217 protein-coding genes and 6 pseudogenes (1 of these 223 running past the window's edge) are annotated in these 229,967 nt (G+C 64.9%); 143 read left to right on the top strand and 80 right to left on the bottom strand.

Annotated features, from left to right (window positions below):
• The 6 genes from D5301_RS08495 to D5301_RS08470 all read right to left on the bottom strand — a co-directional run.
• On the bottom strand, positions 1–1,013 hold the 5' portion of the coding sequence (locus tag D5301_RS08495) for a hypothetical protein (protein ID WP_024956856.1). It extends 838 nt beyond the left edge of the window; 1,013 of the gene's 1,851 nt are visible here — the first part of the coding sequence; the start codon lies at positions 1,011–1,013; its stop codon lies off the left edge, out of view.
• Positions 1,006–1,722 (bottom strand): hypothetical protein, encoded by a 717-nt coding sequence (locus D5301_RS08490; protein ID WP_049401583.1) that lies wholly within the window; start codon positions 1,720–1,722, stop codon positions 1,006–1,008. The genes D5301_RS08495 and D5301_RS08490 overlap by 8 nt, the downstream gene beginning before the upstream one ends.
• Positions 1,723–2,097: 375 nt before the next feature.
• Entirely contained in the window at positions 2,098–2,421 is a 324-nt protein-coding gene (locus D5301_RS08485) for a hypothetical protein (RefSeq protein ID WP_024956858.1), read from the bottom strand.
• Between the two features lie 720 nt (positions 2,422–3,141).
• Positions 3,142–3,381 (bottom strand): hypothetical protein, encoded by a 240-nt coding sequence (locus D5301_RS08480; protein WP_126412177.1) that lies wholly within the window; start codon positions 3,379–3,381, stop codon positions 3,142–3,144.
• A gap of 916 nt (positions 3,382–4,297) precedes the next feature.
• Entirely contained in the window at positions 4,298–5,044 is a 747-nt protein-coding gene (locus D5301_RS24460) for a Pycsar system effector family protein (protein WP_128990601.1), read from the bottom strand.
• Positions 5,045–5,641: 597 nt separating this feature from the next.
• The gene (locus tag D5301_RS08470) at positions 5,642–7,174 is read right to left on the bottom strand and encodes an adenylate/guanylate cyclase domain-containing protein (protein WP_043033494.1); all 1,533 of its coding nucleotides are present in this window, start codon (positions 7,172–7,174) and stop codon (positions 5,642–5,644) included.
• A 133-nt stretch (positions 7,175–7,307) separates the two neighbouring features.
• Between D5301_RS08470 and D5301_RS08465 the strand changes: the two genes are divergently transcribed.
• Both D5301_RS08465 and D5301_RS08460 read left to right on the top strand, forming a co-directional pair.
• Positions 7,308–8,228, top strand: coding sequence for a TIR domain-containing protein (locus D5301_RS08465; protein WP_088428977.1), 921 nt, complete (start codon positions 7,308–7,310; stop codon positions 8,226–8,228).
• Positions 8,229–8,230: 2 nt separating this feature from the next.
• On the top strand, positions 8,231–8,932 hold the full coding sequence (locus D5301_RS08460) for an adenylate/guanylate cyclase domain-containing protein (protein WP_197621874.1): 702 nt from the start codon (positions 8,231–8,233) through the stop codon (positions 8,930–8,932).
• 168 nt (positions 8,933–9,100) lie between these two features.
• Here D5301_RS08460 and D5301_RS08455 read toward each other — a convergent pair whose 3' ends face one another.
• Positions 9,101–11,065, bottom strand: coding sequence for an AAA family ATPase (locus D5301_RS08455; RefSeq protein WP_153855344.1), 1,965 nt, complete (start codon positions 11,063–11,065; stop codon positions 9,101–9,103).
• A 101-nt stretch (positions 11,066–11,166) separates the two neighbouring features.
• A complete protein-coding gene (locus D5301_RS08450; protein ID WP_043033496.1) occupies positions 11,167–12,243 on the bottom strand; it encodes a site-specific integrase in 1,077 nt (358 codons plus the stop codon).
• 104 nt (positions 12,244–12,347) lie between these two features.
• On the opposite strand from D5301_RS08450, the gene D5301_RS08445 reads away from it, so the two are divergent.
• The 3 genes from D5301_RS08445 (at position 12,348) to D5301_RS08435 (ending at position 15,339) form a co-directional block, all read left to right on the top strand.
• Positions 12,348–13,322, top strand: coding sequence for a DNA-binding protein (locus D5301_RS08445; protein WP_049402764.1), 975 nt, complete (start codon positions 12,348–12,350; stop codon positions 13,320–13,322).
• A gap of 148 nt (positions 13,323–13,470) precedes the next feature.
• Positions 13,471–14,076 (top strand): hypothetical protein, encoded by a 606-nt coding sequence (locus tag D5301_RS08440; protein ID WP_033836002.1) that lies wholly within the window; start codon positions 13,471–13,473, stop codon positions 14,074–14,076.
• A gap of 234 nt (positions 14,077–14,310) precedes the next feature.
• Complete coding sequence (locus tag D5301_RS08435) at positions 14,311–15,339, top strand: hypothetical protein (protein ID WP_049402763.1); 1,029 nt, start codon at positions 14,311–14,313, stop codon at positions 15,337–15,339.
• A gap of 589 nt (positions 15,340–15,928) precedes the next feature.
• Here the strand turns inward: D5301_RS08435 and D5301_RS08430 are convergent.
• Positions 15,929–16,552 (bottom strand): TetR/AcrR family transcriptional regulator, encoded by a 624-nt coding sequence (locus D5301_RS08430; protein ID WP_043033616.1) that lies wholly within the window; start codon positions 16,550–16,552, stop codon positions 15,929–15,931.
• A 5-nt stretch (positions 16,553–16,557) separates the two neighbouring features.
• Positions 16,558–16,893, bottom strand: a complete 336-nt coding sequence (locus tag D5301_RS08425) for a hypothetical protein (protein WP_043033500.1) — start codon at positions 16,891–16,893, stop codon at positions 16,558–16,560.
• 26 nt (positions 16,894–16,919) lie between these two features.
• Between D5301_RS08425 and D5301_RS08420 the strand changes: the two genes are divergently transcribed.
• Positions 16,920–17,273, top strand: coding sequence for a hypothetical protein (locus D5301_RS08420; RefSeq protein ID WP_043033501.1), 354 nt, complete (start codon positions 16,920–16,922; stop codon positions 17,271–17,273).
• Positions 17,274–17,650: 377 nt separating this feature from the next.
• On the opposite strand, the gene D5301_RS08415 is transcribed toward D5301_RS08420, so the two are convergent.
• From D5301_RS08415 to D5301_RS08395, 5 genes are all read right to left on the bottom strand, one after another.
• Entirely contained in the window at positions 17,651–18,607 is a 957-nt protein-coding gene (locus D5301_RS08415; protein WP_269213927.1) for an NADH:flavin oxidoreductase/NADH oxidase, read from the bottom strand.
• Positions 18,608–18,659: 52 nt separating this feature from the next.
• Complete coding sequence (locus D5301_RS08410; protein WP_223224789.1) at positions 18,660–19,187, bottom strand: SRPBCC domain-containing protein; 528 nt, start codon at positions 19,185–19,187, stop codon at positions 18,660–18,662.
• Between the two features lie 177 nt (positions 19,188–19,364).
• Positions 19,365–19,874 (bottom strand): lactoylglutathione lyase family protein, encoded by a 510-nt coding sequence (locus D5301_RS08405; protein ID WP_033836000.1) that lies wholly within the window; start codon positions 19,872–19,874, stop codon positions 19,365–19,367.
• Positions 19,875–20,393: 519 nt separating this feature from the next.
• Positions 20,394–20,684: a hypothetical protein gene (locus D5301_RS24200; RefSeq protein ID WP_049402761.1), complete on the bottom strand. Its 291-nt coding sequence runs from the start codon at positions 20,682–20,684 to the stop codon at positions 20,394–20,396.
• Between the two features lie 151 nt (positions 20,685–20,835).
• Positions 20,836–21,639 (bottom strand): helix-turn-helix transcriptional regulator, encoded by an 804-nt coding sequence (locus D5301_RS08395; protein ID WP_043033503.1) that lies wholly within the window; start codon positions 21,637–21,639, stop codon positions 20,836–20,838.
• Positions 21,640–21,736: 97 nt separating this feature from the next.
• On the opposite strand from D5301_RS08395, the gene D5301_RS08390 reads away from it, so the two are divergent.
• Complete coding sequence (locus tag D5301_RS08390) at positions 21,737–22,645, top strand: DMT family transporter (RefSeq protein ID WP_043033504.1); 909 nt, start codon at positions 21,737–21,739, stop codon at positions 22,643–22,645.
• Between the two features lie 968 nt (positions 22,646–23,613).
• On the opposite strand, the gene D5301_RS08380 is transcribed toward D5301_RS08390, so the two are convergent.
• A complete protein-coding gene (locus D5301_RS08380) occupies positions 23,614–23,859 on the bottom strand; it encodes a helix-turn-helix transcriptional regulator (RefSeq protein ID WP_043033505.1) in 246 nt (81 codons plus the stop codon).
• 94 nt (positions 23,860–23,953) lie between these two features.
• Between D5301_RS08380 and D5301_RS08375 the strand changes: the two genes are divergently transcribed.
• Positions 23,954–24,232, top strand: a complete 279-nt coding sequence (locus D5301_RS08375) for a hypothetical protein (protein ID WP_033835997.1) — start codon at positions 23,954–23,956, stop codon at positions 24,230–24,232.
• A 43-nt stretch (positions 24,233–24,275) separates the two neighbouring features.
• Here D5301_RS08375 and D5301_RS08370 read toward each other — a convergent pair whose 3' ends face one another.
• The 3 genes from D5301_RS08370 to D5301_RS08360 are packed head-to-tail and all read right to left on the bottom strand — an operon-like array spanning position 24,276 to position 28,975.
• A complete protein-coding gene (locus tag D5301_RS08370) occupies positions 24,276–27,269 on the bottom strand; it encodes a Tn3 family transposase (RefSeq protein ID WP_153855343.1) in 2,994 nt (997 codons plus the stop codon).
• 24 nt (positions 27,270–27,293) lie between these two features.
• Positions 27,294–28,565 (bottom strand): site-specific integrase, encoded by a 1,272-nt coding sequence (locus D5301_RS08365; RefSeq protein ID WP_005413373.1) that lies wholly within the window; start codon positions 28,563–28,565, stop codon positions 27,294–27,296.
• The gene (locus D5301_RS08360) at positions 28,562–28,975 is read right to left on the bottom strand and encodes a helix-turn-helix domain-containing protein (RefSeq protein ID WP_012480230.1); all 414 of its coding nucleotides are present in this window, start codon (positions 28,973–28,975) and stop codon (positions 28,562–28,564) included. Before D5301_RS08360 ends, D5301_RS08365 begins: the two co-directional genes overlap by 4 nt.
• A gap of 90 nt (positions 28,976–29,065) precedes the next feature.
• Here D5301_RS08360 and D5301_RS08355 point away from each other — a divergent pair, with 90 nt between their 5' ends.
• From D5301_RS08355 to D5301_RS08325, 7 genes are read left to right on the top strand one after another with little or no spacing between them, the layout of a single operon-like run.
• Entirely contained in the window at positions 29,066–31,024 is a 1,959-nt protein-coding gene (locus tag D5301_RS08355) for a cytochrome c/FTR1 family iron permease (RefSeq protein ID WP_043033508.1), read from the top strand.
• A gap of 24 nt (positions 31,025–31,048) precedes the next feature.
• Complete coding sequence (locus D5301_RS08350; protein WP_005413376.1) at positions 31,049–31,666, top strand: cation transporter; 618 nt, start codon at positions 31,049–31,051, stop codon at positions 31,664–31,666.
• Positions 31,663–32,019 (top strand): hypothetical protein, encoded by a 357-nt coding sequence (locus D5301_RS08345; protein WP_012480228.1) that lies wholly within the window; start codon positions 31,663–31,665, stop codon positions 32,017–32,019. The genes D5301_RS08350 and D5301_RS08345 overlap by 4 nt, the downstream gene beginning before the upstream one ends.
• Before the next feature lie 55 nt (positions 32,020–32,074).
• Positions 32,075–33,352 carry a TolC family protein gene (locus D5301_RS08340; RefSeq protein WP_043033510.1) on the top strand — a complete coding sequence of 426 codons (1,278 nt, stop codon included), beginning with the start codon at positions 32,075–32,077 and terminating at the stop codon, positions 33,350–33,352.
• Positions 33,349–34,299, top strand: a complete 951-nt coding sequence (locus D5301_RS08335; protein WP_021201906.1) for an efflux RND transporter periplasmic adaptor subunit — start codon at positions 33,349–33,351, stop codon at positions 34,297–34,299. The genes D5301_RS08340 and D5301_RS08335 overlap by 4 nt, the downstream gene beginning before the upstream one ends.
• Before the next feature lie 8 nt (positions 34,300–34,307).
• The gene (locus D5301_RS08330; protein ID WP_049402758.1) at positions 34,308–37,499 is read left to right on the top strand and encodes a CusA/CzcA family heavy metal efflux RND transporter; all 3,192 of its coding nucleotides are present in this window, start codon (positions 34,308–34,310) and stop codon (positions 37,497–37,499) included.
• Positions 37,496–37,771 (top strand): hypothetical protein, encoded by a 276-nt coding sequence (locus tag D5301_RS08325; RefSeq protein WP_019184735.1) that lies wholly within the window; start codon positions 37,496–37,498, stop codon positions 37,769–37,771. The genes D5301_RS08330 and D5301_RS08325 overlap by 4 nt, the downstream gene beginning before the upstream one ends.
• Before the next feature lie 15 nt (positions 37,772–37,786).
• On the opposite strand, the gene D5301_RS08320 is transcribed toward D5301_RS08325, so the two are convergent.
• Positions 37,787–38,884 (bottom strand): UvrD-helicase domain-containing protein, encoded by a 1,098-nt coding sequence (locus D5301_RS08320; RefSeq protein ID WP_043033512.1) that lies wholly within the window; start codon positions 38,882–38,884, stop codon positions 37,787–37,789.
• On the bottom strand, positions 38,862–40,442 hold the full coding sequence (locus tag D5301_RS08315) for an AAA family ATPase (RefSeq protein WP_026070029.1): 1,581 nt from the start codon (positions 40,440–40,442) through the stop codon (positions 38,862–38,864). The genes D5301_RS08320 and D5301_RS08315 overlap by 23 nt, the downstream gene beginning before the upstream one ends.
• Before the next feature lie 274 nt (positions 40,443–40,716).
• Between D5301_RS08315 and D5301_RS08310 the strand changes: the two genes are divergently transcribed.
• Entirely contained in the window at positions 40,717–41,769 is a 1,053-nt protein-coding gene (locus D5301_RS08310) for a DNA-binding protein (protein ID WP_153855342.1), read from the top strand.
• 20 nt (positions 41,770–41,789) lie between these two features.
• Here D5301_RS08310 and D5301_RS08305 read toward each other — a convergent pair whose 3' ends face one another.
• Positions 41,790–42,548 carry a hypothetical protein gene (locus D5301_RS08305; protein WP_228756358.1) on the bottom strand — a complete coding sequence of 253 codons (759 nt, stop codon included), beginning with the start codon at positions 42,546–42,548 and terminating at the stop codon, positions 41,790–41,792.
• Positions 42,549–42,670: 122 nt separating this feature from the next.
• On the opposite strand from D5301_RS08305, the gene D5301_RS08300 reads away from it, so the two are divergent.
• The 13 genes from D5301_RS08300 to D5301_RS08240 all read left to right on the top strand — a co-directional run bounded on the left by D5301_RS08300 (position 42,671) and on the right by D5301_RS08240 (position 53,949).
• Positions 42,671–43,021 (top strand): helix-turn-helix transcriptional regulator, encoded by a 351-nt coding sequence (locus tag D5301_RS08300; RefSeq protein ID WP_043033515.1) that lies wholly within the window; start codon positions 42,671–42,673, stop codon positions 43,019–43,021.
• Between the two features lie 174 nt (positions 43,022–43,195).
• Entirely contained in the window at positions 43,196–43,615 is a 420-nt protein-coding gene (gene copL, locus D5301_RS08295) for a transcriptional regulator CopL (RefSeq protein ID WP_012480218.1), read from the top strand.
• A 113-nt stretch (positions 43,616–43,728) separates the two neighbouring features.
• The gene (locus tag D5301_RS08290) at positions 43,729–45,597 is read left to right on the top strand and encodes a copper resistance system multicopper oxidase (RefSeq protein WP_012480217.1); all 1,869 of its coding nucleotides are present in this window, start codon (positions 43,729–43,731) and stop codon (positions 45,595–45,597) included.
• Positions 45,594–46,862, top strand: coding sequence for a copper-binding protein CopB (locus D5301_RS08285; RefSeq protein WP_005413421.1), 1,269 nt, complete (start codon positions 45,594–45,596; stop codon positions 46,860–46,862). Before D5301_RS08290 ends, D5301_RS08285 begins: the two co-directional genes overlap by 4 nt.
• 12 nt (positions 46,863–46,874) lie before the next feature.
• Positions 46,875–47,645 carry a cytochrome c gene (locus D5301_RS08280; RefSeq protein WP_005413420.1) on the top strand — a complete coding sequence of 257 codons (771 nt, stop codon included), beginning with the start codon at positions 46,875–46,877 and terminating at the stop codon, positions 47,643–47,645.
• Positions 47,629–48,174 carry a nuclear transport factor 2 family protein gene (locus D5301_RS08275; RefSeq protein WP_223224792.1) on the top strand — a complete coding sequence of 182 codons (546 nt, stop codon included), beginning with the start codon at positions 47,629–47,631 and terminating at the stop codon, positions 48,172–48,174. The genes D5301_RS08280 and D5301_RS08275 overlap by 17 nt, the downstream gene beginning before the upstream one ends.
• A 173-nt stretch (positions 48,175–48,347) precedes the next feature.
• A complete protein-coding gene (locus D5301_RS08270) occupies positions 48,348–48,713 on the top strand; it encodes a DUF411 domain-containing protein (RefSeq protein WP_019184727.1) in 366 nt (121 codons plus the stop codon).
• 70 nt (positions 48,714–48,783) lie between these two features.
• Complete coding sequence (locus D5301_RS08265) at positions 48,784–49,134, top strand: four-helix bundle copper-binding protein (RefSeq protein WP_012480213.1); 351 nt, start codon at positions 48,784–48,786, stop codon at positions 49,132–49,134.
• 178 nt (positions 49,135–49,312) lie between these two features.
• Positions 49,313–49,696: a copper homeostasis periplasmic binding protein CopC gene (copC, locus tag D5301_RS08260; protein ID WP_005413416.1), complete on the top strand. Its 384-nt coding sequence runs from the start codon at positions 49,313–49,315 to the stop codon at positions 49,694–49,696.
• Between the two features lie 10 nt (positions 49,697–49,706).
• Positions 49,707–50,636: a copper homeostasis membrane protein CopD gene (gene copD / locus D5301_RS08255; RefSeq protein ID WP_017354978.1), complete on the top strand. Its 930-nt coding sequence runs from the start codon at positions 49,707–49,709 to the stop codon at positions 50,634–50,636.
• A gap of 61 nt (positions 50,637–50,697) precedes the next feature.
• Entirely contained in the window at positions 50,698–53,019 is a 2,322-nt protein-coding gene (locus D5301_RS08250) for a copper-translocating P-type ATPase (RefSeq protein WP_219625521.1), read from the top strand.
• Positions 53,020–53,047: 28 nt separating this feature from the next.
• A complete protein-coding gene (locus tag D5301_RS08245; RefSeq protein WP_005413412.1) occupies positions 53,048–53,323 on the top strand; it encodes a hypothetical protein in 276 nt (91 codons plus the stop codon).
• A gap of 74 nt (positions 53,324–53,397) precedes the next feature.
• Positions 53,398–53,949, top strand: a complete 552-nt coding sequence (locus D5301_RS08240; protein ID WP_031269107.1) for a DUF305 domain-containing protein — start codon at positions 53,398–53,400, stop codon at positions 53,947–53,949.
• Positions 53,950–53,978: 29 nt separating this feature from the next.
• On the opposite strand, the gene D5301_RS08235 is transcribed toward D5301_RS08240, so the two are convergent.
• Positions 53,979–54,167, bottom strand: a complete 189-nt coding sequence (locus D5301_RS08235) for an arginase family protein (protein WP_187756563.1) — start codon at positions 54,165–54,167, stop codon at positions 53,979–53,981.
• 46 nt (positions 54,168–54,213) lie between these two features.
• Here D5301_RS08235 and D5301_RS08230 point away from each other — a divergent pair, with 46 nt between their 5' ends.
• On the top strand, positions 54,214–54,543 hold the full coding sequence (locus D5301_RS08230; protein WP_223025135.1) for a TonB-dependent receptor: 330 nt from the start codon (positions 54,214–54,216) through the stop codon (positions 54,541–54,543).
• Between the two features lie 26 nt (positions 54,544–54,569).
• The gene (locus D5301_RS08225; protein ID WP_005413408.1) at positions 54,570–55,400 is read left to right on the top strand and encodes a DUF4198 domain-containing protein; all 831 of its coding nucleotides are present in this window, start codon (positions 54,570–54,572) and stop codon (positions 55,398–55,400) included.
• Positions 55,401–55,504: 104 nt separating this feature from the next.
• Here the strand turns inward: D5301_RS08225 and D5301_RS08220 are convergent, their stop codons facing one another.
• From D5301_RS08220 to D5301_RS08200, 5 genes are all read right to left on the bottom strand, one after another.
• A complete protein-coding gene (locus D5301_RS08220; RefSeq protein WP_005413407.1) occupies positions 55,505–58,645 on the bottom strand; it encodes a CusA/CzcA family heavy metal efflux RND transporter in 3,141 nt (1,046 codons plus the stop codon).
• The gene (locus D5301_RS08215; RefSeq protein WP_005413406.1) at positions 58,642–60,156 is read right to left on the bottom strand and encodes an efflux RND transporter periplasmic adaptor subunit; all 1,515 of its coding nucleotides are present in this window, start codon (positions 60,154–60,156) and stop codon (positions 58,642–58,644) included. Before D5301_RS08215 ends, D5301_RS08220 begins: the two co-directional genes overlap by 4 nt.
• Positions 60,153–61,457 carry a TolC family protein gene (locus D5301_RS08210; protein ID WP_153855341.1) on the bottom strand — a complete coding sequence of 435 codons (1,305 nt, stop codon included), beginning with the start codon at positions 61,455–61,457 and terminating at the stop codon, positions 60,153–60,155. The genes D5301_RS08215 and D5301_RS08210 overlap by 4 nt, the downstream gene beginning before the upstream one ends.
• Before the next feature lie 73 nt (positions 61,458–61,530).
• Positions 61,531–61,926, bottom strand: coding sequence for a hypothetical protein (locus tag D5301_RS08205; protein ID WP_005413404.1), 396 nt, complete (start codon positions 61,924–61,926; stop codon positions 61,531–61,533).
• A 137-nt stretch (positions 61,927–62,063) separates the two neighbouring features.
• On the bottom strand, positions 62,064–62,306 hold the full coding sequence (locus D5301_RS08200; RefSeq protein WP_224482004.1) for a cation transporter: 243 nt from the start codon (positions 62,304–62,306) through the stop codon (positions 62,064–62,066).
• Positions 62,307–62,621: 315 nt separating this feature from the next.
• On the opposite strand from D5301_RS08200, the gene D5301_RS08195 reads away from it, so the two are divergent.
• The 5 genes from D5301_RS08195 to D5301_RS08175 all read left to right on the top strand — a co-directional run bounded on the left by D5301_RS08195 (position 62,622) and on the right by D5301_RS08175 (position 66,763).
• Positions 62,622–62,915: a BPSL0761 family protein gene (locus D5301_RS08195; RefSeq protein WP_223224794.1), complete on the top strand. Its 294-nt coding sequence runs from the start codon at positions 62,622–62,624 to the stop codon at positions 62,913–62,915.
• Between the two features lie 2 nt (positions 62,916–62,917).
• Entirely contained in the window at positions 62,918–63,859 is a 942-nt protein-coding gene (locus tag D5301_RS08190) for an SseB family protein (protein ID WP_049401588.1), read from the top strand.
• A gap of 403 nt (positions 63,860–64,262) precedes the next feature.
• The gene (locus tag D5301_RS08185; RefSeq protein ID WP_153855340.1) at positions 64,263–64,406 is read left to right on the top strand and encodes a hypothetical protein; all 144 of its coding nucleotides are present in this window, start codon (positions 64,263–64,265) and stop codon (positions 64,404–64,406) included.
• A gap of 197 nt (positions 64,407–64,603) precedes the next feature.
• Positions 64,604–65,035: an NIF family HAD-type phosphatase gene (locus D5301_RS08180; RefSeq protein WP_031269101.1), complete on the top strand. Its 432-nt coding sequence runs from the start codon at positions 64,604–64,606 to the stop codon at positions 65,033–65,035.
• A 1,098-nt stretch (positions 65,036–66,133) separates the two neighbouring features.
• Positions 66,134–66,763: a cyclin-dependent kinase inhibitor 3 family protein gene (locus D5301_RS08175; protein ID WP_324187291.1), complete on the top strand. Its 630-nt coding sequence runs from the start codon at positions 66,134–66,136 to the stop codon at positions 66,761–66,763.
• Positions 66,764–67,077: 314 nt separating this feature from the next.
• Here D5301_RS08175 and D5301_RS08170 read toward each other — a convergent pair whose 3' ends face one another.
• Together D5301_RS08170 and D5301_RS08165 are read right to left on the bottom strand one after the other, a co-directional pair.
• Positions 67,078–67,752 carry a helix-turn-helix transcriptional regulator gene (locus tag D5301_RS08170; protein WP_005413401.1) on the bottom strand — a complete coding sequence of 225 codons (675 nt, stop codon included), beginning with the start codon at positions 67,750–67,752 and terminating at the stop codon, positions 67,078–67,080.
• 1,206 nt (positions 67,753–68,958) lie between these two features.
• Positions 68,959–69,219 carry a hypothetical protein gene (locus D5301_RS08165; RefSeq protein WP_049401600.1) on the bottom strand — a complete coding sequence of 87 codons (261 nt, stop codon included), beginning with the start codon at positions 69,217–69,219 and terminating at the stop codon, positions 68,959–68,961.
• Between the two features lie 61 nt (positions 69,220–69,280).
• Between D5301_RS08165 and D5301_RS08160 the strand changes: the two genes are divergently transcribed.
• On the top strand, positions 69,281–69,481 hold the full coding sequence (locus D5301_RS08160) for a hypothetical protein (RefSeq protein ID WP_032966765.1): 201 nt from the start codon (positions 69,281–69,283) through the stop codon (positions 69,479–69,481).
• On the opposite strand, the gene D5301_RS08155 is transcribed toward D5301_RS08160, so the two are convergent.
• The 8 genes from D5301_RS08155 to merT form a co-directional block, all read right to left on the bottom strand.
• The gene (locus D5301_RS08155; protein ID WP_005413400.1) at positions 69,478–72,444 is read right to left on the bottom strand and encodes a Tn3-like element TnAs1 family transposase; all 2,967 of its coding nucleotides are present in this window, start codon (positions 72,442–72,444) and stop codon (positions 69,478–69,480) included. The genes D5301_RS08160 and D5301_RS08155 overlap by 4 nt on opposite strands.
• 3 nt (positions 72,445–72,447) lie before the next feature.
• On the bottom strand, positions 72,448–73,008 hold the full coding sequence (locus D5301_RS08150; RefSeq protein WP_010921730.1) for a recombinase family protein: 561 nt from the start codon (positions 73,006–73,008) through the stop codon (positions 72,448–72,450).
• Between the two features lie 175 nt (positions 73,009–73,183).
• Complete coding sequence (locus tag D5301_RS08145; protein WP_003132006.1) at positions 73,184–74,173, bottom strand: DUF3330 domain-containing protein; 990 nt, start codon at positions 74,171–74,173, stop codon at positions 73,184–73,186.
• The gene (gene merE, locus D5301_RS08140; RefSeq protein WP_003132004.1) at positions 74,170–74,406 is read right to left on the bottom strand and encodes a broad-spectrum mercury transporter MerE; all 237 of its coding nucleotides are present in this window, start codon (positions 74,404–74,406) and stop codon (positions 74,170–74,172) included. The genes D5301_RS08145 and merE overlap by 4 nt, the downstream gene beginning before the upstream one ends.
• A complete protein-coding gene (gene merD, locus D5301_RS08135; protein ID WP_000995360.1) occupies positions 74,403–74,768 on the bottom strand; it encodes a mercury resistance co-regulator MerD in 366 nt (121 codons plus the stop codon). The genes merE and merD overlap by 4 nt, the downstream gene beginning before the upstream one ends.
• A gap of 17 nt (positions 74,769–74,785) precedes the next feature.
• Positions 74,786–76,471: a mercury(II) reductase gene (merA, locus tag D5301_RS08130; RefSeq protein WP_003156770.1), complete on the bottom strand. Its 1,686-nt coding sequence runs from the start codon at positions 76,469–76,471 to the stop codon at positions 74,786–74,788.
• Positions 76,472–76,542: 71 nt separating this feature from the next.
• Entirely contained in the window at positions 76,543–76,818 is a 276-nt protein-coding gene (merP, locus tag D5301_RS08125; protein WP_003131987.1) for a mercury resistance system periplasmic binding protein MerP, read from the bottom strand.
• A 12-nt stretch (positions 76,819–76,830) separates the two neighbouring features.
• A complete protein-coding gene (merT, locus tag D5301_RS08120) occupies positions 76,831–77,181 on the bottom strand; it encodes a mercuric ion transporter MerT (protein WP_003131974.1) in 351 nt (116 codons plus the stop codon).
• 71 nt (positions 77,182–77,252) lie between these two features.
• On the opposite strand from merT, the gene merR reads away from it, so the two are divergent.
• Together merR and D5301_RS08110 are read left to right on the top strand one after the other, a co-directional pair.
• The gene (gene merR, locus D5301_RS08115; protein WP_005413387.1) at positions 77,253–77,687 is read left to right on the top strand and encodes an Hg(II)-responsive transcriptional regulator; all 435 of its coding nucleotides are present in this window, start codon (positions 77,253–77,255) and stop codon (positions 77,685–77,687) included.
• Positions 77,688–80,140: 2,453 nt separating this feature from the next.
• On the top strand, positions 80,141–80,917 hold the full coding sequence (locus D5301_RS08110; RefSeq protein WP_032966761.1) for a hypothetical protein: 777 nt from the start codon (positions 80,141–80,143) through the stop codon (positions 80,915–80,917).
• On the opposite strand, the gene D5301_RS24455 is transcribed toward D5301_RS08110, so the two are convergent.
• The 5 genes and pseudogenes from D5301_RS24455 to D5301_RS08095 all read right to left on the bottom strand — a co-directional run bounded on the left by D5301_RS24455 (position 80,914) and on the right by D5301_RS08095 (position 85,222).
• Positions 80,914–81,240 carry an HNH endonuclease gene (locus D5301_RS24455; protein ID WP_323162603.1) on the bottom strand — a complete coding sequence of 109 codons (327 nt, stop codon included), beginning with the start codon at positions 81,238–81,240 and terminating at the stop codon, positions 80,914–80,916. The two genes, D5301_RS08110 and D5301_RS24455, sit on opposite strands and share 4 nt — an antisense overlap.
• A 253-nt stretch (positions 81,241–81,493) precedes the next feature.
• Positions 81,494–81,676, bottom strand: a pseudogene (locus tag D5301_RS24450) (hypothetical protein); the annotation flags it as partial.
• A 448-nt stretch (positions 81,677–82,124) separates the two neighbouring features.
• Positions 82,125–82,640, bottom strand: a complete 516-nt coding sequence (locus tag D5301_RS08105) for a hypothetical protein (protein ID WP_153855338.1) — start codon at positions 82,638–82,640, stop codon at positions 82,125–82,127.
• A gap of 156 nt (positions 82,641–82,796) precedes the next feature.
• On the bottom strand, positions 82,797–83,969 hold the full coding sequence (locus D5301_RS08100; RefSeq protein ID WP_324187290.1) for a glycoside hydrolase family 2: 1,173 nt from the start codon (positions 83,967–83,969) through the stop codon (positions 82,797–82,799).
• Between the two features lie 275 nt (positions 83,970–84,244).
• Positions 84,245–85,222, bottom strand: coding sequence for an alpha/beta fold hydrolase (locus tag D5301_RS08095; RefSeq protein ID WP_153855337.1), 978 nt, complete (start codon positions 85,220–85,222; stop codon positions 84,245–84,247).
• Between the two features lie 108 nt (positions 85,223–85,330).
• On the opposite strand from D5301_RS08095, the gene D5301_RS08090 reads away from it, so the two are divergent.
• From D5301_RS08090 to D5301_RS08080, 3 genes are all read left to right on the top strand, one after another.
• Positions 85,331–86,350, top strand: coding sequence for an AraC family transcriptional regulator (locus D5301_RS08090; protein ID WP_153855336.1), 1,020 nt, complete (start codon positions 85,331–85,333; stop codon positions 86,348–86,350).
• A 60-nt stretch (positions 86,351–86,410) separates the two neighbouring features.
• Complete coding sequence (locus tag D5301_RS08085) at positions 86,411–87,403, top strand: GlxA family transcriptional regulator (RefSeq protein WP_194936619.1); 993 nt, start codon at positions 86,411–86,413, stop codon at positions 87,401–87,403.
• 129 nt (positions 87,404–87,532) lie between these two features.
• A complete protein-coding gene (locus D5301_RS08080) occupies positions 87,533–88,714 on the top strand; it encodes a M23 family metallopeptidase (RefSeq protein WP_153855334.1) in 1,182 nt (393 codons plus the stop codon).
• A gap of 24 nt (positions 88,715–88,738) precedes the next feature.
• Here the strand turns inward: D5301_RS08080 and D5301_RS08075 are convergent, their stop codons facing one another.
• Entirely contained in the window at positions 88,739–89,677 is a 939-nt protein-coding gene (locus D5301_RS08075; protein ID WP_153855333.1) for a LysR substrate-binding domain-containing protein, read from the bottom strand.
• A 115-nt stretch (positions 89,678–89,792) separates the two neighbouring features.
• Here D5301_RS08075 and gtdA point away from each other — a divergent pair, with 115 nt between their 5' ends.
• The 6 genes from gtdA (at position 89,793) to D5301_RS08045 (ending at position 96,417) form a co-directional block, all read left to right on the top strand.
• On the top strand, positions 89,793–90,845 hold the full coding sequence (gene gtdA, locus D5301_RS08070) for a gentisate 1,2-dioxygenase (RefSeq protein WP_153855332.1): 1,053 nt from the start codon (positions 89,793–89,795) through the stop codon (positions 90,843–90,845).
• Between the two features lie 50 nt (positions 90,846–90,895).
• On the top strand, positions 90,896–91,594 hold the full coding sequence (locus tag D5301_RS08065; RefSeq protein WP_153855331.1) for a fumarylacetoacetate hydrolase family protein: 699 nt from the start codon (positions 90,896–90,898) through the stop codon (positions 91,592–91,594).
• Between the two features lie 87 nt (positions 91,595–91,681).
• Positions 91,682–93,055 carry an aromatic acid/H+ symport family MFS transporter gene (locus D5301_RS08060; protein WP_153855330.1) on the top strand — a complete coding sequence of 458 codons (1,374 nt, stop codon included), beginning with the start codon at positions 91,682–91,684 and terminating at the stop codon, positions 93,053–93,055.
• Between the two features lie 21 nt (positions 93,056–93,076).
• On the top strand, positions 93,077–93,718 hold the full coding sequence (gene maiA, locus D5301_RS08055) for a maleylacetoacetate isomerase (protein ID WP_153855329.1): 642 nt from the start codon (positions 93,077–93,079) through the stop codon (positions 93,716–93,718).
• Positions 93,719–93,778: 60 nt separating this feature from the next.
• The gene (locus tag D5301_RS08050) at positions 93,779–94,720 is read left to right on the top strand and encodes a transporter (protein ID WP_219634996.1); all 942 of its coding nucleotides are present in this window, start codon (positions 93,779–93,781) and stop codon (positions 94,718–94,720) included.
• Positions 94,721–94,833: 113 nt separating this feature from the next.
• On the top strand, positions 94,834–96,417 hold the full coding sequence (locus D5301_RS08045) for an EAL domain-containing protein (RefSeq protein ID WP_153855328.1): 1,584 nt from the start codon (positions 94,834–94,836) through the stop codon (positions 96,415–96,417).
• Between the two features lie 18 nt (positions 96,418–96,435).
• Here the strand turns inward: D5301_RS08045 and D5301_RS08040 are convergent, their stop codons facing one another.
• On the bottom strand, positions 96,436–96,921 hold the full coding sequence (locus D5301_RS08040; protein ID WP_153855327.1) for a DUF6265 family protein: 486 nt from the start codon (positions 96,919–96,921) through the stop codon (positions 96,436–96,438).
• Positions 96,922–97,010: 89 nt separating this feature from the next.
• Between D5301_RS08040 and D5301_RS08035 the strand changes: the two genes are divergently transcribed.
• The gene (locus D5301_RS08035; RefSeq protein ID WP_153855326.1) at positions 97,011–97,859 is read left to right on the top strand and encodes an AraC family transcriptional regulator; all 849 of its coding nucleotides are present in this window, start codon (positions 97,011–97,013) and stop codon (positions 97,857–97,859) included.
• Between the two features lie 40 nt (positions 97,860–97,899).
• Here the strand turns inward: D5301_RS08035 and D5301_RS08030 are convergent, their stop codons facing one another.
• The 3 genes from D5301_RS08030 to D5301_RS08020 all read right to left on the bottom strand — a co-directional run bounded on the left by D5301_RS08030 (position 97,900) and on the right by D5301_RS08020 (position 100,345).
• Entirely contained in the window at positions 97,900–98,772 is an 873-nt protein-coding gene (locus D5301_RS08030; protein WP_153855325.1) for a pirin family protein, read from the bottom strand.
• Between the two features lie 156 nt (positions 98,773–98,928).
• Positions 98,929–99,831: a LysR family transcriptional regulator gene (locus D5301_RS08025; RefSeq protein WP_324187289.1), complete on the bottom strand. Its 903-nt coding sequence runs from the start codon at positions 99,829–99,831 to the stop codon at positions 98,929–98,931.
• 88 nt (positions 99,832–99,919) lie between these two features.
• Positions 99,920–100,345 (bottom strand): DoxX family protein, encoded by a 426-nt coding sequence (locus D5301_RS08020; RefSeq protein WP_153855323.1) that lies wholly within the window; start codon positions 100,343–100,345, stop codon positions 99,920–99,922.
• Between the two features lie 302 nt (positions 100,346–100,647).
• On the opposite strand from D5301_RS08020, the gene D5301_RS08015 reads away from it, so the two are divergent.
• Complete coding sequence (locus tag D5301_RS08015; RefSeq protein WP_153855322.1) at positions 100,648–101,256, top strand: NAD(P)H-dependent oxidoreductase; 609 nt, start codon at positions 100,648–100,650, stop codon at positions 101,254–101,256.
• A gap of 89 nt (positions 101,257–101,345) precedes the next feature.
• On the opposite strand, the gene D5301_RS08010 is transcribed toward D5301_RS08015, so the two are convergent.
• The gene (locus D5301_RS08010) at positions 101,346–101,825 is read right to left on the bottom strand and encodes a GNAT family N-acetyltransferase (RefSeq protein WP_153855321.1); all 480 of its coding nucleotides are present in this window, start codon (positions 101,823–101,825) and stop codon (positions 101,346–101,348) included.
• 133 nt (positions 101,826–101,958) lie between these two features.
• Here D5301_RS08010 and D5301_RS08005 point away from each other — a divergent pair, with 133 nt between their 5' ends.
• Together D5301_RS08005 and D5301_RS08000 are read left to right on the top strand one after the other, a co-directional pair.
• Positions 101,959–104,154, top strand: a complete 2,196-nt coding sequence (locus tag D5301_RS08005; RefSeq protein WP_153855320.1) for a hypothetical protein — start codon at positions 101,959–101,961, stop codon at positions 104,152–104,154.
• A 71-nt stretch (positions 104,155–104,225) separates the two neighbouring features.
• Entirely contained in the window at positions 104,226–104,711 is a 486-nt protein-coding gene (locus D5301_RS08000; protein ID WP_153855610.1) for a TspO/MBR family protein, read from the top strand.
• 16 nt (positions 104,712–104,727) lie between these two features.
• On the opposite strand, the gene D5301_RS07995 is transcribed toward D5301_RS08000, so the two are convergent.
• A complete protein-coding gene (locus tag D5301_RS07995; protein WP_110712292.1) occupies positions 104,728–105,021 on the bottom strand; it encodes a hypothetical protein in 294 nt (97 codons plus the stop codon).
• Positions 105,022–105,273: 252 nt separating this feature from the next.
• Here D5301_RS07995 and D5301_RS07990 point away from each other — a divergent pair, with 252 nt between their 5' ends.
• From D5301_RS07990 to D5301_RS07980, 3 genes are read left to right on the top strand one after another with little or no spacing between them, the layout of a single operon-like run.
• The gene (locus D5301_RS07990) at positions 105,274–107,511 is read left to right on the top strand and encodes an ATP-binding protein (protein WP_153855319.1); all 2,238 of its coding nucleotides are present in this window, start codon (positions 105,274–105,276) and stop codon (positions 107,509–107,511) included.
• A complete protein-coding gene (locus tag D5301_RS07985; protein ID WP_110712290.1) occupies positions 107,508–107,975 on the top strand; it encodes a response regulator in 468 nt (155 codons plus the stop codon). The genes D5301_RS07990 and D5301_RS07985 overlap by 4 nt, the downstream gene beginning before the upstream one ends.
• Complete coding sequence (locus D5301_RS07980) at positions 107,968–110,367, top strand: hybrid sensor histidine kinase/response regulator (protein ID WP_153855318.1); 2,400 nt, start codon at positions 107,968–107,970, stop codon at positions 110,365–110,367. Before D5301_RS07985 ends, D5301_RS07980 begins: the two co-directional genes overlap by 8 nt.
• A 2-nt stretch (positions 110,368–110,369) precedes the next feature.
• Here D5301_RS07980 and D5301_RS07975 read toward each other — a convergent pair whose 3' ends face one another.
• From D5301_RS07975 to D5301_RS07965, 3 genes are read right to left on the bottom strand one after another with little or no spacing between them, the layout of a single operon-like run.
• Entirely contained in the window at positions 110,370–111,059 is a 690-nt protein-coding gene (locus D5301_RS07975) for an oxidoreductase (protein WP_153855317.1), read from the bottom strand.
• Between the two features lie 13 nt (positions 111,060–111,072).
• Positions 111,073–111,747, bottom strand: coding sequence for a ChrR family anti-sigma-E factor (locus D5301_RS07970; RefSeq protein ID WP_324187288.1), 675 nt, complete (start codon positions 111,745–111,747; stop codon positions 111,073–111,075).
• Positions 111,744–112,367, bottom strand: coding sequence for a sigma-70 family RNA polymerase sigma factor (locus tag D5301_RS07965; protein WP_153855316.1), 624 nt, complete (start codon positions 112,365–112,367; stop codon positions 111,744–111,746). The genes D5301_RS07970 and D5301_RS07965 overlap by 4 nt, the downstream gene beginning before the upstream one ends.
• A 133-nt stretch (positions 112,368–112,500) precedes the next feature.
• On the opposite strand from D5301_RS07965, the gene D5301_RS07960 reads away from it, so the two are divergent.
• The 10 genes from D5301_RS07960 (at position 112,501) to D5301_RS07915 (ending at position 121,035) form a co-directional block, all read left to right on the top strand.
• Positions 112,501–113,268 carry a hypothetical protein gene (locus tag D5301_RS07960; RefSeq protein WP_153855315.1) on the top strand — a complete coding sequence of 256 codons (768 nt, stop codon included), beginning with the start codon at positions 112,501–112,503 and terminating at the stop codon, positions 113,266–113,268.
• Positions 113,269–113,349: 81 nt separating this feature from the next.
• The gene (locus D5301_RS07955) at positions 113,350–114,300 is read left to right on the top strand and encodes an acyl-CoA desaturase (protein ID WP_153855314.1); all 951 of its coding nucleotides are present in this window, start codon (positions 113,350–113,352) and stop codon (positions 114,298–114,300) included.
• Position 114,301: 1 nt separating this feature from the next.
• Positions 114,302–115,579, top strand: a complete 1,278-nt coding sequence (locus tag D5301_RS07950) for an FAD-dependent oxidoreductase (RefSeq protein ID WP_153855313.1) — start codon at positions 114,302–114,304, stop codon at positions 115,577–115,579.
• Positions 115,576–116,343: a DUF1365 domain-containing protein gene (locus tag D5301_RS07945; protein ID WP_110712283.1), complete on the top strand. Its 768-nt coding sequence runs from the start codon at positions 115,576–115,578 to the stop codon at positions 116,341–116,343. Before D5301_RS07950 ends, D5301_RS07945 begins: the two co-directional genes overlap by 4 nt.
• The gene (locus D5301_RS07940; RefSeq protein ID WP_153855312.1) at positions 116,340–117,599 is read left to right on the top strand and encodes a cyclopropane-fatty-acyl-phospholipid synthase family protein; all 1,260 of its coding nucleotides are present in this window, start codon (positions 116,340–116,342) and stop codon (positions 117,597–117,599) included. The genes D5301_RS07945 and D5301_RS07940 overlap by 4 nt, the downstream gene beginning before the upstream one ends.
• Before the next feature lies 1 nt (position 117,600).
• Positions 117,601–118,146, top strand: a complete 546-nt coding sequence (locus D5301_RS07935) for a DUF2878 domain-containing protein (RefSeq protein WP_153855311.1) — start codon at positions 117,601–117,603, stop codon at positions 118,144–118,146.
• Positions 118,143–118,928 carry a DUF1295 domain-containing protein gene (locus D5301_RS07930; RefSeq protein ID WP_153855310.1) on the top strand — a complete coding sequence of 262 codons (786 nt, stop codon included), beginning with the start codon at positions 118,143–118,145 and terminating at the stop codon, positions 118,926–118,928. The genes D5301_RS07935 and D5301_RS07930 overlap by 4 nt, the downstream gene beginning before the upstream one ends.
• The gene (locus D5301_RS07925) at positions 118,925–119,998 is read left to right on the top strand and encodes a class I SAM-dependent methyltransferase (RefSeq protein WP_153855309.1); all 1,074 of its coding nucleotides are present in this window, start codon (positions 118,925–118,927) and stop codon (positions 119,996–119,998) included. The genes D5301_RS07930 and D5301_RS07925 overlap by 4 nt, the downstream gene beginning before the upstream one ends.
• A gap of 8 nt (positions 119,999–120,006) precedes the next feature.
• Positions 120,007–120,540: a lipocalin family protein gene (locus D5301_RS07920; protein WP_153855308.1), complete on the top strand. Its 534-nt coding sequence runs from the start codon at positions 120,007–120,009 to the stop codon at positions 120,538–120,540.
• Between the two features lie 123 nt (positions 120,541–120,663).
• Entirely contained in the window at positions 120,664–121,035 is a 372-nt protein-coding gene (locus D5301_RS07915) for a response regulator (protein WP_110712277.1), read from the top strand.
• A gap of 16 nt (positions 121,036–121,051) precedes the next feature.
• Here D5301_RS07915 and D5301_RS07910 read toward each other — a convergent pair whose 3' ends face one another.
• From D5301_RS07910 to D5301_RS07900, 3 genes are all read right to left on the bottom strand, one after another.
• Positions 121,052–122,242: an aminotransferase class V-fold PLP-dependent enzyme gene (locus D5301_RS07910; protein ID WP_153855307.1), complete on the bottom strand. Its 1,191-nt coding sequence runs from the start codon at positions 122,240–122,242 to the stop codon at positions 121,052–121,054.
• Positions 122,243–122,331: 89 nt separating this feature from the next.
• Complete coding sequence (locus tag D5301_RS07905; protein WP_153855306.1) at positions 122,332–123,546, bottom strand: FtsX-like permease family protein; 1,215 nt, start codon at positions 123,544–123,546, stop codon at positions 122,332–122,334.
• An 11-nt stretch (positions 123,547–123,557) separates the two neighbouring features.
• On the bottom strand, positions 123,558–124,877 hold the full coding sequence (locus D5301_RS07900; RefSeq protein WP_153855305.1) for an ABC transporter permease: 1,320 nt from the start codon (positions 124,875–124,877) through the stop codon (positions 123,558–123,560).
• Between the two features lie 86 nt (positions 124,878–124,963).
• Between D5301_RS07900 and D5301_RS07895 the strand changes: the two genes are divergently transcribed.
• Positions 124,964–125,569: a GNAT family N-acetyltransferase gene (locus tag D5301_RS07895; protein WP_153855304.1), complete on the top strand. Its 606-nt coding sequence runs from the start codon at positions 124,964–124,966 to the stop codon at positions 125,567–125,569.
• On the opposite strand, the gene D5301_RS07890 is transcribed toward D5301_RS07895, so the two are convergent.
• Positions 125,479–126,951 (bottom strand): serine hydrolase domain-containing protein, encoded by a 1,473-nt coding sequence (locus D5301_RS07890; protein WP_194936618.1) that lies wholly within the window; start codon positions 126,949–126,951, stop codon positions 125,479–125,481. The two genes, D5301_RS07895 and D5301_RS07890, sit on opposite strands and share 91 nt — an antisense overlap.
• Positions 126,952–126,993: 42 nt before the next feature.
• Between D5301_RS07890 and D5301_RS07885 the strand changes: the two genes are divergently transcribed.
• The 3 genes from D5301_RS07885 (at position 126,994) to D5301_RS07875 (ending at position 130,704) form a co-directional block, all read left to right on the top strand.
• Complete coding sequence (locus D5301_RS07885) at positions 126,994–127,590, top strand: helix-turn-helix domain-containing protein (RefSeq protein WP_153855302.1); 597 nt, start codon at positions 126,994–126,996, stop codon at positions 127,588–127,590.
• Positions 127,591–127,753: 163 nt separating this feature from the next.
• A complete protein-coding gene (locus D5301_RS07880) occupies positions 127,754–128,380 on the top strand; it encodes a response regulator transcription factor (protein WP_153855301.1) in 627 nt (208 codons plus the stop codon).
• Positions 128,377–130,704, top strand: a complete 2,328-nt coding sequence (locus D5301_RS07875; protein ID WP_324187287.1) for an ATP-binding protein — start codon at positions 128,377–128,379, stop codon at positions 130,702–130,704. The genes D5301_RS07880 and D5301_RS07875 overlap by 4 nt, the downstream gene beginning before the upstream one ends.
• On the opposite strand, the gene D5301_RS07870 is transcribed toward D5301_RS07875, so the two are convergent.
• The 10 genes from D5301_RS07870 to D5301_RS07825 all read right to left on the bottom strand — a co-directional run bounded on the left by D5301_RS07870 (position 130,705) and on the right by D5301_RS07825 (position 141,512).
• Positions 130,705–131,460, bottom strand: coding sequence for a SapC family protein (locus D5301_RS07870; RefSeq protein WP_071227413.1), 756 nt, complete (start codon positions 131,458–131,460; stop codon positions 130,705–130,707).
• 110 nt (positions 131,461–131,570) lie between these two features.
• Complete coding sequence (locus D5301_RS07865; RefSeq protein WP_005409616.1) at positions 131,571–131,843, bottom strand: hypothetical protein; 273 nt, start codon at positions 131,841–131,843, stop codon at positions 131,571–131,573.
• Positions 131,844–132,042: 199 nt separating this feature from the next.
• Positions 132,043–134,079: an elongation factor G gene (fusA, locus tag D5301_RS07860; protein ID WP_153855300.1), complete on the bottom strand. Its 2,037-nt coding sequence runs from the start codon at positions 134,077–134,079 to the stop codon at positions 132,043–132,045.
• 416 nt (positions 134,080–134,495) lie between these two features.
• The gene (locus tag D5301_RS07855) at positions 134,496–135,254 is read right to left on the bottom strand and encodes a hypothetical protein (protein WP_153855299.1); all 759 of its coding nucleotides are present in this window, start codon (positions 135,252–135,254) and stop codon (positions 134,496–134,498) included.
• A gap of 103 nt (positions 135,255–135,357) precedes the next feature.
• A complete protein-coding gene (locus D5301_RS07850; protein WP_153855298.1) occupies positions 135,358–135,981 on the bottom strand; it encodes a hypothetical protein in 624 nt (207 codons plus the stop codon).
• 107 nt (positions 135,982–136,088) lie between these two features.
• A complete protein-coding gene (locus D5301_RS07845; RefSeq protein WP_153855297.1) occupies positions 136,089–136,850 on the bottom strand; it encodes a heme ABC transporter ATP-binding protein in 762 nt (253 codons plus the stop codon).
• A complete protein-coding gene (locus tag D5301_RS07840; protein WP_153855296.1) occupies positions 136,847–137,890 on the bottom strand; it encodes an iron ABC transporter permease in 1,044 nt (347 codons plus the stop codon). The genes D5301_RS07845 and D5301_RS07840 overlap by 4 nt, the downstream gene beginning before the upstream one ends.
• On the bottom strand, positions 137,887–138,933 hold the full coding sequence (locus tag D5301_RS07835; protein WP_153855295.1) for an ABC transporter substrate-binding protein: 1,047 nt from the start codon (positions 138,931–138,933) through the stop codon (positions 137,887–137,889). The genes D5301_RS07840 and D5301_RS07835 overlap by 4 nt, the downstream gene beginning before the upstream one ends.
• 51 nt (positions 138,934–138,984) lie before the next feature.
• Complete coding sequence (locus D5301_RS07830; protein WP_153855294.1) at positions 138,985–140,361, bottom strand: YncE family protein; 1,377 nt, start codon at positions 140,359–140,361, stop codon at positions 138,985–138,987.
• A gap of 122 nt (positions 140,362–140,483) precedes the next feature.
• On the bottom strand, positions 140,484–141,512 hold the full coding sequence (locus D5301_RS07825) for an alpha/beta hydrolase-fold protein (RefSeq protein WP_153855293.1): 1,029 nt from the start codon (positions 141,510–141,512) through the stop codon (positions 140,484–140,486).
• 281 nt (positions 141,513–141,793) lie between these two features.
• Here D5301_RS07825 and D5301_RS07820 point away from each other — a divergent pair, with 281 nt between their 5' ends.
• Positions 141,794–142,168 (top strand): hypothetical protein, encoded by a 375-nt coding sequence (locus D5301_RS07820; RefSeq protein WP_153855606.1) that lies wholly within the window; start codon positions 141,794–141,796, stop codon positions 142,166–142,168.
• 73 nt (positions 142,169–142,241) lie between these two features.
• Here the strand turns inward: D5301_RS07820 and D5301_RS07815 are convergent, their stop codons facing one another.
• From D5301_RS07815 to D5301_RS07795, 5 genes are all read right to left on the bottom strand, one after another.
• A complete protein-coding gene (locus tag D5301_RS07815) occupies positions 142,242–142,631 on the bottom strand; it encodes a DUF805 domain-containing protein (protein WP_110712259.1) in 390 nt (129 codons plus the stop codon).
• 189 nt (positions 142,632–142,820) lie between these two features.
• Complete coding sequence (locus D5301_RS07810; RefSeq protein WP_014037159.1) at positions 142,821–144,098, bottom strand: replication-associated recombination protein A; 1,278 nt, start codon at positions 144,096–144,098, stop codon at positions 142,821–142,823.
• Positions 144,099–144,323: 225 nt separating this feature from the next.
• A complete protein-coding gene (gene lolA, locus D5301_RS07805; protein WP_049432212.1) occupies positions 144,324–144,962 on the bottom strand; it encodes an outer membrane lipoprotein chaperone LolA in 639 nt (212 codons plus the stop codon).
• A gap of 111 nt (positions 144,963–145,073) precedes the next feature.
• Positions 145,074–147,017 (bottom strand): DUF3857 domain-containing protein, encoded by a 1,944-nt coding sequence (locus D5301_RS07800; RefSeq protein WP_153855292.1) that lies wholly within the window; start codon positions 147,015–147,017, stop codon positions 145,074–145,076.
• Between the two features lie 39 nt (positions 147,018–147,056).
• Entirely contained in the window at positions 147,057–149,417 is a 2,361-nt protein-coding gene (locus tag D5301_RS07795; protein ID WP_032127351.1) for a DNA translocase FtsK, read from the bottom strand.
• Positions 149,418–149,650: 233 nt separating this feature from the next.
• On the opposite strand from D5301_RS07795, the gene trxB reads away from it, so the two are divergent.
• Both trxB and D5301_RS07785 read left to right on the top strand, forming a co-directional pair.
• Entirely contained in the window at positions 149,651–150,622 is a 972-nt protein-coding gene (gene trxB / locus D5301_RS07790) for a thioredoxin-disulfide reductase (protein ID WP_153855291.1), read from the top strand.
• Between the two features lie 101 nt (positions 150,623–150,723).
• The gene (locus D5301_RS07785) at positions 150,724–151,848 is read left to right on the top strand and encodes a GNAT family N-acetyltransferase (RefSeq protein WP_153855290.1); all 1,125 of its coding nucleotides are present in this window, start codon (positions 150,724–150,726) and stop codon (positions 151,846–151,848) included.
• 123 nt (positions 151,849–151,971) lie between these two features.
• On the opposite strand, the gene D5301_RS07780 is transcribed toward D5301_RS07785, so the two are convergent.
• Positions 151,972–153,240 carry a hypothetical protein gene (locus tag D5301_RS07780; RefSeq protein ID WP_153855289.1) on the bottom strand — a complete coding sequence of 423 codons (1,269 nt, stop codon included), beginning with the start codon at positions 153,238–153,240 and terminating at the stop codon, positions 151,972–151,974.
• Between the two features lie 72 nt (positions 153,241–153,312).
• On the opposite strand from D5301_RS07780, the gene aat reads away from it, so the two are divergent.
• The 4 genes from aat to D5301_RS07760 all read left to right on the top strand — a co-directional run bounded on the left by aat (position 153,313) and on the right by D5301_RS07760 (position 155,314).
• Positions 153,313–154,053: a leucyl/phenylalanyl-tRNA--protein transferase gene (gene aat / locus D5301_RS07775; RefSeq protein WP_153855288.1), complete on the top strand. Its 741-nt coding sequence runs from the start codon at positions 153,313–153,315 to the stop codon at positions 154,051–154,053.
• 86 nt (positions 154,054–154,139) lie between these two features.
• A complete protein-coding gene (gene infA / locus D5301_RS07770) occupies positions 154,140–154,358 on the top strand; it encodes a translation initiation factor IF-1 (protein ID WP_005409596.1) in 219 nt (72 codons plus the stop codon).
• Between the two features lie 171 nt (positions 154,359–154,529).
• Complete coding sequence (locus D5301_RS07765) at positions 154,530–154,802, top strand: hypothetical protein (protein ID WP_110712254.1); 273 nt, start codon at positions 154,530–154,532, stop codon at positions 154,800–154,802.
• Between the two features lie 128 nt (positions 154,803–154,930).
• Complete coding sequence (locus tag D5301_RS07760; RefSeq protein ID WP_153855287.1) at positions 154,931–155,314, top strand: hypothetical protein; 384 nt, start codon at positions 154,931–154,933, stop codon at positions 155,312–155,314.
• 75 nt (positions 155,315–155,389) lie between these two features.
• On the opposite strand, the gene clpA is transcribed toward D5301_RS07760, so the two are convergent.
• Positions 155,390–157,675, bottom strand: coding sequence for an ATP-dependent Clp protease ATP-binding subunit ClpA (gene clpA, locus D5301_RS07755; protein ID WP_110712252.1), 2,286 nt, complete (start codon positions 157,673–157,675; stop codon positions 155,390–155,392).
• Between the two features lie 138 nt (positions 157,676–157,813).
• Here clpA and D5301_RS07750 point away from each other — a divergent pair, with 138 nt between their 5' ends.
• Entirely contained in the window at positions 157,814–158,626 is an 813-nt protein-coding gene (locus D5301_RS07750) for an APH(6) family putative aminoglycoside O-phosphotransferase (protein ID WP_153855286.1), read from the top strand.
• A gap of 131 nt (positions 158,627–158,757) precedes the next feature.
• Here D5301_RS07750 and clpS read toward each other — a convergent pair whose 3' ends face one another.
• Positions 158,758–159,084 (bottom strand): ATP-dependent Clp protease adapter ClpS, encoded by a 327-nt coding sequence (gene clpS, locus D5301_RS07745; protein WP_006444529.1) that lies wholly within the window; start codon positions 159,082–159,084, stop codon positions 158,758–158,760.
• 112 nt (positions 159,085–159,196) lie between these two features.
• Here clpS and D5301_RS07740 point away from each other — a divergent pair, with 112 nt between their 5' ends.
• The 8 genes from D5301_RS07740 to D5301_RS07705 all read left to right on the top strand — a co-directional run bounded on the left by D5301_RS07740 (position 159,197) and on the right by D5301_RS07705 (position 164,573).
• A complete protein-coding gene (locus D5301_RS07740) occupies positions 159,197–159,667 on the top strand; it encodes a hypothetical protein (protein WP_110712250.1) in 471 nt (156 codons plus the stop codon).
• A 1-nt stretch (position 159,668) separates the two neighbouring features.
• Positions 159,669–160,130 carry an NUDIX hydrolase gene (locus tag D5301_RS07735; RefSeq protein ID WP_153855285.1) on the top strand — a complete coding sequence of 154 codons (462 nt, stop codon included), beginning with the start codon at positions 159,669–159,671 and terminating at the stop codon, positions 160,128–160,130.
• Positions 160,127–161,269 carry a tRNA 2-thiouridine(34) synthase MnmA gene (mnmA, locus tag D5301_RS07730; protein WP_010485863.1) on the top strand — a complete coding sequence of 381 codons (1,143 nt, stop codon included), beginning with the start codon at positions 160,127–160,129 and terminating at the stop codon, positions 161,267–161,269. Before D5301_RS07735 ends, mnmA begins: the two co-directional genes overlap by 4 nt.
• Positions 161,266–161,880 (top strand): high frequency lysogenization protein HflD, encoded by a 615-nt coding sequence (gene hflD, locus D5301_RS07725; protein WP_049421941.1) that lies wholly within the window; start codon positions 161,266–161,268, stop codon positions 161,878–161,880. Before mnmA ends, hflD begins: the two co-directional genes overlap by 4 nt.
• A 219-nt stretch (positions 161,881–162,099) precedes the next feature.
• A complete protein-coding gene (locus tag D5301_RS07720; RefSeq protein ID WP_032127364.1) occupies positions 162,100–163,290 on the top strand; it encodes a methyl-accepting chemotaxis protein in 1,191 nt (396 codons plus the stop codon).
• Between the two features lie 98 nt (positions 163,291–163,388).
• Positions 163,389–163,607 (top strand): hypothetical protein, encoded by a 219-nt coding sequence (locus tag D5301_RS07715; protein ID WP_153855284.1) that lies wholly within the window; start codon positions 163,389–163,391, stop codon positions 163,605–163,607.
• A gap of 33 nt (positions 163,608–163,640) precedes the next feature.
• Positions 163,641–163,946: a hypothetical protein gene (locus D5301_RS07710; protein WP_110712246.1), complete on the top strand. Its 306-nt coding sequence runs from the start codon at positions 163,641–163,643 to the stop codon at positions 163,944–163,946.
• 99 nt (positions 163,947–164,045) lie between these two features.
• Positions 164,046–164,573 carry a hypothetical protein gene (locus D5301_RS07705; protein ID WP_110712245.1) on the top strand — a complete coding sequence of 176 codons (528 nt, stop codon included), beginning with the start codon at positions 164,046–164,048 and terminating at the stop codon, positions 164,571–164,573.
• A gap of 96 nt (positions 164,574–164,669) precedes the next feature.
• Here D5301_RS07705 and D5301_RS07700 read toward each other — a convergent pair whose 3' ends face one another.
• Positions 164,670–167,429, bottom strand: coding sequence for a GGDEF domain-containing phosphodiesterase (locus D5301_RS07700; protein WP_110712244.1), 2,760 nt, complete (start codon positions 167,427–167,429; stop codon positions 164,670–164,672).
• A gap of 131 nt (positions 167,430–167,560) precedes the next feature.
• On the opposite strand from D5301_RS07700, the gene D5301_RS07695 reads away from it, so the two are divergent.
• The gene (locus D5301_RS07695; protein ID WP_110712243.1) at positions 167,561–169,663 is read left to right on the top strand and encodes a PAS domain-containing sensor histidine kinase; all 2,103 of its coding nucleotides are present in this window, start codon (positions 167,561–167,563) and stop codon (positions 169,661–169,663) included.
• A 4-nt stretch (positions 169,664–169,667) separates the two neighbouring features.
• A complete protein-coding gene (locus tag D5301_RS07690) occupies positions 169,668–171,440 on the top strand; it encodes an EAL domain-containing protein (protein ID WP_110712242.1) in 1,773 nt (590 codons plus the stop codon).
• Positions 171,441–171,533: 93 nt separating this feature from the next.
• Here the strand turns inward: D5301_RS07690 and D5301_RS07685 are convergent, their stop codons facing one another.
• The 4 genes from D5301_RS07685 to flgA form a co-directional block, all read right to left on the bottom strand.
• Entirely contained in the window at positions 171,534–172,754 is a 1,221-nt protein-coding gene (locus D5301_RS07685; protein ID WP_324187286.1) for an ATP-binding protein, read from the bottom strand.
• A 91-nt stretch (positions 172,755–172,845) separates the two neighbouring features.
• Positions 172,846–173,184: a flagellar protein FlgN gene (locus tag D5301_RS07680; RefSeq protein ID WP_006366325.1), complete on the bottom strand. Its 339-nt coding sequence runs from the start codon at positions 173,182–173,184 to the stop codon at positions 172,846–172,848.
• Entirely contained in the window at positions 173,181–173,486 is a 306-nt protein-coding gene (gene flgM / locus D5301_RS07675) for a flagellar biosynthesis anti-sigma factor FlgM (RefSeq protein WP_010485883.1), read from the bottom strand. Before flgM ends, D5301_RS07680 begins: the two co-directional genes overlap by 4 nt.
• A 75-nt stretch (positions 173,487–173,561) precedes the next feature.
• Positions 173,562–174,218 carry a flagellar basal body P-ring formation chaperone FlgA gene (gene flgA, locus D5301_RS07670; RefSeq protein ID WP_153855283.1) on the bottom strand — a complete coding sequence of 219 codons (657 nt, stop codon included), beginning with the start codon at positions 174,216–174,218 and terminating at the stop codon, positions 173,562–173,564.
• A 171-nt stretch (positions 174,219–174,389) separates the two neighbouring features.
• Between flgA and D5301_RS07665 the strand changes: the two genes are divergently transcribed.
• From D5301_RS07665 to D5301_RS07390, 56 genes and pseudogenes are all read left to right on the top strand, one after another.
• Positions 174,390–175,334, top strand: a complete 945-nt coding sequence (locus D5301_RS07665; protein WP_153855282.1) for a chemotaxis protein — start codon at positions 174,390–174,392, stop codon at positions 175,332–175,334.
• Positions 175,335–175,483: 149 nt separating this feature from the next.
• Positions 175,484–175,879 (top strand): flagellar basal body rod protein FlgB, encoded by a 396-nt coding sequence (gene flgB / locus D5301_RS07660; RefSeq protein WP_324187285.1) that lies wholly within the window; start codon positions 175,484–175,486, stop codon positions 175,877–175,879.
• 3 nt (positions 175,880–175,882) lie between these two features.
• Entirely contained in the window at positions 175,883–176,290 is a 408-nt protein-coding gene (flgC, locus tag D5301_RS07655) for a flagellar basal body rod protein FlgC (RefSeq protein WP_005416461.1), read from the top strand.
• A 23-nt stretch (positions 176,291–176,313) separates the two neighbouring features.
• Positions 176,314–176,997 (top strand): flagellar hook capping FlgD N-terminal domain-containing protein, encoded by a 684-nt coding sequence (locus D5301_RS07650; RefSeq protein ID WP_153855281.1) that lies wholly within the window; start codon positions 176,314–176,316, stop codon positions 176,995–176,997.
• Between the two features lie 32 nt (positions 176,998–177,029).
• The gene (gene flgE / locus D5301_RS07645; protein ID WP_094001372.1) at positions 177,030–178,253 is read left to right on the top strand and encodes a flagellar hook protein FlgE; all 1,224 of its coding nucleotides are present in this window, start codon (positions 177,030–177,032) and stop codon (positions 178,251–178,253) included.
• Between the two features lie 32 nt (positions 178,254–178,285).
• A complete protein-coding gene (locus tag D5301_RS07640) occupies positions 178,286–179,035 on the top strand; it encodes a flagellar basal body rod protein FlgF (RefSeq protein ID WP_153855280.1) in 750 nt (249 codons plus the stop codon).
• Positions 179,036–179,137: 102 nt separating this feature from the next.
• On the top strand, positions 179,138–179,923 hold the full coding sequence (gene flgG / locus D5301_RS07635; protein ID WP_005409571.1) for a flagellar basal-body rod protein FlgG: 786 nt from the start codon (positions 179,138–179,140) through the stop codon (positions 179,921–179,923).
• A 22-nt stretch (positions 179,924–179,945) separates the two neighbouring features.
• Positions 179,946–180,638: a flagellar basal body L-ring protein FlgH gene (gene flgH, locus D5301_RS07630; RefSeq protein ID WP_088025898.1), complete on the top strand. Its 693-nt coding sequence runs from the start codon at positions 179,946–179,948 to the stop codon at positions 180,636–180,638.
• Between the two features lie 2 nt (positions 180,639–180,640).
• Complete coding sequence (locus D5301_RS07625; RefSeq protein WP_153855279.1) at positions 180,641–181,777, top strand: flagellar basal body P-ring protein FlgI; 1,137 nt, start codon at positions 180,641–180,643, stop codon at positions 181,775–181,777.
• Position 181,778: 1 nt separating this feature from the next.
• On the top strand, positions 181,779–182,978 hold the full coding sequence (gene flgJ / locus D5301_RS07620) for a flagellar assembly peptidoglycan hydrolase FlgJ (RefSeq protein ID WP_153855278.1): 1,200 nt from the start codon (positions 181,779–181,781) through the stop codon (positions 182,976–182,978).
• An 8-nt stretch (positions 182,979–182,986) separates the two neighbouring features.
• Positions 182,987–184,867 (top strand): flagellar hook-associated protein FlgK, encoded by a 1,881-nt coding sequence (gene flgK / locus D5301_RS07615; protein ID WP_153855277.1) that lies wholly within the window; start codon positions 182,987–182,989, stop codon positions 184,865–184,867.
• Entirely contained in the window at positions 184,864–186,066 is a 1,203-nt protein-coding gene (gene flgL / locus D5301_RS07610) for a flagellar hook-associated protein FlgL (RefSeq protein WP_153855276.1), read from the top strand. The genes flgK and flgL overlap by 4 nt, the downstream gene beginning before the upstream one ends.
• Positions 186,067–186,462: 396 nt before the next feature.
• Positions 186,463–187,763: pseudogene (locus D5301_RS07605) on the top strand (flagellin).
• An 80-nt stretch (positions 187,764–187,843) separates the two neighbouring features.
• Positions 187,844–187,990 (top strand): annotated as a pseudogene (locus D5301_RS07600) (flagellin); the annotation flags it as partial.
• 184 nt (positions 187,991–188,174) lie between these two features.
• A pseudogene (locus D5301_RS24360) lies at positions 188,175–188,360 on the top strand (flagellin); the annotation flags it as partial.
• Positions 188,311–189,499 (top strand): annotated as a pseudogene (locus D5301_RS07590) (flagellin). The pseudogenes D5301_RS24360 and D5301_RS07590, both read left to right, overlap by 50 nt.
• A gap of 439 nt (positions 189,500–189,938) precedes the next feature.
• Entirely contained in the window at positions 189,939–191,357 is a 1,419-nt protein-coding gene (gene fliD, locus D5301_RS07585) for a flagellar filament capping protein FliD (RefSeq protein WP_110712228.1), read from the top strand.
• A gap of 128 nt (positions 191,358–191,485) precedes the next feature.
• Positions 191,486–191,902 (top strand): flagellar export chaperone FliS, encoded by a 417-nt coding sequence (gene fliS / locus D5301_RS07580; RefSeq protein WP_153855275.1) that lies wholly within the window; start codon positions 191,486–191,488, stop codon positions 191,900–191,902.
• On the top strand, positions 191,899–192,192 hold the full coding sequence (locus tag D5301_RS07575) for a hypothetical protein (protein ID WP_010485909.1): 294 nt from the start codon (positions 191,899–191,901) through the stop codon (positions 192,190–192,192). Before fliS ends, D5301_RS07575 begins: the two co-directional genes overlap by 4 nt.
• Entirely contained in the window at positions 192,189–192,767 is a 579-nt protein-coding gene (locus D5301_RS07570; RefSeq protein WP_032127386.1) for a PilZ domain-containing protein, read from the top strand. The genes D5301_RS07575 and D5301_RS07570 overlap by 4 nt, the downstream gene beginning before the upstream one ends.
• 91 nt (positions 192,768–192,858) lie before the next feature.
• On the top strand, positions 192,859–193,491 hold the full coding sequence (locus tag D5301_RS07565) for a response regulator transcription factor (protein WP_324187303.1): 633 nt from the start codon (positions 192,859–192,861) through the stop codon (positions 193,489–193,491).
• A gap of 322 nt (positions 193,492–193,813) precedes the next feature.
• Positions 193,814–195,223: an RNA polymerase factor sigma-54 gene (rpoN, locus tag D5301_RS07560; protein WP_153855274.1), complete on the top strand. Its 1,410-nt coding sequence runs from the start codon at positions 193,814–193,816 to the stop codon at positions 195,221–195,223.
• A gap of 14 nt (positions 195,224–195,237) precedes the next feature.
• Positions 195,238–195,615 (top strand): response regulator transcription factor, encoded by a 378-nt coding sequence (locus D5301_RS07555; RefSeq protein ID WP_010485922.1) that lies wholly within the window; start codon positions 195,238–195,240, stop codon positions 195,613–195,615.
• Positions 195,612–197,117, top strand: coding sequence for a sigma-54 dependent transcriptional regulator (locus D5301_RS07550; RefSeq protein WP_180847605.1), 1,506 nt, complete (start codon positions 195,612–195,614; stop codon positions 197,115–197,117). The genes D5301_RS07555 and D5301_RS07550 overlap by 4 nt, the downstream gene beginning before the upstream one ends.
• 185 nt (positions 197,118–197,302) lie before the next feature.
• Positions 197,303–197,719 (top strand): hypothetical protein, encoded by a 417-nt coding sequence (locus tag D5301_RS07545; RefSeq protein WP_153855273.1) that lies wholly within the window; start codon positions 197,303–197,305, stop codon positions 197,717–197,719.
• Positions 197,720–198,211: 492 nt separating this feature from the next.
• The gene (gene fliE / locus D5301_RS07540; RefSeq protein ID WP_005409552.1) at positions 198,212–198,577 is read left to right on the top strand and encodes a flagellar hook-basal body complex protein FliE; all 366 of its coding nucleotides are present in this window, start codon (positions 198,212–198,214) and stop codon (positions 198,575–198,577) included.
• A gap of 13 nt (positions 198,578–198,590) precedes the next feature.
• On the top strand, positions 198,591–200,237 hold the full coding sequence (gene fliF, locus D5301_RS07535; protein ID WP_153855272.1) for a flagellar basal-body MS-ring/collar protein FliF: 1,647 nt from the start codon (positions 198,591–198,593) through the stop codon (positions 200,235–200,237).
• Between the two features lie 7 nt (positions 200,238–200,244).
• Positions 200,245–201,231 (top strand): flagellar motor switch protein FliG, encoded by a 987-nt coding sequence (fliG, locus tag D5301_RS07530; protein WP_024958226.1) that lies wholly within the window; start codon positions 200,245–200,247, stop codon positions 201,229–201,231.
• On the top strand, positions 201,228–201,869 hold the full coding sequence (locus D5301_RS07525) for a FliH/SctL family protein (protein ID WP_110712221.1): 642 nt from the start codon (positions 201,228–201,230) through the stop codon (positions 201,867–201,869). Before fliG ends, D5301_RS07525 begins: the two co-directional genes overlap by 4 nt.
• Complete coding sequence (locus D5301_RS07520) at positions 201,866–203,251, top strand: FliI/YscN family ATPase (protein ID WP_088435729.1); 1,386 nt, start codon at positions 201,866–201,868, stop codon at positions 203,249–203,251. Before D5301_RS07525 ends, D5301_RS07520 begins: the two co-directional genes overlap by 4 nt.
• 3 nt (positions 203,252–203,254) lie before the next feature.
• Positions 203,255–203,722, top strand: coding sequence for a flagellar export protein FliJ (gene fliJ, locus D5301_RS07515; RefSeq protein ID WP_110712220.1), 468 nt, complete (start codon positions 203,255–203,257; stop codon positions 203,720–203,722).
• Positions 203,722–204,858, top strand: a complete 1,137-nt coding sequence (locus D5301_RS07510) for a flagellar hook-length control protein FliK (protein WP_153855271.1) — start codon at positions 203,722–203,724, stop codon at positions 204,856–204,858. Before fliJ ends, D5301_RS07510 begins: the two co-directional genes overlap by 1 nt.
• Before the next feature lie 192 nt (positions 204,859–205,050).
• Positions 205,051–205,566 carry a flagellar basal body-associated FliL family protein gene (locus tag D5301_RS07505; protein WP_324187284.1) on the top strand — a complete coding sequence of 172 codons (516 nt, stop codon included), beginning with the start codon at positions 205,051–205,053 and terminating at the stop codon, positions 205,564–205,566.
• Between the two features lie 10 nt (positions 205,567–205,576).
• Positions 205,577–206,581 carry a flagellar motor switch protein FliM gene (fliM, locus tag D5301_RS07500; protein ID WP_049431106.1) on the top strand — a complete coding sequence of 335 codons (1,005 nt, stop codon included), beginning with the start codon at positions 205,577–205,579 and terminating at the stop codon, positions 206,579–206,581.
• The gene (fliN, locus tag D5301_RS07495) at positions 206,578–206,913 is read left to right on the top strand and encodes a flagellar motor switch protein FliN (RefSeq protein WP_005409543.1); all 336 of its coding nucleotides are present in this window, start codon (positions 206,578–206,580) and stop codon (positions 206,911–206,913) included. The genes fliM and fliN overlap by 4 nt, the downstream gene beginning before the upstream one ends.
• Positions 206,910–207,329, top strand: a complete 420-nt coding sequence (gene fliO, locus D5301_RS07490) for a flagellar biosynthetic protein FliO (RefSeq protein WP_110712217.1) — start codon at positions 206,910–206,912, stop codon at positions 207,327–207,329. The genes fliN and fliO overlap by 4 nt, the downstream gene beginning before the upstream one ends.
• 1 nt (position 207,330) lies before the next feature.
• A complete protein-coding gene (fliP, locus tag D5301_RS07485; protein ID WP_049421888.1) occupies positions 207,331–208,110 on the top strand; it encodes a flagellar type III secretion system pore protein FliP in 780 nt (259 codons plus the stop codon).
• A 59-nt stretch (positions 208,111–208,169) separates the two neighbouring features.
• Positions 208,170–208,439 carry a flagellar biosynthetic protein FliQ gene (locus D5301_RS07480; protein WP_012510965.1) on the top strand — a complete coding sequence of 90 codons (270 nt, stop codon included), beginning with the start codon at positions 208,170–208,172 and terminating at the stop codon, positions 208,437–208,439.
• Between the two features lie 13 nt (positions 208,440–208,452).
• Positions 208,453–209,244 (top strand): flagellar biosynthetic protein FliR, encoded by a 792-nt coding sequence (gene fliR, locus D5301_RS07475; RefSeq protein WP_153855270.1) that lies wholly within the window; start codon positions 208,453–208,455, stop codon positions 209,242–209,244.
• Positions 209,245–209,518: 274 nt separating this feature from the next.
• The gene (locus D5301_RS07470; RefSeq protein WP_110712215.1) at positions 209,519–211,651 is read left to right on the top strand and encodes a bifunctional diguanylate cyclase/phosphodiesterase; all 2,133 of its coding nucleotides are present in this window, start codon (positions 209,519–209,521) and stop codon (positions 211,649–211,651) included.
• Positions 211,652–211,789: 138 nt separating this feature from the next.
• Positions 211,790–212,920 carry a flagellar biosynthesis protein FlhB gene (gene flhB / locus D5301_RS07465; RefSeq protein ID WP_153855269.1) on the top strand — a complete coding sequence of 377 codons (1,131 nt, stop codon included), beginning with the start codon at positions 211,790–211,792 and terminating at the stop codon, positions 212,918–212,920.
• Between the two features lie 44 nt (positions 212,921–212,964).
• Positions 212,965–215,025, top strand: coding sequence for a flagellar biosynthesis protein FlhA (gene flhA, locus D5301_RS07460; protein WP_153855598.1), 2,061 nt, complete (start codon positions 212,965–212,967; stop codon positions 215,023–215,025).
• A 145-nt stretch (positions 215,026–215,170) separates the two neighbouring features.
• Entirely contained in the window at positions 215,171–216,793 is a 1,623-nt protein-coding gene (flhF, locus tag D5301_RS07455; protein ID WP_153855268.1) for a flagellar biosynthesis protein FlhF, read from the top strand.
• Entirely contained in the window at positions 216,780–217,667 is an 888-nt protein-coding gene (locus D5301_RS07450) for a MinD/ParA family protein (RefSeq protein WP_153855267.1), read from the top strand. The genes flhF and D5301_RS07450 overlap by 14 nt, the downstream gene beginning before the upstream one ends.
• On the top strand, positions 217,664–218,407 hold the full coding sequence (locus tag D5301_RS07445; RefSeq protein ID WP_110712211.1) for an RNA polymerase sigma factor FliA: 744 nt from the start codon (positions 217,664–217,666) through the stop codon (positions 218,405–218,407). Before D5301_RS07450 ends, D5301_RS07445 begins: the two co-directional genes overlap by 4 nt.
• 57 nt (positions 218,408–218,464) lie before the next feature.
• Positions 218,465–218,857 carry a chemotaxis response regulator CheY gene (cheY, locus tag D5301_RS07440; protein WP_006365466.1) on the top strand — a complete coding sequence of 131 codons (393 nt, stop codon included), beginning with the start codon at positions 218,465–218,467 and terminating at the stop codon, positions 218,855–218,857.
• The gene (locus D5301_RS07435) at positions 218,857–219,462 is read left to right on the top strand and encodes a protein phosphatase CheZ (protein ID WP_006442968.1); all 606 of its coding nucleotides are present in this window, start codon (positions 218,857–218,859) and stop codon (positions 219,460–219,462) included. Before cheY ends, D5301_RS07435 begins: the two co-directional genes overlap by 1 nt.
• A 2-nt stretch (positions 219,463–219,464) precedes the next feature.
• Complete coding sequence (locus tag D5301_RS07430; protein ID WP_153855266.1) at positions 219,465–221,309, top strand: chemotaxis protein CheA; 1,845 nt, start codon at positions 219,465–219,467, stop codon at positions 221,307–221,309.
• Between the two features lie 90 nt (positions 221,310–221,399).
• Complete coding sequence (locus D5301_RS07425) at positions 221,400–222,140, top strand: flagellar motor protein (protein ID WP_049444851.1); 741 nt, start codon at positions 221,400–221,402, stop codon at positions 222,138–222,140.
• A gap of 1 nt (position 222,141) precedes the next feature.
• Positions 222,142–223,008 (top strand): annotated as a pseudogene (gene motD / locus D5301_RS07420) (flagellar motor protein MotD); the annotation flags it as partial.
• 154 nt (positions 223,009–223,162) lie between these two features.
• Positions 223,163–223,945, top strand: a complete 783-nt coding sequence (locus tag D5301_RS07415) for a ParA family protein (RefSeq protein ID WP_153855265.1) — start codon at positions 223,163–223,165, stop codon at positions 223,943–223,945.
• Entirely contained in the window at positions 223,942–225,168 is a 1,227-nt protein-coding gene (locus D5301_RS07410; RefSeq protein WP_153855264.1) for a chemotaxis protein CheW, read from the top strand. Before D5301_RS07415 ends, D5301_RS07410 begins: the two co-directional genes overlap by 4 nt.
• A gap of 298 nt (positions 225,169–225,466) precedes the next feature.
• Positions 225,467–225,775 (top strand): STAS domain-containing protein, encoded by a 309-nt coding sequence (locus D5301_RS07405; RefSeq protein ID WP_005409522.1) that lies wholly within the window; start codon positions 225,467–225,469, stop codon positions 225,773–225,775.
• A complete protein-coding gene (locus D5301_RS07400; protein WP_005409521.1) occupies positions 225,772–226,137 on the top strand; it encodes a response regulator in 366 nt (121 codons plus the stop codon). Before D5301_RS07405 ends, D5301_RS07400 begins: the two co-directional genes overlap by 4 nt.
• Before the next feature lie 45 nt (positions 226,138–226,182).
• Positions 226,183–228,174 carry a chemotaxis protein CheA gene (locus D5301_RS07395; protein WP_153855263.1) on the top strand — a complete coding sequence of 664 codons (1,992 nt, stop codon included), beginning with the start codon at positions 226,183–226,185 and terminating at the stop codon, positions 228,172–228,174.
• Between the two features lie 392 nt (positions 228,175–228,566).
• Positions 228,567–229,967: MCP four helix bundle domain-containing protein (locus D5301_RS07390; RefSeq protein WP_153855262.1), on the top strand; the 1,401-nt coding region annotated here is incomplete at its 3' end.

Below are 229,967 nucleotides of genomic sequence, written 5' to 3'. Positions count from 1 at the left end.
CGAGCCCTGCAGAATGCTGCTTCGAGTGCATGGGCCGAGTGCGCAAGGAAGTTGTCCAGTGCGACAGCGGCCGAGCGCGTGACTATCGGCGTTGCTGCCTGATAGACGGGCATTCCAGCGCCAGGTGCGTAGAAGAGGTCCGGGATCGTCAGGTCCCTGGGAGCCCAGGGTTCCATTGACTTGGACAAGCAGAGCGCTACATCAAGATTGTCATAGCTCTGGCCGACACAGAGAAGCCATCCCGTTACCGCCCTGGATTCAGTCTCTATTTCGATGAGAAGCCATAGCCGTGACACTTTGCGCGTAACACGCGCGCCATTGGGCATATCGATGGAGATCTTGCATTCAACATCGATTTGGTGCGCGTCAAACTCCGTTCTGGCGAACAGGCCCATCCGTACTGCTTGCTCCAAAGCGACAGGAGCGTTCGATGCCGATTGAGGTTCATAAAGGTCCACGTCGGCTACTGCCGACTGCCGCCGCTTGAGCAAAGCAAGCAGCGAGCGCTTCCCCTTGCCAGGATCGTTCAGGGGGAATTTGTCCTCCAGGTTGTGCTGCTTCAGCTCCGCAAGGACTCGTTGGTGCAATTTTACGAACGCGCTTGGAGGGCGGCCCGGCGGCAGATGGGTTGCAAAGCCATCGATCAAGGCTTTAACACTCGGCACAGCTTCGGAGACTTTGTGCCACGCAAATCTTCCTGGAACCAGCGGCAATTCCGCGGGTTCGAAGGAAAGCTCAGTCGAGTAACTGCCCCATGGAATGCATACGCGAAATCCGTGCGGCATGCCATCGTGGGCTATCGTGGGCGCTTTCATTGCCATGCGCTTCAGGCGTTTGTGGCAGATTCCATATCTCCGGGATATAGCGGTGATGGTGGAACGGCCCAGAAGCAAGGCGGTGAGTGCTTCCTTGGCCACGCGGAACTTGGAGAGATGATCTGGTGCAATATCAACCGGATGTGGGGAGTACCACTCGTCGAGTGTCGCCTGATCATAGATTTCGTACCTAGCCATGACGCACCTCCACGAGGGCATCCGGATCCCCTGGGCGATAGTCCACGAGTTGTACGCGGCCGGTGTAGACGAGGCTTGCCACTGCGCAAGCCACTGCGAACCGGGCCTGGCCCGTCTGCAGTTGTAATGCGCTCATGGTGAGGCGCTCAACGTTCTGGAGCATGTCCTCAATCCTCACTTCCAACTGCCTGGCCCCCGCGATCTTTGCATTGGCCCAGACAAGCGGAAGTAGTTCGTAGGCAACAGCGACCTCGCTGGCGCGAGATGCCAGAGAGTTTTCGTGGACAAGTCGCAATACGAGCCCTTGATTCAAGGCCATGTGGATGAGCTCGTCATCTGCGGGAAGCTTGACTAAGCCAACGCTCAGTGAAGCCACCCGTTTTGTAGGGATTACAAACTGGTAGTGCTGGGTGCCATCCCTCCGCCCGACCCAGAAGCTCAACTCAAGGTCGCGCTTCTCGCCTACCGTGATTCGACGCGGCCTCTCAACATACATCTCCACCTGGGGGTCAAATTCGAGCATCAGCGCCTGGCAAAAGTTGACCAGGTCGGCCACCGTTACGGTCCGCCCATTCTTCGGGGACTGAAATACAAAGATTTCGCGGCGGTCGCGCTTGCCGCGTGCTAGCTCGAGAGGGGAATGGGGCAGATGCCCCTCACGGCGGTCTTCGTCCGTCGGTTTGGCGGTCGCGCTTTTTCCTGCGGTCATCATCCTGCTCCTCAGCCGTCGGCTTGCGAACGTCTGCCCGGTCTCGAGATTGGAACAAGGTGCCCATTCAGGTTCGCCTCCGCCATATGAGATGGGGAGGAAATGGGCGCACCCCTCCGCGCGAACGGGAAGTCGCTTGACTTTGTCAAGGAAAAGGGTGAGCCTCAGGGTACAGGCTGAGTTTCACCACCATCTGCTCCAACAGATGTCACTTGCCCCCGCGCCAACGGGGGCAAGTCATTTCCAGGGTTCGGAGATGTTAGTTTCCGGCTCTTGGTACTCTCCTCGGCGCTCGGCGAGCGCATCTTCGGGGACGTCTTGAGTCTGTTCTTGAAACGCTACAAGCCCGGCCCCTTGAGTTTGGGTTGTGGGGCGTCATTCCTGGTTGGGCTTCAGAGCAGCCGCTTCATCTTGCGGGGTGCCAGATACTGCCGGCGGACTGATTGCGGCCCTCAGCCCAACCATCCAGTCGGCGATGTCCATCGCAAAGGCAAATTTGCCGCGGCGGCCGGGCACTTTGAATATCTTCACGGGCAAGGTTCCGCGTGCCTCTGCTTGGCGGAGCGCGTGGCTGGAGCGATAGCCAAGAGCTCGCGGCAAGTTTTCATAGCCGATGAGAGGCCCGAAATGAAAGGTCAATTCTCTTTCGATCTCACGGCGTTCCGGGGCCAGGATTGATTCGTTGGTCCGCTCCGTCATGGCGTGGTCACACCCCGTCGCTTGTGTCCTCCTGATTCTGCCCCTCTAATACGGATGGTGGAAGGAGTAACAAACTCGCGTTTCGTTACCCATCAAAGGTGAATGGGGAGGGGCACGGCCATGGCGCTCAAAGAGATACCCTTTTACGGCGAGGCGCGACTTGCCCGCATGCGTGCAAGCACGAGCATACTTCCCGCCAACCGAGCCGTGCCGTACTGCCTGCGATCACTCAGTGTCGGATTGTGGTTTGAATGCTTGCGAAGCCGAATGGGCCTATCCAGCGCATACGCGCTCGGACAGTCGATATCCCCGGAGCGTCCCGGCTGCCACTCCAATGTGTGGGTGAAATATGCCCATGCGGAACACGTCCCGTCCCAGGCGACGCAGGCAGCAGCCGAGGCGCGCTATCCCGGCTCCCGCATGGTTCTATGTTCACCGGTCTGGGCCGCTCTGAATGTCCACGAGGCACTTGGCGGTTGTGGAGAATCAATACTCATGTCGCTCAGTGCACCTGTGCAACTGGAAGTGTTCAGCGGAGCGAGCTTGCGAGCCGGCATGTTTGTCCGCCGAGACCGTCGGTTACGAGAGATCACCGAGGGCTTGTGCGGGCTGGGCACTCTGGATAGCCTGGCGGCACTAGTGGTGATGTTGAGGGTCGCCCATGAGCAGGGCAGACGGCATGACTGCTTTGCCTTGGGGCGTGCACTGCACGATTGCCTGCTACTGGTGGGGCAGGATAGTCCCATCCAGCTTATTGCCGAAGAGCTGTTCTGGTACTTCAGCCATTTCGTGCTTCCTTTCACAGGGTGCCGGGGTGTTCGGATTGCATCGTCGCGACGCCGCTTGCTCCTGCAGCATGAGGTTCTCTCCCGCCTCGTACTTGAGCTTGAAGACAGCGGGTTCGACTATCTCCCAGGCATGCGTCACCCGCTCTTGCGGGTAGTCCGCAATCAGCAGCATGCTCCGTCTTTGCGCTTCTTCTCGCCCGGCGTCGGACCCTGCAGCGCAACATCGCGGCAGATGGCGCGGTAGCGCTATCAATACAGAGTCTTGTTGAGACGAGGAGGCATCCAGGATGGTGAGCGCAGAGACTAAAGGCTCGACCGATTACGAAATGAGCCGCTTGTGGTGGGCGGCACGGCTGTCGCAGTCGAGTAGAGGCTCAAGATGATTGCCTATCTTGGTTGGGGGTCGCTGGTATGGCAACCCGACGGTCTACCGGTTCGTGGACAGTGGCTGGCAGACGGGCCAACGGTTTGCGTAGAGTTTTTAAGGCAATCCGGCAATGGACGGCTTACGTTGGTCATGCATGCGGCCGCGTCTGCTGTCACCTCCTTCTGGGTTGAGGCTGGTACCGACGACGAGGGCGACGCCAAGCGAGCCTTGCGTGAGCGGGAAGCCATTCCCTCAAAGAACATGGAGCGACACTTGGGGGTCTGGACACATGGCTGTCCAGCACCGGCGAGTATTCCTGGGCTCGCTGACTGGGCCGCTGCTCGCGGGATTACCACTGTGCTATGGACGGCGCTGCCACCGAAGTTCAACGGGGAAAATCAACGCGTCCCATCAGTGGAAGAAGCAGTTGCCTACCTCGCAAGCCTCTCAGGGCAAACTGCGACGCTCGCAGAAGAGTACGTCCGGCGAGCCCCGCCCCAGATTGACACCGTCTATCGTCGTGAGTTTGCTGCACGTCTAGGCTGGCATCCCCTTCCGAAAGGGAGCTAACTGCGACGTGCGTGTGATAGCCGATGGCCAAACTCCGGCAATGGCCAGCACCGTTTCTCACCTTGGGCCGACTTGGGCCGGAAGGCCCGGCCCTGTCAGCGCTGCCCGGGGCTCCGGCTCAACAACTGGATGAGCAGAAGCCACTTGTGTGTCACTTTGCCGGCGGAGGCAGCACAACGATGAGTGCCATCCATGGGGCGATTGCCAGAACAGTGGCAATGTACGCGTACTTCAAACAGCTGAATTTTGACGAGAGAATCTTGGAATTGCGCCAACATTGACCCAGGAGGTCTTCCTCGAACTCCATCAGCGTACGCTCCGCGCACTTCTGCAAGAACTCGTGCTCGGCCATGCTCGACACCCGTTCAAAGAAGATGAGCGAATTTGACCCGCCTCGCAGTTCCGGAAAATATCCGTACCACAGGTGCCAGAAGCTAACAGTAAGCGGTGTAAGGAACAAAACGCCCACAACCGAGATCAGGGCCGTTAGTTCATCAAGTTTCGGCAGCCGCGTCGCGATCATGGCAAGCATGCCCAGGTTGATACCCAGGCCGACCGAGAGTTTTGTGTCTACACGGGAGAAGAAGCCCAAGACCAAATTCAGCTGCTGCCAAGCGGCACTAACGCGGTCGCTTTGATTTGGCGGGTGGCCGCCAGAATTTTGAGGTTCTTGCACGGGGTGAGTTCTCTGTCTTGAGGGATACGGTTTGTGTTCGTTTGATGGCAGATCGAAGACCGCAGATGTCCAGCGTTCCGCAGCAGCGCGCTCCTGCAGCCGCACAATCCTCAAGGAAAGCTGTGTCGGCCAGCGCACATCGGTGCTGTTCCAAGATGAAAGTGACCAGGGCCGCAGCGTGGTCGCCACATGCAGTGATCGCACCGTCAGGATCGCGGCCACATGGGCAGACTGGGGGTCTCCCGACCAAGGTTTCAGTGCGCGTCGACACCCGAGCAAGGAGTAGTTTGCCGTGCCAGAGCTCGAGCCTCCGCTTCTGAGGGCGCGAATCCTTGCGGACCATGAACTGCCCCGCGAGCACATCTGCCTTGAATGCCGGACCCAGTCGTTCGGCTGCCTGCTCAGCATTGGCCTGATGCTGCGCAGCACGACCGTGCGCGCGGCCGTTCTCCGCTCCAGGAAAGACCCGGCGGGCGTTCGCGCCGATCTGGTAGGTCAGGTACTGGTAGACCGTGGCCCACCAATGCCTCGCTGCTGCTTCGTCTTGGATCCGGCTCGGATTGTCTTCTCCCCAGCCGAGGCAGAAGCTACGGTCACCGTTGATATGCCGATCGGGACAGAACCCCGGCAGCATGCCGGGGTCGGCGATCTCGCGCACTGAGACGTGCTCGCCTGCAACGGAGACGAGCAATCTAAATGCGTACTCGGCTCCGCCGGCCCGAACCACTGTGATCCCAACCAGCCCCCCGACAGGGTCTACGATCAACGTGGCACCGTAGTCCGGTGCCACGCGCTGCAGCAGCTCCAAAGGCCTTGGCGTCACGTCGCGGCCACATGAGGACGGATCGGCTGCGCGAGCGCAGGAGCCACTGCGGGTGCCACTTCAGCGTAGTGTGCCTCCAGTGTTGCCTTCGCCACGCGGTCCCCGGATGCGGCGAGTTCCTCCACCGCTGCGGCATAGTCTAGGTTCGCCGCCTTTCGCTTGTCGGTAAAGACGGTCCGTATCGCGGCGCTGGCGGCCTTGTAGGCATTTTCACCAATGGCCGTCTCCACACCGTCGCAGAGTCGTTGTTGGGCTTCAGATTCCAACACCGCTCGCCCCGTGGCACACCGCAGAAGGCTCCCCTTCATGCCCAGGCGGGAAATGGCAAGGGGGCCAAGTTCGAAGCCAATGGCCAATCCCAGCTCTGCCACTTCCGCGCCTTCGGCGCTCAGTTGCTCCAGGGCAGTGGAGAAACTGCTGCGCAATGCACCCGCGCACTGGGCAGCGGTGCTGACCGTGTCCTGCGCATCTGTCGTCTGTGACGTGCCCTCCAGCAGCACCCCATGAAGGCAGTCGCCAATAAAACGGACACGACGCCCTCCAAAATCCTCGTGTACGACCGCATCCAGCTCAGAGCGCAATACGTGCAGTGTTCGAACCAGATGTTCGGGATCCTCCTCTAAGTGCTTGTCCACGAAGTCGGTGAATCCGTCAATGTCGGCATAGATCGAAACGCCATCAAATCGCCTTGAGTTCGCCGCGCTGAGCAGGGAGAAGTCCAGATCAGAAAGCGGAGGCGTCGGTCGACTGAACTTGAATTCGCCGATAGGGAGCTCGGCCTGTTCATCTTTCCAGAGTTCGATGATGCGCGACTTGGAAATGCCGAGTGCAGCGGCCTCGACGCATGCGGAAATCTGAGCATCGGTCAGCGAAGTGGTGCGGTCCTTGTTGCCGGTCAAGGTAGGCAGTTCAAGCACGGCACGTGCGCCGTGCGTCAGGTAGATGCCTTCAGCCCCTCCATGCCCGGCACACTTGGCCGCCTGATTGGCTGGGGAGCCTAAGAAAAGAGGTTCTCGGCTGGCGCGACGACCATTGTTGACGGCCAACGCCATCCCGCTGTCAATGCCGACACGAACCTGGGCATTGGGGATGTGCGCGTCCGAGTCGCCCGTTTCAGCCAGCACATCGATGGCGAGCTGGGCGATCGCAACCGCGCGCTCGATCCGGGCGCGTTCGTTGGCATCGCCGTACGGCTTGGTCACAACCGCATGCAGCCGCTGGTTGTGAAAGTCCACACGGATGGCATCACTTTCAACGAGGATGCGATGGACGGCGCGGTAGTGCTGATTCAGGAATCGAAGGGCCCGCTTGTGGCAGGTTTCGCCTTCGATGTCAGTGCAGCTAAGCATGTCCGCCAGATTGACGATGTCGATGTAGACATGCGCCCCTTGGACGCGATAGGCGCGATTGACTGGAATATCCACCAGCGAGGTTTCCCGCTTGTAATCGCGGATGTCCACGTCGCGGACTTCGGCGTAACGGGTGGCAATGCGCTTCTTGGTGCGATCTTTTTTCCAGCTGTGTCCCATCGTGCTACTCCCTGCGCCCAAGAGGAGGCCAGGCCGGGCGGGTCGCGTCGCCTACGGCGTGGCTGGCAGCCGGATTCATTCCAGCTCCTTTGGGCGTATATTGTGACCCAGTTCACACTTTCAAGGGGGCAGTATGGGGACTGGGATCGTCGAGCGCCTCGCGGCGGATGATGGCAGGCGACTGATCGCCGCCTTGGCTGAGTTCCGCCTGCTGGCCGGCTTGGACGCGGCCGCAGCCCAGCTGGCACAGGCCGGGGAATTGCTCGACGTGGGGACAGGGCAGGCCTTTATCACTCAGGGCGCCCCAGAGACCGACGTTTTCTTCATTGTCTCCGGCTCCGTGGACGTGCTGGTCAACGGCAAAGTGGTTAATACCCGAAGGGCTGGGGACCACGTCGGCGAAATGGCAGCCATCGAACCGGCGCAACTGCGGGCGGCAACTGTTACTGCACGCGAGCCGACCGTAGTGCTAAAGGTGCCGGAAATCGATTTCAGCAGGATTGCGGATTCACACCCCGTCATCTGGCGGCGGCTGGCCGCGACCCTTTCGCGCCGTCTAAAAGAGCGCAATCACATGATTACCCAACCTCGCGGACAGGTCCGGGTCTTTGTGATGTCGTCGGTGGAGGCGCTCCCTGTCACGCGGTTGCTGGTACAGCACTTCGAGCACGACCCGTTCCTGACGGTGGTATGGGACCACGGGGTGTTCCGCGCCGCCAACTACACACTTGACGAGCTCGAGCGCCAGCTGGAACAGGCAGACTTTGCCATTGCCGTGGCCCACGCGGATGACATGGTCATCAGCCGCGGTGACGAGTGGCCTGTCATGCGCGACAACGTCGTCTTTGAACTGGGTATGTTCATTGGATTCCTGGGGCGTCGGCGCGCCTTCTTGATGGAGCCGCGCGAAGACAAGCTGAAGCTTCCCAGTGATCTCACGGGGCTCACGACCGTCCCCTACCGATACACCCCTGGCCCGGACGCCCGGGCTTTGATTGCACCGGCATGCGAACAAATTCGCTCCCGCATTCTCGAAGCTGGGCCGAGGGACTGACGGTGGCACTGCTGGAAGAGATGACGGCCGCCGTGCAGGCGATAGCACAAACCCGATGGTCTACACGGAGAGGTCAAGTTGTACCCGATCCAGAAGATCTGCGATTGGGCAATGACGCAGTGGAGTTTGATCGTGCCACTGTTTTGTACGCGGACCTGAACGGCTCAACGAATATGGTCGACACCGAAGCCTGGCAGTTGAGTGCAGAGATCTACAAAGCGTTCCTGCACTGTGCAGCGACGATCATCAGGAAAGAGGGCGGCAAGATCACCTCCTACGACGGAGATCGTGTCATGGGCATCTGGGTGGGTGACCGGCAAGCCACGCCGGCGGCTAAGGCCGGGTTGAAAATCAACTATGCGGTCAAGATGATCGTCATGCCAGCGTTGAAAAAGCAGTACCCCGACTGGACAGGTACCGTGAGGCATGTCGTCGGAATCGACAGCAGCCCAATCCGAGCTGCTCGCACGGGTATTCGAGGCGGCAACGACATCGTCTGGGTTGGACGCGCGGCCAATCATGCGGCCAAGCTCACGGACCTGGACCTTGCCCCGTCAACCTGGATTACCGATGAGGTGTTCATCCGGTTGGCTGATGAGTTGAAGTACGGTGGAACGCCGCCGACTCTGATGTGGGAGGCGTTCCGCTGGAACCGGCAGGGTGGTCGCCGCATTCACGGATCAGACTGGGCTTGGCGCGTCTAAAGCGCCCTCTGCGGACCCGGCATTCGCAGGGCCAGCATGGCAGGGAAAGGGCGCACTGTTAGAGGCCGATTTCATGGCGCGGGAGTCAGGCAGCCGAGTCCTGCCCTCCGATGAGTGCGCGCCGGGAGAGGAACCCGCTGCCATTGCGGAGCTCTGGCAGAGGTTCATCTACGCACCGGCCCCTAGCGCCGCATTGATCTCAGCGAAGGCCTTCTCAAAGCGCTCCAGCGTTTCATTGATGGCCGTAGTTTCCGCGGCCAGCACGTGCTGATTCTGGATGAGCCAGTTGGCGGGAGTGAAATGATCCAGGGGCGGAACGGAAGCCCCCATGACATTAAACAGTGCTTCGGCCTGTTTGACCTGGCGCGTCAGGGCACCGTCTTGGCTGAACTGCCGGGCGGAAATTTGCCCTTTTCCCTTCAGACCGTAGGCACCGTTGAGGATGTCGGCGAAGACGGCGGGTGCGAAGAAGTCCTCAATGTCGCTCTCCGCCTTTCCGGTGAAATCCGTGGCTACCAAGACGCCGGAAGTCTTCATGATCTGAGACTCCCTCAGCCGCTGCACCTTGCCTTTATCGCCATTGCCGTAGTCACACAAGGCGACCATGTGGATGCCCTTGCCAGAGAAGAGCGAGGCGAACGATTGCACTTTGTCTATGCCGCCTGTGGGGCAGATCACCCACCGGCTGTCCAAGCCTTGGCGCTTGCGTTGCTTGAGCGCGTGCGATGCCGCCTGAAGATAGAGCACATCCGAAGGTCCTTCGACCAACAGGGTATGCGCTCCCACAAACAGGCTTTGGGTAACCTCGTAACCGAGATGGGCCTGAAGGGGGAACAGCGTGTCCTGATCGACGCTCAGGACGTCCGCGGAGACCTGTGTGCCCTTAACGGTGGGGCGGCGACGCTGGTCGTAGGTGACAACGTCCTCGACGACGCGAACGTCCGCAAGACGATCGGCCGGCACCATAAAGGGCGAGTGGGTGCTGTAGATGACCTGGTGGTCGGGGAGTAGACGCTCAATGATGTAGCGGAGCAGATCAGCTTGCGCCTTTCCATGTAGCGTCAATCCAGGCTCATCCAGAAGGATGATCGCACCGGGGTTCCTCTTTCGCATCTGCTTGAACTGCGACAGGAAGGAGAAGAACCAGACGAATCCGGCGCTGCGCTCAGACAGGGGCACCGAAACCTTGTGGTTGTCATTCCGAATGCGGATTTTGGCAACAGTCCCGCTATTGAAGGGGGCGGGATCCTCGGAGAGGCCTTGGGCAAGCGCTATCTCTACACTGAGCGCGTCGTTCTGACTCCAAAACTCGAAGATCTCATCGGTAATTTCATTGGAGGCGGCTTGGCAACGTGCGTTGAGCTCTTCCAGGCGTGTGCTGGACTGCAATTCGCTGACCGACGTCCCGGCGTACTCGAGGAAGTCGAGGAAAATCTGGTCACCCGGGGAGATCGTCGCGCCGCTTTGGGTGTCACGAGACAGCTTGTCCAGCGATATCTCCCCGGACATGCGATCAAAGTGAGAGGTATAGAAGAACGCCGGCATCCTTTTCTGCAGGATATCGATGGCCGCCAGCACTGGTTTCCCCTTGCGGAAGCCGCTGATGGACCGCTTGACCGCCTGCAATTGGTCAGACGGCTCGGGGTGCGCATCTATCTCGACCACGAGTCGATCCAGCAATATCTTGGAAAACTTCTCCCGCTCTTCGCCTGCCACACCGTGCTGGCAGAGCAGAAACGCGCGCACCACGTTGGGATCGACGTGAATGCTCCAAGTGCTGTGGCCACTGTAATCTGTCGTTACGTCAACGGTCGTACTACTTAACGCGCCGGCACCCAGGACGTCGGCGACCGCCTTTTGGTCTTCGTGGCTGAGCTCCCAGGTCAGGGTGGCAACCGGTGCGGGTTCGTCGTCGTGGCGTTCCTCATACCGCGTGAGGAAGCGGCGGGGGTAATCGCGCACCGTGTCGTAAGCAAACTGGTCGGCGATGGGACGGGTACCAAACAACGCCGTCAGAATTGCAGTCTTGCCCGCCTCGTTCTTACCGACCAAGCAGGTCAGCTCTCCGACATCGAACGTTCCGGAATCCTCTGCAGAACGGAAGTTTCGGATCCGTGCCTTGACTAGCTTCATGCTGCCCCCTGATTCCTGCCGTGGATGGTGCGCGTCTTGTGCAGGATAGGGCCCGAGCGGGGCACATTCAACGCGCACTGCTGGCCGCTCGGGCCGGAGGCTCAGTCCTCATCCATCAGGCGCGCGGCGGGGTTGCTGCCGACGCCGCCCTGCTGGAAATATCCGATCACGCTGGCCACGGAGCGGTGATCGGTCATCGCCATCAGCGCCGGCAGGGCCACCCCACGCCGCGCACCTTCGGTAACAAAGCCCGAGCGCAGGCTGTGGCCGGCAAAGTCCCCGTCCAGACCGGCCAACCGCGCCCGGTCCTTAACGATGGCGGCGACCGCCTTGCCGCTGAGCGCGCCGCCCAATGACCGTGGCCAGACGCGCCGGAACAGGGGGCCGTCGGTAATCTCGGCCACGTCCAGCCAGTCCTGCAGTGCGGTGGCTGCCTCTCCCAGGATGGGCTTGTCGGGGCTGCTGCCAACCACTGGCCCGGACTGCAAGGTTTTTCCGTGATCCAAGCGATAGGTGTAGCCGCCTTCGGGCAGTCGGGTGAGGTGATTCACCGTCGCCTCGGCGACTTCGCTGCGGCGGCGCCCGCCGCTAGCAAAGGCAAAGTAGAGCAGGGCGCGATCGCGCTTCCCCTTGAGCGAGGTGTCGCAGGTGGCCGCCATTGCGCGCAGATCTGCGGCTGACAGCGCGGTCTTCTTGGCCGGGCGCTCGCCTCGTTTGTGAGAAGCCCTGCGCCCCTTGGACAGTAGGGTCCTCACGGCGCGATTCTCGCAAGGGTTGTCTTGGCGGGCCTGCTTGTGGGCCGCCGACAAGACCGCCACCCGGTGGACCAGGCTGGAGAACGCCAGCGGCCCAGGCTTCTTCTTCAGGCCCGCATGCACCAAGGCACTATCCAAGTCTGCAGGCAGATCCCAACGAAGCCCCAAATCGCCTGAGCGCCCCATGTGATCCACGATGAACTGAACCACTGCCGCCGGGGGGACGGGTAGGGCGATGGGCCTGCCATAGCGCCCTTCGAACCAGCCCGCCCAATAGCGCAGGGCGCCGGCGTAGCTGCGAATGGTGTTAGGCGCTTCGGCCTCCTGCAGGATGTCTCGCACCGCTTCTGCGGCGGAAGTGGCCAGCCGCTCCGGAACCAGCCCCGAAACGAGTTCCCCTGACGCAGCAGTGATATTATTCATATGTACTATGTATTGTGCACTATGATTAGGTTGAGCTACATCTGATAAATATGCCTTATCAGACATGGCCTGCCAATTCTCACCGTTCCGCAGAAGGACACCCAATGGCCAAGGGCATCAGCGAACTGGATGTGCACCAGGCAGCGGACGACATCATCGCCGCCGGCGAACGTCCCACCGTCGAGCGAATCCGAGCCCACTTGGGCACCGGCTCGCCCAACACCGTCACGCGTTGGCTGGAGACCTGGTGGCAGACCGTAGGCTTTCGCCTGCGCCAGCGCGCCATTGAGGCGGCGGTTCCAGGCATCCCAGAGCGGGTAGCTCACCTGAGCCAGCGTTTGTGGCAGGCCGCGCTGCAGGATGCCGGCGAGCTCGCTCAGACCCAGCTGGAGTCGACCAGGCACGCACTGGAGGAACGCGAGCGCCTGCTGGAGGAGGACCGGGTGGCCCTGACGCTGGCGATTGAGGCCAGCCAGAAGCGCGAAAGGGAGGCTCAGGTCCAGACTCAGGCCGCCGCCACCACCGCGGAGCAGTTGGCGGCACAGGTCTCCCAGATGACGGCACAAGTACAAGACCTGCTGCGCCAACGCGATGGAGCCTATGGACGGGCGGAGCGACTCGAGCAGGAACTGGATGCCGTACGCCGCAGTCTGGGCGAGGCCGCGGCCGCTCACGAAGAAGAGAGGAGGGCGCTCCAGGCGCACGTCAGGGCAGTGGAGGATCGTGCCCATACGGAGGTTGACCGGCATCGCCAGGCGTTGCGGTCAGCCGAGCAGGAGTGGGGGCGGGAGCGCATGGCCTTGGCCACCTCATTGCGAGAGAGCGAGCAACAAGCCATTGCTGCTGCCAACCGCGAGCAACAGGCATTGCGCCGACTGGAAGGCGTGAACGCGCGGGCTGATGGCTTGGAGGCGCAGCTGACGTCACTGAAGGAAACCACTCGGCAAGTTACCGAGGCACTCCGACAAGGGAGAGCGAACACGGCAACGCCAAGCAGGCAAAGCAAGCCACGCCGCACCGCGCCCAGAAGAGTGGGCGAGCCGACACAAGAACCCAATAGCAGGAAATCTAAGACTTGAGGCCATCCATTCGATCAAGGCTTCTTTCCCCGAAAGACTTGGAGGACGTACACGCCCCCCCCAAAGTTCATCCTCGACCGCGCCCGAGAGCACGGCGCGACAGGCCCCGTACGAACGGTAGAAACCAGCACGCCGGAGGAGGAACGCCATGAAGCAGGGAAGAACTGACAGAGATTGGGCGGTGGTCGCTGTGATGACCTTTGCCGCAGGAGCCGTCTTGACTTGGGCACTCATGAGCAAGCCGAGTCCCAAATCCGCCACGTTAGCGCTTGACTGGCCGGCGTGGGTGCAAGCGATCGGCAGCATCGCAGCCATCATCGCCGCGGGACTGATCCCCCTTTGGCACGCCAGAGTCAGGAGACGGGAGGTCACACAGTCCCTCATAGAGCTGATTTCCTATGCGCGATTTCCAGCGACACTGATGCTGGCGCAGTTCGAGGGAGGATTCGGCGGCCCCCGGCTGATCTTGGCGCATCTGACCCAGCTTCATAAGGCTTTCGATTCAGTCAACTATGTTGACGTGCCGAACCGATCCTTGGCGATTGCGCTGCAGCAATCAGCAACGGCTGTGAGTGCACTTAAGGAGATCCAGGAACTCTTTCTGAGAAAAGAAGAGATGAAAAAGGGGCGGGGGAGCGAGATCGTTAAAAAGTACCTGCTCATGCTCGATAGAGCCGTCGAAGAAGCAATCAAGGCAACCGGTCAGCGGCCTCGAGACTTCAACTACGACACAATCGTGCTGCCTAATGAATAGCCCATGCAAATGCTGTTCGTTACAACTACGCGGTAATAGTCACAAACCTCTCTCTAGTAATCCACTGCCGAGGGCTATCCGGCAAATCGTGCGGAGTCGGAGGGAGTAGCTGGCGTCTGAACGGGGGAACTCGCCTGGCGATGTAGCAGGGGCCTGGTGCACTGGACTGTAACAGAGCAGTTTCACTGTCACCGCGCCTTGTTACGGTAAAGAACCTCCGTTACATTCGCTGCTATGAACGACCTCGACGCCGCAGCCCGCTATCTTCAGGGTCTACTACCCGACATGGTCGGTGAGCTCGAGCCCTGGCCCAGCTCCAAGACGCGCGGCTTACCCCACTTCCTCGCCACCCTATTCGGCCTGGCCGAGCTTGACCTGCTCGGCCACAGGGTGCTGCTGGCCACCGTCCCGGCGCAGACGGAACCGTTGCCACCTTTGCGGCTGATCGCGCAGGTGCATCGATTGGCGGAAAAGGCCGGCTTGAGGGTCATTCTCGTGCTCTCCGGCGTTTCGCCCTACATTCGCTCCAAGCTCATCGAGTCTCGGGTGGATTTCGTTGTGCCTGGTAGCCAACTGTTCGCTCCGAGCTTCCTGATGAGCTTACGCGAGCGCGATTCGTCTCCAAGGGTGCTCACATCCGCTGGGGAGCGGTTGAGCCATCCGGCACAAGCGGTTCTGATCGCGGCCCTGTTGCGGCCCGACTTGGAGGAGCGCGGCATCCCTGGCAGCGTCCCGTGGGTGCCGCTCGACCTGGCGCGCGAGGCAGGCTACTCACGCATGACTGCCTCGCGGGTCGCCCGTGAACTGGTGGCGGCTAACCTCGTCAGCGCCCAGCGCGAGGGGCGGGAGACGAAGCTACGGTTCTTGAAAGCGCGCCGCTCCTTGTGGGCGGTCGCGCTGCCGCGGCTGCGCTCGCCGGTGCTGCGCACCACTTGCATCGGCAAAAGTGGCTTGGACATGCTGCTGGCCGATCATTGTCGTGCTGCGGGAGAAACCGGCCTGTCCGTTCTCACCGAACTGGCGGCGCCATCGCGTCCGATCGCTGCGATCGGACGAGACTGCTTCCGTCGGCATCCGGAGCCGGAATGGTTTCCCGTGGCCGGCGAGGGCTATGCAGACGTGCAGCATTGGGCGTACTCCACCCGCCTGGGTGGCGCGGGCACCGTCGTGGACCCGTTGTCGCTGTACCTGTCCTTGCAGGGACAGGGCGACCCGAGGCTGAACGGCGCGCTGCGGGACCTGCTCGATGAGGTCTTCGTCTGATCGCAGGCGCGCGGGAGCTCGGCGAGTGGTGCCTGAACTCCGGTACCAGTCCGCGGTCATCGGGGCCGTTGCGCTGGCCGTCGTAACGCAGGAAGCGAAGCGGCAAGTGGGGCCACGAAGGATCTGGAACGTGGTGCTGAGCGTGGAGGCGCTGACGCTTGCGTTCGGCCAGCGGTTCTCGGGGGGATATCGAGGCAGCGGCTACGAGGTGCGCCAGCCCTCGGACCGACACTCAACGTTCTATCGCTTCCGGCGGCCTGCGCCCAGAAACTGCAGGAGTGGCCGACGGGTCGTTTCGACCTGATCGTCTGCAGCGGGATGGACGACTAACCCGGGCCGGATGCCCTGCTCGAACTGCGTGACGGTGCGCATGGGGCGACGAAGGACGGTAGCCTGCTGGTGGCTTGCCAATGGCTGCCCATCCTTCAAGTAGCAATGCCTTGGGCGCATGCGCTGGCTAGGATTGTGCCGCGCTGAATCTGCTTCTGGCCGGCAGACGATCACCCTCGAAGTCGCAGGGCTAGGACAACTGATCTCAATCATGGAGGGATAGATGTGGCCTAACCCTTAACAACTCCGTGAGGGCGGCTTACATCGCATCCACAGTGATGCCATGAAGGATCATTGAAGCATGCTGGGACGCAAGTTTGTCCAGCGCAGGTGCATGCGGACTCGAGGTCCCGAACAGCTCGTGGAACAGCACACCCATTACGATCGGAGCCATGATTGAAAAGGCCATGAGATTTGAGTCGCCGGCGCGGACGGTCCCCTTGGCCTGCGCCCGCTCGACAGCGCTTGCCACCAGCCGGATCATGCGAGATGCAACTTCGTCATGCCAGATCCTCGCAAGCTCAGGAAACATTCGGCTCTCCGATAGCACCATTCGCAATGCTGCAGACAAGCGGGCATCGCCACCTGATGAGACCGCTCGCTGGAGGAGCGTCGGGATTAGCTCCTCAATCGACCCGTCGAAGGTCGCCTGTGCCGTCTCAAGGCCTTCCAGATTTGTGGAGATCAACTGGCGCGCTGCGGCTCGAAACAGCTCTTCCTTGGTTTCAAAGTAGAGGTAGATCGTGCCCTTCGCGACTCGTGCGCGCTTCGCGATATCAGAGAGCTTTGCGGCAGCAAAGCCGTTCTCAAGGAAAACATCTACCGCAGCGTCTACAATCTCGAGCGGCCGCGCCTCCTTGCGACGACTCCACTTAGGTTGCATCTCGCTCACGTGCTCAATCTCTTGCCCATGCGGGAATCCCAATAGCGCTGCAGCTCGTCTAGGGACTGCGTTGGCTGTGCCAATCCCACCCAAGTGTCAGGCCGCAGAACGTAGACAGCGTCCTGCTGACGTCCAGCGCGGCCATGTTCTTCGTGCCAGGTAAACTCGCGAAGAGCCATGCCGCGGCTGTCGCACCAGCCCTTTAGTTCAGTACTGGCTCGTCCATAGACATGGACCTGCCAGCCGATTTGCTCTGAGATCGCGTAGTTGTCCTCACCACGCGTCTTCACCCAGGGCAGGCGATCGCCGCCTTCAATCTTTCCAGCCTTGCCCTGGCTCAAGGGGCTATGCGATCTACAGCATCATCATGATCAACGTTGTCTTCCACGTGATCCCGCTGATTCTCGGGGTCGGCTACGGCGCGGGAACGCTAACTGCGATCATCATCTTCATCCCCCTCTGCGCTTGGATGATCTACACATCCTTTGGCGCGGGTCGTATGAGCTATCGAGCACTAGCCCTTTTGGTTGGTGCGGGAGTGTTGTTCCATGCCCTACTCACTATTCCGATGATTCTCCTGCTGCAAGGTGCAATCTCAGAGACGTCCGTAGTCATGATTCAGGTAGCCAACCCCTTTGTGCTGATGGTCATCTTGTCGGCGGCGGAGCGCTCGCGCTTGAGCATGCCGGCAAGGCAGCGTCGGCCAAGTGCCTCTCGCTAGCTCGAGTCTTCTTCGGCGCCTAGTCAGACCTCCCATCCCGTCTCGCTCACGCAGCCGCTTCGGTGACCCCTGGCGGACAAGGCGGAGCAACTTTAATGGTGCCTGTCCCCGCCTGTGTTGAGGCGGGGTAGCAGCTTGCAATGGCGTTAGGGATTCTCGATGGGAGCCAGATCATTTGCCCCTATTGCTCGATGGAGGAGGGGGCTGGCTCGCTCCTATTGAGCCGACGCCTTGCCCGGGCCTTTGTATCTGCTCAGCCAATAGCTGTAAGGCGTGGGTAGCACGCTGGCTGGGAGCTCCTGGCCAAGCGCAATGGCCATTTGGTACGGATAGTGCGGATTGGATAGGTGGGCCCGCCCGATCATCACTAGGTCAACCTAACAGTCCGCTACAACGCGCTCGGCAGTCTGTGGATCATCGATGCACCAACCTGTGGCCACCGGAAGCCCAGTTTCATTAGCAAATCGCTCAGCAAGGGGTGCCAGGAACGCCTGTGTACCCCATGGGACGCGGCCACCAAGAGCACTGAAGCCAATGCTCACGTTGAGCAGATCAAGCCCCAACTCTCGCATTTCTTTGCCAATCTCAATGGAGTCGACCAGTGCTTGGCCATCGCGCGAGTTGTACTCCACAACTCCAAAGCGCGCGGTCAGCGGCAGATGCTCGGGCCAAACCTTACGGACGGCCGCCAATGTCTCCAGCAGGAAGCGTGCTCTGTTCTCCGCACTGCCACCGTAGCGATCCTCCCGCTTGTTGCTGTCGGGGCTGAAGAAGCTCTGCGCCAGATAGCCATGAGCGAAGTGAAGCTCCAGCCATTCAAATCCTGCAGCAAGCGCACGCTTGGCTGCAGCGACGAAATCCGCTTGAACGCGATGAATGTCCTCAACCGTCATCTCGTTGGGAACTCTATCGAGCGAGCCGCCAAAGGCGATCGGCGAGGGACCAAGGATCGCCCATCCTGCGGGATCATCGGCTGCGATGTGGTCATCGCCTTGCCATGGCCGATTTGCACTAGCCTTGCGCCCTGCGTGGCCGATCTGGATGCCAGCTACGGCACCGCCTTGCTTGATGGCAGAAGCGATGGCTGCCATTCCTGGAATTTGCTCATCACCCCACAGGCCAGCACATCCCGGGGTGATGCGTCCTTCCGGAGACACGGCGGTAGCCTCGACAATCACGAGCCCAGCGCCTCCGCGCGCAAGCGCGGCATAGTGGCTGAGATGCCAATCGTTGATACGGCCGTCCTCCGCACTGTACTGGCACATGGGCGGCACCGCGATACGATTCTTAAGAGTGACACCTTTGAGCTCGAATGGGCTAAACAGGGCAGACATAAACGGGGCTTTGGGGAGAGCAAGAGGAGCAAGCACGGGGATTTACTCCGGCTTAGGACGTTGACTTGGCGGCTCGAGCTGCTTCCACCAGGCCGTCCAGCCAATCCTGGTGACCATTGATCATTGGATTCGGCTTGGCCAGACGCAGGGCTTCTGCAGGCTGTCCCTTCTGCGTCTCCTGCGTGAGGATCCGCACTCGGCCACCATCAAGGTCTTCGACAATCCACGCATGATGAACGTCAAGTCGATCGGCAGACCCGGGCTCACCGGCCCAGCCATGCCAAGCGATCCGGCCCGGACCCTCGGAGGTAGGAGCCTCATGCTCGACGCATTGAGCCTCCACGGGGAAGCCAAAGGTTTCAAAGTAGAATCGATCCCCGTTTCGCAACAGAGGGCCGGCGCCATCGTGGAAGCGCACATTGGCTGAATTTCCGTAGTAGGTCGGCCACAGACGTGGCTCTTCAAGCAACGGCCAAACATCAGCTGCGGCAAGGCCGAGGACGATCAGCTCATTCGAGACAAAGTTTTCGGTGTAACCAGGAAGGTAGCCTTCCGGCCAACGAATGCCGTTCATTTTCATCATATGCTCCTTAGGGCTAGCGGCGCGGCTCGCCGATGAATCGTTAAAATTACGTTCGCCAGCTTCTAACTTGCAGACCTCTGACTTCTACAGCCGAGACACTTGCTCCGTACCGTCGTGTCTCAGTTTGGCGAGGACTGCCTGGCAGTCGAAAGCTGGCTGAGGGTGTGCGTGGAGCTAGACGTACGCGCCAGCTGAATACGTAAGCTCGTAGCTGTGGCTGTAGATCTCCAGGATGTTGCCCAGCGGATCCTCCATGTAAACCATCCGATAGGGCTTCTCCCCTGGGAAGTACTCTCGAACCGGCATTCGCTGCTTTCCACCAGCTGCCACAATCCGAGCGGCCAGGCCTTCAACGTCCGGATCCTGAATACAGAAGTGGAAGACGCCCGACTTCCAGTACTCGAAGTTGTTCGCGGGACGCTCGGCGTTATTGAACTGGAAGATTTCGACTCCAACCCGGTCACCAGTGGATAGATGTGCAATGCGGAAGCTGCCCCATCCAGGCCCAAACACATCCGTGCACATCACGCCAATTGCGCTTTCGTCTTCAGCAATCCTGGTCGGCGGCATGACGAGGTACCAGCCCAAGACTTCTGTATAGAAGGAAACCGCGGCATCGAGATCGGTAACAGACAGGCCGATGTGGGAGAAGGCGCGAGGGTAGGGAGGGGGTAGGGCAGGCACGGCACACCACTGAAGAGAGGGGTAGCCGCAAGATTAGACCCTGCAACTCAACCATGATCTGATCCATTTTTATCAGATTGATAAAATATTCTTATGCTGAATGAGCATTGGCTCCGATCCTTTCGGGCTATCGCAGAGGTCGGGAGCTTTACCAGGGCCGCAGGCCAGCTGCAGCTCACCCAGGCTGCGGTCAGTCAGCATGTACGTCATCTTGAGCAACAGCTGGGTGCCCTGTTTCTGCGCAGACCACGATTTATTGAGCTGACGCCGGCGGGAATGGCTCTATTGCAGTACTGCCAAGAGATGGATTCGGCCGATCGCCGGCTTCAAGCCAAGCTCGCGAGCGCGGACAGCGATCAGGGGGAGTTTGCGCTGATAACCCCCGGGAGTGTTGGCCTTGCTCTTTACCCGGTGTTGCTGGACTTCCAGCGCACCCATCCCGGCTTGATCATTCGTCATCGCTTCTCGCCGGACCCAGAAATCCTATCGGCGGTACTGGAGAAGAAGTACGAGGTGGGTCTACTTGCACTTCGGCCGGATGACCCTCGGCTGCGGGCTGAGCCCTTCACCGAGGAGGCGCTTGAGCTGGTAGTTCCGAGAGGTGCCTGCGCGGACAGCTGGGCGGATCTTCAAAAGTTGGGTTTCGTTGATCATCCAGATGGCCAGGCTATGGCCACCCGCCTTCTCGCCCGCAAGTTCCCAGGAAATCCAGGCGTACGCGCGCTTCCTATACACGGCTTCACCAATCAGGTTGCGCTCATCCTTGAGCCGGTATCGCTCGGGCTGGGATTCACTGTCATTCCGCGACACGCCCGTGAATCCTTCGCTCGGCAAGACGCAATTGAGGTGGTTGACTGTGGATCTCCGGTGGTTGACACCCTCTGGATGATCCATCGATCCGAATGGCCACTGTCTGGGCCAGCTAAATGGTTGACCCAACAGCTTCGAGGCCTGCCTCGATTCAGCGGGAGGAGGGCTCCACCTCTCGCTGGAGCGGACTGAGGCCCCTTCTATACTGGTCTGGGGTCCGGCCAGAGTGTCGCTTGAACATCTCACTGAAAGACGTTGAGTTTGCATAGCCCAGATCGTCTGCAATCTGCGTAATTGATCGGTCTGAACCCAAGGCATCAATTGCCCTCAGAAAACGAAGCCGACTGCGCCACTCTCCGAACCCCATCCCTAGCTCGCGCTTTGCCAAGCGCTCAAGTGATCGAACACTAATGTGGTGGCGCTCTGCGACCTCAAGTGCCGACGGAGAGTCCTGAAGGGAGGTCTCGGCATAGCTCAGAATCCGCTTTAGCACGTCACCGCTGGCCAGCGGCAGGAAGCTCGACATCACCGGCGCGGCCAGAATCAGGTCAAGGGCGACCGCGGAGAGTCGCCGGTCTTCTGGCTTAACGGCCTCGCCGATGTCACGACGGGCCAGTTCGTCCAAGATCTCCCTAAGCAACGAGCTAACCGCTAACGCAGTCGGAATGCTGGGCATCTGCGCCGACGCGCCGACCGAAAGGTATGCGGATCGATAAGCAACCGCACCACGGTTTCGGGATGAGTGGTGAACACCAGGCGGAATCCATATCGCATAGTGGGTAGGGGACACCATCCAGTCCTCGCCTACCTGTAACTCCATGACACCCTGCGCAACATAGTTGAACTGCCCCCACGGATGCACACGAGCATCCCAGTCGGAGGGAGGCAAAGTCCCTTGCCGAACGTAGATGTCTCCAGGGATGGAGCTGAACGAGGGGACGGGGTCCATTGCCATGTCGCATTCAAGATGAAGATTGGCGCAAATTATGGATGTAACGAAATTCCGCCAAGTCTACGCTACTGGCTGTTGATATCCAGTATCTGAGGATGCCATGTACTACCTGCTCCCCCTCCTGGCCTGCCTTCTCTGGGGCGCCAACACCATCGTTACAAAGCTCGCTGCAGGGACCGTCGGCCCGGTCGATATTAGCTTCTGGCGATGGCTTGCTGCGGCCATCATCTTGCTCCCATTCGCCCTGCCGCGCCTGAAGTCGAACCTAGCGGTCCTGAAAGCCAATTGGGCACGCTTCCTCGTGCTCGGTGCTTTGGGCGGTGTCATGTTCCAATGCCTGGCGTACTACGCCGCACATTTCACTTCTGCGACCAACATGGGCGTTATCCAGGCACTCATCCCGTTGATCGCTCTTGCCTTGTCGCGCATCTTCATGGGTCACGCAGTCCGCGGTGGCGCAGTGATTGGTTCGATCATCTCCTTGGTTGGGGTGATAGCGGTAGTGTCCCATGGTGACTTTGAAGCCTTGGTTTCCCATGGAATCAACAAAGGTGACGCCCTGATGCTGCTGGGCGCTTTGGCTTTTGCCACCTACAATTTGCTGATGCACAAGTGGCGCATTCCCGTAACGCTGATCGAATCCCTGTTTCTTCAAGCCATGTCTGCAACGATCCTGCTGCTACCTCTTTTCCTTGTCGCAGGCACTGGCGTCCAGGGTGGCGCAGCCATCGGCTGCATTGCATTCGCAGCAATCGGCGCTTCGATCATGGCACCGTTGGCATGGATGACCGGCCTGCATCGGCTGGGCTCTGCTCGCGTGGCCGGGTTCTTCAATCTCGTCCCGATCGTCACTGCATTGCTTGCGGTGGTGGTCCTCAAAGAGTCTCTGAGCACCTGGGTCGTGGGTGGCGGTTTGATGGCAGTATTTGGTGTGGTACTGGCGGAGTACGCAGCTCGCAAGAAGCCTGACGAGGTCATGGTCGTGGATGACACCTCGACCAAGCGCTGAAAGACAATTGCATAGCTGCAGTTCAAATGAAAACGGGCCGCTTGAGGCCCGTTCTCCTTGTTCGGGGAACGCTTCTTCGGCTAGCCAGGTTCAAAGGGCCCTCTCCTCAAGGTGAAGTTGCATCTAGACAGCGCTCTTCAGCTGAGTTGGGCACATGCCGGTTAGTCGGCGAAACATTGCAATAAAAGGGGAGGGGCCGCTATAGCCCAGCCGCTTGGCAACATCACCAACTTTGCAGTCGCTCTGGAGGAGAGGGAGGGACGCAGCAAGCTTCAGCCTCTGGCGCCACTCACAACATCCCAGGCCAGTAGCGGCAACCCAGCGTCTTGCAGGAGTCCGAGAGGATACGCCAGCAACTTCTGCCCATTGAACTAGTGACTGGCCACTTCCTGGATCGGCTTGTAGCGCATCGATGATGGGGGCTAACAAGCGCGAAAACGCCAAGAATGCGCGGCCAAAGCTTCTGTTCCGGTAACTCAGCGAATGACCGGGGATCACCCCAAAGCGGAAAGGCTAACAGTAGGAACCGGGGATGCTTCGCGGCCCAGCTGCGCATCTTGCGCTGCCGCCGCCAAGCGATAGCCTTTGCGTCTCGAAGCTTGTGTAGGGCGCAATCCTCCACGTCAGACAGTCGCGCCGAAAGGGTATAGGCCCCGCGACAAGCCCATCGGAGGCATTTAGGGGTTCGCTTTAGCGACCTGTGGAGCTGCTGTGGAGTGGGCCGGAGAAATGTCTTCACATCAACAACTGTAAAGACGTCGCTTCACCCGGATCTACACGAGGGTTCAGACCCCACGGTTCCACAAAACAGCCTAAAGTTTCGACCCGGCACGCCGAGGCCGATCTACGTCACGGATTTCCGGCAGGGCGTGCCCCTTCCATCCGGTTGGCCGTCTGTCACTGGCGTGTGCGCCTGGTCCCGACCGGCCGGCAAGAAGCGCGAACCTACCGCTACACCCTAAGGGGCTTTAGTCTTTGATTCGCTTCTCAAAGTTTGTGATCAACTTGCCCAGCGAAAGGCCTGTCAGGCGGGCGATATCTCTCAGCTCCACCACATCAACCCTTCTCTTGCCTGTTTCGACGTCGCTGATGAATGACTGGCTGCGGCCCAGCATGCTGGACACCTGGGCCTGGGTCAGACCGGCAGCTAGCCGCGCCTCGCGAACAGCCTCAATGAGGGCAGCGTACTCTTTTCGATGGATGGACTTCGACACGACCGCGCCTTGGCTGAGCGGCCTAGAAAGCTATATCCAGTTCTCCGATATCTAAAAACCAGATATTCTGTCTTCTTCATTGACAGGGGGACGCATGAGCGAACAGCCATACCGCTTCATCACCGCGGCCAGAAGCAGAGCAACACTGATCCTGGCAGCATCAGCACTGCTAGCTGCCTGCAGCGGTCCGACAGACAAGAAGATGGTTACGAATGGAACCCAGCAGCAATACCGGCAGTCAATTGACGCTATCGACGCGGAACTCAATGCCCACGAAAGAGCGGCCTTCAACTGGGCAGTCGCTGGGATGAACCTTGAAGAGGGTCGGCAGGGAATCATTACGTACAGGGCCAAAAGCTGCCTAAGCGACTGAATTTCAAAGTTGATTGCTCGTCTCTCGATCAGGTTCTCCCCATCTATGGGGTCTGTTCAAGCACCTTGGCTGTGTAGCTCAGCGGCGCCACTTCCCTTTCAAGATCCAGGTGGTAGTCGCCGAAGCGATTGATGTGGCTGGTCCGATAAGGCGACAGGCCGGCCAGGATCTCGGGCGTCAGTTCAATCCCCTCCTTCCTCATCTCGGCCAAGGTCCGGCTCATGCCTTCCACGTTGTGGAGGATGATCATGTTGGCCACCAGCTGGCTGTACTTGATGATCTTGCGCTGCTCGTGTTGGACGTTCTCAGCAATGATCCCCTGGCTGCCAAAGAACACCCATTTCACGAAGCCGTTGTATTCCTCGCTCTTGTTGGTGGCAGCATGGATCGTTTTGCGGATCTCATTGTCATCAATGTAGCGCAGCAAGAACAGCGTTCGAACGGCCTTGCCAAGTTCCCGGAAGGCGAAGTACAGCTTGTTCTTCCGGCTGTAGGTGCCCAGCCGGCGCAGGATCGAGGACGCGGTGATCTTGCCCAATCGGATTGAGATCACCACCCGCAGCATGTCGTGGAGATGGGTGGCGATCAGTTGCCAGTCGATGCTGTCCCCGAACAGTGCCTGGATGTTCTTATAAGCCCTACCCGGTTCGGGCCGAAAGAATGTCAGGTCCTTGATGTTCCGGATCCGGGGCATCAGCTGGATGCCCAGCATGTGGGCCAGGCCGAAGACCGGATAGCTTTGGGCCTGCGTGTCGCCATGGACGATCTCAGGCTGGATGTCGGAAGTGTTGGCCAACAGACCGTCGAGGATGTAGATGCCCTCGTGCACGCCACAGGGAATGAAGTGGCTGAACGGCGCTACGTATTTGTCGGACACGTGGCAGTAGCCGATGCCACCGTAGCCGCCGTAGTGGATGTGATACTCCGACAGCAGGTTGTCCTCGTAGACGCTCCACTTCGTGCCATCAGCTGATGCGCTCTTGCCGCTGCCCCAATAGCCAGGCAGGTCGAATCTGTTGTAGGTATTGATGACCTCCACGATGGCCTTCTCAAGCACATCCTCGGTCACGTATTTCAGGTTGAGCCAAGCGACTTGGCGCCGGCTGAAGCCCTTGATCGACCGCGCCGTCTGCGTCGGCCCCAGGTTGCAGCCATAGCAGAATAGCGTGGTGATCACACGTCGGGGCAGATCTTCGACCTGGCTCTCGGTGCCGGCGATCGGGCGGAAGAAACGGTGCAGATCCAGCCATTGGCTGGCATCGATCAGGACATCGACGATGCTGGATTCTGGAAGCCGTTCGGCGATGAGGCGATCCACCGTGGTAATCGCGCTGGAGACTTCGGCGCGTTGCCCCTTCCGCAGCACCAGGCGCCCATCCAGGATGTCCGCATGTACGTTCTCCGGGAAACGCGCGTCGACCTCATCGGCCAGGGAGGTCAGTTGTGCACGTAATCCCGCCACGAAAGACTCGGCGTCGGTGGGCAGGCCTGACACCTGGCCGTAGGCTTCCAGTTCCTGGGCCAAGGTGGCTTCATCGACCAGCTGCTCACGGTAGTCATCAAACCGTTCGCTGCTGGGAATGAAGAGATCTCCGGACTTCAGTTCGTCCTTGACCTGCACCAGCACGGCCAGCTCGAAGTACTTACGGTGCATCCAGCCGGCGCCGGCTGCACTGGCCCGCTTGCCGAACACGTGCTGACACCAGAGCTTGGACATCCAGTCAAAGTCCTTTTCCGGGTCCAAACCGAGGGAGGCGACCTCGATCAGCTCACGGCGCTGGTTGCGCAGCGAGAGCACCGCTGCGATCAGCGGCTCCATGCCGGCGTCGTGGCTGGTCGCCCGAAGTTTCATCAGCTCCAGCCCATTGAACAGCAGCGGCCTGACCGCGCCATAGGGCTGCAGCATGAAAGGCAGGTAGTTCTTCCCGGCGTAGGCCATATGTTCTTCGCATTCGGCCAGCAAGGTCGACACTTCCGCTTCCAGGCTGTTGTCGATGGCATCCACGCGCTGACTATCGCTGCCGTCTAGCTGATAGGCCTGCAGGATTTCCTTGAGCTGGCCGATGAGGAAGTCGGCCCGTTTGGCATGTTCGAGCTGGTAGGCCAGCAATTTCTGCTGGGCCGTGTTCTCCAGCCCGCGCACCTGCTTGATGAACAACTCGGCTGCATCATCCAGTGTCTTGGCATGCTGGGCGCGAATGAAGATGGTGGCCAGCGCATAGCGCTTGTCCGGAGCCAGTTCGGCCAGCTCGCTGGCGTCATAGGCCCGAGCCATTGCACGGAACTGCTTGAGCTTGGGCACCGGCACATCGATGGGAGGCAGCTGGTCGGCCAACTGCTGCAGCATGCGGATGTGCTGCAGGTAGAACCGAACTTCCTTGTTGGTGGGCCGGCCGGGCTCGCGCTTGAGTGATTGCCAGCCGGTGAACCTGGACCCTTCCGGTGCGCGCAGCAGTTCGTCGATGAGCGTGCGCGTGGCAGGCGTCAGCGCGTGGCTGATGCTGCGGTAGTAGCCCAGATTGACCCGCTCACGGGCGCCGATGGCGGCCAGCTCCAGAGTGCGGAAACCGGGCAGTTCGTAGCGATGGTGCACCAGCTCTTCGAGCAGGACGTTCACGATGTCCGGGATGGTGTGCTTGGTCTGGGCTGCTCCGGTGGCCACTGTGTCCAGCCAAGCCAAGCCCGATTTATCCAGGGGACGTACCCCGATGAATTGCCGAAGCTGCGGCATATGCCGGCGCTGGCTGCCGGAAGCGTCGTAGCGTTCGAGCTGGTCGGTGTCCAATACGCGCCCGAGTCGGGCGGCCTTGGCGATGTGCTTCCGGATCCGCTCGGGTACGTCGGCCAACAGCGTGAAGTAGCCCAAGCGTTGGAAGAGCTTGAGATGAATCAGTACCGCCAGCTGCGGACCCGGCTGGGTGGTCAGCTGCTTGGCGAATGCAATCTCAGCGGCGGTCGGGGTATAGATCTCCTCCAGTTCCTTGGCGGTGGGATCAGGCTTCAGTCGCGGGTAGGCGGTCTCGTGAAGGGTAGCCATTGGATCCGGAGGGTGTGAGGGGGATCAGTCCCAGTGCCGGCCGTCGTCTGTACTGAGCGACGCTTCCAGGAAGCACTGGTGCGTATCGGCCATGCGGTGCATGTCATCGAGCAACGTGGCCAGGATTTCATCCAGATCCCTTTCGGGATCGGTGGGAGCAGTCAACTGGTACTCGCTGCTGGCGGTGTTCAGGCGCACAGCCTGGAACGGGGCCAAGCAGATCTCTTCAATTCGGCCTCGGGCCTTGGCCGCGCCGCGGCCCGTGCGGGCAAACGGGGTCAGCACCATGCGCAGGCGCAGCTGCAGGGCCGATTTGCCCTCCGGCGCCGGCAGTGCCATCGCCGGTACCGGCACGGTTGGACTGGGCAGGCTTGCTTCAATGCGGTCCCGGGCAAACGGGTCACGCCCGTCCAGGTAACGCATGGCCGACTGCACATCGCGCCAGCCCACGTACTCCATCAAGGCCTTCATGTCCCAGCCTTGGTCGTTGGCCCAGCTGGCAAAGCCGCGGCGCAACGAATGGCTGCTGTGGAGCCCCGCATCGGCAAAGCCTGCACTGGTCAGCAACTCGCGCAGCAGGCGCACCAAGCTGTTGGGATGCAGGCCTTCGGCGCTCACCTGGCCCCATTGGTTGACTGCCCGAAACACCGGCCCTTCTTGCAGGTCGGCCGCCTGCAGCCACGCCTGGGTCGCCTCCACCGGACATAACCGCGACAGCGCCGGCACCTTGTAGGTGACGCCGGCTGCTTGGCGATCACCCTTGCTGCGTGGCAAGAAGCAGGTCATCCCCTGTCCCGGCACCAGCGTGAGATGGGCCACGTCCAGACGCAGCAGTTCATCGCCACGGAATCCCCGCCAGAACCCGAGCAGCACCAGCGCTCGGTCTCGTTGATGGCGCAGCGCCGCCGGCCCATCGCCCCGGGCATGTGCCGCAGCGATCGCCGCGGCCAGCCAGTCATCGAGCTCGACCAGCCGCCGAATCTGGAGCGGCGCGGCTTGCTTGACCTGGCCCGGGTGCAGGGTCTGGATGCCTTTGAGCACCTTGCGCACCAGCGGCGATCGGGTCGGGTCGACAAAGCCGTGGTCGCGGTGCCAAGAGGCGATGGCCGCCAGACGTTGGCGGAGGGTGCTGGTCGCCAAGGTCTGCGCATAAGCGGCCAGGTACCGGGCCACGCTGTCAGGTGTCGCTGGGAGGTGGCCTTGCCATTCAACCTCGAAGTGCCGCAGCGCCGACGCATAGCTGCGCACCGTGTTCTGGCGCGTGGCCGCATCGAGGTAGCGGTCCAGTTCGGTCACTGGCGCGTGGCCTCCACCGAGGTCGTCTGGCGCAGCGTCGACAGGATGGTGCATTCCGCCCGCTGCCCGCCATGGCAACTGGCAATCACCCGTTCCAGCTCGCTGGCCATGCGCTGCAGGTCGGCCATGCGGGCGCGCACGTCGGCCAGATGGCTGCGGGCCAACCGGTCCACGTCCCCGCACGAAAGCTCCTCATCGCCGGCCAGCTGCAGCAGGCTGCGGACCTCCTCCAGGCTGAAGCCCAGGTCCCGGCCACGCGCAATGAAGCGCAGCCGCTCGATGTCGGCCGGGCCATAGACCCGGTAGCCGTTGCCCGTGCGCCCCGGGCGCGGCAGCAACCCGATCCGCTCGTAATAGCGAATCGTCTCCAAGTGGCATCCGCTGGCGTCGGCAGCCTCACTGATTTTCATTCGTAGTACGCTTGACTCCGTAGTAGCTACGGACTTTACGCTGAACCCGTATCCGCCGCCACTCCGGCCGCGGCGCTGCATGTGACGACCATGCCACTGCCCATCGCCTTGATTCGCTACTGCCTGATTGCCTTGCTGATCGGCTGGGTTCTGCCCGCTTCTGCTCAGGCGGAGCCTGCCGCAGCAGACCTGCGCCAAACCTGGCAGATGCTCGATTACATCGCGGTCGACTACCCCGGCGCGGTCCAGGCCGGTCGCGTAATTGCCCCCAACGAATACGCCGAAATGAGCGAGTTTGCCGGCGCCGTGCGCAGTCAGCTGGCAGCATTGCCCAGTGGCCAGAACCAGCAGGAGCTGACGGCCCAGGCCGACCGCCTGGTCCAGGCGGTGGCAGAGAAGGCCGACCCGGCGCAAGTGGCAACGTTGGCGCGCGGGCTCGGCACGACGCTGTTGGCCCGCTACCCGATCGGCGCTGTTCCGGCGAGCGCGCCGAAGACCTCCCAGGCCGCGTCCATCTACAGCCAGCAGTGCGCGGCCTGTCACGGCCCCACAGGTCACGGTGATGGCCCCGCCGCGCAAGCGTTAAGTCCGCCGCCGATCGCGTTCACCGATGCCACTCGCGCCGCGCAGCGAACGCCGCTGTCGTTGTACGAGGTCATTTCCCAGGGTGTGCCGGGTACCGGCATGGTCAGCTTCTCTGGGCTGTCAGAAAGTGATCGCTGGGCGTTGGCATTCTATGTGGGCAGCTTGGGGTACTCCTCGCAAGCCAAGGCTCAAGGTGAGGCGTTATGGCGCACCAGTGCCGAGGCCCATACGCACATTCCCTCGCTCGAAGCGCTGACACGCACGCGAGAGGCCGATCTTGCCACCACGATGCCCGCCGATCAGGCAAACGCGATCATCGCCTACCTGCGTTCGCAGCCACAGGTAGTAAACGAAGCGGTACCAGGAGCCGATCGCTTTGCGGTGGCGCGGCAGCGACTGGCCGCCAGCCAGCGCGCTTACGCTGATGAGGACCTGGCTCAAGCCAAAAAGCTTGCGCTCTCGTCCTATCTGGATGGTGTAGAGCCGCTTGAACCCACGCTGGCCACGCGCAATCCGTCATTGCTGCGAGAGATCGAGACGGCCATGGCAGGCTACCGCGCGCAGCTGGATCAGCATGCGCCCGCGGCTGACGTTGCCGGGCAGGCAGCGCAAATTGCCCAGCTGTTTGATCGCGCGGACGTGGCGCTGCAGGACACCCGAATAGGCGCCAGCACCGCGTTTCTAGGCAGCTTTACCATCTTGGTACGCGAAGGACTGGAAGCGCTGCTGATCGTGATTGGTATCGTGGCGTTCTTGCGTAAAGCCGAGCGGTCTGATGTGTTGCCGTATGTGCATGCGGGTTGGATCTGCGCGTTGTTGGCAGGCGCAGCTACCTGGGCGGTGGCCACTTACTTTGTTGATATCAGCGGTGCGAACCGGGAAGTCACTGAGGGCGTCTCGGCCTTGTTCGCTGCCGCTGTCCTGCTCAGCGTAGGCATCTGGATGCACCAAAAGAGCCTTGCAGGGCGGTGGCAGGAGTACCTGCACGCCAAGCTGACGACTGCGCTGACACGGCGCTCGGCTGTTTTCCTGTTCATGCTGGCCTTTGTCGCGGTGTACCGCGAGGTGTTTGAGACGATCTTGTTCTACATCGCGATGTGGAGCGATCAGGCGTCCACCGCCATCCTCGCAGGCCTGGCGGCGGGAATCGCGGTGTTGGCTGCGGTGGCGTACTGGATGCTGCGCATGAGCAGGCGGCTGCCGATTGGCCGGTTCTTTTCGATCAGCTCGATTCTCATCGCGGTGATGGCGGTCATCCTGATCGGTAAAGGCGTGGCCGCGTTGCAGGAAGCGGGCTGGATCTCTCAAACACCGCTCGCGTTGCCGCGCATCGAGTGGATCGGCCTGTATCCCACCTGGCAGTCGCTGCTGGCGCAGGTATTGGTAGGCACCGCCGCCATCGTGGGGTTCCTCGCCAATGCCCGTTCCGGTGTGCGTAGACAGCCAGGCGCAAACAAGCAATGAAACAACACAGCAGAGGACCAAGACATGAGTGATTGCGGGTGCCACCACGAAGCCAAGAACAAGGAGGAGCGACGCATCCTCTGGATCGCCTTGGTCCTGAATGCAGCGATGGCCGTGATCGGCGGCATTGCCGGCTGGATTGCCCATTCCACCGGGCTGCTGGCTGACGCGCTGGACATGCTGTCTGACGCCACCGCCTATGCCATTGGCCTGGTCGCTATCGGGCGCACGGCGCGCTTCAAGGCCAACGCCGCGTGGGTCAGTGGCAGCGTGCTGCTGGTGCTGGGCGTAGGCGTGCTGGTCGAAGTCGGCCGCCGGGTGATGTACGGCGCCGAGCCGGTCAGCGGTTGGATGATCGGTACCGCTCTGGTCTCGCTGGCCGTGAACCTGAAGGTGCTCCGTATGCTCGCCCCCTTGAAGTCTGGCGAAGTGCATCTGCGAGCGACCTGGCTGTTTACCCGCGCCGATGTGGTGGCCAACGTTGGGGTGATTCTGGCCGGCCTGTTGGTGTGGTGGCTGGCCAGCCCCTACCCGGATTTCGTGATCGGCGCCCTGATCGGCCTGTATGTGATCAAGGAGGCTTTCGAGATCTTGGGTGATGCTCGCCGGGCGCGTGCCGACGCGCGCAAAACGCCTGCATGACAGCGCTTGGCCGGCTGAGCTGTGGCCTGCGCTGGCTGCTGCTGGCGCACTTGGCCGTGGGCCTTGTGACGCAGCCGGTGCTGGCAGTGGTTGGCGAGCTCCATGCTCAAACCCATCTGGCCGCGGCCGACCATGACCCGGCAGTGGCATCACCAGCTTCCGAGCGTGGCGTAGACGCCGCGCTGCACCGGCTACAGCAGCTGGTGCTGTGCTGTAGCCAGGCCGCGCCGGCTCCAGAAATAGTGTTGGCCATTGCTCATATCGGCCGGCATTGGCCGTCGGCGACAGCCCATGCGGACAGATATCGGCATGAGCACCTGCTCGCGCCGTTCCGGCCGCCGATCGCAGGGTGATGCGCGCCGGCGTGCGCCGGATCCCTGTTGGCTATCGAAAATTCTGGAGTACTTCATGCATGTGCGATTGGCGGCCCTGGCCGCGTGGCTACTGTTGAGCGCGGCGGCAACGCCGGCGACAGCAGAAGAGCTGATGACCTTGGACGACGCGTTTGCACGCGTGGCCCAAACCCACCCCGAGCTGCGCCTGGTCGATGCGCGAGCCACGGTGCTCGCTGCCGAGCGCGACCAGGCCGTGCAGCGGCCACCGTGGACGTTGGGGGCGGAGGTTGAAAATGCGCTGGGCACGGGCGCGGCCCGTGGCCTGGACAGCGCGGAGTTGACCTTGAGCCTGAGCTCGGTCCTGGAGCGCGGCGGCAAGCTCGACGCCCGCCGCACCTTGGCCCAAAGCCGGATTGATGCACTGGCCGTGCAGCGCGAGACCAGGCGGCTGGACCTGCTCGCCGAGACGGCGCAGCGCTATTTGGCCGTTGTCGGTGCCGACCGGCAACGCAGCCTGACGAACATGGATGTCGGCCAGCGCCAGCGGACCGTCGCCGCTGCCCGGCAGCGCCTGCAGGCTGGCGCGTCTCCCGAATCGGTGATGCTCACCGCACAAGCAGCACTGGCGAGAGCAGAGTTGACCCGTGATCGGGCCGAGCAGCAGCGCATTGCCGCCCGGCAGCACCTTGCTGCCCTCTGGGGCGAACGTGCTCCGAGCTTCGAGGTGGCCGCGGCGGATCCCATGACCCTGCCGGCGATCGCGTCCATGCAGTCGCTGGCCGAGGAATTGGAGCGCACTCCCGAGTTGGCGCAGTTTGCCGATGCCCGCCGGATCGCGCAGGCACGACTGCAGCTGGCGCGTTCGGCGGCCTCGCCGGACTTGTCGTGGCAGCTGGGCGTGCGCCGCCTGCAGGAGACTGACGACACCGCGCTGGTGGCCAGCCTGTCCATGCCACTGGGCAGCCGCAGCCGCGCGCAGCCGGAGATCCGCGCCGGCGAAGCCGAGCTGGAGGTTCTGACGATCGAGCGCGAGGCCAAGGGCCTGTCGCTGTATTCCACGCTGGTCGAAGCCCATGGTCGCTACACCGTGGCGCAGGCCGAGGTGGCACGGCTGCAAGGCGAGGTGCTGCCGAAGTTGGCCCGGGCTGAGAAGGCCGCCGAGCGCGCCTATCGCGCCGGCGCGATCAGCTACCTGGAATGGGCACAGCTGCAGTCCGAACGCACGGCCATGGCCCAGCAGCAGCTGGACGTGGCGCTCGATGCGCAGCGCGCCCTGATCGAAATTCAACGCCTGACCGGCCAAGCGCTTGTCGCGCCGCCGGCGGCTGCTTCCACCGGAGAGACCCCATGAATCGCTTTTCTTGGACCGCACTGGGCATGGCCCTGATGATGCTGGCCGCCTGCAACGCGTCGGCCCCCAACGAAGCGTCCGAAGGCGGCGCCGCCGCTGAGGGCGAAGAGCACGGCGAGCACGAGGAAGCGCCGCTGGAAACCAAGATTGCCGCCAAAGCTGCGCAGGCAGCGGGTATCCAGGTCGCACCGGCAGGCCCCGGTGAGATTGCTGACGAGCATGAGGTGCAAGGGCTGTTGACCCCGATTGACGGTCGCATCGCGCAGGTCACGGCACGCTTCCCCGGACCGGTCCGCTCCGTGCGTGCGGGCGTGGGTGATCAGGTACGGGCCGGCCAGGCACTGGCCACGGTAGAGAGCAACCTGAGCCTGACCACCTATACCGTCACCGCGCCGATCAGTGGCGTGGTCATGGCGCGCACGGCCGCCGTAGGCATGGCCGCCGCTGAGGGCGCGCCGCTGTTTGAGGTCGCCGACCTGTCCACGCTGTGGGTGGACCTGCACATCTTCGGCGCCGACGCCCAGCACATCGGTGCTGGCGTGCCGGTGACGGTTACCCGCTTGAGCGATGGCGTCACCGCACAGACCACCTTGGAGCGCGTCCTGCCCGGCACCGCCACCGCCAGCCAAAGCACCATTGCGCGCGGCACGGTGGCCAACACCGATGGCCTGTGGCGGCCGGGGTCGGCGGTCAAGGCGCGGGTCACCGTGGATCGCCAATCGGCAGCGTTGGTGGTGCCGATCACGGCGCTGCAGACCGCAGAAGACCAGGACGTGGTCTACGTGCAGCAGGGCGAAACCTACCACACCCGGCCGGTGAAGCTGGGGCGCCGCGACGCCGAACGCGCCGAAGTGCTGGAAGGCCTCAAGGCCGGTGAACAGGTGGTGGTGGCCCAAAGCTTCCTGATCAAGGCCGACATCGAAAAGTCCACCGTGGAAGAAGAATGAGGCCCGCCATGCTCGAACGCCTCATTGGGCTGTCCATCCGCCATCGCTGGCTGACGCTAGTGCTCACCGCTGCGCTGGTTGCGCTGGGCGTGTGGAGCTACCGTCACCTTTCCATTGACGCCACACCCGACATCACCAACGTCCAGGTCCAGATCAACACCCAGGCCCCGGGTTACTCGCCGCTGGAGGCCGAACAACGGGTCACCTTTGCCATCGAAACGGCCATGGCCGGTCTGCCCAAGCTGGACTACAGCCGCTCGCTGTCGCGCTACGGGCTTTCGCAGGTCACCGTCGTCTTCAAGGACGGCACCGACCTGTACTTTGCCCGCCAGCAGGTCGCCGAGCGCCTGCAGCAGATCGCCTCCCAGCTTCCCGAAGGGTTGGACCCGGAAATGGGGCCGATCTCCACCGGGTTGGGCGAGATCTTCATGTACACCGTGGAGGCCGAGCCCAACGCTCGCAAGCCCGACGGCACCCCGTACACGGCCACGGACCTGCGCACCCTGCAGGACTGGGTGATCCGGCCGCAGCTGCGCACCACGCCCGGCGTCACCGAGGTCAACACCATCGGCGGCTTCGAGCGGCAGATCCACATCACTCCCGATCCAGCTCAGTTGGTGGCGCTGGGCTTCACGTTGAACGACGTGGTCGCCGCGGTCATGCGCAACAACCAGAACATCGGCGCCGGCTACATCGAGCGCAACGGACAGCAGTTCCTGGTGCGCGTGCCGGGCCAGCTAGCCAATCTGGAGGCAATCGGCAACATCGTGCTGGACCGGCGCGATGGCGTGCCCATTCGGGTGCGCGACGTCGCTAGCGTGGGCGAAGGCAAGGAGCTGCGCACGGGCGCGGCCACCCAGAATGGCCACGAGGTCGTGGTCGGTACCGCCTTCATGTTGTTCGGCGCCAACAGCCGGGAAGTCTCCCAGGCGGCCGCGGCCAAGCTGGATGCCGCCAACGCCAGCCTGCCTGCCGGCGTCCATGCCAAGGCCGTCTATGACCGCACCGCGCTGGTGGATCGCACCATCGGCACGGTGTCCAAGAACCTGATCGAGGGCGCGCTGCTGGTGGTGGTGGTGCTGTTCCTGCTGCTGGGCAATGTGCGCGCCTCGTTGATCACCGCGGCGGTGATCCCGTTGGCGATGCTGTTCACCATCATCGGCATGGTGCGTGGCGGCGTGTCGGGCAACCTGATGAGCCTGGGCGCGCTGGACTTCGGCCTGATCGTGGACGGGGCGGTGATCATCATCGAGAACTGTCTGCGCCGGTTCGGCGAGGCGCAGCACGCGCTAGGCCGCCAGCTCAACGATGAAGAGCGCTATGACCTGACCGCCTCGGCCACCGCCGAGGTGATCCGTCCCAGCCTGTTTGGCCTGGGCATCATCGCCGCGGTCTACCTGCCGATCTTCTCGCTGTCCGGGGTAGAAGGAAAAATGTTCCACCCGATGGCGATCACGGTGGTGCTGGCCCTGACCGGCGCCATGGTGTTGTCGCTGACCTTCGTGCCGGCGGCGATCGCCAGCTTCCTGCGCGGCCGTGTGGCTGAGCACGACAACCGCCTGATGCGCTGGTCGCGTGCCCGTTATACGCCGCTGCTGGATTGGGCCCTGCGTCGGCGCGTGGTGGTGCTGGCCGGCGCGGCCGTGCTGGTGGTGGGCTGTGGCGTGCTGGCCACCCGCTTGGGTTCGGAGTTCGTGCCGAGCCTGGATGAGGGCGACATCACCTTGCAGCCCATGCGTATTCCCGGCACCAGCTTGGAGCAGTCGGTGGCCATGCAGGAAACGCTGGAGAAGCGCCTGGCCCAGTTCCCGGAGGTGGCCAACATCTTCTCAAAGATCGGCACCGCCGAGGTGGCCACCGATCCTATGCCGCCGTCGATGGCCGACACCTTCCTGATGCTCAAGCCCCGCGACCAGTGGCCCGACCCGCGCAAGCCCAAGGCCGAGCTGGTGGAAGAGCTGGAGGCGGCGGCCAAGGAAATCCCGGGCAGCAACTACGAGTTCACCCAGCCCATCCAGATGCGCACCAACGAGTTGATCTCCGGCGTCCGTTCGGACGTGGCGGTCAAGGTCTACGGCGACAACCTTGACCAGTTGACGCGCCTGGCCAGCCGGGTCGAGCGGGTCATGCGTAGCGTCCCCGGCGCCGAAGACGTCAAGGCCGAGCAGGTCTCCGGCCTGCCGCTGCTGACCATCACGCCAGATCCGGCGGCATTGGCACGGTATGGCCTGAACCCGGGCGATGTGCAGGAAACGGTGGCCACCGCCATTGGGGGCAGTGTTGCCGGCCAGTTGATCGAGGGCGACCGCCGCTTCGACCTGGTCGTGCGCCTGCCCGAAGCGCAGCGCCAAGACCCCGCTGTGCTGGCAGATCTGCCCATTCCGCTGCCGGCAAGCACCAGTGTCGATGAGTCCAGCCGTCTGGCCGCCGGCGCCAATGGGGGGCCTCGCACGGTGCCGCTGCGGGAAGTGGCGAAGATCCAGGTAGAGCGCGGGCCCAATCAGATCAACCGCGAGAACGGCAAGCGCCGCGTGGTGATCACCGCCAACGTGCGCGAGCGCGATCTGGGCGGGTTCGTCGGCGAGTTGCGCACACGCATCGGCCAGGATGTCGCGCTTCCAGAGGGCTACTGGATCGATTACGGCGGCACCTTCGAGCAGCTGATCTCGGCCACCCAACGCCTGGGCGTGGTCGTTCCGGTGACACTGGCGTTGATCTTCGCTCTGCTATTCATGGCCTTCGGCTCGGCCAAGGATGCGGCCATTGTGTTCAGTGGCGTGCCGCTGGCGCTGACCGGCGGTGTGCTGGCACTGGCTCTGCGCGGGATTCCGTTGTCGATCTCTGCCGGCGTGGGCTTCATCGCGCTGTCGGGCGTGGCCGTACTCAACGGGCTGGTCATGATCGCCTTCATCCGCCGTCTGCGCGAACAGGGCGATCCGCTAGACGACGCTGTGCGCGACGGCGCCCTTGGACGCCTGCGACCGGTGTTGATGACCGCCCTGGTAGCCTCGCTGGGCTTCCTACCCATGGCCTTGAATGTCGGTGCTGGCTCGGAAGTGCAGCGGCCGCTGGCCACTGTCGTCATCGGCGGCATCGTCTCATCCACCGCATTGACCTTGTTGGTGCTGCCGGTGCTCTATCGTTGGCTGCATCGCGACCGAGCTCCCCGCGCCGGTAGCACTGCTTTGGAGTCCCCATGAACGAGCTCAACCTGGAACAGGTCCGTGCGGCGATGTTTACCGACCCGGGCGTGAAAGCGGTGGACGACCTGCGCCTGGTCGCCGGTGAGCATGGCCGTGCGATCGCGGCCACCATCACGGTCGCGGCGCCCTCGGTCGACCTGGACCTGGTGCATGCTGTGATTGCCCAGGTCCTGGCCGATCAATTCGGCATCGATCAGATCATGCTGTGTTTCAACGACCCGGGCCCGGTACCGCCGCCGCCCACCGCGGCGCCGTTAAAGAAGATGTGATCGCAGCCCCTGGCTCTATGCGTCTGCGCTGGCAGGCGCATAGAGCTGATGACCCGGCAACGCGCACGCGCCGGCATACACAAAGGCCACGCTTTGCCGCGCCCGGGTGAAGGCCACGTAGTATTTCGGCGGCGCGGTGATACGCGCTGCATCGGCCGTGCGCAGGTACTGCGTCAACGGCCCGTTCGGAAAGATGAGGACCCGACTGTAGGTGCGGCCCTTGCACTGCCCAAAGTTCACCGCCGGCAGTCCGTCGCACGCCTGCCGCCGGTCATGCCGGAGCACGGTGGGGGCGAACTCCTGCATGTACGCGGCCACATCCCCTGGAGCGACGAGGTAGATGCCATCGTGTCCGGTGACCTCGCCATTGCCTGATTGGGTCCGCGGCATCTGCGGATAGAGCGTGTCAGCCATATCGCACAGGGCCTGGACGCAGCGCAGACTGGTGAGGCGGTGATCCAGCCGGCATAAGCCGTCGGCCTCCCAAATCTGAAACAGCGCTGCCAGATTCGGACCACGGTATTGGCTGTACCTTTGCGCATAGTTGGTCGCATACGTGGCTTGGCGCGTATCGCCTACCAACGTGATGGCAATCTCGCTCTTCAACAGCCGTTCGACCAGATCCAGATCAAAGCCGGCCAGATCCTGGACTTCGTCGATGTAGAGCTCGTCGTACATCGCCGCCAATCGCGCCACGACCTGGCCTTGGGTCAGCTCATCGCAGCGCACAGCGAAATCGGCCGCTCGGTCCGAATACATCCGGTTGCCCGCCAGGTAGTGGCGCGCCACCTGGGTGCGTGGGGCGCGGTTGTTGGTGACACCTTCTACGAACAGGATGGTCTCGATGCGAGGCTCAGGGCAAAGCGCAGCCTGGTACGGGCGAATGCACTGGCGCAGCAGAAAGCCATACCAGCTGTGCAAGGTGACATGCGCGGGGACCGCGCCTGCGTGGGCCTCAAACGAGCGCCGGATCTCTTCCAGGTTTTCCAGCGTGTAGGTGACAATCGCGATGCGGCGCTCAGGTCGCTCCAAGGCCTGCCGGACCAGCAACGTGGTCTTGCCCGAGCCGGCTGCCGAGAGCAGGACCCGGTTAGGTGATGGCACGCTGGACATAGTCCGGGAACCTGATCGAGTGCGGGCTATTGAAAATCGCCAAGGCCGTATCGGTCTTATGGCCCTTCATGTACTTGAGCAGCGCCACCTCATCGGCAAAGGCCTTGCCCAGCACGGTATTGAGTTCGGCCAGCGAGTTGGCTTTGATCAGCTGCTCTTCCAGCGAAGGGGCGCTCTCGTCGGAATCGTAATAGATCGCGTTGATGTGCTCGGCATAGCGCTCTTGCACAACTGCGATATCACCGTCGTTGTCGGTGATCACCTTGGCCTGAATCCTCAGTCGATCGGCAATCTGCAAGAAGCGTTTGAATGCCAACGACTTGACCGAAATGATGTCTACGCCGTGAGCCATCGGCGCCACGCCGTGATGGTCACTGTAGGCACGCTGCACGATCAGTTCGTCGGAAGGGCCTTCCACCAGGATCGCCTGCTTGGCCAGGATCAACCGCAGCGTGTCGTGGCCCGGCAGCTTCATGAAATAGTCGTGGGTATCGCTGGGCAGCTGGTCCAGCTTCATCTGGCCTTGCGCGCTGAACAGGATCACGTTGTCCACGCCCAGCTTGTTCAACACGAAGCTGCTGTGGGTGGCGATGATCACCTGCTGGGCGGTGGAGAGGGCCGCAATCTTGTCGATCAGCTGGGTCATGCTGGAATAGGACAGATGGTTCTCCGGCTCCTCGATCAGCAGCACGTGAGCCGCGCCGGCCGCGTGCATCGCCAGCTTCATCTTCACCGCGCTTTGCTCGCCCTTGCCGGCCTGGGTGAACGGGAGCTCATCCAGGTAGGGTGACAGGCTGGTTTCCCACGTTGAGCGCGGCGATGTGTCCACGCCTACCGTCAATGCCCTGTGGCTGATGTCCCCGGTGTGCTCGGTCAAGTAGGCATTGATCGCTGCCACATCCGCTTCTTCGGAAAAGCTCTGCCGCATGCGGCGGAAGCTCAGCGACAGCGAGACGCGCTGCGCAGGCGTCAGTGCCTGCTCGATGATGCCGGCGATATAGCGATCGGCACCGGACAAGGTCTTGATGCCGTGCGTGTCGATGATGGTCGAGTCGAACGGAATACTACGGGCGGTGACGCCATTGTTGGCGAAGGAGTACCAGCGCACCGTGTAGTACTCCACCGGCAGGCTGACCGCGCCCTGGTGCTGCTGCAGGTAGGCGTTGAACTCCTCGCGGTAGTCGTCGTTGAGCTCGACCAGCAGCCGGATGCCGGCGGTATCCAGACGCAGGGAGTTGTTGGTGCCGCGTAACGACGCCAGCGCGGCGTCGGCGCCCAGATAGGCTTCGATGGAGATCCGTGGCGGCGAGGCCGGCGTGCCCGTGGCAAGCGCTCCCAAGTACTCCTGCACCGTGGGCTGGTGGAACAGGTAGGGCGTGAGCTCGTAGGCAAGATTGCGCCCATGCAGCTGGCCGGTGACCACCGCGTGGATGGCCTCCAGCAGGGTGGATTTACCGACCTCGTTGTCGCCCACCACCAGGTTCATGTGGGCATTGAGGGGCAGGTCCAGATGGCGAAACGACTTGAAGTTGTCGATGACGATACGTTCGATCGGCATGCACAGTCCTATGATGGCCAACGGGCTCGGTGGCGGAGCCTGCCTGCACCCTGGCTGGCCTCCTTTCCGCTCTGGGCCATACTACCCAGCGATCGCCGGCCCTGGGCGGTTTCGTACTGCTTGGGACGCCGGGAAGGGTCAGAATCCGCCTTACGCGGGATAATTCAATATTATCCCGTATAACTATTTTCGCCGACGAGCGGTCGTCTACCTGCTTTAATAGTATGTAATTACATGGTATGTAATACATTACGAAATAAAGTGAGGTGGCACGATGGCGCGCGCAGGACTCTATAAGAGTGACGTCCAGAAGGCGCGCGACGCGCTGCTGGCCCAACGCAAGACGCCGTCAGTCGACGCGGTGCGAGTGGCCTTGGGCAACACGGGCTCCAAGACCACGATCCACCGCTACTTGCGTGAACTGGAAGGAGAGGAAGGCGGCGGTCCGGCGAGGACGGTAGCCGTTAGTGATGCTTTGCAGGACTTGGTTGCGCGCTTGGCCTCGCGGCTCCAGGAGGAAGCAGAGGCCATCCTCACCCAGGAGCGTGAGCGCCATCAGGCTGAGCTCCACAGTCGGCAACAGGCGCTTTCCGGTGCCCAAGAGGAGGCTGCCGCCTTGAGCAGTCGGCTGCAGCGCACCGAAGCAAGCCTGCACCAAGAGCAAGCTGCTCACGCCCTCCTTCAACAGAATCTAGGTGACAGGATCGCGGAAATCGCCCAGTTGAACGAGCGCATCGCTGGCATGACGGTGCGGCTGGCTGATCATGAGGCGCATACGCGTTCTCTGGAGGACAAGCATGCCCATGCCCGGGAAGCGCTTGAGCACTACCGCACTTCAACCAAAGAGCAGCGTGAGCAAGAGCTTCGCCGTCACGAGCATCAGGTCCAAGAGCTGCAAGTAGCCTTACGTCAGGCCAATGAAGCCTTGGGCGCGAAGAATCAGGAGCTGTTGGTGCTGAACCGCGACAATGGTCAATGGCTGGAGCGCCACGGGCGGATTGAGCGTGAGCTTGCCCAGCTACGACAGGCCCACGAAGGCCAACACAGCGAGGTCGTGGCGTTGCGCCAGACCGCGACGGACTATTTGGCACTGCAGGAGCGCTGGAAGACTGACGCCAAGACCTTGGATACCATGCGCAACGAGCTAGCTCAAGTTCAAGACACCCTTGCGCGGGAGCGTGAGCGCCGCGAGAGCGCTGAAGCCGATGCGTTGCGTGCCAATGCACGTCTTGAAGCGCTAGAGCCTCTACTGAATCAACTGACGCCAGCACAAAATGCGGTGAAGAAAACTCGGCGCGGCCATGCGCAAGATGGGGGAGCCGACTGACGAGGCTGCTCGTTTGTCTGCTAGCGGCTGGGGTGGCGCTCACCTGTCCAGTACGCCCATTCCATAGGGACGACCCAATCTACAAACAGTTTGGCTACTGAGGACTCCGGTGCCAAATGATAGGGCTTGAACATGCCTTGCTCGGGCGAACTGGTCATCAGGTAGCGCAGGCGCTTCTGGACCTCCTGAAAGATGGCTTCCCGCACATGGGCGCTGTCGTGCACGCCAAGACGCATCGCCACCGAGGCACCTTGGCGTACCGCCGCCCAGCAGCAGTAACGCCACCGCGCGATCGGCAAGCCCCGCGGTCCGGATTGAAAGACGAACCCCACATCACGTGCCCAGCCTGGGTCGAAGTGATGTTTGAGCAATTGCTGCTCCAGAAACTGCTCGGTCTCCCAGAGTGCAAGTTCATCCCACAGCTCCAGTTTCGCGTCCGCCAAGACTACATCGTGTGCCATATCGCCGAGTTGGTCTTCCAGCACCGGGAGCAGGTGCCTGCGCTCGTGGGTAGACCAGGCGAAAGCACATTGCGGATCTTCGATGGGCGTGACCTCGGCATCGGGGCGGATCTGCCATCGATCCGCTGGCCAGGGAACTTGGATCAAGGCCAAGTCTCGCAGCGTGTCCAGCACCAGCAAGGTGGAGCGGCGTGTGGGCGCCACCGGTAGGCGTCGTAGCTGCGCGGCTAACAGTGCGGCTAGGAAAAGGGTGCCACGAAGGCCCAACTCCTCGATGCTGGCGACCCCAGATGGCGTCATTGACGAGGTTCCGGGCATGCGGTTTCCGGGGATGAGGGAGCGGCGTGGCTCCTGGGGGGGGGGCGGCGCTACCGGTGTCGCCGGTTGCCTCAAAGCTAAGAATATCTTAGTATGCAAGGCTGGGTACATCCGCCATCCTTATGGGGTCTCCATGGGGTGCGCGCGTGACTTTGTCCGTCGACTCAACACCGACCTTCGCTCGACGCCTCAAACAAGCCCGCCTGCACACGGGTTTGTCGCAGAAGGAGTTGGGCATCCGGGCCGGTCTGGATCCTCACGTGGCCAGCCCCCGAATCAACCAGTACGAGCGTGGCAAGCACGAGCCCATGCTGGAGATTGCTGAGCGGTTGGCCCAAGCGTTGGGGATCCCCGCCGCCTTCCTTTACACCGACGATGATCTGCTGGCCAAGTTGCTCCTGCGCTGGGGCTCGCTAAGCAAGCAGCAGAAGCGCGAGTTGGTGAAGCTGATCGAGGCCACGCCCGAGAAGTAAACCGAACAAGCGCTCGCCCTATGGGCAACTCTTCGCCTCAACCCGCCCTTTGGGCGCTTCTGGAGGGAGCTGCAGTGTCCGCGGCTAGTGCGACTGACAAGTCGCGACATCTCAGGCTTACTTGAGATTTTGTTCACGACCGATACACACGCGCCTTGTCTAAAGTGATATACCATGTCGCCCGTGTCAGCCTCCTCACTTCTACTGCGACTGTTCCTGATCGCCATGCTCGTGCTTAACGGCGCGTGGTCGGCGTTTGCGTCCGTCAGTATGAACCCGGTCATGGAAGAGCAGGCCAGCGAAGTGGCTGCCGCGGTGCAAGTCGACGAAGACTGCTTCGCCCATCACAGTGCTGAGCATCATCCCGATGCCACATCGATTGAAAAGGCTGGCACTGGGCATGGCGACCATGCCGGTCCCGACTGTTGCAAGTCTTCTGCGTGCCGGTGCGCCTGCGTACACGCTTGCGCGAGCGCACTTCCTGCGCGCCTGCATGTTTCGGTGCAACTGGCCTTGGGCCTGGATGTCATGCCGCTGCCCCTAGGGCATGCGGCACCTGCCTTGCCTCATCTGATCCGACCACCGATCGGCTAAGCGTCCCTAGGCGCCGCAATGGCGCCGTTGGTGTGGCTTGCATGCCTGTTTAGGCCAGCCGCCCGCTCTGTACCACCGCCCGCCGGTGGCAACACGACGCTTGGAGCATTTTCATGTCGCATGATGATTTTCGTGGTCCACGCGGTGGACCGCTGCTGCCTTCGCGGCGGCGATTTGTCCAAGGCTTGGCCTTGGGAGGCGCAGTCGCAGGATTAGGTTTCTGGCCCAAAGCCAGTTGGGCGCTCAAGGGGCCGGGACAACCCAACGTACTATCGGGCACTGAGTTTGACCTGACCATTGGCGAGACGCCGATGAACTTCACCGGCAAGACCCGCACCGCGATCACGGTCAACGGGTCCGTTCCGGCGCCGTTGCTGCGGTGGCGGGAAGGCACCACGGTCAACTTGCGCGTCTCTAATGCATTGCCCGCTAACTCCATCCATGGCGCGGACACCTCCATCCATTGGCACGGCATCATTTTGCCGGCCAACATGGACGGCGTGCCGGGTCTGAGCTTTGACGGTATCGGACGTGGTGAGACCTACCACTACCGGTTCACCCTGCATCAGGGCGGAACCTACTGGTACCACAGCCACTCAGGGTTCCAGGAACAAGCCGGGCTCTATGGCCCGATCGTCATCGACCCATTGGAGCCGGAGCCCTTCAGTTTCGATCGCGACTACGTCGTGATGCTGAGCGATTGGACAGACCTGGACCCGACGGCCCTGTTCGATCGTTTGAAGAAGATGCCGGGCCATGACAATTACTACAAGCGCACGGTCGGCGATTTTGCGCGCGATGTGAAGCGCAACGGCCTGTCGGCCACGTTGGAAGATCGCAAGATGTGGGGCGTGATGCGGATGACGCCCACGGACCTGTCCGACGTCAACGCCAACACCTACACCTACCTGATGAACGGCACGACCTCACTGGGCAACTGGACCGGTTTGTTCCGCAGTGGCGAGAAGGTGCGCCTGCGTTTCATCAATGGCTCTGCCATGACGTACTTCGATGTGCGTATTCCGGGGCTGAAGATGACCGTGGTGGCGGCAGATGGCTTGTATGTCCATCCGGTTTCCGTCGACGAGTTCCGCATCGCGGTAGCAGAAACCTTCGATGTGATCGTGGAGCCCTCCGGGCAGGACGCATTCACCATCTTTGCCCAAGACTCCGGTCGCACCGGCTACATCAGCGGCACGCTCGCTGTGCGCGAAGGATTACGCGCGCCCGTTCCGTCTGTGGATCCCCGGCCGCTGCTGACGATGGCAGACATGGGCATGGATCATGGGTCGATGGATATGTCTGGCGGCAGCAAGGGCATGGAAGGCGGCTGTGGTGCGGCCATGGGCATGCCTGGCATGACCCCACCTGTCAGCGGTAACGCGACCTCGGCCCATGCAGGCCATGCGATGCCCGCCGCCGGCGATGGTGCCATGGCAGGCATGCAGCACGGGGGCATGCAATCACACCCTGCTAGCGAGACCAACAATCCCCTGTTGGACAACCAAGCCATGAGCGTGAGTTCGCGCTTGGATGATCCGGGCAATGGCCTGCGCGATAACGGCCGTCATGTGCTGACGTATTCCATGCTCAAGAGCACCTTTGAAGACCCTGACGGACGCGACCCCGGTCGCGAGATCGAGCTGCATCTGACCGGACACATGGAGAAATTCTCCTGGGGCTTCAACGGTCAGAAGTTTTCCGATGTCGAGCCGCTGCGGCTGAACTACGGCGAGCGTATGCGCATCGTATTGGTTAACGACACGATGATGACCCATCCCATCCATTTGCACGGCATGTGGAGTGACGTGGAGGACGACAACGGCAACTTCATGGTGCGCAAGCACACGGTGGATATGCCGCCAGGTAGCCGACGCACGTATCGCGTGCGTGCCGATGCGTTGGGCAGCTGGGCGTTCCATTGCCACCTGCTTTATCACATGGAAGCCGGAATGATGCGCACGGTGAGGGTCGACGAATGAACATCAATAGACGCGATACCACCCTGACTGCGCTGACGGCTATCTCGCTGGCCCTGGCCAATGCGGCCAGCGCCCAATCTATGCAGCACGGCTCCATGCAGATGGAGCAGGGCGCGCAGACCCAGACTCAGGATCACTCTGCACATCAGGCACCGACATCAAAACCTGCGCCAGCCCAAAAGCCTGCAACACCGGCCAAGACGAGCGAAGCGACGATCGATCATGCGGCGATGGGCCACGCCGAGCCGCAGGCTAACGCAGCCGAGCCTGCCATGCAGGGCATGGACCATTCGCAGATGGGGCACGGCTCGCCCGCGAGCACACCTGCGGCGCCCACAGCGCAGGCGCAGTCGATGCAGGGCATGGATCACAGTCAGATGGCACAGCCCGCTGCAGCCGACACCTCCGGCACGGCCACGCCTGCGATGCAGGGGATGGACCATTCGCAGATGGGCCATGATTCGCCCGCGCCCGCTACACCAGAAGCGGGAATGCAATCGATGGAGGGCATGGACCACAGTCAGATGGGACACGGGCCTGCAGCGCCAACGCAGCCGCGCACCCCGATTCCCGCGGTGACGGACGCGGATCGCAAGGCGGCCATCGCGCCGGAACACGCGCATCCGGTGCATGACAACTCGATCAAGAGCTACGTGCTGCTCAATCGCCTGGAAACCTGGGATGCCGATCCGGGCACCGGGCTGGGCTGGGAGGGCCAGGGCTGGATCGGTACGGACCTCAATCGCGTCTGGCTCCGCAGTGAAGGCGAACGCACGGATGGTCAGACCGAGTCGGCTGATCTGGAAGTGCTTTACGGCCGCAGTATCTCCACGTGGTGGGATGTGGTGGCCGGTGTGCGTCATGACTTCAAGCCTGGGGCATCGCAGAACTTCGCCGCTATCGGTGTACAGGGCTTGGCGCCGATGAAGTTCGAAGTGTCCGCCACAGCCTATCTCGGCGAAGGGGGCCAGACTGCCGCCAATGTCGAGGCCGAGTACGAATTGCTGCTAACCAACCGGCTGATCTTGCAGCCGCTGGTGGAAGTCACCGCCTATGGCAAGAACGATCCATTGCGCGGGATAGGTTCGGGTCTGAGTGCCGCTGAGGCGGGGCTACGACTTCGCTATGAGTTCACCCGAAAGTTCGCTCCCTACATCGGCGTGGTGTACGAGCGCGCGTTTGGCAATACCGCAGACATGCGACGCGAGCATGGCGAGTCCTTTGAAGACACGCGCTTGGTCATCGGCCTTCGTACCTGGTTCTAAGGGGAACTGACAATGAAATCCAACAAAAAGATGTGGGTATGGCTCGGTGCCGGCGTGGCATTGGTTGCGGTGGTCGCAACCGCCACGCTCTCTCTGGGCGTGTACAACGTGGCCGCCGACGATCCGCATAGTCGCCCGGTGTATGCGCTACTTGAAACGGCGCGCGAGCGTTCCATTGAGGTGCGCGCCGCCAAGCTTCAGCTACCCACGAACCTTGATGATCCTGAGCGTATCCGCCAGGGTGCGGGCAACTACAACGCCATGTGCGTGACCTGCCATCTTTCACCAGACGCGGCGGCCACCGAGATGAGCAAGGGCCTGTACCCCGCGCCACCGAACCTAAGCAAACAGCCGGTCGCTCCAGCTGAGGCGTTCTGGGTGATCAAGCACGGCATCAAGGCCAGCGGCATGCCCGCTTGGGGCGGCAGCATGGACGATGAGTTCATATGGAACATGTCGGCCTTCCTGCAGAAGTTGCCCACGCTGGACGCGACTGCGTACAAGGAACTTGTCGACAGCAGCGAGGGCCATTCGCATGGCGGCGGCGAGACGCAAGGCCACCATGACGACGAAAAGGCCGAGGATCACCCTGCCTTATTCGAGCCGGGCAACAACTCCATGCCGCATGCGCACCCGCCGGGCGTGGACGACGATCACCACGGCCCGACACCCAGCGACACGGAAGTCGGGTTGGTGAGCCACGGCCATCCCGACGGCAAGGTGGAGTCGCACCCTGCACCACACACGCCCGTGGCCGATGACGGCCATGCGCACCCCCATTGATCTTCTTGGAGCCCACGCAATGAACGCAACAGCAATCTCGTTCACCCTCGCACTGGCACTGGCCGTCGTGTCCCCCGCAATGGCGCAGGCGACACAGCCGCACGCACATCACCCCGCTGCCGCGGCATCTGCGGACGTCGACGTCCCAGTCACTGCAGAGGCCGCGGTCGCCGTAGCGGAGCGTTTCAACAGGGCCCTGTCTAGCGGCGATCTGGCCACGGTCGAAGCCCTGCTCGCTGCCGACGTTCTCATCCTCGAGTCCGGGGGCGCCGAACGCAGCCGCGAGGAATACATGGGCCATCACGCAGTCAGCGATGCGGCGTTCCTCAAGGGCGCCCATCGCCAGCTGCTCCGTCAGCGCGCACGAGCCGCTGGCGAGTTCGCGTGGGTCGGAACCGAAAGCGAGTTGCATGCCCAGAAGGACGGCCAGCCACTGACCGTCCAGAGCGACGAGACGATGGTGCTGAAGGAGACCGCGGACGGCTGGCGGATCGTCCACATCCACTGGTCCTCGCGGACCAAGCGCTGAGTCGAGAGATTGAAATGACTACGCTCACATTGCACCGTCTGACTTTTGTGGTCCTTGCCGTGGCTGGTCTGGGTGCTTGCACCCAGGATGCTTCATCCGCGCAACCCACAACCTCGCCCTCCGCACAGGTTGTCGTCCAATCAGCCGACGCGACTCCAGCAGCCCTGCCACGCATGACCGTCCACAAGACCCCGACCTGCGGGTGCTGCGGTGTCTGGATCGACCACGTGCAGAAGGCGGGATTCACCGTGGATGTGCACGACATGGATGACCTGGGTCTGGTCAAGGAGCGGTTGGGTGTCCCCTATGCAAAGGGCTCCTGCCACACGGCCGAGATCGGCGGATACGTCATCGAAGGCCACGTTCCGGCCGCGGACATCAAGCGTCTCCTCGAAGAAAAGCCGAACGCACGCGGCCTGGTCCTCCCAGGGATGCCGCTTGGTTCTCCGGGCATGGAGGTCCCGGAGGGACGCCAGCAGCCGTTCACGGTCGAGCTGATACATCGCGACGGAACCACTGAACCGTTCGCACAGCACTGATCCGTCGCAGCAACAGGGGACGGTGTTGCGGGCGCGCCGATTCTCGCCCGCGAGGAAGAAGGAGAACTACATGACTCACCATTCCGCAGCACACCGGCCCCAGGCCATGAACGAGTGCATCGACAACTGCACGCAATGCCATGCGATCTGCCTGGAGACCATCAACTACTGCCTGACCAAAGGAGGTGTTCACGCGGCCCCGGAGCACATCGCGCTGTTGGCGACGTGTGCCGATACCTGCGCAACCAGTGCCGACGCGATGCTGCGCGGTGCCAGCGTTCACGACGTGGTTTGCGGTGCCTGCGCGGAGATCTGCCGCCAGTGCGCCGATGCATGCGACGCCATGAACGACCCTGAGATGACGCGCTGCGCCGAAGTTTGTCGCCGCTGCGCGGAAAGCTGCAGCGCCATGGCAGCGTAATGCGTCGAGGATCCCGCCTGAGCCGGTGGGATCCTCGTCTCGCGAAAGCGGAAGTATCAAGAAAATCCGACAAATCGTGGTTTCAGTGACAGTCCGACATCTAACGCTTGTCGCATCGAACACAGCGCGGCCCCTCCCGAACGGGCTTTGCATCACATTCCAATGAGGATTTATCCATATGAAGTCGTCCAACGTCATTCGCTCCTTCGCGCTCGTCCTCGCAATCGCGGCCGGGCAGTTTTCGCTGCAGGTCGCGCACGCCCACGCCGCGCTGCAGCAGTCCACACCGGCGGCAAATGCGGTGGTGGCCTCGCCAGGCCAGATCGATCTCGTGTTCAACGAGACATTGATTCCGCGGGCGTCGCGTCTCAAGTTGCTCATGAAGCACGGCAGTTCCACCATGCCGATCGAGAATTTCACGACCGAGATCGTCAACAACGGCAAGACCCTGCGTGCCAAGTTGCCTGGACCGCTGGCTCCGGGCGTCTATACCGTGGAATACCGCGCCGTCGGTGGTGACAACCACCCCATGCCGGGCAGCTTCAGCTTCACGGTGCGCTGAGGAGTCGCGAATGTTCGACCTGTCGGCTTATGCACTGAGATTCTTGGAATACCTTGTCATCATGGTTCTTTTCGGGGTTCCACTCTTCGGTTGGTACGGGTCGCGTCGATCGGCACTCGCCGACGCCTTGGCCGGGTGGTCACTCATGGGCGTTCTATTGGCGGGTGCCGTAGCCGGTCTCGTGCTCACCGGGCTCGATGTCGTCTTCAAGACCGCGGGCATCATGGGAATGCCGCTTGCCGAGGTTGATCGCGCATCGCTTGGCTGGTATCTGCTCGAGACGTCCGCGGGCCGGGCAGCCATGGCGAGAGGCGCGCTGCTGGTCGCCCTGATGTTCGTGCTCGGATGGCATCGTCGCCGCGGGAAGGTGGAGACCGCCTTCCCGCTGGGGGCGATGCTGGCGGGCGGCGCACTCGCTTCGCTGGCATGGAACGGCCACGCCGCCGCTGGCGAGGGCTTGGCAGGCGCGGTCCGGCTTGCTGCAGGCATCGTCCATCTTCTCGCGGCAGGCGGCTGGATCGCAGCGGTCCTGATGTTCCTTGCCATGCTGCTGCGCGGCAAAGAGACGAACGGCAGCGGGCGTCTGCGATCAACGCATGACTTTCTGCATGGTTTTTCGACGCTGGGAACGATCTTCGTTGGTGCGCTCATCGTGTCCGGCATCGCGCACTACGGGGATCTCACCGCGTGGTCGTTTTCGGCCCTGTTCCAGAGCACCTACGGGAAGTTGCTGCTTTTCAAACTGGCCCTGTTCGCTGGAATGCTGGGTTTGGGAGCGCTGCACCGATGGACGCTGGTGCCGCGCTTGGAACGAGCGCTGACCAGCGGAGATCCCGCGCAGGAGGTGCGGGCTTTGCGGCAGAGTGTTACGGCTGAGGCCGCGCTGGCCATCTTGATCCTGATTGTTGTTTCAGTGCTCGGGACGCTCAGCCCCGAATAGCTGTGTAACCCGCAATGGCACACTGCCTTGGCAGTCCATCCCCACTAAAGCGAGCATCGGCATGAACTCACCGTCGTCCCATGACCATCACCATTCTGCAGGCGCAGCCCCTGTCGAGGCTGCGGATGGACGGGTCATCACCAATCCCGTCCGCTATACGGACGATGCTCCCCAGCAAGTTGAAGTGACCGCCCCAGCAGCGGTGGCCCAACCCAGCGGTACCCACGCCACGGTCTACACCTGCCCGATGCATCCGCAGATTCGTCAGCCAGGTCCCGGCACCTGTCCGATCTGCGGCATGGCGCTGGAGCCGGAGATGCCCTCGCTGGAGGAGGACGACAATCCAGAGTTACGCGATTTCACCCGAAGGTTCTGGTGGACGTTGCCTTTGACGTTGATCGTCCTGGTCTTGGCCATGCTGGGACACCGTCTGCCCGGCTTGTCCACGCAGGCGCGCACCTGGATTGAGCTCGTGCTGAGCGCCCCGGTGGTGCTCTGGGCGGGGTGGCCTTTCTTTGAGCGCTGCCTACAGTCCATCGGCAATCGCAGCCCCAACATGTGGACGCTGATCGGCATCGGCGTGGCCGCCGCGTTTGGCTACAGCGTGGTGGCCACCGTGGCACCGGACCTGTTTCCGGACTCTTTCCGCGAGCATGGACGGGTAGGGGTCTACTTCGAGGCGGCAGCGGTCATCGTCTCGCTCACCCTGCTCGGACAGCTGCTGGAACTGCGGGCGCGTTCCAAAACCTCGGCGGCCATCAAGTCCCTGCTGGGATTGGCGCCCAAGACGGCTCGCCGCGTCAAACCCGATGGGGGCGAAGAGGACGTTGCGCTGGATCACGTGCACGTGGGTGATCTGCTTCGCGTACGACCGGGCGAGAAGGTGCCGGTCGATGGGGAAGTCATCGAAGGCCGCGCCAGTGTCGATGAGTCGATGCTGACCGGTGAACCCATTCCGGTGGAGAAGGCTGTCGGTGATCACGTTATAGGCGCCACGCTCAACGGGACGGGCGCCTTAGTCATCCGGGCGGACAAAGTCGGATCCGGGACGGTACTGGCGCAGATTGTGCAGTTGGTAGCCCAAGCCCAGCGCTCCCGCGCGCCGATGCAGCGTATGGCGGACAAGGTGGCGTACTGGTTTGTCCTGGCCGTGCTGGCCACGGCGGTGCTCACGTTCTTCGGATGGGGTCTGTTTGGACCCGAACCGTCCTGGACCTTTGCCGTCCTCAATGCCGTATCGGTTCTGATCATTGCTTGCCCGTGTGCCTTGGGTTTGGCTACCCCCATGTCGATCATGGTCGCCACTGGCCGCGCTGCGCAGGTCGGGGTCCTGTTCCGCGATGCTCAGGCGATCGAGCAGCTACGTCTGATCGACACGTTGATCGTGGACAAGACCGGTACGTTGACCGAGGGGCGTCCAGCCTTTCGCGACACGCTCTCCAACGCCGGCTTCGACGCCGATCAGATCCTTTGTTTGGCCGGCAGCTTGGAGCAGGGCAGTGAGCACCCCTTGGCCGAGGCCATCGTGGCTGAAGCCCAGCGACGTGGCTTGAACCTGGTGGCCGCCCAAGATTTTGATTCGCTCACCGGCCAAGGCGTCCGCGGGCGCGTGTCCGATCAGGATGTCGTGCTCGGCAACCAAAGCCTGATGGCGTCGGTTGGCGCCGATGTAGCACCTTTGCAAAGCAGCGCCGAGCGTCTTCGGAAAGAAGGCGCTAGCGTGATGTTCCTGGCGGTCAATGGTCGGTTGGCCGGCGCCATTGCGGTGGCTGATCCCATCAAAGCCACGACCTTGCCTGCCTTGAACCTGCTACGTGCCGATGGCCTGCACGTGGTGATGGCCTCCGGTGACGCACAGGCGACGGCCGAGGCCGTGGGGCGCACGCTGGGCATCGAGGATGTGCGTGGTGGCGTCAAGCCGCAGGACAAGGCCGACCTGGTCCAGCAACTCAAAGCCCAGGGTCGTCGCGTGGCCATGGCTGGCGATGGCATCAACGATGCGCCGGCCCTGGCGGCAGCCGATGTGGGCATCGCGATGGGGACGGGCACGGATGTGGCCATGTCCAGCGCCCAGCTCACCCTGGTCAAGGGTGATTTGAGGCGCATCGTGCAAGCCCGTGCCATCTCGTCTTTGACGGTGGCCAATATGAAGCAGAACCTGGGCTTCGCCTTCGTCTACAACGCCATCGGCGTGCCTATCGCCGCCGGCTTGCTGTATCCCAGCTTCGGCCTTTTGCTCAGTCCGATGATGGCGGCCCTGGCCATGAGCCTGAGCTCGGTTTCGGTGGTCACCAATGCCCTGCGTTTGTCCGGCTCCACCGTTGTTGCCACCCCCCACCCTGACCGCGCCGATGAGCCTGCGCGCGGCCATTCCTGTCACTGATGGCTCATATCCCACAAGGAGTACTGCAATGAAGCGTTATGCCTCCCTCTCGATGATGGCCTTGTTCCTGATGGCGGGCGCGGCCTTCGCCGGCGGCCAGACCACCACGCCCACCACCGACCACGGTCAGCACAAGCCGGCGGCGGCCGATGCCGATTTCACCAAGCTCGATGCCAACAAGGACGGCTCGCTGTCCAAGGAAGAACTGGCCAAGCACAAGCTGGCGCCGCACTTTGGCATGCTCGATAGCAACAAAGATGGCAAGCTGAGCCCGCAGGAATTCGCTGCCGGCAAGGGTATGTAAGTGTTCTCAGCCCGGGAGCTGTTCCAACAGTTCGCGGGTTCTTCCGCCGTTCTGCCATTCCCACGGAGATTGTTATGTCCTCTTCGCACGGTACGCACGAAAACGCGCAAGACCCGCAGTCCCAGCACGCAAAACCGCACGCCTCACACCAACCTGCCCACCAGGCACAACAAGGGCATCAAGGCCATTACGGCCGCCTGTTGTTGATGATGGGCCTGTCTTTCGTGGCCATGTACGCATTGATGTACGCAATGGTCGATCAGTGGGCTAACGTCTATAACAACGTGAACCAGTTCTACATGGCGGGCCTGATGGCCGCTCCCATGCTGCTGATCGAGCTGTGGCTAATGTCCAGCATGTACCCCGATCGCCGACGCAATCTGATTCTGGCTGGTCTGACGGTGGCGTTCATGCTGTTCTGCTGGTGGGGCATTCGCACTCAAGCAGCGGTCACTGACAAACAGTTCATCCGTTCGATGATTCCCCACCACGCTGGCGCCATCCTGATGTGTGAGGAGAATCGTCTGAAGGATCCTGAGTTGGTGAAGCTCTGCCAGGACATTATTACCTCGCAGACACAGGAGATCGCGCAAATGAAGCAGTTGCTGGCTGAGCGTTCCCATTAGCTCACTGCCTTTTGCCAGCCGATATCACTTCACTGAGCCTGCGCACTGACCATTCGGTGGATCAAACGCGCGGCCACACGTGCGGTGGCTTGATCCGGATCCAGGGGCGGACACAGTTCCGCCACGTCGACCACACGTACCTTGCCCGAGGCCATGACCAGATCCAGCAGGGCTTCCAGGACCTCCAGACTCACCCCGCGTGGGTTGGGGGCGCTCACGCCCGGGGCCACCACCATTGAGTACGCCGGCAAGATCACCAGCGGCTTGGGTAGCTACACCCAGTGGCGTGGCTTGGGCTCACTGCGTATGGGCAAGAACCGTTGGACCGGCGTCTATTCGGCGCAGTACATCGGCAGCGCGGACGACATCATCGCCGTGCCCGACACGATCGGCTCGCATGTGTCCAGCGTGGTGTACCACAGCCTGCAACTGAGCTACGGCATCAAGAAGAAGTGGGATATCTCCGCCGGCGTTGAAAAAGTGCTCGATAAGAAGGCGCCGTTCGTGAAGAACAACCCCAACACCGACACCGACACCATGACGTACGACTTGCTGGGTCGTCGCTGGAATGTCCGCTTTGGTTACCACTGGTAAGCCACGATCACGAGGAGCTACACATCATGAGAAACACGCAACTATCCGCCACACTACTGCTGTTCGCTGTGGCCGGCAGTGCCGGTGCGCACGACCTGTTTGTCGCTTTCTCCAAGCCTGGCACCGCAGCGGGCGAGGCGAACACAGCGTTGGTGAACAATGGCACCTTCGATGAAAGTGCAGGTGCAGTCACCCGAGCGCGTCTACAGGACGTTTCGCTGAGTCAGGGCGGCGCTAAGGCTGCACCGGACTTGGCCAGTTGGAAAGAGGTCGGCAAGCAGAGCCAGCTCACCGTGCATCCGGCGGGCGAGGGCACCTATCTGCTGGGGGTCTCGACGATGGCCTCCACCAGCACGCGTACGGCCAGCGAGTTCGGCAAGTACCTGGAGTTGGAAGACTTGCCCGATACCCTGGCCACCTATGATGCGAGCAAGTTTCCCAAAGGGGTCACCTATAGCTATACCAAGCATGCTCGTACCATTGGACAGGTGGGCACAAAACTGACCGACGATTTCGCTGCCTCGCTGGGCTATCCGCTGGAGATCCGCTTGGCCCGCAATCCTGGAAGCGTGAAGGTCGGCGAACAGCTGTCGTTCCAGGTGCTGCAGCAGGGCACGCCAGTGCCCAACCTACGCGTGTACGTCGGTCATCGTGCTGACGCACCGGTCAAGGGTGGGCACGGTAGCGCTACGCTCCTGCGCACCGATGCCCAAGGCCAAGCCAGTTTCCAGGTGACCACCGCCAAGACCTGGTACATCCACACCAATCACATTGTGCCCTCTACACAAAAGGGTTTGGATTTTGTGTCGGATCGGGCGTCGCTGAGCTTTGAGATTTCCCCGCACGCCGGGCACTGATAAGTAAGCATGTAGGCGGTACTCTCCCCTTTGACGCCAGTCATGACTTCTTCCATGACTGGCGTCTTTTTGTGGGGACTTACCTCAAGTGCTCAGTCTGTCTCTCATTGGTCGCCCCGCGCCGCGCGCAATCCACGTCGCCGCACTAGATAGAACGCTGCGGGAATCACCACCATAGAGAGCACCGGTGCGGTGAGCATGCCACCCAGCATCGGCGCGGCGATACGTTGCATGACCTCCGAGCCGGCACCGGCACCGACGAAAAGCGGAAACAACCCGGCCAGGATGACGGCTACCGTCATCGCCTTCGGGCGCACCCGTTGCACGGCGCCTTCGTAGATAGCCTCTTGCAGGGTAGACACATCTTCCGGCGCACCGCTGGCCAAGCGCTGCTCCCAGGCATGACGCAGGTACAGCAGCATGATGACGCCGAACTCAGCCGCAACGCCGCCCAGGGCGATGAATCCGATCATGCTGGCCACCGAAATCGCATGGCCCAGCCCCCAGATCAACCAGAAACCGCCCACCAACGCCAAGGGCAAGCTGAGCAGGATGATGGATACATCGCTAAGCCGGCGAAACACCATCCAGATGACCAGGAAGATGATCGCCAACGCCGCGGGCACCACCCATTGCAGGCGTGCCAAAGCCCGTTGCAGATACTCGTACTGCCCCGACCACGCCAGACCATAGCCGGCAGGCAAACTCACCTGGGTCTGCACCGCGGCTTGCAGGTCCTGGACCACCGATCCCAAGTCGCGATCGGCCACATCCACGTAGATGTAGCCCACCAACCGGCCGTTATCGCTCTTGAGCATCGGCGGGCCTGGGCTGATTGACAGCTCCGCCACCTGGCTCAAGGTCAGTTGCACACCGCCTGGCGCGATCAGCGGCAGATCCTGCAAGGCCTGCAACGAGTCACGCTGGCCACGGGGGTAGCGCAAGACGATGGGATAGCGTTCGCGCCCCTCGATCGTTTCCCCGATTGGATCACCGCCAACGACCGTGGCAATCAGTTGCTGGAGTTGGCCTTGAGTGAATCCGTAACGTGCAGCGATTTCCGGGCGCACCTGTACATCGACATAGCGCCCACCCGTGACGCGTTCGGCCAGTGCCGAACTCACGCCGGGCACAGTCTTGGCCACCTGCTCGATCTGCTGGCTCAGGCGCTCGATCTGCTCCACATCGGGTCCGGAGACCTTGATCCCAATCGGGCTCTTGATGCCGGTGGCCAACATATCGATGCGATTGCGAATGGGCGGGACCCATAGGTTGGTCAGACCGGGAATCTTGACCGCTGCGTCCAACTCCTGGCGTAGCTTCTGGGGGGTCATGCCCGGGCGCCATTGATCCCGCGGCTTGAAGGTCACGGTGGTCTCAAACATTTCGATCGGTGCCGGATCGGTCGCACTTTCGGCACGGCCCGCCTTGCCGAACACGTGCTCAACCTCCGGTACGGTCTTGATCATCCGGCCCGAGAGCTGGAGCAACTGACGGGCCTTGTCGGCGGACAGGCCGGGCAGGGCCGTGGGCATGTACAACAGGCTGCCTTCTTCCAAGGGCGGCATGAACTCACTGCCCAACCGGCTAAAGGGGATCAAGGTGAGCACTAGCAGCAGGCCGCTGAGCAGCAAGGTGACACCGGGATGTTTGAGGACCCACAGCAGGATGGGCCGATAGCCAGCGATCAGGATGCGATTGATGGGGTTCTGCTGTTCCGGGCGGATGCGGCCGCGGATCAGGTAGCCCATCAAGACGGGGATCAAGGTCACCGACAACCCTGCTGCGGCGGCCATCGCGTAGGTCTTGGTGTAGGCCAGAGGCGAGAACAATCGCCCTTCCTGCGCCTGCAGGGCAAAAACCGGCACGAAAGACAGGGTGATGACCAGCAAGCTGGCGAACAGGGCCGGTCCGACCTCGGCCGCCGAGCGGGCCATCAGCTGCCAGCGCTCCTCACCCTGAGGTTCCCGGCCGTGCGCCTCCCGCCAGTGCTCCAGATGCTTGTGTGCATTTTCGATCATCACCACCGCTGCATCGACCATCGCACCAATGGCGATGGCGATGCCGCCTAATGACAGCAAGTTGGCGGAGATCCCCTGGGCGTGCATCACGATGAAGGCCGCCAGGATACCCAAAGGCAGGGTGATGACGGCCACCAACGCCGAGCGTAGGTGCCACAGGAACAGCAGGCATACCAGCGCTACGACCAGAAACTCTTCGCCAAGCTTGTGGGTGAGGTTGCGTACCGCATCCTGGATCAGCTCGGAGCGGTCGTACACCGGCACCACTTCCACGCCCTCGGGCAAGCTGGATTGCAACGCCTGCAGTCGCGCTTTGACGTTCCGAATGGCCCCCAAGGCATCCTTGCCGGTCCGCAGGACGATCACGCCGCCGGCCACCTCACCTTGACCATCCAACTCTGCGATACCACGACGGAAGACCGGCCCGCGACTGATCGTGGCCACCTCGCCGAGCAGGACGGGGATGCCGTCGTTGCCGGTTACCGGCACCTGTTCGAACGCCTCCTGTGTGCGCAGGTAGCCTTCGCTGCGCACCATCAGTTCGGCTTCGCCTTGTTCGATCACCGAGCCCCCGGTAGCGCCGTTGGCCGCATCCACCGCCTCGATGAGCTCGGCCACCGTCAGTCCACGGGCCGCCAACGCCTGCGGATCGGGCTGGATCTGCCAGGCGCGCACCGCACCGCCCACACTGGCTACTTCAGCCACGTCCGGCACGGTTTTTAGCTCATAACGAAGAAACCAGTCCTGCAACGCACGCAGCTGCCCCACATCACGTTGACCTGTCCGATCCACCAAGGCGTACTGGTAGATCCAGCCCAGTCCTGTCGCATCAGGACCCAGCGCCGGATTCACATTCGGCGGAAGTCGATCGCGTACCTGGCTCAAGTACTCGAGCACTCGAGAGCGCGCCCAGTAAAGATCAGTGGCATCGTCAAACAGGATGTAGACGAATGAATCACCGAAGAAGGAGAAGCCGCGTACCGCCTTCACGCCCGGCACGGACAACATCGTGGTGGCCAACGGGTAGGTGACCTGGTCTTCGATGATGCGCGGGGTTTGCCCCGCCCATTGCGTGCGGATGATGACCTGGGTATCGGACAGGTCCGGCAGCGCATCCAGCGGCGTGTTCTTTACCGACCAGATACCGACCACCGCCAGCAGCGCGGCGGCAACCAGCACCAGCACGCGATTGGCGATGCAAGCATGGATCAGGCGCGCGATCATGGTGTGCCCTCCATCGCTTCGGACATGACCTCGCTTGCCTGGCAATCAGCGGCTGCGGCGGGGCCGAACTTGGGTACCAACTGCATATCCATGAACGGTGACTTGCCCGGCTTGTCGAAATGCTTCTCCGGCACCATCGGGTCATACCAGTACTGCACCGGGCAGCGCGGCGGCGTAGAGGTGGAGGTGTCTGGCGCGACAGGCGCCGGCTGTCTGGACGGTGACGGCACGACAGTGCGTGGTTCGTGCCCGGCGTCATGGCGCTCGTGCACACCTGATGCGCTGGCAGGGCGTGTCGGTTGTGCAGCACCCAGGCGCTCCAACGCACCGGAGAGACTGGCTTCGGAGTCGAGCAAGAACTGACCCGAGACGACCACGCGTTCACCACCGGCCAAGCCTGCCACGATCTGCGTGCGCCCTTGCACGCTACGTCCCACACTCACCCGCACTGGCCGGAAGCTCCCGTCCGGATCCTGCACGATGACCCGGCTGTCCCGCCCGGTGGCGATCAGCGCCTCCGTGGGAACGACTGGCAGGGCCTGCTCGGCGTCGGGCTGCACCAGAACCTCGGCGAACATGCCCGGCACCAGCCGACGCTGCGGGTTGCGCAGCACAATTCGCGCCCGCTGCGTGCGACTAGCCATGTCGACCTGGGGAAGCAACGCCTGGATCTGTCCGGCAAAGCGCTCTGCCGGCCAGGCACTGACCGTGGCCTGCACTGAGGTCCCCGGCCGCAAGGTGCCCAGCGCTGCCTGGGGTACCGAGGCCTCCAGCCACAACGTGTCCAGCCCATTGATCTTGAACAGTGGCGTACCGGGCATCACCGTCTGTCCCTCGCGTGCCAGGATCTCGGTCACGACACCACTGTGGTCTGCGCTAAGCACGACGCCACTTCTGGCCGAGGCGCCAGAAGGAACACCCAACGAACGCAACCGTTGTTGCGCCGCACCCTGCAGCTCACGCGCGCCCGCGGACTGAGCTTGGCTCAGGGCATGTGCTTCGGCGATGGCCGCGTTCCATGCCGGGGCCTGCACGGTGGCCAGCGTTTGACCACGACGAACCTCGGTAAACGGCGCCTTTACCTGCACGTGGGTGATCAAGCCTTCCATGCGCGCACTGATCACGCTTTCCTGGGTCAGATCCCACGTCAGTGTGCCCGGCACGCGTACGGCAGTCCCTAGTAACTCTACCGTCACTTCCTGAGTGCGTATGCCCACGTTCTGCTGCAGGCGCGGATCGATCTGCGTTCCGCCCCCTATGGCCTCATCTGCGTATTTGGGCAGCAACTCCATATCCATGAACGGAGATTTGCCCGGCTTGTCGAATCGCTGCTCCGGCGCCATGGGGTCGTACCAGTACAGCACCTTGCGTGCTTGATCTGCGACGCTCGTGCCGGGGGGCGGGGTGGTATCAGAGGTTCGAGTCATCCAGGCGTAGCCGCCGGCAAAGCCGAGCGCCAGCAACCCGAGGGCCACGGCGAGCTGTGTGAGACGCGTCTTGGTCGGGCTCATGGCGTGTTCTCCTCATGGGGTAGCAGATAGGCCAGTGCCGCCCAGGCACGGCCCTGTTCGCCCAGCAGACGGGCGTTCTCCAGGTGCAATTCGATCTCATCGCGCCGCGCTTCCAGCCACGGCTGCAGGTCGGCACCGGCGCCGTAGGCGGCCAACGCCGTGCGTGCACGATCGCGCGCCAAAGGCAGGCTCTGCGTGTTCTGGCGCTCCAACTGGCCGGTTAACCCGCGCCATCGCGCTATCGCGCGTTGCACCGACTCGGCTTGGATGCGCCGGGCCTCATCGCGCTCTGCGGACACCGCCTCCAGCTCGGCCCGCCGTGCCGCGATGCCTCGTGCTTGGCGGTTCTTCTGGAACAGCGGCAGGCCCACACCCACTTCCACCATGAGCATGTCGCTGCGCGCCATGCCGTCGGGTGCGCGCTCGCGACGTCCGTAGGTGAGCTCCACACTCCAATCCGGGCGGGTTTCGGCCACGGCCGCATCCACCTGGGCCTGGGCTAAGCTCTCGCGTGCCTCCCAGCCCAGTAGTGGCGTGTGTTGGTCCAGTTTGGCCAGCAGTTGGGTGGGCTCCAATGGCAACTGCGAAAAATCCGGTGCCGCACCACTGGCCAAGATCGCCTCTGGTGCAATACCCAACCACCGCGCCAGGCCGGCCTGCGCGGCGGCGTGCTCCGCATGTACCTGCTCCAGGCGATTGTCCAACTGCAGTAGGGCGGCCTGGGCGGCAAGCACATCACTGGCCCCGGCCGTGCCGCCTGCCAAGCGAGCACGCGCCGCACGCTCGGCTATACGGGCCGGCTCGCGCAGACCTTCCAACGCATCTACGGCTTGCTGCGTACTCCACAGCTCGATCCAGGCCAGCGCGGCCGCTTGGGCCACCATCTGCTGTTCGGCCATCGACAGTGAGCGCGCTTGCGCCAGCGTCGCTTGCGCCAACGCGTGCTCGGCACGTCGTTTCGCACGCGCAGGAAACTCCTGCATCAGACCGATTTGCTGGGTGGTCATCTCATCGGCCCGCAAGCTGAAGGCATCGGGTCCGCTGACGGGCCAGTTCGCCAGCCCCACGATCAAACGTGGGTCGGGAAGCGCGCCAGCACGCGCGGCTTCTTCGGTACTGGCATCGATCTGCGATCGGCGCACGTGCAGGGTTGGGGCGTTAGCAAGCGCCCGTTGTAGGGCTTCTGTGTAGCTGATCGGGATAGCGGGCGATGCCGCCAGCACAGGACCACTGAGCGCCAGGGCAAACACGAACCCACACGCCATCTTGCGCCTTGCACGCAAGAAGAAAGACATCTCCATAAGACCTCCGGGAAACGACAACGAGCGCGCTGCAACGCATGCAGCACGAGCACGGGTCAATCCAGGAGGGGGCTTAAATCAGCAGGCTACAGAAGCGCTGCAGGGGAGGCGGATCGGACACGCACACCGGAACATCCCGATACAACTGCGCGTGTACCGGTGGCAACAGAGCCTGCACCAGCGCGAAGGCGGCCAGCGCGGGCTGGTAAGGCACTTGAGGGGCCTTCGCATCGGCCGTGGCGATGTGATCGCGCTGGCAATGCTGGTCGCACAACGCCGGAGCATCGGGATCCGGCGTGGACATCTCTTCGCAACCGACCATCAGGGTCGCTTGTCCAGCTTCCACCGATTCCAGCGGACAGGCGTAAGCCACCAGCGCGAGTTGCTGCAGCAGCAGCGCCCACAGTCCCAGCCATGCCAGTCGGGCACGAGAACGGGGTCGCCGCCACCGCCTCAGCAGCCTCACCATGACAGCTCCCGCACGCCCGAAGCAGCGCCTGCGGACGCTGGGCAGATCAGGGCAGGGGACGTGCGAGCTCTCATGATGGCCAGTCTAGCCCTCTTGGGGCCGACTGTCATTGATCAGGATCAAGCCCTCGCGCGGACTCAGCGGTGGCATCCGCCGCAGCAGGAGGATGCGACGGCCGGGGCGGCCGGCGTACCAGCCTCAGAAGGGAGCACCGCAGCGATCACATAGCCTTGCCGCTGGATAGCCTCAACCGCCTGTTCTACGGCAAGCAGGCCCTCGATCTTGACCACGCCACTGCCCAGATCGACGTCCACCTGGGCGTGGGGGTCAAGGGCCTGAATGGCTTGGGTGACCGTTCGGACACAGTGACCACAGGTCATACCTTCAACAACGAGATTCATGGACAACCCTCCAAAAGCATCGGCGGTTTGCCGACGGCGTGACGATGAGCCTTCCCACGGTGGGAAGGTCAAACGACAGGCAAGTTGAGTGGTAATCCGTCCCGCGTTGTTGACCTTCCCATCATGGGAAGGCTCAGGCTACCTGCTCGTTCCTATTGGCCCTCACTCCATGGACATAACGCTCACTTATGCGAATTAAGTTATTGATTATATTACATTAATACAGGAATCGCAAGGTCTGTAGTTGCACCGTGCCCTGGCCGGCCACAAACGCGATAAGCTAAGCATTCCTTAGTGCTAGTCATTCTTGATGTCATGACGATGCCATCTGAGCGCACCCGCAATGTGCTGCAGGCGGGCGCGTTCCTCAGGCAGCTAGCGGCCAGCCAAGCCGTGCCTAAAGAGGTGCGGCAAGAGGCATATCGACTGCTGCGGCACTATCCAACCGTCAGCGACATCGAGGCGATTGCTGAGCACGAAGAGCGGCTGCGAGCGCTGACCCAGTCGGCCTTCGTACGACCCTACCTGAGCAGCGAGATCGAGGCGGATTGGTTCTCCGGGTACCCGCTCGGCCCTCATCGCATCTGACCATGAAGCAACCGAGCAGGCCGCGTGGAAGAGGGACTACGTCTGCGGAGACAGCGCTGGAGGCTTCCTTTGAACGGGCCCGCGACAGTGCGGCCGAGGAACGCGCATTCTTCAAGCGACTGATGGATGCGATCGTGTACGTGCATGCGCCCATCTCGGACGACGCGCAGACACTGCGGCTGGTCCAGTTCCGCCATCCTGACGGTTTCGATGCGATCCCTTTCTTTACCTCGCTCGACAAGGCGCAGGCGGCCAGCTCGTCTGCTGTCAGAATTCTGGGAGTTTCAGGCCGTGAGCTGCTAACCGGTACTCGCGGCGCGACGTTGATGCTCAATCCCAACTACGGCGGCGTTGTCCTGTACCCGGAAGAGGTTGCGACATTGTTGGATACGGGCTTTCTGGCCAGGGTGGAACGTCTGGCGCCGGCGGAGTTCGCGGTGAGACCTGCCCAGGCCGCGCCGGCTTGGCTCGCTCCGGCCATCAGCGGCAGCCTTGAGCACGCCGACTTCGTCTCGTCGGCCTATCTCCTGGAAACTCACTCGTCAGGGGGCGTCGAACAGCCTCCCGGTCTGTTGATCTGGCTGGTGGTGGACCTGGCTTTCGCCGAGCGGGCGGCTCGTCTGGTGACCACCGCCATACAGCCCTTATGCTCAGATTTGGACGTCATCATCGACTTGGCGGTCCACGACGTATCGCTGCCTTTGCCGGCGGGCTTGGATGATCCCCAGATCCTGCCCATATTTTTTCACGAGAATCAAGCCAACTTGAGCACAGCTCATCGGCCTATGAGCCCTGAAGATAAGCTACTAGCACTCCTTCCGGGATTGACCGAGGAAGAGAAGGAACGGCGGACCCGCGAGGGTATGGCCGACGTCGACGCTGGACGTACGATCCCGCACGAGGAACTACTGCAATGGATCAGGCGACGGTCAGAGCCTTCTTGAAGGTTTCCGTTGGGTCAGGAGCGTGGAAACTCTTGAATCCAATATTCAAGAAGGGCACGCGTGCCTGAGCAGTACTCCAGGAATGCCTGTGTCACGCGGCTTCTGGTTCAATCAAGCCTAGGTCTGTAATCCACGAACTGCCTGACGTCGAGGGGTGTTTCCTCGTTGAATCATGGTGTTAGAGACGATTCGGCTGTTTTTCTCACGAATCCCTGCCGACCTTCTTGAAAAACTGAACCAGACCTACCCAAACGCTTCCGTAAGGCAGGTGGTGAGAGGGCAGGTTAAGCACATCAGGGATAGCAATCCCAAGGAGATAGAAGCGCTATGACAGGAGGCCAACGATCAACTTCCTACTATCGCCGAGCTAAAGAGGGTCAGTGCGGTTGATCCAGAGTTCCGGATGGAAAACAGCTTCTTTGGGCCCAAGCCAGTCATCACCGCCCGCATCATCAACCGCTCAACACTGCCATTGAGCGAAGCGAGCTGGAATGCGGCGCTGTACATCAGCTACATCCACACGCGTCGAGCTGGAGATGATCCCTGAGACAGCAATGGACTTTACGGACAAAGCCTATCTAAGTGCCGATCTTCAGAAGCGCATTGATTTCCTTGAGAACCAACTCAAGCAAGCGAGCGAGTTCGAAGATGTCTGATGCTACCAAGCCCCGCCGGCGGATCACCCTCCGGCGGGGCTTGGTAGCGGTACCGACGTTCACCCCCGCCAAAGAGGACCATTACACAATGCGCCCGTCCATCCTCGCCTTGGACTTAGAAGGAACGCTGATTTCCAACGCTGTAAGCCAGATCCCGCGCCCGGGCCTCTACGAATTTCTGGAGTCGGCAAAGTCGCTCTTTGAGGGTCTAGTCATCTTCACCACAGTTCCGGAGCCTAGATTTCGCGAGATTGCCGACCTATTGGCTTGCGAAGGAGCGGCCCCGGGTTGGTTTGCCCGCTTGCCATACATAGACTGGACTGGGCCGACGAAGGATCTTGCCAACGTTTCCCAGCCCATCGGCTCTGCATGGCTACTAGATGATTACGCCCCCTATGTACAACCGGGACAGGAACATTGCTGGGTCCCGGTTCAACTGTTTTGTTCTCCTTACCCCGAGGACGACGCGGGACTGGACGATGCCATCGAGGCAATCCGTAAGCGACTGAACGAGTACTAGAGGGCCATCTCTTGGCCAGCGTCCAATGGGCCACAGGCTCGCCGGTCAACCAAGGTCCAGCGCTTCGTTGGAGAACCGTCGATATAGACCTGGGGGGGCGTTTACCGCGATAGAGTCCTGAGCCCCCTCAAACCATCTCATGGACCCGTGGCAGCTGGTCGGTCTACTCAGACTAGAAGCTAAAGCTGCCAACTGCCGCTAGGTTCCAGCCAGTACGCCATGCCCAGCGGCAGGAAAGTCTCCATTGCAACGTCCAGGATCAACGGCTGACGCCAACCCTGACCAGGCAAGAAGCAAAAATCCTTCCGGGCGAGGGTTCCAGCTTGCTCGCGTCCAGCTAACCAGATGCATCTGCGTTTTATCTCGCGATCAAGTGCTCGCCTCGCGGCATGCTCATCCAAACCGCTTTGTATGAACTCCGAGGCAGAATTTCGCATGCTCGCCCACAGCACGTAGCGCTTACGCCCCAAGCTGAGCGCATTCCATTCAGGCGATCCAATCGACTGAAGCCCGTCGCCTAGCTTCGGGTCCAACCGATGCTTCCGCAGAAGGTTTGCCAAGTACGCTCGAGCTTCGGTGGATGCCAGTGAAATTCCGAGATTCCGCCTCGCACTGGGCGTGCACTCAGCCGCCCACTGGGTGAGCGACCGGGTCAATGCCGACTCAAGGTTCAAGTCACTGCGAGACCACGGAGATTTGTAGGACCAAGCCAGGGGCTCATACAGAGATCTTGCGGCAAGCCGAGAACATTCGACTGGTTCGCGATGGAGGACGCGCAGCGTCGCAAGCGTGTCAAGTGCCTGCGAGGCCAACCCCTCAGCAGCTACCGGCGAACTAGCCGTTCTTGAGCGCTCTAGCGCGCACCACGCGCACGCAAGAAAGGGACCTATTGAACGAACGAAATTGTCCAGTTCTGGCCAGGGCGCGATGAGGGTCGGTTGGCTAACGACATAGGCCACACAGCCCTCAAATCGCGATACCAGTTGTCAGGATATCAACCTGCCCACAGACTGTCTATCTGACTTTCCGATATTGACCCTTAGGTGTTCTCTCCAGTTCAACGATATCTGAACATCCGATATCCTAGCCGTGCAGCGAATGAGCGGGGAGCGCCCCGGCGCACGACGCAGAACGTTACCGCATGTTGGGAGAGCCGAAATGATGCGCACCAGCGCTAGCCACCCGTTACTGATTGCAGAGTTGCCTGTTGGAGCCCATGGAGGCGGCATAGGGGTGACATTTGCGCCAGGCAAGTACCAGGAAGTCGCCATGACTGGAGTATGGGCGAGAGACCTAGATGTGGACGTCTCGGCTATTCAGGACTGGGGTGCCACTCACCTAGTCACCTTGCTTGAGCCTTGGGAGCTCAAGGACCTTCGAATCGAGAGCTTACCGGCGATAGTGGCGGGGAAGGGCATCTCTTGGCATGGACTGCCAATCACTGATGGAGCCGCACCAGACGACAGACTCCTCAAAGATTGGCTACAGCTAAGTGCTGAGCTCGTCGCTGACATGCTGAGCGGTCAAAGGATCGTGGTCCACTGCAAGGGGGGGTTGGGACGCGCGGGAACGGTCGCTGCCATGCTTTTGCTGCAGTCTGGCGAGGCCAAGCGGGCATCGGATGCCATCCACATGGTGCGGCATGCCAGGCCAGGCGCAATCGAAACGATTGCTCAAGAGGAGTTCCTAGAGTACTGGGCGCAGAGCCTTCACCCGGGCGGAGCTTGACCACTCAGGTGCGCAGTCAGGAACTCAAGGACGAGTTGCCTGTGGATCCAGAACTCGAGGGCTTCTTAGGTCTGGATCCAGAAATCGACGGCGTCTCCATAGTGGATCTTCGCGAGGGTTCAGGGCACATCAAAAATTCGCTGCCTCGAAAGCTAAGAACCTTGCTGTCGCACGAATCAGGGTCTTGTGCTGGGGCCGGACCAGCGCTATCGCTGACTAAGGCAGGGCAACCTCCAGGGACTGTACTGCGACGGCGCGATCAATAGACATCTGTCAGATGTATCGCCACCACTATCGATCTAATGAATGCTGACTCAGCCGATGCGTGCTGCCTTAGGAGTTACGATCTGACTGCACTCGTGGCCGAGGCGAAACGCCACGACGTACAGGACCGTGGCATCCATCGGCATACCTGAGCCCATCCGAATGACGACCTTACGCTGACCGTGCGACAGTGATACTCCCAGTTCCCGCAGGACCTCAATGCGCTGCTGCAGCCCGTCGTAGATGTCTAGCTTGTCGACTTCTGAATACAGGTCTTGGCAGTCGCGATACTCACGGTAGTAGTCGACCAGTGCAGCAAACTCGCTCGCCGCCTCGCGCGACAGCTCGAAAGCCGGTTCGGACAGATCCATGTCGCACGAAACGATCAGGCTGGCCAGCTCGCGCCCAGCAGCAAGCGGGGACACCGCCAGGGTGATGTAGTCGCGCTCAAACTGCGCTTGCGCCGCCTGCAGTTCCTCGTCTGTCGGCAGCGAGAAAGGCTTGTTGAGTGCATCGATGTCATTGAAATCGAAGGCGCGCGCCAGTGCGCGACGGGTGTCGAAACTGGCCGAGTCACCCTGCTCAACCCGCTGAACTGTTCGCACGTTCAGGCCCGAGATCTCGGCCAATTGTTCTTGCGACCAATGACGCAACTGGCGGAACTGGCGAATGCAGGCGCCAACCTCAGCAGCGGTAAGCAGGCGAGGCGGGGTCTTGGTGGTCATAGAAGATAACTCCGGAGGGGTAGGGAGCCCAGATTAGGAGGGTGCCGAACTTGGAAACATGACAGTCGCCCGACAGGCCCCCGACACAGATCAACTGCCAGGACTTGCCCCAACGAGAAATCCGGGGCAACTGCTTATGCGCCCGTGATGTTCTCCCCGTGCCCCCAGAGGGGGGCGAGGCCCAACTGCCTAGTCACTCACCACAGACCCCACCCTAGACGCGCAGGCGATCCGGGACAGCTCTATGGCGAGGGCTGATGGGGGGTCAATGGCTCCAACTCTGGCAAAACACCCCCAAATTGATGATGCAGTGCATTCATCCATGCCAGAACTGGTTCGCCTGGCCACAGGTGCGCCAGATTCAGAAGGGTTAGCATGGCAAGCGCATTGCTGTTCATGGCCACCCCCGCCAGAAGCGCGCCCGGGTAGCCATTTAACTGCCTTGCCAAGGGGTGAATCCCGGCATGGAGATAGGAGTTCAAGCCGACATAAAGGCATTGTCTGGCTCTGCCCAACAACTGTGATGCTCCTCGGGGCCCAGAGGACTCAAGCTTTACGAGCATGTCCTGAACGCCAGGGAGCCTCTTTGCCGCTTGCTGACTCTCCAGAGTCAGGGGCGCAAGAAGCTTCTCGATGTCGGTGTCGGTAGCTGCATAACATGCCCAGGTTGCACGCACGAGGGCCTCATACTGGGGCCGGACCAGCGAGATTGCTGACTGGGGCAGAGTAGCGATCAGGGACTGTACTGCCACGGCGTGATCAAGGGACATCTGGCAAAGTGCCGCCACCGCCGTCGATCTTCGGTCACGTCCATGCTCTATCTCCATCCAAGCGGCTCGAATTTCACCCAAGAGCTCTAAGGAGCCCTCCAGCACAGACGCCCGATCCTGGTCAGCCGATTGAGGCACAAGTCATCCTAGAATCGTGATCTGCAGGCAAGAGTAACGGCTCGTCCATCGGGCAAAGCCCTCAGTTGGCCGGCTGGGCTGCAGCATCTGTTAGCCGGTAATCTCTGCATTGCATCATCCGTGCATCAGCAATTTCTGCGTTGCGTCAGTCGCAAGTCAAATTTTTCTGCAATGGACCGTCTTGCACTGAAATTTTATTCCTCAAAAGCTGAAATCTCTGCAATGGCACCCTAAGAATGTCTGCGATGAACAGCGTTCTGGTCCGCGCGCGATTGCTTCCTATATTGCAACCATACGCTCAGCCAGCCAACCGCCGGGATCCATGATCGCGCGAGCGGACGATCCCGGTCGCAAATGGCTGGCTGCCGTCACTCTCGTGGCTTTGAGCGATCAAGGGGAGCAGTCTGGCCCACGTGTCGAACAGAAGCCTTGGATCTTGGTGGATCAGAAGCGAAACCCGCAGCGCATCTTCCATCGCCTTGAGGTAGCCGCGGCGTATCTCAAGTGCGTTCTCGCAAGCATTGGGGCGACCAAGAATTTGTGTGATCGCGGAGGCCATAGCAGTCTGGACAGGAGGGGAGGGGAAGGCGATAGTCTGCAAACGTCTAGACGATCCCGCAATGAGCATCCTCAACGTTCTCCTCACTCGTGACCACCTCGTCGTCGCAGCGGATACCCTGGCAGAGGATGCTCTCACAGGGGCGTATTCCGCGGGGGCAAAGCTGCTGCTGATCCCTCAGCACAACGTAGTGCTTGCTGCGCGCGGGTCTACGCAATTCTTCCTGGGGGGCTCGCAGAATTCGGAAAAAATCGTACGCTAAGGTTTTCCGGGCATCCGTAGGGGCCGAAACTTCCCGTCTTCCAGTCTGCGGCTCTGCCGCCAGACGTAATCGCCGGTGAGGTTGATGTGCTCCCAGCCCAGCGGCGACAGGAATTGCAGCAGCTCGCCGTCCACCGGCTTGCCGGCCTCGACCAACCCCTGGGTGGCGCGCTCCAGGTACACCGTGTTCCACAGCACGATAGCCGCCGTCACCAGGTTGAGGCCGCTGGCCCGGTAGCGCTGCTGCTCGAAGCTCCGATCCCTGATTTCCCCAAGGCGGTTGAAGAACACCGCCCTGGCCAGCGAGTTGCGCGCCTCACCTTTGTTCAGGCCGGCATGCACGCGGCGGCGCAGCTCAACACTTTGCAGCCAGTCTAGGATGAACAGCGTGCGTTCGATCCGGCCCAGCTCGCGCAGGGCCACGGCCAGGCCGTTCTGGCGCGGATAGCTGCCGAGCTTGCGCAGCATCAGCGAGGCAGTGACGGTGCCCTGTTTGATCGAGCTGGCCAGGCGCAGGATGTCGTCCCAATGGGCGCGGACGTGCTTGATGTTCAGGGTGCCGCCGATCAGCGGCCGCAGCGTCGGGTAGGTCTGCACGCCCTGCGGCACGTACAGCTTGGTTTCGCCGAGGTCGCGGATGCGCGGCGCGAAACGGAAGCCCAGCAGGTGCATCAGGGCGAAGACGTGATCGGTGAAGCCGGCCGTGTCGGTGTAGTGCTCCTCGATCCGCAGGTCGGACTCGTGGTACAGCAGGCCGTCGAGCACATAGGTGGAATCGCGCACGCCGACATTCACCACGCGGGTGCTGAACGGCGCGTACTGGTCGGAGATATGGGTGTAGAACAGCCGTCCCGGCTCACTGCCGTACTTCGGGTTGACGTGTCTGGTGCTCTCGCCCCGGCCGCCAGCCCGGAAACGCTGGCCATCGGAGGATGAGGTGGTGCCGTCGCCCCAGTGGGCGGCGAAGGCATGCTGGTACTGGTGGTTGACCAGCTCGGCCAGGGCCGCCGAATAGGTCTCGTCGCGGATGTGCCAGGCTTGCAGCCAGGACAGCTTGGCGTAGGTCAGACCGGGGCTCGACTCGGCCATCTTGGTCAGCCCGAGGTTGATCGCATCACCGAGGATCGCGGACAGCAGCAACGTCCGGTCTTTGGCCTCGGCCCCGTCCTTCAGGTGGGTGAAGTGGCGGCTGAAGCCCGTCCAGTCGTCCACGTCCATCAGCAGTTCGGTGATCTTGATGCGCGGCAGTAACTGACTGGTCTGGTCGATCAGCGCCTGCGCCCGATCCGGCACCGCCGCATCCAGCGGGGTGATCTTCAACCCGGACTCGGTGAGGATGGCATCGGGCAGCTCGTTGTCCTTGGCCAGGCGGGCGACAGTGGCCAACTGCTCGTCCAGCAGCTGCAAGCGCTCTTCCAGATACTGGTCGCTGTTCGGGTTGATCGCCAGCGGCAGGGCCTGTTCCCGCTTGAGCGCGGCGAACTTCTCGGCCGGCAGCAGGTAGTCGTCGAAGTCGCGGAACTGCCGCGAGCCCTTGACCCAGATGTCGCCGGAGCGCAGGGCGTTCTTCAGCTCGGACAGGGCGCAGATTTCGTAGAAGCGCCGGTCGAGGCCTTCCGGGGTGATCACCAGTGGCTTCCAGCGCGGCTTGATGAAGGCGGTGGGAGCATCGGCCGGCACCTTGCGCAGGTTGTCGGCGTTCATCTCGCGCAGCGTCTGCACGGCTGCCAGCACGCCCTGCGCGGCCGGGGCGGCGCGCAGCTCCAATACCTCCAGCAGAGCCGGCGTGTAGCGGCGCAGGGTGGCGAAGTTCTCGCCGACCAGGTGCAGGTGGTCGAAGCCCTCCGGCCGGGCCAGCAGCTCGGCTTCGCTGACGCTCTCGGTGAACTCGTCCCAGGGGATCACCGCCTCGATGGCGGCATAGGGGTCGCTGCCGGCTTCCTTGGCCTCCAGCAGCGCCTGGCCGATCTTGGAGTACAGGCGCACCTTGTCGTTGATCGCCTTGCCCTGCTTCTGGAACTGCTGCTGATGCTTGTGCTTCGCGCCGCTGAACAGCTTGACTAGGATGCGGTCGTGCAGATCCACCAGCTCATCAATCACGGTTGCAGTGCTCTCCAGCACCACGGCGGCCAGGGTCGCATAGCGCCGCTGCGGCTCGAACTTGCCGAGGTCTTTGGGCGTCATCTGCCCACCCTCGCGGGCCAGCTTGAGCAGGCGGTTCTGGTGGATGTGCCGGCCCAGGACTTCGGGCAAGTCCACCAGCTGAAATGTCTTCAGCCGCTCGATGTGCTCAAGCATGTGCCGAGAGTTGGGTTTCAGCGGTGCCTGGCGCAGCCAGGTCAACCAGGTGATGCTGCTGCCGGCCTTGAGCTTCAACAGCTCGTCCAGCTTGGCCCGATGCGAGTCCGTGAGCGGTTCAACCAGGGCGCGGTAGACCCGCCGATTGGCCCGTGCAATGGCCTCCGAGCAAGCCCGGTCGATCACGCTCAACGCCGGCAGGATGCGTCGCTTCTGCCGCAGGCTCTCCAGCGCCTGGCCGGCCAGCAGCAAGCCCTTGTCGGTCTGCTGGGCCAGTTCGGTCAGCTCGCGCACCAGGGCGCGGAAGTCGGACAGGCCGAACGGGGCCAGTTGAAGGTAGGTGCGCAGTTCCTGGGCGTGCTCGCGACGGGTCACATCGCGCTCGCCGTACTTCGTCCAACTCGCCGGATCGGTCTGGACTTGCTTGGCCACCCACAGGATGACCGGTTCGGGCAGCTCGCTGTCAGTGCCCAACGCATAGCCGGGGTAGCGCAGCAGGCAGAGTTGCACGGCGAAGCCGAGGCGGTTGGCGTCGCCGCGCCGCTGACGGATCAGCGACAGGTCGGAGTCGTTGAAGGTGTAGTAGCGGATCAGGTCATCCTGGCTTTCTGGCAACGCGAGCAGGGTGCCCCGCTCCGTGGCCGAGAGGATCAAGCGACGCGGCATGTGTCAGTCGTCCGTGCGGAGGTACTGGTAGAGGGTTTCCCGGCTGATGTTGAACTCGCGGGCAAGCTGCGCCTTGGGCTCGCCGGCCGTCGCTCGCTGCCGCAGGGTAGCAGCCTGCTCATCGGACAGGGCTTTCTTGCGGCCCCGGTACGCGCCACGCTGCTTGGCCAAGGTGATGCCCTCACGCTGCCGCTCGCGGATCAGGGCGCGCTCGAACTCAGCGAAGGCCCCCATCACCGACAGCATCAGGTTGGCCATCGGCGAGTCCTCGCCAGTGAACACCAGGCCCTCCTTCAGGAACTCGATGCGCACGCCGCGTTGAGTCAGCTTCTGTACCAAGCGACGCAGGTCATCGAGGTTGCGGGCCAGCCGGTCCATGCTGTGCACCACCACTGTATCGCCTTCGCGGACGAAGCTCAGCAGCGCTTCGAGCTGGGGGCGCTGGGTGTCCTTGCCCGATGCCTTGTCGGTGAACACCTTGCTCACCTGTGTCTGTTCCAGCTGGCGTTCCGGGTTCTGGTCGAAGCTGCTGACCCGGACGTAGCCGATGCGGTGCCCCTGCACGATGTCTCCTTGGTTGAAGGCGGCTTAAGTGCTCCTTCTGTTCCGTTGTGCCTCAAACCCCGTTTCTGTCAGGCTGAAATCTATGACCTTCGCAGGCATGTGTCAAAAAATGCGAAAGATGACTCTATTCTGACTAAGCGGCGCGGCCCTGCCTGACATCCAGTTAGGGTATGCCTCAATCTGACGGTAGCGAGTCGCAGGCGTTCGGATCGGCATCGGTTTCGTTCCCTGTCTTGGCACGCGCTTCGAAGCGTTGATAACACTCCAACCCGCAGAAGTGCTCGACGTATTCCGCGCCTTCCGGGGTGAAGGCGGCATCGAGCGGGATTTCCTTGCAGCACACGCAGCAACTGGTGGTGGTCGAGTCACTTGCATTCATGGTGGCACCCCTCCATTGACTGACGAAGACGGCGAATGCCGCCGCCGGCATTGGCTTCGCGAACAGGAAGCCTTGTCCTGTGTCGCAGTCCGCTTGTCGCAATAGATCAAGACTCGCCGATGTTTCCACGCCTTCAGCCACCACATCCATGCCCAGCCCGTGCGCAAGCTGAATCACGGTGTGCACGATGGTTTGGTCGCGGCGGTCGTTGGCGAGCCCGGCGACAAACGATTGGTCGATCTTGAGCGTGCTGATTGGGCAGCACTTCAGATGTTGCAGACAGGAATACCCCGTCCCGAAGTCATCGGCGGCGAAGCGCACACCGATCTGCCGCAAGGCGTCCAGGGCGGGGAAGATCGCCGGATCACCAAACGCGACCGATTCGGTCAGCTCGATTTCGAGATACTCGGCGGGCAACTCGGCATCAGCCAGCACGCCCTTTACCCACCCGTCGAAGTCCGGTCCCACTTGGCTCGCCGAAACATTGACGGCCAGCCGGAACGGTCGCCATGCCAGCATTCGCCAGTCACGCATCTGGCGGCAGGCTTCGCCCAGCACCCAAGCGCCGATTTCAGGCATCAGGCCGGACGATTCGACCACGGGCAGGAACTGGCCCGGTGGCAATAGTCCAAGCGTCGGATGACGCCAGCGCAACAGGGCTTCCGCGCCGACAATCCCACCACTGCGCAGATCGACGACGGGCTGGTAGTGCAGTTCAAGCTGCCCGCGCTCGACCGCTTGGGCCAGTTCCGGCGTCGTCCATCCATCCGGCCGGAAAGCGCTCATTCTCTTTCCCTGAATGCCCGCAACGCCCGCGACAGGGACAGAAGGAACAGGCCGGTCAAACCGAGCGCCGCGATGACCCAATGCTCGCCGAGGAAAGCACCGGCGGTTGTGCCGGCCAGCACGACAGCGAGGATGGGCAGGTGGCAGGGGCAAGTCAGCACAGCCAGTCCGCCCCACAGGTAGCCGGTGATCGGTTTGTGCGTCTCGGACGGCAAGCGCTCGGGGTTGTTCATGGCAGACTCTCCGCGTGCTGTGCCGGCTCGGTCGGCAGGGTGGCCAACTGCACTTCCAGATCGGCCAACGCTTCGCGCCGACGCTCGACGAACTGACGCAGCAGGGCAAGCTGCGCGGCCGCTTCGTCGCCGTCCGCCGCATCCAGCGCCCGGCACAGCCGCGCCAGCGCGTCGAGGCCGATGCCCGCCTCGAAGGCCGCCCGCACGAAGCACAGCCGTTGCAAGGCGGCGTCATCGAACAAGCCGTAGCCGCCTGGTGTGCACGCCACCGGGCGCAGCAATCCGCGCAGCAGGTAGTCGCGCACGATATGCACGCTCACCCCGGCATCAAGAGCCAGCCGGGACACCGTGTAGGCGTTCATTGAACACCTCCTTTTTCTCACCCGGCGCAGCAGGAAAGCTGCTTCACATCCTTGTTGAAGGTCTGCGCCGCGAGCTTCAACCCCTCGACCATCGTCAGGTAGGGGAACAACTGGTCGGCCAGTTCCTGCACCGTCATGCGGTTGCGAATGGCCAGAGCCGCCGTCTGGATCAGTTCACCCGCTTCCGGCGCGACCGCCTGTACGCCGATCAGCCGATGGCTGCCTTCCTCGATAACCAACTTGATGAAGCCGCGTGTGTCGAAGTTGGCGAGCGCACGCGGCACGTTGTCCAAGGTCAAGGTGCGGCTGTCGGTCTCGATCCCGTCGTGGTGGGCTTCCGCCTCGCTGTAGCCCACGGTCGCCACTTGCGGATCGGTGAACACCACGGCCGGCATTGCGGTCAGGTCGAGCGCCGCATCGCCGCCGGTCATGTTGATCGCGGCACGGGTGCCGGCCGCTGCCGCCACATAGACGAACTGCGGCTGGTCGGTGCAGTCGCCGGCCGCGTAGATGTTCGGGTTGCTCGTGCGCATGCCTTGGTCGATGACGATGGCACCTTGCGCATTGACAGTGACCCCCGCTGCGTCCAGCGCGAGGCTGCGCGTGTTCGGTGTCCGACCGGTGGCAACCAGCAGTTTGTCGGCGCGCAATTCACCGTGCGTGGTGGTCAGCACGAATTCACCGTCCATATGGGCGACCTGGCTGGCTTGCGTGTGCTCCAGCACCTCGATGCCCTCGGCACGGAAAGCGGCTGTCACCGCCTCGCCGATGGCCGGGTCTTCACGGAAGAACAAGGTATTGCGCGCCAGGACCGTGACCTTGCTGCCCAGCCGGGCAAAGGCTTGCGCCAGCTCCAGCGCCACCACCGACGAGCCGATTACGGCAAGGCGTTCGGGAATGGTGTCGCTCGCCAGGGCCTCGGTGGAAGTCCAGTAGGGTGACTCTTTCAAGCCCGGAATCGGCGGGACCGCCGGGCTGGCACCCGTGGCGACCAGGCAGCGGTCGAACATCACGACGCGCTCGCCACCCTCGTTCAAACGGACGGTAAGGCTCTGGTCGTCCTTGAAGCGCGCCTCACCGTGCACAACGGTGATGGCCGGATTACCGCCCAGGATGCCTTCGTACTTGGCGTGCCGCAGTTCGTCGACGCGGGCCTGCTGCTGGGCCAGCAGCTTACTGCGGTCAATCGTAGGCACAGTTGCCGCAATACCGCCATCGAACGGGCTTTCCCGGCGCAGATGGGCGATGTGGGCGGCGCGGATCATGATCTTGGACGGCACACAGCCGACATTGACGCAGGTGCCGCCGATGGTGCCGCGCTCGATCAGCGTGACCTGCGCGCCTTGCTCGACGGCCTTCAGCGCCGCCGCCATCGCGGCTCCACCGCTGCCAATGACCGCTACCTGCACCGGGGGCTCGTTGCCACTGTGCTTTTCGGCGGCGGCCATCCATCCCCGCACCTTGTCGAGCAGTCCGACGCGGTTGTCCGCCAGTGGCGCATCGGCTAGCGTTGCCTTGTAGCCCAGTCCGGCCACGGCGGCAGTCAGCGCGTCCGGCGATGTGCCCGGCACGATGGCGAGTTGCGCTGTGCCCTTCGGATAGGACACCAGCGCCGACTGCACGCCTGGCACTTTTTCCAGCGCTTCCTTGACGTGCGCCGCGCACGAGTCGCAAGTCATGCCGGTGATTTTTAGATGGGTCATGCAACAGATCCTTTATCGTTTGTGGCGCCAGACAATGACGTCCGTTGTGCTGCGGTGCCGTTTTCAGTGACTCACTGCTTGACGCTGGACGGATAGCCCGCGTCTGCGGTTGCCTTGGTCAGCTTCTGCACGCTGGTCTTGGCATCGTCGAAGGTGACGACCGCTTGGCGTGTCTCGAAAGTCACGTCAACTTTGCTGACGCCTTCGACCTTGGAAATCGCCTTCTTGACAGTGATCGGGCAGGCGGAGCAGGTCATGCCCGGTACGGACAGCGTGACGGTCTGGGTGGCGGCCCAGACGGGGGCAACAACGGCGGCGAGGGCGAGGGAGGCAAACAGTTTCTTCATGGTGAACTCCGATCAGTAGAAAAATGGCATGACGTAGGGAAATCCGAGCGCGACCAGAACCAGCGCGGCCACGATCCAGAAAATGAGCTTGTAAGTAGCTCGCACTTGGGGAATCGCGCAGACCTCACCCGGTTTGCAGGCCGCTGCCTGCCGGTAGATGCGCCGCCAGGCGAAGAACAACGCCACCAGCGCCACGCCGATAAAGATGGGGCGATAGGGTTCCAACACCGCCAAGTTGCCGATCCAAGCGCCGCTGAACCCCAAGGCGATCAGAACCAACGGCCCGAGGCAGCAAGCCGAGGCGAGGATGGCGGCAAGCCCTCCAGTGAAGAGCGCGCCGCGCCCGGTTTTTGGTTCAGACATGCGCTTGTCCTTTCGAATTGAAATTGGATAGCGTAACCTTACTTCCGTACTCATGTACGGAGTCAAGCGATATGGAAAACAATTTGGAGAACCTGACCATTGGCGTTTTCGCCAAGGCGGCCGGGGTCAATGTGGAGACCATCCGTTTCTATCAGCGCAAGGGCTTGTTGCTGGAGCCTGACAAGCCCTATGGCAGCATCCGCCGCTATGGCGAGGCGAATGTAACGCGGGTGCGCTTCGTGAAATCAGCCCAGCGGCTGGGCTTCAGCCTGGATGAGATCGCCGAGCTGCTGCGGCTGGAGGATGGCACCCATTGCGAGGAAGCCAGCAGTCTGGCCGAGCACAAGCTCAAGGACGTGCGCGAGAAAATGGCTGACCTGGCGCGCATGGAGGCCGTGCTGTCTGAGTTGGTGCGCGCCTGCCATGCGCGAAGGGGGAACGTTTCCTGCCCGCTGATCGCGTCACTACAGGGTGGAGCAAGCTTGGCAGGTTCGGCTATGCCTTAGCGTGCTTTATTTTCCGTTTTCTGAGACGACCCCTTAGAAAGCCTAGTCAAAGAGCTGTCACGAGAACACCGTTAGCTTAGCGTACGATTTTTTCCGAATTCTGCGGTTCCCCCTTCCTCCGCATCTACGAGCTTGCACTGCAGGCCAGCTTCCGCGCAGATTTCACAATAGAACAGCTATCTGCCGAGCTAGGGCTGGTGGTGGACCAACTCTGGCCGAACTTTGAGAAAGCGGTTAGCGAAGCGGGATTGCCGATCGAGCAACTCGGGACCGAGTTGGTGCTTGGTGGATGGTCGTTGAAGAACGGCCGGATGATGGCCACGGCGTATGCGAAGAGTGACAGCCGGCGCCCTTGCGTTGTCCAGCCGATCGGGGGGCAGATGGCGTCGCCGGGCGAACCGCTCCAGGCCGCGACCCCTAGCATGGCCCAGGTGGATCTGCTGGCCCATGCGCGTCTCCAGGTCAGCTACCTCAATGGGCAATTGGGCCGGAAAGTAGCAGGAGGTCGACTGCTAGTTGGGTTTCTGCAGAAGGGGCAAGCCCTGCTCAAGGATCTAGGAGAGATCTAGGTCGCGGGAGTCAAATACGCTAGGGGCTGAAATCGAAGTTCAGGTCTGGCCCTAAGGCAGAAGGCCAAAGCAGACCAAGGTCGTCCGTGGATTTGGGATGTTTATCGAGGGCAGGGTGGATGTCCGCTTCTGGCCGGAAGCGGACATTGGGCGGCGACCGGCCCGGTGATGGCATCCGCCTTCGACCCAAAGCGGGCATCGTTCTCGACACACCTGAGTTGATCCGTACTCCAAAGCCTGTTTCCGCTACCCCTTGTAGTGCTCGACGTAGAGCCCCAAAGCTGCCAACGACGCATACACGGCGGACCCAGCGTTGGTCGCGTACAAGGCAAAGGGAACCGGAGGATCGCAGGGAACTGTTGCGATGAACCACGGAGCTGAGCTCGTCAAGCTCGTCCTAGGTGATGTGAGGAATCCTAGCTCCCTACGCATACCTAGCGCCTCGCGGACGTACGCCTTGTTCCAGCCGCCAGTCTTGCACGAGACCCCAAGAAGTAACTCCGTAAATGCGGGATAGCGACGGGTCTTAATCGGACGATATACACCGACGTCAATCTCGTGACGGTCAGCCGCTTTGACCACCGTCGTGCCTTTCCAGCTATGGCTTAGTGTGGTGACCTGCACTGAAATCCTAATCTCGAGCTTCTCAGTAGACGTAGATCCACTGATGTAATCGTGATCCGGATGGTTTGCTTTGCATGGAGATCCTCCAAACGTCAGGACGCCTGCCATCTTGGGGGTACACGTGAGCTTGTAGCCCGCACTATCGATGATTCGCAGAAGCCTAAGCAGCACCCGAAGTTCGTAAGCCTTTCCTTGCGCGTAGGGAGACCCGCTCGCCTTAGCACGCGAAATGGCTGCTTTCACAGCGTTGAGGATTGCTAACTTACTGATCGTCACAGTCGCGGTCCTCGTGGCGCGTGTTCCTCGCGAGGGTCGTCCGGTGGCAGATATCGAGCGATATAGGCCTCAAGATCTGCCTGCTCGTGATCCGTCAAACGCTGGGGTGATACAGTTGGTAGATGTGACCGGATTGAGCGAACTCGGCGACCTTCTGGTGTCTCAACAGTGTAATGAACGTCCTCCAGTCCGGTGAGACCTTGGACCAGCTTCCCGATCTCACCCAAGGTTTGCGAGAGGGCGTCTTGGGTCGTCACAGGTCTAAAATCGAGAACCGCCGCAAGTGCGGCTGCAGCTTGTGCATTCGTGTCGTCCTCGTAATCAGACATCGCCTGAACAATCGCGGAGCGAAGCGATCTAACAATTTGTGGATCAAGCTCAGACGCAAGGGCTAGCGCCTTCCCTATCTCCCTAATTACCTCTTCACCACCTTGATCTTCTGCCATTCACAACTCCACAGCTGTAGACATTAACGGGCCGCGCGGGATGAACCGCCCGGATTCTCTAAATTCAATTGCCGAAGGTTGCCGTTGGCAATGTTCCTTAAGAGTAAGGCACAGTGCGGTTTGGTTCCATAAGCGGATCGCGCTGGCTGTATCCCGAAGTGTGCGATGACGCCGAAGCTGGATAGTGTCGCTGAATTGGACCATCAGGCACTTAGGTCTGAGCCCTGATACAGATTGATGATATGACTCCAAGTCGCGTACGGGCTGCGAAGAGCACCGGCTACTTTGGTCCGCTTCTGACCGAAAGCGGACATTCGTTTAACCAAGGGTGAAGGAAACTTTTAGGGCCAGGATGGACTTCAACTCTCTCGTTCGCTCGCTTCTATCCGATGCGAAGATGCGCCGTAACAAGCCTCTGCGAGACTAGTGCGCGAGCCAGGTCGCTGACATTGCTCCATGGCCTATGACGTGCCCCGCACCCGCTGGTCAAATGGAACCGCCCTCGGCACCATGGGCACGACCATCTAAGGAGTTCTTCATGCTCTACCAAGATAAGTACGTCGCCTTCATCGACATGCTCGGGTTCTCCGCACTTGTCCAAGAGTCGGCAGCCGACATGAGCAAGCTTGATGAAATAGCAGAGGCCATCGACAGACTAAAGAACACAGCGTGCTGCAACCCAGCAACAGGACTTTTGTTCACTTACTTCAGCGACTGCATCGTCATATCAAGCAGCCGCTCTCCTGCTGGCCTTGCCGACATCCTGAGCTGCATCAGAATGTTGGCCGAGAACCTGCTAGTGGTTGATATATTGATACGTGGAGGGCTCACAGTTGGAAGCATTCATCATGATTCTCAGATGATCTTCGGACCGGCGATGCTGGACGCCTATCGCATGGAATGTAAGGAAGCACGCAATCCCATGGTGCTCGTGAGCGAAGAGGTGCGATCGGATGCTCGCGCTGCGGGGTTAAGCAACCTGTTGACGTGGGATGACGAAGAGCCAGACCGCCACTATGTCCACTATCTGATCTCGTACAGCGCTTATGACTCTAATCCAAGGGCGGGCGTCGTGATTCTCGATAGCCAGGCCGCTCTCATCCGGCATTTCATCGCCAAGAGGCTGCTAGGCGCTCCGGGTAAGATCCTGGATAAAGCCGAGTGGATGGAACGATATTGGAACGAGAAGGTGGCGACAGGTGGAATTCTCGGACGTGTTGACAGGGTCGCAGACCTTGTTAGGCCCAATGCGCGACCATTTCGCAGCAGACTCGCCGTTCTAGCACCGCAACCGGGCGCCACTAGTGTGGACTAGCGAATCAGGCAAGCAGCTGCCGATTCCTTGCAAAGATTCAATTCAATTGGCCATACGGAAGCACGTGCAATCCCTGATGGCAGTCGGGACCACCATCTCCCCATTGCCAGCCGCGTCTGAACCAGCGCCCGGAACGCTTCAGCGGAAGGGGCTGGTCCCTTCCGCTGGTGCCTGCCCTGGTTGCACCGGCTATGCGCGGCCACCACGTTCCCGGACACGTCTCTGCCCCCGTCCTGTTGGGCCACCAGGTGCTCGGCGGTGCATTGAAAGGCTCGGGCCTTACTGGCCTTCAGCCCGAGCTCTGAGGGTGCAGTGAGCCACATCGGCAGGCCGCAATAGAAGCAACGGCCCGATTGGGCGTAGAAGGCAGAAGTGCGAAGGGATCTGCGGCGTTTGGCGGTCATGGATGGCTCCGGAATCGAAGGATTCCCGTGCCCCCATTGGGTGGACCTCGGGCACCCGGAGCCTATTGGCTATGCGGGCACAACACCGGCGCTTTATAGCGACTGGCTAAGGCGTTATAGCTCAGCGCTTGAGCCGCTACAAGGCCCAGATGCCGACCAGAACGGGAGGGAGTCACCGACGCCCAGTTAAGGTCAAAGCTTGGTCAGGGGGCGAGCGACGCGCTTGAGCAGGTGGAGCGGGGCGTGGCGCGTCACCCAGGGAAGTCGCGGTGTTGTAGTCCTGCTCAACCCGCTGAACTGTTCGCACGTTCAGGCCCGAGATCTCGTCTAATTGTTCTTGCGACCAATGTCGCGACTGGCGGAACTGGGAAGTGCAGGCGACAAGCTCTGACCGATCAGGTGCGCAGTTGGGAACTCAAGGGCGAGCTGGATGTGGAGCCAGAAATCGAGGGCGTCTTAGGTGCGGATCCAGGAATCAAGGGCATCTTTGGGGGAGATCTGGAAATCGCGGGCGTCCTTGTGGGGAAATACGGGCGGACAGCTGTGGGATCTGGGGCGTTTCCGTTGTGGCAGTCACCAGAGGCCCAGCCATTGCCACGCGGATCCAACAAAGGCCCAGATTCGACGGATACGCGATTTCGCATAATGTATATTATGTTCAAGTGAACTGAACCCCCGACTCTCAAGCACCCTCTGGTACGCGACCGTGCTACCAAACTGCACCTGGAGTTCTTTGGCCCGCTTGAACCCTCGATCCACGCGGACGTTCGCCCGATTCTCAAGCGTGAGCACCCGCAGGTACCTCAGCGCGGCAGGACATTCAGCACCCGGCAATTCCTGCAGCGACCCTGCTCGATAAGATGCGAACTCACGAATGCTCCGCACGACCTGCATTGCACCGGCAGATGGGCATGTATCTTCCGTATTAATGGGTCGTTGTAGGTCGATCCGGTGGGATCCTTGTTGATGATGCCGATCTCAACAAGGGTCATTCCATGGACTTTCAACTTCCCGTCAAACTCCTCCTGGGTATGGCTGGTGAGCACGAGGTTATGGATGCCGCGGGTCACCTGTTTCCGGACGGGCTTCGGAACGGCGCAGCCGTATGCCTTGTTTACAGCACTGACCAACACCGCCCCGGTCAGTTCACCCAAGGTTTTCGGTGGTGGTGTTGTGGGTTGTTGCCCGATAAGCCTCCCGACACCATCATTCATCTCCTGATCGAGCGCGCCGCGAACCACCTGACTGAAGAAGCTCGGTGCGCCACGCTTGAACACGGGTTGCCTCAACAACTGAATGCCGGAATTGATCCAATTCATGGGTGTCCTGCCATGCGCAGCAATGGTCGCCGACAGAGTGAGCCCCGCGTTGCGGCCATGACGCGACATTCTGTATCAACGACGCATCATCGCGCTGACCACATACAGCCCTGCCTCCCACCCTTGGAAGTCTAGCGCCCGTGGATATGCCTCACATCAACAAGGGCGAGCGCCGCTCACTGGCGCCGCAGTCGTTGCACTCCGCACGATCAGCACCGCCAGCAGCGGAATGGCGATTCCATACACGTACTGGGTCAGTGTCACGCCAATCCCGAACGGGAACCAGATCGTTGGAAACCCCAGCGAACCGAGTTCACTCGTGTACTGCGATACGGTGATCATCAGCATCACGATCAACGCCATGCCTCGCATTGGCCCATTGCGGGCAATCCGCGCGGCAACAAGCACGAGCAGCGCGAGTGTGCCGAGGCGGAAGACTTGAGTGCCCCAGGCAGCCCCCATGACGCCTCCCGCGGCCCCCAGCGCCGCCAGAACAAAGGCGCTACCGTCGATCATCCGCGAAGGTGGAAGTACCCAGCGATTCCACGCCAGTGCCCATGCCGCCAGGCTGAGCGGCATCCACAGCACATTGTTCAGCCATGCATAGGCAGGAAGACTGAGCAGATCCGTCCAGGAGACGATCGCGTTATCGAGCCGCTTCACGGCAGAGAGCAGAAGCGCGACGCAAACGAAGGCGATGAACGACCGCTGGCTGCTGAGCGGTCTTAGCAACAGTGCCAGCACGATCACCATGGCCATCGCAAGCGGCTCAACGACTTCAACAATGTAGCCCGCGACGGTACGCCACCATTGCACGCGATACAGCTCACGGCTTTCTGGCTGCGGGGCAAGTGTCGGCGCCACGTGGATGCCGCCGCTCGCAGGGCCGGCAGCGCTGCCGGGCTGCATGAATGCTCGTATGGCGATCACGCCCTGCGTGCCTGCGGCATCGGCGGGCAGCGAAAAGATCATCGGCCGCGTACCCACGACACGGGGCGACTCCCCTAGCCTGCCCGAGCCCCCCAGGCGCTTGCCGTTCCAGTACAACTCATAGCCATCCTCTACGGCGGTAGGCCCCAGGATGTCCCACAGGCGGTCGCCCTCTGGAATCGCAAGCGTGCGCCGGTACCAGGCATATCCTTGATACCCGGAATGACCGTGTGCCATCCATCCGGCGACATGGTTGGGCAGCCCCACGTCGCCGTCGATGCTGCTGGCCGGTGCGCTCAGGTCGAGCGTTTCCCAGGACGAATCATCCAACGCAATATCCGCCCAGCGCGGATCGTCACCGACCTGGAATTTCCACGCCCCATCGATCAGAGGCGCCACCGCGCGGAGCCTGGATGGATCAGGCCGACCACCGATGGCAAGGACGGCGGCAGTACACACCCAGGCCAGCAGGGTCAGTACTACGATCCTCACCACGAGCGCGTGGTGCCCCGATGAGGCAAGAGAGGGAGATCTGGTCGCCGCAGTCATCACGGGTTCTCTGTAATGAAGTCGCCAAGGATTCCTACTGCCATGCACGGATGTCATCCTCCGTACAACCCGTGCTTACTGCAACCCTCCCCTGCCCCGTCCAATCCCAGCTCCTTGCCAATGGGTCATCCAATCCCGCCCACAGACGCCACCCGCATGACGAAGTTTGCGATCGTCTCCTCCATCTGCTGCAGACCTGGATCCTCCAGCGGGTAATGCCCGGCATTTTTGAGCAATACAGTCTCGACCTCAACCTGGCGGATGCGCGAGAGGAAGGGCGTACTGAGATGCAACGGTGTCCAGTGATCATCTGCCGGCTGGGTCAGGAGCACCGGGCAGCGGTCGAACTGTTCGGGTTCGAGTGCAGGCCGATAGTTCCCATAGCTGTCCAGGAACCGAATCGACATCCGGTTTCCAGCAGATGTCCGGTCGCGCAGAAAGATCTCCATTGCGACCTTGTCGTTGGCAAGCGCACTCATTTTCGACGCCAGCGTCATTGGATATCTGAATGCAGCAATTGGAGACTTCGCCAACAGGCCCATCAATGGAATTCCAAGCCGTGAGGTCAGCAGGTCGTGGGCCGTCTCATCGCGCACCTGCTGTGATCGCTGGTCAAGGAAGGTCATGCCCACAATCCCAGCCACTGTCCCCTTTGGCGCCTTTGCAGCAGCGTGATAGGTCAGCATCCCGCCAGCACTAAGGCCATACAGCACGATGGGGCGCACGTCCCGCGCCCGCTCAAACGCAATGAAGTCGACAACGAGATCGACCCACTCGTCGTAGGAGAAGGGGGCACCGCGCGCTACCTTGGTGAGCCCGTAACCAAGATTGTCCAGTGCCACTACTTCCAGACCTCTACGTGCCAAAGGCGCGCCCAGGATCATCGACATCTGGCGACCATTGGTGCCTACGCCGTGAAGGAGGATGACCTTCGCCGGTGCTTCCGCATTAACGTACCTGTCCAGGTGGACCTCGTGTCCTCGATGACTCCAGTACACCTCCTTGGGGGCAGTTGCCTCGTCAAGACGAAGGCGCGCAGGTAGCCGCGTTTGCAGGTCCCTCCATTCCTGCTGATCACGGTAGTAGTCTGGCTTGGCGTTCATGTTCACCTCGATTCAAGGACAGAGGGCATGCTCCTCCAGGCGGCGGCGGCCAGGGATGCTTGTTCGGGACAGGCGCTATAGAATTTGTGCCAACCAACGGACTTGATCATGGATCCTTGGCACTACCCCCGCAGCCCTGCTTCGATCGAGCTCATGCTGCGTTTTGGCGAAAGCCGTGGGATAAAGACCCCGCAGCTGATGACGGGCACCCGCCTGGCGGCCGCCGACCTGAAGGACCCCGACGCGATCATTTCGGCGACCCAGGAACTGAAGGTCATCGAGAACCTGCTGAAAGCGTTGCCGAAAGCATCCCGCGCCGGGCTGGAGGTAGGCCTGACCTATCGGCTTTCGGCGTATGGATTGCTCGGCTATGGGCTGCTAAGCAGCGCAAGCGGCGAGGCTGCTCTTGCCCTCGCCCGGCGCCTCCTCCCGCTGACCTACACCTTTGCCTCCATCACGATCACATCGGATGGGCGCAACGTGCAGATGGCATTCGCCCCTGCCCCCGAATTGATCGGTGACACAGCGCGCTTTGTGGTGGAACGTGCCATGGGTGCCACCGCACGTGTACTACATGACGTGATCGGGCGGGACTTCCGATTGGAATGGTTCGAGCTCGCCGGGGCAGCCAGTGGCTCAGGCTCGGGTGTCTCTACCGTATTCAGTGCACCGGTACGCCATGGCGCCATCAAGGGTTCTCTGGGCTTTTCATCCGCCTTGTTGCAGCGTCCACTGCCACAGGCCAACCCGATCACGGCCAGAATGTGCGAACAGATGTGCAATGAGCTGCTGAGGAAGCGTAGCCCCAGGGTGGACACGGCGGCCTTCATCCGCGAACACCTTGCCGGACAATCATTCAGGCATCCGCCGTCGGTCGGCGAATATGCACGCATGCTCAACACCACCGAGCGCACCCTCAAACGCAGGCTGCAGAGCGAAGGAACAACGTTCCGCGAGATATCCAACGGTGCGCGTTTGGCCCGCGCAGACATCCTGATGCAGGACGGGCGCCTGTCCCTCGCGCAGATTGCCGCGGAACTGGGATTCAGTGAACCAACCACCTTTTCGCAGGCCTACAAGAAGTGGACCGGGGTGCCGCCAGGCAAAGCCCGCAAAAGCGGCATTTAACCGCAACATTCAATGTCGGATATGCTGATCGCACCCTTGCCACTGGCAGGACCACAATCCATGGCACAGGCCTTCACACGTACCATCTGCATGCTGATCTACGACGGCGCGCAGTCATTGGACATCAGCGGCCCTGTGGAAGTGTTCGCTCTGGCAAGTCGCCAGGCCGAGGAAGACCGCGCTGGCAGTGCACCGCTGTACTCCGTGAAGCTGATCGGCAGACACTCGAACTGGGTTGTGGCCTCCTCCGGCATACGCCTGCTCCCCGATATGACGTGCGAGGAGATGCCCGACAATACCGACACGCTGCTGGTGTGCGGTGGAATGGGTGACTCGCTCGATGTCATCAGGGCTGATCGGGCACTGGTCGAATGGCTGGGACGAGCCGCAACACGCGTGCGGCGGATCGCCTCGATCTGCAGCGGCGCTCTTCTGCTGGCCGAGGCGGGCGTCCTTGATGGCCGTGAGGCCACGACGCACTGGAGTGATGTTCGCGAGCTGCGCGAGCGCTATCCGAAGGTGCACGTGCAGCCAGATGCGATCTACACGCACGATGGCCATGTGTGGGCGTCGGCTGGGATCACCGCGGGGATGGACATGGCCCTGGCGATGGTCGCAGAAGATCGTGGCCAATCGCTGGCACTGAAGGTGGCCAAGCGGATGGTCATGACCAGCAAACGCTCCGGCGGCCAGAGCCAGTTCAGCCGCCAGTTGCAGTCTATGGATCTACCCGACCACTTCCAGAAGCTGGAACAGTGGATGCGGGAGAACCTGCATCTTCGCCTGAGCGTGGACGAACTCGCGCAGCGTCTGCACATGAGCCCCCGGCAGTTCAATCGCAGATTCGTCGCGACCTTCCAGCTTACGCCACAGAAGTATGTGGAAATGCTGCGCGTCGAAGCAGCCAAGCCATTGCTTGAGGGCACGCGCAAGGACATGCAATGGGTTGCCAGTGAGTGCGGATACGGTTCGGTGGATGCGCTCCGGCGCGCCTTTCTCCGCCAGCTCAACGTGACGCCAAGCGAGTACCGGGCACGGTTTGGCTCTGTCTAGAGCGTCCCGATCCGCAGGATTGATGTCCGCATCCGCCGGTGCGCCTCAGCTACGTTATCGTCTTCGCGTCACCTCATCGCGGCGCCCTTCGGCTCGTGCCGTGAGCGCCCGCCCGCCTAAGGATATGCCGTGACCCGCTACGCCCCACGTTGCCTCAGCCTCCTTGCGGGGATCTGCGCCGCCGTGCCGCTGCCTGCATCGTCGCTCGAGCGGCTTCCGCTTCCGGCCGGGTGCAAACCCGCCCAGCGTTCTGCGCAGGCACGCCCGATGGAGGCCATGGACGTACCCGTTTTTCCGCCTGTCCAGCTTGATGTCCGTACCCCCTTCGAGCCCAGTGCCTTCAGTGCGGGCGGCTATCGCTACCTTGTGTACGAACTGCAGCTGCAGAACTACTCGGAAGCATCATTGCGCGTAGAAGCAGTGGACGTATTGACGCCCGCACCGGATGGGGCCGAGCTTCTCCTCAGGATTTCAGGACAGGCCCTGCGCGACCAGATGAGACTGGTCGGTAGCGGTGCTGTTGATTCCGCGCAGACGCTGGAGACAGGACGTGCGGGGACGGTCTTCCTATGCGTTGCGTTCGACGGATCGTTCCCGGTGCCTGATCGCCTCCTGCATCGCGTCGTGCTGGACAGTGCAGTGGCGCAGGGCCCCGAGGTGGGCACGCAGCACGACGCCGTGAAGGTGCTGTCCAGCCCCGTCCGTGGCAGCCACTGGCTGGCGGACAACGGGCTCGCACTTGACCTTCATCACCGTCCTGGCGTGTTTGTCGCCGGAGGGACAGCCCAGATTTCGCGCCGATACGCCATTGATTGGAAGCGCCGAGTCGACGGCAAGCTGCTGGCGGGAGACCCCCTGGATGTACGCAGCTACCATGCGTACGGGGAACCGGTATTTGCCGTTGCTGATGCCACCATCATCCAGGCCATGGACGGGTTCCCGGACAACACCCCGCGGACACCGGCCGGGTTCACTCCGGCCGTGCCACTCAGCATGGAATCGTTGGCGGGCAACACCGTGGTTCTGGACCTGGGCGATGGCCAGTTCGCGCACTATGCCCATCTTCAACGTGGAAGCGTCGCGGTCAAGGCCGGGCAACGGGTCAAGCGTGGCGAGCTGCTGGCGAACATCGGAAATTCAGGCGATGCCAGATGGCCACATCTGCACTTCCAGGTGACAACCGGCCCCGGCGTCATGAGCAGCGAGGGTGTGCCGTTCGTGCTTGATCATTTTCGTGCCAAGGGCCCTTCAGGCCAATGGACCGTGAGGCGTCAGGAGTACCCCCTGCTCGACAGCGAGCTCGACCTCTGATCCAGACTGGGCGAGGGTCATGCCCTACCCGGCCTCGCGAATCCGTCGTGCCGACTGGCGCAGACTGTCGATCAACCCTGCGATGGCCGAATCGCTGCCCGTCGCTTCACGCCAGTACATGCCGAGTGCTCCTGCCGACCCCATCGACAAGGGCAGCCGGGCCATCTGCTTCAGGCGCACGAAGTGATCCGCTACATGTGCCGATGCGGCCAGCAACAGATCGCTGTCGCGCAGAAGCGAGATGTTGGCCAGCATGGAGGCCGACTCCACCGCATAGGGCGGCGGCGTCAGTCCGATCTCAGCCAGGCCGGTTTCCAGATTGGCACGGATCGGCGTTCCCACGGGCCACACGATCCACGGGTAGTCGAACGCCTGCTGCCAGGTGAGCGAACGCTTGCGTGTGAGTGGATGACCCGGCCGCGCGACCAGCACAATCGGCTCCACGTACAGCAGCTCATACTGCAGGCCAGGTGGCGGATTGCTGCCGCTCAGCCGTCCGACGGCCACATCCACCTGGACGCGTTCCAGCTGTGACAACAGTTCATCCATCGTCCCCTCGCGCAACCCGATCTGGATGTCCGGCTGCAGGCGCATGTAACGCGCGATCGCATCAGGGACCAGATCGAACGTGGCCGCAGGTGAGGTGGCAAGCATCACCCGGCGCAGGCCGCCGTGGCGTACTGCCTCCACATCCTCCTCCGCCCGCTGCATCGCGTTGAGAACGCGTCGCGCATAGAGCAGCACCAGACGGCCCGCCGGGGTCGGGCTGATGCCGCGTGCGTGCCGGTCGAACAAGGCCGTCCCGATGTCCTCTTCCAGTTCGCGCAGCCATTTGGACAGGCCCGGCTGTGTGGTGTGCGCCGTCCGCGCGGCTTCGGACAGGCTGCCGGTCTGTTCCAGCAGCAACAGCCACTGCAGATGCCGCATATGCAGGCGGCGCGACCAGTCGAGAATCCCAGGCATATCCGTTCCTATATGGATGAATACTCAAAGATCATTTTCGCATTGTAGGTTAACCGCCTAGTCTCTGCTTCGAAGGCACCGCTCCGGGGTGCCGGCACGCACGGTGGAGTCGCTCATGCACGCAGTCCAGGCCCTCGACGCACGTTCCGCATTCAACCGCGATATCGACGCGGACCATCTGGTGCCGCTGTGGGAACAGCTGCATTCACTGGTGCCGCGCGCGCCGGCAGCCAAGGTGGAGGCAGCGCTGTGGCGGTATCGCGACCTGCGTCCGCACCTGATGCGCGCAGGCGGCCTGCTGACGGCCGCCGAAGCGATACGACGGGTGCTGGTCATGGAGAATCCCGCGATCCGTGGCCGCGCCTCGGTCACGCAGAGCCTGTATGCCGGCCTGCAGCTGATCCTTCCCGGCGAAGTCGCGCCCAGCCATCGCCACACGCAATCGGCGCTGCGCCTGGTGATCGAAGGCACCACGGCGCATACCGTTGTCGATGGCGAACGCATTCCGATGGCCCCGGGCGACTTCATCATCACCCCGTCCTGGACCTGGCATGACCACGGCAATCGCGAAGCGGCCGAAGGTGGAGAGCCTGTGGTCTGGCTGGATGGGCTGGACATTCCATTGCTGGGCTTCCAGGGTGCGCAGTTCGCCGAGGACCACGACAGCGATGAGCAGCCCCTGACGCAGCTGGAGGGCAGTTCACTGGCCCGCTACGGTTCGGCCCTGCTGCCGGTACGCCACCGCGTGGCAACGCCCGTATCGCCACTCTCGCACTATCCCTACGAACGCACCCGCGAAGCGCTTGAAACCCTGCTGCGCAATGGTGATCTGGATCCTTGGGATGGCATCAAGCTCCGCTATGCCAATCCTGCGACCGGTGGCTGGGCGATGCCCTCCATCGCGACCTGCATGCAACTGCTGCCGGCAGGCTTCCGTGGCCGCACCTGGCGCAGTACTGATGCCACCGTGTACTCGGTGGTGGAAGGCAGCGGTGAGGCGATCATCGGCGGGCAATGCTTCGCCTTCGAAGCCAAGGACACCTTCGTGGTCCCCTCATGGGCCGGGCTGTCACTGCATGCCAACGAGGATTCCACGCTGTTCAGTTTCTCCGACCGCCCGGTGCATGAGCTGCTGGGCGTTCTGCGCGAGTCGCGCGAAGCGGAATGAGGTCACGTCCTCCCGCGCGCCCTTCCCCGTCCGTTTCTGGAGTGGTTTCAATGACGTATCTCTTTGCCCCGGCACCGGTGGTCGGCATACCGGTGGTTGGCAGTGATCAGCAGTTCCCCGTACGCCGCGTGTACTGCGTCGGCCGCAACTACGCCGCACATGCGCGGGAAATGGGGTTCGATCCGGATCGCGAGCCGCCTTTCTTCTTCTGCAAGCCCGCCGACGCTGTCGTGCCGGTGGCCGCCGGAGAAGAGCTGCAACTCCCCTATCCCAGCGAAACCGGCAATTACCACTATGAAATCGAGCTGGTGGCTGCCATCGGCACCGGCGGCTCCAACATTCCGCTGGAGCAGGCGCTGTCGCATGTGTTCGGCTATGCAGTAGGCCTGGACATGACACGCCGCGACCTGCAGATGAAGATGCGCGAGATGGGGCGCCCGTGGGAAATCGGCAAGGCCTTCGATCAGTCCGCCCCGATCGGCCCGCTGTGGCCTGCGGCACGAAGTGGATCGATCGACCAGGCCGGACTGTGGCTGCAGGTGAACGGTGAAGATCACCAGCGCAGCACGACCGCGGCGTTGATCTGGTCAGTGGCCGAGACCGTCGCATACCTGTCGCGCTTCTTCGAACTACAGCCGGGTGACCTGATCTATACCGGCACTCCAGAGGGCGTGGGCCCCGTGGTCCGCGGCGACCTGATGGTGGGCGGCATCGACGGTCTTGGGGAGTTGAACGTGCGTGTAGTCTGAGCACGCGCACTGCGGCATTCACCAGCCCTCGGGAGGGCTGCAATTCCATTGCACAAGGCTGCGCATGGCGCCGCCAGGGGATGAATCATGTCTGCAATCCTGCGTAACGGCGCCGTCGACATCCAGGCATTCGTTGATGCGCAGCCATTGAGCGGCTTCCAGTGGCGGGTACTGGGTCTGTGTTTCCTGGTGGTCGCGCTGGACGGATTCGATACCGCCGCGATTGGTTTCATCGCCCCCGCATTGAGCCAGGACTGGTCACTGACTCCCGGCCAGCTCAATCCAGTGATGGTTGCTGCGTTGGCGGGGCTCGCCGTGGGCGCATTCGCCTGCGGCCCGCTCGCCGATCGCTTCGGCCGCAAACGCATCCTGATGCTGTCCGTGCTGTTCTTCGGCGGCTTCAGCCTGGCTTCCGCCGGGTCGGACTCGGTCGCGGGATTGAGCGTGTTGCGCTTCCTCACCGGACTCGGCCTTGGCGGTGCCATGCCGCAGGCGGTGACGCTGATGTCCGAGTATTGCCCCCAGCGCCGCCGCTCGCTGCTGGTCACCACCATGTTCTGCGGCTTCACCCTGGGCTCTGCGCTGGGCGGGATCGTCTCCGCGCACCTGGTGCCACTGTTTGGCTGGCGCTCCATCCTGGGGTTGGGCGGCGCGCTGCCCCTGCTCATTCTGCCGGCGCTGGCACTGTGGCTGCCGGAATCGCCGCGTTTCCTGTTGCTCAGGCCGGGCAATGAGGCACGTGTGGCAGCACTGCTGCGCAAGATCGCAGCGTTGCCAGCAGGGTGGTCCGGGGCGTTCCTGGATGGCGTGGCCCGTGATCCTGCTACGCAGGTTGGGCGCTCCCCGTTGCAGCTGATCATGGCACCGGCGCTGCGCCAGGGCACGGTGTTGTTATGGGGTGCCTTCTTCATGAGCCTGTTGATCATCTACCTGCTGACCAACTGGCTGCCGACGCTGATCAAGGGCACTGGCCTGAGCCTGAGCCAGGCGGCGCTGCTGACCGCCCTGTTCCAGATCGGCGGCACCATCGGCTCGATCGTGCTGGGGGCCACCATGGACCGGTTCAATCCCTACCGCGTGCTGGCATTGGCCTATCTGGCCGGCGCGCTCTGCATCGGCGCCATCGCACGCTTCTACTACGACTTCTGGCTGTTGGGCGCCTTCGTGGCCGGGGTGGGCTTCTGCATCAGCGGCTCGCAGGTCGGGGCCAATGCACTGGCGGCCGCGTTCTATCCCACTGCCAGCCGCGCCACCGGCGTTTCCTGGGCGCTGGGTGCAGGCCGCATCGGCTCCATCGTGGGTTCGCTCAGCGGCGGCGCCATGCTGGGCCTGGGCTGGGGCATCCAGGGCATCTTCAGCCTGTTGATGCTTCCCGCAGCGATCGCCGCACTGCTGATCTTCATCATGGGGCTGCGCTATCGGCACGCACGCACCACGACTGCGACAGTGACTGCGCACTGATTCCTTCCGTACGAGCCGATCATGATCCTCTACAGCTTCTTCAACAGCTCCACCTCCTACCGGGTGCGCATCGCCCTTGCGCTGAAAGGGGTAGAGTACCAGCTGCGCACCGTGGCCATCCGCAAGGGCGAGCAGTACAGCGCGGCCCATCGCTCGCTGAGCCCCATCGGTGGTGTGCCGGTGCTGGTCACAGATGACGGCGAGGTCCTGACCCAGTCACTGGCGATTCTCGACTACCTGGACGCCATCGCTCCGCAGGTACCGTTGTTCCCGACAGAACCGATGCGCCGCGCACGGGTGCAGGAACTGGCGCTCCTCATTTCCTGCGACATCCATCCACTCAACAACCTGCGCGTCCTGAAGTACCTGGAGTACGAGCTGGGCCTGGAGGCTGGCGAACGATCGGAGTGGTACGGCCATTGGATCGCCAAGGGCCTGGCCGCCGCCGAAATCCTGCTGCAACGCGCCGACCCAGCCACGTTCTGCTTCGGTGACACGCCGGGCGCGGCGGACTGCTGCCTGGTCCCCCAGGTCGCCAATGCGCTGCGCATGAACTGCGACCTGGCGCCCTACCCGCGCGTGCTGCAGATCCATCAGGCCTGCCTTGCACACCCTGCTTTCCAGGCTGCCGCACCGGAACGGCAACCCGACTATCCGGCCTGAGCCTCCGGTCGCGCTGCCAGCGCAGGAACGTGCTCATCACTCAACCTTGGGAGAGATCGCATGCGGCACCCTCCATATGCCATCGGTTCACGGCAGGCACCCTTCATGCTGTCCGTGCTGGCCCTGGTCGGCAGCAGCGTTGCGCTACCGGCACAGGCTGCACTTCCATCCGGCAACCTCGGGCTGACCTCGTTCAACGATGGCAAGTCCAAGCCCGGCAATCTGTTCCAGCAGTTCGTCAACGTTTACGAAGCCGACCGCTTCATGGATGCACAGGGCAGGCCACGACCGGTCGACAACGAGCTGCAGACCACCGTGCTGGCCACCTTCGTCGGCCGCATCACCGAGCACAAGGTCTTCGGCGCCTGGTACGGCTATGAAGCCCTGCAGCCGGTGCTGTTTGCCAATGCGGATTTCAACCCGAAGGTGAGCACCGGCAATGGCCTGGGTAATCTGAGTGTCAGCCCGGTCGTATTGCAGTGGCCCGAAACAACCCTGTTCGGGCGCCCCTACTTCCAGCGCCTGAACCTGCAGGTTCAACTGCCCACGGGCAGCTACCACCGCGACCGCGCCATCAACCCGAGCAGCAACGCCTGGGCGTTCAATCCGCACTATGCGCTGACCTGGGAGTTCGCGGACAACTGGGAACTCAGCTCTCGCATCCACTATCTGTGGACGGGCCGCAACAACGATCCAAATCCAGCCCTTGCCACCGACTACGTGCAACCTGGCCAGGCGCTGCATGCCAATGTCTCGGTCTCGCGTGCAGTGGGCCAGAACTGGCGTCTCGGCCTGTCCGGCTATGCGCTCAAGCAGATCAGCGCCGAACGCATCGACGGCAGAACCCGGGCCGATTCGCTGGAACGAATCAGCGCACTGGGCCCCGCCGTCCAGTTCGGCACCGGCAGGACCCGCATCATGGTCCACTACTACAAGGAGTTCGATGCGGCCAATCGCAGCGAGGGGGACCGCCTGCTGCTCCGCTGGTTCCAGTTGTTCTGAAGCCCGCTCACATCAATTCATGTAAGTGAAAGATACGCCCTCCCTGTCGCCCCGTGGGCTATGCTCGCCCTGCACGTCTGCACGCGCGAACATCGCCTCCCGGGGCTGGCGTCATGTCAAGCACGATCACGCAGCGAATGAGAGCCTGGCTCTTCCCCTGCACAGTGGCTGCGCTGGCCATCTGTGCGGCCATTGGCCTGCCCGTGGCAAGCCAGATCGGGATCGAGCAGATCTTCCAGGCCACCGAGCGAAACGTGGCCATGGGCTACGCGCGGGATGTCCTGCAGCGCTCCGAACGGGTGTCAGCCACCTTGAAGGACGCCCTGGCGCAGCTGACACAGGGCGATCCGGCAACCTTCTGTGATTCCTCACGGGTCACCACGATGCGCCGTATCGCCTTGATGTCCCCGGACATCATGGCGATCGGCCATTCCCAGCAAGGTCGCCTGCTCTGCTCGTCCTTGCCGGTCCCGGTGGATTCGGTGGTGCTCGGTCCCGTGGAATTCCGCGGCGAGTTCGATGTACGCACCAAAGTGAGCCTTCCCCTCGCCCCTTCACCGACATTCATGGCGATAGAGCGTGATGGCTTCGTCTTCTTCCTGTACAGAACGCACGTGATCGACCTTCCGCTCGATCGTGACGCTGTGGTTGCGACCTACTCCACGCTGGCGCGCAGGGTGCGGACCTCGCGTGGCGAGGTTCGCCCCGCCTGGCTCGCGGCCGGGCGCCGTGGCCAAGGCGTCAGCTTCATTGATGGCCGCTACGCGGTGGCCGTGCTGGAATCCAGCCGAAACACCACGGGCGTGGTCGTCGCCTACCCGCGCAGCCGCTGGCAATCAGAGAAGCGCAGCATTGCCGGCGCCACGCTCGGCCTGGCGATACTGGCTGGCCTGGGGGTGGCGTCGTGGGTGGTCCTGTGGGCCCGGCGACTGCTGAGCGTATCGGCCACTTCGCTGAAGCGAGGCCTTCGGCGCGGGGAGTTCAGCCTCCACTACCAGCCCATCGTCGAGCTGGAGACCGGACGATGGGTGGGCGTGGAGGCGCTGCTGCGCTGGCAGCGTCCAGGCGGAACCCCGGTCAGTCCCGCGATCTTCGTGCCGTTGGCGGAACGCACCGGGCTCATCGCCCGGCTCAGCCAGCGTGTTCTGGAGCTGGTCGCCGCAGAGAGCCCGATGCTGCTGGCGGAAGATCCCGATTTCTACATCGCCATCAATCTCGCCGGCAGCGATCTGGCGTCATCGAAGATGCTCACTCAAGTGCGCGCACTCTCCGAACTGCCTGGTGCCAGCGGTCGCAACTTCCAGGTCGAGATCACCGAGTACAGCATGGTGTCCATCGACGCGGCCGGAAGCAGTATCAAGTTCCTGCGAGAAATGGGCATCCAGGTGGTACTGGATGATTTTGGAACAGGCTTCTCCAACCTTGGTTACCTGACCGAGTTCGCGCTGGATGGCCTCAAGATCGACCAGCAGTTCGTGCAACGCATCGGCAGGTCGGACACCGCCGATGCCATGGTCTTCCACATCATCGAGCTCGCCCGGTCATTCGGGCTGCGCATCGTGGCCGAAGGCATCGAGACCCAGCAACAGGCCGATGCACTGGCAGCGCATGGAGTACGGCGTGGCCAGGGGTGGCTGTTTGCTCGTCCGATGCCGCTGCACGAGCTGCTCAAGGCGCTGCGGCGCCGCCACGATTGAATGGGCGCGCCGGACCGCTCACCGCCCCTGCTCCACCTCCCCCTGACCAGCACAGCGCCGATAGTCGAACGGAATCCGCAGGATCTTCCCATCCTCTCCCGGCCCGGAAATGCTGGCCTTCAAGTCGGCGCCATCACGCCGATACTCGATGCGGTTCGGGAAGTCATGCTGCGGGTTCTCGAACACCACCCAGTTCTCGCCGTGGTCGGCAATCACGAATGTGGTCGGCGCCACACCGTTGGGCTGCACATGCAGGCCGGCCGCCTTGCCGGCCGGCACCAGGCGCATGTACTCGAAAGACGCCATGCTGCCGCGGCTCAACGTCCGTGACATGCCAAGCAGGGCGCCGCCGGCCTCTGGCAGCCACACCTCATCAAGCCTGCGCTCCTCGGTACCACCGCACCAATGCCCGGCCAACCAGTCGAACCTGCCCGGAGCAGCAGTGACTGCACTGCTTCCCAACGCCAGCCCTGCGCCCAGCACCACCAACGTCGACTTCAACATGCCCTGACCTCCTGGATCGGTTGGACGCAGGCTAGCGCCCCAGCCCCGGGGACGCTTGTAAAAATGCGCAGGATGACGTCCGATGCCGCATGGACTACCGCGAGCACCCTGCCCCCGACGACCTGCACCGTCATGTCCAGTGCCTCTGGTGGCTGCGGGACGAGGCCCCAGCCCATGAGGTGCAGGTCATCTATCCCGATGGCCGGTGCGAGTTGCTGGCGGAACTTGGCGTGCCGCTGCATCTGCATGGGGCAGACGGCCGGATCCGCTCCGATCTGCCGTTCTGTTTCGCCGCACAGCAATGCGGCCCGATCCGACTGCGGGCCGTTGGCCCGGTGTTCTGCATCGGCGTGCGGCTGCAGCCGGCCGCAAGCGCCTTGATGGCCGGTGTCCGCCTGCCCGGTCTTCGCGACCAGGCACCGGACCTGTACACACTGGATGCCTCCTTTGCCGAGACCTTCAGTGCGGCCGCTCGCGCCAGCGCGGCAAGCGGCACGCCCGAGCCGTTATGGCAGGTGCTGCGGGAATGCTGTGCCAGCTTCATTTTGGACGAGCGCATCGAACAGGCCGTTGCGGAACTGGATGCAGCGGAAGGCGACCTGCGCATCGCCGAACTCGCGCGGCGGCTGGGCATGTCCCTGCGCGGCCTGCAATCCCGCTTTCTGGCGGCCGTGGGCATGACGCCGAAAGAATATGCCCGTGTATGCAGGCTGCAGGCTCTGTTGCACACGCTGGATGGAGAAGCCACCAGCATCGCCTCCGCCGCAGCGCGCCACGGCTACAGCGACCAGGCCCATGCCACGCATGACCTGGTGCGATGGACCGGCGTCACGCCCGCTCGACTGGTCCATGCGCTGCGCGGTGATCGCGGCAGCGACGATGCACTGCGGCTGGCTGCCGCCTTCGTGCGCGGAAGCAGTAGCGGCCACTCACGATAGCCGGGCCCCACCCTCCTGCCCTGCTCCAGAGTCGACACCATCAGCCAGCGCTTCCCGCCGCCCGGATCTGCTCCCCCAGCTCGCGGATCCGCGCTTCACCCGCGTTCAGTGCCTGCGGGCTGGTATGGACCGAGTAGTAGCCGGTTGCCAGCGGATACGGATGCCGTGCTGCGGTACCGAACACGAACTCGGTGTCCTCACGGGCGAAGAACGCAACGTCCTGGCCACCTTCCTCGAAGACCACCAGTTCACCTGCACCGATCGCTTCGGGTACACGCAGCGAGCCCACGCTCACCGCGACCCAGGCCACGTCATGTCCCGGCGGCGGTTGGAACCGCCACGAATCCCCTGCTGCCAGCTTCACCGAGAAGTAGTTGATCGGTGCCGGTGCATCGATGGGGCTGCGGGCCGCGCCGTACGTTCCCAGCAATACGGTCACCGGGCCTTCGCTGCGGATCTCGCCAGGAGAGAAGTAACGGCTGAAGGGCGCGCCCAACTCCAGGGCGGGCGGCAGCGCAAGCCACAGCTGGAAACCGCGCAGGCGATCGGAATCACCGAATCCGCCGCCGTGCCAGGCGCCACTGCCGGCCTGCATCCACTCCATCCAGCCGGCCTCGATGCTGCCCTGGCGCCCCTGGTCGTCTTCGTAGTCGACCGCCCCTTCCAGCAGCCAGGTGAGCGTGGCGATGCCCGAATGTGGATGCAGGCCCAGCGCAGGGGCCTGGGAGCGCGAAAGATCACGCGCATCGATAAGGTCGAGGAAGACGAACGGCTTGAGACGTTCGCCCAGGTCGGAAGGACTCACCAGCCGGGTGATGGGTCCGTGGCTGCGGCCGCGGGTGCGATGCACGATGCGGCGCACGGAGGCGACCGGAGGGATCGCGGTGGATTCGGAAGGGTGGACGGCAAGCATGGCGTGGTCTCCTTGGAAGTCGTTTTCGAACGACGCGACGGCGTCGTACATCCAAGGTAGGCGCCGGCCACGCACGGCAGTAGCCGGTCAGATCGGATTTCACCCCTCCACGGCTGGAGCAATCGCTGCCAGGCGCCGAAACAGCTACCGCCCGATTCAGGCGTCCACCAGCTGCCCCTGCACCAGATGGGTCGTGGCGAACTCGACAAACGCGCTGGCGGCGCGAGGCAGCTGCCGCCGGCTCTGGTACACCACGAACAGTTCCAGGCCATCAATCCGGTAGTCGGGCAGTACCTGCACCAACAGCCCATCCCGCAATGGCTGCGCCACCATCGCCTCGGTCAGCAGCGCGATGCCCATGCCGGCCACGCAGGCCTTGGTCAAGGCCAAGGCCGAGTTGGCGCTGAATCTCCCGCGCACTTCGACCTCAGCGGGGCCATCCGGCCCCATCAAGCGCCACTGCGTGCGCCCTGAGCCCGAGGGCACGGCGATACAGTCGTGCGTGGACAGCTCCTCCAATGCGCTGGGCGCTCCTCGTGCCTCCAGGTAGGCCGGGCTGGCCACCAGCACGGCACGGTTGTTGCCCACCCGGCGCGCGATCAGTGTTGGCCCGGTGACTGCACCTGCACGAATCGCAACATCGATGCCGTCAGCGACCAGGTCGGCGCGCGCATCATTGAGCACGAACTCCAGGCGGACCCGTGGATGGGCCTGCAGGAACGACTGCACCCACTCCAACTGGAACCAGTTGAAGAAGTCCACCGGCGCGGCGACGCGCACCTTGCCCACCGGCACTTCGCTTCCCTCGGACAGCTCCTGGGTGACGTCCGCCAGCGCCTCGATCTGCTCGACGCTGCGGGCGTACAGGCCTTCACCGGCATCGGTCAGGGTCAACTTGCGGGTGGACCGATGCAGCAGCCGGACACCCAGCTGTTCTTCCAACTGCTGGATGCGCCGGCTGGCGGTATTGGATGGCATGCCGACGCGGCGCGCAGCCTCGGCGAAGCTGCCGGCTTTGGCTACCTGTACGAACAGGGCCACATCATTGAGGTCGATCACCCGCGGTCTCCATGCACACGACTCCGGTACGGAGGCCCCTGCATTGTGTTGCAAATGGTGTCGCCACGCTCGGCGCGGCGCCCTGCCCTCATCGGGCCTTGCGCGCATCCAGGCTGAATCGGCCGGCGCCGTTGGTGGCCAGCATCAGGAATGCACCGGCAATGGAAACATTCTTGAGGAACATGATCATCTGCGTCTGGTCTGCGAAGTTGTTGTGGAACAGGAAGGCGGTGACCAGGGTGAAGCCGGCAAGCAACATGGCGACCAGCCGGGTCTGCCAACCCGCTGCGATCGCCAGCGCGCCACCGATCTCCGCCAGGATCACCAGCGGCAGCATCAGCGCGGGGACACCGACCGAGGCCATGTACCCCGCCGTGGCCTCGTAGGCGCTCAGCTTGCCGAATCCCGACAGCAGGAACAGTGCGACCAGCAGGAGGCGGCCGAGCAGTTCGACTGCGCCCTGCAGGCGGGTGGAGGACGAGGCACCAAAGGTGGTTGTGGAGTAAGTGGACATGTCTGCGTTTCCTGGAGGCGTGTTGAAACAAGAGGGTCGGTGGCAGCGGCAGGAACGACGACATCATCACTGCCAGCGGGACGCACTCTAGGTGCCCCTTCCACCGCCCACTAGCCGCCCCAGGGGGAATACACCCGTCCATTCATGGACGAATCCACCCGCAGTGGGATTGCTCCCATCCGTGGACGAATGAAATCCGCTGCGACCGGCTAGTGGGGCCCAATGCCCGGAAATAGAGTGCAGCCGTGGCCCAAGGCAGTGCGTTCACCGGGCCCGCCCTACCCTCCACTACGAGAACCGCCATGAAGCTCCTGCACATTGATTCCAGCATCCTGGGCCAGCAGTCGGTCAGCCGCCAGCTCACCGCCCAGCTCATCGAGGCGGCCCGCCAGCAGCATGGCGACGTGAGCGTGACCTACCGCGACCTCGCCCTGGCACCGGTCGACCACCTTGCCCCGCCCCACCTTGCCGCTGCCCAGGGCGCCCCCATCGAAGCCGATGCCCTGCAGCAGGACGTGGCGCTCGGTGCCGACGATCTGGAGGCCTTCCTGCAGGCCGATGTCGTCGTCATCGGAGCACCGATGTACAACTTCAGCATTCCCAGCCAGCTCAAGGCCTGGATCGACCGCATTGCGATTGTCGACAGGACCTTCCGTTACACCGCACAGGGGCCGGAAGGCTTGGCGGGCGGCAAGCGGGTGCTGATCGCCTCCACCCGCGGCGGCATGTACGCCGGTGATGTGCCGGGTGCGGCCATGGACCATCACGAAACCTACCTGACCAGCCTGTTCGGCTTCCTGGGTGTCACCGACCTGCAGTTCATCCGGGCCGAAGGTCTGGCAATGGGCGAAGATGCGCGTGCACAGGCGCTGCGGCACGCCCAGCAGGACATCGAGCGCGTCTTCGCCTGATAGCTGTGCCGTCGGCGATACACATCGCCACGGCATTTCAATCCCATTCCGCCCGACGCACCGAAGCCGATGGACAGCGATATCGCTGCCTACAGGAACCGGTGCATCACATATACATCAACCAACCCCAGCGACCGATGCCGGAACGCCGCAGGCAGCGTCCCGGCCACGGCGAAGCCCAGCTTTCGATACAGCTCGACCGCTGGCGCATTGGTACTGACCACGTAATTGAACTGCATGGCCAGGAAGCCTTCCGATCTGGCTCGATCAAGACTGTGCTCCACCAGCGCCCGGCCAATGCCGCGACCTTGCACCCGGGGATCGACCACATAGGTAGCGCTGGCCACGTGCGCTCCCAGGTCTGGATAGTTGGCACCCATCTTGTACATTCCGGCCACGCGCCCTTCCAGAACGGCCACAACGGCCGCCTGCACTCCGAACCAATGGTTCCGAAAGGTCCCGGCCTCGAAGGTGCCGGCGAACGGAAGCGCATCTTCCGTCGCAATGGCGGCCTGGAAGATCGCCCACATGGTTTCGATGTCGTCCGCGCTGGCGGGTCGGATTTCCATGCGGTTCCTCGTGCAGTGGCGTGATGCACAAGGCGGACACTAGCAGAATCCAGCAAGCGCCCCGCACCCGCTTCACGCGCCACCGCCATCGGTTCGGCAATAGTTGAATGAATTCCGGCCCTTAGAGCAGTACATGCCCCCTACTTCCGCGCGCATCCCGCACCGGCTCCGCCGATGGCGCGGCGCTGGCTACATCCTGCTGGGCGTGTACGTTCTCTACCTGCTGGCCGGCAACATCTTCCTCAACACCCCGCTGTTCGACCAGGTCACCAACCGCAAGCCGCACAAGTTCGTGATGACCACCGGCCCGGCCATCACGCTGCTGCCTGGCCATGTGATCGCGTGGAACGTGCACATGCGCGGGCACGTCAACCACACCGTCTACGTGCTGCACGCCGAACGCGCCAGCGCCCGGCTGGCCGTGCTGCCCCTGTTCCGCCGCGAAGTGCGGGTTCCCCGATTGCAGGCCACAGGCGTGTCGGCCGAAATCAGCCGCGTCGAGGACGCCATTCCGTCGCCCCCGCGCGGCGACCAGGGTTGGACCCTGCGTTTCGACGCCATCGACAGCGACAGCATCCGCAGCGCCCGGCTCGGCAAGCTGCTGATCATCGGCAAGGGCCAGGGCACGGTCGGGTTCCTCAAGCAGCTGCGCGGCGGCCCATCGGAACTGTTCGATTCCGAGGTCTCGTTCAGCAAAGCAGATACCAGCTATGACGGCGTGCAGCTGCTGGGCGACATGGATCTGACTGCGCGCTTCAGCTATCCGCGCCACTATCGCGATCAGGCGCCTGGCCTGGCCAAGTTGAAGCTGCTGCATGCGCAACTTGATTTGGACGCGCGCAGCCAGGGCCTGCGCATGGATACGGACGCCACAACGCCAAAGATCTCCAGCGCGCCCGTGCCCGGACGCATGCAACTGGCGGTCCACCTGATCGACGGCCAACTGCAACCCGGTGACCGCGCGCTGTGGCAGGTGCCGCTCTTCCTCGGCGATGGCGCGCCCGATCGCGGTGTGCTGGCCCTGCAGCTCAATGTAGCCAACGACCTGCGCCTGCAGGCCCGCCTGCCGCCACGCCCGGATTCGGCCGCCGGCATCGATGCCGACCTGCACATCACCGGGCGCGAGATTCCCTTCCAGCACCCTTCCCAGCTGCTGGAGCGCAGCTCCGGTACCGTGCGTGGCGAATGGACCTTCACCTCGCTCAACTGGATCCCTGCCCTGTTCGTGCGCAAGCCGTGGCTGCAGCTGGATGGCGGCGGCACGCTGAAGGCCGACCTACGCCTGCGCAATGGTAAGCTGATCGAAGGCAGCACCGTGGACATTCCTTCGGCTGCCGCCGTGGCCGAGGTCGCTGGCGTGCGCCTGGCCGGCACGGCCAGTGCGCATGGCGAGCTGAAGGCCGGCACCCCCACTCAGGCACAGCTGGCGATCCGGCTGCCCCGCTTCACCGCTCGCCCAAGCGATGCGAAGGATGTGCGCCTGTTCGACGGGCGCGACCTGGCCGTGGACCTCACCGGCGACGGCCGCCTGCAGGAACTGCGCAAGGGCGTTCGTGCGCGGCTGCGCTTCAGCCAAGCGACCATCCCGGACCTGGCCGCCTACAACCGCTACCTTGGCTCTCAACAGGTGCGCCTGCTGCGTGGCACCGGCAGCCTCAGCGGCGACGCCACGCTCGACACCGATGGCCGCGTCGGCCACGGCACCGCGCGGCTGCTGGGTCGCAATGCCAGCGCCAAGGTGGCGGGCCTGGACATGGGCGGCGATGTCGACGTGAACGCGACGCTTCGCCGTGGGGACTTCAACCAGCGCCATTTCGATCTGTCCGGCACCACCGTGGAGCTGCGCAATGTGCAGGTGGCGCGCACCGATTCCAGCAGCGCGTGGAAAGGCCGCGCCGTGTTCAAGCGGGGCCGCATCGACGCGCAGTCTCCGTTCCAGGTGGACGCTATCACCGATCTGACCCTGAGCGATGCACGCCCCTTGCTGGCCGTGTTCGCCAAGCGCACCGACTATCCGCGCTGGACGCTGTCCCTGCTCGACTCCGGCCAGGTCGATGCACAGGCCACGCTGCGTTGGCGCCCGGGGCATCTTCTGGTCGACGGCCTGCAGGCCGAGAATGATCGCCTGTCGGTACGTGCGCGGCTGGATCTGCTGGAGCAGCGCAAGCGTGGCGATCTCTATCTGCGCTGGGGGCTGCTGGGCGCCGGCATCGAGCTTGATGGCGAACAGCGCCAGTGGCATCTGGCCAAGGCGCGTGAATGGTTCGATCAGCGCCCTTCGCTGTTGCCGGCTGCCGAAGGTGGAAGCGCCGCGGGTTCTTCAGACTGATCGCCCCGGGCTGCATCCATTTGCCGCTTCCGTTCGTATGAGCGGGTAAACGCAGGATGGAGCGGCACGGAATGAAGCGGCGTTCACAGGTTATGGGTCTTCTGGGATGGGGTGTGGTCACTTTTGCGGCGGCGGCAGTCGGCGCATGGGCATCGACATCCGCCGCCAGCTTCTACGCCACTCTCGCCCTTCCCGCCTGGGCACCGCCTGCCAGCGTGTTTGGCCCGGTATGGAGCCTGCTCTACGCGATGATGGCTGTTGCTGCATGGCTGGTCTGGCGTGAGCGCGGCTGGCGAGGTGCACAACCGGGGCTGACGCTCTATCTGCTGCAGTTGGCCGTCAATGCGCTATGGAGCTGGCTGTTCTTCGGCTGGAAGCTGGGCGCGCTGGCCTTCGTCGACATCCTGGTACTGATCACGCTGGTGTGCGCAACGATCGTTGCCTTCGCCCGCATCCATCGTGGTGCGGCGGTGATGCTGCTGCCTTACCTGGCCTGGATATCGTTCGCATCCGCGCTGAACTTCGCGGTGTGGCGCGCCAATCCCGGGTTGCTGTGAGCCCGTATCAGTGCTCTCAGGCCTGTGCGACGCACTGCGGCTGCCATGCACGCAGCAACGCCGGCTTGAACGCCTGCTGGCCACAACCCGTGGGGCATCGCACCACGCGCGCGGCGGTGTGGCTGACCAGTCCCTGCCCCTCTTCCGCCTTGAACACCGTTTCGCAGCACAGGCAGCGCGCAACCAGCGAGTACAGGTGGAGCAGGCGCCCACTGGCCGGATCCTGCAGGGCATCCACATCCAGCAGCTCAAACTGGCAGCTGTCGGCAAGCATGCGGTATGGCGTTGAAGGCAAGGTCTGCAGGTTCACGTGGCGTGGTCACTCAGGAATGTGCATTCACCCTAGGCAAGTCGGTGTCGAGCGCGCGTGCAGCGCACAAGTACCTTTCGCGAAACATGCAAGTGCTGTTGGAATGCTCAGATGAAGAATTCAGGTTTGAATGAAACGTTCTTCACGCGCACGTGCTGGTATGCGAATGCACGATTTTGCTTCACCATCCATGCATGCCGGATGCAACGCTGGGCCATTCCAGCCATCCACGAATCATGAGTCCCGCCTTTGATGCCTTCTGCCGAGTCCACGCACGACACCGCCCAGTCCCGTTGTGCGCGTGAGCCGATTCATACGCCCGGTGCCATCCAGCCATACGGTGTGCTTCTGGTAGTGGAGCCGCAGTCACTGCGGGTGCGTGAGCGTGCCATCAGCCAGCAAGGGCTGCTGCAGCAGTTCGGCGAACCCTTGATGCAGCATGTCAGCGAGGTACTGGGCGGCGTACTGGCGCCCTTCCAGGCGCTGTTCCAGCAGGCCGCGGTGGGCAGCAGCGCACATGTCGGCGCCGTGCACCTGGATGGCCACGGCCGCCATCAATTGCTGGTGCACCGCTCCGCCACCGATCTGCTGGTCGAGCTGGAGGCACCGGTTCCCGGCCAGCCTGGCTCGCTGGAAGAGTTGTATCCGTCGATCCGCGAACTGATGACCGGCATCGAGTCGGCTCCCACCGTTCAAGATCTGTGCCAGCTGGCCGCCGCGCACATGCGCCGGCTGACCGGCTTCGACCGCACCCTGGTCTACCAGTTCGACGCCGGCTGGAACGGCATCGTGGTCGCTGAGGATGGCAACGGCCTGTTGCCGTCCTACCTGGACCTGCGCTTCCCCGAATCGGACATTCCGGCCCAGGCCCGCGAGCTGTATCGGCGCAACCGGGTGCGACTGATCGCGGACAACAACTACACCCCTGCCCCGCTGATGCGCAGCGAGGCGCACCGCGACGCGCCGGCCACCGACCTGAGCCTGGCCGTGCTGCGCAGCGTTTCGCCCGTGCACCTGCAGTACATGCGCAACATGGGCACCGGCGCGTCGATGTCGGTGTCACTGGTGCATGAGGGCCAGCTGTGGGGTCTGGTGTCCTGCCACACGGTTCAGCCGCGCCGCCTGCCCTATCACGTGCGCACTGCCTGCGAATTCATGGGCCAGATCCTGTCGCTGCAGATCGCGCTGAAGGAGCGTGCACGCGCCATCGAAGAGCGCGTGGCGCGCCGCTCGGTGCTGGTCAAGCTGCTGGCACGCATGGCCGGCGACGAGGATTTCATGGCTGCGCTGCGCCACGACGAAGCCAGCCTGCTGTCGCTGACCGGCGCAGCAGGCGCCGCCATCGTGCACAAGGGCGACTGCATGCGTGTGGGCCAGTGCCCGCCCGCAACCGACGTGCTGGCCCTGGCCGATTGGCTGGCGGCACAGCAGGCCGGGCAGGAAACGTACTGCAGTGACCATCTGGCAGCCGACTGGGCGCCAGGCGCGCGCCTGTCCGACGTGGCCAGCGGCGTACTGGCGGTGTCCATTTCGCAGCTGCATGACAGCTACCTGATGTGGTTCCGCCCTGAAGTGGTGCGTACCGTGCGCTGGGGCGGCGATCCGCGCAAGACCGCGGCACTCGACGTGGCACTGTCGCCGCGCAGCTCCTTCGAGGCCTGGAAGGAAACCGTGCAGCAGCGCAGCCTGCCGTGGAACGATGCCGACCGTGATGCCGCCCACGAGATGCGCACCGCCATCGTCGACATCGTGCTGCGCAAGGCCGAGGAAATGGCCGAGCTCAACGAGCAGCTGGTCCGCAGCAACAAGGAGCTTGAAGCGTTTTCCTATTCGGTCAGCCACGACCTGCGTGCGCCCTTCCGCCACATCGTCGGTTACTCGGAGCTGCTGGGCAGCTCGGCCGGCGAACGCCTCAACGATACCGAGCGCCGCTTCCTGGATACGATCGTGGAATCGGCCAAATCTGCCGGAACGCTGGTGGACGACCTGCTGAGCTTCTCGCAGATGGGCCGCTCCACGCTCGGCCGGGTGCGGCTGGACATGGCGGCACTGGCCGAGGATGTCCGCAGGAGCCTGGCACTGGACTACGCCGGACGCGACGTACAGTGGACGCTGGCGCCGCTGCCGGAGGTGCAGGCCGACCCGACGATGATGCGCCTGGTCTGGCAGAACCTGCTGGCCAACGCGGTCAAATTCACCCGTGAGCGCGAGCAGGCGGTGATCGAGATCGGCCATGAGCGCCTCGATGAGGAGGACCACTTCTTCGTGCGCGACAACGGCTGCGGTTTCGACATGCGTTATGTCGACAAGCTGTTCGGCGTGTTCCAGCGCCTGCATCACGTCGAGGAATTCGAAGGCACCGGCATCGGCCTGGCCAATGTGCGCCGTATCGTCGGCCGCCATGGCGGCAGGACCTGGGCCGAGGGCGAACCCGGCAAGGGCGCCACGATCCATTTCACCTTACCCCGTTCCACAGGAGATCACCCATGAGGGACCTGCGGCCGATCCTCCTGGTAGAGGACAGCCCCAAGGATGCAGAGCTGACGCTGGCCGCACTTGCGCGTTGCCAGTTGCTGAACGATGTCATCCATGTACGTGACGGCGCCGAAGCGCTGGATTACCTGCGCTGCGAAGGCAAATTCGCCGGCGCCAACCACGGCGGCCCGGTGGTGGTGCTGCTGGACCTGAAGCTGCCCAAGGTGAACGGCCTGGAGGTGCTGGAGCAGGTGCGTGGCGATTCGAACCTGAGCAGCACGCCGGTGGTGATGCTGACCTCCTCCCGCGAAGAGCAGGATCTGGTGCGCAGTTACGAACTGGGCGTCAATGCGTTCGTGGTCAAGCCAGTCGATTTCAAGGAATTCTTCGACGCGATCCAGGGCCTGGGCATGTTCTGGGGCATCACCAACCAGCCACCACCGCATCGCCCCAACGGCTCGGGGCAGCACAATGCGTGATGGATCGCGCCGCAGCGAGCACCTGCGCATCCTCATGCTGGAGGACAGTGCGCTTGATGCGGAGTTGATCACCGCACAACTGCACCGGGCCGGCCTCGACTTCGAGGCTGAGCGCCTGTGGACCCGCAATGCCTTCATCGAGGCGATCGAGAATCGCGCCTTCGATGTCATCCTGGCCGATCATGTGCTGCCGGGATTCGACGGCGACGCCGCGCTGGCGCTGGCCCGTGAGCGCATCCCGCAGACGCCCTTCATCTTTGTCTCCGGCACGCTGACCGAGGAGCTGGCGGTGCAGGCGCTGACCCGCGGGGCGCGCGACTACGTGGTCAAGCAGCGCCTGCAACGCCTGCCGGATGCGATCCGCCGCGCCCGCCAGGAGGCGCACGAGCGTACCCAGCTGGCCCACGCGCAGGCCGCCCTGAATGACAGCCAGGCCCAGCTGCAGCAGGTGACCGATGCCGTCCCGGCACTGATCGCCCAGCTCGACAGGGAGCATCGCTACCGCTTCGCCAACAAGGCCTTCCTGGACTGGCACGGCGTCAGCCTGGCCGAGCTGCTGGGCCGTACGGCGCGCGATGTCAGCGGAATCTCCGCGTTTGAGCAGGCGCTGCCCAGCATCGAACGGGTGTTGCAGGGCGAGCGCACCCGCTTCCAGGTGGAGCTGGCCCACCGCAGCGGCGAATCACGTTTCGTGCAGATGGACTGCGTGCCGGAGCGAGGCGCCGACGGCGCCGTGGTCGGCTACATCTGCCTGGGCAGCGACGTCTCCGGGCTGAAGCAGGCGGAACTGGCCCTGCGCGAAGACAACCAGCTGCTCGAACGGCAGGTGCAGGCGCGTACCACCGAACTCCGGGCCAGCAAGCGACGCTTGCAGGCCATCTTCGAATCCAGCTTCCAGCATCAGGTGCTGCTGGACCTGGATGGCCGCGTGGTCGACGCCAATGTCGCCTCGTTGGCTGCCGTGTTGGCCGACAAGCCCGACGTTGTAGGCCAGCGCTACGGGCAATCGCCGTGGTTTGCCACCAGCGATGACGTCGGCATCCTCGTGGACCAGGCCATTGCCGCTGCCGCGAAGGGCCACAGCTCGTTGCATGCGCTGGAGCTGGAACTGCCGACCGGCCGCCGCAGCTACGATTTTTCGTTCCGTCCGCTGTTGGATGCCGAGGGCGCGGTGACCGCCGTGGTCTCCGAAGCGGTGGAAACGACTGCACGCCTGCAGGCCGAGCATGCGCTGCGCCAGTCACAGAAGATTGAAGCGGTGGGCCAGCTCACCGGCGGCATCGCCCACGATTTCAACAACATCCTGACGGTGATTTCCGGCAACGTTGAACACGCCATGCTGCTCAGCGAGCGGGCCGGCGAGCCGGGCGCCATGGTCAGTCGTGCGCTGGACAATGCTCTGAAAGGCGTGGGCCGTGCCGCCAGCCTGACCCAGCGCCTGCTGGCATTTGCCCGGCGCCAGCCACTGCACAGCCAGGCAGCCAATCTCAATGACCGCCTGCTGGACATGCATGACATGCTGCAGCGCGCCCTGGGTGAGCTGGTACAGCTGGAAATCCGCGCCGCCGAGGACGTCTGGTGCGTCGAGATCGACGTCAGCCAGCTGGAGGCATCGGTACTCAACCTGGCCGTCAACGCCCGCGATGCCATGCCCCACGGGGGCCGGCTGGTGATCGAGGTCGACAACAGCCATCTCGACCACGACTACGCCGCCTTGTTCCCCGATGCAGCGCCTGGCGAATACGTGATGCTGCGGGTCCGCGACAACGGCCACGGCATGGACGCGGCTACCCTCGCGCGCGTGTTCGAACCCTTCTTCACCACCAAGCAGGTTGGCCGTGGTACCGGCCTGGGCCTGTCGATGGTGCATGGCTTCGTCAAGCAGTCCGGCGGACATGTACTGATCGATTCGGTGGAGGGCGGCGGCACCAGCATCACCATGATGTTCCCGCGTTCGGCACTGGCCCTGCCCTGCGAGGCGAGCGCACCACCGACCGGCCTGGCCGGTTACTCGCCACGCGAGGAAACCATCCTGGTGGCCGAGGACAACGATGATGTGCGTGCGCACACCGTTGATGCACTGCGCCTGCTGGGCTATCGCGTGCTGGAAGCGCACGATGGCCCATCCGCGCTGCGGCTGCTGGAACGTCCGGACACTACGGTCGACCTGCTGTTCTCCGACGTCGTGATGCCCGGCATGTCGGGCTGGGAGCTGGTGCGGGAAGTCCGGGAGCGCTGGCCCGACGTCGCGGTCCTGTTCACTTCAGGCTATCCACGCGATCACGACGCGGTCGGCAGCCAGGGCCGGGCGGCCGCGCTGCTGCCCAAGCCATTTACCCGCAGCGACCTGGCCCAGGCCGTGCGTACCGCACTGGAAGGTGCCGCGCATTGAGGTCAGGCAACCGGGTCGCTCACGTCCATCGCGATCCGGTTGATGTCCGCGCACTCCACCGTGGCAGGCGGATGTTCCCTGCCGGCCAGTGCAATCATCGCCTGGCCCAGAGCCAGGTTGCTGGTCACCAGTGACGGCGCGATCACACCCGCCAGTTTCATCAAGGGTGCGCCACCCCAGTACAGCGGCTTCAGCAGGCCATGACGGGTGCCGGTGCCCGGCACGGGGCGAACGCCACCCGGACGCAGCATGACCGTGCGGACCGGCAGCGACTGCAGTGCCCGCTCTGCCTCGCCCTTGATCCGCAATGGCATCAACCGGCTTCGCGCATCCGCACCGGCGCCGGATACATACAGGAAGCACCCCTGCGGGTTCACCGTGGCCCAGGCGCGGGCGACGGCCAAGGTGGTGTCCAGTGTCACCCTTCGGTACTCGGCCTCGGCCGTGCCGACCGGTGGAGCGCCCGCGCAGTAGAAGCAGGCATCGAACCCCGACAGATCATCCTGCCGTTCCTCGATCCTAAGGAAGTCCGGCACGATCAGCTCGCTGCCGCTACCGTCGAGGCTGCCCGGGCGCCGGACCAGTGCAGCCAGATCGGAAACCCGGGGCGAGCGCTGGCAGGCCAGGGCCACGCCCTGCCCCACCAGCCCCGTGGCACCGGTCAGCAGAACCCGCAGCGCGCCTGTAGCCATCGCTGCACGCATCCTAGAGCTTCACGAAGCGCTGGATCTTCCGCGCCAACCAGCCACTGAACACCAGTGGCGCATCCAACGCTGATACACAGATACACGGCACGCCAGGTGCGGTGACCGGTTGATGCTCGACATCCTCATCCAGATCCGCCACGTCACCCGGCGCGAACAGCCCCAGCGCGTCGTTGTAGGAACCGCGCAGAATCTGGGTCAGCTCGCTGCGGCCATGGCTGTGCATGGGCAGGCACTTGCCGGGGGCGATCTTCAACATGATCAGCGACGGCATCTGCTCCGCACGGATGCAGTGCACCCCCGGCGCCATCCAACGCCAGCGCAGGCCGCTGAGCGAAGCGCCGAAATACGGATGCAGCGAGGCAGGCAGATGATCCGGATTGGCCTCGGGCCGCTCCTTCGGCACCGGCCGCGTGGCCCCAGGCACGGCCATCGGCGTTTCCGTGGCCAACTGCATCAGCATCGCCTCGCGCAACTGTTCGCGGCGCGTGTCGGCTGCAGACGGCTGAGTCTGCTCCAGCAGCACCGAACCGATCGCCTCGGCGTCGCGCAGGCGCTGACGGCAATGCGGGCACTGCTCCAGGTGGGCACCGGCCACGATACTCAACGGCGCCGGCAGCGCCCCGGCGGCATAGCTCATCAGGGTGGATTCGTGCAGGTGGTGGTGCGGATTCACAGCGCACCTCCCACTTTCGCCTGCAGTTGCAGGAACGCTCGGCGCAGGTGTGATTTGACCGTCCCCAGCGGCATGCCCAACGCCTCGGCGATTTCGCTGTGGCTCTTGGCTTCGAAATAGGACATCCGCACCAGCCGCGCCTGCACCGCAGGCAGCTCGTTGATGCGCTGGCGCAGGCGCGCCTGATCGGCGAACTGCTCGGCACTGCTGCGCTCGACCACGTCCCGTGTTGCCGCATGTTCCACCGCGGCCTGCACCTGCATCCAGCTGCGTTCGCGCCGTATGCGATCGATATGCAGGTTGCGGGCGATGCGATACAACCACGTACTCAAGGCCCCCTGCCCGGGGTCGAAATCGGCGGCCCGCAGCCACAGGCGCAACAGGCTCTCCTGCGCCAGCTCCTCTGCCACCGCGTCGGGCACGCCCAGGCCGCGCAGGTACACGCACAACCGCGGCATGAAGTAGTCGTAGATCCGCATGAAACAATCGCGGTCACGAAGCCGTGCCACGCCGTCCATGTCACCGGCCCAGTTCGTCGGCTCGCTGCTCGGCTGCTGGGAACTGGACACGATGCGTGCGGTATCGAAGTTGAGGAGTGTGCTGGCGGCGTCAGGGTACATCTGCGTTCGCGGCGGGCGGGTGAAGGTCTGACCCCTGTACGCGCGAAGGCCGCAATTGGATGCAGGCGACGTAGCGCATCCAACCGGCCATCCCCGCCGTATGACCTGGGCCCTCCCCTTCCGGATGAACACCATGCGCACTGCCTGGCTGCTGCTGTGCCTGCCCCATGCTGCGCTGGCGGCACCCTGGCTGCGAAGTGAAGGCGTGGCCACCTCCGCGCAGGGCGACATCCTCTACCGTGAAGTGCACTGGCGGCGCGAAGCAACGGAGGGTGCCGAGCGCTGGGTGCTGTACCAGTGCCCGGATGGCCAGCCCTTCGCCCGCAAGCACTTGCCAGCCAGCGCCCGCCCGCAGGCACGGGGCTATTCGCTGCAGGATCGCCGCAGCGGCCAGACCGCCGAAGTCGACGCAGCTGGCGACTCGGTGTCGATTGCCTGGAAGGAGGATGCCGCCAGCCTGCTGCGTCGACGCCGGCTTGAACTGCCACCGGACGCGGTCATCGATGCGGGATTCGACGCTGCCGTACGCCTGCACTGGCCGACGCTGCTGCGGGGCGAGCGCATCACGCTGCCATTCCTGGTGCCGGCACGTCAGCGCTACTTCCCGGTGCAGGTGCGACGCACCGGCCCGGTTCGCTGGCAGGGCATCGACGCCCAGGCAATCGAAGTCAGCCTGGACACCTGGTACGGCGGCATCGCACCGCGCCTGTCACTGGTCTATGCCAACGGCGACCGTCGCCTGCTGGAGTTCCGCGGCACCAGCAACCTGCGCGACACCCGCGGCAGCTATCCGCCGGTGACCGTGCGCTTCAGCTCGCCACCAGCCGAGCGAACGGCAGGCGACTGGCAACAGGCGTGGGCGCACCCCCTGGTGGAGCGTTGCGTCGTGATGCCCAGGTGAAGTGGAAATTTACTGCGCCGTGGCGCATCCATTGCGCATCCTGCTGCGTAAAGGAAGACACGACACCCGCCGAGATCCGCCATGGCCTCTGTAGCGCCCCTTCCCCGTCGACGCTGGCGCCTGCTGCGCACGCTGCAGCGCTGGTTCGATACCGGCAACGCCGCAGAGGCCACCGGCGAGCGGCCGGGGCGCATCGACTGGGTGCGAGCCGTGCCGTTCGCGCTGATGCATGTCGCCTGCCTGGCGGTGATCTGGGTCGGTGCCTCATGGACGGCCATGGTGGTTGCTGCGGCATTGTATGCAGTGCGTATGTTCGCGATCACCGCGTTCTACCACCGCTACTTCTCACACCGCACCTTCCAGGCATCGCGACCGGTGCAGTTCGTGTTCGCGGTGATCGGCGCCTCCAGCGTACAGCGCGGACCGCTGTGGTGGGCCGCCCATCATCGCCACCACCATCGGCACGCCGACCAGCCGCTGGACCCGCACTCCCCACGTGAAGGCGGTTTCTGGCGCAGCCACATGGGCTGGTTCCTGACCCGTGAGGCCTTTGCCACCGATCTGTCGCGGGTACCGGACCTGGCGCGCTTCCCCGAACTGCGCTGGCTGGACCGTTTCGATACGGCCGTACCGGTACTGCTGGCCGCAGCGCTGTATGCATTGGGCGCCGGGTTGGAGCGCTGGGCACCGGGCCTGCACACCTCCGGCCCACAGCTGCTGGTGTGGGGCTTCTTCATCTCCACCATCGTGCTGTTCCATGCCACGGTCACCATCAACTCGCTGGCGCACCGCTTCGGCCGCCGCCGTTTCGAGACCCGCGATGACAGTCGCAACAACCTCTGGCTGGCGCTGCTCACCTTCGGCGAAGGCTGGCACAACAACCACCACTTCTTCCCGGGCACCGTCCGCCAGGGCTTCCGCTGGTGGGAAGTCGACCTGACCTGGTATGGGCTGCGCGCGTTGGCGGCGCTGGGGCTGGTCAAAGGACTCAAGCCCATTCCCGAGTGGGTGCTGGCCAAGGCGAGGTACTGACATGCGCATCGCAATCATCGGCTCGGGCATTGCCGGACTGGCCAGCGCCTGGTGGCTGGACGGCGAACACGACGTCACGCTGTACGAGGCCAACGACTATCTGGGCGGTCATACCCACACCCATGACGTGGAGGTGGATGGCCAGCGCATGGCGGTGGACACCGGCTTCATCGTGTTCAATCCGCTCCACTACCCCTTGCTGAGCGCGCTGTTCGACGAGCTGGGCGTGGCGTCGAAGCCGACCACGATGAGCTTTTCCATGCACAGCGAGCGCAGCGGCGTGGAGTACAACGCGACCTCGCTGGATGGCCTGTTCTGCCAGCGCCGCAACCTGGTGTCACCGCGGTTCTGGGGCATGCTGGCCGACCTGCGCCGGTTCTACCGCGATGCCCCCCTGTTGCTGGCAGAAGACGAGGGCCCAACGCTGGGGCAGTACCTGCGCAGCCAGCGCTACGGCGATGCCTTCATCGACGAGCACCTGTTGCCGATGGCCTCCGCGTTGTGGTCGTCCCCGACGGCTACGGTGATGGACTTCCCGGCGCGCTATCTGGCCCAGTTCATGGCCAACCACCAGATGCTGCAGATGACCGGGCGTGCGCCATGGCGGGTGGTGAGCGGCGGATCGGCGCGCTATGTCGATGCCCTGCGCGCCCGCTGGCGGGTGCATGAGCGGCTGGAGTGCCCGGTGCAGTCGGTCGAGCGCATGCCCTGGGGCGCGCGCGTGCACAGCGCGGCCGGCGTGGAAGGCTTCGATGAGGTCATCCTGGCCTGCCACAGCGACCAGGCCCTGGCGCTGCTGCGTGACGCCGACCCCATCGAGCGCGACGTGCTCGGCGCCATCCGCTATCAAACCAATGAAGCGGTGCTGCACACCGATGCGTCATTGCTGCCGCGCAACCGCAAGGCGTGGGCGGCATGGAACGCCCATGTGCCCCGCGATCCTGCCGCGCCGTGCACGGTCAGCTACTGCATGAACCTGCTGCAGGACCTGCCCGGCAACACGCCCCTGGTGGTAACGCTCAACCGCAGCGCGGCGATCGACCCCGGCAAGGTGCTGCGCACCCTGCGCTACGCCCACCCGGTGCACGACCATGCCGCAGTGCGCGCGCAACAGCGCTGGGCCGAGCTGCAGGGCCGACGCCACACCTGGTTCGCGGGCGCCTATTGGGGCTGGGGCTTCCATGAGGACGGCATCCTCAGCGCCCGCCGGGTGGTGGATGCGCTGCGCACCTGCAAACCGCACCGCGTCATGGCGGCTCCCGGCGAGGTGGCCGCATGAGCGCCAGTGCACTCTACTTCGGGCAGGTGATGCACCGCCGGCACCTCCCGCACCCGCATGCGTTCCGCTATCCGATCGCACAGCTGCTGCTCGACCTGGATGAACTCGACAGCGTGTTCGCCGGGCGCTGGCTGTGGTCGATCAATCGCCGCAACCTGGCCGAGTTCCGTCGCAGCGATTACTTCGGCGATCCCGCGCGGCCTTTGGCCGATGCAGTGCGCGACCACGCTGCATCCACCCTCGGCTACCGGCCCACCGGCCCGGTCCGCCTGCTCACCCATCTCCGCTTCGCCGGGCATGTGTTCAACCCGGTCAGCTTCTACTACTGCTATCGGGCCGATGGCAGCACGCTGGACTGCATCGTCGCCGAGATCACCAACACGCCCTGGAAGGAGCGGCATGCCTACGTGCTGCCAGTCGCGACGGCCACGCACGAAGGCACCTCGCTGCGCTGGCGGTTCGACAAGTGCTTCCATGTCTCGCCCTTCATGCCGATGGATTGCCATTACGACTGGCGGTTCAACTGCCCTGATGGGGATCTGCGCGTGCACATGCAGGTCTGGCGCCACGGCACGCGCCAGTTTGATGCCACCCAGGTCATGCAACGGCACGCCCTGGATGGCCGCGGGCTGGCACGCGTCCTTGCCTGCTATCCACTGATGACCACCCAAGTGGTGGCCGCCATCCACTGGCACGCGTTGCGGCTGTGGCTGAAACGCAATCCCGTGCACGACCACCCCACCCTTGCCGAGAAACCGCGATGAACTCGATGACTCCTTCGGTCGCGCTGCCGCGCCCCGGCGCATTGGATGCCTTCCTGCGCCGCCGCCTGCTGGCCCAGCTGGCCCCGATGCGCGACGGTCGCCTGTGCGTGCGCGACGCGCTGGGCGAAGTGTGGTTGGGCGATGCCCGCGGCGAACTGCATGTCACCGTCACCATCGATGACCCGGCGTTCTATCGCAAGGTGGCGGCACAAGGCAGCGTCGGCGCCGGCGAAAGCTACATCCACGGCGAATGGCGCTGTGACGACCAGGTCGCACTTATACGCCTGCTGGTGCGCAATCGCGATCTGCTCGACAGCATGGAACACGGCCCGGCCCGAGTGGGCGGCTGGCTGTTGCGTGGCTGGAACCGCCTGCGCCGCAACAGCCGTGAAGGCAGCCGCCGCAACATCGCCGCGCACTATGACCTCGGCAACGATTTCTTCGCCCTGTTCCTGTCGCCGGATCTGATGTACTCCTCGGCCCTGTTCGCCGAAGACGGCGAGTCGCTGGAGTCCGCCTCGCACCGCAAGCTGGACCGCATCTGCCAGCAACTGCAACTCAAGCCGGGCGACCGTGTGGTGGAGATCGGTACCGGTTGGGGCGGTTTTGCGCTGCACGCGGCACAGCACTATGGCTGCCACGTCACCACCACCACCATCTCCGCCGAGCAGCATGCGCTGGCCACCGAGCGCGTCCGCATCGCCGGCCTGCAGGACAAGGTCACGCTGCTGATGCAGGACTATCGCGACCTGCAGGGTCAGTACGACAAGCTGGTCTCGATCGAGATGATCGAAGCCATCGGCGCGGAATACCTGGACACCTACATGGCCACGCTGCAGCGACTGCTGAAGCCGGATGGCGTGGCCCTGCTGCAGGCGATCACCATTGAAGATCACCGTTACGAACAGGCACGGCGCAGCGTCGACTACATCAAGCGCTATGTATTTCCGGGCAGCTTCATTCCATCGATCAACGCGATCATGGCCGCCAAGACCCGCTCCAGTGACCTGCAGCTGGTCGCCCAGCAGGATTTCGGCCACTCCTACGCACTGACCCTGCGCGCGTGGCGCCAACGCTTCCTTGCCCAGCTGCCCGCCGTGCAGGCGCAGGGCTTTGACGCGCGCTTCTGCCGGATGTGGGAGTTCTACCTGGCCTATTGCGAGGGCGGCTTCCTGGAGCGTTCGATCGGCGTTTCGCATCTGCTGCTGGCGCGCCCAGGGCATCGTCCCGCTGGCGCATCGGGTCAAGGCGGCTGAGATGCGCCGGTTCTGGGCCAATCTGCTTGGCAACCAGCTGGTCTGGCTGTGCGCCGTGGCCGGCGCCGGGCGCGGCTTGCAATGGCCGGCGCTGCTGGCAGCATCGCTCTACATCGGCAGCCAGCTGCTGACCTCGCCGCAGCCGCGGCTGGATCTTCGGCTGATGCTGTTGGCGCTGGCCTGCGCGTGGCTGGTCGACGCCAGTGCCGCCGCCAGCGGCGCCGTGTGCTACGCTGCTGCCCCGCTGGGCTGGGCGCCGCCGCCCTGGATCATGGCGTTGTGGGCCGCGTTTGCGATGACGCTGACCACCTCGATGCGCTTCCTGCTGCGCCACCCTGCCCTACCAGCCCTGTTCGGCCTGCTGCTGGCCCCGCTGGCGTATCTCTCCGCAGCGCGCGGTTTCGATGCGGTTCGATTCACTGCGCCACTGTGGCAGGGCCTGCTGGTGCTGGGTGTGGGCTGGAGCATCGCGCTTTCGCTGCTGTGCATGGCCGCTCGTCGCGGCTCCAGCACCATTCCGCCGCCCTTGGCCGGAGCACCGTCATGATCAATCTGTTGTGGGTCCTGCTGTATGCCGTGCTGGTGATGAGCTGGGGCTGGGCCTGGCAGCGCCGCCACCGCAACATCGGCGTGGTCGACGTGCTCTGGGCCAAGGGCGTGGGCGCATCTGCGCTGCTGCTGGCACTGCTGGGCGCTGGCGCGCTGATGCCACGGCTGTCACTGGGGCTGCTGGGCGGGTTGTGGGGCAGCCGCCTGGCCGTGCATCTCTGGCACCGCGTCCGTCACGAAGACGAGGACGGACGCTACCGCTATCTGCGCGAACACTGGCACGGCCATCAGGGAAAGATCTTCGGCTTCTTCATGGCCCAGGCCCTGCTGATCGTCCTGTTCGCCCTGCCCTTCGTCGCGGTGGCCGCCAACCCACGACCGGGACTGTCGCCGTGGGTGCTGGCGGGTGCAGCGGCCTGGCTGCTCAGCGTGGGCGGCGAAGCGCTCGCCGACCGCCAGCTGGCCCGGTTCCGCGCCGACCCGTTGAACAAGGGCCGCACCTGCCGCGATGGCCTCTGGCGCTGTTCGCGGCACCCCAACTACTTCTTCGAATGGCTGCACTGGTTCAGCTACGTGCTGTTGGCGGTGGGCTCGCCGCTGTGGTGGCTGGCCTGGGCCGGACCGCTGTTGATGTACGTGTTCCTGCGCTACCTCAGCGGCATCCCGTTCACCGAAAAGCAGGCCCTGCGCAGCCGGGGCGAGGACTACCGCGCCTACCAGCGCAGCACACCGATGTTCTTCCCCTGGTTTCCCCGCCCTTCCAAGGACCATTCCACATGAACGCCATTCCGTCACAGAACCTGGCTGAGGAGACCGAGACCGGGCTGATCGCCTGGGCCGAGCGTGGCCTGGTTCCCGATGCGGCGCTGCGGGCAGGCATCCGCCGCCTGTGTGCGCAACGCCTGCATGAGGAGTCCGAAGGCGGCATCAAGGGGCAGTCGGCCCGCTTCCGCGAGCGCATCGCCGAGCTGGCCGACAGCCCGCTGGCGCTGCATGTCGACGCGGCCAACCGGCAGCACTATGAAGTGCCGGCAGCCTTCTTCCAGGCCTGCCTGGGCAAGCGTCTGAAGTACAGCAGCTGCTACTACCCCACCGGCCGGGAAACCCTGGACCAGGCCGAGGAAGCCATGCTAGAGCTGTACGGCCAGCGTGCCGCCCTGGCAAACGGCCAACAGATTCTTGAACTCGGCTGTGGCTGGGGCTCACTGACGTTGTGGATGGCCGAACGCTATCCGCAGGCGCATATCACCGCCGTTTCCAATTCGCACAGCCAACGCCAGTACATCATGGCGCAATGCCAGGCGCGCGGCCTGGGCAATGTCGAGGTACTGACCCGCGACGTCAACGAACTTGAACTGCCGACGGCACGGTTCGACCGCTGTGTGTCGGTGGAGATGTTCGAGCACGTACGCAACTACGAACGCTTGCTGGCAGGCATTGCACGGTGGCTGAAGCCGGATGGCGCGCTGTTCGTGCACATCTTCGCCCACCGCACGCTGATGTATCCGTTCGAGACCGGCGGCGGTGACAACTGGATGGGCCGCCACTTCTTCACCGGCGGCCTGATGCCCGCTGCCGACACCCTGCTGCACTTCCAGCGCGACCTGCAGCTGCAGCAGCGCTGGTTGCTGGATGGCACCCACTACCAGCGCACCGCAGATCACTGGCTGGCCAACCAGGATGCAGCGCGCGGGGACGTGATGCCCATCCTGGTCGCCACATATGGCCAGGCTGCCGCAAAGATCTGGTGGCAGCGCTGGCGCATGTTCTGGATGGCCTGTGCCGAGCTGTTCGGCTACGACGATGGCCAGCAGTGGCTGGTGGCCCACTACCTGTTCCGTCCCCGTTGAGGTGCCACATGCGCATGTTCTCGCTGCTCCCCCTGCTCGCGGTCGGCCTGTTCGGGTCCGGCTGCAGCGCGAGTGACACCCGCCCCTTGCCGCGTCCATCCGCGGTGGACGTGCCGCGTTTCATGGGCGACTGGTATGTGATCGCACACATTCCCTCACGGCCCGAGCGCGAGGCCTTCGACGCCGTGGAAAGTTACGCGCTGCGACCGGATGGGCGCATCCAGACCACCTTCACCTATCGCAAGGGCAGCTTCGACGCCCCGCAGAAGTCGATGCATCCGATCGGCCGGGTAGAGAAGGAAGGAAACGGCGCCGTCTGGGGCATGCAGTTCATCTGGCCGATCCAGGCCGAATACATCATTGCCTGGCTCGACGAAGACTACCGCCAGACCATCGTGGCGCGCAGCAAGCGTGACTACGTCTGGTACATGGCACGTACGCCACGGGTCTCGGAAAGCGACTACCAGCAGGCAGTGCAGCGCATTGCGGCGATGGGCTATGACACCCACAAGCTGCGGCGCGTGCCGCAGTCGGTGCGATGACGTCTTCGCTGGAAACCGGTGAACGCAGGCGGCATTTCGCGCCAACCTGACGCGGCGCATCCACGGCGTTGATGTGCCGCTGCGCACACTGCGTTACCCCACCGCAAGACAGGCACCTCCGGCATGCATCCCCTATCCCATCCGCGCACCTGCAACCTGTTGCTGGTGGAGGATCAGTTCGACCTGGCCGCCTTGATGGAACAGGCACTACAGGACGGGGGCAGCCAGGTGACACACGCCTACAGCGTGTTCGACGCGATGGGACTGCTCGACACCCAGCACTTCGATGGCGCCGTGCTGGATGTGGAGCTGCGTGACGGCGTGGTGTTTCCGGTTGCCGACCGCCTGGCCGACCTCGGCATTCCCTATCTGTTCGTTTCAGCAGTCTATGACCAGCTCGTTCCGGCGCGGCATCGCCGCGCGCCGTTCGTGGCCAAGCCGTTCCATCTCGACATGCTGCAGCAGGCGGTGCATCGCACCGTAACCGGGCATTGAACGTCCGTGCTCCGGATCAGTCGAGCGTGCCCAGCAGCCACGCCACGCAGCGCCTGACATCCTCGGCGTCATGCCAGCAATGGAATGCGACGCGCAGATAACCCAACCGGACGCTGCTGTGGATGCCCTGCGCCTCTGCTGTCGCCAGCAGGCGCGCCAACCGATCCTCCGGAAGCGCGAAACAGAGCGTCGGGCCCAGGCGATCCTGTTCGAGCAGCGCCATCAGTCGCGCAGCTTCCGCACGCCACGTCCCGTCACCCTGCGCCAATTGATCGAGCAGCTGCCGCTGCAGCGATGCCACATGCGCCTGGATGGCGGCCACACCGCCACAGTCCAGCAGCAGCTGCAGTGATGAGGCAAGTGCCTCGCACGACAGGATCGAAGGACTGCCCGCTTCCAGCCGCCGTCCGTCCGTGGCCCAGAGGTCGGCCGCGGGCGCCGGGTCCGAAGTCTGCGAGAACTCCTCGGGCCCGGAGAGCCAGGTTCCCAGCGGAACCAGCTTCTGGCGGAACCCGGGCTCGGTCCAAAGGAAGCCCTGCCCCTGCAGGCCCAGCAGGCCCTTGTGGCCCCCGGTCGCCAGCGCGCTCACGCCCGTCAGTTCGAGCGTTGTCGTGCCGGCACCCTGGATCGCATCAACCACAAGATCGACACCCGCGCCGCGACACGCCGCTCCCAGTTTCTGCAGATCCAGTTTGATTCCATCCTGGAAGCGCACCCAGGAGGCGGCGATCATCCGGGTGCGCGGCGTGATCGCTTCGATCAGCCGATCTTCCGGCGCATCCCGTGCGGTCGGGCGCTGGCCTGGCTGCCACAGGTCGACCTCCCGGCACCGCACGCCGCGTCGGGACAACGCCAGCCACGGCAGGCGGTTGCTGGGGAACTCGCCTGCCGGAATCAGGATCTCGTCACCGGCCTGCCAGGGGTAACCGAACGCAACGGCCTCCAGGCCGGACGAGGTGCAGGTCATCAGGCTGATGTCCGCAGCGTCAACGGCCAGCAGCGTCGCAGCGGCATGCCGCAACCTGCGCTGGACATCCAGGAAGTCCTCCTCCCAGCGCAACTCCCACGGCCGCAGCTGCACCCCCATCAATGCCTGCACCGCATCCGCGGATGCCCGCGGCAGCGGCCCGTCCTTGCAATGGGAAAGCCACAGCACATCGCGTGGCATATCGAACGCGGCAGGATCAAGCAGGGAGGCGGTAGTCATAGGGAGAACGGCAGCATCTGCGGGAGACACCCATCATGCGGGGCGTGCCCGCAGGCACGTCAAGCGCCCTGAGCATGCAGCACCGGAAATCAGGCAGACCGGATGGCCTGCACGGGCATGATCGCGGACGCCCTCAATGCAGGTGCCAGGACCGCCACCTGCCCCAGCAGCCACAGCGCCAGCGCACTGATCGGCAGGTACGCCAGTGGAAGCCGGGGCAGTTCGTAGAACCGCATCAGACCGAGGTTGAATGCATAGGCCAGCAACGCGCCAACTACGACACCCAGGCTCACGACCAGGAAGTTCTCCAGCTGGAAGTAGCGCAGGATGTCGCGGCGTGTAGCACCCAGCGCACGGCGGATGCCGATCTGCCTGCGCCGCTGCTCTACCCAGTAGCTGGCCAGGCCGACAATGCCCAGCGCGGTGGCTCCCAGCAGCGCGACGATCACGCCCGCCAGCAGCGCCATCATCAACCTGGCGCCATGGAAATAGTCCGCGCGCAGCTCGGCGACGGTGCGGCTGGCGGCCTGGTCGAATACCACGTCGGGGGCCACTGCTGCCACCGCCCGCTGTGCGTCGGCCATGACCCGCGGCAGCGCTTCGGGCGCGGCCCGCACCAGGTAGCGCCCCGCCAACTGCGGACCTGGCTTGGCCGGCATCAGCACGGACCAATCATTGCCCAGCGCCTCCCCTCCACCTGGCTGTGACACAGCCAGGTGCTCGACCACGCCGATAACGGTGAAACGGCTGTCCATCGACCACAGGCTGCGCCCCACTGCCGGCTCCCCGGGCCAGTAACGCTCTGCCAGCTGCCGCGTCACCAGGATCGGCGCATTGGCGGGCACGTACTGCCCGATCGGCGCGTACTCGGCGGCATCCGGCAGGCGTCCGGCCAACAGCTTCAGGCCCAGCGCCCGGATCGCCACCGCATCACCCAGGTAGAAATCGAGGACCCCGCCGAAGACGTTGCCGCTCTCATCGGTATGGACACCCGCGCGGACACCCGGCTCACCGAACGGAACGGCGCTGATGATGCCGACCGACGTTACGCCCGGAATCGCCTGCAGTGCACCGGTCACACGGGCATTGAGGTCAGCGGCCTGCGCGGCATCGAATCCGGAGAGCTGCACAATGCCCAGCGACGACTCGGCCAGGCCACTGTCCAGGTTCAGTGCACGCCCCTTCTCGGTGAGCATGAAGATGGCATTGCACAGCACGGCGCAGGCCAGCGCGATCTCCAATGCAATCAACAGGGTGGCCAGCCGGTGCTTGCGCAGCGCTGCGATGATCAGTCCGGTTTGCATGATCGTGTCCTCTACAGCAGCTTGAGCTGCGCCACGGGCTGGATCGAACTCGCGCGATAGGCGGGAATCGCGCCTGCCACCAGGCTGGCCAGCAGGGAAAGACCGAAGGTGGCCATGAACATGGCCGGGTCCAGATGGATCAGGTCCGCGTAGGCAACCGGCTGGGTGCGGATCACCCACAGGCCCAGCAAGGTCAGCAGCAGCCCGCCCAACCCTCCGGCGACACCGATCAGCCCGGCTTCCAGCATGCATTGCATGAACACCGCACGCCGGCTGGCACCCAGTGCGCGCCGCAGGCCGATTTCTCCGCCGTGGCGCAGGAAGCGCGCCAGCAGCAGCCCGACCACATTGGCCAGGCAGACCATCAGGAACGCAAAGGACAGCACCGTCTGTACCTTCACGTCACTCGGCACTACCTGGTTGAAGTCCAGCCACGCCATCAACGAGCGGAGCCGGGTATTGTCGGCGTGCCGGATGCGCCCCAGACGCTGCTGTTCGCCGGCGTAGTTGGCCAGATAGCGACGATAGCCGGCCACCTTCTCCGGGCTGCCCAGTTCCACCCAGACCGCGACCGCCACGCAGGGCGAGTTCTGCAGCACACCCGGCTTATCGGGCATTGCCCAGCAGGTAAAGGGCTGGAAGTCGCCTTCGTTGATATCCAGGCTGGTCGACATCGGCAGATAGATGTCATCGGCCGCGGCGTAGAAACTTGACGTCTCGCCACCCGAGAACCGCCCTCCCCTGATCTTGTAGAACAAGGGAGAGGGCCGCCAGTGATCCAGCACGCCGATCACCTGCACATGGGTATCCTTGACCCGGAGGGTCTGGCCGATACTGTCGCGGCCCCCGAACAGGCGCTGGTTCAACCGGGCCGAGATGACCGCGACGCGGCCGCGACGCTGGTCATCGTCAGCCGTCCAGGCGCGGCCATACTGGAAGGGCACCTCGAACATGGGGAAGAAGTCCGCCGTGGTCGAGATCGAAGATCCCATCAGCGGCGCCGTCCCGGCCAGGTCCGAACGGAGCTTCACCGGATTGACCACCACCATGGTCTGCCGGTCTGCCTGGCCGGATGACCAGAGATCGTGCGCGGTCCGATAGTCGAGTACGTCGTGTGGTTCGCGTCCTTTCGATCCAGGATCGACGTCCACCTGCGGGTAGAAGATCCGATCACTCCGGCCAGGCAGCGGATCCCCGGAAAGCAGGTGGGTGACGGTCAGCGTGGTCATGCTGGCGCCGATCCCCACGGCAACCGCCAGCACCATCAGTGCGGTAATGATCGTGTTGCGCCTGGCGTTGTGCAGCGCCAGCTTCAGGTAATAGCCCATCATGGAAGGTGCATCCCCCTGCGTCCGTCATGCTCCATGCAGATACGATGCAGGGGTTGCCAGAAAGGTTTAAACGGATGAGGCGGACGATGGACGGGCACTTCGACAGTACAGACCTGCCAGGCAGTGATGGCTTTGGGATTCGGGCCCTGCTCGCCGATGACCTGGATCTGATCTGCGCCCACCGCGAGGCGATGTTCCGCGAGAGTGGCCGCCCAGCAGACGTGCTGGAGCAGATGGCCGGTCCTTTCCGTGCCTGGCTCGCGCCGCGCCTGGCCTCCGGCGACTATTTCGGATTTGCCCTCACGGACCTGGGGCGCCCCATCGCGGGCATCGGCCTGATGCTGATCGACTGGCCGCCCCACCCTGCCCACCCGGAGCAGGACAGCCGTGGCTATGTGTTGAACGTCTACGTCGAGCCGGCCTATCGCCGGCGTGGGATCGCCCGCACGCTGATGTCATGGGCCGACCGTGCTTTCGCCGAACGCGGCGTCACCTATGCGGTGCTGCACGCCACCGAACAGGGAAGGCCGCTGTACGCCGATCTGGGCTGGGCGCCGACCCGCGAAATGGCCCGCACCCTGGACGCAGCCGCTCCCGGCAGTCAATCCAGCGCGAACCCTGCAACCTTGCCTTCTTCGTCGGGGCGGATCATGTACGGCATGAAGACGCCCGGCCCAAAGGTTGCCACGTAGCGGTACATCGTGCCCCTCTCGCTGGCCTGGGTACCTTTGAAGATCAGGGTGGCCGGCTTCCCGTAGGGCGCGACCGCCTTCGATAGCCCGGCGCCCATCCCCGCCTCCAGCCTTGCACGCAGGTTCGCACTGAAATCCGCATAGCCGTGCCCGGCCTGCAATTGTTCAAACGTCGCACGCGCACGCGCGGTCACTGCGACCTCTTCGCCAGGCGCAGGCCGGCTCCAGGCAGCGACGATGGCGGGATGAAGCGCACTGAAGACCGCATTGGTCAGCGTGACCCCGGCCTCCGGCGCCTTGTCCCCAAGATTGGTGAAGGCAATGATGCGCAGCCCAAAATCGGGAAAATACTCGTCGGCGGTGGTGAACCCCTGCGAACCACCGGTATGGCCGATCCGGGCCTGGCCGTAGACCGCATTGACGAACAACCCCAGCCCATAGTCGGCGCTGCCACCCTCACCGGTGTGCACCGGCGTGATCATTTCACGGTAGCCAGCCTGGCTGACCACGCGACCCTCGCTCAGGCCGTGGTCCCAGCGCGCGAGGTCGTCCAGCGTACTGACCAGGGCGCCGGCAGCACCGCTCCAGTCCGGGTGGAAGTAAGGTGATCGGCGCAGGACGCCCGCCTCGTGCCGATACCCCACCGCCATGCCTTGCAGTCGCCCCGTGTCGGCCAGGGTGAAGGTATGCCGCATGCCCAGCGGCTCCAGCAGGTGCCGTCGCACGTAGTCGACGTAACGCTCGCCAGATACCACCTCGATGACCCGGCCGAGCAGGATGTATCCGGTATTGGAGTACGACCAGCGGCTGCCCGGCGCGAAATCGAGAGGGCGATCGCTGATACGCGCGATCAGCCGATCAAACGCAATGGGCTGCGTCACCAGGGCATCGACCTCCCGTTCGGGCCCGTCGAAATAGTCATGCAGGCCGCTGGTATGGGACAGCAGCTGGCGCAGGGTCACCTCGTGCGCATGCGGGGCGTCTGGCAGGTACCTGGCAAGTGGATCATCCAGCGTGAGCCTGCCGGCCTCCTGCAGCTGCACGACCGCAGCGGCGGTGAACTGCTTGGTGATCGAGCCGATCTCGAAGGGCGTGTCGGCACGCACCGCCAGCCCCCGCGCCAGGTCGCGCTGGCCATAGGCCTTCGCGTGGACCAGGCGCCCGTCCTGGAGGACCATCACCGCCGCACCAGGAACATTGAAGCGACGCATGACCTGGCCGACGCCACTGTCGATGCCTTGGATCACGGCCGCATCCAGTGTGCTGTCCGCCCTGCCCGAAACATCGCTACGTACCACTTCCATGGCAACAGCGGGCCTGCTGCTGCCCATCATTGCCAACAGCAGGCCACCCAGGGCAATCCAGATACGTGCCGTGCGCATTTCCGAGCCCATATAATTTAAATTTGAACTATAGTTTGAATTATGAATTCCTCCACCGCAAGCCGCCCCAGTCCGGCAGCGCTCAAGCTGACACCCACCCAGCTTGCCGCGATGGCCTCCCCCGCACGGATGGCGATACTGCAGCGCCTGGACGCAGAGGGTCCGGCGAGCATCCGCGAGCTTGCCGAGCGCCTGGGCCGCCCGGCCACAGCGCTCTACCACCATCTGGCGCACCTGGAGAAGCATGGCCTGGTACGCATCACCGAACACCGCGACACCGGCCGCCGGCCCGAAGCGGTTTACGCGGCGGCCTCAGCACAGCTGTCCTCCCGCGACGCGGTGCGCACCCCGTCCGGCCGGCGCAGTCTCGTTCGCGTGGCGACACGCGTCGTCGCCGCCACCCTGCGCGCCTTCGCCTCGGCCGCCGCCCATGCCGCCGCCCGCTTTGAAGGACCGCACCGCAACTGCGTGGTCAGGCACCTGTCCTTCCGCGCCGACGATGCGCGCCTCGCCCGCATCAACGCATTGATCGACGAGCTTGAGGCCACCGGGCTCGACGCCGGCACACAGGGCGACACCATGCTGTTGACCGTCCTGATGGCACCTGCCACACACAAGCCGCGCGGAACACCGACCTGACCGGCTCGTCCATCGCCCTCATCAATGAATATTGCCCAGTTCAATTTTCATTGATGATCGATTCTTAGGAATAATCGCAAAAACCCTGCAGATTGAATGATCAGCGGGGCGTCAGCGCCAGAATGATCGCCACGCCTCTGCGGCGCCGATCACCTCCCTGCGCATGAATGGACATCCCGCACCGCGCCGACTGCGCCTGGCACTCCTGGACGACCATGAAGTCGTCCGCCGTGGCACCGGCCTGCACCTGTCACAGGACGCCCGCTTCAGGATCATCGCCAGCCACGGGCACAGTGACGCCTTCATCCAGACCCTGCAGAAGACGCGGGTGGATGTCGCGATCATCGATCTGACACTGGCCCGCGACGATCGCAGCAGCGCGGAGCTGATCCCCCTGCTGCGCAGCGCATTCCCACGCACGCCACTGCTTGCCTTCGCCACCCTCTCCCCCGCCACCCATCTCCATCACCTGCTGGAGGCCGGCATCAGCGGTATCGTCAGCAAGGCCGAGCCACTGCCCATGCTGTCCGAAGCGATCATTCGTGTGTCGCAGGGGCTCGAGCGCCTGCCACCCGACCGCACCATTCCGGCAGACTGCGGTGAGCTCAGCCGCAACGAGCGCGAAGTGCTGAACCTGCTGCTGGCTGGCCTGACCGTCTCCGAGATCGCGCTGCACCGTCACCGCAGCGTCAAGACCGTCAGCACGCAGAAGATCGCCGTCCTGCGCAAGCTCGGGCTGCGCAACGATGCCGAAATCTATGCCATGCGGCGCCCACAGGACGCCCCGTGACGCGGCGCGACCACCCTCGCCGGCAGGGCTCCCTCCTCCTGCTGCTGGCCCTGCTTCTGCTGCCGGCCGCTTCGGCCGAGGACGCGCAGTCACAACGATGGCTGCCCGGTCGCGAGGTCCGCGTCGCGACCGCACCCTCGCTGCGCCCATTGCCCTCAGACCTTGCGGGCACGGCGCCGCTGCCCACCCTCGCCCACGGCTACGCCGATCTCGTGGCGCGACATTCCGGACTCCAGTTCAAGGAGCACCCCTATCCCAGCACCGGCACATCGGTGAGCGCCGTATGCCGTGGCGACGCCGACCTGGTACTGGTGGTCGGGGCGGCCAGGCATCTGCCGCCGTCCTGCCCCCATCTGGTGGCCTCTGCCCCTTTCCGAGGTGGCAGGACCATGCTGGCCGGCCGCGTGGATGAGCGCTTGCCGCATGACATCGCGCAACTGGATGGCCGAACGGTTGCGGTGGTCAGCGGCGGGCCCTATGCCGGATGGCTGGCCGCCCATCATCCGCAGGTTCCACTGCTGTTCCTGCCTGACCGGCATGCCACATTGGCCGCGGTCGAGGCGGGCATGGCCGATGTCGCGATAGGCGTGGAGACCACTCTGCAACCGATGATCCGGCAGTACTTCGCCGGCCAGCTGCAGGTGCAGCCATTCGAGATCGGGCTCTCCACCGACCTGCGCCTGCTGGTACGCCACGAGGACCGGCAACTGCTGGCACGCATCGACCAGGCCCTGCAGGACATCACACTGGAAGAGCATGCCGGCCTGCTGCAGCTCTGGGCCTGGCAGATACTGCCGGCTCCGGTGGGAAAGGCGCTGGACTGGCTGCGCACGCCGCCCCCGATCTGGCTGTTGGCAGTGCTGGCACTGCTGGCCGGCCTTCCCGTGTTCTGGCTTTCGCTGCACCAGCAACACGGACGTGAGCGGCGCAAGCAGACACGCGCAGCGGGTGTGATCAGCCACGAGATACGCAATTCGGCCCAGGTGGTGCTGGCCTCGATCGACCTGCTCAGTCAATCGCCCGCGCCCAAGGCGCAACGCGAACTGCTTGCCGCCGCCAAAGCCGCAGGCCATGCGCTGCGCGGCATGTTGAATCGCTCACTGGAGTTCGCGCGCTTGGCCGAAGGGGGATTCACGCCCCGCGCACAGGCCTGCGATGTGTTCCTGCTCTGCCGCCAATCGTTGGACGCAGTCCGCCCACAGGCACTGCTGAAAGGACTCGAACTGCGCTTCGAAGGCACGCCGGACCAGGCATCCGCCGTCGCTCTCGACCCCGAGGGACTGCGCCAGATTGTCGACAACCTGCTGGCCAACGCAGTGAAGTTCACCGATATCGGCGGGATCGATCTGCGTGTACAGCTGAGACCAGTCGCCGATCCCCAGGAGCTGCTGCTCGATGTGATCGACAGCGGCATCGGCATCGATGCCCGCCAGGCTGCACGATTGTTCCAGCCGTTCCAGCAAGGCAAGGACGGGCAGGCGCGCGGCGGCAGCGGATTGGGCCTGGCGATCGCCCGCGAACTGGCCCACGCCATGCGTGGCACGCTGACACTGCACAGTGTGCCGGGTCGCGGCAGCCGGTTTACCCTGCGCTTGCCGGTGCAGGCTGCAAGATCCGACTTGCCGCCAGCGGAACAGACACTCCTCGGCCTTCCGCTTGCCGGCCTGGATCTGTTGCTGGTCGAAGATCACGCGATGAATCGCCAGATCATCGCCGAACAACTGCGCCGCCTTGGGGCCGAGGTCCGCGCCCTGGCCGACGCTGACGATGCCCTTGCCGAGCAGGCGCAGACCCCGCGACGGATCGTGCTGGTGGACATCGGCTTGCAGGGCATGGATGGCTACGCGCTGGCGCAGCAACTGCGCAACCAGCCCGGGGAACCGCCGCGACTGATTGCGCTGTCAGCCCGGACAGGACGCAGGCACGCGACGCGTTGCCGCAACGCAGGCTTCCATGCAGTCCTGGCCAAGCCCCTGCAGATCGGACAACTGCTGCAGGCACTGGAGCTGCCGCCAGCGCCAGGGGCTACGATCGTCGACACCGTCGTGCCGCTGGATCAGGCCTACCTGGCCGACATCAACGGCGAGCTGCTGGGCATCGAGCAGGCCGTAGAGGACTACGATGCCACGGCGCTGCGTCATCATGCACATCGCCTGCAGGGTACGCTGCAATTCTGTTGCGCAACCGATGAGGCCGGAATCGCGTCCGACCTGTGGGCGCTGGGAAACGACGCCGCACCCGACTGGGCCGATGTGCGGCGCTTGCTGCAGCTGCTGCAGCACTGGCATGGCTCCCGCATTGCGGACGCCATGCGCTCTGACTGATCAGGCCGCCAGACGCTCGACCTGGCGACGGGTCAGGTCGTTGAAACGCCCCAGCGACATCAGGTGCTGGTGGATCAGGGCCAGCCAGCCGCTGCGGTGCCACTCGATCACGGTCGCTTCCGGCAGTGCCACGAACTTCTCCACGTCCACGACCTGGAAGCCGTTGAGGTTGAATTCGCGGCCATCCGGGGTACGCACGGTGGCGTTGCGCTCGACCAGCAGGCCGTTGTCGATCAGCGCCTTGGAGAAGGCCTGGGTCTGTTCGTGCTCGCGGGTGTACTGGCCGCAGAACTCCAACGCCTGCTGCACCATGTCGGTGGCCTTGCCATCGACGAACAGCGGCTGGCCTTCGTCACCACCCTTGACCACGCGCGCGCTCTCTTCGTCGATGCCCAGCAGGAAGTCGTTCTCCGCGCCGGTGTCGATGAAGATGAAGGGGTGACGACGCAGGTAGGCCGGGATATAGGCCTCGTCTTCCCACAGGCCGTCCTTGATGAACAGGTTCTGGTCGGACACGCCCACGGCAGCCATCGGCACCGCGGTCGGGCCAGCGAACAGGATCGGGAAGTGATGCAGCGCCAGCGAGAACTCGCCGAGCACCAGCGGGATGGCGTTGTTGCCGGCAGCAAACTCGAGCCTGCCCGGCAGGATGCGCAGATCGGCGTGCACATCGGCCTGCAGCGGCACCGGACGGGTGTAGAACAGGGGGGCGCTGCTCGGCGCCGCTTCGGTGGTGGTGTCGCTGGTGGTGGTCATCTTGGGAACCGTTCGATCATGCGCGCCTGCCATCCCGGGCGCGCCAGCGGGAACAACCTGAATCCCGCATTATCAACAAGCTCGATGACAACGGCCACCCCACCGACGGCCTATTTCAACTGCAGGGGGTAGCGCTGCCAGAGGACGTGGACCAGGAACCCGGCCAGCTCGGTGTCGCGCGCGCTCACCGCCGCGCGGATCTTGTCCAGCAGCACCATGTCCGAGCAGGAGCGCACATCGGCATGGTTGGCCTGCCCGGCCCGGCGGGCGCGGTAGCGCGCGGCGCGCTGCGCATCACTCATTGCGTACCCGAACTTGGGCGGACGACCGCGCTTTCGCGGCAGGGTCAGCTCCAGGGTTCCGGGGTCTTTGTCATCACGCATGAGAGGGGTGCGGGCGGCGGCGAGCAACGGGGGGTGCGCAATTTATCGTGAGGCATCACTTTAATCCAGCTTTTTCTGCAGTTTTGTTGCGATGCAATGCAAAAAACCGCACGCCACGAAGAATTCATCCACACCTTCCGTGGATGCGCGTTCCAGGCAACAAAAATGGGAGCCCGCGAACGGGCTCCCCTCACCTTCTTCATGCAGCGCGTACCGGCTCGTAGCCGTGCAGGTGCGCCTCACTGCTGGCCCGCCCCTGGCTGAGCGAACGCAGCGAGGTGGTGTAACCCACCAGCTGCGCCAGTGGTGCGAAACCACTGACCTCGGCACGACCGTCCTGGTCCTCGATGCGGGCAATACGGCCGTGGCGTCGATTGAGGTCGCCGACCACATCACCCACCGACGCTGACGGCGAATGCACCGTCACCGCCATCACCGGTTCCAGCAGCTGCGTGCCACCCTCGGCCAGCGCCGCCTTGATCGCCTCGGCGCCTGCGCGATGGAACGCCATCTCCGAGGAGTCCTTGGCATGGGTCTGGCCATCGACAAGACTGACCTCGATGCCGACCACCGGATGGCCCTGCGGACCTTCCGACAGCGCGGCACGCACGCCCTTCTCCACCGCCGCGATGAAGCTGCGCGGCACCACGCCACCGACGATGCGGTCGTTGAACACGACCTGGCCGTCCTCGCGCGGCGACACATCCAGCACCACGTGCGCGAACTGGCCCTGGCCACCGGTCTGCTTGACCAGTCGCCCGACGACGCCGTTCATCGCACGCATCGGCGTCTCCTGGTAGGCCACGCGCGGCGCACCCACGCCCACATCGACCTTCCATTCGCTGCGCAGGCGCTCGACCATCACCTCCAGGTGCAGCTCGCCCATGCCCCAGACCAGGGTCTCCGCCGTGTCGCGATCGGTTTCGACGCGGAACGACGGATCTTCCTGGGCCAGGCTGGCCAGACCCTGCGCCATCCGGATCAGGTCGGCCGCACGCGCCGGTTCCAACCGCCAGGCCAGCACCGGCATCTGGGCCTGGATGCTCTCCAGGCGCAACGGCTGCGCACGCCCACTCAGCGTTTCACCGCTGACCGCATCCTTCCAGCCCAGCACCGCCACGATATCGCCGGCCACGGCCTGCTCGATGTCGTGGGTCTGGTCGGCCTGCACTCGAACCAGGCGGCTGACACGCCGCCCCTGCGGATGCTGCGAACTGGCCACGGCATCGCCGACCTTCAACGTGCCCGAGTACAGCCGCACGAAGCTCAGCGCACCGTGCTGCTGGTGGGTGATCTTGAACAACAGACCGGCCAGCGGACCGTCCGGATCCGGCGGCAGCACCACCTCGCCGCTCTCGCTTTCGGCGGTCACGGCAGGGCGATCCAGCGGCGACGGCAGGTAATCGACCACCGCATCCAGCAGCGTCTCGATGCCCTTGTCCTTGAAGGCCGCACCGGCCAGTACCGGCACGCCCGCACCGGCCAGCGTCGCCCGGCGGATCGCCGCACGCAGCTGTTCGGCATCGATCGCGCGACCTTCCAGCCAGGCATCGGCCAGAAGTTCGTCGTGGTCGGCCACGGCCTCGACCAACGCATCGCGTCGCGACTGCCACGTTGCGCGCAGCGTGTTGTCCCAGGGCGTGATCGCGGTCGCAGCACCGTCCTGCCAGTGCAGTACGCGCTCATCGACCAGGTCGACCCAGCCGCCGAAGTCGCTTTCGCTGCCCAGCGGCACGCCCAGCGCCCACGGCCGCGCCTGCAGCTTGTCCTGCAGCTGCTCCAGCACGCGCTCGAACGAAGCGCCGACGCGGTCCATCTTGTTGACGAAGGCGATCAGCGGCACGCGGTGACGGCGCGCCTGGCGCCACACCGTCTCAGACTGCGGCTGCACGCCATCCACGGCCGAGAACACGGCCACGGCACCGTCAAGCACGCGCAGCGAACGCTCGACTTCAATGGCGAAGTCGATGTGGCCCGGGGTGTCGATCAGGGTCAGCCGATGCGGCGGCAGGTCGCGCGGCGCCCACTGCGCCTGTACGGCAGCAGCGCCGATGGTGATGCCACGTTCGCGTTCGATCGCCGAGAAATCAGTGGTCGCGTTGCCATCGTGCACTTCGCCGACGCGATGGATCTCGCCGCTTTTCCACAGCAGGCGTTCGGTCAACGTGGTCTTGCCGGCGTCGATGTGGGCAATGATGCCAAGGTTGCGACGGCGGGAAAGGACTTGGGTGTTCATGAGAAAGGTTCCTGCAAAGCCAACTCCAGGGGCCGCACACCCCGGTTGGCGACAGGGTGCGCGGCTAGCGTTCGGTCTCGGTGATCTGGTGCATGGCACGTTCTCCTTGCGGTACATCGGGTTACGGGAAATGGAACTGCGGAAACGAAAAGAGCGCCCCGGAGGGCGCTCTGTCGAAGGTCCAGCGATGGCCGCTTCAACGGCCTCGTGGGGCTCCAGGCAGACACGCCCGTTCCGCGCTTGCGCGGGTCAGGGTGAAAAACTTCAGGAGCGGCATCCGGTTCATGGGGCGCATTCTAGACCTGCCAATCTGGCGCGCAAGTGAATATTGCGCACATCAATGGAACGATGAGGCCGACGGGCATCGGGGTCGGATCCCTTTGCCACAGGCAAAGGGATCTGACCCCCGACTCAGCTCACTTGCACTCGTGCAGCTTGCGCGCCTCACCCACCGTCGCAGCCTGGTCGTCACCCATCGAGATCCAGCCCTTCAACGACATCGCCGGATCCGCATGTGGCAGCCGCGGCCCCTCATGGACAACCACCTCGGTCCAGCTGCCCACCGGCGCCAACTCGGACAGGCGTGCCGCCTGGTCGTCCTCAGTACTGAACATGTCGTCCGGACCGGCCGGCGGCGTGGTATTCACGGTTTCCGTCTTGCGGGTTCGTACCCGAAGCGCACCATCCGGGAGCCGCTGGGTGATGACGTCGTAGCGCTCGACGCCATACGCCCACCTGCTTTCGCCAACGCTGCGGGTCTCGCTACCGTCATCAGCCACGGCCACCACCTCGCCTGCCGGCCCGACGACGCCCGCGACAACCCCAGGGCCTGACATCAGTGCCTGATAGACGATCATCTGCCGCTGCTCGGAGGTCAACGCTCCGGCCTTGAGCTTGGCGGCAGGAATCTGCAGGTACGCCGCTTCACTGCACAGCACCAGCACCTGCTGGTCGTCCCAGCTCACCGACATTTCCTCGTTGGCGAAGTACTGCGTCTTCATCGACGTCACAGCGGCACCGTCGCTACTGGAATGCCGGGTCTCGATCAGCGAGGCGTTCTCGGCCGCGTGGGTCAGCGAAACTGGAGATGTCGACGCCGCATTGGTGGCAAATGCAGAGAAAAAGGCCGATGCGAACAGCAACGTCCGCGAAACACCTGAAGCGGAGGGCAACATTGAATCAGTCCATTGAATGTAACTGGCGCCGAATGATACAGCGTCCGGATGGCGCCACCCATCAGTCAGCGCATGCAGATCCACTTCATTGGAAACCTCCCGCTCAGCGGATGAACAGCGGCAGCGCCAGGATGCTGTCGCACGCCGGTGTGCAGCTGCGGAACTGCTCGGCGAGCACTTCGGCGCTCGGCGCGCCCGGCGCTGGTGTCGCCAGCCGGGTGTGGAAGGGATGGCGTTCCAGCAGCCAGGGCTGCGTCTGCTGCAACAGCCGTAACGACTCCGCTTCGCGATCGCGTACCGAGATCCAGGTCGGCCTTGAGTGCAGGCGGTCGAACAGTCCAGACACCACAACTTCACCGATGTAGGTCGTTTCGCCTGCGCGCACGTCGAAAGTCAGCGCTTCGTCTTCGGGCACCGCCCCGGCGTATCCATAACCGTGTTCGGTCAGGTAGCCGACATAGTGTCGCCCGGCCTTGGCGCGGACGGCGGCCAGACCGGCCCTGCAGCCGAACTCGAATTCACCGCGCAGGTCAGCCAACGGCGACGTCGACCGCGTGCCGCTGGCAAAGATCGTGATCAGCCTGATGTTGCTGGTGGCGCAGTTCACCGACATCACCACGTAGCCCTCGTCCGCGGCCAGTGGAACATCCGGTCGTGCCTTCAGCGTCGCGCACCCACCCAGCACCGTCGCGAGCGCTGCCGCGACCACCCACGAAATCCCTTTCATCGTGCTTGCCCCCTGGTTCCGGCGGAGCATACGGGATCCGCTGCCGCCGCGCCATCGAGGGGCCTGATGCCGCGGTCAGAAGCGCCCAGCGCGACGCCCTCACACAGTCACGTGACCACCACCAGTGGCACCCCACGCCTTGGGTGCTCCAGCACCACCACATCCTGCTGGTAGACACGCTGCAGGTTGTCTTCAGTCAGCACCTGCAACGGCGTGCCATCGGCTGCCACCCTGCCCTGCTCCAGCAGCACGATGCGGTCGGCATAGCCGGCGGCCAGATTCAGATCGTGCAGCACCACGATCACGCACGCACCGGCCTCGGCACAGGCGCGCACACTGCGCAGCGTGCGTTCCTGGTGACGCAGATCCAGCGCGGCCGTCGGCTCATCCAGCAACAGCAGCGGCGTGTCCTGCGCCAGCACCCTCGCGAACGTGGTGCGGGCGGACTCGCCACCGGAGAGCTGCTGCACCTCGCGCAGGCGCAGGGCCTGCAGTTCGGCGGCATCGATCGCAGCTTCCACCTGCGCGTCGTCCACACGCGGATCCGGCGGATGCGGCAACCGTCCCATCGCCACCACTTCCTCCACGCTGAAGGCGAAACGCACGCCATGCTCCTGTGGCATCACCGCGCGCTCGCGCGCCAGTGGTCCGGCCTTGTAGCTGGCCAGCGGCCGGCCCAGCAGACTGACTTCGCCCGCGTCAACGCGCAGGTCACCGGCGGCGACCGCCAACAACGTGGACTTGCCCGCGCCATTCGGGCCCACCAGCGCGGTGACCGTACCCGGTTCGAACGCCAGCGAGATGCCATGCAGGATCTCGCGCTGCTGGCGGCGCACCACCACCTCGTGCAGCTTCAACAGCCCGCTCATGGAGCGGCCTTGCGGCGCTGCTGCAGCACCAGCCAGAGGAAGAACGGTGCGCCCAGTGCGGCCGAGAACAGGCCCAGCGGAATCTCCGCCGGCGGATCCAATGTGCGCGCGGCGGTGTCGGCCACCACGATCAGCAGCGCACCGAGCAGCCCGGACAACGGCAGCAGCCAGCGATGACCAGGGCCGACCAGCAGGCGCGCCACGTGCGGCACCACCAGGCCGACGAAACTGATCGAACCGGCAAACGCCACCGCTGCGCCCACCAGCAGCGCACTGAACGCCACCAGGCGGCGACGCGTGCGGGTGACATCCAGCCCGAGGTGCTGTGCCTGGCGTTCGCCCAGCGCCAGCATGTCCAGCGGCGTGGCAAGCCGCTGCAACGCAAACACACCGATGGCAAACAACGGCACCACGGCCGCCACATCGGCCCAGTTGGCGCGCGCCAGCGAGCCCATCTGCCAGAACACCAGCGACTGCAGCTCGCTCTCGCTGGCGATATATGTAAGGAAACCGACCAACGCCGAGCAGAACGCGGCCATCGCGATACCGACCAGCAGCAGCGTGGCGTTGCCCGAGCCCTTGCCGGGCCGAGCCAATGCGTAGGTCAGGCCGATGGCCAGTGCGCCGCCAGCGAACGCGGCCACCGGCACCAGCCAGCCGGCAGCGCCCGCGGCGCCGAGAACAATGGCAGCGACCGCACCCAGTGCGGCGCCCTGGCTGACACCGACAATGCCAGGATCAGCCAGCGGATTGCCGAACAGGCCCTGCAGGCTGGCACCGGCCATCGCCAGCGATGCACCGACCATCGCGCCCAACAGGGCACGTGGAATACGCAGCTGCCAGACCACGGCGAGGTCGCGGCTGCTGACCGCCTGCGGATCGAGCAGGCCCAGCTTCACCGCCAGCGCCTGCATCACCTCCAGCGGCGGCAACCGCAACGGACCCACGGCGAACGAGGCCAGCACTGCCCCCAGCAGTGCCAGCAACGCCACCAGCAACATCGTCCGCCCGCGACGGCGGCGCCGATCCGCCGGACTCATGCCTTCGGCAACGCCGCCAGGGCCTTGGCCAGCGCCAGCGCGCCAGCACCGGAACCGACACTGGTGTACTTCAGCTGCACATCCGGCATCACCCAGACCCGATTGGCCTGCCCGGCCGGGGTCTGCTTCAGCGTCGGGTACGCCTTCCACAGGCCCTCGGCACCGCCGAACAACTGCAGATCGTGCTCGGTCACCAGAATCACCTCCGGTGCGGCAGCAACTACGCCCTCATTGCTGAGCTGCGAGTAGTTCTTCACACCCGCCTCGGTGCCGATGTTGACACCACCAGCCAGTGCGATCAGCTGCGCCGACGCACTGTCGGCACCCGCAACGGTGGGAGAGCCACCGGCGCCGGTGGCCGAGACGTGGATCACTCGTGGCGCATGACCCAACCCCTTGCCAATCGCTGCAGCCTCGTCGAGCTGACGCTGCACCTGTGTGGCAAGCGCCTGCCCTGCCTCGGCCAGCCCTAGTGCGGCGGCGACCTTGCGCACCTTGTCCGGCGCCGGCTGCAGGTCATCGATGACCACCGCCGGTTCGCCCACCTCACGCAGCTTCTTCGCCAGCTCAGTGTGGCGGCGCAGGCTGTTGCCGAGGAACAGCGAGCCCTGCAGGCTCAGCACGCCCTCCACGCCAGTGGTGCGATTGAACAGGAACTGGTGCGGGGCAGCCAGGCCGGCCTGGGTGCTGGTATTGGTCGGCGCGGCGAACACCTGCTTGTCCAGTCCCAGCGCCTCGATCACCGCGATCACGTCGTCACCACCGGCAATGATGCGGCTGGTATCGGCCACCTCGACGTCGGCGCCGTCATCGGAATGCACCTGGGCCGGCAGCACAGCCTTCTGATCGCGCACGGCCGGCATATCGGTGCCGGCCACGCGCTGCCAGCCAGCCGGCAACGCAACTTCGCCAGCCGCGGTTGCGGTGGCGGGTTCAACCGGCTTGCCGCTGTCCGAGGGCGTCGATGAACCGCCACAGGCAGCCAGTGCCAGCGAGACAGCCAACGGAAGCGCACAGAGGCGCAGACGGGACGCGATGTTCATGCTCGTTCTCCTTGCTGGCAGGGCGACGCGCACGCCGCCCTGCCGTGTGACTTACTGCTTCGGGGTGATGCGGGTGATGCGGTCACCCTTCGGGTCTTCGGCGCCACGCGACTTGTTCACCGCGAACACGTTGCCCTTGCCATCGGCGCGGACGTGGTTCGGCAGCGTGCCGCCGTCGAGGTTGGCGACCACCTTGCCTTCACCATTCACCACGGTGACCGTGCCAGCGCCACGGTTGCTGACGTAGGCCAGGCCGGAAGCATCATCGAAGGCGACGTTCAGCGCGCCGGCGCCGACCGGCACATCGTGCAGCACCTTGCCGGCGGCCACATCGACGATCAGCAGGTTGTCGGTGCCCTGCGAGGCCACGTACAGGCGGTTGCGCGCTGCGTCGAAGGCCACGCCCGAGGCGCTGATCGAATTGCCCAGGTCGATGACCTTCTCGACCTTGCCGCTGGCCACGTCGATCACCGCCGCTTCCGGGGTGCCGATGCTGACGGTGAACAGCTTGCCGGCCTTCTCGTCCAGCACCAGGCTCATCGGGGTGAACTTGCCGTCATCCACGCCGGATTCCAGCGTCACTGCCGGCAGCTCCTTGAAGGTCTTGGCATCGAACACCGACAGGTGGTCTTCACCCGTGGCCGAGGCGAACACCTTGCCGTGGGTGCCATCGACCACCACGTCGCGCGCGTGCGGCACGGCATCGACCGGGAACTGATGGACCAGCGACAGGTCCTTCTGGCTGTAGACCGCGATGGAGTTCTGGCGGGTGTTGGTGACCCAGACATTGCCGTTGGTGTCATCCACGCCGACGCCGTAGACCGCGTACACCGCACCATTGGTGCTGCCCGGCACCTGCGCCGGGGTGATCGCCTTGGTCACCTTCAGCGACTTCGGGTCCAGCTTCAACAGCTGCGACTGGGTCACCGGCGGGCGGCCCACGGCCGAGGTCACGAATACCGCGTTGCTGGCGGCGCTGTAGGCGGACTGGTACAGGCCCGGCACCAGCTTGTTGGACTGGGTGGCGAACTGCGCCTGGCCGGACAGCGGCAGCTGCGGCGAGACGCGCAGCTTCAGCACGGTGGCTGCAGCCGGCTGGCTGGCGCGCACCACCACCGGGTGGGTACCCGGCACCGCGTCGGCCGGAATGCTCAGCTGGGTCTTGAAGTTGCCATCGGCATCGACCACCAGCGGCTGCGTGTTGAGCACGCTGTCGCCACGCAGCAGGCTGACTTTCTGGCCCGGCACGAAACCGCGACCGACCACGTCGGCAATGCTGCCGGGAACCACGTTCTCACCGCGCGAGACGACCTCGCCCTTGAAGGTGGCGTTGGCCGGCTGATCGAACACCGGCTGTGCGGTGGCGGTCACGGCCAGCAACAGGCCAGCGGCGAGAGAAGTGAGACGGAAAGACGGACGGAACGACATGGAAGGCTCCTTGCACACGTAGGCCGCGCCACGTGACGCGGGATTCATCGGTTGCCTGGGCCGCTGCACATCGGCAGCCTCGCCTGGGTAGTGGGGTCGCATGCCTTGGCATGCGAAGGGATTCATTCGGCGGCGTTGTCACCACCGTTGGGCGCGCCGTCACCGGCGCTGCGGTCGGTCACGCCATACAGCTCGTGCAGCGCAGCGTGGAACGACGCGGGCAGCATCGGGCCATGGCCGAGGCCGGGGAACTCGCGGTACTGCACGCGCATGCCCGGCAGCTTGCCCAAGCGCTCGGACAGCTGCATGGCAGCATCCGGGGTGGCCCCACCGATACGACGCAGGTGCGCGACCACGCGTGGGTTGTTCATGTCGCGCTTGCCGCGATCGCCGACACGCTCGGCACCGCCCAGCATCAGCCAGAGCTTTGCCGGCTGGCCATGCACGTTCTGCACGAACTGCTGTTCCGGATCACCCAGCGCCGCGCCCTGGCTCCACCACAGCGACGGACTGGCCGCCAGATAGGACTGGAAGGCGGCGGGACGGGTGTACAGCGCATTGAGCACGAACAACCCACCCAGCGAGTGGCCCCACAGCGCTTGCTGCTGCGTATCAATGCGTGCGCGGCGCTCGACTTCCGGCTTGATGCGGCGTTCGATCACATCCAGGAACGCGGCAGCACCACCGCCGACCGCCTGGGTCGTGCCGCTCTCATCGTCGGCACGGTCGATCCATGCGGTGTAGTCGCGGGTGCGCGCCTTGGAATCGATGCGCAGGTCGTTGTCGTAACCGATCAGCACCAGTACCGGCGGCGCCTTGCGTGCCGCCAGCTCGGCCAGCAACGGCTGGTCCAGCACCATCGCCACCGCATTGCCATCCAGCGCGTACAACACCGGCAGCGGCGCCTTGCCGGCCTTGGCCGGGATCGCCACATTCACCCGCCAGCGGCGTTGCTGGTCAGGGCTGTCCACCACGAACTGCTCGAAGCGATAGCTCGCCGCCGGCTCGTCGAGCACGGTGTGGCCGATCTTCTGCAGCGGATTGCGCTGCTGGGCATGGGCGTACGGGGTGGCCAGGAGCAGACCCATCATCAAGGCGGCCAGGCCGCGGGCCAACCGGCCCCGGCGCGAAGGCAGGACGAAATGCTTCATCAGCGGCGGCAGAAGCGGCCCACGGCCGCCGGTTCACAAGGGACCGCAGTCTACCTCAAACGCGAATGATTATCACATCGATCGAACGTCACGCTGTGTATCACGCGCGCGATGACCTGGTTGCGCCGGGCCCGGCATTTCCCCTATTTTGCCGGCCACCGGGGCATTGGATCGCCCCGCTTACAGCGCAGCCAGGGAAGGCGGGCAGCCTGCCGCCGACCAGGCCGCGTTCATCCGCGCCATGACTGCCATGGGATTGGATCCCATGATTGCGAGAACCCTTGAAGCACACCGCACTGATCGCCCTTACCCTCGGCCTGCTCGCCCCACTGGCCGCGCACGCCGCGCAGGATCTACCGTCGCTCTACCAGGCCTTTGAAGAGGCCGGCAATTCGACGTTGAGCATGGACCAACTCAACCAGACGGTGACGTTCACCGCCGTGGCACTGGGTGTTTCCAGCAACCTGGCGGGCGAACCGCTGATCGAGGCCGGCGACGACCAGGGCAATGTCCTGGCCCGGCTGACCACAGACGACGAACAGCAGGCGGCCAAGCTGGGCGCACTGGAAGAAGGCGCGACCTTCACCGCCAGCTGCACGTTGCAGTTCAGCTCGGGCACGGACTACCTGTCCTTCGGCGATTGCGCCATCAAGTAAAGACGAAGCCGGCGAGACGCCGGCTTCTTTTCTTTGCCTCTGTAGAGTCGAGCCATGCTCGACTCCCGCAGCCTCACGGCCCCGCGGGCACCGGACCGTACACGTTCTCCTGCGGCGTGCCCGGCAGCAGCGAGAAGATCATGATCACAATGCCACCGCCCGGCACCAGCGCCAGCAGGAACAGCCAGCCCGACTGATTGCAGTCATGCAGGCGGCGTACGGTCACGGCAATCAGCGGCACGATCGTGGCCAGCCACATCACGCCCAGCAGTACCACCATGCCGATCAGAATGCCGGCCAGCGCATCGGGGCTGTTGCGCAGGAGGATCGCCAGCACACCGGCGAGCAGCATCACCGCGGCTGCGACCAGGAACAGGAACAGCTGGTACATCCAGTACTCGCGGCGGTTGGCGCGGCCCTCGAACTGGGCGTAGCGCTTCAACGGCAGAATCATTTCCTGCACGGCATCGATCCTTGAAAGAGAAGCCGCGGAGTGTGCCAAATGCAGGCGCACAGGACAATGTGGCGACGAACCATGCTCGACTGCCATTGCCCCCTGTAGAGCCGAGCCATGCTCGGCTGCTGCTCCAGAAGGCACCCGTAACCCGCGCAAGAGCGAAGTCGAGCATGGCTCGACTCTGCAAGAGCTGGGTCAGCGGCCCTTTGCCGCCCTTGCCGCCTCGCGCTCGGCGCGTAGCCGATCCAGCTTTTCCTTCAGCTTGATTTCCAGGCCGCGTGGCACCGGGTTGTAATACACGCGCTCGCCCATCGCATCCGGGAAACCGGTCTGGTCCAGTGCGATGCCGCCTTCGGCGTCGTGGTCGTACTGGTACTCGGCGCCGTAGCCCAGCTCCTTCATCAGCTTGGTCGGCGCATTGCGCAGGTGCAGCGGCACCTCTTCGGTACCACTCTCGCGCACGTCGGCCTTGGCCTGGTTGAAGGCGGCATAGCCGGCATTCGACTTCGCCGTACTGGCCAGGTACAGCACCAACTGAGCGAACGCGAGTTCGCCTTCCGGACTGCCCAGCCGCTCGTAGATGTCCCAGGCCTCCAGCGCCATGCTCTGCGCACGCGGATCGGCCAGGCCGATGTCCTCGATCGCCATGCGAGTCAGCCGGCGCGCCAGGTAGGACGGATCGCAGCCGCCATCGAGCATGCGGGTCAGCCAGTACAGCGCGGCATCCGGGTTGGAACTGCGTACCGACTTGTGCAGCGCCGAGATCTGGTCGTAGAACTGCTCGCCGCCCTTGTCGAAGCGACGGGTGCGGTCGGCCAGCACCTGGGTCAGGGTCTGCGGGGTGATGCGACCACCCTCCCCGCCCGCCAGCTCGGCAGCGATTTCCAACAGGGTCAGCGCACGGCGCACGTCGCCGTCGGCGGCGGTCGCGATTTCCAGCAGCAGTTCGGGGGCGACCTCGATGCCCTCCTCGCCCAGGCCGCGCTCGCGGTCACCCAGCGCACGCTCCAGCGCCTCAACGATGTCTGTGGGCGAAACGCCCTCCAGCACATGCACGCGGCAGCGCGACAGCAGTGCGGAATTCAGTTCGAAGGACGGGTTCTCGGTGGTGGCGCCGACGAACAGGATGGTGCCGCGCTCGATGTGCGGCAGGAACGCATCCTGCTGCGCCTTGTTGAAGCGATGCACCTCATCCACGAACAGCACGGTGCGGCGGCCTTCGGCGAACCGTTGCGCCGCCTCGGCCAGCACCTGGCGCACTTCCGGCAGGCCGGACAGCACGGCGGAGATCGCACGGAACTCGGCGTCGGAATATTCGGCCAGCAGCAGTGCCAGCGTGGTCTTGCCGCAGCCCGGCGGCCCCCACAGGATCATCGAATGCACGCGACCGGACTCGACCGCGCGGCGCAGCGCGCTGTCCGGCGCCAGCAGGCGCTTCTGCCCGACCATCTCGTCGAGGGTGCGTGGGCGCATGCGCTCGGCCAGCGGGCGCAGATGTTCCCGATCAACGCTCAGCAGATCGGGGCCGGGGAAGGAAGTTGAACGATGTCTTGCCACCCGCTCATTGTACCGCGAGAGCGTGCCCACCAAGGTTGGCAGCCACCACGGCGGCCGGGCCATGATCGGTAGTGCCGGCCGCTGGCCGGCAGCCCAAAAGCGTGTCAACCAAGGTTGACACCCACCAAGGCACAGGCCGGATCAGTTACCGATGACGTCGGTGCCCTTCGGCGGGGTAAAGCTGAAGGTGCCGGCAGCAAAGCCCGGGTTGCGCTTCCAGCCGCTGAAGCTGATCACGGTGCGCTGGCCGACGGCGTCGGTGATCTCCATCTTGGCCAGGCCCTGGGCGTTGAAGCCCAGCGCGGCGTACTGGAAGCTGGCTTCGGTCTCACGCTTCGGCGACAGCGACAGCCACTGCAGGCCATCGCGCTGCGCGGCCTCTTCGCTGACGTCGTACTGCTGCTCCAGCAGCGCCGGGTTGATCAGCGCGGTCAGTGGGCTGTTCTGCTCTTCCTTGCCCTGCTCGCGAACAGTGGCCTGCTCCAGGTCCGGCTCGTACATCCAGACCTTCTTGCCGTCGGCCACGATCAGCTGCTCGTGCGGGCGCACGTACTCCCAGCGGAACAGGCGCGGCGCGGACAAGGCCACGCGGCCGCTGGTCGATTCCTTCACTTTGCCGCGGCTGTCGAACACCTGCTGGTTGAACTGGCCATCCAGGCCCTTCAGGCCACTGGTGAAGGTCTTCAGGTCATCGCGGGCGCCAGCCCAGGCGCTGCCGGCGGCGGCGCAGGCCACGGCCAGGGTGGTGGTGGCAAGGAAACGGCGGAAGCGGAAGTTCATGCGGGAATCCTGTGGGCGCGCGCGCCAGGAAAGGTGATTGCCAGTGTGCCCGGACAAAGATGAATGGGCGATCAGGGCGACATTATGCCGCCCCGAACGTCCATCGGCGATTCAGCCACCCGAGCCGGGCAGCTTGCCGTACAGCACCTGCCCACGGAAGCCGCGCCGCACTTCGCGGTACAGCGCGCGGAACGCCGGATAGTCCTGCGGCTGGCACAGCGCCTCTGGTCCACGCACCGCGTTCTGCTGCAACCGGTGATGCACGATCACGTCCTGGCCCTCGCGGCTCCAGTCCACCCGGTACTCGCCGGCGGCGTTGGCAAAACGCTGACTGGCCGGGATGGCGATGATCGGCGCATTGGCCGGGAACTGCAGGCGATAGGTTTCCTCGCGCAGGCTGGCATTGCAGTAGAACGGCGTCTCGTTGGCCGGCGCCGAGGCGGTGGCGTACAGGCCACGCACCGATTCGCCACCCGGCGGGTCCGGTACGGCCATGCCGCCGGCCACGCTGAAGTCGGCGTAGTCCTCGGCCTGGAAGGCCATGCGATAGCCGAACGGCCGGGTCAGGTCGACCGGCACGCCCTGGATCTGCAGCTGCCCTCGCCCATCGAAACCGGACGCGGCCATGATCTGCTCTTCAGCGCGCGCACGGTTCTGTGCGTTGAGCTGGGAGAACTGGGCGCGCATGCCGATCTCGGCGTTCTCGCCCAGCTTCGGAATGGTCTCGCCGCGCAGGTTGCCGTTGGCGTCGAAGGTGAAGCGCACTTCCATGGACGTGGCATTGCGCTGCGGCGTATTGGCCGGGGTGCGTGCCAGCGTGGCGTCGCGTGTACGCATCACCGGCGCACCGAGGTCGCCTTCCGGCAGCTGGCCGAAGCGCGCCCAGGCCGTGGTCGAATCCAGGTACAGATCGAACTCGGGAATGTAGGTGATGGCGTGGTTGAAGCGACCCAGCACCGGAATCTTCGGCAGTGTCGGGCCGCCACCGGCACCGATCAGCACCGGTGAGCTGGCGATGCCCTTGGCCGCCAGCAGCGCCTCCAGGATCGTCACATGGTCCTTGCAGTCACCGTAGTGGTTGTCGAGGATGCTCTGCGCGCTGTTGGGCTCCAGGCCGCCATTGCCCAGGTACACGGCCACGTAGCGGATGTTCTGCGCCACCCAGCGGTACAGCGCATCGGCCTGCTCGCGACGGTCGCTGATGCCAGCGGTGATCTCATCGGCCAGCGCCCGCAGTTCCGGCGTGACCTGCGCGGCCGGGCCGGCCTTGAGCTGGTAGGCGCGACCCATCTGCGACCAGTCACGATAGGTGCTGGCCATGATGTTCGGGCCGAACTCCCAGCCTGCCGCCGACCAGTTCTGCGCCGGCATGGCTTCGCGACGCTGGTAGCGCCAGCGCCACTGTGCCTGGCCGTTCTTCACCGTCGGGCGATCACTGCCCTGCACGCCGCGGCTGTCGACAAACATCGGCAGGTTGGCCGGCGCACTCAGGGTGACCTCGGCGTCCTCGTACTCGGTGAAGACATTGAAGGTCTCCCACAGGCCGAAGTAGCCCGGGAAGTACGGCGTGGCCTGGGTGCGGCGCACCTGGTAGTACAGGCGCGTGCCCGGCGCCAGGTTCGGGAATACGATCACCCGCACCTTGCGGTCGGCATACATCGCCGCCGAGGCGCTGGAATAACTCTCCTGGGTGTAGATGCGGTCGGCCGGCACGTCGCGGCGCTGGCCGTCGGCGGTGATCGTGTAAGCGCCGAGCACGTCCAGCGTCTCCATCTTCTCGCTGTAGCTCAGCCGCACCTGGCTGAACTGCTCGACGGAGGCCTTGGTCTTGAGCAGGACTTCGTAGGTTTCGGTCTGCACATTGCCCGCATCCGGCCGCACCTGGTAGTCGGCGCGGTAACGGACAATGCTGAAATTATTGCTGGCTTCGGTATCGCCGCTGGTGGAAGGCGGCGCCGTGGCGGGCGCGGAGGTGGCGGTGTCTGCCAGTGCCGGGCCGGCAGCCATCAGGGCTGCCAGCGCCAGTGCCAGCGCGCTTGGTACGGGGTGAAGCATGCGTCGGTTCCTTGGACGTCGTGGGGGATACGTCGGGTCTTACTTCGGCGGCGGCGGTGCCAGCACCGTGCGGTCGCCGTTGTGCTCGGGCGGACTGACCACGCCGGCCGCTTCCATGGCCTCGATCAGTCGCGCTGCACGGTTGTAGCCGATCTTCAGCCGGCGCTGAACGCCGGAAATCGAGGCACGGCGGGTCTCGGTGACCACCCGCAGCGCTTCGTCATACAACGGGTCGGACTCATCGCCGGCAGAGCTGTTCTCGGGCAGGCCAGTGGCACCGACGACCACGCCGTCGCCCATCGTCTGCACTTCGTCCAGCACGCCGTCGACATAATCGGCCGGGCCCATCGCCTTGAGGTGTTCGACCACGCGGTGCACTTCCTCGTCGGAGACGAAGGCGCCGTGCACGCGCTCGGGCATGGCGGTGCCCGGCGGCAGATACAGCATGTCGCCGTGGCCGAGCAGGGTTTCCGCGCCGGACTGGTCGAGGATGGTGCGCGAGTCGATCTTGGAGCTGACCTGGAAGGCGATGCGGGTCGGGATGTTGGCCTTGATCAGGCCGGTGATCACGTCCACCGACGGGCGCTGCGTGGCCAGGATCAGGTGGATGCCGGCCGCACGCGCCTTCTGTGCCAGGCGCGCGATCAGCTCTTCCACCTTCTTGCCGACGATCATCATCATGTCGGCGAATTCGTCGATGAAGATGACGATGAACGGCAGCGTCTCCAGCGGACGCGGCGCCTCGCCCAGTTCCGGGTTCGGCTTGAACAGCGGGTCCATCAGCGGCTGGCCGGCGTCCTGGGCTTCCTTCACCTTCTTGTTGAAGCCGGCCAGGTTGCGCACGCCCACCGCGCTCATCAGCTTGTAGCGGCGCTCCATCTCGGCCACGCACCAGCGCAGGCCGTTGGCGGCCTCCTTCATGTCGGTGACCACCGGCGCCAGCAGGTGCGGGATGCCCTGGTAGACGCTCAGTTCGAGCATCTTCGGGTCGATCATCAGCATCCGCAGGTCTTTCGGCGAGGCCTTGAACAGCAGGCTCAGCACCATCGCGTTGACCGCCACCGACTTGCCCGAACCGGTTGTACCGGCCACCAGCAGGTGCGGCATGCGCGCCAGATCGGCCACGGTCGAGCGGCCAGCGATGTCCTTGCCCAGCGCCAGGGTCAGCACGCTGGCCGATTTGTCGTACTCCTTCGAACGCAGCAGCTCGGAGAGGTAGATCATCTCGCGGGTGACGTTGGGGATTTCCAGGCCGATCACCGACTTGCCCGGAATCACGTCGACCACGCGCACCGACTTCACCGACAGGCCGCGCGCGATGTCCTTGTCCAGCGAACTGATCTGGCTGACCTTGATGCCCGGCGCAGGCTCGATCTCGAAGCGGGTGATGACCGGGCCGGGGTTGGCGCCGACCACCTGGGCGTCGATGCGGAAGTCCTTCAGCTTGAACTCGATCTGCCGCGACAGCGCGTCCAGGGTTTCCTTGTCGTAGCCCACCGGCTGCGGCTTGGGGTCGTCCAGCAGGGCCAGCGGCGGCAGGTCCGATCCGTCGCCGTTGACGCCCCGGAACATCGGGATCTGCGTGTCGCGCTTGGCCCGGTCACTCTTCTCGATCACCGGCTCCGGGCGTGGCTCGATCTTCACCGGCTCGCGCTTGGCGCGCACCTCGGCATCAGCCTTGCGTACCTCCTGGCGTTCCTCGCGCATCACCCGGGTCTGCTGCCACTCGGTGACTTCTTCCTTCTTGCGTGCCAGCAACGGCGCCAGCGACATCACGCCGCGGCCGATCTTCTCCATCACCGTGAACCAGGACAGCCCGGTGGCGAGGGTGATCGAGGCCAGCAGCAGCACCAGCACGAACAGGTTCGCGCCCAGCGCACCGAAGCCCACCGTGAGCGAATTGCCGACCAGCTTGCCGAGGATGCCGCCGGCACTGGAGACATCGCCACTGAACAGGCGCACATGCAGGAAGCCGGTGCCGGCGATCAGGAAACCGACCAGGCCAACCAGGCGCAGCGCTGGGTCCAGATCGTTCTCGCCCTTGCTCTCGCGCTTGAGACCGAACATGGCGATCCACGCCAGCGCGCCCAGCACCACCGGCAACAGGAAGGCGATGTAGCCGAACAGCTGCAGCAGCACGTCGGCGATCCAGGCGCCAGCGCGGCCGCCGAGGTTGTGCACCGGCGCGACCACGCTGCCGGTGTGCGACCAGCCCGGGTCGGTCGCTGAATAGGTGAACAGACTGGCCGCCAGGTACAGCAGCGCCGGCGCGATGGCGATCAGGCCAAGGTCGCGCCAGAGGCGTTGGCGGCGTGGATTGTCGGTCGTCGCCGCCGCGGCCGTGCGACGTGACGCCTTGCTGTCGTCGGACTTGGAGCGTTCGGGGACCTGCTTCGCCACCTTAGACCATACCTTTGGAATGCGCTGTTAGTGATTGATAATAAATGAGACGGCGTCAGTTTTCAGTTATGCGACGTCCGACGGGGCAATCAGAGGGCCGGAACCACTGCTGGATGACGGCGTTCTGTTCATCGGCTTGAATCGCCCTGCCCCAGCCGCCACTCTATGACCAGCCACGGATGCTGCGCAAACATCGCCAGCGCCTTGTCCCATCTACCTTTTCGCGAGTCTACATGAGCACCAGCCTGCCCTCCCGCCACCAGCGCCTCGTCATCCTCGGTTCCGGCCCGGCCGGTTGGACCGCCGCCGTCTACGCCGCCCGCGCCAACCTGAAGCCGGTCGTCATCACCGGCCTGCAGCAGGGCGGCCAGCTGATGACCACCACCGAGGTGGACAACTGGCCGGGCGACGCCCACGGCCTGATGGGCCCGGACCTGATGGCGCGCATGCAGGCCCATGCCGAGCGCTTCGAGACCGAGGTCATCTTCGACCACATCCACACCGCCGATGTGTCGCAGCGCCCGTTCAAGCTGATCGGCGACAGCCACGAGTACACCTGCGATGCCCTGATCATCGCCACCGGCGCCACCGCCAAGTACCTGGGCATCCCGACCGAGGACGAGTTCAAGGGCCGCGGCGTGTCTGCCTGCGCCACCTGTGACGGCTTCTTCTACCGCGACCAGGACGTGGTCGTGGTCGGCGGCGGCAACACCGCCGTGGAAGAGACGCTGTACCTGTCCAACATCGCCCGCAAGGTCTACCTGGTCCACCGCCGCGACACGCTGAAGGCGGAAAAGATCATGCAGGACAAGCTGTTCAAGAAGGTGGCCGAAGGCAAGATCGAGACCGTCTGGCACCACCAGGTGGAAGAAGTGCTGGGCAATGATGCCGGCGTGACCGGCGTGCGCGTGAAGTCCACCCTGGACGGCAGCACCCGCGACATCGACGCCCACGGCTTCTTCGTGGCCATCGGCCACCACCCGAACACCACCCTGTTCGACGGCCAGCTGGCGATGAACAACGGCTACCTGGAAATCCGCTCGGGCCTGGGCGGCAACGCCACCCAGACCTCGGTGGAAGGCGTGTTCGCCGCCGGCGACGTGGCCGACCAGCACTACCGCCAGGCGATCACCTCGGCCGGTTTCGGCTGCATGGCCGCACTGGACGCCGAGCGCTACCTGGACGCGCAGGGCAAGGCCAGCTGAGTCGCTGACCGTACCGTGCAGCGTCGAGCCATGCTCGACCCAGGCAAAAGGCCGACGCCAACGCGTCGGCCTTTCTGTTTCATCTGCCCTATCCTTCGCCCATGCCTTACCCCCGCTTCCTCGACTCCCTGCAGTCCATTGCCGCCACCGACTGGGACGCCCTGCACGACGGCCGCAACCCCTTCGTCAGCCACGCCTTCCTCTCGGGCCTGGAACAGCATGGCTGCCTGCGCGAGGACTGGGGCTGGCAGCCCCGGCACTTCACATTGTGGGAGGGCAACACGCTGGCCGGCGCCATTCCGGGCTACCTGAAGACCAACTCGCACGGCGAGTTCGTGTTCGACCACGCCTGGGCCAACGCCTATGCCCGCCACGGCCGCGACTACTACCCGAAATGGCTGGGCGCGGTGCCGTACTCCCCGGTCACCGGCCCGCGCCTGCTGGCCCGTCATGATTCAGAGCGCGCCGCATTGCTGTCGGCGTTGCGTGACGCATTGCCGGCACTGGGCGTGTCGTCGGCCCACATCAACTTCCATACCGCCGGCGACGAGGCGCTGTTCGCCGATGACTGGCTGCTGCGCGAGGATGTGCAGTTCCAGTGGCAGAACCCGGGCGACTGGTCCACGTTCGAACAGTTCGTCGGCGCGATGGACCACAAGCACCGCAAGAACATCCGCCAGGAACGGGCCAAGGTCACCCGCCAGGGCATCACCTTCCGCGTAGTACATGGCGACGAGGCCAGCCGCGCCGACCTGCAGGCGATGTACCGCTTCTATCTGCAGACCTTCCTCGAGTACGGCAATGCCCCAGCGCTGACCGAGACCTTCCTGCGCCATCTGGCGATAACCCTGGGGCGCGGGCTGGTGCTGTTCCTGGCCGAACAGGACGGCGAGCCGATTGCCGGCGCCCTCTGCCTGCGCGGCGGCGACACGCTGTACGGCCGCTACTGGGGCGGCGCCACCCTGCCCGGCCTGCACTTCGAAGCCTGCTACTACCAGGGTATCGAGTACTGCCTGCGCGAAGGACTGAGCCGATTCGAACCCGGCGCACAGGGCGAGCACAAGCTTGCACGCGGCTTCCTGCCCACATTGGTGCGCAGCCGGCACTGGGTGGCCGACATGGAATTCGCAGAAGCGCTGCTGGACTGGTGCCGGCAGGAGCGGCGCGATGTGCGGCGCTACCAGCAGGCATTGCAGGGGCATGGGCCGTTCCGCGTAGAGCCTTAGAGTCGAGCTTGCTCGACTGGCGCGGTGCCGAAAAGCGTGCCAACCAAGGTTGGCACCTACCAGGGCAATGAGGCGTGCCAACCAAGGCTGGCACCTACGAGGGCGATGGCGAGGGCGCTGTGCTCAGGTGCACTGCCAGAAGTGCCCGCTCACCCGGCACTTCGCACACCAGAACGTGTAGAGCATGCCGCCACTGCCCCAGAGCAGCGCGCCTCCACCGGTGGTCGGCAGTGTCGAATCCAGCTGCATCACGAACGGCATCTCCTCGCCGCAATCGATGCACGCCGGGTACCACGCACTCTGCACCCAGCTTGGTGCGCCACCCACACGCGACAGGTTCTGCCGATGATTGGACTGGCCCCAGTCCTGTTGCTGCCAGCGCGCGCTTTCGAGCGCCACCAGGCCCACCTCGGCCCGCATCAGGTCGCCACTGTCGGTGGGCGTATTCGGCACCTCGCGGTGCTGGCTGGGATGGCAGACGGGCAGACCGTCGGCATCGTGGCGATAGAAACGCACGGGCGGGTCTTCCCAGCCGCAGCAGTCCAGGCACAGCCCCAGCGTGATCTCGCCCGACGCGCCCGGCTGCAGCGCGGCAGCATCGGTCCGCAGCAGGCGCTGCAGCGGCGCATGGCAGTTGCCACACAGCGCTTCCAGTGGTCCTCCCATGTGCCCGGCGTAATGCACCTGCCCACCATTCCAGGTCGGGTGCAGGCGCCAGATGCGCCTGCGCCAGCTCGGCTCGTCCGCCTGCTGCGCGCGATGCTGTTCGCGGCCGAAGCGGAAGTGCAATGGCCGCTCGCCATGCAGGCGACGCGGCTGCGGACCTTCGGCGACGCCGGCCCAGTGCGCCCAGACCTCGGCATCCAACCGCCCCCAGTCGACCAGGTAGCCGCGAGCAATGGCGTAGGTCTCGGGCTGGGCGGCGAGCAGCAGCGCCCTGGCCCGCGCCATTTCGCGATCATCATCGGCTTCGGCCAGGATCTGCGCCCAATGCGCGGCCGTCGCGCTGGGCAGGCCCTGCCAGACCTGCGCGGCCAACTGCACCTCATCCTCACTGGCGACCGCCAGCAATGCCTCCCAATCGTCCTGCAGCACCTGCGGCGCCTGATAGCTGGCGAACTCCATCACGCTCGTCAACACGTCACCGCGCTCGCCTGCGCGATAGCGGCGCCACGCGTCGGTCGCGATCGCGGGCACCGCGCCATCCGGCAGCAGGTCCAGCGCCATGTCGAGGAAGGCCGAGCTCGGCGAAGGCCGCGCCAGCGCCTGCAGCATCAACTCTCCCAGCCGACGCGGCTGTTCAGTGGCCAGCGACAGCAGCATGCCTTGGCTGTCGTTGCGCGTGCGCGGGGCGTCATGCAGGTCGAGGATGGCGCTGATCGAGTCACTCATTCGGAGGCTCCTTGCCGGTGAACAGTGATGGTGCCAGACATCACGAATCACCACGACGAATACAATGGCCCCATGACCCGCCAGCTGCCCTGGCGCCTGGCCGACGCGCCGGACGCCCCCTTCCCGCCGGCCGAGACCGCCCTGCGCCAGCCCGATGGCCTGCTTGCGGTGGGCGGCGACCTGCATCCGGTGCGCCTGCTCAACGCCTATGCCGGCGGCATCTTCCCGTGGTTCAGCGAGGGCGAGCCGATCCTGTGGTGGTCGCCGGACCCACGCATGGTGTTCCGCACCGATGGCGTGCACCTGTCCAGCCGCTTCCGCCGCCAGTTGCGCAGCAGCACGTGGGAGGTCACCGCCGACACCGCCTTCAGTCGTGTGATGCGCGCCTGCGCCGCGGCGCCGCGGCCCGGCCAGGACGGCACGTGGATCAGCCCGGCGATGGTCGAGGCCTACAGCCAACTGCACGACCTTGGCTTCGCCCATTCCCTCGAAGTCTGGGATCGGCAGACATTGGTCGGCGGCATCTACGGCGTCGCGATCGGCGCCATGTTCTTCGGCGAGAGCATGTTCAGTGGCGCCAGTGGCGGCTCCAAGATCGCCCTGGCCGCGCTGGCAGCCACCCTGCGTGGCTGGGGCTGGGAACTGATCGATGCCCAGGTGGAGAATCCGCACCTGCTGCGGATGGGCGCCGAGCACCTGCCGCGCGCGGACTTTCTGGAGCACGTCCGTCAGGCCGTACACCGTGACGGCCGTGAAGGTCCCTGGACCCAGGCGGTAGGACGCTTGCCAGCACGGCGTTTGGCCGGGGGTTAACACAAACTTTGCAAGCCGGGCCCATCACGCGTAAAATACCGCGCCTTAGGCCCAGCGTGGCCGTTTTCTGAACCGCACAGGACTACATGTCGAAAGACGATTCCATCGAGTTCGAGGGCACCGTCAGCGAGACGCTGCCGAACACCACTTTCCGCGTTCGTCTGGAAAATGGGCACGAAATCATCGCCCACATCTCCGGCCGCATGCGCAAGAACTACATCCGCATCCTCACCGGTGACCGGGTCAAGGTTGAAATGACCCCGTACGACCTGACCAAGGGTCGTATCACCTACCGCATGAAGTAAGCGGTCGGCGCCTGGCGCCACTTCGACAGGGCCGGCCTTGCTGCTGGCCCTTTGTCGTGCGCGGAAGAAAATTCCAGGCTTCACCCGCAACGCATATTCGTCGTTGTCTGAAATCCAGCGTCGCGCCGGATGGCTAGACTCAACACGTTCTTCACACTGGGCGTTGCGCGCATGACCTATCTGATCGTACTGGACCCGCAGTCCGTCACCAGCCGCTGCTATGCCAGCAAGGGACCGGATGGCACCTGGTTCGGTCAACCCTGCCTGGTCTGCACCAGCATGGACGCATCGCACCCGCTGTACCTGGCCGTGCAGCGTGAGATCCCGCATCTGGGTGGCACCCTCAAGCAACGCCTGCACATTCCGCACGAGGCGGTCGCTTTCGTCATCGAGGATGGCGGCGACCAGGGGCGACAGCAGGGATTCCGTTCGATCGCGGCCTGACGCCGCCAAAGGTCATCGTGACCGAACTCACCGTGGCGTCGGTCAGCCCCGCTTGAGGCAGATTCGCATTTGCAGCGACAGCGGCATCGTGGGATCCGATCCAGTCCGGATCGCCACCCCACCCGATCATGAACGCCCTGCTCCCGCACGTCCTGCTGCCGGCAGTTCTGCTGGTCAGCCTCCCCCTGTCGGCGCCCGCCGCCGAACCCGCCAGACCCTCCACCGCGGCCGAGTGCATCGCCCTCGGCACCAGCCGCGACATCCGCCCCTCCAGCACGGAACGCGAAGTGCTGCTGCGCGACGGCAACAACCACTATCGGGTCCACCTGCAGAAGCGCTGCCTCGGCGCCGCCGCCTCGGCCAGGTACGTCTTCTTTACACCCGGCACGCCCGAGCAGATCTGTGGCGATGCTCGCAGCACGCTGCAGACCGACAGCAACCACTGCACCGCGACCCGGATCGAACCGGTCGATGCGGCAACCTTCAAGCGCCTGGCCCAGCAGGGACGTTGAAGGGCGGATACGCAACAAGGGCGGCCGAAGCCGCCCTTGTTTTCCAACCGCACCCGGCATCGATCCGGTGCTGCCTTACTCCACCGTCACCGGCAGCAGCCGCTCCGGCTCGGCCTGGGTCTCGACCACCAGCTCGTCGTCGCGGACATCGATGCTGACCTTGCCACCGTTGACCAGCTTGCCGAACAGCAGCTCGTCGGCCAGCGGACGCTTGATCTTGTCCTGGATCACCCGGGCCATCGGGCGCGCACCCATCAGCGGGTCGAAGCCGTGGTGGGCCAGCCAGTCGCGCGCGGTCGGCGTGGCCGACAGGCTGACGTGCTTGTCCTGCAGCAGCATCTCCAGTTCGATCAGGAACTTGTCGACCACGCGCAGGATGTGCTCGAAGCCCAGCGCTTGGAACTGCACCACCGCGTCGAGGCGGTTGCGGAATTCCGGGGTGAAGCTGCGGCGGATGGTCTCCATCGCGTCGGTGGCATGGTCCTGCTTGGTGAAGCCGATCGAGCGCCGCGAGGCCTGCGCCGCACCGGCATTGGTGGTCATCACCAGCACCACGTTCTTGAAGTTGGCTTCACGACCGTTGGTATCGGTCAGCACGCCGCGGTCCATCACCTGCAACAGGATGTTGAAGATGTCCGGGTGCGCCTTTTCGATTTCGTCCAGCAGCAGCACGCAGTGCGGCGTCTTGACGATCTTCTCGGTCAGCAGGCCGCCCTGGTCGAAGCCGACGTAGCCCGGAGGCGCACCGATCAGGCGGCTGATCGAATGTGGCTCCATGTACTCGGACATGTCGAAGCGGACCAGCTCGATGCCCAGCTGCAGCGCCAGCTGCTTGGTCACCTCGGTCTTGCCGACACCGGTCGGACCGGCGAACAGGAAGTTGCCGATCGGCTTTTCCGGATTGCCCAGGCCGGAGCGCGCCAGCTTGATCGCCGAGGACAGTGTCTCGATGGCCGGGTCCTGGCCGAAGATCACCATCTTCAGGTTGCGCTCCAGGTGCTGCAGTACATCCTTGTCGGTGGCGCTGACCTGCTTGGTGGGGATGCGCGCCATTTTGGCGACGATCGCCTCCACTTCCTCGACGTCGATCAGCTCCTTGCGCTGGCCTTCCGGCAGCAGGCGCTGACGGGCGCCCGCCTCGTCGATCACGTCGATGGCCTTGTCCGGCAGCAGGCGGTCGCCGATGTGCTTCACCGACAGGTCAACCGCCGCCTGCAGCGCCTCGTCGGAATAGGTCACGCCGTGGTGCAGCTCGTACTTGGACTTCAGCCCCTGCAGGATCTCGTAGGTCTCGCCGACGGTCGGCTCGACGATGTCGATCTTCTGGAAGCGGCGGGCCAGCGCCCGATCCTTCTCGAAGATGCCACGGTATTCCTGGAAGGTGGTCGAGCCGATGCAGCGCAGCTCGCCGGAGGCCAGCGCCGGCTTGATCAGGTTGGACGCATCCATGGTGCCACCCGACGCCGAACCGGCACCGATGATGGTGTGGATCTCGTCGATGAACAGCACCGCATTGGGCACCTTCTTCAGCGCGGTCAGCACGCTCTTCAGGCGCTTCTCGAAGTCGCCACGGTACTTGGTGCCAGCCACCAGCGCGCCCAGGTCGAGCGAATAGATCACCGCGTCGGCCAGCACGTCGGGCACCGAGCCCTCGACGATGCGGCGGGCCAGGCCTTCGGCAATTGCGGTCTTGCCCACGCCGGCCTCACCCACGTACAGCGGGTTGTTCTTGCGGCGGCGGCACAGGACCTGGATGGTGCGCTCGATCTCGTCGGCACGGCCGACCAACGGGTCAATGCGACCGGCCCGGGCCTGTTCGTTGAGATTGCTGGCGAACTCGGTCAGGGCATCGCCCTTCGGCTCACCCTCCCCGCCTTCCATGCGGCTCTCGCCCTCGGAGGAAGAGGACGGCTGCTCGCCCTCCTCGCCCAGCTTGGCGATGCCGTGGGACAGGTAATTGACCACATCCAGCCGGGTCACATCCTGCTGGTTGAGGTAATAGACGGCGTGCGAGTCCTTTTCGCCGAAGATGGCGACCAGCACGTTGGCGCCGGTGACCTCCTTCTTGCCCGAGGACTGCACGTGGTACACGGCTCGCTGCAGCACACGCTGGAAGCCCAGGGTCGGCTGGGTATCGCGGCCGTCATCTTCGGCCAGGCGGGACACGGAGGCCTCGATGGCCTGCTCCAGCTCCTGGCGCAAGCGTTCGGTGTCAGCACCGCAAGCCTTCAGTACGGCCTGGGCGGACGGGTTGTCGAGCAGTGCCAACAGCAGGTGTTCGACCGTCATGAACTCATGCCGGGCCTCACGGGCGCGCTTGTAGCACTGGCCGATGGTGTGTTCGAGGTCTTTGCTGAACATGGATTACTCCGGCGGCAGATGGGGACAATATGCGGCCTGACTACGCGTTTTCCATCACCCTAGCGGATTGCTGCGTTCAGATGGCGTTAGCGGTACAGATTGCTTGATCTTCATTCACTCCAGGACAGCCCGCCCAGCATGAGCGAACCCTACCTGAGCCGCTGGCGATTGCGGCGTGATGGCGCGGCCATCGAGACGCCCCATGCCCGCCTCTGGCCGGTGCTGACCGCCGCCGGCGAAGCGGCGATGCTGAAGGTCAGCAGCGAAACCGAGGAGCAGAACAGCCATCGCCTGCTGCGCTGGTGGGACGGTGACGGCGCCGCCCGCCTGCTGGCCCACGAGGGGCCGGCGATCCTGATCGAGCGGGCCCACGGCGACTCGCTGCGGCAACGCTCGATCGACGGCGACGATGACGCCTGCACCACGATCCTGTGCCAGGTCCTGCAGCGGCTGCACCGGCCACGGAGCGCGCCGCCAGACGACCTGGTCTGCCTGCGTACATGGTTCGTCGACCTGCTGCAGCCAAGGGCGGCGCTGCCGCCACTGCTGGAACAGTGCAGATCACTGGCGGAGGGACTGCTGCAGCAGGAACAGGAGATCCGACCGCTGCACGGCGACCTGCATCACGACAATGTGCTGGATTTCGGCGCGCGGGGCTGGCTGGCGATCGACCCGAAGCGGCTGCTGGGCGATCGCGCGTTCGATTACACGACGCTGTTCAGCAACCCTGACCTGTGCGGACCGGGCATCCACGTCGCGACACGGCCCGAGCGGTTTGCCGCGCGGCTGGAGCGGGTCAGCGCACTGGCAGGGCTGGAGCGCACGCGCCTGCTGCGCTGGATTGCGGCCAGCATGGCACTGTCTGCGGTATGGTTCCGGGATGACGGTGACCCGGCCGAGGTCGACGAGGCGGTGGCACGAATGGCGCTGGAGGCGTTGGCGGAGGGGTGATCCGCGCCTGGCAGGCGCCCATGCTGGTGGGCAAGCGCGCCCGGACAGGCCTCATGCCCTGGTAGGTGCCCACCTTGGTGGGCACGCTCCTGCGGGCCGGGCCGATACGCCCGGACGAGAACCGGCAGCGGTCAGGCCTTTTCCATCGTGCACAGCAGCGGGTGCTGGTTCATCCGCGAGTACTCGTTGACCTGGGCGACCTTGGTCTCGGCCACTTCGCGGGTGAACACCCCGCACACGCCGCGGCCACGGGTATGGACGTGCAGCATCACCTGCGTGGCCTTGTCCAGGTCCATGCTGAAGAACTGCTGCAGCACGTCCACCACGAAATCCATCGGGGTGTAGTCGTCGTTGAGCAGCATCACCTGGTAGAACGGCGGCGGCGCCACTTCCGGGCGCGCGGGTTCTACGGCAACGCCGTGCTCGTGATGGGAATCGGGGGAAGACTCATGGGGCATCTGCCCATTATAGAGGCTCGGGCGAACCTGCGTCGGCCTGCCGCAGATTGGACGGCACGCACGGCCACCGTCACAATTGCACCTTCTCTCAGTACTGTTTCACAGGATCTTCATGAAAAGGACCCTTCTCTCCACCCTGCTGATCGCCCTGGCCGCCACCGGTTCCGCTGCCGCAGCGGACGCCGACAAGGCCGTGGCGCGCCACCTGGACAAGCTGGGCTACACCTACGAAGTCGACGAGGACGGCGACTACCGCATGGTCTTCGACGTCGAGGGTGATCGCACCCAGATGGTCTACGTGCGTTCGTCGGTGGAGGATTTCGGCAGCCACAACATCCGCGAGATCTGGTCGCCGGCTTACAGCTCCAAGACCAAGCAGTTCCCGGTGGCCGTGGCCAACCGCCTGCTGGAAGATTCGCAGGACGCCAAGATGGGCGGCTGGGTAAAGCAGGACACCACCGCCATGTTCGTGGTGAAGATCGACGCCGATGCCACTGCCGACCAGCTCAGCGACGCCATCGATGCGGCCATCCGCACCGCCGACGCGATGGAGCTGGAACTGACCAAGAAGGACGAGTTCTGAGTTGAACGCCACGCCGGACCCGCGCTGGGCACCGCACGCCACCGTCGCCACGGTGGTGATCGACGGCGGCCGCGTACTGCTGGTCGAGGAGACCATCGACGGCCGCCAGGTGCTGAACCAGCCGGCCGGCCATCTCGAGCCGGGCGAAAGCCTGGCCGAGGCGGCCCTGCGCGAGACCCGCGAGGAAACCGGCTGGACGGTGCAGCTGACCCACTTCATCGGCTGCTACCAGTGGACGGCCGGCGACGGCACCACCTTCCTGCGCTTCTGCTATGCGGCGCGTCCGGTCTCGCACGACCCGGCGCAGCCGCTGGACACCGGCATCGATCGCGCGCTGTGGCTGACCCCGGCCGAGCTGCAGGCCGCTACGGAGCGCCTGCGCAGCCCGCTGGTCTGGCAGGTGGTGGCTGATTTCCTGGGTGGCCAGCGCCATTCGCTTTCGCTGGTCCGGGAGGTCGCATGAGCACTCCGCGCGTGATGGTGGGCGTCTCTGGTGGTGTCGACTCTTCGGTCGCCGCCTGGCGCCTGGTGCAGCAGGGTGAGGCCGTGGCCGGCCTGTTCATGCAGAACTGGGCCGACGATGGCAGCGGCGACTGCCGCGCCGAGGACGACCGCCGCGATGCCGTGGCGGTGTGCGGCCTGCTCGGCATTCCCTTCCACTTCCGCGATTTTTCCAGCGAGTACTGGCAGGGTGTGTTCGAGCACTTCCTGGCCGAGTACGCGGCCGGCCGCACCCCGAACCCGGACGTGCTGTGCAACCGCGAAGTGAAGTTCAAGCACTTCCTGGATGCCGCCCGCGAGCTGGGCGCCGAGCGCATTGCCACCGGCCACTACGCGCGGGTGACCCAGCGCGGCCACCAGTGGCTGCTGCTGCGTGGTGCCGACCGCTCCAAGGACCAGAGCTACTTCCTGCACCAGTTGGGTCAGGAGCAGCTGGCGGCCACCCTGTTCCCGATCGGCGACCTGGAAAAGACCGACCTGCGCCGGATCGCGCGTGACGTCAGCCTGCCGACCCACGCCAAGAAGGACTCCACCGGCATCTGCTTCATCGGCGAGCGCGACTTCCGTGAATTCCTTGGCCGTTACCTGCCAGCCAAGCCGGGCCAGATCCTCGACCCGGCCGACGGCAGCGTGATTGCCGAGCATCCGGGCGTGTTCTATTTCACCCTCGGCCAGCGCGAGGGCCTGAACATCGGCGGCGTGCGCGGCCGCCCGGCCGCGCCGTGGTACGTGGTTGGCAAGGATGTGGCCAGCAACGTGCTGTACGTGGACCAGGACCGCGACAGCAAGTGGATGCTGTCCGACCGCCTGCGTTCGGAAACCGCGCACTGGATTGCCGGCGCGCCGCCGGCACGGCGCTTCGAATGCACCGCCCAGACCCGCTACCGCCAGCCCGACGAGCCGTGTACGGTCGAGGTGCTGGACGATGGCAGCGTGCTGGTCACCTTCGCGCGCCCGCAGCGTGCCGTCACTCCCGGCCAGTCGCTGGTGCTGTATGACGGTGACGTGTGCCTGGGTGGCGCGGTGATCGCCGCCACCGATGCGCCGCTGGAACAGCGCCTGCGCACCACCCCTTCCCCTTTTGAGGTAATCGCTGCATGAGTTTCACTGTCGACGACCGCGTCCTGGCTTTGGCCGGCATTGCCCAGGCCCTGCAGCAGGTACGCCGCATCGCCGATACCGGCCATTCCGACGCCGCTGCCGTGCGCACCGCCGTGGACAGTGTGTTCCGCGTCGACGCGTCTTCGCCGCAGGAGGTGTTCGGTGACCGCCATGCATTGAAGGCTGGGCTGCGCCTGCTGCACAACTACTTCCGCAGCCAGGGCCAGGACCCGATCCTGCCCAAGCTGGCCCTGTCAGTGCTGCAGCTGGAGCGCCGCTTCGTGCAGGACGGCGCCACCGTGAACAAGGTCGCCTCGGGCATCGAACGCGCCCAGCGCCAGGCCGTCGAGCTGGGCGACAGTGGCCACCCGGACGTGCTGGCCAGCCTCGGCGGCCTGTACGCGGACACCATCAGCCACCTCAAGCCGCGGGTGATGGTCCAGGGCAATCCGCACTACCTGGGCCAGGCCGGCGTGGTCGCCGAGATCCGCGCCCTGCTGCTGGCCGCGGTGCGTTCGGCGGTGCTGTGGCGCCAGCTGGGCGGCAGCTACTGGGACTTCCTGTTCAGCCGCAAGGCGATGATCGAGGCTGTGGACCGGCAGCTGGCCTAAGCCCCATGGGGTCAGAGCCCTTTTCCATGGAAAAGGGATCCGACCCCGCCTGCCGCCAACCCGGGGTCGGATCCCTTTCCGGCAAGGAAAGGGCTCTGACCCCAAAGCCGCCGAGGCGTCGGAAAACCGGCGCATTCAGAATGCACTTCGAGGCACATCGACGTTAAAGAGAAAGGGGGTACGGCCGATACATCCTCCGTGCACCTCCCGAGAACGTCCATGTACTCACGCATTTTCATCCGTCTGGCCGCCCCCCTGGCTCTGACCCTGCTGCTCCCCTTCGCCATCGGTTTCGAATGGCCGGCCGCCCTGCGCTGGGCGATCCTGACCACGATGACGCTGAGCTGGCTCGGCTTTGCGTGGTGGACCACCCGCGCCCAGGCGCACCGTTCCCCGGAACACGCCCGTGTCCTGCGTGAACAGGACCAGCTGCTGACCGAACTGCGCAACTTCGTCGGCAACGAGATCGACGGTTCGCGTGGCGAAGTGGAACGCGCCCGTGACCTGATCCGCCAGGCGGTGTCCAGCCTGGGCGGCAGCTTCGACGCCATGAACCGCAAGTCGCGCCAGCAGAGCCAGGCCCTGTCGCGCATCGTCGATCGTGCCGGTGATGAAGGCAATGCCGGCCTCGACGTTGCCCGTTTCGCCCAGCACGCCAGCCACCGCATGGAGCAGCTGGTGGAAGCACTGGAACAGGTGAGCGGCCAGAGCAGCACCACCGTGCAGCACATCGACCAGATGGCGCAGCACCTGGATGGCATCTTCGCGCTGCTGGAAGACGTCAAGTCGATCGCCGACCAGACCAACCTGCTGGCGCTGAACGCCGCCATCGAAGCCGCGCGTGCCGGTGAAGCCGGTCGTGGCTTCGCGGTAGTCGCCGACGAAGTGCGCAACCTGTCCGAGCGCTCGACCACGTTCAACGAGCAGATCCGCAAGCTGGCGCACAGCTCCAAGGACGCCATTGCCAAGGTGCGCGAGACGGTCTCGCACATGGCCTCGCGTGACATGGACCGCTCCCGTGAAGCGCGCCAGGAAGCGGCGGCGATGCTCGACAACGTCGCGCAGATCAATGCGTCGCTGGGTGATGGCATGCGCGAAGTCTCCGACTGCGCCCGTTCGATCGATGGCAGCGTGGCCGAAGCTGTACGCGCCCTGCAGTTCGAAGACATCGCCACCCAGGCGCTGGGCGGCGTGCACACCCACCTGGACCGCCTGACCGCGATCAACCGCGAGGCGGTGGCCCTGCAGGAACTGCTGCACCGCAATGGCGGCGTGTTCGACGAAGAGATCGCCACCGCCCTGCAGCGCACCGGCAGCCGCCTGCGCGAACTGCGCAGCGAATGGGAACGCCCGCCGCACAAGCCGGTTGCCCAGCAGAGCATGGGCGCCGGCACCGTCGAGCTGTTCTGATCCTGATGTCCGCTGCCGCCGCCGGCAGTCCGCAAGGCCCCGGTTCGTCCGGGGCCTTTGCCTGTAACCCGCCGTTGGATGCATCCTGTACACGCACCATGACCCTGATCCGCGCCCTGCCCTCCCTCGCCGACACCGAGCGCCCGCGCAACGCGAGCGTGCGTGAGCAGCTGCAGCAACTGGAAGAGGTGGCCCGCGAGGAGATCCGCGAACTGCAGCAGCTGGCCGATGCGCGGCCTGGCCCGTCTCGCGCGGATGAGGAGCTGCTGGGACTGGCGTGGGACCTGGGGCTGGATGGGGAAGCGCTGAAACGATAACGGCGCGATGACACAACCTTCGAACAGGCAAACATGATCGACCCCGTGGCCCCGGACGTCCTGCGTGCCTCCCTGCGACGAGCACTTCTGGGCCAGACCCCGGCACAGCTGCTCCAGGCGTCGATCGAGGCAGACGCCGGCATGCAACTTGTCCGGGTACGCTTCGAGTTCGAAGGCCAGCCGTCGGAAGAAGCATGGGAATCCTGCTCATGCGCAGCGACGGAAGTGATTTCCGACTTTCCGGCGCCCTGGACGATCGACGAGGCCTATCTGGCCCGCTCCCTTGCTACTGGACTGTTCCCGCTTGCCTGGGTGGCCTACCTGCGCCCAGGCAACTGACGTTTCGGCTATCCAGGTTCCGACAACTGCCGATCCAGCCCACGCCTGGATGAGGCGCCCGGCATGGCATGATCCACCGATCCCGTTCATGGAAGACCGATGGCCATCGCCCTGATCGCAGTGCTCCTGATCGAGACCCTCCTTCTGATGGCTTGGGTGGCCGGCTATTTCAGTTGGGGCATCACCCTGTTCAACGAACGCATCGCGGCGTCACCGGCCATGCAGGCCCGGCTCTCGCTCGGCAGCCTGGAACGTGACCTGCCGCAAGACAAATGGCAGCACCTGGCCTTCCATGCACTGCCGGACGGCAGCATGGCGTTCCGCGAGAGCTTTGCGCCGAGCTTCAGCCTGCGCTACTTCCCGGTGATGCGTGGACGCATCGTACTCAACGCGCGACGGCACGAAGTGCGGGTGATCGGCCTGTGCAGCTGGTTCGTGGCGATCCTCTCACTGCTGCTGTTGCCACTGGTGGCGATGCGCCCGATAGCGGCACCGATGCTGCTGGTGCTGCCGCTGTTCCTGGCCAGCTATCTGGTGCAGAAGCGCCGCTATGCGGCCATCGTCGAACTGCTGCGGATGCAGTTGAGAGCGGAGTTTCCGGGGCAGATCCACGCCATGCGTGGATGATCGCGAGCACCGGCATTCGTGTCGACCAAGGTCGACACCTGCCAGAGCGGTGCGTCGGCGTGCGGCGATCCCACCGGGCAAAGCCCGGCGCCACCCTCAGCGTGCCAGCACGACCTCGCTGGCAGCATCTGTGCGCCCGGGTGCCGGGTGCTGCTGCCGCAGCCACTGCGCCAGGTCGCGCGGGCTGAGCGGGCGCGAGTATAGATAGCCCTGGATCTCGTCGCAGCCCTGGCGGCGCAGCATGTCTTCCTCCTGGTGCGTTTCCACGCCCTCGGCCACCACCTTCATGCCCAGTGCGTGACCCAGGTGCACGATGGCCTGGGTCACCTCGGCCGTGCCCGAGTCGTGCAGCATGCCCTGCACGAAACTGCGGTCGATCTTCAGGCGCCCCACCGGGAAACGGTTGAGGTAGTTCAGATTGGAGAAGCCGGTACCAAAGTCATCCACCGCCAATGGCACGCCATGCCGTTCCAGCACGTCGAAGCAGTGGCGCAGGATGTCGGTGTCACGGATCAACGCCGATTCGGTCAGCTCCAGTTCCAGCCGCTGCGGTGGCCAACCATGGGCATGGCAGATCTCGATCACGCGTTCGGCGAAACCGCGGTCGCGCAACTGCACCGCCGACACATTGACCGCGATGCGGTCGAAACACAGGCCGGCCCGGTCCCAGGCGATTGCCTGGCGGCAGGCTTCGTTCAGCACCCAGTCGCCGATGCGCACGATCTCGCCGCACTTCTCCGCAATCGGAATGAACTCGGCCGGGCTGCAGTAGCCGATACCGGGCCGGTGCCAGCGCAGCAGTGCCTCGATTGCGGGCGGCTCGCCGTGGTGGGCGTGGAGCAGCGGCTGATAGGCCAGGCTGAACTCTTCGCGTTCGATCGCCCCGTGCAGGGCGTGCTCCAGTTCGAGCTTGCGCTGTATTCGCGCCAGCGCGTCCTGGCTGTAGTACTGGTAAGTATTGCGGCCGGCTTCCTTGGCTGCATACATCGCGGCGTCGGCGGCACGCAGCAGTGAATCGAAGTCGGTCTGGGCATCGCCCAGCATCGCGATGCCGACGCTGGCGCCGACCTTCAAGGTGGTTTCGCCGCGGCGCAGCGGCTCGGCCAGCGAAGCGATCAGCTTGCGCGCCACGTGACCCGCGTCTTCCGGCTCGGCCAGGTCGCGCAGCACGACGATGAATTCGTCGCCACTGAAGCGGCCGAACAGATCGTTGTTGCGCAGGTTCTGGTGCAGGCGCGTGGCGGCCGCCTTCAGCAGCGCATCGCCGGTGGCGTGGCCGAAGCTGTCGTTGATGGTCTTGAAGCCGTCCAGATCGATGAACAACATCGCCAGCGAGGTGCCGCGGTCGCGCGCTTCCTCAATGGCTTCGGCGGTCTGTTCGCCGAGCAGCACACGATTGGGCAGGCCGGTCAGCAGGTCGTAGTGGGCCAGCAGCTCGATGCGCTCGTTGGCCTCGCGCTCGCGGGTGATGTCACGGAACAGCACCACGAACCGCGGCGGCAGGCCATCGCGACGGTCCAGCTCGATCAGCACCTGCACCCATACGCGCAGGCCGGACTGGCGATAGAAGCACAGGTCCAGCTGCTCGGGCAGTCCACCCGCAGCAATCCGGCCCAGCGCCGCCTCGAAGGCACTGCGCGAATCCTCGGTATACAGCGCCATCGCCTGATCGAGGGTGATCGGCTCCTTGCGCAGGCCATGGATGCGGTAGCACTCCTCGGTCCACTGCATGTGCCGGGTCTGCACCTCGATCTCGCAGCCACCGATGCGGCCCAGCGCGGACACGCGATTGAGCAGCTCGGTGCGCCAACGGATCAACGCGTCGGTCTGGTGCTGCTCGGTGATGTTCTGCACCTGGCCGAGCAGGCGCTTGGGCTGGCCGTCCATGTCCAGCAGCGGCTGGATCCACAGCCGCAGATGCTGTGACGGCTCATTGCCGCGGGTCAGCTCCAGCTCGAGGTTGGCGGCGCGGCCATCGCGCCACAATCGCCGCCACGCCGCCCGCAACGCGCCGCGCGAACGCGGGTGCAGCTGCTTCAGCCAGCGCCGCTGGCCGGGTACGGCCCCCTGCTCCAGCGCCAGCAGCGAACGCAGCTCCGGCGACCACCAGAAATGGCCAGTGCCGGGGTCGAACGACCAGCTGCCCATGCTGGCGATGCGCTGCGCCTCGCTCAGGTGCAGCTGCTGCTCCTGCAGCAGCGATTCGAGCTGCTTCTGCTGCTCGATATCGGTATGCGTGCCAACCATCCGCAGCGGCTGGCCGTCGGCGGTGCGCGCGACCACGCGGCCCCGGTCCAGCACCCAGCGCCACTGGCCATCGGCCTGGCGGAAGCGGAACTGCGCGCTGTACTGCTCGCTCTGCCCGCGCAGATGCTGGTCCAGCGCGGCACGCACCTGGGCGATGTCCTCGCTGTGCACACGCGCCAGCATCGCGGTGGCGGTTTCATCGCCCAGTGCTGGCGTGCGCGCCACACGGTCGCTGGGAATATCCCAGTCCCACAGGCTGTGGCCGGCGCTGTCGAGCGCCAGCTCCCAGCGGCCACCGCCATCAACCGGCACCGGTTCGGGAATGCTCAGGGTGAAGGCCAGCAGGTTGCCGGCACCGTCATGCACGGCACGCAGGTGGCCGTCGTAATGTCCCCGCGGGCCACCCGGCAGCGTGCAGGCCACGATGCCGCCATCGGCGGCCATCAGGCGTAGATCTTCCAGCATCGGCGCATAGGCAGCCACGGTGGCCGGCAGGCCATGCTCGCGCGCAGCCGGATTGGCCGCCAGCGGGCGGCCCGTACGGTCGACGATGACCAGCGCCGACGCAAGCGGGTGCTGCAGCAGGCTGGCGATGATCCCTTGGTCCACGCGATCTTGCTCCGGATGACACGCCCGTCAGCGGGGCACGCAGTGGTTAACGGCGCCTGCGGCGGATAATTGAGTGGCCAGGGCACACCCGCGCGGTAAGATGGCCGGCGCCCCTTTCATCCAGCCCGTCCATGCCCGCAGAACCCACCGGCAGCGCTCCAGTTTCCGACCCGCGGATGGCGCAGTCGCTGAGCCGCGACCGGCGCCGGGTGGTGCTGAGCTATCTGGTGATGGCGCTGGCCTGGATGATCGCGACCGACGGCGCCGTACAGGCGCTGGTACCCGACCCGCAGCAGGCCGCATTGTGGCAGGGCCTGAAGGGCGCGTTCTTCGCCGTGGCCAGCGCCGGCCTGCTGTACCTGCTGCTGCGCCCGCTGGCCGAGCACGTGCTGCATACCCATGCCCGCCAGCAAGCCTCCGAACTGCGCCTGCGGCAGATGTTCGAGGGCAATCCCGGCCCGATCCTGGTCTACGACCTGGACACACTGGCGATCCTCGACGCGAACCCGGCCGCCTGCAGCGCATTTGGCTGGGAGCGTGACGAACTGCTGGAGCAGACCATCGACGCGCTGTGGCCACCGGGCCAGGACCAGGCGCTGCAGACCAAGCTGGAAGCGATCCGGGAGGCGCCGGAAGAGCTGTGCATCCTGCGCACCCAGCTGCAGCTGCGCGACGGCAGCCTGCGGCAGATGGAGCTGCGCTCCAATGCCATCAGCTACGACGGCCACAACGCCCGCCTGCTGATCGCCATCGACCGCACCGCCGAGGACCTGGCGCAGCTGCGCCGTGACCAGGCGCTGGCACGGGTCGAGGAGGCACATGAGCTGGCCCGCATCGGCGCCTGGGAACTGGACCCGTCCACCGGGCTCGGCCGCTATTCCAACCAGGTCTATCGGCTGCTCGGCCGACGCCCCCCCGAAGCCCGCCGCTGGCATCGCTTCGACGAACTGCTGGTGCCGGCCGACCCGGCGACCGCAACCCAGACCGAGCAGTTGTTGGCCGAGCTCTGCTCCGGCGAGCCGGTGCAGGTGGACGTGTTGTTGCCATTGCTGTCGATGGACGGTCGTGCACTGATGGTGCACCTGCGTGCCGCCAGTGGCATCGACGAAGCCGGCCGCAACCGCGTGCTCGGAACCCTGCAGGACGTGACCGAACGCGAGCAGTCACGGCGCCTGCTGCGTGAACGCGAGGAACAGTTCCGCGAACTGGTGCGGGTACTGCCCGACGGCGTGGTGATCCTCTCCGACGAGCACGTGCTGTATGCCAATGCCTGGGCCGCCGGCCTGTTCGGCTATGGCAGCCACACCCTGCTGGGTGAGCCGCTGTCGGCCCTGGTCGCGGTCGGCGACCTGGCCCGGGTCCGCAGTCAGCTGCGCGCCGGACAGCCGCATCTGGGGCCTGGCCACAGCAGCGTGGTGGCGATGCAGCGTGCCGACGGCCGCAGCTTCCATGCGGGGCTGGCGGTAGGCGAAGTGCGCTATGGCGGACGCGACTGCAAGCTGCTGATCGTGCGCGACCTCAGCGATTCCGAACGCATCCGCAGTGCGCTGGAGACCAGCAACCGCGAACTGCAGGCCATGGCCGGCCGCCTGTTCTCGCTGCAGGAAGACGAACGCCGCGCGATTTCGCGCGACCTGCACGACGACATCGGCCAGGCGATCACCGCAATCAAGCTGTCCGCCCATGCTGCGCAGGACGAGCATGATCCACAGCGCCGCGCCGAGGATCTGGCGCAGATCGTCAGCCTGGCCGACACCACCGTGGCCAAGCTGCGCGACATCTCCACGCTGCTGCGCCCGCCGCAGCTGGATGCCCTGGGGCTGGAGGCTGCACTGAGCTGGCAGGCACGGGTGCTGTTCCGTTCCTCGCCGGTGGAACTGCTGGCCGAGATCGAACCGCTGCCACAACGTCCTGACAACAGCATCGAGCAGGCCTGCTTCCGCATCGCGCAGGAGAGCCTGACCAATGCCCTGCGCCATGCCCGCGCCAGCCAGGTCCTGCTGCAGCTGCGCGATGTCGGCCAGCGCGGCCTGCACCTGCAGATCCGTGATGATGGCGAGGGCTTCGACCCGGACGGTCCGCGCGGCCTCGGCCTGATCGTGATGCGCGAGCGCGCGCAGAGCGTCGGTGGCCACGTGCGGATCGAGTCCGCGCACGGTGAAGGCACCCTGATCGACGTCCATCTCCCCTACCAGGCGGCCAGCATGGCCGCCGTTGAGTCACCGGACTACTGAGCCTATGTGGAATCCCAACCTGCCCCCGGTCAGCATCGACGATGCGCCCGACCGCCTCGGCGCCGGCAACCCCGAGCTGCAGGCGATGGTCGCCGAAGCGGCCTCGGGCGGCACCGCACTGATGCTGATGCACGTGGACATCGACCACTTCGCCTCGGTCAACGAGAACATGAGTGCCGAGGTGGGTGACCAGGCGCTGGTGCTGGTGGCGCAGCGGCTGCAGTCCTACCTGCGCGGGCGCGGCAAGCTGTGGCGCCATGGCAGTGACGAATTCCTGATCGCGGTGCCCCGCACTGCCGACGTGCCGCTGCCGGAGGACTTCGCCGAGGAGATCCGCCAGCAGATGGAGCTGCCACTGTCGGTGCTGCCGTACACGCTGTTCATGACCGGCAAGCTCGGCGTCAGCCTGTGCCCGGACCATGCCAGCAGCACCTCGCGCCTGCTCGATCACGCCGAGGACGCGCTGTACCAGGCCGCGCGCGAAGGCGGCAACGCGGTGCGCATCCACGCGGTGGATACCCCGCCCAGCGCGCACAGCGAGAGCATCATCGCGCGGCAGATCGTCGATGCCATTCCCAATGGCGAACTGAAACTGCGCTACCAGCCGCTGGTCAGCGCCCGCGACGGTCATGTGGTGGGCATGGAAGCGCTGCTGCGCTGGCAATCGCCCACGCTGGGCATGCTGGTACCCGAACGCTTCATGCGCACCGCCGAACGGCTGGGCATCATCGTGCAGATCGGCACCTGGGTGCTGGAAGGAGCGTTGAAGCAGGCCCGCCTGTGGCGCGACCAGGGCTTCGACGACTTCACCATTGCGGTGAACGTCTCCACCCTGCAGCTGCTGCGGCCGAACTTCTTCGCCGAAGTGATGGGCCTGATCCAGGCCGCCGGCGTGCCGGCACAGATGCTGACGCTGGAGATCAACGAAAGCGCGCTGACCAACAACGTCAACTTCGTGCACGAGACGCTGGCCAATCTGCGCAACGAAGGCATCAGCCTGAGCCTGGACAATTTCGGCACCGGTGATTCCAGCCTCAGTGCGCTGGTGCGCTACCCGGTGGACAAGCTCAAGATCGACCGCAGCTTCATCAAGAGTGCGCCGGCCGGCAACCGCGAGGCGGCCATCGCCCGCGCGATCATCGCCATGGGTCACCAGCTGGGCATGACCGTGATCGCCAACGGCGTGGAATCGCAGGCCCAGCTGGGCTTCCTGCGCCGCAATGACTGCGATGTATTCCAGGGCTACCTGTTCGGCGAACCGATGTCGGCCGATGCCGCCGGCATGACCCTGCGCCGCCGCTACCTGCGCCCGGAGGCGTTCGCCGAGACCCGCCCGGATCGCACGCTGCTGCTGCTGGACGACGAAGAGAACGTGCTGCGTTCGCTGGTGCGCCTGTTCCGCCGCGACGGCTACCGCATCCTGGCGGCCGGCAACGTGCGCGATGCGTTCGACCTGCTGGCAATCAATGACGTGCAGGTGATCCTGTCCGACCAGCGCATGAGCGACATGAGCGGCACCGAGTTCCTGGGCCGGGTGAAGATGCTGTACCCGGATACGATCCGGCTGGTGCTGTCGGGTTACACCGATCTGAACACGGTCACCGATGCGATCAACCGCGGCGCGATCTACCGTTTCCTGACCAAGCCGTGGAACGACGACGAGCTGCGCAAGCACATCCACCAGGCGTTCCGCACCTACGAGGAACAGCGCCGCAGCAACGCCGGGCCGGCGCCTGCCGAGAGCGGAGATGGCGGCGAGGATCGCCCGCTGCGGTAACGATCCCCTCTGGTAGAACCGGCCGCTGGCCGGCTGCTCTGGATGTCGGGTTCAATGAGGTTGCCGGCCAGCGGCCGGCACTACCACAGGCGGTCAGCGCGGCTGCTTCACCGGCAGCACCACGCGGAAGCGCGAGCCCACGCCCGGGGTGCTGTCCAGGTCGATGCGGCCGTGGTGTTTGTTGATGATGCTGTAGGAAATCGACAGGCCCAGGCCGGTGCCGCTGCCGACCGGCTTGGTGGTGAAGAACGGATCGAAGATGCGCTGGCGCAGTTCCGGCGAGATGCCGCCGCCAGTGTCTTCAAATTCGACCCATACATGGTCACCCTCAACACCGGTACGCACGGTGATGGTGCCGCGCTCGGCGATGGCATGGCCGGCGTTGAGCAGCAGGTTCATGTAGACCTGGTTCAACTCCGACGGCAGGCATTCCACCAGCGGCAGCTGGCCGAACTCGCGTATCAGGGTGACCTTGTACTTCAGTTCGTTCCAGATGATGTTGATGGTCGATTCCAGGCCCGCGTGCAGGTCGACCAGCTTCCATGACTCGTCGCGGCCGGAATACGAGAAATCCTTCAGATCACGCACGATGCGCGTCACCCGCTCGATGCCTTCGCGCGACTCGGCCATCAGCTGCGGCAGGTCGCGGCTGATGAAATCGATGTCCAGGCGGTCACGGATATCGTCGATTTCCGGGATCAGCGCCTTCGGGTCGGGCGCTCGCAACGCGCGTTCATAGGCTTCGATCACGGTGAACAGGCTGCGCAGGTACTCCTGCAGGCTGCCCAGGTTGGAGTGCACGTAGCCGATCGGGTTGTTGATCTCGTGTGCTACGCCGGCGGCGAGCTGGCCGATCGAGGCCATCTTCTCCGACTGCAGCAGCTTTTCCTGGGTGCCGTTGAGGCGCAGGTAGGCCTGACGCAGCTCTGCATGGCGCTGCTGCAGTTCGCGCTCGTAGTCCTCCTGCCCTTCGATGTGGCGGAACAGCGCCAGGAAGTGCCCTTGGCCGACCGGGCCGTGGTGGTAGAGGTGCGCGATGACCACGCCCTCGCCCAGCGGCAGGCTGCCGTTCCAGTGGCCGTGCTGGCGCGCCTGCTCCAGCGCATCGGGCGGCAGCAGTTCACGCAGGCGCTGCGGCGGCGGCAATGCGCTATCTTCTCCGCTGGCGAGCAGGTTCTGCGCGGCCGGATTGGCCAGCGCCACCTGCCCGTCTTCAGTGAACAGCAGCAAGCCTTCGCGCAGGCGCTCAAGCAACGCCTGCAGCACCGGCTGCGGCGGAAGGGGGGCGGTAACCAGGGCGTTGGCAGCGGACACGGCGACTCGGGGCATTCGAACAGGCGCCCAATATACGCGGTCACGCAGCGGGCTTCAGCCCGCGGGAATGGGTTGTGCGACCGCCGTCGCGTCAGGCGACGGCGAGTGGGCGGCGCGCAGTGACCGTGTGTGACTGGCCCTTGGCGTCGTACGCCGAGGCGTCCTCGGTGCGGCCCAGCTGGCGCAGCGCCCAGTTGACCTCGCGGCGGCGGCGCGACAGCAGCACACCGTTGGCACGGTTGCGTTCAGCCAGTTCCTGCAGCTGTTCGCCTTCCCCGACCGGCGGCGCGCCTTCCAGCGCACGCAACGCCTCCAGCTTGGCCCCGGTGGCCCGGATCAGGGCGTGCACGTCGTGCTCGACCAGGGCCTGGCGTTCGACGTCCAGGGCCTGGGCAAGGCGCTGCAGCGGCTCGCTCATCGCCGCGGTCATCCGTGCAGCTGCTGGTCCAGCTCGAGCATGCGCGATGCGATCGCGTCCGGATTGATCTTGTAGGTGCCGTTCTGCAGTGACTCGCGCACGGCGGCCACGCGCTGGGCGTCGATCGCCGGGGCGGTGGTCAGCTCACGCTCGATGGCCTGCAGATTGGTGGCCTCGCCGGTCAGGCGCAGGCTGTCGGCCGCTTCGACCGGGCGCGCCGCCGCATCGGTGCTGACGCCGGGCTTGTTGGCCGGGGGCGTCACGCTGCGCAGTGCCTGGGGGACCTGCAGGTTGCCGTCGATTTTCTGGCTCATGGGGTGTCCTGGAGTTGCCGTTCACAAGGGATAACGGCCTCAGGGCCGTGATCTTTAGGGATATTTTGCGGTAATTCAACGCGCCACGATTACGTCACCCGCGGCATCGACCGTGCCCTGCACGATCCGCCGCGAGGACAGGTTCTCGACCGAGACCCGCTCATTCTCACCGGCATCACCCATCGCGCGGCCGGCAATACGGACCTCGACCGAGCCACGACGCGAGACCAGGGCCACATTGTCTCCTCGTCTGATGAGACGCTGCACCACCAGATCATTGCTCGACAGCAGGGCTCCGGCCTGCAACGGACGGCGGGCGATGCGGCCGATCGCCGCATTGGGATCGGCCAGCACCGAACCGGCAATCCGGGCGGCGTCACGCTGGGCAGTGGTGATATCGGCGGCGGAGATGGTTTCTCCAGTGCCGATTCCACGGTTGAGCACCAGCACGGTCTGGTTGCGCCGCACCTTCACTGGCACGAACAGTCGCCAGCCGCCGGCATCGGGGCAGCTGACCTCCACCGTGGTGTTGGCGGTGGGCTGCACCTGCAGCGCCCCCCCACACTTCGGCAGGCGAAGCGCATCGGCCACCTGGGCCTCGCCTTCACTGCCGGCCGGCAGCGTCGACAACGCCGCGGCACGGATGCTGGCCACCGGCTGCCAGTCGGCGGCGGACGCGCACGGCGAGGCCAGCGCCAGCGCGATGGCGAACAGAGATGTGACCCGGCGCATGGCGCCTCCTGTCGAAGGGATCTGGCCCAGGTGCGTGCAAGGGGTGTGCCAGAGCACCGCCCTTGTAGAGTCGAGCCGTGCTCGACTGCTTTTCTCCGAACAGCCAGTCGAGCACGGCTCGACTCTACAAAAGCGCTCAAGTTCGGCGCCCAACACGCCGATACAGCAGCCATGTCCCATGACCTGCTCAACCGGATCGACCAGCGGACCCGACTGGCCGGCCACAATCGCCTGGCGCTGCTGCTGTTCCGCCTCGGCGGACGTCAGCTTTTTGGCGTCAATGTCTTCAAGGTGCAGGAAGTCCTGCGCCGCCCGGAGCTGTTCCAGGTGCCCGGACTGCCCAGCCAGTTCGCCGGCGTGGCCGACGTCCGTGGCCGCTCGGTGCCGGTGCTGGACCTGGGCCTGGCGATCGGCCACCCCGAGCGTGAGCCCGATGCGGACACCTCGCCCGGCTACCTGGTCGTCACCGAGTTCAACCGTTCGATCCAGGGCTTCCTGGTCAGCGGCGTGGAGCGGATCGTCAACATCGCGGTGGAAGACATCCACCCGCCGCCGGAACTGGGCGCCGAATCCAGCTACCTGACCGCAGTCACCCGCTTCCAGGGCGAGCTGATCCAGGTGATCGACGTTGAAAGCGTGCTGGCCGACATCGCCCAGGTGCGTGGCGAGGCGGTATTGGACCCGACACTGGCAATGCCGGCCGACGGCCCGCAGCTGCAGGTGCTGGTGGTGGACGACTCGCGCGTGGCCCGCCAGCAGATCCGCAGCGTGCTGGACCAGCTGGGGGTGGGCGCCACCCTGCTCTCCGATGGCAGGCAGGCGCTGGACCACCTGCTGCAGATCCATGCCTCGGGCGAGAACCCGGCCGAACGCTACGCCATGGTCATCTCGGACATCGAGATGCCGGCCATGGACGGCTATACGCTGACGACGGAAATCCGGCGCCACCCGGGCCTGGCCGGCCTGTACGTCCTGCTGCATACCTCGCTGTCGGGCGTCTTCAACAATGCGATGGTCGAGCGCGTCGGTGCCAACGCCTTCGTCGCCAAGTACTCGCCGCACGAGCTGGCCGACTTCGTGCTGGACCGCCTGCGCAAGGTGGCGATGGCGGCGTAAGGCCGGCCGCGGGGTCGGATCCCGGAACGGGCTCCGACCCCGCATCGCAACGCGTCGACCACGGGGTCAGAGCCCCTGCGGGGATCTGACCCCACGCCTTTGGCACACCCCTTGCAGCTTCCCGGGCAACGTTCCCGTGGGAGTGCACCGTGCGCAACCTGATTACCGACTACCTGGGCGTCCATGCCCAGGCCATGCCGTTGCGCGAACAGCGGATGAAGCTGATCGCCAGCAACCTCGGCAATGCCGACACTCCCGGCTACAAGGCCCAGGACCTGGACTTCGATGCCGCCCTGCGCCACGCCCAGGGGCAGGATGTCAATGGCCTGATGGCCACCACCCACGAGCAGCACTACGAAATCAGTAGTGGCCTGAATCCGTTCCAGATCGCGCGCGAAGGCGTGCAGCCCAGCCTGGACGGCAACACCGTCGATCCCGATGCCGAGCGTGCCGCCTATGGCCGTGCCGCGCTCGAGTACCGCGCCTCGCTCAGCTTCGTCGAGAGCAAGGTGCGTTCCATGCTGACCGCGATCACGGGGCAATAAGCCATGAGCAACCTGCCGATCTTCGATATCGCCGGCTCCGCGCTGCAGGCGCAGTCGGTGCGCATGAGCACCATCGCCTCCAACCTCTCCAACGCCGACACCGTCGCCGGTTCCGCCGATGCCGTGTACAAGCCGCTGGAGCCGATCTTCCAGGCCGTGACCAGCAAGAACGATCCGAACATCACGTCGGTGAAGGTCAAGGAGATCACCCAGAGCGAGGCAGCGCCGATCAAGCGCTACGAGCCCGGCCATCCGCTGGCCGACGCCGATGGCTACATCTACCAGCCCGACGTCGATCCAGTGGCACAGATGGTCAACCTGATCTCGACCTCGCGCAATTACCAGGCCGGCGTGGAAATGCTGACCACCGCCAAGGAACTGGCCCTGGCCACCCTGACCATGGGCCGCTGAGGCCCGCAGCACCGGATACCGCCATGACCACCGCCGTCAACAATCAGACCAGCCAGGACGTCTATTCCGCGCTGGGCCTGAACGCCCCGAACAGCAACGCCACCAAGAAGAAGAACACGCTGGACCAGGCCGACTTCCTGCGCCTGATGACCGAGCAGCTGCAGCAGCAGGATCCGCTGAAGCCGATGGACAACACGCAGATGGTCGCGCAGATGGCGCAGATGTCCACCGTGCAGGGCATCACCGATCTGAACAAGACGGTGAAGGGCTTCCAGGAGTCGATGGCCAGCGACCAGGTGCTGCGTGGTGCTGCGCTGGTCGGCCACCAGGTACTGGTGCCATCGGAAAAGCTGGTGCTGGAAAAGGAAGGCAGCGTCGAGGGCACGGTGGCCGCACCGTCGGCCGGCATCATCACCGTGGACATCACCGATGCCAACGGCGCCAAGGTCACCTCGCTGAGCGTTGAAGCCAAGGCCGCCGGCGAAACCGCCTTCAAGTGGGACGGCAAGGACGCCAACGGCAAGCGGATGGAACCGGGCAAGTACTCGGTTGTCGCCAACCACGTCGACACCACCGGCAAGAGCACCAAGCTGTCCACCTACGTGCAGGCCCCGGTGGAGAGCGTGACCGTCGGTTCCGACGGCCTGTACCTGAACCTCAAGGGCCTGGGCACGGCCCCGATCGACTACGTGCTCCGCGTCAGCTGAGCCGCACACCCCGTACTTACCAGGAGCATCCCATGGGCTTCAATGTCTCGCTGTCCGGCATCAACGCCGCCAATTCCGACCTGAGCGTCACCGCCAACAACGTCGCAAACGTCAACACCACCGGCTTCAAGGAATCGCGCGCCGAGTTCGCCGACCTGTTCTCGGCCACCGGCTACGGCCTGTCGAAGAACGCGGTCGGCTCGGGCGTGCGCGTTTCCAACGTTGCCCAGCAGTTCAAGCAGGGCCACAACGAACAGACCGGCCGCAGCCTGGACATGGCCATTTCCGGTGAAGGCTTCTTCACCATGAACATGAATGGCTCGCGCGTCTACTCGCGTGCCGGCAACTTCCAGACCGATGCATCCGGCTATGTGGTCAACCCACAGGGCGCCCGCCTGCAGGTGTTCGCACCGAATGCCGATGGCACCAACTTCGATGCCGGCCGCATGGTCGACCTGCAGCTGCTGACCACCGACAGCCCGCCGAAGCAGACCAGCGAAGTGAAGGTCGGCTTCACCCTGCCGGCCAACGCCAAGCAGCCGACCGTCACCACCTTCGATCCGACCGATTCGAACAGCTACAACCACTCCAGCGGCGGCATCACCGTGTACGACTCGCTGGGTGTCAGCCACATCCAGGTCTCGTACTTCGTGAAGGGTGCCAACCCGAACGAGTGGACCGTGCGCAACTACGTTGACGGCCAGCCGGCGGGCAACCCGACCCCGGTCACCTTCGACAACAGCGGCAAGCTGACGGCACCGACGGACGGCAAGGTCAGCCTCGGCACCTTCACCCCGACCACCGGTGCCGGCGTGCTGAACATGACGCTGGATATCAACGGCTCGACCCAGTACGGCGAGAAGTTCGCGCTGCGCAACACCCAGCAGGACGGCTACGCCGCCGGCAAGCTCAACGAAATCACCGTGTCGGAAACCGGCGTGGTCTACGCCCGTTACTCCAACGGCGCCGACAAGCCGCTGGGCCAGGTCGCGCTGACCACCTTCAACAATCCGCAGGGCCTGGAATCGAAGGGCAACAACCTGTGGGTGGATACCTTCAGCTCGGGCACGCCGCGCACCGGCATGCCGGACACCTCCAACCTCGGCAAGATCCAGGCCGGTTCGCTGGAAGCGTCCACCGTCGACCTCACCGAGCAGCTGGTCAACATGATCACCGCGCAGCGCAACTTCCAGGCCAACGCGCAGATGATCACCACCCAGGACCAGATCACCCAGACCGTCATCAACATCCGTTGATGACGCGCTGACCCTGTCACGGAACTCCCCGCATGGATAAAGCCCTTTACGTGGCGATGACCGGTGCCCGCGCCTCCCTGCAGGCGCAGGGCACGCTCAGCCACAACCTCGCCAACTCCGATACCCCCGGCTTCAAGGAAGCGCTGGCCAACACCGAAGCCTTCCCGATCCGTGGCCCGGGCTTTGCCTCGCGGGTGGATGCGCTGCATGTCGATGCCGGGTTCAACCGCACGCCCGGCTCGCAGCACATCACCGGCAAGCCGCTGGATCTTTCGCTGCAGACCGGCACCTGGCTGGCGGTACAGTCCAGCGACGGCAGCGAGGCGTACACCCGTGGCGCCGCGCTGTCGGTGACGCCGAACGGCCAGCTGGTGACCTCCAGTGGCCGCACGGTACTGGATGACAACAACAACCCGATCGCCATTCCGCCCTACCAGGCCATGGAGATCGGTGCCGACGGCACGATCTCGATCATTCCGCAGGGCGAAGGCCCGCAGACCATGGCGCAGATCGGCCGGATCAAGGTCGTGCAGGCGCCCGACGAGCGCCTGGAGCGCGGCCTCGATGGCCTGTTCCGCAACACCGATCCACGCCAGCCGTTCGCACCGGCGCAGGGTACGGCCGTGCACAGCGGCCAGCTGGAAGGCAGCAACGTGGATGCCGCCGGTGCACTGGTGCAGATGATCCAGCTGCAGCGCCAGTACGAAATGCAGGTGCAGGTGATCAAGCACGGCGACGACAACGCGCGCAGCGCCAACAGCCTGCTGCGCCTGGGCAGCTGACGGAAATCCGGCGCCGGCTGACGGCGGCGCTGGCACACCGCTTGCACACCCGCAGACAAGGGCCGCACCACGCGGCCGGCTCCACCAGACAGGACACCGAAGATGAACCAGGCATTGTGGATCGCGAAAACCGGACTGGATGCGCAGCAGATGCGCATGTCGGTGGTTTCCAACAACCTCGCCAACACCAACACCACCGGCTTCAAGCAGGACCGTGCCAGCTTCGAGGACCTGCTGTACCAGCAGGTGCGCCAGCCCGGTGGTTCCTCGTCGGCACAGACGCAGCTGCCGACCGGCCTGCAGCTGGGCACCGGCGTGCGCGTGGTCGCCACCGCCAAGAACTTCGAACAGGGTGGCCAGCAGCAGACCGGCCGCGCCCTCGACGTGATGGTCAACGGTCGCGGCTTCTTCGAAGTGCAGATGCCCGACGGCAGCTCGGCCTACACCCGTGATGGCTCGTTCAAGATCAACCAGGACAGCGAGCTGGTCACCAACAGCGGCTACCCGGTGCAGCCAGGCATCCAGATTCCCGAAGGCGCGCAATCGGTAACCATCGGTACCGACGGCACCATCAGCGTGAAGATGGCCGACGGCGCCGCTTCGGTGGAAGTCGGCGCGCTGACCCTGACCGATTTCGTCAATCCGGCTGGCCTGCAGGCCCGTGGCGAGAATCTGTTCCTCGAGACCACTGCGTCCGGCCCGGCACAGAACGGCAACCCCGGCCTCAACGGCCTCGGCACCGTGGTGCAGGGCGCGCTGGAAGGCAGCAACGTCAACGTGGTGGAAGAGCTGGTGTCGATGATCGAAACCCAGCGCGCCTACGAAATGAACGCCAAGGCGATCTCCACGACCGATTCGATGCTCGGCTATCTCAACAACAAGCTCTGACCGGCCAAACCGGGAAACCGCCATGTCGCCCATTTCCAACTTCGCCCGCACTGCCCTCGCCTGCGCCGTGGCCGCCCTGCTCGGTGGCTGCGTGATCGCGGGCGACGTGCGCCCCTACCCGACGATGGCACCGATCCAGCCGATCATGCCGCCGCAGGCACAGCCGACCGCCGGTGCGATCTACGCTGCCGGCCCGACGCTGCAGCTGTATTCGGACCGGCGCGCACGCGATGTCGGCGACCTGCTGACCATCACGCTGCTGGAAAACACCACCGCGCAGACCAGTGCCAACACCGCCACCAACAAGGAATCGAACCTGAGCCTGGGCACACCGTCCATTCTCGGCGCACCGGTCACCCTCGGCGGCAAGGACATCCTCAGCGCATCGGCGGCGGGCAAGCGTGACTTCACCGGCAAGGGCAACAGCGCGCAGAGCAACCGCCTGCAGGGCAGCGTCACCGTCACCGTGGTGCAGCGCCTGCCCAACGGCAACCTGGTGGTGCAGGGGCAGAAGAACCTGCGGCTGAACCAGGGCGATGAACTGGTGCAGGTGCAGGGCATCGTGCGCCCGGGCGACATCAGCCAGGACAACACCATTCCGTCCAGCCGCGTGGCCGAGGCCCGCATCGTCTACGGCGGCCGCGGTCCCGTCGCGCAGTCCAACGCGATGGGCTGGCTGAGCCGCTTCTTCAACTCCGGCCTGACGCCGTTCTGAGTATGGCCATGAAACTCTTCCTCTCTTTTTCCTGGCAGCGCCGCGTGGCGTCGTTCGTCGCGCTGATGCTGCTGGTCGTGGCAGCCCCGGCCAGCGCCGAGCGCATCAAGGACCTGGCCCAGGTCGGTGGCGTGCGCGGCAATGCGCTGGTGGGTTATGGCCTGGTGGTCGGCCTGGATGGCAGCGGCGATCGCACCAGCCAGGCCCCCTTCACCGTGCAGAGCCTGAAGAACCTGCTCGGCGAGCTGGGCGTCAATGTGCCGCCGAACGTCAATCCGCAGCTGAAGAACGTGGCGGCGGTCGCCATCCACGCCGAGCTGCCGCCGTTCGCCAAGCCCGGCCAGCCGATCGACATCACGGTCTCCTCGATCGGCAACGCGGTCTCGCTGCGCGGCGGTTCGCTGCTGATGGCACCGCTGCGCGGTGCCGATGGCCAGATCTATGCCATCGCCCAGGGCAACCTGATCGTCGGCGGCTTCGGTGCGCAGGGCAAGGATGGTTCCCGTGTCTCGGTGAACGTGCCCAGCGTCGGCCGCATTCCCAACGGTGCCACGGTTGAACGCGCCCTGCCCGATCCGCTGGCCAACGGCGGCGACATCACCCTGAACCTGCACAACAACGACTTCACCACGGTCTCGCGCATGGTCGCCGCGCTCAACAACGCCTTCGGCGAAGGCGCCGCACGCGCGATCGACGGCGTGACCGTCGCGGTCACTGCACCGACCGACCCGGGCGCGCGCATCGGCCTGCTGGCGCGCATCGAGAACCTGGAGCTGACCCCAGGCAGCGCCCCGGCCAAGGTGGTGGTCAATTCGCGTACCGGCACCGTGGTCATCGGCCAGCAGGTGCGGGTGGGACCGGCGGCGATTTCGCATGGTTCGCTGACCGTGACCATCCAGGAAAACACCAACGTCAGCCAGCCCAATGCCCTGTCCGGCGGCCGTACCGTGGCCAGCCCGCAGTCGACCATCACCGCCACCAACGACGGCAGCCGCATGTTCAAGTTCAGCGGCGGTACCACCCTGGACGAGATCGTGCACGCGGTGAACGCGGTTGGCGCGGCACCGGGCGATCTCATCGCGATCCTGGAAGCCCTGAAGCAGGCCGGCGCATTGAGTGCCGAGCTCGAGGTGATCTGATATGCGCATCACTCCCGCATTCGATCTGCACCCGGCGCAACAGAACGATCCGGCCAAGATCGACAAGGTCGCGCGCCAACTGGAAGGCCAGTTCGCGCAGATGCTGGTCAAGAGCATGCGTGACGCCAGCTTCGGCGACTCGCTGTTCCCCGGCGAAAACAAGATGTTCCGCGAGATGTACGACCAGAAGATTGCCGAGGCGATGACCCGCGGCAAGGGCCTGGGCCTGTCGGGCATGATCAGCCGGCAGCTGTCCGGCCAGGCCGCCGAGGGCCCGGCGCTGGATACCCGCGTGGACCCGGCCAAGGCCAGTCGTGCCTACCAGCTCAATGCACCGGCCAAGCCGGCACCGTCGCTGCCGCTGGAAGACGGCAGCCAGGCGGTGCGCCTGCTGCAGCAGATGGCCGCCGGTGCGCAGCACGGTGCGCAGGCCGCGGTCGCGCCGATGGAACAGGCGCTGGACCTGATCGCCGGGCGCGAGAGCAGCAGCATGCACCGCTCGCTGGGCACCGACGATCCGTACATCGGCAGCCTGCAGGGCGAGGACTGGGCCGCCAACAGCGACCAGTGGTCGGCCACCGCCAGCAATCGCGGCACCGCGATCAGCCCGGCCGATGCAATGGCCACCCGTACCGCCGTCGCCCAGCTGGGCGAGCACACCCCCGAAGGCTTCGTCGCCAGTATCTGGCAGCACGCGCAGAGCGCGGCGAAGGAACTGGGCGTGGATGCCCGCGCCCTGGTCGCCCAGGCGGCGCTGGAAACCGGCTGGGGCAAGCGCCACATCAAGCACGCCGATGGCAGTACTTCGCACAACCTGTTCGGTATCAAGGCCAATGGCTGGAACGGCCAGCGCGCCGTGGCCGGCACCCATGAATACGTCGACGGCGTACGCCGCAATGAGACCGCCAGCTTCCGCGCCTACAGCTCGCCGGCCGAGAGCTTCGCCGACTACGTGCGCCTGCTGAAGACCAGCCCGCGCTATCAGCAGGCCCTGCAGGCCGGCACCGACGTGCAGGGCTTCGCCCGCGGCCTGCAGCGCGCCGGCTATGCCACCGATCCGCGCTACGCGGCCAAGATCGCCGCGATCGCCGGCGGCCCGACCATCGAGCGCGCCGTCAGTGCCGTGGCCGATGCCGGCTTGCGCCTTGGCCAGACCTTCGCCAGCACCGCAACCGCGGCGCTGGGTATCACTCGTCGTTGAGGAACCCCATGTCCAGCGTACTTTCCACCGGTACTGGTGCCCTGCTCGCCTTCCAGCGTGCGTTGGCAACCACCAGCCACAACGTGGCCAACCTCAATACCCCCGGCTACAGCCGGCAGAAGGTCAACTTCGCCACCGCTGATCCGCAGAACTACGGCTATGGCACGGTCGGTAACGGCACCCGCATCACCGACATCCGCCGCACCGCCGACCAGCTGGCGATCTCGCGCCTGCTCGACAGCAGCGGTGAGCTGGCGCGCCTGAAGCAGCTCTCCGGCATGGCCGACCGGGTCAACTCGCTGTTCTCCGAAGCCGCCACCAACGTGGCCGGCGTGTGGTCGAACTTCTTCGACTCGGTCAGCGGCCTGTCCTCCAATGCCTCCGGCACGGCCGACCGACAGAACATGCTCGACGGTGGCAAGGCGCTGGCCAACCGCTTCGTGCAGCTCAACACGCACCTGAACAACCTCAACAGCGAGGTCAACAACGGCCTGATGGCCGGTGCCACCGAGGTCAATCGCCTGGCGCAGGAGATCGCGCAGATCAACGGCGCCATCGGCACCAACATCGCCACGGCTGCGCCTGACCTGCTCGATCGCCGCGACCAGCTGATCACCCAGCTGATCGGCTACACCGGTGGCACGGCAGTGATCCAGGACGGCGGCATCATGAATGTCTACACCGCCGGCGGTAACGCGCTGGTGGTGGGTACCACGGCGACCAAGGTCACCACCGTGGCCGACCCGTACCAGCCCGAGCGCCTGCAGCTGGCGCTGGAGACCCAGGGCAACACGATCAGGCTTGACGCAAAGGCGGTCGGTGGCCAGATCGGTGGCCTGCTGGAATTCCGCGACACCGTGCTGACCCCGGCCCAGGCCGAACTGGGCAAGCTCGCCGTGGGCCTGGCCGAAACGTTCAACCAGGCCCATCACCAGGGCGTGGACATGTATGGCCAGCTGGGTGGCGACTTCTTCAACATCGGCAACCCGCGCGTCACCGCCAACAACGCCAATACCGGCAGCGCCAGCCTGAGCGCCACCTATGGCGACCTCGGCAAGCTGGAAGCACAGAACGTGGTGCTGCAGTTCGATGGCACCAACTGGAAGGCCAGCCGTGCCGACACCGGCGCCAACGTTCCGCTGACCGGTACCGGCACCGCTGCCGATCCGCTGGTGATCAACGGCGTCAAGATGGTGGTCGGGGGCACCCCGGCCGCCAATGATCGGTTCCTGCTGCAGCCCACCGCAGGCGTGGCTGGCACCATGGAAGTGGCGATCACCGATCCCTCGCGCATCGCTGCGGCCGCTGCGGTGAAGGGCGCGGCCGCGACCTCCAACACCGGTACCGGCAAACTGAGTGGGGTCACCGTCAGCGATTCGACCAACGCCAACCTGCGCAATCCGGCCGCGATCGTGTTCACCTCGGCCACCACCTACACCATCGATGGCGGCCCGCCGCAGACCTACACCCCCGGCCAGACCATCAGTGCCAACGGGTGGAGCTTCGTGCTGGATGGCGCACCGAAGGTCGGCGACACCTTCAACATCACCCCGACCCCGGCCGGCTCCTCGGACAACAGCAATGCCTCCAAGCTGGCCAAGGTGGAAAGCGCGAAGGCCTTCAATGCCGGCACCGTGACCCTGAACGGCGCACTGGGTGGCCTCACCACCCAGGTCGGTGCCGCCGCGCGCTCGGCCGAGTACTCGCTGGAGGCGCAGCTGGTGATCAATGACAAGGCGCAGGAAGCCCGTGACGAGGTGTCCGGCGTCAATCTGGACGAGGAAGCCGCCGACATGCTGCGCCTGCAGCAGGCCTACCAGGCCGCCTCGCAGCTGATCTCCACCGCCGACAGCATGTTCCAGACAATCCTGGGAGCCGTCCGCCGATGAGCAGCCGCATCTCCACCAGCATGATGTACAACCAGTCGGTGTCGCTGATGATGGCCAAGCAGGCCAAGCTCAGCCATCTGGAGCAGCAGATCGCCACCGGCAGCAAGATCGTCAGCGCCAAGGACGACCCGGTCGGCGCCGGTGCTGCCGTGGGCCTTGATCGCAGCCTGGCCGCCCTGGACCGCATGAAGCTCAATGCCGGCAACGTACAGAACCGGCTGGGCGTGCAGGAAAATACCCTGGCCCAGGTCAACGACCTGATGGGTCGGGTCAACGACCTGACCATCCAGGCCAGCAACCCCGCGTTGAGCGCGTCCGACAAGAAGACGCTGATCACCGAGCTGAACCAGATCCGCGACGGCCTGCTGTCGCTGGCCAACGCCGAAGACGGCACCGGCCGCTATGTGTTCGGCGGCACCAACGATGGTGACCCGCCGTTCGCCAAGATCAACGGCAAGGTGGTCTACCGCGGTGACCAGACCCAGCGCCAGATCGAGGTCGGCCCCGATACCTACGTCCGCGATGCCCTGCCCGGCAGCGAGATCTTCATGCGCATCCCCACTGGTGACGGCTTCGTCGATGGTGGTGCCGCAACAGGCAATACCGGCAACGGCGTGCTGACCAACATCACCCGGGATGGCACCGACAGCTGGAACGGGCAGTCCTTCAGCATCCGCTTCACCGCTGCCGACCAGTACCAGGTGCTCGATGGCGCCGGCAACGTGACCAGCACCGGTACCTACAAGGCCGGCGACAATCTGGAGGTGAACGGCGTGCGCCTGCAGATCACCGGCGCGCCGGCAGCAGGTGACAGCTTCAACGTGAAGCCGGCGAGCAGCCGCGACATCTTCGACACCATGGACAAGCTGATCACCGCGCTGGACGCCGACACCGGTACCACCGCGAAGATGAGCGCACAGCAGAACGAGCTGCAGAGCGCATTGCGCGACGTGGCGCGGGCGTCGGAGCGGATGATCGACTCGCGTGCAGCCGGCGGTGCGCAGCTGAAGGCACTGGACAATGCCGCCGACATGCGTGAGGCCAACAGTGTGACCCTGAAGACCACGCTGTCGCAGATGCGCGACCTGGACTACGCCGATGCGCTGAGCCAGTACCAACTGCAGAGCACCGCACTGCAGGCGGCGCAGACGATCTTCTCGCAGATGCAGTCGATGTCGTTGTTCAACAAGATCGGCTGACAGCTCTCCCACCTCAGTCCTGAAAGGCCGCGATGCCCTGCATCGCGGCCTTTTTCGTTTCTGCGGTCCATTGCCAAGGCGCGCGCCAGGCGGGCTACCAGGGATTTTCCGTGATTGCCCATCAAGCCCGGCTGGCCCCCGCCGATACCTTCATCAGCGCTGGCTGGGCTTGCCCAACCGCCCCCTCCGGGGTCGCCTTCACGCCCCTCCAGGGCTGGAAAACCCCGGAAAAACAGCCTCCGGCAACGAATTACGGCTCCAACGGAATTCACGGCTAAAGGTTGTTGACAAAGCGCCGTTATTCATTTGGCAACAACGAAGCACACAGCCACACAAAAAAACAGGCGGCGCTTCGTTTCATTCACCAACGGGTTCCATATAAGAGGAGACGACCCCATGGCACAGGTAATCAACACCAATACGATGTCGCTCAACGCTCAGCGCAACCTGAGCACCAGCGGCAACTCGCTGGCCACCACCATCCAGCGCCTCTCGTCCGGTCTGCGCATCAACAGCGCGAAGGACGACGCCGCCGGCCTGGCGATCTCGGAGCGCTTCAGCACCCAGATCCGCGGCCTGGACGTGGCCATCCGCAACGCCAACGACGGCATCTCGCTGGCCCAGGTCGCCGAAGGCTCGCTGAGCGAAGTCGGCAACAACCTGCAGCGTATCCGCGAACTGGCCGTGCAGGCCTCCAACGCTACCAACTCCAGCAGCGACCGCAAGGCCCTGCAGGCCGAAGTAACCCAGCTGATCTCGGAAGTGGACCGCGTCGCCAAGCAGAGCGATTTCAACGGTACCAAGCTGCTGGACGGCTCGTTCACCAGCCAGCTGTTCCAGGTGGGCGCCAATGCTGGCCAGGCGATTGCGATCAACAGCGTCGTCGATGCCAAGGCAGATACACTGGGCGCAGCGACCTTCGCCAACGTCTACGACACCCAGGCCATCGCGGCCGACAAGGCTGCGGCCGATACGACCTTCTCCGGCCTGCAGATCGGCATCACCCCGCAGGGCGCGGCCACCCCGACCACCATCAAGATTCCCGACTTCACTGTGAAGGCCGGCGAATCGATCACCGCCGCCACAGCTGCAGCAGTTAATAGTCGCCTCGGTGAGACCGGCGTCATGGCGAAGGTGGACGCCGGTAAGCTCTCCCTGCACTCAGCCACGGCAGGCCAAACTTTCGCGCTGTCTGTCAGCGCCACTCCGACCACCGGCGCTACAGCAGTGGACGCGAACTTTGCCAACATCGGCCTGCAGCAGGTTGCGGCCGGAACCGGTGGCACGCTGACCGGCGCAACCGCACGCCACGTCGAGGACCTCAATGTGAGCACCGTTGAGGGTGCCCAGCAAGCACTGTCAATCGTCGACAAGGCTCTGGAATCGGTCAACAGCGTCCGCGCCGACCTCGGCGCGATCCAGAACCGCTTCACCTCGGTGGTGGCCAACCTGCAGACCTCCTCGGAGAACCTGTCGGCATCGCGCAGCCGCATCCGCGATACCGACTTCGCCAAGGAAACCGCCGAANGCAGACCTCGACGGAAAACCTGTCGGCCTCGCGTAGTCGCATCAAGGATACCGATTTCGCCAAGGAAACCGCGGAGCTGACCCGCACCCAGATTCTGCAGCAGGCCGGTACGGCCATGCTGGCCCAGGCCAACCAGGTGCCGCAGGGCGTGCTCAGCCTGCTGCGCTGATCCTCTTCCTGATCGTCTTCCGGGCACCGGTTGATCCGGTGCCCGGATACTGAACCACGCATCACCTCCGCCAAAGGAAAAGCACNCGCAGCCGCATCCGCGATACCGACTTCGCCAAGGAAACCGCCGAACTGACCCGCACCCAGATCCTGCAGCAGGCCGGTACGGCCATGCTGGCCCAGGCCAACCAGGTACCGCAGAACGTGCTCAGCCTGTTGCAGCGCTGACATGAGCCGCCCCCGGGGCACGTCGGGGGCGTCTAACCCAACTCACGTGCAACCGCTCAAGGACCTCTCCTNAGGGCGTGCTCAGCCTGCTGCGCTGATCCTCTTCCTGATCGTCTTCCGGGCACCGGTTGATCCGGTGCCCGGATACTGAACCACGCATCACCTCCGCCAAAGGAAAAGCACCATGGCACAAGTCATCAACACCAACACGATGTCGTTGAATGCTCAGCGTAACCTGAGCACCAGCGGCAGCTCGCTGGCCACCACCATCCAGCGCCTGTCCTCCGGTTCGCGCATCAACAGCGCCAAGGACGACGCCGCTGGCCTGGCGATCTCCGAGCGCTTCGGCACGCAGATCCGCGGTACCGACGTCGCCATCCGCAATGCCAACGACGGCATTTCGCTGGCCCAGGTCGCCGAAGGTTCGCTGANCTGGCGATCTCCGAGCGCTTCGGCACCCAGATCCGCGGTACCGACGTTGCCATCCGCAATGCCAATGACGGCATTTCGCTGGCCCAGGTCGCCGAAGGTTCGCTGACCGAGATCGGCAACAACCTGCAGCGTATCCGTGAGCTGGCTGTACAGTCGTCCAACGCGACCAACTCGGCAAGTGATCGCAAGGCACTGCAGTCGGAAGTGAATCAGCTGGTCAGCGAGATTGATCGTGTGGCCAAGCAGTCCGATTTCAATGGCACCAAGCTGCTGGACGGCTCGTTCTCCAGCCAGCTGTTCCAGGTTGGCGCAAATGCTGGCCAAGCAATCGCAATTGACAAGATTACCAACGCCAAGACTGATTCGCTGGGTGGCACCCTGTTCTCCTCGGCGACCACTACAGCGACCACCACTGCCGTTGCAGAAACTCCCGCCGGTTCCTCGGTATTTGCGTTCGCTGCAGGTACCGTTGCCGATTTCTCGATCTCCGCAAATGGCGCGACGGTGAACTTCAGTGGTGTGAAGTTCGACGCAGGTAGCGCATCAACGCAGGCCGCAGGTGAGGCTGCCAGCGTGGTTTCCCAAGGTAATGCCATTGCAAAGGCCATTAATCAGAAGTCGGCCGACCTCGGAGTCTCTGCCGAAGTGGACTCCGCGGGCAAGGTAACCATCAGCTCCTGGAAAGAGGGGAAAGTCGGCGACCAGATCACCGCAACCGGCGTAACCCTCGCAGACGACGCAGCTCTGGTTGCTACCGATGCCAAGCATGCCATTGACCTTGACGTCACCAGCTACGGCAAATCTCAACAGGCGCTGCAGATCGTGGACAAGGCACTGGAGGGCATCAACAGCACCCGTGCTGACCTCGGTGCGATCCAGAACCGTTTCACCTCGGTCGTCGCCAACCTGCAGACCTCGACGGAAAACCTGTCGGCCTCGCGTAGCCGCATCAAGGATACCGATTTCGCCAAGGAAACCGCCGAGCTGACCCGCACCCAGATCCTGCAGCAGGCCGGTACGGCCATGCTGGCCCAGGCCAACCAGGTGCCGCAGGGCGTGCTCAGCCTGCTGCGCTGATCCACGGCAAGAAGGCGCCGCTACCGTCGGTTAGTCCCGACGGTAGCGGCAACCGGGAAGCCACGATGCACGAAGGCGCGGGCCATGCCCGGCCCGGGAGTACTCCCGAACCGGCTTGGCATCGCCCGCTCCTGCGGACCTCTCTTTCAGCGCTGTACCTTTGACTGTACGTACCGGGCGGCTTCGTCTCCCCCCGATTGTCAGTAGCCTGATCCCTCCCCTGCCTTGGGGGAGGGTTTTTTGCAGACTCCCGGCAGCCTGCGGTGATTCCACCCGCACCCTGCCCCAACCCTCCTGCAACCTGCGTGCCAGAACCTGCGCCGGAGCATTGGCACGGTGCATGCATCAACGAAGTCCTCAAGACCCAGCGGCGCAGGCCGCTATTTTCGTTGACGACGGGCCAGCGCCTAGCGACCAGGCCCGATACCAGGAGAATCACATGGCAAGCTTTGGATACGGTGGCATCGGCTCGGGCCTGAACATTTCAGACATCGTCAGCCAACTGGTGGCGGCCGACCGCAAGCCCGCCGACAACGCGCTGAACCTGCAGCAGTCCAAGGCCAAGATGCAGCTGTCGTCGATCGGCACCGTCACCTCGGCCTTTGACAAGCTGAAGACCGCGTTGACCGCGTTGAAGGCCACGACAGCCTTCGACACCCGCACCGTCACCGCCACCGGCAAAGCACAGCCAGGCAACACCGACGATGTGCTGACGGCATCGGTGGCGCTGTACGACCAAGGCACGACCAAGGCAGCGGCCTCCAACGGCACGCACCAGGTGGAGGTGAAATCCCTCGCCACGGCACACAAGCTGATTGCCAACGCCTCGGTGCCGAAGACCGACACCTTCGGCGCCGGAACCTTGACGCTGACCGTTGGCGTGGGCGACAAGGCAAAGACGATGAAGGTCGAGGTGGAGGCCGGAGATACGCTGACCACCGTGCGCAACAAAATAGATGCCGCAGGCCGCAAGGAAGGCGTGCAGGCGACCCTGATCGCTTCGGGCGATAGCCAGTACCTGTCGATCGCCCAGGAGAAAACCGGCGCCGCCAACGCGATCAAGCTGGAATATGGCGGCAGCGACCCGAAGCTGAGCGCACTGATTGGCAGCCTTCAGGAGAACACCGCGGCAGCCGATGCCGAGCTGACCATCGATGGCGTCACGGTGATCAGCGACAGCAACACCGTGACCGACGCCGTACCGGGCCTGACCCTGAACCTCAAGGTCAAGGGCAAGAGCACGGTCGTGATCAGTACCGACACCACTGCAGCCACCAAGGTGATGCAGGACTTCGTCAAGGCCTACAACGATGCGATCGCCGCCATCAATACCGAGACCAAGTACGACGCCAAGACCAAGGAAGCGGCGACGCTGACGGGCGATGCGCAGATGCGCGGCGCATCCAGTCAGCTGCGTTCGATGATGGGCGCTGTACTGAAGGATCTGTCCGCGGATGGATTGGATCCGAAGAAGCTCGGCCTGCAGACCCGTGGCTATCCTAATGCCGACGGCAGCCTGGTGCTGGACGCGACCAAATTCGCAGCGGCGCTCGCCAGCCAGCCGGAGAAGATCCGCTCGGCGATCACCGGTGATACCGGCGGCGCCGGCAAGCTCTACACGATGGTGGACGGTTACGTCAGTACGACCACGGGCAAGGAAGGCGCCTTCGTCGCCCGTACCAAGGGCCTGAACACCACCTTGGACAACATCGACAAGCGACGCAAGGACCTGGACGTCCGCATGAAGAACGTCGAGGAACGCTACAAGAAGCAGTTCCTGGCGCTGGACAGCCTGATGGGCAAACTGCAGCAAAGCAACACCGCATTGCAGCAGCAGCTGGCACAGCTGAACCGCTAAAGGAATGCGTTCGACGCTCAAGTTTGGCGTGTAACGCACCGATAACGGACGCAACAGCAATCAACGCCGCACCGCCGGCAGCGGTCCCCACGACCGCCCGGCGGCACCCAGCGCAAGGAGAATCACGAATGTACGGTTCCAGCCGTCAATATGCCGAGCAGTACCGCCAGGTGGGAGTGACCAGTGCGGTTGCCGACGCCGATCCGCACAAGCTGGTGGCGATGCTGCTGGCCGGCGCGCTGGAGCGCGTGCGGCGCGCCCAGGCCAGCCTCGAGCGTGGCGACCAGGCCGGCAAGGGCAAGGCGATCGGCGAAGTCTGCGCGATCGTCGGCCACCTCAACGGCTCGTTGGACCATGAGGCCGGTGGCGAGATCGCCGGAAATCTGTCGGCGCTCTACGACTACGTGCTGCAGCGCCTGACCGAGGCCAACCTGCACAACGACCGCGCCGCCCTCGATGAGTCCCTGCAGCTGCTGGGCGAGATCGACAGCGCCTGGAACGCCATTCCGATGGAGCAGCGTCGCCCCGCTGCGGTGGCGCCATGAGCCTGCACGAACTGCACGCGCAATTGGATGCCTTCGAGAAGGCCCTGGGCGAAGAGTCCCTCGACCAGGCCGACAGCCTGCTTGATGGCCACGACAGCACCCTGCATGCCCTGCTCAGCCAGCCGCTGACCGCAGCCGATCACGCACCGCTGACCGCGCTGTTCGAACGCCAGCAGAACCTGCTCGGCCTGCTGCGCCAGCGTCGTGATGCAGTGGCCGCACTGATGAACGATGGCCAGCGCTCCCTTCGCGCGGCGCATGCCTACCTGCAGGCAGAATCACTCGCATGACCCAACTGCCGACCACGTCGCTGCACCACCCCGCCGAAAGCGAGCTGTTCGACGAAACGCTCAGCTGCGAGCTGGCCTTGCCGGCCGAGTTCCAGGCAGGCAGCGCCGCCGGTCGTACCAGCAGTGCCGAAGGCCTGCTGCGCAGCCTGGCCCTGGTCGAGGACAGCCGCGTTGACGAGCACGACGACCGCAATGAGTCCAGCCTGCAGTTGCAGCGGCTGGAAGCCAAGGTGGATCTGGCGATGGTGCTGCTCGGCCGGCTGGTGCGCCAGCAGGGCCAGGAACTGACGCTGCGCCCCGTGCGCTGGTCACGCCGCGGCATCCGCCTGCAGCTGGGGCCGCGCAGCGGCGCCAGCCCTGGTCAGGCCGGCCTGGTGCGTCTGCAGCCCAGCGACTGGCTGCCTGACCATATCGACCTGCCCGTGGAAGTGATCGCCGAAGCGGCGGACGGTGGCGGTGGTCACTACCTGTGGCTGCGTTTCCAGCGTCTTGGCGATGGCCTGGAGATGGCAATGGAGCGGCATCTGTTCCGCCTGCATCGCCGCCAGGTGGCCGAAGCACGCCGCGCCCGCTGAAACCTGCCACCATGACGCCGGATGGGCAACCCTTGGCGCGCCCGTTCAGCTAAGTTAAGGTGGACTCCCCTCACGGACCTCCAACGTGCCTGTGCGAGTTCTCATCGTCGACGATCACACCCTGGTCCGCGCCGGCCTGGCGCGGCTGCTGCAGGGGTTTGCCGACGTGCAGCTCGTCGCCGAGGCCAGCAATGCCGAGCAGGCACTGCAGCTGGCCCTGCAGCACGCCCCGGACGTGATCCTGATGGACCTGTCACTGCCCGGCCGCACCGGCCTGGAAGCCCTCAGCGACATCCGCCTGCGCGCCCCCGGCACGCGGGTGGTGATGATGACCATGCACGACGACGCCGCCCACGTGCGCGATGCACTCGATCGCGGTGCGGTCGGGTTCCTGGTCAAGGATGCCGCACCGCAGGAGCTTGAACTGGCGCTGCGTGCCGCGCACGCCGGCCAGGTGTTCCTGAGCCCGCAGATCTCCGCCAAGATGCTAGCACCGATGCTCGGTCGCGAGAAACTCACCGGCATCGCCGCACTGTCGCCGCGCCAGCGCGAGATCCTGCGCCGCATCGGCAAGGGTGAGAGCAACAAGGAAATCGCCGCCGACCTCGGCATCAGCGTCAAGACGGTGGAAACCCACCGCGCACGCATGATGGAGTCGCTGGGCTGTCGCCGCGCCAACGATCTGCTGCTGCTGGCCGCGCGCCACCAGCACGAGCTGGAGTGATTGCCTGCCAGTGGGGTCAGATCCCTTTCCCATGGAAAGGGATCTGACCCCGCGACACCCCTCATCTGCGACGAATTCCCGTCACCCTGACAGGCCCCGACAGGAATCCGTACACGGCGCAGCCCGATCAACCCGGCACCCACACCGGGAATCAGCAACTTAGCGGCGACCATCGTCAACATTCCGCGATAATGTAGGGAATACCCCTACACCCTGTCAGGACATTCACGAAGCCCCTCAGGAACCCCCTGATTCCGCCCCCGCCGGATCAAAAGCAAGATGCGTTCCACAAGGCGCCGGGGAGCGGTGCCGGGGAACCACGATGAAGGCTGCACTCTCGGCCCAGCTGGGCCAACAACTTCACCTCACCCCGCAGTTGCTGCAGTCGATCCGGCTGCTGCAGCTTGATGGCCTGCACCTGGAACAGGAAATCCAGCGCCTGCTGGACTCCAACCCGCTGCTGGAGATCGAAGAGGCTGAAGCACCCACCGCCGAAGCCACCGAGGCCGGCGCCACCACGCTGGAAACCGCTGCGTTCGACGAGCTGCCCGAGTCGTCGATGTGGGACGTGGCCGGCGCCAGCTGGCAGGACGGCGACGACGACCGCATGGCGCGCATCGCCGCCGGCGAATCGAGCGACCCGCAGCTGCGCGTGCTGCAGCGCCTGTCGCTGGACATGGATGACCGCAAGCTGGCCGTGGCCGCCTTCTGGCTGGACCATTGCGATGAGGCAGGCTACCTGCAGGCACCGCTGGACCAGCTGCAGCTGCTGGCCAGCGCCCAGTTCGACATCGCCGCCGACGGCGTGGAAGCCATCCGTCAGCAGCTGCTGCATGGCGAGCCGGCCGGCATGGCCGCTCAGGACCTGCGCGAAGGCCTGCAGGCACAGCTGCGCAGCCTGCACGGCGTAGTCCCCGCCCGCCACCTGGCGGCACGCATTCTCGATGGCGCGCTCGACGCGCTGGCCGCGCACGACTACCCCGCCCTCGCCCGCCTGCACGACGCCGAGATCGACGACGTGCGCGAAGCCGTGCGCCTGATCCTCTCGCTGCAGCCGCGCCCGGGTGACAGCCTGCTGCCCGAACGCAATGCCGTGGTGGTGCCGGACGTGGTCGCCTGGCACGCCGACGACCAGTGGAAGGTGGCGCTGAATCCGGCGACCAGCCGCCGCGTCTCGATTAACAGCCAGTACGAACAGGCCCTGGCCGAGACCAGCGAGGCCGCACCGGCACTGCGCGAAATGCTGCAGGAAGCGCGCTGGTTCAGCCGCGGCCTGTCGATGCGCTACGACACCCTGCTGCGCACCGCGCGGGTGATCGTCGAGCGCCAGGCCGCGTTCCTGGTGCGTGGCGAGGAGGCCATGGCGCCGCTGACCCTGAAGGAAGTGGCCGAGGAAATCGGCATGCACGAGTCCACCGTCTCGCGCATCACCACCGGCAAGTTCCTGCAGACCCCGCGCGGCACCTTCGAACTGAAGCACTTCTTCGCCGTGCGCCTGGAAGGCGCCAGCGTCTCCGGCCAGGCCGTGAAGGCCATGGTCCGCCGCCTGATCGACGCCGAACCGGCCGGCCGCCCGCTGGCCGACGAGGCCATCGCCGGCCTGCTGTCGCGCCAGGGGGTGAACATTGCCCGCCGAACCGTCGCAAAATACCGAGAACAACTGGACATCGCCCCGGCCCGTGAACGGCGCCGGCTTGGCGCCAGGCAACCGCAGCTGGCCCGGGTGGGCTGAAAAGGATGTTGGACATGAACAAGCTCACGGTCCTGCTGGTCGATGACCACGAGGGCTTCATCAACGCGGCGATGCGCCATTTCCGCAAGATCGATTGGCTGCAGATCGTCGGCAGCGCCGGCAACGGCCTGGAAGCGATCGAGCGCTCGGAAACGCTGCGCCCGCAGGTGGTGCTGATGGACCTGGCGATGCCGGAAATGGGCGGCCTGCAGGCCACCCGCCTGATCAAGTCGCAAGACGATGCACCGTACATCGTGATCGCCAGCCACTTCGACGACGCCGAGCACCGCGAACACGCGCTACGCGCTGGCGCCGACAATTTTGTCAGCAAGCTGTCCTACATCCAGGAAGTCATGCCGATCCTGGAAGGCCTCAGGGAGGATCGATCGTGAGCGAATCGCGCATCCTGGTGCTGGACAACGACGCCGTGCGCGCAGAGCGCACCGTTGCCCTGCTGGAATTCATGGATTTCAACCCGCGCTGGGTTTCCGACGCGGCCGACTTCGACCTGGGCCGCCAGCGCCAGAACGACTGGATGGCGGTGATCGTCGGCACTCTGGACGACAACGCCGACAGCACCGCACTGTACAACTGGCTGGGCGGCAGCAGCCTGCCGCCGCCGGTACTGCTGGCCGACGGTGATGCCGCAGCCTTTGCCCACCAGCACGGCCTGCACGAAGCCAACATCTGGCCGTTGGAAACCCCGCTGCGCCATGCGCAGATGGAAGCCCTGCTGCGCCGCGCCAGCCTCAAGCGCCTGGATGCCGAGCACCAGGCCGGCGCCGCGCAGGACCAGGGCCCGACCGGCAACGGCCCGGCGGTGACCGAACTGCGCACCATGATCGAACAGGTGGCCGCATTCGACACCACCGTGCTGGTGCTGGGCGAATCCGGTACCGGCAAGGAAGTGGTGTCGCGCGCGATCCACCAGCGCTCGCCGCGCCGTGATGGCCCGTTCGTGGCGATCAACTGCGGCGCCATTCCGGCCGACCTGCTGGAAAGCGAACTGTTCGGCCACGAAAAGGGTGCCTTCACTGGCGCACTGACCGCGCGCAAGGGTCGTTTCGAAATGGCCGAAGGCGGTACCCTGCTGCTGGACGAAATCGGCGACATGAGCCTGCCGATGCAGGTGAAGCTGCTGCGTGTGCTGCAGGAGCGCAGCTTCGAGCGCGTCGGTGGCAACCAGACCATCCGCTGCAACGTGCGCGTCGTTGCAGCGACCCACCGCGACCTGGAAACCCGTATTGCCGAAGGCAAGTTCCGCGAGGACCTGTTCTACCGCCTCAATGTGTTCCCGATCGACGTGCCCGCCCTGCGCGAGCGTCGCGAAGACCTGCCGGCACTGGTCGAAACCATTGCCGCGCAGCTGGCCCGTACCGGCCGCGGCGAAGTGCGCTTCACTCCGGAAGCCCTGCAGGCACTGGCCGGCTACGAGTGGCCGGGCAACGTGCGTGAGCTGACCAACCTGGTCGAGCGCCTGGCGGTGCTGCATCCGGGCGGTTCGGTGCGCGTGCAGGACCTGCCGGCCCGCTACCGTGGCGACGCTGCACTGGCAGCGGTGGCCGCACCGGCACCGGTACAGCCGACGGCGAGCGAAGAACGCCTGGACCTGCGCAGCTTCTCGTTCCACACCCCGGGCGGCGGCAGCCAACCGGCACTGGAGCACGGCATTGCCGTCAATCGCGCCGCAGCACCGGCGGCGCTACCCGATGAAGGCATGGACCTGCGCAACCACATGGCCAACATCGAACTGGGCCTGATCAACGAAGCACTGGAACGCACCCAGGGCGTCGTCGCCCACGCCGCCCAGCTGCTCGGCCTGCGCCGAACCACCCTGGTGGAAAAGCTGCGCAAGTACGGCATCGAACGCGAGCAGGCCGAACTGGCCGGCTGAAGCTCGCGACCAGCATGAAGGGGGCACGAACGCCTGGGCTTGCCCGGGCGTTGGTGCTTCCAGTACCTGGGGTCAGATCCCTTTCCTGCGGAAAGGAATCTGACCCCATTGCATTTGCACGTTTTCCTAAAGACATCACCGCCGCAGTGCGGAGCATGGCAAGGACATCCCAAGGAGCTCCGACCATGCATCGCCTCACCCTGCTCGCCGCCCTGCTCTTCCCGGCCCTGGCCACCGCCGCCGACTGCACCCTGCCCACCACGCTGGACCAGCGCCAGTTCACCAACCTCAGCGACCCGCTGTACCAGCCAGATAATCCGAATGCCGGACGCATGGTCCAGCTCAGCTTCGCCGGCAACCAGTACGTGCTGGACATCCTCGGCACCGATCTGCGCATCGGCGGCAGCTACCGCTACCAGCGCCTGGCCCCGCACATCGCCGAGATCCAGATGACCGAAGCCCACCCGGCAGGCCCTGCCCGCTACACCCTGCTGCTGACCTGCCTGAGCGACCGCCAGGGCCGCTTCATCTACACCCAGCACGACGGCCCCATCGCACCGCGCCAGCGCCAGAATTCCGGCCGCTGGACCCTGCAGCCATAGGCCAGAAAACCGACGCCGGTTAAATGGCGCCTCGTCGACACCTCGTCCACACATGACCATGGGGTCAGAGCCCGTTGCGCAGCAACGGGATCCGACCCCAGAAGAGCCGTGTCGACCAAGGTCGACACCCACCAAGAGCAGCCCATGCAATTCCGACAGATCGCGGGAAACTGTCGAAGGCGGGGTGGGTCCGGTTGCGGGGGTGTCCGCGGCATGGATGCCGCGGCCAAGCCCCCAGGGACGGGTTTACGGCGTCCCCCGCAACCGGATCCACCGCGCCACCCCACGGATAGCCAGCTTCTGCCGTTGCTTCGGCTTCGGCCGTTGCTGCTGAGGTTGCCGGCCAGCGGCCGGCGCTACCGCGGGGAGCGGGGTGCAACCCCGCACGCACACCCAACCTCCTCACTTCACTGAATCGAAAACCGGTTTCGGCACGGCACTTGCACCTGCTCCAGCAGACAACCCCATCCCCTGTTTCTGGAACCGTTGCAGATGTCCCACTCCGTCACTTCGATCCTTTCGCAGATCCGCTCCTATCAGACCCAGATGGGACAGCCGGCGCTCAACCCGCTGGGCGAAACGCCGCGCAGCAATGCCCTGCCGGGCACGGTGCTGGACGCACCGCAGGCCCAGCCGGCCAGCTTCACCGAAACCCTGCGTGGTGCGATTGCCGGCGTCAACGACGCGCAACAGAAATCCGGCGCCCTCGCCAAGGCCTTCGAAATGGGCGACCCCAGCGCCGACCTGGCCAAGGTGATGGTCGCCTCGCAGCAGTCCCAGATCGCCTTCCGCGCCACCGTGGAAGTCCGCAACCGTCTCGTCCAGGCTTACCAGGACGTGATGAACATGCCGCTGTAAGGAACGTTGACGCATGGCACTGACGCTCTCCAAGGACAGCCTGAACGCCGAGAAGGCCGGGCAATGGTTCGACCGCCTGCAGAGTCTGCAGATCACCCGTCGGCTGGGCCTGATGGCGATGATCGCGGTGGCGGTGGCGGCAGGCCTGTCCGTGTTCTTCTGGTCGCAGAAGCCCGGCATGGTCCCGCTGTATACCGGCCTGGACCAGAAGGCGACCGCTGAAGCGACCGACCTGCTGCGCGCCGCGCAGATCCCGTTCGCGCTCGACCCGGCCACCGGTGGCATCACCGTGCCGGAAAAGAACCTGCACGACGCCCGCCTGAAGCTGGCCGGCTCCGGCCTGACCGACAGCGGCAAGCTCGGCTTCGAGCTGATGGAGCGCGACCCGGGATTCGGCGTCAGCCAGTTCGTGGAAAGCGCGCGCTACCAGCATGCGTTGGAAACCGAGCTGTCGCGCACCATCAACACGCTGCGCCCGGTGCGCGATTCGCGCGTGCACCTGGCCATTCCCAAGCCCAGCGCCTTCACCCGGCAGCGTGACGTGGCCAGCGCCTCGGTCACCCTGGAACTGCGTGGCGGCCAGCAGCTGGAACGCAGCCAGGTCGACGCCATCGTGCACATGGTCGCGGCCAGCATTCCGGACCTCGCTCCGGAACGCGTGACCGTGGTCGACCAGAGCGGGCGCATGCTCAGCATCACCGACCCGAACAGCGAGGCGGCGGTCAATGCGGCCCAGTTCGAGCAGGTCCGCCGCCAGGAAACCTCGTTCAACCAGCGCATCCGCGAGCTGCTGGAGCCGATGACCGGTCCTGGCCGCGTCAATCCGGAAGTGAGCGTGGACATGGACTTCTCGGTGACCGAGGAAGCCCGTGAGCTCTACAACGGTGAACCGCAGAAGCTGCGCAGCGAGCAGATGAGCGAGAACACCACCAGCACCCCGGGCCCGCAGGGCGTGCCGGGCGCGACCAGCAACAGCCCGCCGGGCCAGCAGGCCGCACCGGCCACTGCGCAGGCCCCGACCGAAAGCAGCAAGAACGCGACCCGCAACTACGAGCTGGACCGCACCCTGCAGCACACCCGCCAGCCGGCCGGCCGCATCAAGCGCGTCTCGGTGGCGGTGCTGGTGGACAACGTGCCGCGCGCCGGTGCCAACGGCAAGATGAGCCCGCAGCCGCTGTCGGCCGCCGAACTGACCCGCGTCGAGGCGCTGGTCAAGCAGGCCGTCGGCTTCAACGCCGAGCGTGGCGACACCGTGTCGGTGATGAATGCCCCGTTCGTGCGTGACACCACGCCGGTCGAAGGCCCGGCATGGTGGGAGCTGCCGTGGGTGCACGACGCCGGTCGCATGCTGCTGGGTGCCGTGGTAGTGCTGGCATTGCTGTTCGGCGTGCTGCGCCCGGCCCTGCGTGCGATCACTGGCCAGAACAAGAAGGACGACCCGCAGGCACTGGAACCGCATACCGCGGACGTGCAGCTGGTCGATGACGATGGCATGCCACTGCCGGCGCTCGGCGCCGACCGGGCCAGCCTGGGCGGGCCGGATGCGCTGGCCCTGCCGGTGGATTCATATGAGGAACGACTGCGGATGGCGCGTGAAGCCGTGAAGACCGACTCCAAGCGCGTGGCCCAGGTGGTCAAGGGTTGGGTGGCCAATGACTGAGGCGCCACTGACCGGTGTGCAGCGCGCGGCTGTGCTGCTGCTGTCCCTGGGTGAGCTGGACGCAGCCGAAGTGCTGCGCCACATGGAACCCAAGGAAGTGCAGAAGATCGGCATCGCCATGGCCACCATGACCGACATCACCCGCGAACAGGTGGAACGGGTGATGGACCAGTTCGGCCAGGAACTGGGCTCGAAGACCTCGCTGGGCGTGGGCTCCGACGACTACATCCGCAACATGCTGGTGCAGGCGCTGGGCAGCGAGAAGGCCGGCAACCTGATCGACCGCATCCTGCTCGGCCGCAACACCACCGGCCTGGACGCACTGAAGTGGATGGACCCGCGTGCGGTGGCCGATCTGGTGCGCAACGAGCACCCGCAGATCATCGCCATCGTGATGGCGCACCTGGAAACCGACCAGGCCGCCGACGCGCTGAAACTGCTGCCGGACCGTACCCGCGTGGACGTGCTGCTGCGCATCGCCACCCTCGACGGCATTCCGCCGAATGCGCTGAATGAACTCAACGAGATCATGGAGCGCCAGTTCGCCGGCAACCAGAACCTGAAGTCGTCCAACATTGGCGGCGTGCAGTGCGCGGCCAACATCCTGAACTTCATGGACAGCGGCCAGGACCAGGCGATCCTGGGCGAAATCGCGCGCATCGATGCGCCGTTGAGCAACCGCATCCAGGACCTGATGTTCGTGTTCGACGACCTGGTCGACCTCGACGACCGCGAAATGCAGCTGGTGCTGCGTGAAGTGAGCGGCGAGCGCCTGGGCCTGGCCCTGCGCGGTGCTGACATCAAGGTGCGCGACAAGATCACCCGCAACATGTCGCAGCGCGCGGCGGAAATCCTGCTGGAAGACATGGAAGCCCGCGGCCCGGTGCGCTTGTCCGACGTGGAAGGCGCGCAGCGCGAGATCCTGGCCATCGTCAAGCGCATGGCCGATGAAGGCACCGTCACCATTGGTGGCAGCGCGGAGGCCATGCTGTGAGCAACGTCGTGCGCTGGCTTGCCCCGGACCTGCTGGCCCAGCCCGAACCGGCACTGGAGCAGGAGGATGCGTTCGAGCTCACCGAGCCGGACCCGGAACACGAACCCGAACCGCCGCTGCAACTACCGACCCTGGAGGAGATCCAGGCGATCCAGGACAGCGCCGAGAAGGAAGGCTTCCAGCACGGCCATGCCGAAGGCTACGGCCAGGGCCAGGCCGAAGTGCGTCGCCTCGCTGCGCAGATCGAAGGCATCCTCGACAACTTCAGCCGACCACTGGTGCGGCTGGAGAACGAAGTGGTCGGCGCACTGGGTGAGCTGGCGGTGCGCATCGCCGGTGCGCTGGTCGGTCGCGCCTATGAAGCTGACCCGGCACTGCTGGCACAGCTGGTCGGTGAGGCGATTGACGCGGTGGGTGGCAGCACCCGGGAAGTGGAAGTGCGGCTGCACCCGGATGACATCGCCGCCCTCGCCCCGTTGCTGAGCCTGCCGCCGCAACAGCGCCTGGTGCCCGATACCAGCCTGAGCCGTGGCGATCTTCGCGTGCACGCCGAAGCGGTGCGCATCGACGGCACCTTGGAAGCCCGCCTGCGCGGCGCGCTGGACGCGGTGATCCGCCAGACCGGAGCCAATGCATGACCCCCGATCCACAGCCGACGCCGCCACCGGCCGACTGGGCCATGGCCCGCAACCTGCGCCTGGCCCGTCGCCTCGATGGCCTGCGTGTGGATACCGCCCATGGCCGCGGCCTGATCCGCGAAGGCGTACTGCGCCGCGCGGTCGGCCTGACCCTGGAAGCCGTCGGCTGCGAGGCGCCCCTCGGCGCCAGCTGCAAGGTGGAAGTGGTTGATGGTGGCTGGGTCGATGCCGAAGTGGTCGGCTTCGCCGGCGAGCGCACCTACCTGATGCCCAGCGCAGAGCTGCATGGCCTGTTGCCCAATGCGCGGGTGGTGCCATCGGCGCGCCGCGGTGGCGTGGAAGTGGGCGAAGGCCTGCTTGGCCGCGTCATCGACAGCGACGGCGTGCCGCTGGATGGCAAGGGCCCGATCCGCGCCGAAGGGCATGTCGGCATGGCCGGCGTCTCGATCAATCCGTTGGCGCGTGAACCCATTACCCAGCCGCTGGACGTGGGCGTGCGCGCGATCAACGCGCTGCTGCCGATCGGCCGCGGCCAGCGTGTCGGCCTGTTCGCCGGTTCCGGCGTCGGCAAGTCGACGCTGCTGGGCATGATGACCCGCTACACCGCCGCCGACGTGATCGTGGTCGGCCTGATCGGTGAACGTGGCCGCGAAGTGCGCGATTTCGTCGAGACCACGCTGGGCGAAGAAGGCCTGCGCCGCGCCGTGGTGGTCGCCAGCCCCGCCGACCGTCCGCCGCTGGCGCGCCTGCACGGCGCCTACCGTGCCACCGCCATCGCCGAGTGGTTCCGCGATCAGGGCCTGAACGTGCTGCTGCTGATGGACTCACTGACCCGCTTCGCCCAGGCGCAGCGCGAGATCGGCCTGTCGGTGGGCGAACCGCCCACCACCCGCGGCTACCCGCCGTCGGTGTTCGCCAAGCTGCCGGCACTGGTCGAACGCGCCGGCAATGGTGCCAAGGGCCGCGGCTCGATCACCGCGTTCTACACCGTGCTGACCGAAGGCGACGATCCGCAGGATCCGATTGCCGATGCGGCGCGCGCGATCCTCGACGGCCACATCCTGCTGTCGCGGCGCGTGGCCGACAGTGGCCTGTACCCGGCCATCGACGTTGAATCGTCGGTCAGCCGCGTGGTCACGGAAATCGCCGACGAACCGTGGCGCCTGCGCATCCGCAAGCTGAAGCGGCTGGTCTCGGCCTACTCGGCCAACCGCGACCTGATCGCCATCGGCGCCTACCAGCGCGGCAACGACGCGGCCACCGACGAAGCCCTGGAGCGCTGGCCGGAAATCATGGAGTTCCTCGGCCAGGACGTTGCCAAGGCCGCAGATCTCCCGCACAGCCAGGCGGCACTGCAGCGCCTGGTGGAACAAGAGAGTTAAGCCATGAACCAGTCCAAGCGCATCGATCCCCTGCTCAAGCGGGCCCAGGAACACGAGGACGCGGTTGCCCGTGACCTTGCCGAACGCCAGCGCGTGCTCGACACCCATCTATCGCGACTGGACGAACTGCGCCGCTACGCCGAGGAGTACGCCAACGCCCAGATGGCGGCGACCAGTCCGGCGCAGCTGCTGAACCGGCGTGCCTTCCTCGACCGCCTCGACAGCGCGGTGGAGCAGCAGCAGCGCACCGTGGATGGCAACCGCGAAAAAGTGGAAGCCGAGCGCGCGCGGCTGATCCTGGCCAGCCGTGACAAGGCCGTGCTGGAACAGCTGGCTGCTAGCTACCGCGCACAGGAAAAGGTGGTGACCGACCGCCGTGACCAGCGCGAGATGGATGACATTGGCGCGCGTCGCGCACGACTGGTGCAGGCCGAAGACCAGGACGGCACCGAGCAGGGAGGCCGCTCGTGATGCCCACCCCATTGGCCGGCAGTTCCAACGCGCAGCCACAGAATTCCGGCAGCAGCGCAACGCGCGCGCCACGCGGTGACGGCAGCAAAGAGTTCAGCCAGCTGCTGCAGGGGGGCGCCACGGGCGCCGATGCGCCTGCCAAGCCGTCGAGTACGCCGACGCCGTCCACGCAGAGTCCAGCGTCCGACAGCAACGGCCAGGCCGGCGCCGATCGCAGGCCGGACAGCGCTGCCGCCCCCGACGAGCCCGCCGCCACGGTGCCCGCAGCACCGGCCAAGCCGGTTGCCGAAAAGGACACCCCGGCCGCGAGCGAGGAAGCCCCTTGGCCACCGCTCGGCCTGGCCGGGCTGGTGCTGGCGATACCGGCGCCTGCCGATCCTGCCAGCGCTCTGCCAGCCGCGGCAGTGACGGCCAGCGACGCAGGCGGCAACGCCCTGCCCGCACCCGCTGCAGCGCCGGTCGCAGCGGCCCTGCCGTCCATAGCGGCGGCTGCCACATCGTCCACCGCCAGCAGCGCCACTGACCAGGCGGCCACGCTGCCGTTGCCTGAGATGGTGCTGCCCGGCAAGCGCAGCGAGCGTGGCGAAGGCAGCGACGCATCCCTCATCGGCGACCGCGCCATGGCGCCGCTGCTGCATGCGCCGGGCAACGCGGCCGTGCAGGATCTGAAGGCCGCGCTGGCCACCGGCAATGCCATCTTCAATGGCGAGCCGACGCCGAAGCCGGTGCTCGGTGACGATGGTTTCGACCAGGCCATAGGTGCGCGCCTGGGCTGGCTGGCCGACCAGAAGATCGGCCACGCCCACATCCGGCTGAGTCCGGATGACATGGGCCCGGTGGATGTTCGCCTGCAGTTGAACGGCGACAAGGTGCACGCCAGCTTCAGCAGTCCGCACGTGGAGGTGCGCCAGGCATTGGAAAGCAGCCTGCCACGCCTGCGTGAACTGCTGGGCGAACAGGGTTTCCAGCTGGCCCACGCCGATGTTGGCCACCAGGGCCCCGGTGGTGACGGCAATGCGTCGGGCCAGGCCGGTCGTGGCGGCATCGCGGGTGACGGAGAACCGTCGCCGGGTGACACCAGCGTGTCGTCCACTCAGTTGATCCGCCAGCGCGGGCTGCTGGACGCGTACGCCTGACAGACGTGCCAACCAAGGTTGGCACCCACCAGAGCGGGACGGTTGGCACCTACCCGTATCGCGTTGGTGGGTGCGGAGCTTGCTCCGCACGGCCCCACCGGCACCCCGACGGAATTCCGTCGCCCCCCTCTGCCCCGGCTCCGGCACACCCCTTGCATATCCCGGTGAAGCAACCCTCAGGAGCTTCACCTCGTGGCCGCAGCCGCTGACAAAACCAAGAAGACCGCCGAGAAGGACAAGACCGCCAAGCCGCGTAGTCCGATCCTGATCACCGCATTGGTGGCCGTGTTGGCCGCCGCTGCCGCCGGTGGCGGCGTCTGGTTCTTCACCCAGTCCAAGCACGAAGACAAGGCCGCGCAGGCCCCGAAGAAGACCACGACCCCGGCACCGGCCCAGTACTTCGCGCTGGACCCGGCCTTCGTGGTCAATCTCAACGGCCCGGTCGACGGCCCGCGCTACCTGCAGCTGGAAGTGCAGCTGATGACCCGCGACCCGGCCGCACTGGAAGCGATCAAGACGCATGCCCCGGCCATCCGCGCACGCCTGCTGATGCTGTTCTCGCAGGTCAGCCCCGACCAGATCGCCGACATCGCCGGCAGGCAGAAGCTGCAGGCCGCATCGCTGGCCGAAGTGCAGAAAGTGCTCAAGGCCGAGACCGGCAGCAACGGCGCCGACGATCTGCTGTTCACCAGCTTCGTGACCCAGTAAGGGCCCACCGATGAATGACCTGCTGTCCCAGGATGAGATCGATGCCCTGCTCCACGGCGTGGACAGTGGCGCGGTCGAAACCGATCCGGAACCGCCGTCAGGCGAGGCGCGTTCCTACGACTTCGCCAGCCAGGACCGCATCATCCGCGGTCGCATGCCGACCCTGGAAATGGTCCACGAGCGCTTCGCGCGCCTGTGGCGGATCGGCCTGTTCAACCTGATCCGCCGTTCGGCGGAACTGTCTGTGCGTGGCATCGAACTGATCAAGTTCAACGACTACATGCACTCGCTGTATGTGCCGACCAACCTGAACCTGATCCGCTTCAAGCCGCTGCGCGGTACCGGCCTGATCGTGTTCGAGCCGACCCTGGTGTTCGCCATCGTCGACAACTTCTTCGGCGGCGACGGGCGCTACCCGACCCGTATCGAAGGCCGCGAGTTCACCGCCACCGAAATGCGGGTGATCCACCTGCTGCTGAAGCAGACCTTCGCCGACCTGCGCGAGGCCTGGGCACCGGTGATGGACGTCGACTTCGAGTACATCAACTCGGAGATCAACCCGCACTTCGCCAACATCGTGACGCCGCGCGAGTACGTGGTGGTGTGCCGCCTGCACGTCGAGCTCGACGGCGGTGGCGGCGACATCCACGTGACCCTGCCGTACTCGATGCTGGAGCCGATCCGCGAACTGCTCGACGCCGGCATCCAGAGCGACCGCAATGATCGCGACGAGAGCTGGGGCCAGACCCTGCGCGAACAGCTCAACATCGCCGAGGTGACCCTGTCCAGCGTGCTGGCCAGCAAGCGCATGACGCTGCGTGACCTGACCCAGCTGAAGGTCGGCGACATCCTGCCGATCGAGCTCAGCCCGCAGGTGCCGCTGTGCGTGGAGAACATCCCGGTGTTCACCGGCGAGTTCGGCATCGCCAACGGCATGAACGCCGTGAAGATCACTGCTACCCATCCGCCGGGCACCCGCCCGCGCGTACCCGTCATCCAGGAAGACCCGCAATGAACGATATCGACGCCCTCGAACCCACCCCGGCCCAGTTCAGCAGCCTGCAGGCCGATGAGGCGAACGGTCCGGACCTGAACCTGGACGTGATCCTTGACGTGCCGGTGACCCTGTCGCTGGAAGTCGGTCGCGCCCGCCTGCCGATCCGCAACCTGCTGCAGCTCAACCAGGGCTCGGTGGTGGAACTGGAACGCGGCGCCGGCGAATCGCTGGATGTCTTCGTCAACGGCACCCTGATCGCCCACGGCGAGGTGGTGGTGATCAACGACCGCTTCGGCGTGCGCCTGACCGACGTGGTCAGCCCGAGCGAGCGGATCCGGAGACTGCGTTGAGCCTGCTGGCCTCCACCCTGCTGGCGGTCGGCAAGACCGCCGCTCCGGTCGGCCCGCAGATCGGCCAGCACGCAGCCGCCGCACCGAGCCTGTTCGGTGCGGTGCTGGCGTTGCTGGCAGTGCTGGCGCTGGTCATCGGCCTCGGCTGGCTGCTCAAGCGCCTGCCCGGCAGCGGCTTCCGCCCGGCCGAAGGCATGAAGGTGGTCGCCAGCCTGAGTGTCGGTGCCAAGGAGCGCGTGGTGGTGGTCGAGGTCAATGGCCAGCAGCTGCTGCTGGGCGTCACCGCTGGCGGCATCAACACCCTGCACACCCTGCCCGAACCGCTGCCGCCGCCCGCGCCGGTGCGCGTGCCGGACTTCAAGAATCTTCCGAATTTCGCCCAGCTGCTTCAACAGCGGCTGCGCAAGGACCCCTGACATGCGTGTCACCCGTACCCGTCTTGCCACCCTGATGCCGTGGCTGCTGATGCTCGCCCTGTGCCTGTTGCCGGCGCTGGCATTCGCCGCACCCGGTGCCCCGACCACGCCGCTGCCGGACATCAATGTCGGCAAGATCGGCGGTGCGCCGGTCAGCCTGCCGCTGCAGACCCTGCTGCTGATGACCGCGATCACCCTGATCCCGTCCATGCTGCTGGTACTGACCTCGTTCACCCGCATCATCATCGTGCTGGGCCTGCTGCGCCAGGCACTGGGTACCGGGCAGACGCCGTCCAACCAGGTGCTGCTGGGCCTGGCCCTGTTCCTCACCGCAATGATCATGCTGCCGACCTGGGACAAGGCCTGGAGCACCGGCATGGCGCCGTACCTCAACGGCGAGATCGACTTCCAGACCGCCTGGACGCTGACCACCACGCCGCTGCGCGCCTTCATGCTGGCGCAGATCCGCGAGACCGACCTGATGACCTTTGCCGGCATCGCCGGGCATGGCACCTACGCCAGCCCCGATGCGATCCCATTCCCGGTGCTGGTCGCCTCGTTCGTCACCAGCGAACTGAAGACCGCCTTTGAGATCGGCTTCCTGATCTTCATCCCGTTCGTGATCATCGACCTGGTGGTGGCCAGCGTGCTGATGTCGATGGGCATGATGATGCTGTCGCCGATGCTGGTGTCGGCACCGTTCAAGATCCTGCTGTTCGTGCTGGTGGATGGCTGGGTGCTGACCGTGGGCACGTTGGCGGCGAGCTTCAATCCGGCCTGATATCCCCCGCAAAGCGCAGTCGAGCATGGCTCGACGCTACATAAGCAGATGGAACCCGAATGACTCCCGAACTTGCCCTGACCGAACTGCGTGGCGGCCTGATTACTGTGTTGTGGGTGGCCGGCCCACTGCTGCTCACCGTGCTGGTGGTCGGCGTGGTGGTCGGTGTCGTACAGGCTGCGACCCAGCTGAACGAACCGACCATCGCCTTCGTCGCCAAGGCAGCGGCGCTGACCGCGGTGCTGTTCGCGCTGGGCAGCCTGCTGATCGGCCACCTGGTTGAATTCACCACGCTGCTGTTCCAGCGCATCCCGCACCTGATCGGCTAGGACACGCGCCTCGATGGACGCCGCCACCCAGATGGCTGCCGACGGCCTGCAGGCCTTCGGCATGATCGGCACCGTGCTGTGGACCATGCTGCGCATCGGCGCAGTGGCCATGGCCATGCCGATGGTTGGTACCCGTGCCGTTCCCGCGCGAGTGCGCGTGGTGCTGGCTGGGACCCTGGCCATCGCGCTGGCGCCGCTGCTGCCGCCGGTTCCGGACTGGACCGGTTTCGATGCCCCCACCGTGCTGACCATCGCCCGTGAACTGGCCATCGGCGTGGCCATCGGCTTCCTGCTGCGACTGGTGTTCGAAGCCGGCGCGATGGCCGGTGAACTGATCGCCCAGGGCACCGGCCTGGCCTTCGCGCAGATGAGTGACCCACTGCGTGGCGGCACCTCCGGCGTGATCGGCCAGTGGTTCTATCTGCTGTTCGGCCTGCTGTTCTTCACCGCCAACGGGCACCTGGCGCTGATCTCGCTGGTGGTGGACAGCTACCGGGCGCTGCCGATCGGCGCCCCGCTGCCGGACCCGCACGCCTTCTTCAGCATCGCCCCGACCTTCCTGCTGACCGTGCTGCGCGGCGCACTGACCCTGGCGATCCCGCTGACCGTGGCAATGCTGGCGGTGAATCTGGCGTTCGGCGTCCTGGCCCGTGCCGCCCCGGCGCTGAACCCGATCCAGCTCGGCCTGCCGGTCTCGCTGCTGCTGGGCCTGTTCCTGCTGGCGCTGCTGGCCGGGGAAATGGGCCCGCCGGTACAGCGCCTGTTCGATGCCGCCTTCCAGGCTGCGGACGCGGTCACACACTGACCCTGTCATCACGCATTGCCGCTTGCCATGCATTCGTTTCTGTAGCCGAACCCATGCTCGGCTGCCATTGGCCGGAACACTAGCCGAGCATGGACTCGGCTCTACAGGGGGCGCAATTTCACGCTTTGCTGCTTGCCCTTCCCCCGGGTCCGCGCGTTAGAGTGAATGCGCGGCAACCGGGGGGATGCCGCACGTGGCCGCCGCCCTGCGTCGGCCTGCCTCATGCATGCCCCACCGTGGTTTCCGTCGACAGGCAGGTCCGGGAGACTGACGAATGCTGGTAGGCACGTACAACCCGTGGCTGGTGGCGATCTCGCTGCTGGTTGCCGTGATGGCTTCGTACACCGCGCTGGCCATGGCCGGGCGCACGGTCACTGCACCCGGCAAGGGCGCGGCCTGGTGGTGGCGCCTCGGTGGTGGCTTCGCCATGGGCCTGGGCATCTGGTCGATGCACTTCATCGGCATGCTCGCCTTCGACCTGCCCATTCCGCTCGGCTACGACCTGCCGATCACCCTGCTTTCCCTCGCATTGGCGATCGCCTCATCGGTGTTCGCGCTATGGCTGGTTTCACTGCGCACCCTGCCCCACCCGCGGTTGGCCGGTGGCGCACTGCTGATGGGCACCGGCATTGCCGGCATGCATTACGTTGGCATGGCGGCGATGCGCATGCAGCCTGGCATCGACTACGACCCGGGCTGGCTGTTGTTCTCGCTGATGGTAGCGGTGGCCGCCTCGTGGACGGCGCTGTACGTGGCGTTCCGCCTGCGCGCGCAGCGCACCCGTGTCGGCGACCGGCTCGCGGCTGCCGGCCTGCTCGGGCTGGCCATCGTTGGCATGCACTACACCGGCATGGCCGCCGCGCGCTTTCCGGAAGGCAGCATCTGCGGCGCAGCCGTCGGCGACGGGCTGCAGAGCGAATGGCTGGCCATGCTGGTGGTGGTGCTGACCGTCGCCATCCTGGCCGTGGTGCTGGTGGTCTCCTGGCTGGACCAGCGGGTGGAGGCGCAGTTGCTGCGCCTGCGCAATTCCCTGTTGAGTACCTCGCTGACCGACGCCCAGCAGGAACTGACCCAGGCCGCACTGCACGATCCGCTTACCCGCCTGCCCAACCGCCTGCTGCTGCAGCGTCGCATCGTGCAGGCGCTGGCCGAGGCCGAACAGGGCGGCAGCCGCTTCGCGGTGATGTTCATGGACCTGGATGGCTTCAAGCAGGTCAACGATGCCTATGGCCACCAGGCCGGTGATGCACTGCTGGTGGCGGTGGCCGAACGCACGCGCCAGCTGCTTCGGCCCAACGACATGCTGGCCCGTCTGGGCGGTGACGAATTCGTATTGGTGGTACGCATCGAGCACGATGAGGACCTGCCGACCCTGGCTCGGCGCATCCTGCAGGCGGTCGGCAGCGGTCCGTTGCTGGCCGACAACGAACTGCAGGTGACCGCCAGCATCGGCGTGGCGATCTGTCCCGACCACGCTGCCAGCGAGCGACAGCTGATGGCCTTTGCCGATGCAGCGATGTACCAGGCCAAGGAATCCGGACGCAACGCCTTCGTGCTGTTCGCCGACTGGATGAATGACAGCGCCGAACAACAGTTCCGGCTGCTGGCCGACCTGCGCCGGGCCATCGGCAGCGAGCAGCTGTTCCTGCACTACCAGCCGAAGATCCAGGTAGCCACGCAGAAAGTGGCCGGTGCCGAAGCGCTGATCCGCTGGCGCCATCCGGAGCATGGCCTGATCCCGCCGGACCGCTTCATCCGGCTGGCCGAACGCAGCGGTGCGATCAACGACATCGGGCGCTGGGCGCTGGACCAGGCCTGCCTGCAGCTGCGGCGCTGGCACGATGCCGGCCACGAGGGCTGGTCGATGTCGGTGAACCTGTCGCCGGTGCAGTTCAGTTCGCCGCACCTGCTGCAGGATGTGCGCGAAGTGATCGAACGCTACGACATTGCCCCACGCCACCTGGTGCTGGAAATCACCGAAAGCACGGTCATGCGCGATACCGATGCCAGCCTGCGCCTGCTGCAGGCGCTGTCGGCGCTGGGCGTGGGCATCTCCATCGATGACTTCGGCACCGGCTACTCCAGCCTGCTGTACCTGAAGCGGCTGCCCGCCACCGAGATCAAGATCGACCATGCCTTCGTACGCGATCTGGAGCACAGCGCCGAGGATGTGGTGATCGTCTCGGCGATCGTGGCACTGGGCCACGCGCTCGACATGGACATCGTGGCCGAGGGCGTGGAGACCGCCGCACAGCGCGCCTACCTGGAGCGCCTGGGCTGCGACTTCCTGCAGGGCTACCTGCTCGGCCGCCCAGTCGACGCGGCGCGCTTCATGCAGCTGCATGACCTACCCCGGCCACGGGTGGAGCTGGCGCAGAGCCCGCCGACGCAGCACCCGCCCGGCTGACACCGGGCCGCGCGCCCACCGGGCACGCCCCGGGGCTGCCGGTACCTGCTCTGGTAGGTGCCAACCTTGGTTGGCACATGAACCCATCACGGAACGGTTCTTGCACGCACCCCGGCATCCCCTGCCGCAGTGCCCGTGATGTCCGAGAACGAATCCGCCGGCGAAAAGACCGAACAACCTACCGAAAAACGCCTGCGCGACGCCCGTGAACAGGGCAACCTGCCGCGCTCGCGCGAACTTGGCACGGCCGCCGTGTTCGGCGCTGGCGTGCTGGCGGTGATGGCCATGAGCGGCTCGATCGGCCGTGGTGCAAGCGCCTGGATGAAGCACGCACTCAGCCCTGAGCAGAGCCTGCGGCAGAACCCGAAGGAACTGTTCGGCCACTTCGGCGACCTGCTGCTGCAGTTCATGCTGGTGATCGCGCCGCTGGTGCTGGTCTGCCTGCTGGCCAGTTTCGTCGCCCCGCTGGTGATGGGCGGCCTGCGCTGGTCGCAGAAGGCGATGATGCCCGACTTCAACCGCATGAACCCGATGAGCGGGCTCAAGCGCCTGTATGGCCCTGAAGCCATCGCCGAGTTCACCAAATCGCTGCTGCGCGTGGCCTTCGTCGGCGTCGCCGCCGGGCTGGTGGTGTGGACCGGCTTCGACACCCTGCGCGGGCTGATCCACCACCCGCTTGAGACCGCCATCACCGACGGCCTGGGCTTCACCCTGCGCCTGCTGCTGGCCACCGCCGGCGCGATGCTGGTGCTGGCCGCCATCGATGCGCCCTACCAGCGCTGGAACTGGATGCGCAAGCTGAAGATGACGCGTGAAGAGCTGCGCCGGGAAATGAAGGAAAGCGAGGGCAGCCCCGAGGTCAAGGGCCGCATCCGCCAGCTGCAGCAGCAGATGGCCAACCGCCAGATGATGGAGGCGGTGCCCACCGCCGACGTGGTGGTGGTCAACCCCACCCACTACGCGGTGGCCCTGAAGTACGAGGGCGGCGCCATGAACGCCCCCACCGTGGTCGCCCTGGGCGTGGACGAGACCGCCCTGCGCATCCGTGAAGTGGCCGACGGCAACAAGGTGGCGATCGTCTCCGCCCCGCCTTTGGCACGGGCCTTGTATCGGGAAGGCCAACTCGGAAAGGAAATCCCCGTGAGACTGTATTCGGCCGTCGCCCAGGTCCTGTCCTACGTCTACCAGCTGCGCGCTTGGCGCACTGGTCCGATGCCGGACGCCCCGCACATCCAGGTGGATGAATTCGGCAAGGGAGGCCGCCCGTGAGCGCCCAGCCCTCCGCCGGTTTCAACACCCGCCGCGCCCTGGAGATGATCCGCCAGGGCCTTGGCGCACCGCTGATCGTGCTGGCCCTGCTGGCCATGGTCGTGGTGCCGCTGGCCGCGCCGGTGCTCGATGCCCTGTTCACCTTCAACATCGCCATCTCGCTGATGGTGCTGCTGGCGGTGGTCTACGTGAAGCGCCCGCTGGACTTCACGATCTTCCCGATCGTGCTGCTGATCACCACCATGCTGCGGCTGGCGCTGAACGTAGCCTCCACCCGCGTCATCCTGCTGAACGGCCAGAACGGCCACGACGCCGCGGGCAAGGTCATCGCCGCGTTCGGCGAATTCGTGATCGGCGGCAACTACGCGGTCGGCATCGTGGTGTTCGCGATCCTGACCATCATCAATTTCGTGGTCATCACCAAGGGCGCCGGCCGCGTCTCGGAAGTGACCGCACGCTTCATCCTCGACGCGATGCCCGGCAAGCAGATGGCGATCGACGCCGACCTCAACGCCGGTTTGCTGACGCGCGAAGAAGCCAAGCTGCGCCGCGAGGAAGTCCGCGAGGAAGCCGACTTCTACGGTGCGATGGACGGTGCCAGCAAGTTCATCCGTGGTGATGCCATTGCCGGCATCCTGATCCTGTTCATCAACATGCTCGGCGGCCTGGCCGTAGGCGTGCTGCAGCATGGCATGCCGTTCGGCGATGCCGCTGCCACCTACACCCTGCTGTCGATTGGTGATGGCCTGGTGGCGCAGCTGCCGGCCCTGCTGGTCTCCAGCGCCGTGGCCATGCTGGTCACCCGCGCCTCGCGTTCGCAGGACATGGCCCAGGCCATGACCGGCCAGGTGTTCGGCCAGTACCGCGCGCTGGCGATCACCGCCGGCATCATCGGCGTGGTCGGCCTGGTGCCCGGCATGCCCAACGTCGCTTTCCTGACGCTGTCCGCGATCCTCGGCTTCATCGCCTGGAAGGTCTACCGCAAGGGCAAGGCCGCGGCCACCGATCCGGCAGCCGCAGGCAATGACGCTGCCGCGCTCAACGCACTCGGCCGCCCGGCGGCACCGGCTCCGACCGCCGAACTGAGCTGGGACGAACTGCGCCCGGTCGATCCGCTGGGCCTGGAGGTCGGCTATCGGCTGATCCCGCTGGTGGACAGCAGCCAGGGCGGCGAACTGATGGCACGCATCAAGGGCGTGCGGCGCAAGCTCACCCAGGACGTCGGTTTCCTGATCCCGTCGGTGCACATCCGCGACAACCTGGAACTGCCGGCCAACGGCTACCGCGTGCTGGTGCACGGCGTACCGGTGGCCACCGCCGAGATCCACCCCGACCGCGAACTGGCGCTGGACCCGGGCAGCGCCCTCGGCGCGCTGGAAGGCATCGCCGGCAAGGACCCCGCGTTCGGCCTGGACGCGACCTGGATCCAGCCGCACCAGCGTGCCCAGGCCGAAACGCTGGGCTACACCGTGGTCGATCCGGCCACCGTGGTCGCCACCCACCTCTCGCACCTCATCCGCGAACACGCGCCGGAACTGCTCGGCCACGAGGAAGTGCAGCACCTGCTGGCCAACCTGGCCAAGAGTGCGCCCAAGCTCGTCGAAGATCTGACACCGAAGGCACTGCCGCTGTCGGCGGTGGTGCGCGTGCTGCAGAACCTGCTGGTCGAGCGCATTCCGATCCGCCAGCTGCGCAAGATCGCCGAAGCACTGGTCGAACACGCTCCGAACAGCCAGGACCCGGCGGTGCTGACCGCTGCCGTGCGTACCGCGCTGGGCCGCTTCATCGTGCAGGAGATCGCCGGAATGTCGGCGGAGCTGCCGGTGTTCACCCTCAACCCGCAATTGGAACGTGTCTTGCAGGAGTCCACGCAGGGCAACGGCGCCGCGCTGGAACCCGGACTCGCTGAGCGACTGCACCAGAGCCTGGCCGAATGTGTCAGCAAGCAGGAAGCCCGCAACGAGCCCGCGGTCGTGCTGGTACCTGGCCCGGTGCGTGCCGCGCTGGCCCGCCTGGTCCGCCACAGCGTTCCGTCGCTGTCGGTCCTGGCCTACAGCGAGGTGCCGGAGGACAAGCGCCTGAAGCTGGTCGGAACGATCAGCTGACGCCGCCCTCCGAAGCGCCAGAAAACAGACACCACTTTCGAACCAACGCAACAGACAGATACCAAGGGGAACCCGCACCGTGCAGACCACCGACCACCCGAGTTCTCCGACCGCCACCCCGCCGTCTTCGTCCCGTGACCACAGCATGAAAATCAAACGATTCGTCGCCGCCGACATGCGCTCGGCCATGAACCTGGTGCGCAAGGAACATGGTCCTGACGCCGTGATCCTGTCCAACCGCCGGATCGAGGAAGGCATCGAGATCGTCGCCGCCGCCAACTACGACGAGAGCGCCGTGCAGCGTGCACTGGAAGCCTCGCGCCGCGACGTGGCGCCGCCGCCGGCACCCAAGCCGCGCACCGCTGCCGATGCAGTGATCGCCGCGGTCACCCGTCGCCGCAGCACCACCCCGGCGCCGGAACCGGTGGCCGCCACCACCTCGGCGGTGGCCGCCCTCGCCCGCGCCGCCGTCGGCGCCACCGGACGCACCCTGGACAGTGCCGACGAGATCGTACCGACCCGCGGCAGCACCGGCTTCGCCGCCACCCTGGCACGCGCCGCCGTCAACGAACCGGCGCTGCCGGAGCAGATCTTCGCCCCGTTCGCCGAGGCCATCGTCGCAGCGGCACCCGCCAGCGCCACGCCGGCCAACCGCGCCCGCTTCCAGATCGACCCGCCGCACGAGGCGCATCACGAAAGCGCGGCCCCGGCCGTGCAGCCGCCACCGCTGCCGACCGCTGCCGTGACCGAAGCGCAGCCCTCGATCGCCGCCAGCGAACCGGCAGCGGTCGAAGCCGCCGGCGAAGCCAGCCCGGCCCCCATGCTGGCCCCGGCCCCGGCGCTGACCCTGGTTGCCCAGGACGACGCCGAGATCCGCCAGCTGCGCCAGGAAGTGGCCGGCATGCGCCAGGTGATCGAGCGCGAGATGAACCGCTTCACCGACGAGCGCCTGCGCGGCTGCCCGGTGCGCGCCACCGCGCTGGACCTGATGGACGAGTATGGCTTCGATGCCGGCCTCGCCCGCGACGTGGCCATGCAGATCCCGCTGGAGACCGAAGCCCACCGTGGCCGTGGCCTGATGCTGGGGCTGATCTCGCGCAAGCTGCCGATCGCCCCGGTCGACCCGCTGGAAGAAGGTGGTGTGATCGCACTGGTCGGCCCCACCGGCGCCGGCAAGACCACCACCATCGCCAAGCTGGCCTCGCGCTTCGCCGAGAAGCACGCTGCGCGTGACGTCGCCCTGGTCACCACCGACACCACCCGCATCGGCGCCCGCGAGCAGCTGTACGGCTACGGCCGCCAGCTCGGCATCGCCGTGCACGAGGCCAACAGCGGCACCGACCTGGACCAGCTGCTGGAACGCCTGAAGGACTACAAGCTGGTGCTGATCGACACCGCCGGCCTGGGCCCGCGCGACCGCGCACTGGCCGCCCAGCTGCAGTGGCTGCGCGCCGCGCGCCAGGTCCGCACCCTGCTGGTGCTGCCGGCCAACACCAGCTTCGGCGACATGGACGAGGTGGTCCGCCGCTTCGGCGCCGCCAACCTGCAGGGCCTGGTGCTGAGCAAGCTGGACGAGACCGGCCGCTTCGGCAACGCCCTGTCGGTGGCCGTGGACCATGCCCTGCCGATCACCTGGGTGACCGATGGCCAGGACGTCCCGGAGGACCTGCACCGGGCCAGTGCAGCCAATCTTGTACTTCGCCTTGAAGATTTGCGCCGAGCGGCCGATATGCCCTGCAACCCGGAGTTGAACCATGCCGTCGCGTGAGTACGCCAAGCTGACCAAGACCTTCCCGCTGTCGGCCACCCGCAGCGAGCCGCTCGGCCCTGTGCGCACCATCGCCGTGACCGGCGGCAAGGGCGGCGTGGGCAAGACCAACGTGTCGGCCAACCTGGCCGTGGCGTTGGCCGGCATGGGCAAGCGCACGCTGCTGCTGGACGCCGACCTCGGCCTGGCCAACATCGACGTGATCCTGGGGCTGAACCCCACCTTTACGTTGGCCGACCTGGTCGCCGGCCGCTGCTCGCTGGAAGACGTCATCGTCGAAGGCCCGAACGGCGTGCTGGTGGTCCCGGCCGCGTCCGGCCGCCGCCACATGGCCGAGCTCGCCCCGGCCGAGCACGTTGGCCTGGTCAACGTGTTCTCCGAGCTGGAACGCGAACTGGACATCATGGTGGTGGACACCGCCGCCGGCATCACCGACGGCGTACTGACCTTCTGCCAGGCCGCGCAGGACACCGTGGTGGTGGTCTGTGACGAGCCGGCCTCGATCACCGACGCGTATGCGCTGATCAAGGTGTTGTCGCGCGAGCGCGGCGTGGACCGTATCCAGGTGGTGGCCAACATGGTGCGCGACCCGAACGAGGGCCGCGTGCTGTACGAGAAGCTGACCCGCGTCTGCGAGAAGTTCCTCGCCGATGTCTCACTGAACTACCTGGGCCGTGTGCCGCAGGATGACTGGCTGCGCCTGTCGGTGCAGCGCCAGCAGCCGGTAGTGAAGGCCTATCCGTCCAGCCCCGCCGCGCTTGCGATCACCGAGATCGCGCGCCGCACCGCACGCTGGCAGGCGCCGACCGAACCGCGTGGCGGCGTTGAATTCTTCCTCGAACGCATCCTCAAGCAGCGCGGGGTGGCGGCATGAAAGGCGCAGCCCAATACAGGGAAGTGCAGCGCTCGGCAGCCAACGAGGTCATCGCCCTGCACTCGGACCTGGTGCGGCGCATCGCCCACCACCTCGCCGCACGCCTGCCTGCCAGCGTCGAAGTCGACGATCTGATCCAGGCCGGCATGATGGGACTGATCGAGGCCTCGCGCAGCTATGACGCCGACCAGGGTGCTTCGTTCGAGACCTACGCCTCGATCCGCATCCGCGGTTCGATGATCGATGAGATCCGCCGTGGTGACTGGGTGCCGCGTTCCGTGCACCGCCGTGCTCGTGATGCCGCCGCCACCATCCGCCGCCTGGAACAGAGCAGTGGCCGCGCCGCCAGCGCCACCGAAGTGGCCGCTGCGATGGAGATGCCGCTGCCCGAATACCTGCGACTGATGGAAGACGCTGCGCGCGGCCAGGTGCTGAGCCTGGAATCGCGCATCGAGGACCAGGGCGAGCTGGACACCGTCGCCCAGGGCGGACCGACCCCGCAGCAGGTGCTGGAGCGGGGCGAATTCGGTCGCGAACTGGGCAAGGCCATTGGCCACCTGCCCGAGCGCGAACAGCTGGTGCTTTCGCTCTACTACGAGCAGGAACTGAACCTGAAGGAGATCGGCGCGGTGCTCGGCGTGAGCGAGTCGCGGGTCTGCCAGATCCACGGCCAGGCCGTGCTGCGCCTGCGTGGTCGACTGAAGATTTTCGAGGCGGCAGACGCCGGCCTGGAAGAATGAACATGCCCGAGGTGGCTGCCCCCGGCCACCCGGAATGAACAACAAAGGAATTCTGCTTTGAACAAGAACATGCGCATCCTGATCGTCGACGACTTCTCGACCATGCGTCGAATCGTCAAGAACCTGCTGGGCGATCTGGGCTTCACCAATACCGCCGAAGCCGAGGACGGGCATGCTGCGCTGTCGCTGCTGCAGAGCCAGCCGTTCGATTTCGTGGTCACCGACTGGAACATGCCGGTGATGACCGGCATCGAGCTGCTCAAGGCGATCCGCGCCGATGCCAAGCTGAAGACCCTGCCAGTGCTGATGGTCACCGCGGAAGCCAAGCGCGAGCAGATCATCGAAGCCGCCCAGAGCGGTGTGAACGGCTACATCATCAAGCCGTTCACTGCACAGACGCTGGAAGAGAAGCTCGGCAAGATCTTCGAACGCCTGGCGGCCAGCGCCTGATGGATACCACGGTCGACAAGAACGCCCTCGCCCTGCGCCTGCAGGAAGCCCTGGACGCGCTGGAGTCCGGTGATGAGGCCGCCTGGCGGCAGCGCATCGACGGACTGGTCGCGCTGCGCACGCAGCCGATGATGAGCGGCCTTTCGCGGCTGGCCCGCGAACTGGGACAGGCGCTGGGTGAACTGCCGACCGTACCCAGCGAAGCCGGCGAACTGGACGATGCCTGCGCGCGCCTGGACCACGTGGTGGCGATGACCGAACAGGCCACGCACCGCACCCTGGACCTGGCCGAGGAATGCCGCAGCCTGACCGAACAGCTGCGCGCCGAAGGCCTGCAGCCGGGCCAGGACGCGCAGCTCGAGCGCATCCGCCACAACCTCACCGAGATCGCCCTGACCCAGAGCTACCAGGACCTGACCGGCCAGATCATCCGCCGCGTGGTCGGCATCGTCCGCCGCGTGCATGAAGGTTTCGGCGCGCTCGGCCTGCCGCCGGAACAGCATCGCACCGACCCGGAACTGGCCGGGCCGGCACTGAAGGGACTGGACCGCCACGCGGTCTCGCAGAACGACGCCGACGACCTGTTGTCGGATCTGGGGCTGTAAGCATGAGCGCGGTATCCGACGACATCACTGCCGATTTCATCATCGAGGCGCAGGAGATCCTGGATCGCCTCGGCGAACAGCTGGTGTCGCTGGAGCAGGCACCGCAGGACAGCGATCAGCTCAACGCGGTGTTCCGCGGCTACCACACGCTCAAGGGCGGTGCCGGCTTCCTCGGCGTCACCGCCATGGTCGAGCTGTGCCACGCCGCTGAAGAAGCGCTGGGCGCCGCGCGTGCCGGCCAGGCCGTGCTGCAGGCCCACCACTTCGATGCCGCCCAGCAATCGCTGGATTACCTGCAGTCGATGCTGGATGCCGTGTCTTCCGGCACAGAACCGGGCTATGCACCGCCGGACCTGATCGCCCAGTTCGACGTGCATGGTGGCGGCGCCGCCGCGCCCGTGGCCGCCACCGCGCCCGCCGCCGGTGGGAGCGACCTGATCACCGACGACGAATTCGAGGCCCTGCTCGACCAACTGCACGGCGGCAATGCGCCGACCGCGGTCACGCCTGCGAAGAAGGCTGACGACGGACTGATCAGCGAAGACGAATTCGAAGCCCTGCTCGACCAGCTGCACGGTGGCGCCGCACCGGGCGCCAAGCCCGCTGCGGTAGTGGCACCGGCGCCGACCGCCGTCCCGCGCCCGGCGGCCGCACCGGCACCGGCCGCCAAGCCGGCCGCCAAGCCGCTGGCCGAAGCCGAACACACCGTGCGCGTGGACACCAAGCGCCTGGATGCGATCGTCAATCTGATCGGCGAACTGGTGCTGTCGCGCAATCGGCTCAAGACCCTGCGTGCGCGCCTGCGCGACGAGGAGCTGGACCGCGCCGTGTCCACTCTGGATATCGCCACGGCCCGCCTGCAGTCGGCCGTGATGCGTACCCGCATGCAGCCGGTGGGCAAGGTGTTCTCGCGCTTCCCCAAGGTCGCCCGCGACGTCGCCCGCTCACTGAAGAAGGAAGTGGACCTGGAGCTGATCGGCGCCGAGACCGAGCTCGACCGCAACCTGGTGGAAGCCCTGGCGGACCCGCTGGTGCACCTGGTCCGCAACGCCATCGACCATGGCGTGGAAATGCCCGATCTGCGCGAAGCACAGGGCAAGCCACGGATGGGCCATGTGCGCCTGTCGGCACAGCAGGAAGGTGACTACGTCAGCATCGAGGTACAGGACGATGGCGCTGGCATCGACCCGGAAAAGCTGCGCGCGAAGGCACGCGAGAAGGGCCTGATCGACCCGGAAGCCGCCGCCCGCCTGAGCAGCGAGGAATGCCTGCACCTGGTATTCCTGCCAGGCTTCTCGACCAAGCAGCAGGTCACCGACATCTCCGGCCGTGGTGTCGGCATGGACGTGGTGCAGTCGCGGATCCGCGAGCTTAGCGGCCAGATCCAGATCCAGTCGGAACTGGGACGTGGCAGCCGCTTCATGATCCGAGTACCACTGACCCTGGCGATCCTGCCGACCCTGCTGGTGCAGGCCGGTGAGGATGTCTATGCGCTGCCACTGGCGCGCGTGATGGAAGTGCTGCACGCGCCGCGCACGTCGCTCGGCTGGTTCGACGGCCGCGCCGTGCTTGACCGCCGCTCGCACACCCTGCCGCTGGTCGATCTGCGCCAGTGGCTGGATGTGACGCCGGCCGCGTCGACCCTGCTGACCATCGTGGTGCTGCAGGCCGGCGAAGCGCGCTTCGGCCTGGTCGTGGACCAGGTGCGCGGGCGCGAGGAAGTGGTGATCAAGCCGCTGCCGAAAGCCCTGCGTGGCCTGCGCGGTTACGCCGGTGCAACCTTGATCGGCGATGGTCGCATGGCGCTGATCCTGGACGTGGATGGACTGCGCAGCCCACATGACTGACCCGCTTGCTGAACCCGTAAAACTGTGAAGTCGCACCAGTAGCCCGTACCGGTGTCTCAAGTCCCATTCATACAAGCCGATACCGGATCCATGGATAGACTCAGCCTCATTGGACTCTTTCTCGCCCTGGCCTCGCTGGTCGGTGGCAGCATCCTCAAGGGCGCCGGCCTGGCGTCGTTGTGGTCGCCTGCGGCGTTCGTGATCGTCATCGTCGGCACCATCGCCGCGATCCTGCTGCATACCTCGCCGGCGGTGTTCAAGCATGCGTTCAAGATCGTGCGCTGGGTCGTGCGCCCGCCGCACAGCGATCGCCGCGAACTGATCCAGCAGATCGTCGAGTGGAGCAACATCGCCCGCCGCCAGGGCCTGCTGGGCCTGGAATCGCAGGTGGAAGCACAGCAGGACCCGTTCCTGCGCAAGGGCCTGCAGCTGCTGGTGGACGGCGTCGAACCCGAATCGATGCGGCACATGCTGGAAATCGAACTGGGCAGCCAGGAACACCAGGACCAGGCCGGTGCCAAGGTCTTCGAAGCGATGGGCATCTATGCGCCGACGCTGGGCATCATTGGTGCCGTGCTCGGCCTGATCGCGGTGATGAAGAACCTGGCCGATCCGAGCAAGCTCGGCCACGGCATCGCCGCAGCGTTCACCGCCACCATCTACGGCATCGCCTCGGCCAATCTGCTGTTCCTGCCGATCTCGGCCAAGCTCAAGAGTGTGATCTCGCACAACACCCGCGACCGCGAAATGGTCATCGAAGGCCTGATCTCGATCGCCCAGGGCGAGAACCCGCGCAACATCGAAACCAACCTCTCCGGCTTCCTGCACTGACATGGCCCGCCGCAAGCACCACGAAGAGCACGCCAACCATGAAGCATGGGCGATCCCCTATGCCGACCTGATGACGCTGCTGCTCGCCTTCTTCGTGGTCATGTATGCGATTTCCTCGGTGAACGAGGGCAAGTACCGGATCATGGCCGACGCGCTCACCGACGCCTTCGGTGGCGCACCACGCACGATCAATCCGGTGCAGGTCGGCAACAAGCAGGTGCAGGGCGGTGGCTGGGACAGCCCGTCGGTGATCAAATCCGGTACCAAGATCGGCCCGTCCGCGCCGGCACCGTCGCACGACCCGACCCTGCTGCCGTCGATGGCCTCGCAGATGCGCATGCCTGTTTCGGTGCACAACCAGGAGCAGATCGCGCGCGCCGAGCGCCAGCTCAACAGCATCGCCGACCGCCTCACCGCCGCACTGGCGCCGCTGATCGACCGCGGCATGATCAGCGTGCGCCGCACCGAACTGTGGATCGAAGTCGAGATCAACAGCGACATCCTGTTCCCCACCGGCTCGGCGGCGCTGGACGTACATGCGCGGCAGACCCTGGCCAGCCTGGCCGAGGTCCTGCGCGACGTACCCAACAGCGTGCGCGTGGAAGGCCACACCGACAACGTGCCGATCGCCACTGCCACGTTCCCGTCGAACTGGGAGCTGTCAGCCGGGCGCGCGGCCAGCGTGGTGCACCTGTTCGCCGACCAGGGCGTGCAGCCGTCACGGCTGGCCATGGTCGGCTACGGCCAGTTCCGCCCGCGCGAAGAGAACGACAGCGCGCAGGGCCGCAACCGCAACCGCCGGGTGATGGTCATCATCCTGGCTGACACCTCGCATTCGGTGGATCCGCTGGGCCAGCGCCTGAACGCTGCCACCGGCGCCGCCGACAGCACCAGCACCGAGCAGGCCGCCGCAACGCCGGCCAGCACCGCCACTTCCCCCATCGCACCGGTGACGTTGCCGCCGGTGCCGGCTGGCAGCCGTGTCGGCGCCGCCGTTCCCCCGGCAATGAAGGAGTAATCCGATGCGCATCTGGGCAGTCGCCAACCAGAAGGGCGGAGTCGGCAAGACCACCACCACCCTCGCCCTCGGCCGCGGCCTGGCCGCACTTGGCCATCGCGTACTGCTGATCGATCTCGATCCGCATGCCTCGCTCAGCCGCGCGTTCGGCGTGCCGGTGGATCCGCCGCCGGCCGGCGTACTGGAACTGTTCGGCGCCCCGCCCGCAGACCTCGCCAGCCTGTGCCATGCCAGCAGCATCCATGGCCTGGACTACGTCTGTGCGCAGTCGGCGCTGGCCACGCTGGAGCGCCGCAGCGCCAACCAGCCTGGCCTCGGCCTGGCGCTGCAGAACGCGCTGGCACGCCACCAGGGCCAGCACGACTACATCCTGCTGGACTGTGCGCCGACTCTCGGCCTGCTGATGATTAACGCACTGGCCGCGGCCGACCGCCTGATCATCCCCACCCAGGCCGAGCCGCTGGCACTGCATGGGCTCGATGGCATGGTCCGCACCGGCGAGATGGTCGAGCGCTCGCGCCGCCGTCCGCTGCCGATATCGATCCTGCCGACCCTGTTCGACCGCCGCACGCGCGCAGGCAACGAGTCGCTGCGCACGATGCAGGATCGTCACGGCAGCCGCGTGTGGGAAGACGCGATTCCGATCGATACCCGCATCAGCAACGCGGCGGGCCTGACCCTGCCGAGCGTCGGCGAGGACTACCCGGGCCGCGGCCTGGCCGCCTATCGCCGCGCCCTGAACTGGATCATCGGCGAGGACGCCCGTGCCCTGGAGCAGGCCGCATGAACAGCACCGGCGTACTGGACGACTATCTGGACGAACTGCTGGGCGAAGCGATCGCCCCGGCGGCCGTCGTGCTGCCAACGCCGGACAGCCCCGCCCCGGCATCGGCCAGCGCATCGGAACCGGAGCGCGAGCCGACCTGGGATGACCTGCCGGCCGAGGTGATCTACGAAACCGAGACCGTCGCCGCTGCGCCTGCCGTCGACAACGCCACGCTCGAAGCCGCCTTCGAGGCCGCCGCAACGGCCGAGCGCGAGCCCACCTGGGACGATCTGCCCGCCGAAGTGATCTACGAAACGGGGACTGCTTCTGCTGCCGCGGCAGAGGACGACGCAGCACTGGAGGCCGCCTTCGAGGCCGCCGCAATGCCTGTCGCCGCCCTCGAGCGCGAACCGACCTGGGATGACCTGCCTGACGAGGTGATCCACGAGACGGCCCCTGCGCCTGCCACCGCCCAGGCAGGCCCGGAACCCACCTGGGACGATCTGCCGGACGAAGTGATCTACGAGACCGATACGGCCGACAGCCATCGACTCGCCCACACCGACAGCCCCGGCCTGCAGGCAGCGTTCGAAGCCGCTGCCGGTGGCGAGGACGTTGCCACGCCGCCGCCGGCCGTGGTCGCAGCACCGGTTGCAGCGCGGGCGCAACACCCTGCCCCGGCCGCACGCGCGGCCGCCGCGCCGCCGCCGCGCGTGGCCGTGGATGCCCCCGCCAGCAGCCGTCCCAGCAACTGGCAGGAACTGCAGGCCCAGGCCCACCAGCCGGCCCGCAGCCCACACCCGCAGAACCGCCGTGCCGGCGAGCGCACCTCGCGCTGGCTGCGCCTGCGCTGCGGCACCCAGGCCTATGCACTGGAACTGCTGAAAGTGCAGGAAGTGGTGCTGCCAGTGCCGCTGCTGCCCTTGCGCGGCACTGCGCCGGCCATGCTGGGCATCATGAACCTGCGTGGCCAGGTGGTACCGGTGATGGACCTCGGCCTGCACCTCGGCGCCGCCCCCGCCGAGGACGATTCGCAGACCCGAATCGTGGTGCTGGAAGAAGACGGCGAAACCATCGGCCTGCGCGTGTCGGCAGTGGAAGATGTCGCCAACCTCACCGACTCGCAGATCGAGCCGCCCGACACCGCACGCATCTGCCAGATCTCCAACGATCTGTTCCGTGGCGTGGCCCGGGTCAGCCAGCGGCCAATGATCCTGCTGGATGCCACCCGGCTGTTGAACTGAGCGCAAAAAAGGGGACGGAGGGGATTAAGTCGCAATCGACCAGGCTCTCCCGCAGCCACCCTCGGCAACGGCGACCACGCAGTGGGGACGTAAGGTGTTGATCCAACGGATCAACTCCTTGCGTCCCCGACAGGCACCGCATCGGCGCAAAGCGCCGAGCCAGTTGCGACTTAATCCCCTCCGTCCCCTTTTGGATGGCGTCCCCGAAGAACACCGCATCGACGCGCCGCGTCGATTCTTCTAAAGAACCCCGCCGGGGTGCCGTTATGGATCACGGAACCGTTTGTCCGGAGCAACGATGAGCACTGTCGAACTGGGTGAGGATCTCGGCATCGAGAGCAGCACCGAGCTCAAGAACCGCCTCGCCCCGCTGGTGGCGCAGGCGGGCGAGCTGACCCTGGATGCCAGCCAGGTCGCCCGCATCCACACGGCCGCCGTGCAGGTGCTGTGTGCGTTCGTGCAGGCCCGCCGCGAGGCAGGCCTGGGCACCGGCTTCCACGGTTGCACCGCAACCTTCCGTGACGCCGCGCGCCTGCTGGGCGTCACCCAGGCCCTGGGCCTGGACGTAACCCATGACAACCTGAAATCTGTGGAGAACGCTGCATGAGCGCACGTATCTTGGTGGTGGACGATTCGGCGTCGATGCGCCAGATGGTTTCCTTCGCCCTCACCTCGGCCGGTTTTGCCGTCGAAGAAGCTGAAGACGGCGCGGTCGCGCTCGGTCGCGCCAAGGGCCAGCGCTTCAATGCGGTGGTCACCGACGTCAACATGCCGAACATGGACGGCATCGCGCTGATCCGCGAACTGCGCCAGCTGCCGGACTACAAGTTCACGCCGCTGCTGATGCTGACCACCGAATCGGCTGCCGACAAGAAGTCCGAAGGCAAGGCCGCCGGTGCCACCGGCTGGCTGGTCAAGCCGTTCAATCCGGAACAGCTGGTCGCCACCGTGCAGAAAGTGCTGGGCTGACCGCCCGCCACCGCTCCCCCTCTTCGCTTCCGGACCACCACTGCCATGAGCATGGACCTGCAACGCTTCCACGCCACCTTCTTCGAGGAGAGCCGCGAAGGCCTCGACGCGATGGAGGCTGGCCTGCTGGCCCTGGAATCGGGGCAGCAGGACGCGGAGATCATCAATTCGGTGTTCCGCGCCGCCCACTCGATCAAGGGCGGCGCCGGCACCTTCGGCTTCGATGCGATCGCCGGCCTGACCCATGTGCTGGAAACGCTGCTCGATGAGCTGCGTGCCGGCAAGCGGGCGCTGGAAGGCCACGCCGTCGACGCCATGCTGTCCTCGGTGGACGTGCTGCGCGCCCTGCTGCGCGAAGCCGAACACGGCCAGGCCGCCGATCCCGCCGCAGTTGCTGCGGTGAAGGCGCGCCTGGAGGCGGTTCTTTCCGGCGAGGCCGCAGCGAGCGCCCCGGCGGCCGCCGCAGCCAAGGTGGACGATACGCCGGAAGCCTGGCAGATCGGCTTCACCCCGGCGCCATCGCTGTTCATGAGCGGCAACGACCCGCTGCGCATCATCCGCGAACTTGAGCACCTGGGTTCGCTGCAGGTTGCCGCGCGCATGGACCGCCTGCCGGGCTTCGCCCAGCTCGATCCGCTCGAAGCCCACCTGGCGTGGGACCTGGGCCTGGTCGGCAAGGTGCCGCGCAGCAAGATCGAAGACACCTTTGCCTGGGTGCTGGACGACTGCGAGCTGGACATCCGTCCCGCCGCGCCGCCGAGCCTGGCCACCCAGGCACCGGTTGCAGCAGCCCCTTCCACACCTCCTGCCGCAACATCCGCAGCACCCGCTGCAGCGACCGCCAGCGGCGGCGCTGCCCAGGAAGCCGAAACCTCGATCCGGGTCAGCGTCGACAAGGTCGATGCACTGATCAACCTGGTCGGCGAACTGGTCATCACCCAGGCCATGCTCAAGCAGGTCTCGCACGCACTGGACCCGGTCCACGCCGAGAGCCTGTTCGCCGGCCTGGACCAGCTTGAACGCAACACCCGCGACCTGCAGGAAGCAGTGATCGGCGTGCGCATGCTGCCGGTCGATGCGGTGTTCCGCCGCTTCCCGCGCCTGGTCCGCGACCTGTCCAGCCGCCTCGGCAAGCAGGTCCGCCTGCGCACCGTCGGCGAAGGCACCGAACTGGACAAGGGCCTGATCGAAAAGATCGCCGATCCGCTGGTGCACCTGGTGCGCAACTCGATCGACCACGGTCTGGAAATGCCCGACGTACGTCGCGGTGCGGGCAAGGACGAGACCGGCACGATCACCCTGGCAGCCTCGCATCAGGGCGGCCATATCGTCATCGAAGTCAGCGACGACGGTCGCGGCCTGGACCGCGCCAAGATCCTGGCCAAGGCCCACGAACGCGGCCTGGCGGTGCCGGACAACCCGACCGATTCGCAGGTCTGGGACCTGATCTTCCAGCCGGGCTTCTCCACTGCGGATGCAGTCACCGATCTGTCCGGGCGTGGCGTCGGCATGGACGTGGTCCGCCGCAACATCCAGGCACTGGGTGGCGAGGTGCAGATCGAGAGCAGCCTCGGTGCTGGTACGCGCACGCTGATCCGCCTGCCGCTGACCCTGGCCATCCTCGATGGCATGACCGTGGCGGTGGCCGGCGAAACCCTGATCCTGCCACTGGCCTACGTGCTGGAAGCCCTGCAGCCACAGGCCGAGGACATCCGCAGCATGGCCGGCGAAGGCCGCGTGCTGCGCGTGCGTGGCGAGTACCTGCCGATCCTGTCGCTGAGCGAGTACTACGGCTACGGCAACCGCGCACCGGGCAGCGAATCGCTGGTGGTGGTGGTGGAAGGCGATGGCCAGAAGATCGCACTGGAAGTGGACGAGCTGGTCGGCCAGCAGCAGGTGGTAGTGAAGAACATCGAGAACAACTACCGCCGCATCGGCGGAGTGTCCGGCGCCACCATCCTCGGCGATGGCCGCGTCGCGCTGATCGTCGACATCGGCGGACTGGTGCGCTCGCTGCGGATGTCGCAGGCCGCCTGATCCACGTTGCATGCGTGCACTGGACCGCCGCCCTTCGGGGCGGCGGTTTTTGTTTGCGTGCGCTCCGGCCATGTGTGGCCTGGGTCAGATCCCTTTTCTTTGATAAGGGATCTGACCCCAATCCGCGCCCGAACCCATTCCGTGATCTCCGTCGCCGCGCTGGTTTCGTTCGCAACCACGCCACCGAAGCGCAAGCCTCGCCACTGCAGCACTTTCGCGCGGTCATCCCTACGCAACCGAATGTGATCTGCGTCCATAAAGTCCGCCCACAGCACGCCGCTATCTCGCTTTGACGGCCGTCACCGAACCCCCACCGGGCACCCCCGTTCGCTCTGCAACCACCCCCAGCCGACGCAACGACGCCGGCACCCTGCCCACCTGGAGCACCCTGCATGAAGTGGTTCCAAGATCTGCCCATCGCCCGCAAGCTGGCCGTGGGGTTCACCCTCACCACGTTGATGACCCTGGTCCTCGGCGCCTTCGCCCTGTTGCGCCTGAGCGAGGCCAACAATCAGCTGGGCGAGATGGCCGGCAACGATATTCCGTCGGTCCAGCATCTGGGCGAGGCGCGCTCGCAGCTGGGCGAGTTCCGCACCTACGAACTGGCCCTGCTGAGCATGCTCGATCAGCCAGAGAAAGTTGCCGACTACAACAAGCGCATGGACGACACCGCCAAGGCCGTGCATGACGAACTGGCCGCGTACTCGGCGCTGCCGGCACTGGACAAGGAGCGCGAACTCTATCGCGCGGCCAACGTGCAGCTGGAACGCTACTTCGCCGCCAACAAGGCGATGCGCGAGGCCGTGGCTGCCGGCGATGGCGCCCTGGCGCAACAGATTTCCGACGAACAGTCGCGCCCGGCCCGTCGTGACCTGTTCGCCGCGATGAAGACCCTCGGCACCCACATCGCCGGCCTGATGGACGGCAAGATCGCCGCTGCCAATGCCACCCATCGCACCAGCATGATCGCCATCATCGGCTGCATCGTGCTGCTGTCGCTGGTGGCCGCCGCGCTGGCAACGGTCATCTCGCGCGCCGTCACCGGCCCGCTGGGCAAGGCCGTGCATGCCATCCAGGCCGTTGCCCGTGGCGACCTCAGTGTCAGCACCCAGGCCACCAGCAAGGACGAAGCCGGCAAGATGCTGGCCGCCACCGCCGAGATGACCGCGATGCTGCGCCGCTTCTCCGAGCAGACCCAGCTGATGGCGCAGATGCATGCCGGACCGGACATCGGCCATCGCATTCCGGAAGACTTCCCGGGCGTGTATGGCCAGCTGGCCGGCGGCATCAATACCGTGATCTTCGAGCATCTCGATGCGATCCGTGATGCCATCGACGTGCTCAACCAGTACGCCATCGGCAACCTCGCCCCGGACGCCCGACGCCTGCCCGGCAGCCGCGCGATCCTGCACGAATCGATGGATGCGGCCAAGGCCAGCCTGCTGGCGATCAACACCCAGATCCAGCAGCTGGCCTCGGCCGCCGCGGCCGGCGACTTCAGCCAGCGCGGCGACGCTCAGCGCTTCCAGCATGATTTCAAGCTGATGATCGAGCACCTGAACACCATGATGCAGGTCGCCGATGGCAACCTGGGCCAGCTCTCGCAGCTGCTGCAGTCGATCGCCGCCGGCGACCTGACCACGCGCATGGATGGCCAGTTCAATGGCGTGTTCGCACGCATGCGTGACGACGCCAACACCACCGTCGCGCAGCTGACCCAGATCGTCGGCCAGATCCAGGCCAGCGCCTCCAGCATCACCCTGGCCGCCGGCGAGATCGCGTCGGGCAACAGC

It is taken from the genome of Stenotrophomonas sp. MH181796 (assembly GCF_009659995.1).
GTDB lineage: Bacteria > Pseudomonadota > Gammaproteobacteria > Xanthomonadales > Xanthomonadaceae > Stenotrophomonas > Stenotrophomonas riyadhensis.
The sequence above is the reverse complement of the archived record's forward strand: the minus strand, read 5'-3'. Positions and strand labels throughout refer to the sequence as shown.

Bases quoted from the DNA above. Each gene is read 5' to 3' on its own strand.
- D5301_RS08490 (WP_049401583.1), bottom strand. From the start codon at position 1,722: ATGACCGCAGGAAAAAGCGCGACCGCCAAACCGACGGACGAAGACCGC.
- D5301_RS08485 (WP_024956858.1), bottom strand. From the start codon at position 2,421: ATGACGGAGCGGACCAACGAATCAATCCTGGCCCCGGAACGCCGTGAG.
- D5301_RS08480 (WP_126412177.1), bottom strand. From the start codon at position 3,381: ATGCTGCTGATTGCGGACTACCCGCAAGAGCGGGTGACGCATGCCTGG.
- D5301_RS08470 (WP_043033494.1), bottom strand. From the start codon at position 7,174: ATGGGACACAGCTGGAAAAAAGATCGCACCAAGAAGCGCATTGCCACC.
- D5301_RS08465 (WP_088428977.1), top strand. From the start codon at position 7,308: ATGGGGACTGGGATCGTCGAGCGCCTCGCGGCGGATGATGGCAGGCGA.
- D5301_RS08455 (WP_153855344.1), bottom strand. From the start codon at position 11,065: ATGAAGCTAGTCAAGGCACGGATCCGAAACTTCCGTTCTGCAGAGGAT.
- D5301_RS08450 (WP_043033496.1), bottom strand. From the start codon at position 12,243: ATGAATAATATCACTGCTGCGTCAGGGGAACTCGTTTCGGGGCTGGTT.
- D5301_RS08445 (WP_049402764.1), top strand. From the start codon at position 12,348: ATGGCCAAGGGCATCAGCGAACTGGATGTGCACCAGGCAGCGGACGAC.
- D5301_RS08440 (WP_033836002.1), top strand. From the start codon at position 13,471: ATGAAGCAGGGAAGAACTGACAGAGATTGGGCGGTGGTCGCTGTGATG.
- D5301_RS08435 (WP_049402763.1), top strand. From the start codon at position 14,311: ATGAACGACCTCGACGCCGCAGCCCGCTATCTTCAGGGTCTACTACCC.
- D5301_RS08430 (WP_043033616.1), bottom strand. From the start codon at position 16,552: ATGCAACCTAAGTGGAGTCGTCGCAAGGAGGCGCGGCCGCTCGAGATT.
- D5301_RS08420 (WP_043033501.1), top strand. From the start codon at position 16,920: ATGATCAACGTTGTCTTCCACGTGATCCCGCTGATTCTCGGGGTCGGC.
- D5301_RS08415 (WP_269213927.1), bottom strand. From the start codon at position 18,607: ATGTCTGCCCTGTTTAGCCCATTCGAGCTCAAAGGTGTCACTCTTAAG.
- D5301_RS08410 (WP_223224789.1), bottom strand. From the start codon at position 19,187: ATGAAAATGAACGGCATTCGTTGGCCGGAAGGCTACCTTCCTGGTTAC.
- D5301_RS08395 (WP_043033503.1), bottom strand. From the start codon at position 21,639: ATGGCAATGGACCCCGTCCCCTCGTTCAGCTCCATCCCTGGAGACATC.
- D5301_RS08390 (WP_043033504.1), top strand. From the start codon at position 21,737: ATGTACTACCTGCTCCCCCTCCTGGCCTGCCTTCTCTGGGGCGCCAAC.
- D5301_RS08375 (WP_033835997.1), top strand. From the start codon at position 23,954: ATGAGCGAACAGCCATACCGCTTCATCACCGCGGCCAGAAGCAGAGCA.
- D5301_RS08370 (WP_153855343.1), bottom strand. From the start codon at position 27,269: ATGGCTACCCTTCACGAGACCGCCTACCCGCGACTGAAGCCTGATCCC.
- D5301_RS08360 (WP_012480230.1), bottom strand. From the start codon at position 28,975: ATGAAAATCAGTGAGGCTGCCGACGCCAGCGGATGCCACTTGGAGACG.
- D5301_RS08355 (WP_043033508.1), top strand. From the start codon at position 29,066: ATGCCACTGCCCATCGCCTTGATTCGCTACTGCCTGATTGCCTTGCTG.
- D5301_RS08350 (WP_005413376.1), top strand. From the start codon at position 31,049: ATGAGTGATTGCGGGTGCCACCACGAAGCCAAGAACAAGGAGGAGCGA.
- D5301_RS08345 (WP_012480228.1), top strand. From the start codon at position 31,663: ATGACAGCGCTTGGCCGGCTGAGCTGTGGCCTGCGCTGGCTGCTGCTG.
- D5301_RS08340 (WP_043033510.1), top strand. From the start codon at position 32,075: ATGCATGTGCGATTGGCGGCCCTGGCCGCGTGGCTACTGTTGAGCGCG.
- D5301_RS08335 (WP_021201906.1), top strand. From the start codon at position 33,349: ATGAATCGCTTTTCTTGGACCGCACTGGGCATGGCCCTGATGATGCTG.
- D5301_RS08330 (WP_049402758.1), top strand. From the start codon at position 34,308: ATGCTCGAACGCCTCATTGGGCTGTCCATCCGCCATCGCTGGCTGACG.
- D5301_RS08325 (WP_019184735.1), top strand. From the start codon at position 37,496: ATGAACGAGCTCAACCTGGAACAGGTCCGTGCGGCGATGTTTACCGAC.
- D5301_RS08320 (WP_043033512.1), bottom strand. From the start codon at position 38,884: ATGTCCAGCGTGCCATCACCTAACCGGGTCCTGCTCTCGGCAGCCGGC.
- D5301_RS08315 (WP_026070029.1), bottom strand. From the start codon at position 40,442: ATGCCGATCGAACGTATCGTCATCGACAACTTCAAGTCGTTTCGCCAT.
- D5301_RS08310 (WP_153855342.1), top strand. From the start codon at position 40,717: ATGGCGCGCGCAGGACTCTATAAGAGTGACGTCCAGAAGGCGCGCGAC.
- D5301_RS08305 (WP_228756358.1), bottom strand. From the start codon at position 42,548: ATGCCCGGAACCTCGTCAATGACGCCATCTGGGGTCGCCAGCATCGAG.
- D5301_RS08300 (WP_043033515.1), top strand. From the start codon at position 42,671: ATGGGGTCTCCATGGGGTGCGCGCGTGACTTTGTCCGTCGACTCAACA.
- copL (WP_012480218.1), top strand. From the start codon at position 43,196: ATGTCGCCCGTGTCAGCCTCCTCACTTCTACTGCGACTGTTCCTGATC.
- D5301_RS08290 (WP_012480217.1), top strand. From the start codon at position 43,729: ATGTCGCATGATGATTTTCGTGGTCCACGCGGTGGACCGCTGCTGCCT.
- D5301_RS08285 (WP_005413421.1), top strand. From the start codon at position 45,594: ATGAACATCAATAGACGCGATACCACCCTGACTGCGCTGACGGCTATC.
- D5301_RS08280 (WP_005413420.1), top strand. From the start codon at position 46,875: ATGAAATCCAACAAAAAGATGTGGGTATGGCTCGGTGCCGGCGTGGCA.
- D5301_RS08275 (WP_223224792.1), top strand. From the start codon at position 47,629: ATGCGCACCCCCATTGATCTTCTTGGAGCCCACGCAATGAACGCAACA.
- D5301_RS08270 (WP_019184727.1), top strand. From the start codon at position 48,348: ATGACCGTCCACAAGACCCCGACCTGCGGGTGCTGCGGTGTCTGGATC.
- D5301_RS08265 (WP_012480213.1), top strand. From the start codon at position 48,784: ATGACTCACCATTCCGCAGCACACCGGCCCCAGGCCATGAACGAGTGC.
- copC (WP_005413416.1), top strand. From the start codon at position 49,313: ATGAAGTCGTCCAACGTCATTCGCTCCTTCGCGCTCGTCCTCGCAATC.
- copD (WP_017354978.1), top strand. From the start codon at position 49,707: ATGTTCGACCTGTCGGCTTATGCACTGAGATTCTTGGAATACCTTGTC.
- D5301_RS08250 (WP_219625521.1), top strand. From the start codon at position 50,698: ATGAACTCACCGTCGTCCCATGACCATCACCATTCTGCAGGCGCAGCC.
- D5301_RS08245 (WP_005413412.1), top strand. From the start codon at position 53,048: ATGAAGCGTTATGCCTCCCTCTCGATGATGGCCTTGTTCCTGATGGCG.
- D5301_RS08240 (WP_031269107.1), top strand. From the start codon at position 53,398: ATGTCCTCTTCGCACGGTACGCACGAAAACGCGCAAGACCCGCAGTCC.
- D5301_RS08225 (WP_005413408.1), top strand. From the start codon at position 54,570: ATGAGAAACACGCAACTATCCGCCACACTACTGCTGTTCGCTGTGGCC.
- D5301_RS08220 (WP_005413407.1), bottom strand. From the start codon at position 58,645: ATGATCGCGCGCCTGATCCATGCTTGCATCGCCAATCGCGTGCTGGTG.
- D5301_RS08215 (WP_005413406.1), bottom strand. From the start codon at position 60,156: ATGAGCCCGACCAAGACGCGTCTCACACAGCTCGCCGTGGCCCTCGGG.
- D5301_RS08210 (WP_153855341.1), bottom strand. From the start codon at position 61,457: ATGGAGATGTCTTTCTTCTTGCGTGCAAGGCGCAAGATGGCGTGTGGG.
- D5301_RS08205 (WP_005413404.1), bottom strand. From the start codon at position 61,926: ATGGTGAGGCTGCTGAGGCGGTGGCGGCGACCCCGTTCTCGTGCCCGA.
- D5301_RS08200 (WP_224482004.1), bottom strand. From the start codon at position 62,306: ATGACCTGTGGTCACTGTGTCCGAACGGTCACCCAAGCCATTCAGGCC.
- D5301_RS08190 (WP_049401588.1), top strand. From the start codon at position 62,918: ATGAAGCAACCGAGCAGGCCGCGTGGAAGAGGGACTACGTCTGCGGAG.
- D5301_RS08185 (WP_153855340.1), top strand. From the start codon at position 64,263: ATGGAAAACAGCTTCTTTGGGCCCAAGCCAGTCATCACCGCCCGCATC.
- D5301_RS08180 (WP_031269101.1), top strand. From the start codon at position 64,604: ATGCGCCCGTCCATCCTCGCCTTGGACTTAGAAGGAACGCTGATTTCC.
- D5301_RS08175 (WP_324187291.1), top strand. From the start codon at position 66,134: ATGAGCGGGGAGCGCCCCGGCGCACGACGCAGAACGTTACCGCATGTT.
- D5301_RS08170 (WP_005413401.1), bottom strand. From the start codon at position 67,752: ATGACCACCAAGACCCCGCCTCGCCTGCTTACCGCTGCTGAGGTTGGC.
- D5301_RS08165 (WP_049401600.1), bottom strand. From the start codon at position 69,219: ATGGCCTCCGCGATCACACAAATTCTTGGTCGCCCCAATGCTTGCGAG.
- D5301_RS08160 (WP_032966765.1), top strand. From the start codon at position 69,281: ATGAGCATCCTCAACGTTCTCCTCACTCGTGACCACCTCGTCGTCGCA.
- D5301_RS08155 (WP_005413400.1), bottom strand. From the start codon at position 72,444: ATGCCGCGTCGCTTGATCCTCTCGGCCACGGAGCGGGGCACCCTGCTC.
- D5301_RS08145 (WP_003132006.1), bottom strand. From the start codon at position 74,173: ATGAGCGCTTTCCGGCCGGATGGATGGACGACGCCGGAACTGGCCCAA.
- merE (WP_003132004.1), bottom strand. From the start codon at position 74,406: ATGAACAACCCCGAGCGCTTGCCGTCCGAGACGCACAAACCGATCACC.
- merD (WP_000995360.1), bottom strand. From the start codon at position 74,768: ATGAACGCCTACACGGTGTCCCGGCTGGCTCTTGATGCCGGGGTGAGC.
- merA (WP_003156770.1), bottom strand. From the start codon at position 76,471: ATGACCCATCTAAAAATCACCGGCATGACTTGCGACTCGTGCGCGGCG.
- merP (WP_003131987.1), bottom strand. From the start codon at position 76,818: ATGAAGAAACTGTTTGCCTCCCTCGCCCTCGCCGCCGTTGTTGCCCCC.
- merT (WP_003131974.1), bottom strand. From the start codon at position 77,181: ATGTCTGAACCAAAAACCGGGCGCGGCGCGCTCTTCACTGGAGGGCTT.
- merR (WP_005413387.1), top strand. From the start codon at position 77,253: ATGGAAAACAATTTGGAGAACCTGACCATTGGCGTTTTCGCCAAGGCG.
- D5301_RS08110 (WP_032966761.1), top strand. From the start codon at position 80,141: ATGCTCTACCAAGATAAGTACGTCGCCTTCATCGACATGCTCGGGTTC.
- D5301_RS24455 (WP_323162603.1), bottom strand. From the start codon at position 81,240: ATGTGGCTCACTGCACCCTCAGAGCTCGGGCTGAAGGCCAGTAAGGCC.
- D5301_RS08105 (WP_153855338.1), bottom strand. From the start codon at position 82,640: ATGAATTGGATCAATTCCGGCATTCAGTTGTTGAGGCAACCCGTGTTC.
- D5301_RS08095 (WP_153855337.1), bottom strand. From the start codon at position 85,222: ATGAACGCCAAGCCAGACTACTACCGTGATCAGCAGGAATGGAGGGAC.
- D5301_RS08090 (WP_153855336.1), top strand. From the start codon at position 85,331: ATGGATCCTTGGCACTACCCCCGCAGCCCTGCTTCGATCGAGCTCATG.
- D5301_RS08085 (WP_194936619.1), top strand. From the start codon at position 86,411: ATGGCACAGGCCTTCACACGTACCATCTGCATGCTGATCTACGACGGC.
- D5301_RS08075 (WP_153855333.1), bottom strand. From the start codon at position 89,677: ATGCCTGGGATTCTCGACTGGTCGCGCCGCCTGCATATGCGGCATCTG.
- gtdA (WP_153855332.1), top strand. From the start codon at position 89,793: ATGCACGCAGTCCAGGCCCTCGACGCACGTTCCGCATTCAACCGCGAT.
- D5301_RS08065 (WP_153855331.1), top strand. From the start codon at position 90,896: ATGACGTATCTCTTTGCCCCGGCACCGGTGGTCGGCATACCGGTGGTT.
- D5301_RS08060 (WP_153855330.1), top strand. From the start codon at position 91,682: ATGTCTGCAATCCTGCGTAACGGCGCCGTCGACATCCAGGCATTCGTT.
- maiA (WP_153855329.1), top strand. From the start codon at position 93,077: ATGATCCTCTACAGCTTCTTCAACAGCTCCACCTCCTACCGGGTGCGC.
- D5301_RS08050 (WP_219634996.1), top strand. From the start codon at position 93,779: ATGCGGCACCCTCCATATGCCATCGGTTCACGGCAGGCACCCTTCATG.
- D5301_RS08045 (WP_153855328.1), top strand. From the start codon at position 94,834: ATGTCAAGCACGATCACGCAGCGAATGAGAGCCTGGCTCTTCCCCTGC.
- D5301_RS08040 (WP_153855327.1), bottom strand. From the start codon at position 96,921: ATGTTGAAGTCGACGTTGGTGGTGCTGGGCGCAGGGCTGGCGTTGGGA.
- D5301_RS08035 (WP_153855326.1), top strand. From the start codon at position 97,011: ATGGACTACCGCGAGCACCCTGCCCCCGACGACCTGCACCGTCATGTC.
- D5301_RS08030 (WP_153855325.1), bottom strand. From the start codon at position 98,772: ATGCTTGCCGTCCACCCTTCCGAATCCACCGCGATCCCTCCGGTCGCC.
- D5301_RS08020 (WP_153855323.1), bottom strand. From the start codon at position 100,345: ATGTCCACTTACTCCACAACCACCTTTGGTGCCTCGTCCTCCACCCGC.
- D5301_RS08015 (WP_153855322.1), top strand. From the start codon at position 100,648: ATGAAGCTCCTGCACATTGATTCCAGCATCCTGGGCCAGCAGTCGGTC.
- D5301_RS08010 (WP_153855321.1), bottom strand. From the start codon at position 101,825: ATGGAAATCCGACCCGCCAGCGCGGACGACATCGAAACCATGTGGGCG.
- D5301_RS08005 (WP_153855320.1), top strand. From the start codon at position 101,959: ATGCCCCCTACTTCCGCGCGCATCCCGCACCGGCTCCGCCGATGGCGC.
- D5301_RS08000 (WP_153855610.1), top strand. From the start codon at position 104,226: ATGAAGCGGCGTTCACAGGTTATGGGTCTTCTGGGATGGGGTGTGGTC.
- D5301_RS07990 (WP_153855319.1), top strand. From the start codon at position 105,274: ATGCCTTCTGCCGAGTCCACGCACGACACCGCCCAGTCCCGTTGTGCG.
- D5301_RS07985 (WP_110712290.1), top strand. From the start codon at position 107,508: ATGAGGGACCTGCGGCCGATCCTCCTGGTAGAGGACAGCCCCAAGGAT.
- D5301_RS07980 (WP_153855318.1), top strand. From the start codon at position 107,968: ATGCGTGATGGATCGCGCCGCAGCGAGCACCTGCGCATCCTCATGCTG.
- D5301_RS07975 (WP_153855317.1), bottom strand. From the start codon at position 111,059: ATGGCTACAGGCGCGCTGCGGGTTCTGCTGACCGGTGCCACGGGGCTG.
- D5301_RS07965 (WP_153855316.1), bottom strand. From the start codon at position 112,367: ATGTACCCTGACGCCGCCAGCACACTCCTCAACTTCGATACCGCACGC.
- D5301_RS07960 (WP_153855315.1), top strand. From the start codon at position 112,501: ATGCGCACTGCCTGGCTGCTGCTGTGCCTGCCCCATGCTGCGCTGGCG.
- D5301_RS07955 (WP_153855314.1), top strand. From the start codon at position 113,350: ATGGCCTCTGTAGCGCCCCTTCCCCGTCGACGCTGGCGCCTGCTGCGC.
- D5301_RS07950 (WP_153855313.1), top strand. From the start codon at position 114,302: ATGCGCATCGCAATCATCGGCTCGGGCATTGCCGGACTGGCCAGCGCC.
- D5301_RS07945 (WP_110712283.1), top strand. From the start codon at position 115,576: ATGAGCGCCAGTGCACTCTACTTCGGGCAGGTGATGCACCGCCGGCAC.
- D5301_RS07940 (WP_153855312.1), top strand. From the start codon at position 116,340: ATGAACTCGATGACTCCTTCGGTCGCGCTGCCGCGCCCCGGCGCATTG.
- D5301_RS07935 (WP_153855311.1), top strand. From the start codon at position 117,601: ATGCGCCGGTTCTGGGCCAATCTGCTTGGCAACCAGCTGGTCTGGCTG.
- D5301_RS07930 (WP_153855310.1), top strand. From the start codon at position 118,143: ATGATCAATCTGTTGTGGGTCCTGCTGTATGCCGTGCTGGTGATGAGC.
- D5301_RS07925 (WP_153855309.1), top strand. From the start codon at position 118,925: ATGAACGCCATTCCGTCACAGAACCTGGCTGAGGAGACCGAGACCGGG.
- D5301_RS07920 (WP_153855308.1), top strand. From the start codon at position 120,007: ATGCGCATGTTCTCGCTGCTCCCCCTGCTCGCGGTCGGCCTGTTCGGG.
- D5301_RS07915 (WP_110712277.1), top strand. From the start codon at position 120,664: ATGCATCCCCTATCCCATCCGCGCACCTGCAACCTGTTGCTGGTGGAG.
- D5301_RS07910 (WP_153855307.1), bottom strand. From the start codon at position 122,242: ATGACTACCGCCTCCCTGCTTGATCCTGCCGCGTTCGATATGCCACGC.
- D5301_RS07905 (WP_153855306.1), bottom strand. From the start codon at position 123,546: ATGCAAACCGGACTGATCATCGCAGCGCTGCGCAAGCACCGGCTGGCC.
- D5301_RS07900 (WP_153855305.1), bottom strand. From the start codon at position 124,877: ATGATGGGCTATTACCTGAAGCTGGCGCTGCACAACGCCAGGCGCAAC.
- D5301_RS07895 (WP_153855304.1), top strand. From the start codon at position 124,964: ATGGACGGGCACTTCGACAGTACAGACCTGCCAGGCAGTGATGGCTTT.
- D5301_RS07890 (WP_194936618.1), bottom strand. From the start codon at position 126,951: ATGCGCACGGCACGTATCTGGATTGCCCTGGGTGGCCTGCTGTTGGCA.
- D5301_RS07885 (WP_153855302.1), top strand. From the start codon at position 126,994: ATGAATTCCTCCACCGCAAGCCGCCCCAGTCCGGCAGCGCTCAAGCTG.
- D5301_RS07880 (WP_153855301.1), top strand. From the start codon at position 127,754: ATGAATGGACATCCCGCACCGCGCCGACTGCGCCTGGCACTCCTGGAC.
- D5301_RS07870 (WP_071227413.1), bottom strand. From the start codon at position 131,460: ATGACCACCACCAGCGACACCACCACCGAAGCGGCGCCGAGCAGCGCC.
- D5301_RS07865 (WP_005409616.1), bottom strand. From the start codon at position 131,843: ATGCGTGATGACAAAGACCCCGGAACCCTGGAGCTGACCCTGCCGCGA.
- fusA (WP_153855300.1), bottom strand. From the start codon at position 134,079: ATGAACACCCAAGTCCTTTCCCGCCGTCGCAACCTTGGCATCATTGCC.
- D5301_RS07855 (WP_153855299.1), bottom strand. From the start codon at position 135,254: ATGTTGCCCTCCGCTTCAGGTGTTTCGCGGACGTTGCTGTTCGCATCG.
- D5301_RS07850 (WP_153855298.1), bottom strand. From the start codon at position 135,981: ATGAAAGGGATTTCGTGGGTGGTCGCGGCAGCGCTCGCGACGGTGCTG.
- D5301_RS07845 (WP_153855297.1), bottom strand. From the start codon at position 136,850: ATGAGCGGGCTGTTGAAGCTGCACGAGGTGGTGGTGCGCCGCCAGCAG.
- D5301_RS07840 (WP_153855296.1), bottom strand. From the start codon at position 137,890: ATGAGTCCGGCGGATCGGCGCCGCCGTCGCGGGCGGACGATGTTGCTG.
- D5301_RS07835 (WP_153855295.1), bottom strand. From the start codon at position 138,933: ATGAACATCGCGTCCCGTCTGCGCCTCTGTGCGCTTCCGTTGGCTGTC.
- D5301_RS07830 (WP_153855294.1), bottom strand. From the start codon at position 140,361: ATGTCGTTCCGTCCGTCTTTCCGTCTCACTTCTCTCGCCGCTGGCCTG.
- D5301_RS07825 (WP_153855293.1), bottom strand. From the start codon at position 141,512: ATGAAGCATTTCGTCCTGCCTTCGCGCCGGGGCCGGTTGGCCCGCGGC.
- D5301_RS07810 (WP_014037159.1), bottom strand. From the start codon at position 144,098: ATGCGCCCACGCACCCTCGACGAGATGGTCGGGCAGAAGCGCCTGCTG.
- lolA (WP_049432212.1), bottom strand. From the start codon at position 144,962: ATGAACTTCCGCTTCCGCCGTTTCCTTGCCACCACCACCCTGGCCGTG.
- D5301_RS07800 (WP_153855292.1), bottom strand. From the start codon at position 147,017: ATGCTTCACCCCGTACCAAGCGCGCTGGCACTGGCGCTGGCAGCCCTG.
- trxB (WP_153855291.1), top strand. From the start codon at position 149,651: ATGAGCACCAGCCTGCCCTCCCGCCACCAGCGCCTCGTCATCCTCGGT.
- D5301_RS07785 (WP_153855290.1), top strand. From the start codon at position 150,724: ATGCCTTACCCCCGCTTCCTCGACTCCCTGCAGTCCATTGCCGCCACC.
- D5301_RS07780 (WP_153855289.1), bottom strand. From the start codon at position 153,240: ATGAGTGACTCGATCAGCGCCATCCTCGACCTGCATGACGCCCCGCGC.
- aat (WP_153855288.1), top strand. From the start codon at position 153,313: ATGACCCGCCAGCTGCCCTGGCGCCTGGCCGACGCGCCGGACGCCCCC.
- infA (WP_005409596.1), top strand. From the start codon at position 154,140: ATGTCGAAAGACGATTCCATCGAGTTCGAGGGCACCGTCAGCGAGACG.
- D5301_RS07765 (WP_110712254.1), top strand. From the start codon at position 154,530: ATGACCTATCTGATCGTACTGGACCCGCAGTCCGTCACCAGCCGCTGC.
- D5301_RS07760 (WP_153855287.1), top strand. From the start codon at position 154,931: ATGAACGCCCTGCTCCCGCACGTCCTGCTGCCGGCAGTTCTGCTGGTC.
- clpA (WP_110712252.1), bottom strand. From the start codon at position 157,675: ATGTTCAGCAAAGACCTCGAACACACCATCGGCCAGTGCTACAAGCGC.
- D5301_RS07750 (WP_153855286.1), top strand. From the start codon at position 157,814: ATGAGCGAACCCTACCTGAGCCGCTGGCGATTGCGGCGTGATGGCGCG.
- clpS (WP_006444529.1), bottom strand. From the start codon at position 159,084: ATGCCCCATGAGTCTTCCCCCGATTCCCATCACGAGCACGGCGTTGCC.
- D5301_RS07740 (WP_110712250.1), top strand. From the start codon at position 159,197: ATGAAAAGGACCCTTCTCTCCACCCTGCTGATCGCCCTGGCCGCCACC.
- mnmA (WP_010485863.1), top strand. From the start codon at position 160,127: ATGAGCACTCCGCGCGTGATGGTGGGCGTCTCTGGTGGTGTCGACTCT.
- hflD (WP_049421941.1), top strand. From the start codon at position 161,266: ATGAGTTTCACTGTCGACGACCGCGTCCTGGCTTTGGCCGGCATTGCC.
- D5301_RS07720 (WP_032127364.1), top strand. From the start codon at position 162,100: ATGTACTCACGCATTTTCATCCGTCTGGCCGCCCCCCTGGCTCTGACC.
- D5301_RS07715 (WP_153855284.1), top strand. From the start codon at position 163,389: ATGACCCTGATCCGCGCCCTGCCCTCCCTCGCCGACACCGAGCGCCCG.
- D5301_RS07710 (WP_110712246.1), top strand. From the start codon at position 163,641: ATGATCGACCCCGTGGCCCCGGACGTCCTGCGTGCCTCCCTGCGACGA.
- D5301_RS07705 (WP_110712245.1), top strand. From the start codon at position 164,046: ATGGCCATCGCCCTGATCGCAGTGCTCCTGATCGAGACCCTCCTTCTG.
- D5301_RS07695 (WP_110712243.1), top strand. From the start codon at position 167,561: ATGCCCGCAGAACCCACCGGCAGCGCTCCAGTTTCCGACCCGCGGATG.
- D5301_RS07690 (WP_110712242.1), top strand. From the start codon at position 169,668: ATGTGGAATCCCAACCTGCCCCCGGTCAGCATCGACGATGCGCCCGAC.
- D5301_RS07680 (WP_006366325.1), bottom strand. From the start codon at position 173,184: ATGACCGCGGCGATGAGCGAGCCGCTGCAGCGCCTTGCCCAGGCCCTG.
- flgM (WP_010485883.1), bottom strand. From the start codon at position 173,486: ATGAGCCAGAAAATCGACGGCAACCTGCAGGTCCCCCAGGCACTGCGC.
- flgA (WP_153855283.1), bottom strand. From the start codon at position 174,218: ATGCGCCGGGTCACATCTCTGTTCGCCATCGCGCTGGCGCTGGCCTCG.
- D5301_RS07665 (WP_153855282.1), top strand. From the start codon at position 174,390: ATGTCCCATGACCTGCTCAACCGGATCGACCAGCGGACCCGACTGGCC.
- flgC (WP_005416461.1), top strand. From the start codon at position 175,883: ATGAGCAACCTGCCGATCTTCGATATCGCCGGCTCCGCGCTGCAGGCG.
- D5301_RS07650 (WP_153855281.1), top strand. From the start codon at position 176,314: ATGACCACCGCCGTCAACAATCAGACCAGCCAGGACGTCTATTCCGCG.
- flgE (WP_094001372.1), top strand. From the start codon at position 177,030: ATGGGCTTCAATGTCTCGCTGTCCGGCATCAACGCCGCCAATTCCGAC.
- D5301_RS07640 (WP_153855280.1), top strand. From the start codon at position 178,286: ATGGATAAAGCCCTTTACGTGGCGATGACCGGTGCCCGCGCCTCCCTG.
- flgG (WP_005409571.1), top strand. From the start codon at position 179,138: ATGAACCAGGCATTGTGGATCGCGAAAACCGGACTGGATGCGCAGCAG.
- flgH (WP_088025898.1), top strand. From the start codon at position 179,946: ATGTCGCCCATTTCCAACTTCGCCCGCACTGCCCTCGCCTGCGCCGTG.
- D5301_RS07625 (WP_153855279.1), top strand. From the start codon at position 180,641: ATGGCCATGAAACTCTTCCTCTCTTTTTCCTGGCAGCGCCGCGTGGCG.
- flgJ (WP_153855278.1), top strand. From the start codon at position 181,779: ATGCGCATCACTCCCGCATTCGATCTGCACCCGGCGCAACAGAACGAT.
- flgK (WP_153855277.1), top strand. From the start codon at position 182,987: ATGTCCAGCGTACTTTCCACCGGTACTGGTGCCCTGCTCGCCTTCCAG.
- flgL (WP_153855276.1), top strand. From the start codon at position 184,864: ATGAGCAGCCGCATCTCCACCAGCATGATGTACAACCAGTCGGTGTCG.
- fliD (WP_110712228.1), top strand. From the start codon at position 189,939: ATGGCAAGCTTTGGATACGGTGGCATCGGCTCGGGCCTGAACATTTCA.
- fliS (WP_153855275.1), top strand. From the start codon at position 191,486: ATGTACGGTTCCAGCCGTCAATATGCCGAGCAGTACCGCCAGGTGGGA.
- D5301_RS07575 (WP_010485909.1), top strand. From the start codon at position 191,899: ATGAGCCTGCACGAACTGCACGCGCAATTGGATGCCTTCGAGAAGGCC.
- D5301_RS07570 (WP_032127386.1), top strand. From the start codon at position 192,189: ATGACCCAACTGCCGACCACGTCGCTGCACCACCCCGCCGAAAGCGAG.
- rpoN (WP_153855274.1), top strand. From the start codon at position 193,814: ATGAAGGCTGCACTCTCGGCCCAGCTGGGCCAACAACTTCACCTCACC.
- D5301_RS07555 (WP_010485922.1), top strand. From the start codon at position 195,238: ATGAACAAGCTCACGGTCCTGCTGGTCGATGACCACGAGGGCTTCATC.
- D5301_RS07545 (WP_153855273.1), top strand. From the start codon at position 197,303: ATGCATCGCCTCACCCTGCTCGCCGCCCTGCTCTTCCCGGCCCTGGCC.
- fliE (WP_005409552.1), top strand. From the start codon at position 198,212: ATGTCCCACTCCGTCACTTCGATCCTTTCGCAGATCCGCTCCTATCAG.
- fliF (WP_153855272.1), top strand. From the start codon at position 198,591: ATGGCACTGACGCTCTCCAAGGACAGCCTGAACGCCGAGAAGGCCGGG.
- D5301_RS07520 (WP_088435729.1), top strand. From the start codon at position 201,866: ATGACCCCCGATCCACAGCCGACGCCGCCACCGGCCGACTGGGCCATG.
- fliJ (WP_110712220.1), top strand. From the start codon at position 203,255: ATGAACCAGTCCAAGCGCATCGATCCCCTGCTCAAGCGGGCCCAGGAA.
- D5301_RS07510 (WP_153855271.1), top strand. From the start codon at position 203,722: ATGCCCACCCCATTGGCCGGCAGTTCCAACGCGCAGCCACAGAATTCC.
- fliM (WP_049431106.1), top strand. From the start codon at position 205,577: ATGAATGACCTGCTGTCCCAGGATGAGATCGATGCCCTGCTCCACGGC.
- fliN (WP_005409543.1), top strand. From the start codon at position 206,578: ATGAACGATATCGACGCCCTCGAACCCACCCCGGCCCAGTTCAGCAGC.
- fliP (WP_049421888.1), top strand. From the start codon at position 207,331: ATGCGTGTCACCCGTACCCGTCTTGCCACCCTGATGCCGTGGCTGCTG.
- D5301_RS07480 (WP_012510965.1), top strand. From the start codon at position 208,170: ATGACTCCCGAACTTGCCCTGACCGAACTGCGTGGCGGCCTGATTACT.
- fliR (WP_153855270.1), top strand. From the start codon at position 208,453: ATGGACGCCGCCACCCAGATGGCTGCCGACGGCCTGCAGGCCTTCGGC.
- D5301_RS07470 (WP_110712215.1), top strand. From the start codon at position 209,519: ATGCTGGTAGGCACGTACAACCCGTGGCTGGTGGCGATCTCGCTGCTG.
- flhB (WP_153855269.1), top strand. From the start codon at position 211,790: ATGTCCGAGAACGAATCCGCCGGCGAAAAGACCGAACAACCTACCGAA.
- flhA (WP_153855598.1), top strand. From the start codon at position 212,965: ATGATCCGCCAGGGCCTTGGCGCACCGCTGATCGTGCTGGCCCTGCTG.
- flhF (WP_153855268.1), top strand. From the start codon at position 215,171: ATGAAAATCAAACGATTCGTCGCCGCCGACATGCGCTCGGCCATGAAC.
- D5301_RS07450 (WP_153855267.1), top strand. From the start codon at position 216,780: ATGCCGTCGCGTGAGTACGCCAAGCTGACCAAGACCTTCCCGCTGTCG.
- D5301_RS07445 (WP_110712211.1), top strand. From the start codon at position 217,664: ATGAAAGGCGCAGCCCAATACAGGGAAGTGCAGCGCTCGGCAGCCAAC.
- D5301_RS07435 (WP_006442968.1), top strand. From the start codon at position 218,857: ATGGATACCACGGTCGACAAGAACGCCCTCGCCCTGCGCCTGCAGGAA.
- D5301_RS07430 (WP_153855266.1), top strand. From the start codon at position 219,465: ATGAGCGCGGTATCCGACGACATCACTGCCGATTTCATCATCGAGGCG.
- D5301_RS07425 (WP_049444851.1), top strand. From the start codon at position 221,400: ATGGATAGACTCAGCCTCATTGGACTCTTTCTCGCCCTGGCCTCGCTG.
- D5301_RS07415 (WP_153855265.1), top strand. From the start codon at position 223,163: ATGCGCATCTGGGCAGTCGCCAACCAGAAGGGCGGAGTCGGCAAGACC.
- D5301_RS07410 (WP_153855264.1), top strand. From the start codon at position 223,942: ATGAACAGCACCGGCGTACTGGACGACTATCTGGACGAACTGCTGGGC.
- D5301_RS07405 (WP_005409522.1), top strand. From the start codon at position 225,467: ATGAGCACTGTCGAACTGGGTGAGGATCTCGGCATCGAGAGCAGCACC.
- D5301_RS07400 (WP_005409521.1), top strand. From the start codon at position 225,772: ATGAGCGCACGTATCTTGGTGGTGGACGATTCGGCGTCGATGCGCCAG.
- D5301_RS07395 (WP_153855263.1), top strand. From the start codon at position 226,183: ATGAGCATGGACCTGCAACGCTTCCACGCCACCTTCTTCGAGGAGAGC.